The organism is Mycobacterium gallinarum (assembly GCF_010726765.1).
GTDB classification, from domain to species: Bacteria; Actinomycetota; Actinomycetes; order Mycobacteriales; family Mycobacteriaceae; genus Mycobacterium; species Mycobacterium gallinarum.
In genome coordinates this window covers 4,604,848-4,831,781 of sequence record NZ_AP022601.1, presented here as the reverse complement: position 1 = coordinate 4,831,781, position 226,934 = coordinate 4,604,848, and the positions used below count along the sequence as shown (strand labels likewise).

Genomic DNA, 226,934 nt, shown 5'->3' with positions numbered 1-226,934 from the left:
GCGTCGCCGTCGTCACCGGTGCGTCCAGCGGCATCGGCGAGGCCACTGCCAAGCGTCTGGCCGCATCCGGCGCCAAGGTCGCCGTGCTCGCTCGGCGCGCCGAACGGCTCGACAAGCTCGTCAACGAGATCGAGCAGGCCGGCGGCATCGCACTGGCCGTCCCCGTCGACGTGTCCGACGCCGAAGCCGTGCGCGCCGCCGCCGATCGGGTGGCTCGCGAGCTGGGCACCGTCGACCTGCTGTTCAACAACGCCGGGGTCATGCTTCCGGCACCCGTCGAGGAGCAGCGCTTCGATCAGTGGCAGCAACAGATCGACCTCAACATCAGCGGCCTGATGTACGTGATCGGCGCGTTCATTCCGCAACTGATCGCGTCGGCAGCCGAGAAGGGCGTGGCCGACCTGATCAACACCTCGTCGATCGGCGCGCAGAACATCTTCCCGAACTTCGCCGTCTACTCGGGAACGAAGGCCTACGTGACGCACATGTCGCGGACGCTGCGGGCAGAACTCGGCCCCAAGGGAATCCGGGTCTCCGCGATCGAGCCCGGCATCGTCGAGACGGAGCTGCCGAACCACGTGACCGACGCCGGGGCCACGGAATGGATCTCCGAGACCAAGGGCCAGATCGATGTGCTCGAATCCGAGGATGTGGCTGAGGCGATCAACTTCCTGGCCAGCCAGCCGGCCCGGGTGAACTTCCAGCAGCTCACGATCATGCCGACAGCGCAGGTTTCCTAGGTCGTTCGCAGGCCGCACAGCAGTAATGCCGCGAGGTCGGATCGGTCGCTGACTAATATTCGTCCATGCCGTCCAAGGCAAGGCGCCCCGACCTCGCGGCGATGCTGGCTCCGCTGCTCCGTGAGTTGATCGCCGCAGAGGTTCCAGTGCTCAAGGAACACGATGTGTCGATGTGGGGGTACGCCGTGCTGCTCGCCCTCGACGAATCCCCGGTACGCACCCAGGCAGCGCTCGCTGAGTCCATCGGTGCCGACAAGACGCGCATCATCCCGACGCTCGACGAACTGCAGACCAAGGGCTACATCGAGCGACACGCCGACCCCGACGATCGCCGCGTACGACTGCTTTCCATCACCACATCGGGCCGCCTGGTGAAAGACGCGGTGCAGAAGGACATCCAGCGCGGCGAGGAGCGCTGGCTCTCGGTGCTATCAGCCGACGAGCGTCGGGTGTTCCTGACCGCGCTACAGAACATCGCACGCGTGCGCGATACCCCTTAGGGTCGAAGAGTGAACCGCCTCGACCGCTTCTTCGAGATCTCGGAGCGAGGGTCCACGCTCACCAACGAGATCCGCGGCGGCGTAGTCACTTTCATCGCGATGGCCTACATCATCGTGCTGAACCCGATCATCTTGTCCGGCATCGACGACGTGACGGGCAGCCAGCTGGAATTCGATCAGGTCTCGGCGGTGACGTCGCTGGCCGCGGGCGTCATGACCATCCTGTTCGGGCTCATCTCGCGACTGCCGTTCGCGTTTGCCGCGGGACTCGGCCTCAACTCGTTCGTCGCGACGACGCTGGTCGACTCGTTGACCTGGCCCGAGGCGATGGGACTCGTCGTCATCAACGGGCTCATCATCGTCGCCCTGGCGGCAACCGGGTTGCGCAGACTCGTCTTCGACGCCGTCCCGATCCAGCTGAAGATCGCGATCACCGCCGGCATCGGCTTGTTCATCCTGTTCATCGGATTGGTCGACGCCGGCTTCGTCGGGTCGACCGGAACACCGTCGCCTCCGGTGGGTTTGGGCATCGGCGGCGCCGGTGACATCAGCACAATCCCCACCGTCATATTCGTGTTCACGCTCCTGGTGACGGGCATCCTCGTCGCGCGGCGGGTGCGTGGCGGCATCCTCATCGGACTCGTCGCGGGCACCGCGGTCGCCGTCGTCGTCGAGGCGATCTGGCACCTCGGATCGGCGGTCGAGAAGCCCGGCGGGTGGAGCCTGTCGGTGCCGACCTTGTCGGGATCACCGTTCGCGCTGCCCGACCTCTCACTGATCGGCGACTTCAGCCTCTTCGACAGCTTCGGCCGCATCGGCGCGATCGCCTTCGTGATGTTCGTGTTCACTCTGGTCTTCGCGAACTTCTTCGACGCGATGGGCAGTTTCACCGGCCTCGCGCGTGAGTCAGGGCTCGCCGACGATCAAGGGATCTTCCCGCGCCTGCGTTCGGCGCTGATCGTCGAGGGCGCGGGCGCGGTTGTCGGCGGGGCGACGTCGGCGTCGTCGCAAACCGTCTTCGTCGAGTCCGGAGCGGGTATCGAGGAGGGCGCGCGTACGGGTCTCGCGAATCTCGTTACGGGCGTTCTGTTTTTGGCCGCCATGTTCATCTCGCCAATCGCGTCGATCGTTCCGACCGAGGTCGCCGCGGCTGCGCTGGTGGTCGTCGGAACGATGATGGTGGCGCATCTGCGGCACATCGACATATCCGAGTTCTCCATTGCGCTGCCCGTCGTGCTCACCGTGGCGACGATGCCGTTCTCCTACTCGATCGCCAACGGCATCGGTGTGGGATTCATCGTGTGGGTGGTGACACGCTCGGCTGCGGGCAAGGCCCGCGAGATCAGCCCGCTGATGTGGGTCGTCGCCGCGGGCTTCGTGGTCTACTTCGCGCGCGGCTGGGTCGAGTCACTGCTTGGCATGTAGCGCCGCGAGGTCGTGCGGCCCCGCGGCGGGATAGCCGTGCGCCGCACGCACGGCGTCGGAGAACCGCCGTAGGACGGCAACGGCCTTCTCGAAGTCGGCACCAAGGGCTTGTAGGACCGGCGCGCACTGCGCATCGGTGCGGGTCTCGATGGCCTCTCGCTCCTGCCTGCCGCTATCGGTCAGCCCGCCATCGTCGATCAAACCGCGGCTTTTCAGGTCGGCGATCGCCGCGTCGAGTTCGGCGTCCGACCAGCCCCGGGTCCTGACGTACGTCTTGGACCGCAACCCCCAGTACAGCTCGGTCGTCAGTCCGATCTCGATGGCGCTGTAACCGGCCGACGTCCAGGCGGCCGTATGCGCGTCGCCGCGGAATTCCCGAAGGCGGTCGGCGAACCGCCACGCCGCGCCGAGCGGGTCCTCGGGCACGTCGGCATTCATCAACCCCGCATAGAGCGGGCGCCCCGCGACCGGAAGCGACCCGCTCACCGGTCCGAGGAGTCGGGCCAGCTCGTCGGCGCCGTCCGGGTTGGTTCCGAGGATCCTTCGCAGCTGACCCACGGCGGCCTCATCCCTGGCCGCGATGATCTCCGCGGCCGTCGTCAGCGACCAGCCGTGTTCGACGGCAGGTACCACGATCGCCGGGTTGAACACCGCGAACGCCGACGCCACCACCTCCCCCGGCACCTGGCCGAGGAGCGCGCCGCGGCTGCAGAAGTAGGCGTTCATATCGGGCATCGCCACCCCGCCGACAAGCCCCGGGCTGCCGGAGAAGCCGAGCTTCTCGTACCCGGCGTGGGCTTCGGGAGCGAAGTAGACCTGCCCGGCGAACGCTTCGACGGCACCGGCCAGAATTCGCGTTGCGCGAAACGCGCCATCGGCACCGGCCATTGGCTCACGGTAACCTCCAGACCCATGGGGAAGCGATGAGCGCGGGCCTGTTCGGACTTCTCGACGACGTTGCGGCGCTGGCGCGGCTGGCCGCGGCATCGGTCGACGACATCGGTGCCGCGGCGGGACGCGCGACCGCCAAGGCTGCGGGCGTTGTGATCGACGACACCGCGGTGACGCCGCAGTATGTGCACGGCATCACCGCCGACCGCGAACTGCCGATGATCAAGCGGATCGCGATCGGCTCGCTGCGCAACAAGCTGCTGTTCATCCTGCCCGCGGCCCTGCTCCTCAGCCAGTTCGTGCCGTGGATCGTGACGCCGATCCTGATGTTGGGCGCCACCTACCTCTGCTACGAAGGCGCGGAGAAGGTAGCTGGGTGGTTTCACAAAAGTGCGAGCCACGACGCGCATGCCGCACCCGCATCGACCCTCGGCGGAGACGCCGAGAAGCAGATGACGGCGGGGGCGATCAGGACGGACTTCATCCTGTCCGCCGAGATCATGGTGATCGCGCTCAATGAGGTGGCGGGCGAGAGGTTCTGGTCGCGGTTCGCGATCCTCGTCGTGGTCGCGATCGTCATCACGGCCGCCGTCTACGGCGTCGTCGCGCTGATCGTGAAAATGGACGACATCGGCCTGAACCTCGCGCAGCGCTCGTCGACATTCGCACAGAAGGTCGGTCGCGGGCTGGTCGCCGCGATGCCCAAGCTGCTGTCGGGGCTGTCGACCGTCGGCACCGTCGCGATGCTCTGGGTCGGCGGCCACATCCTCCTACTGGGTACGGATACGTTGGGCTGGCACACGCTCTACGGGTGGGTGCACCATCTCGAAGACCTGGTGAAACGCGCGGTCGCCGAGGGGCTCGGCGGTGTGCTGGCCTGGCTGGTCAACACCGCGGCTTCGGCGCTCATCGGATTGGTCGTCGGCGCCGTCGTCGTGGCGATCATGCACGTGTTGCCGTTCGGCAAGAAGAAGCACAAGAAGGCGCCCGCCGCATAACTGGGCGCCCGCCGAACTCGGCATGCGAAGTCCGACAACGCGGTAGGAGCGATTGTCACTGCCGGTACTAATGCGTTGACGGCGCGGCGAAGTCGTCGATTGTGACCGATTGGTGAACTATGCCGCCGTTACGAGCACATCTCATGTCGACCGAGCATCTTGGAGAGTAGCCCCGCGTAGCTTCCCAGGAGCCGACGCATATGAACTCAAAATTGAACGACATCGCCGCAGCCCAAGGCGATGCCATCGACTCGCGTTATCACCCGTCAGCGGCGGTGCGTCGGCAACTCAACAAGGTGTTCCCGACCCACTGGTCGTTCCTGCTCGGCGAGATCGCGTTGTACAGCTTCATCGTTCTGATCCTCACCGGCATCTACCTCAGCTTGTTCTACGACCCATCGATGGCCGAAGTCACGTATGAGGGTGTCTATCAACCGCTGCGCGGCATCGAGATGTCGAAGGCCTACGCGTCGACGTTGGACATCAGCTTCGAGGTGCGCGGCGGGTTGTTCGTCCGGCAGGTCCACCACTGGGCGGCACTGTTGTTCGCCGCGGCGATCATGGTGCACCTGGCCCGCATCTTCTTCACCGGCGCTTTTCGGCGGCCCCGCGAAGCGAACTGGGTGATCGGCTCGCTGCTGTTGATCCTGGCCATATTCGAGGGCTTCTTCGGCTACTCACTGCCCGACGATCTGCTGTCCGGGACGGGCATTCGCGCCGCCCTGTCCTCCATCACACTCGGCATCCCGGTGGTCGGCACCTGGCTGCACTGGGCGCTGTTCGGCGGCGACTTTCCGTGTGGCGGTGTCGGATACCAGTGCAGCCAGGACGGAATCCTGTTGCCGCGTCTGTACGCACTTCATATTCTGATCTTTCCCGGAATCATGCTGGCGCTCATCGGAATTCACCTTGCCCTGGTGTGGTTTCAGAAGCACACACAGTTTCCCGGCCCTGGCCGGACCGAGAGCAACGTGGTCGGCGTGCGGGTGATGCCGGTGTTCGCGGTCAAGTCCGGGGCGTTCTTCGCGATGGTCGTCGGAATCCTCGGCCTGATGGGGGGATTGCTGCAGATAAACCCCATCTGGAATCTGGGCCCATACAAGCCTGCCCAGGTGTCGGCCGGCAGCCAGCCGGACTTCTATTTGATGTGGACGGACGGGCTGATCCGTTTGTGGCCGGCCTGGGAGCTCTACATCGGCAACCACACGGTACCGGCCGCCGTTGCGGTCGCGGTGCTGATGGGCCTGGTGTTCATGCTGCTGATCATCTACCCGTGGATCGAGAAGAAGGTCACCGGCGACGATGCTCACCACAACCTGCTGCAGAGGCCCCGCGACGTCCCGGTGCGCACCGGCATCGGCGCCATGGCGATTGCGTTCTACATCGTGCTCACGTTCAGCGCGATGAACGACATCATCGCGTACAAATTCGACGTCTCGCTGAACGCGACCACCTGGATCGGGCGAATCGGCATGGTCGTGCTGCCCGCAATCGTGTACTACGTCACCTACCGGTGGTGCATCGGCCTGCAGCGCAGCGACCGTGCGGTGCTCGAGCACGGCATCGAGACCGGAATCATCAAGCGGTTGCCCCACGGAGCCTACGTCGAATTGCATCAGCCGCTCGGGCCCGTCGACTCCGACGGTCACCCAATTCCGTTGGCCTACCAGGGCGCTGCGATTCCGAAGCGGATGAACAAGCTCGGCGCCGCGGGAGCACCGGGCAGTGGAAGTTTCTTGTTCGCCGACCCGCCGTCTGAGCAGGAGGCGCTGACCGCGGCGCATCATGCGTCGGGACGGCGTGCCCTCACCGCGTTGCGTGAACACCAGGACCACAACGGGTCGTCGAACGGAAAAACCAATGGACACCGCTGACCGTGCTCGCGTTGCAGCGCCGCAATGCCAAGTTCGACTAGAAGGTCCGCCAGCGCAGCGAAACGGCAAGAAGAAGCACAAAGAACAGCACTGACGGATATCCGCCGCTGGCTCAACCATCGCAGAAACGCCGTCATCACCCACGTGCCAAACGAGTCCGAGATCAGGGCGACCCACTTCAACACCGACTGACTCTGCGATATCTGCCGCGACGTCACCCAGGACAAGACGGTGAGCCTGCGTCGCCTGGTTTTCTCATACCACCGCAGAGCGCTCGCAAGCTCATCATTGCCCCGGAGATCCGCAAGCGCCTTGCGCAAAACCATCGTGTCCAGCAGTGCTTGATTCGCCCCCTGCGCCAGGGCGGGCGGCATCGCGTGAGCGGCATCGCCGAGCAACGTCATGGCACCCGACCGCCGCAAGCGGGGAATCGGATGCCGAAAATGTGGAAACGGGGAGGCCGCCAGATCGTCGTCGGTCAACGTCGCCAAGACCTGATCGACCAACTCGGACCACCCGGCGAAGCTGGACCGGATCGCGTCGATCGGACGGTCCGGCCTGACGAAGTCGGGCGACCACCGCAAGTCGAACCACCACTGCAGATCAGAGCCACCGGCTGGCCACAGACCAAGGTTTCCGTGTTCGCCGATAATCTGCACTGCGACATCCTTTTCGGCGATGTGATCAACGGTGCTCAGTCCCTGCCAGCTGCACCAGCCGGTCGATTTCGCGGGCGCCCCGCCGACGATACGGCGGACCATCGAGTGCAGACCGTCCGCGCCGATCAACAGATCCCCATCCGCGCAGCTACCGTCGTCGAACTGGACACGCACCCCGCCCGGCGTATTGAATGCCGCGGCCACACGGGAGTTGCATCGGATGTGATCGGCCGGAAAGCCATCGAGCAGACGGTCGAGCAGAACGCGGCGAGGGACCATTCGAACGGGGCCGCCCAACCTGTCGACAATCGTATCCACCGCGATGTTGATCAGGGGGCGACCAGTCGACGTCGCGATCCGCACGGTGGAAAGCAATTGACCCGCCCCGTCCATGTCGACGGCAAGCTGTTCCAAAACCATTGAGCCACTGGGCCAGATGGTCACCGCACCGCCACCGGGCCGCGTATCCGGACGTTGCTCGAAGACCGTGACATCGTGTCCGTCGCGCAGTAGACCCCGAGCGATGGAAACGCCACCGACGCCGGCTCCGACGACGAGAACGCGAAGTGCGTTCATTTCCTTGCGGTTTTCGACTGATAGCAGAACCATGGGGTCCCCTCGATGTCGCAGTCCGAGATCCGGTGTAGTCGCCGGCTGAACGTGATACGACTCGTGGATGGCTTCTGTTCATCGAAGTGGTCGACCTCACACATAGCTACAGGTGACGCACGGCGAAGGGCCGAAAGGCACTCTGAATAAAGCTATTTCATCGATTCGCCGCCGAGGCTGGACTCAACCCACCAAGACCCGCAACTTGTCGGCCGTATCGGTCACGGCTACCGGGATGAAGGTCACGACGCGCAGGTTCGGATGGTCCGAGGGCGCCAGGATGTGTTGCTCCATATAGAGATCACCCACGTCGGGGTGGTGGAAACGACGCTCGCGCGACGGCATCGTGTCGATGTCGAAGCTCTCCCAGGCCGTTCGGAACGCGTCGCTGGTCTGCAGGAGCCGTGCGACTAGGTCCGCGAACGGCGGCTCGTCCAACCGCGTACCGGCTTCGGCCCGAAATGACGCGACGTTGTACATGCCGGTCCGTTCCCAGTCCGGTATCAGCGCGCGCAGGTACGAATCGGTGTAGAGCAGCCATAGGAAGTTGCGATCGGCGACGGCGACTCGTGCGATGTTCGGATACACGGATTCGTATGCGGCGTTCCAGGCCAATACCGTCCAGTCGGTGGCAACCGCCATCGCCGGAAAGTCGGCGCAGGCTTCCAGCAGACGCTGTACGTCAGCTGGGACGGTGACAGGAGTCGGTTCCGCTGTGGAATGCGGCGGGCTGTACCCGGCCAGGGCCAACAGGTACACGTGTTCGGTGTGCGACATCCGCATCGTCCGCGCGAGCGAGTCGAGAACCTGGCGTGACGGGGTGACGTCGCGTCCCTGTTCCAGCCACGTGTACCAGGTGACACTCACGCCGGCCAGAAAGGCCACCTCTTCACGACGCAGCCCAGACGTCGTCCGTCCAGTGCGAGGCATGCCCAGTTCTGCGCGCACCAGGTTCCTCCGGCGGGCTCTGAGGAATTGGCCGAGCATGGCCGCGTTGTGCTTCACGGGTGCGCCTAACCGAGGGTGGCGGAACACGATGTCGATGTCCCTGTGTTCACAATGGCTTGTCGTCTGGAACTTGGCGTCCCCGCTGCCGTCCGTCTTACCTACCCGCTAGCTGGAATCGGCCCGCAATCGGCCCAGCTCGGCGCTGGTAGTTCCACTACTAGCGGAGCCACTACCTGCCACTGCGCCTCGGGCGATGCCATCGTCGAAGTATGACGACAGCCGCAGCGGCAGATGGGATGCAGGCGCTCTACACCGAGCATGCCGCCGCCCTGTGGCATTACGCCTGGCGATTGACCGGCGATCGATCCCGCGCCCAAGACGTGGTGCAGGAGACGCTACTGCGCGCCTGGCAGCACCCGGAGGTGACGAACGACAGCGAGCGGTCGGCACGTTCATGGCTGTTCACTGTCGCCAGGAACATGATCATCGATGAGAGTCGCTCCCTACGCTCCCGCCGAGAGGTGAGCGCGCTGGACGATTCGGGCACTCCCGAGCGGGCCTGCCCGGACGACGTGGATGCCGCTCTGGATCGACTGTTGATCAACACCGCGTTGGCGCGACTGACGCCGGAACACCGTGCGGTGGTTCACCGCTCGTACGTCATGGGTTGGACAACGGCGGACATCGCCGCCGACCTCGGGATCGCCGAGGGCACCGTGAAGTCGCGACTGCACTACGCGCTGCGCGCCCTACGGCAGACAATGCGCGAAATGGGCGTCACACCATGATCTTCACGGCGGCGGACTGAACCGCCGCGGTGATGGCCCCGACCAACCGGCTGTCGAGCTTCCAGCACTGCCAGAACAGCGGGACGTCGAGGTGAGCGTCGACCACGCGAACGAAAGATCCGTCCGACAGGGCGGGTGCGGCCAGATTCTGCGGGAACATCCCCCACCCGAGGCCCGCCCGCACGGCGCTCCCGAACCCTTCAGCCGTCGGCACAAAATGCTGCGGACGAGTGATGTCGCGACGGAACACCCTGCGCACCAACATGTCCTGCAGGGCATCGTCTCGATTCCACGCCAGCGACGGTGCTGCCGCCACGGCGCGAGCCGTGAAACCCTGGGGCAGATACCTTTCGATGTACCGCGGGGCTGCGACGGCTACGTACCTCATCACGCCTAGCGGCAATACTCGGCAACCCGTTACCGGCGTGCGCTCGGTCGTCACCGCCCCCATCACCACACCCTCGCGCAGCAGTCGCGCCGAATGATCCTGGTCCTCGATGCGGATGTCGAACAGCACCCCCTCGAGCGTGTCGAGCACACCGGTGAACCACGTCGCCATAGAATCGGCGTTGACAGCCAACGCAATACGTGGAGAGGACCCGTCACCCCCGGCCATCTCCGCGAGAGTCTCGGCCTCCAGCAGCGCGGTCTGCGCAGCCAACCGCAACAGTGGAACGCCGGCGGACGTTGGCACACAGGGCTTCTCCCGCACCACCACCACCTGTCCCACCCGCTGTTCCAGCGCCTTGATGCGCTGGCTGATCGCCGACGGTGTGACGTGGAGCTGGGCCGCTGCGGCATCGAACGAGCCGTGCTCGATGACGGCCGCGAACGCCGCCAGCTGCTGGCCGTCTATCTGCACTAGGCCGATGCCTCCGTTTCGGGCCTGGGCTTGTGGCCCAGGTACACCACCACGACGGCGGCGGCCAGCGACAGGATCCCGACCACCCACATCGCGGCCTTGGCGTTGCCGGTCAGATCGGTCAGCCACCCGGTGATGTACGGGCCGCCGAAGCCACTGAGGTTCCCCAGCGAGTTGATCAGCGCAATACCGCCCGCCGCGGCGACCCCGGTGAGGAACGCGGACGGCAGCGCCCAGAAGACGGGCAGGGCACACATGACCGAGCATGTCGACAGGGTGACAGCGACCATCGCCAGGTAGGGATCGGTCATGTAGAGCGCGACCGGGATGGACACCGCTCCGACGATCGCAGGGATCGCGACGTGCCACACCCGCTCGCCGGTCCGGTCGGCGTGGCGGGCCCATGGCACCATCACGATGGCAGCGACGACGTAGGGCACGGACGTCACGAGGCCGCGCTCGATGATGCTCAGGTGGGTGCCGTACTGCTGCTGGAATCCGGCGACGATGGTGGGGAGGAAGAAGCCCACCGCGTACAGGCCGTAGGTGATGCCGAAATAGATGAACGCCAGCAGGAGGATTCTCGGGTGACTGAGCGCCTTCTTGAGCGGCCAGTGCTGGCCGGTTTCTGCCATTGACCGTTCGACATCCAGAATGCTTTCCAGCCAACCTTTTTCGTCGTGCTCGAGCCACTCGGCCTCGGCAGGCCGGTCGGTCAGGTAGAACCAGCAGACGAACGCGAGAATGACGGCGGGGATGCCCTCGACGAGGAACATGAACCGCCAGCCGTCGAGGCCGAACAGAACGCCGTGCCCCCACTCGATGATCAGCGAGGACAGTGTGGAACCGACGGCGGTTGACACCGGCACTGCCACCATGAACAACGAAATGGCCTTGGAGCGGTGCCTTTCCGGGAACCAGAAGGTGAGATAGAGGATGATTCCCGGGAAGAAGCCCGCTTCTGCCACACCGAGCAGGAAGCGCAGGACGATCAGGGTTTCCGCGTTGGGCACGAATGCGATTGCGCTGCTGATGATTCCCCACGTCAGCATGATGCGTGCGAGCCAGCGGCGGCCGCCGAACTTGTGCAGCGCGATATTGCTCGGCACTTCGAGCAGCAGGTAGCCGATGAAAAAGATGCCCGACGCGAAGCCGAACATCTTGGCGCTCATCGCGAGGTCTTCGTTCATGCCGTTGGGGCCGGCGAAGCTGATGTTGACGCGATCGAGGTAGTTGACAAAGTAGAGGAGAATCAGGAACGGGAGCAGGCGACGGGTGACCTTCACCATCGTCTGCTGACCCAGGGCCGAATCGGGGAGGTGGGTGGTCATCGTTGCCCCTTCTGCGCAGGTCCGACGCAATGGAAGCAGATTAGCGACGCCTCGCGGGGCTGAACTGGGGCTTCTGTGGGTTCTCGCACCGATCCCAGGGCCCTGCGTGGCCGCGGGGCTGCCGTCGACCACGCCCTGAACAGCGATGTGGGTCATGGCAGTATCGCTGTTGGCTCCGTGCCAGTGCTTGACTCCGGGGTCGGTCCAGATGACGTCGCCGGCGGCGATGTTCTGTCGTGCGCCGCCCCACTCCTGCACCCAACCTCAGCCCGCGGTGACAATCAGCGTTTGTCCGGCGGAGTGGCTGTGCCACGCGGTCCGCGCGCAGGGTGTGAACGACACCTCGGCCGAGCTGAAGTCGCGGGCGGCATTGGGCTCGAAGAGCGGTCTGACGCTCACCTCGCCGGTGAAGGTCTCCGCCGGGCCGGCGGCTGCGGGGCGCTGATCATTCCGCGAAATCTCGACGCCGGCGCCCTCGGCGGCAGACGATTCCGCCTTCCACATTTCGGGGGCACGACGGCGGCCAGGACGGCGCTCTGCTGGGCGGCTCACGCAGCTTCGATGACGGCATCGAAACCGTCGAGCTTCTCCAGGAAAGACAATTGGGCGGCGTCGAACCGACCGATGCGGACGATGCCGTTCCAGTAGCCGACGTCGCCGTAGTACAGAACCAAATCCTGCGAAGGTGCGTAGTAGCCGATGTCACCAATCTGGGGATCGTCACCGGCGGGCACCCCATCCATCGTGAGCGGTCGCGGAAGTCTGGCGATCTTCTCCACTGCGTTGAGATCCCTGAACGACAGGGTCATCGGTAGCTGCGCGGCCAGTTCGATCGCAGTGGGGTTGTCGGCGAGCTGCGCTGCGATCCGTTGACCGCCGACCTCTAGCCGAATGCCGGCGACCGGGATCTCGCCGATGACCGGGGCCTGTGAGTCCTCTTGTTGCGAGGCAACACCTGTCGCCGATATTGGGGTGTTATCGGTTTCGGAGTTCGAGCACCCGATAGCGAGAAGCGATAGCGAAAGGAGCACCCAGCCAGTTCCTTTCATGATGGAGCACCAACGTCGGAGTCAGAGGTGGTGCTCGCCCAAGAGGCAAGCAGGTCGAGGGCGTGCGCGGTCGGTGAGGCGGGTTCGGCCACGTAGATGGTTAGGGTCAGGCCCGGGTCGGCGATCATATCCACGCCTTCGTACGCCAACTCCAAGTCCCCGACGACGGTGTGGTGGAAATGCTTGACCCCCGCGCCGTGCAGACGCACGTTGTGCGAACTCCATCGACAGCGGAATTCCGCACTGCGGGTCGATAATTCACCGACGAGGTCATGTAGGGCCTTGTCATGAGGGTCCCGACCAGCCTCGGTGTGCAGGATCGCCACGCAGGTATCTGCGGCCGTCTCCCAATCTACGTAGAAACGCTGCGCGTCATCATCAAAGAACGTGTACCTCGCGAAGTTTGGAACGTCGCCCGGTTCACGCTCGTACAGCGAAGAATGCATCGCCCGGCCCAGAAAGTTCGTGGCCAGCAGGTCCATCCGTCCGTTGCGGATGATGGCCGGCGGCGCGATCCCGTCAAGCACCCATTGCAGCGCGGGTCTCGGGGTCCAACGTGTGCCGGGACGGCGGCGCGGGCGCATCCCGGCATTCGTTCCGTCCGCGGCGTGTGCGAGGTGAAAGAGGTGCGCGCGTTCGGCGTCATCGAGCTGCAGAGCCCGGGCCAGCGCGTCCAGTACCGACGCCGACACACCGCCGAGCGCACCGCGTTCCAGCTTCGAGTAGTACTCGATGCTCACACCGGCCAGCGACGCGACCTCCCCGCGGCGCAAACCAGGCACGCGCCGCTGCCCGGCGACGGGGATGCCGGCCTGCTCCGGAGTGATCTTCGCTCTCCGCGAGGTCAAGAACTCGCGGACCTCGGCTCGGTTGTCCATGCCATCGACGGTACGTCGGCAGCCCTCGATGAGGGATGCACTCTGAGTACACCTCTGCTCAGTGACTCCCTCACGCCGTCTAAACGGCGTTTCCTGGATGTCAGTCGAACGAAGGAAAACAAGATGAACCCGACATACGACTTCACCGGGCAGACTGCGTTCGTCACCGGCGCCGCGTCAGGAATGGGCCTGGCCACCGCCCGCGCATTCGCGCGATCGGGCGCAACGGTAGCGCTCGCCGACATCAACGAGGCGGCGGCCAAGGAGGCCTCCGAGGCCCTTGTCGCCGACGGATTCGACACGATAGGCCTCGGCTGCGACGTGTCCGACGAAGACAACGTCGCCGCAACGGTCGGCCAAGTGGTGCGCAAGTACGGACGTCTCGACATGGCGTTCAACAACGCCGGCATTCAGGTGCCGCCGAGCGACGCCGCGGACGAACCGGCCGAGACGTTCGATCGAGTCAACGCCATCAACCTGCGCGGGGTGTGGGCATGTATGAAACATGAACTGGCGCAGATGCGCAGCCATGGCAGCGGAGCCATCGTGAACTGCTCGTCACTCGGCGGACTCGTCGGAATTCCGGGGCGCGCCGCATACCACGCCTCCAAGCACGGTGTGATCGGCCTGACCAGCAGCGCGGCCCTCGAATACGCCCCGCGAGGTGTCCGCATCAATGCGGTGTGCCCCGGCACCATCGCCACGCCGATGGTGACCGACATGATCGACAACGGCGAATTGGACCGCGCCGAAGCCATTGCGAATCAACCGATCAACCGGCTCGGCGAGCCGGAAGAGATCGCCTCCGCGGTGCTGTGGTTGTGCAGTCCCGGCGCCGCCTTCGTCGTCGGAGTCGCGCTACCGGTCGACGGCGGCTACACCGCCCGATGACCCTTTCCTCCTTTCCCGCAACAATATTCGCCAACTACCTCACATCATCAGGAGAACAAAAATGAGCACGACATCCGATCTGCCGACCTCGTCGCACACCGCCAGGCGCCGTTTTCGGCCTGCCCTCGGCGCGGCACTAACAGCGTTCGGCGTGATCGCGCTGACCAGTTGCGCCCCGTCGTCCGGCGAGATGACACAGGGCGACAGCGCCGTATCCCAAGCGGGAACCTGGGACAAGACATTCCCTCAGAGTGACCGCGTCGACGTCGAGAAGGTCACCTTCGACAACCGACTCGGCATCAATCTCGTCGGGGATCTCTACATCCCGAAGAACATCGACCGCGCCGTGCGACACCCCGCGATCATCGTGGGTCACCCCTACGGAGGCGTCAAAGAGCAGTCGTCGGGACTGTACGCCCAGCAGATGGCCGAAAGGGGCTTTGTCACACTGGCATTCGACGCATCCTACGGCGGTGAGAGCGGTGGGTCACCGCGCAACATCGCGTCGCCCGAGGCCTTCACCGAAGATTTCAGCAGCGCCGTGGACTACCTCGGGACGAACTCTTTGGTCGACAGAGACCGCATCGGAGTCATCGGCGTGTGCGGCAGCGGAAGCTTTTCGCTGAGCGCTGCAGCCGCCGACCCACGCATCCGTGCGTTGGCCACCGTCAGCATGTATGACATGGGACGAGCGATGCGGCAAGGTCTCAACGACACCGTTCCCGAGGAGCAGCGCCAGCAGACGCTCAGGCAGGTCGCCGACCAACGCTGGGCCGAAGTCGACGGTGAGCAGCCCCAGATGGTGCCTGGGACGCCGGTGGAGTTGACCGATCAATCGACCGCGGTCGAGCGCGAGTTCTTCGATTACTACCGGACTCCCCGCGGCGAACACCCACGCTCGACAACGGCGTTCACGCTGACAAGTAACCCGGCGATGAACGGCTACTACCCCTTCACCCAAATAGCGTCCATCTCGCCGCGGCCCCTGCTGTTCATCGCCGGAGAGAAGGCTCACTCGCGGTACTTCAGCGAGGACGCCTTTGCCCGCGCTGCAGGACCGAAGGACCTCGTCATCGTGCCCGGCGCGGGGCATGTCGACCTCTACGACCGTATCGAAATGATCCCGTTCGACACGCTTACTGAGTTCTTCGCCGAAAAGCTCGGCTGACGTTTAAGGGAGCGGCCGTGCAACTGTGACAGCAACGGTTGGCGGACATTAGCATATCTAATGCAGATGAAGAATCATTAGCTGTACTGATTCGGCCAGGATGCCTACCGTCGTATCCATGGACTCCCCGCTGATCGTCGGCTTCCTGGCCTCCCTGACGCTGATCATCGCGATCGGCGCGCAGAACGCCTTCGTGCTGCGCCAGGGCATCCGCGGTGAACATGTGGCCGCGGTGGTGGCGGTGTGCGCGGTATCCGACATCCTGCTCATCACCGCGGGCATCGCCGGCGTCGGCGCCCTCATCGCCGCACACCCCGGCGCGCTCGACATCGCCCGGTTCGGTGGCTCCGCGTTCCTGATCGGATATGGAATGCTCGCGGCCGGGCGCGCATGCCGGCCGTCCACACTGACGGCCTCGGAGAAGGGGCCGGCGCGACTCCTCGAGGTGCTGGTCACCTGCCTCGCGCTGACGTGGCTCAATCCGCACGTCTATCTCGACACGGTGATTCTGCTGGGCACCCTGGCCAACGAGCACAGCGAGCAGAGGTGGCTGTTCGGCGTCGGTGCGGTCACCGCGAGCGTCGTCTGGTTCGTCAGCCTCGGACTCGGAGCGCGGCGCCTGTCCGGACTGTTCGCCACACCACTTACCTGGCGGATCCTCGACGGGCTGATTGCCGTCACTATGACCGGACTCGGTGTGTCGTTGATCTTGTCCTGAAATAATCCGCGTATGACGGCAGCCGAGCCAGCGCTGGGTTTGCGGGACCGCAAGAAAATCCAGACTCGAGACACCATCCGGCGCGAGGCCATGCGGCTCATCAAGGCCAACGGTTACGCGAACACCACGATCGAACAGATCGCCGCCGCAGCGGATGTCGCACCGAGCACCTTCTTCCGCTACTTCCCCACCAAAGAGTCGGTGCTGATTGCGAACGACCTGGACCAGGTGACCATCGACGCGCTTGCCGGGCTGCCGTCAGACATGCCACGGTTCGCGGCATTTCGGCGCTCACTCGAGATCACTCTGGCCGCGGTGACCGCGGCCGAGTGGCGATTCGAACGCGCCCGGCTGCGACTGGTCCTTTCGGTGCCGGAACTCAAAGCCGCCCAGCTGGACGAGTACCGGCACACCGTCGAGCGACTCGCCGAGTCAGAGGCACAGCGCACCGGTCGCGACCCACAGGATCTCGAGGTCCGTGTGTTCGTCGGGGCATTGTCCGGCGGGTTGATGGCCGCCCTGGACGGCCATCTGTCCGAGCTGACCGACCGGATGCAACGGACCCTGGACCTACTCGAAGCTGCGATGGTGATCCGTCCGAAATGATGTACCGGCCACGTAGAACACGGGACTTCACGAAAGCGGGTATGTAGCCCAGATGACCGCGACGAGAAAGTCCGTATTCATCACCGGTGCTGCGGCCGGAATCGGGAGGGCGACCGCACTGACGTTCGCCCGAAACGGGTTCCTCGTCGGCGGCTTCGACATCGACGAGGTCGGACTCAAGTCGCTCGCCGACGAGATCGACCAACGCGGAGTCGGGCGGGCGATCATCGGGCACCTCGACGTCACCGACCCCGACGAAATGGCCCAGCGGGTCGCCGAGTTCGCGAAGGCGGCGGGTGGCCGCCTCGACGTGATGATCAACAACGCCGGCATTCTTCGCGCAGGCCGGTTCGAGGAGATGGACCTCGGCGGTCATTTCAAGGAGATCGACATCAACACCAAGGGTGTGGTGAACGGGCTCTACGCCGCGTTTCCCTACCTGCGAGCCACGCGCAACTCGGTCGTCGTCAACCTCGCCTCCGCTTCGGCGATCTACGGGCAGGCTGAACTCGCCAACTACAGCGCGACCAAGTTCTTCATCCGCGGCATCACCGAGGCGCTGGACATCGAGTGGAGCAGGTACGGCATCCGGGTGATCGCGGTCTGGCCGCTGTTCGTGAACACCGCGATGACCGACGACCTCAAAACCGGGACCACCGAGTCGCTCGGCATTCGGTTGACCGCGCAGGACATCGCCGACGCCATCACCGCGGCGGTCGACCCGCACTGGTTGCGCCGCGCCATCCACCAGGTGCACTTCCCCGTCGGCTCCCAGACCAAGGTCTTGGCGGCCGGCTCCCGATTCTCACCCGGCTGGCTCACCCGTCTGGTCAACAAGAGATTGGCGCATTCCTGATGTTCAAGATGACCGTCGAAGAGGTCTTCGCCATCAAGAATCGGGGCGTGGTCGCGACCGGCCGCGTCGAAAGTGGAACGCTGCGCGTTGGCGACACCGTACAGATCAACGGGGGTCCCGGGGTCAAGGTGACCGCGATCGAGAAGTTCCGCAAACAGCTCGACGAGGCGAGCGCCGGCGAGAACGTGGGCGTGCTGATGAAGGGGATCGAGCGCAAAGATCTCAACCGTGGCGACGTCCTCACCTCGTCGTCGTCGGCCTCGTCGTCGGGGTATTACGAGGTCCCGCCCATCTGAGCCCGTCTAAATCGCGCTGAGCGCAACCGCTGATCTAGCGCGCGGTTCGGCATACGGTGCCGCTCATGAACGAGGATTGGCTCGCCGTCATCGCAGGCCTGGCTCTGCTGGCTCTTGTGCTCGTCGGTGCGATTCCGGGCAGCGTGATCCCGTGACAGAAACCAAGACCAAACCCGAGGTCCGCGCGTCCGGGATCGGGTACGCGGTCGCCGGGGTGCTGGTTGTCATCGCGCTGGGCGCCGCGACGCGATTCCTGGAGCAGGAAGTTCCGCAGTGGGCGGCAGGAACTCCGTTCGCAAAGGTCGCGAAGTCCATCGAATTCCCGGTCTATGCCATCGCTTTGGGCTTGATCGGCAACTTCGTGCTGTCCAAACTCGCCTTGCGGGACGCGCTGGCACGGGGGTTCCGCACGGAGTTCTTCATCAAGACCGGTCTGGTGCTGCTCGGTGCGTCCATCAACCTGAAGGTGCTCGTCACCGCGGCAGGGCCGGCGATCATCCAGGCGTTGCTGTTGATCACCATCGTGTTCGGCTTCACCTGGTGGCTGGGCGGAGTCCTCAAGCTGGAGGACAAGCTGCGCGCACTGTTGGCGTCTGCGGTGTCGATCTGCGGTGTGAGTGCGGCTATCGCGGCGGCCGGTGCGGTGCAGGCGAAGAAGGAGCAGCTGGCCTATGCCGCTTCCCTGGTGATCGTTTTCGCGTTGCCGTCGATTTTCCTACTCCCTTGGCTCGCAGACGTTTTGAACCTTTCCGATGCGGTTGCGGGCGCCTGGATCGGCGGCAACATCGATACCACGGCGGCCGTCGCCGCCGCGGGAGCCATTGCCGGTGAGGACGCCCTGCAGATCGCGACCATCGTGAAGACCACGCAGAACGCGTTGATCGGTGTCGTCGCGATCGCGTTGACCGCGTATTTCGCGTTGAAGGTGGAGCGCAAGTCGGCTTCCCAAGAAGGTGAAGCGGCGCGTCCGATCCTTTTTCAGTTCTGGGAGCGTTTCCCGAAGTTCGTGCTGGGATTCATCGCCGCGTCGATCATCGGCACGTTGTTTCTGCAGTTGGGCGGCGACAAGTCCGCGATCACGACGGTCAACGATCTGCGCACCTGGTTCCTGATCTTCGCGTTCGTCGCGATCGGCCTGGAGTTCTCGCTGAAGGGCCTCAGGGAGGCGGGCTGGCGGCCCATCGCGTTGTTCGCCTCGGCGACGGTCGTCAACATCGTCGTTGCGCTCGGCCTGGCCGTCGTGTTGTTCGGTAGTTTTCAGGTGAGTTAGCTACTCTCGCCGGGTGCGTGCTTCGTTGTCCCGGCGGAGTTTCCTGGCGTTGACTGCCGGAGCGGCGGCGGCCTTCGCGGCCGCCTGCGAATCGAAGCCCGGCGAGGTCGCCGACGATGGTTCGGTCACCGTCAAGCACGTGTTCGGCGAGACCAAGGTCCCGGCGCCGCCCAAGCGGGTGGTCAGCGCGGGCCTCACCGGACAAGACGACCTGCTCGCCGTCGGCGTCGTGCCGATCGCGGTGACGGACTGGTTCGGGGGCGAGCCGTTGGGCGTATGGCCATGGGCGCAATCGAAACTCGGCGGTGCGCAGCCGGTGGTGCTGAACCTCGTCGACGGCATCCCGGTCGACCAGATCGCCGGACTGCAGCCCGATCTGGTCATCGCCACCAATGCCGGCCTCGACCGCGACACCTACAACCGGCTGACGGCCATCGCCCCGACGATCGCGCAATCGGGTCAGGACGCGTTCTTCGAGCCGTGGAAGGATCAGGCGGGCGCCATCGGCCAGGCGGTGTTCAAGCACGACGAGATGCAGGCGCTGATCGCCGCCGTCGACGAGCGATTCGCCGCCGCGGGTTCGAACAATCAGCGGTTCGCCGGCACGCGGGTGCTGCTGCTCGAAGGCACGCTCGGTCCGGACGGACCCACGGTGATGTCCCCGGACTGGCGCAGTGAATTCCTCACGAAGATGGGCTGCGCCGTCGCCGAGAACATCGATTCGGCCGACGTGCTGATCTGGACCACGGAAAGCGACGAACAGCAGGCCGCCCTGCTCGCCGATCCGGCCGTGGCGAAACTGCCCGCCACCCGGAATGTGTTCACCGGTAAGGAACTCGGGGGTGCCATCGCCTTCGCCTCGACCCTGTCCTATCCGGTGGTCGCCGACCAGCTGCCGGCCCACATCGCCAGGGCGATCGCCTGACAAGATGTTCCGGTGACCGCCACCAGCACAGAGTCCGAGCACCGGGGTTTCGCACTCACGGGTTCGGCCTACTATCCCGTGCTCGTCGCGATCTTCACCGGCCTCGTGCTCATCTCCAACGTGTCCGCCACCAAGGGCATCGCGTTCGGACCGATCATCGGCGACTGGTCGCTGATCACCGACGGCGGGTTCATCGTGTTCCCGATGACGTACGTGATCGGCGACGTGTTGTCCGAGGTGTACGGCTTCCGGGCCACCCGCAAGGCCATCTACATCGCCTTCGTCATGGAGGCCATCGCCGCGTTCACGTTCTGGCTCACCGCCTACCTGCCCGCGGCTGACTTCTACACCAACCAGGCGGCGTTCGAGGCAGTCGTCAAGCCGTTCACGCAGTTGATCATCGCCGGGCTCGCGGGCTTCATCGTCGGGCAGACGCTCAACGCGTGGGTGGTCGTCAAGATCAAGGAACGGACCAAGGAGAAACACCTGTGGGCCCGGTTGATCGGGTCGACGATCGTCGGCGAATTCGCTGACACCGTGGTGTTCTGCACCATCGCGGCAGGCGCGATAGGCATCAGCACATGGGGCGACTTCCTCACCTACGTAGCGCTGGGCTGGGTGTACAAGACCGTCGTCGAGATCCTCGTGCTGCCCATCACGTACCGGGTGATCGCGTACATCAAGCGCCGCGAGCCGACGTATCGGCCCGCCGTGTGAGGCTTCGTTAAAACTCCTCTGGCAAGGCTCATAGAGCGCGCATAGCAGTTGCTACTCGCGGGTAATTTGGGTCCATGAGCGTGACAGTGGATCTCATGGACGCCAACGCGACGGGTGCGGGTCCCGCCAAGATCCGCGACTACGGGGATCGGGCCCTGCTGCTGGAATTCGACGGGACCGACGAAGTGCTGGCGTGGTCAGCGGCGATCCGTTCTGCCGAACTGCCGGGGGTGCTCGACATCGTTCCTGCCTCGCGCACCGTGCTGATCAAGCTGGCCGGTACCCGGTACCAGGGCCCCACCCGGCAGCGACTGGGCAAGCTGGACGTCGTCGCCGCATCGGAGTCGGCCGAGCCTGCCGGTGCGGTTCAGATCGACGTTCACATCGACGTGGTCTACGACGGTCCCGATCTCGACGACGTCGCGCGGCTCACCGGAATGAGCGCCGATCAGGTCGTCGCGGCGCATACCGACGCACCGTGGCGCGTCGGATTCGGCGGCTTCGCACCGGGTTTCGCATATCTGATCGGGGGGGATGCACGACTCGAGGTCCCCCGGCGGGACGAGCCGCGCACCAAGGTCCCGGTCGGGGCGGTGGGTCTCGCCGGCCAGTTCAGCGGGGTTTATCCCCGCGAGTCTCCCGGCGGCTGGCAGCTGATCGGACGCACCGCCGACGGTCAGGCGGCGCTGTGGGATGTCGAACGTGATCCGCCCGCGCTGCTGATACCGGGCATGTGGGTGCAGTTTCGAGCGGTGGGTTAGGAGGCCGAGTCATGGGCGCCACACTCGAGATCCTGCATTCTGGTCCGCTGTCGCTGATCGAAGATCTGGGCCGACCGGGTCTGGCTCACATGGGGGTGAGCAGGTCCGGTGCCGCCGATCGCCGCTCCCACACCCTGGCGAACCGGCTGGTGGCCAATCCGGGAGAGCTGGCCACCATCGAGGTGACGTTCGGCGGCCTGACGGCGCGTGTGCGCGGCGGGGACAAGAAAGGCGTCGCCATCGCGGTCACCGGAGCCGACACCGACCCGGCCGTCAATGGAGTTCCGTTCGGCACGAACAGCATTCACTTTGTGCGCGACGGCGAGGTGATCACGCTCGGCGCACCGCACTCGGGCCTTCGGACCTATCTGGCCGTCCGCGGCGGCATCGACGTCGAGCCCGTGCTCGGCTCCCGCTCATACGACGTCATGTCGGCCATCGGGCCGCTGCCCCTTGCGCCGGGTGACGTCCTGCCTGTCGGCGAGCACAGCGACGAGTTCCCCGAGCTGGATCAGGCACCGGTGGCCCCGATCGAGGATGACGTGCTCGAACTGATGGTGGTGCCGGGCCCGCGCGACGACTGGTTCGTCGACCCCGATGTGCTGATCCGCACCAACTGGCAGGCCACCAACAAGAGCGACCGCGTGGGGATGCGGCTGGTCGGGATGCCGCTGGAATATCGGTGGCCCGATCGCCAGCTGCCCAGCGAGGGCGCGACGCGCGGAGCAATTCAGGTGCCGCCGAACGGTTTCCCGGTGATCTTGGGCCCTGACCATCCAGTCACCGGCGGATACCCGGTGATCGGCGTGGTCGCCGACGACGACATCGACAGGGTCGCCCAAATCCGGCCCGGGCAGACGGTGCGCATGCACTGGACGCGACCGCGCAGGCCATTCGAAGGCAGCCCATAGGACGCTCACTGCTGGTAGAACGGCAGTGTGCACGCGCACAGCTCGAGCGTCGCTCATCTGCGGGAGGACCCGTTTCCTCGCGTGCACTGCGCCCGCCTGATCCACACCTCCGATCTCGACAACGAGACCCGCGAGGACGCGCGCCGAATGGTCACCGACGCGTTCGGCGGCGAGTTCACCGACGCCGACTGGGAGCACTCGCTGGGCGGTATGCACGCGCTGATCTCCGATCACGGCGCGTTGATCGCACACGCGGCGGTGGTCCAACGGCGGCTGCTGTACCGCGGTACCGCGTTGCGATGCGGCTACGTCGAAGGTGTCGCGGTGCGCGAAGACCGGCGCGGCCAGGGCCTGGCCAGCGCCGTCATGAACGCCGTGGAACAGGTGCTGCGCGGCGCGTATCACCTCGGCGCGCTGAGCGCGTCGGATGCGGGCAGACACATCTATCCGGCCCGCGGTTGGCTGCCGTGGCAGGGCCCGACGTCGGTACTGGGGCCCGCCGGAGTGACGCGGACCCCGGACGACGACGGCTGCCTGTTCGTCTTGCCGATTGCTCTGCCTGACGGCGGTGAACTGGACCGCACCGCGGAGATCACCTGCGACTGGCGTGACGGCGACGTCTGGTAGCCGCGCTCACACGCACACGACCCGCCGCGTGAGCGTAATTTCACGGTGGGGTCACCACGACGCATTGCTGGGCAATAAAGCCCCTCTAACTTGGTGTTATGCATTGCCGACGAGCCGCGACATGTCCAGGCAATGACCAAGTAATCGCCTGGAAACATGACGTGAATAGACAGGTGACATGAGTGAGCCTGACTGGGCACCGCTCACCGGGTTTCGGGTGGCGGTGACCTCCGCCCGGCGTGCCGAGGAGCTTGGCACGCTGCTGGAACGCCGCGGCGCGACCGTCACCAGCGCGGCAGCGATCACGATGGTGCCGCTGCCCGACGATGAGGCGCTGCGCGCACACACCGAGGCGCTGATCGATGCACCGCCCGACATCGTGATCGCCACCACCGGCATCGGATTCCGCGGTTGGATCGCGGCGGCCGACGGCTGGGGGCTGGCGAACGACCTGACCGCCGCGCTCGGGAATGCCCGCATCGTGTCGCGCGGGCCCAAGGCGACGGGCGCTCTGCGCGCCGCCGGGCTGCCCGAGGAGTGGTCACCCGAGTCGGAATCGTCGCGAGAGGTGTTGCACTACCTCGTCGAGGGCGGCATCGCCGGGAAACGCATCGCGGTGCAACTGCACGGCGCCACCGACGACTGGGATCCGTTTCCGGAGTTCCTCGACGAACTGCGCGCCGCCGGCGCTCAGGTGGTGCCGATCCGGGTCTACCGCTGGCATCCCGCACCGCGCAACGGTGAATTCGATCAATTGGTGATGGGCATCGCGGACGAGAAGTTCGACGCGGTGAGTTTCACCTCGGCGCCGGCGGTCGCGTCGGTACTCATGCGTGCGGCCGAGTTGGGGATCGAGGATCGGCTGCTCGCCGCGCTGCGCACGAATGTGCACGCGATGTGCGTCGGGCCCGTGACGGCGCGGCCACTGGTCCGGCTCGGTGTGCCTACATCGGCACCGGAGCGAATGCGGTTGGGCGCGTTGGCCCGCCACATCACCGACGAACTCCCGCTGCTGTGCGCGCGCACCACCCGGGTGGCCGGCCACGTGCTCGAGATCCGCGGCACCTGCGTCCTCGTCGACGGGGAGGTCAAGGCGGTTTCACCGGCCGGGATGGCGACGATCCGGGCGCTTGCGCATCAACCCGGCGCGGTGGTGTCACGCCACGCGCTGCTTTCGGTGCTGCCCGGCAGCGGTACCGACACCCACGCTGTGGAGACGGCCGTGTTGCGGTTACGAACTGCCTTGGGAGACAAGAACATCGTATCGACGGTCGTCAAGCGGGGGTACCGACTGGCCGTCGACGAGGACTTGGTGCACGCACGATGAGACACGTGCTCGTAGCACACGGCACTCGTAAGCGCACCGGTGTGGAAATGATCGGTTCGCTGGCGGATCGGGTGACGGCCGCGTTGAGAACCCCGGTTCACGTGGCCTTTGTCGATGTGCTCGGCCCGACGCCCGCCGATGTCCTCCGCGGACTCGCGGGACCGGCCGTCGTCGTTCCGGCGTTCCTGTCGCGGGGCTACCACGTCAACGCCGACATCCCGACGCATGTCGCGGCGAGCGGGCATCCCGACGTGACGGTCGCTCAGGCGCTGGGACCCAGTCCCGAGATCGCGCGCGTGCTTGCGGATCGACTCATCGAAAGTGATTGGCGTCCAGGCGACTCCGTGATTCTGGCGGCGGCGGGAACATCGGATCCGGCCGCCCGCAGCGACCTTCACAAGATGGCCGCATGGGTGTCGGCGCTCACGAGCTCCCGCGTTGAGCTGGCGTTCGCCGCGACGGGTGAGCCGGCCGTTGCCTGCGCGGTCGCCCAGCTCCGCGACCGCGGCGCCAAGCGCGTCGTCGTGGCGTCATACCTGTTGGCGGACGGACTCTTTCAGGATCGGCTGCGAAACAGTGGCGCCGACGCCGTCACCGATCCGCTGGGCGCCCACCCGGCGACGGTACGGTTGATCGCGAGCAGGTTCCGGCGCGCCCGGTTACCGATCGCGGCGTAGCGGGGTCTTTGCCTTCGGAAGGAGCCAACGAACCCTGGGTTTGTCGCCACCGCCGCACGGGTACGTGCGCCTCATGATCAAGCATGCCACCGCCGCCATCGCCTTATTCGCCGCGCCCGTAACCATTTTGAGCGGCTGCGCGAACGAGTCCTCCGACAGCTCTTCGACGACGACCACTTCCGGATCGGCGTCCGGCGCACAGACGCTGACCACCCAGCTGAAGTCGACCGACGGCGAACCCGTCGCCGACGCGACGATCGACTTCACCAGCGGATACGCCACAGTGACCGTCGAAACCATCGGAACCGGAATCCTCTCGCCCGGCCTGCACGGCCTGCACATCCATGCGGTCGGCACGTGCGAAGGCGACTTCATGTCCGCGGGCGACCACTTCCAGGCGCCCGGGCGTACCGGCGAGCCCGCGAGCGGAGATCTTCCGCCTCTGCTCGTGCGCTCGGACGGAGCCGGCAAACTCGTCGCCACCAGTGACGGCTTCACCGAGGACCAACTCAAGGGTCCAGGCGGCTCGGCGATCCTGCTACACCAGGACGCCACTTCCGACCAGCGCATCGCCTGCGGCGTACTCAGCCCGGCGAGCACCACCAGTACCTCCGTGTCGACCTCGACGTCGACCTCGACCGTCACCACGACCGCAGTTCCGCCGGCCACCGTCACCGAGACGACATCTCCGGCCCCGGCCGAGTCCACCACGAGCGTCGCCCCCGGCACGAGCACCAGCACCGTCACCGTGATTCAGCCTCCGCAGATCCCGGAGATCACCGTGCCTCCGCTGCCCGGCACCGGAGGCTGATCCGCCCCGGGGTCAGGAGCCGATCTCGACCTGACCGTCAGCAGTGATGCGCGTCGGGTAGACCGGCAGCGCGACGTTCGCATCGTCGAGACAGACACCGTCGTCGAGGCCGAACGCCTGCTTCTTTATCGGCGACTGCACGGTTGCGCGGCCGCCGCGGTCACCGACGATTCCGCGTGAGATCACCGCGGCGCCGGAGAACGGGTCGATGTTGCCGACCGCGTGCAGAGTGCCGTCGTCGAGCCGGAACAGCGCCGCCTGCGTACCGTCGGACAGCAGCACGCCCACACCGCGGTTGGGGATCAGGTAGTCGTAGGGGCAGGCCACGGTCCATACCTGGATGTCATTGAGAAGACTCATCTTTGGGGTACCTTCGGCATTCCGATGGGCACGATGCGCCCAGACTGTTCGGTGAACTCGATCGTCGGATCCGCGACCTCGGGGGCGTTGACGAACGACACGAAGCGCGACAGCTTGTTGGGGTCCTCGAGCACACCCTTCCACTCGCACGAGTAGCCCTCGACGTGGCGGGCGATGGCCTCTTCGAACTCGGCGGCCAGGCCAAGCGAGTCGTCGCACACGACGTCACGCAGATGCTCCAGCCCGCCGTCCAGCGACTCCAACCACGGTGCGGTGCGCTGCAATCGGTCGGCGGTACGGATGTAGAACATCAGGAAACGGTCGATGTAGCGGATCAACGTCTCGTCGTCGATGTCGCTCGCGAGCAACTGTGCGTGCCTCGGCGACATGCCGCCGTTTCCGCAGACGTAGAGGTTCCAGCCGTTCTCGGTCGCGATGACGCCGACGTCCTTGCTCTGGGCTTCCGCGCATTCGCGCGCACAACCCGACACCGCCATCTTGATCTTGTGTGGTGCACGCAGGCCGCGGTAGCGCTTTTCGATCTCGACCGCCATGTCGACCGAGTCCTGCTGGCCATATCGGCACCATGTGCTGCCGACACAACTCTTCACCGTGCGCAACGCCTTGCCGTAGGCGTGGCCCGATTCCATGCCGCCGTCCACGAGTCGCCGCCAGATCTCGGGAAGCTGATCGACCCGCGCACCGAACATGTCGATGCGCTGTCCGCCGGTGATCTTGGTGTAAAGGTTGAAATCGCGGGCGATCTCGCCGATCAGGATGAGCTGTTCGGGCGTGATCTCACCACCGGGCGATCGGGGCACGATCGAATAGCTGCCGTTGCGCTGGATGTTGGCCAGGAAGTGGTCGTTGGAGTCCTGCAACGAGGCCTGCTCACCGTCGAGGATGTGGTCCGAGCTCGTGGACGCCAGGATGGAGGCGACCACGGGCTTGCAGATGTCGCAGCCCTTTCCGGTGCCGAAGCGTTCGATCAGCGCCGAGAACGTCCGGATCGATGTAGCGGTGACGATCTCGAAGAGCTCTGCGCGCGAATGGCTGAAGTGTTCACACAACGCCTTGGACTGTTCGACGCCCTCGGCCTCCAACAACTGTTTGAGCAAGGGGACGCACGAACCGCAGGACGTACCGGCGAGCGTGCACTTCTTCAGCTCGGGCACATCGCAGCAGCCACCCGCGATGGCGGCGGTGAGATCGCCCTTCGTGACGTTGTTGCACGAGCAGATCTGCGCGGCGGCCGGTAATGCGCCGACGCCCAGTCCCCCGCCGCCGTCTGATCCGGCGGGCGCGATCAGCGCGAGCGCGTCGCCGGGCAGTTCTTCGCCCACCATCGGCCGCAGCACGCCGTACGCCGACGCGTCCCCGACGAGGATGCCGCCGAGCAGCGTCTTGGCATCGTCGGAAAGCACCAGCTTGGCGTAGGTCTGGTTGACCGCGTCGTTGATCGCCACCTCGAGACAGTCCGGGGTGGTACCCATCGCATCGCCGAAGCTGGCGACGTCGACCCCAAGCAACTTGAGCTTGGTCGACATGTCGGCCTCGCCGAACTCCGCGCCGCCACCGACGAGGCGGTCGGCCACCACCTCGGCGCTGGTGTAGCCCGGACCGACCAGGCCGTAGCAGCGGCCGTTGATCGCCGCGACCTCGCCGATCGCGTAGATGTTGGGATCGTCTGTGGCGCAGGACAGGTCGGTCAGGACACCGCCACGTTCGGCGATCGCAAGGCCTGCATCGCGGGCCAGCTCGTCCCGGGGCCGCACGCCGGCTGCGAAGACGATCACGCCGGCGTCGATGAACGACTCGTCACTCAGCGTGACCCGCATCGAATCGTTTTCGGCAGAACGGCGCACCGGTCGGTTTCGTTGTGCCGGAGCGATATTGGCGGTACCGACGCCGGTGTGCACGGTGATGCCGAGGTCGCTGATCATCCGGCCCAGGAGGGCGCCACCCGCTTCGTCGAGCTGTTGGGCCATCAGGCGCGGCGCCATCTCGACGACGTGCGCGTGCAGCCCGAAAGAGCGCAACGCGTTGGCGGCCTCCAGACCCAGCAGACCTCCACCGATGACCACCCCGACCGGGGCGCCCGCGTCCTTCGTGCGCTCTGCGCTGTCTCGGATCGCATCGAGATCGTCGAGGGTCCGGTACACGTGGCAGGCCGGTAAATCGCGTCCGGGCACCGGGGGAACGAACGCATAGGAACCGGTGGCCAGCACGAGCGCGTCGTAGTTCACCCGCCCGCCATCTGCCGTCAGCACCGACTTGGCGTCGCGGTCGATGGCCGTCACCCGGCTGCCCAGCCGAGTCTCCACCAGGTCGTCGTCGGGATAGGTATTGCCGGGCAGAGCCAGCAGCGCGCGATTCCAGTGTTCGGTGTATCCGGTCAGCCCGACACGGTCGTAGGCGGCGTCGGCCTCCTCGGCGAGCACCGTCACCCGCCATTCACCGGCGCTGTCGCGCGAACGCAACGCCTCGACGAACCGGTGGCCAACCATGCCGTGGCCGACGACCACGACGTTCTTTGAAGACATGACGTGAGGCTAGGCAGCCGATATTGCCGCTATGTCGCCTTGTGTGAAGCGGCCATCACGGTGTGCTCACCGCCGCCGAAAGCCTGATGTGAGCGGGTTCGCTGACAGCGAATGCCATGCTGAAACCTGAGCGTGGTCGACTCAAGTTAACTTTGCAGACGGTGTGGTGGCGGCGTCGTCCGGCTAGGCGACCGCGACCAGATATTCGCCGCGGTAGAACAGCGTCCCGTCCGTGGCCTCGTTCACGTCGATCACCCATCCCAGGTAGACGTCTCGCACCAACTTCTCGCCGAGCTGAGCCCGCGCGGCAATCAAAGGCGGAAAGCTCGCCAACATGAAGTCGGCGTAACTTTCGGGCGACGGCTCGCGGAATTCGACGCTGTGCCGCTCGAATTTGACTGTGCCACCAAGCATCTCACGGACATGATCCTCAGTACCCCACAGCAGCGGTGATTGGAACCCGTCCGGCGGCGGAGGCGATATCGAGCCCAGGGTCTCGAACATCGACCCGATCGATCCTTCTGGAGTCCAGCAAGCGATCGCGATCCGCCCGTCGGGCCGACACACCCGGCGCAACTCGTCCGCGGCTCGCTGGTGATCGGGGGCGAACATGTGGCCGATCGCCGAGATGACTCGATCGAAACTGTCATCGTCGAATGGCAAGGCCTGCGCGTCACCTTCCATCCACTCGACGTCCACGCCGGCTCGTGCTCCCCGCGCCTGCGCGATCCGGATCAGGCCCGGCGACAGATCCACGCCCGTGACTATTGCCCCTGACTTCGCGGCGGGAACGGTAGCGTTCCCAGTTCCGCAGGCCACGTCGAGGACCTTCTCGCCCGGCTTGATATCGGCTCTCGAGACCAGGACGTCACCGATGGACGTCACCTTCTCCGCTACCGCCTCGTAGTCGCCGGTTCCCCACATGTCCTCGGTCATGGAGCGAGTCTTCTCGCCCCAGCGGCCACCTGCAGTGGATTTGCCCGGTTCGCTCACCTCAGCCCGTCGTCGTCTCAGACTCCGCCCTGGTTTCCGTTGTAGGTCCGGGGATGACAGGACTGTCCTGACTGGTTTCCACACTCGGAGTGGTGTAGCGCGTCGAAGACGTCGATGACGTGGTGTAGGTCGACGGGGTTGCCGATGACGACGGCGCCGTCGGCAGCGTCTCGGGCACCCTGGACTCATCCGCGGTGCAAGACACGGCATAGACCAGGATCGCCAACAGAAGCAGCACGGCGACGCCCGCCCAAATCACCAACGACCGCTGATCCTGCCAGTTCGGCTCATCGTCACGCGTCACGGTCTATGCCCAGCGCTGCAGCATCTCCGTGGCGTTGACCGACAACGCGCGCTGCAGGAACGGGCCGAAGCTGATCCGGCCGACACCGAGCGGCCCGAACGACGCGGGGTCGTCGGCCTCCGGCAGCGCGATCGCATTGACCGGCAACGAAAGCTCAGAGGTCAACCGCCGCATCGTCTCCGGATCGTGGCGCCCCACCGGATACAGCGAGTCGGCACCCGCGGCCGCGGCCTCCTCGAGCCGCGCGATCGCTCTCTCCACGCGGTCGGACTCATCGCCGTCCTGGCGCAGGAACAGGTCCGTGCGCGCATTCAGGACCACATGCACACCCGCATCGTCAGCGGCCTTGCGCAGCGCACCGACCAACTCGGCATGCTCGCCGGACGACCGTAGTCGCTTGCCCTCCTTGTGGACGGTGTCCTCGATGTTCAGCCCGACGGCGCCCGCTTCCAGCAACCCGTTGATGAGCCGGCTCGGCGATTCTCCGTATCCAGACTCGATATCCACCGAGATCGGCACGTCGACCGCCGCGGTGATCTGGGCGACCCGCGTCAGGACGTCGTCGAACGACATCACCTCACCGTCCTCCTTGCCGATGGAGTCGGCCATCGGATGGCTGCCGATAGTGAGCGCGGCAAACCCCGCGTCGACCGCCAGCTTGGCCGACCAGGCGTCCCACACCGTCGGCAAGACCACCGGGCTTCCGGGTTGGTGCAAGGCCAGCAGGGACTCGGCGCGCTCTTTCAGGACCCGGTCGGACATTGGCAAACCTCCGCTTCAGACGTGATCTGTCTCACTGGGTACTGCATGATGTGAACAACGTCAGGTGTCGTAACGTGATGCCTGACACCCTTCAGCCCAAGGAGGTCAATTGTCCAGCACTACCGAACTTGCCGAATTGCACGAGCTAATCGGAAGCCTGCGGCGGTGTGTCACATCGTTGGCGTCGAGGTATGGCGACAGCCCTGCGACGCGTCGGATCGTCAACGACGCCGAGCGGATCCTCAACGACATCGATCGTCTCGACATTGACGCCGAGGAACTGGAGCTTGCCCGCGGCGTGGTGCAACACCACCACGCCGGCGAAAAAATCTCGATCCCGGACACCGCGTACGACAGCGACTTCTGGCGTGGTGTCGACGACGAGGGTCTCGGCGGTACGCGCTAGGCGCGGACCGACCGGGACATCAACACCGAAAGGCAACAGTGAGCGCACCAACCGCCGACCGCAAGGCGACCGGCGTCTTCTCGCCGGGCCGTGCCCAGATCAAGCAGCGCACCTTGCGGACCGACCGATGGTGGCAATCGCCGTTGGTCGTCGACCTGGGCTTCGCCGCGTTCGTCATCTACGCGACGGTGCGGGCCTTCCTGCAGAACAACTACTACGTGGCGGAATACCACTACCTGACGCCGTTCTACTCACCCTGCGTGGTGAAGTGGAACGAGGCGACCCAGTCCGGGTGCATCCCCGAAGCAAGCCACTTCGGTCAGTTCCTTCCCGACGTGTGGTGGCTGCCGTATGCGGCGGTGACGCTGCCGTTCCTGCTGCTGTTCCGGTTGACGTGCTACTACTACCGCGGCGCCTACTACCGGTCGGTGTGGCAGTCCCCGACCGCGTGCGCGGTTGCCGAACCGCACGCGACATACACTGGTGAGACGCGCTTTCCGCTGATCATCCAGAACACCCACCGGTACTTCTTCTACATCGCCGGGATCATCTCGGTGATCAACACCTACGACGCGATCATCGCCTTCCAGTCGCCATCCGGCTTCGGATTCGGTTTGGGCAACATCATTCTCGTCGTCAATGTGGTGATGCTGTGGGTGTACACACTGTCCTGCCACTCCTGCCGCCACGTCGTCGGCGGCCGCCTCAAGCACTTCTCCAAACATCCCGTCCGGTACTGGATGTGGACGCAGATCAGCAGGCTGAACACCCGGCACAAGCTGTATGCCTGGATCACCCTGGGCACGCTGATGCTGACCGACTTCTACATCATGTTGGTCGCCAGTGGCACCATTTCTGACCTGAGATTTATTGGCTGACAGACTTTTACGGAAAACGGTAGTGAGGATTATCAAAAATGGTTGAGGTCGAACGGCACTCCTACGACGTGGTCGTGATCGGTGCCGGCGGCGCGGGTTTGCGTGCGGTCATCGAGGCGCGGGAACGTGGCCTGCGGGTGGCCGTCGTCACGAAGTCGTTGTTCGGTAAGGCGCACACCGTGATGGCCGAAGGCGGCTGTGCCGCCGCGATGGGCAACGCGAACCCCAAGGACAACTGGCAGGTCCACTTCCGCGACACCATGCGCGGCGGGAAATTCCTGAACAACTGGCGGATGGCCGAGTTGCACGCCAAGGAGGCGCCAGACCGCGTTTGGGAGCTGGAGACCTACGGCGCGCTCTTCGACCGCACCAAGGACGGCAGGATCAGCCAGCGCAACTTCGGCGGCCACACCTACCCGCGACTGGCCCACGTCGGCGACCGCACCGGCCTCGAGATCATCCGCACCCTGCAGCAGAAGATCGTCTCGCTGCAGCAGGAGGACAAGGCCGAGTTCGGGGACTACGAGGCCCGCATCAAGGTCTTCCACGAATGCACCATCACCGACCTGGTCAAAGACGGCGACCGGATCGCAGGCGCGTTCGGCTACTGGCGGGAAAGCGGCAGCTTCATCCTCTTCGAGACCCCCGCCGTGGTGCTGGCCACCGGCGGCATCGGCAAGTCCTACAAGGTGACGTCGAACTCGTGGGAGTACACCGGCGACGGGCACGCGTTGGCACTGCGCGCCGGCGCGACCCTGATCAACATGGAGTTCGTCCAGTTCCACCCGACCGGCATGGTCTGGCCGCCCAGCGTCAAGGGCATCCTGGTCACCGAGGGCGTGCGCGGCGACGGCGGAGTGCTGAAGAACTCCGAGGGCAAGCGGTTCATGTTCGATTACATTCCGCCGGTCTTCAAGGGGCAGTACGCCGAGTCCATCGAGGAAGCCGACCAGTGGCTCAAGGACAACGACTCCGCGCGACGCACCCCTGACCTGCTCCCGCGCGATGAGGTGGCCCGCGCCATCAACTCCGAGGTCAAGGCGGAACGCGGCACCCCGCACGGCGGGGTGTACCTCGACATCGCGTCGCGTCTGCCGGCCGAGGAGATCAAGCGCCGACTGCCGTCGATGTACCACCAGTTCATGGAGCTCGCCGAGGTGGACATCACGAAGGAGCCGATGGAGGTCGGCCCGACGTGTCACTACGTGATGGGTGGTGTCGAGGTAGATCCCGATACCGGCGCAGCCAAGACACCGGGACTGTTCGCCGCGGGTGAGTGCTCGGGCGGCATGCACGGCTCCAACCGACTCGGCGGCAATTCGCTTTCCGACCTGCTGGTGTTCGGCCGGCGGGCGGGGATGGGTGCCGCCGACTACGTGCGGGCACTGTCCGAGCGGCCGAAGGTGTCCGAGCAGGCCATCGAAGACGCGGCCAAGCTGGCGCTGGCGCCGTTCGAGGGTCCGTCCAATGGCGACGCGGCGGAGAATCCCTACACGCTGCAGCTCGATCTGCAGGATTCGATGAACACCCTGGTGGGCATCATTCGCAAGGCCGACGAAGTGTCCGAGGCCATCGAGAAGCTCAAGGAGTTGCGGGAGCGGTTCAAGCGCGTCCGGGTCGAGGGCGACCGGCACTTCAATCCGGGCTGGCACCTCGCCATCGACCTGCGCAACATGCTCATCGTCAGCGAGTGCATCGCGATGGCCGCGCTGGAGCGCACCGAGAGCCGCGGCGGGCACACCCGCGACGACCATCCGTCGATGGATGCGACCTGGCGTAAGACGCTGTTGGTGTGTCGCGCCGAGGGTGACGTGGTCGTGCCGGACATCACCATCACCCGCGAGGACCAGATCCCGATGCGCGAGGACCTGCTCGAGCTCATCGAGGTCGAGGAGCTGGAGAAGTACTTCACCCCTGAGGAACTCGAGCATCACTCGGCTCGGAAAGGTTAGGAGAGCCTGATGAGCTACCAAGCGAAGATGCGGGTGTGGCGCGGCGACGAAGCCGGCGGCGACCTGCAGGACTACACCGTCGAGGTCAACGAGGGCGAGGTGGTGCTCGACATCATCCATCGCCTGCAGCAGACGCAGACCGGCGATCTGGCCGTGCGGTGGAACTGCAAGGCGGGTAAGTGCGGATCGTGCTCGGCCGAGATCAACGGACGGCCGCGGCTGATGTGCATGACGCGGATGTCGACGTTCTCCGAGACGGAGACCATCACCGTCACGCCGCTGCGCACCTTCCCGGTGATCCGCGATCTCGTCACCGATGTGTCCTTCAACTACGAGAAGGCCAGAGAGATCCCGTCGTTCACGCCGCCCAAGGACCTGCAGCCCGGCGAATACCGGATGATGCAGGAGGACGTGAACCGGTCACAGGAGTTCCGCAAGTGCATCGAGTGCTTCCTGTGCCAGAACACATGTCACGTGGTGCGCGACCACGAGGAGAACAAGAAGGCCTTCTCGGGTCCGCGGTATCTGATGCGGCAGACCGAGCTCGACATGCACCCGCTGGACACCCGGACTGACCGTTCGGTGCAGGCGCAGGAAGAGAACGGCCTTGGCTTCTGCAACATCACCAAGTGCTGCACCGAGGTGTGCCCCGAACACATCAAGATCACCGACAACGCGCTGATCCCGCTGAAGGAGCGCGCGGCCGATCGCAAGTACGACCCGGTGGTGTGGCTGGGGAACAAGCTGTTCCGGCGAAACTGATTCACGACCACTCTCGCGGGTAGCCTCTAGTCGAGCGGCCAATCATCGACGAAAGGCAGCGCCCATGAGTCTGCGGGAACCCCACAGCATCAACGACATCCGTAACGCGATCCGCGAGTTGAGCAGTCGCGCCGAATTGGCCCGCAAGGAGGGCCGCACCGGCGACGCCGAGGAGATCGAGTCGCGCATCGTCGGCTATCGCGAGGAACTGGCCGGCCGTCCCTGATCGGCGCGGGCGCTATGCGCCCAGTCGACGGAATGTGCTGCGGTGGAACACGATCGGTGGCACGTCGTCGTGCACCGTGATGGACCGGACCGCCAAGATGACGATCGTGTGATCCCCGGCTGGGACCAGTTGCTCGATCGAGCTCTCCAGCCACACGCTGGTGCCCCCGACGAAGACGGCGCCGGACTCTTGCGAATGCGTTTCCAGGCCGGCGAACCGGTCGCCGGTCTTGGCTGCCAACGCGCGCGCGGCGGCATCGTGTGATTCACCGAGCAAGCTGATGCCCAGATGGGGCAGGTCCTTGAGCTTGGGCCAGGTCTCCGAGCTGTTCTGCACGCAGAAGGACACCAGCGGCGGGTCGAGAGATACCGGGACGAACGTGCTCGCCGCCAGACCCACCCGGACACCGTCGACCTCGGCGGCGATCGCGATGACACCGGACGGGAAATGCCCGAATGCCTCTCGCAAAGAGGTGGGGCTCAGATCCTTTTCGCTCATCGCCTCCATCTTCACACGTATCAGTCGGCCCAGCGCTGGGCTTCCAGCTCAGCGGGACGGCCGGTCTGCATCGGCACGTCGAGACCGTCGTAGATGCCCGGCTTCTGCGTCGACAACCAGTCGAGTGCGCCGAGCAGCCGGTTTGCCGCAGTGGTGTTGCCGCCGTCGGCGCGCGTGCCACCTGGCACGTCGGCGCGACTGGTGATGGTGAGCTCGGGGTCGCCGTGCACGATCACCCGGTGGTCGCCCACTCCCTCGTCGGGATACGGCCAGTCAGGTGCGCAGGATTCGTGAATGCGGGTGATGTGGTCGATGACGATTCGCTCGCGGCCACCCGACTTTCCGATCACCTTGAGCCAGAACGCCCCCTGGGTGCCCTTTTCGAAGCGGCCCATCACGGTGTCGACGGACTCCTCGAGCGGACGCCGCTCGATCTCCTCTGTGATTTCGTCGAGTTCCAGGCCGAGCCCGCGCGCGATGAGCCGAAGGTTGCCTCCCCACACCATGGTCGGGATGGACGGCAGCAACATCATCGGCACCTCGTCCATCGAACCGCCGAAACCGCACAGAATCTTCACGGCGTGCGGCTGGTTGTAGGTGGAGTAGTCGAAGATCTCCTGACAGTGGATCGACTGGATCCGCGTGCACAACCCCGCGGCGATGACCGCGAGCGCATCGTTGCCCCAGCCGGGGTCGACACCGCTGACGAGCAGGGTTGCCCCACCCTCCTCGGCGGCCTGGTTCAGGCGGTCGACCCACTCCTGCGGCGCCGAGCGCGGGTCATAGAGCGAGTAGAGCGACGGTGTGACGACGTGCGAACCCGCGCGCAGACACCGTTCGATGTCGACGATCGCCTCGTCGGGGCGGATGTCGCCCGACGCCATGTACGCCACCGCGTCGCACTCCTTCAGGACCGCGTCTATATCGGTGGAGGCCGTAATGCCCGTCGGCTGATCCAGGTTGGCGAAGGTGGCTGCATCCTTGCCCGCCTTGTCCGGCGAAGACGTGATGACACCTGTCAGTTTCAACCCGGGAAACGCCACCGCGCTCCGGATCGACGTAGCCCCCATATTGCCTGTTCCCCATACCGCGACTCGAAGCACGCGTCCACCCTATCGGGCGGCCCCGTGACGAGATTCACAGTGACCAGAATCGCCCCGAAAACCGGTCGCCAACTGCCCATTTAGGGTCCCGACCAACCACCGGGTTGCTTAGGTCGTGGAAATTGCTCCCGCGTGCTTTGTGTTGAAGTTACCGGGCGGTATAGTTCGGAGCAGTTACTGGTGGGTAACTTAGCCAAAAGTACCCAACCACAGGCGGCACTCTCGACGAGGAGGAACAGTGAGCCACTACAAGAGCAACGTACGTGACCAGGAATTCAATCTTTTCGAGGTCTTCGGACTCGACAAGGTTCTCGGTGACGGCGACTACACGGACATCGACGCCGACACGGCGCGCGAGATGCTCGGTGAGATGGCGAAGCTGGCCGCGGGGCCCATCGCGGAATCTTTCGCTGACGCCGACCGCAACCCGCCGGTGTTCGATCCCAAGACACACACGGTGACGCTGCCGGAGTCCTTCAAGAAGTCGATGCGCGTGCTGCTCGAGGGCGGCTGGGACAAGGTCGGCGTGCTCGAAGAACTCGGCGGCATGCCGATGCCCCGTGCGCTGCAGTGGGCCTTGATCGAGCACATCCTCGGCGCCAACCCGGCGGCCTACATGTATGCGATGGGCTCGGGCATGGCCGAGATCTTCTACAAGAACGGCACCGACGAGCAGAAGAAGTGGGCCGTGCTGGCCGCCGAACGCAATTGGGGCGCCACCATGGTGCTGACCGAGCCCGACGCGGGCTCCGACGTCGGCGCCGGCCGCACCAAGGCCGTGCAGCAGGCCGACGGCACCTGGCACATCGACGGCGTCAAGCGCTTCATCACTTCGGGCGACTCTGATGACCTGTTCGAGAACATCATGCATCTGGTGCTGGCCCGCCCCGAGGGCGCCGGTCCGGGCACCAAGGGTCTGTCGCTGTTCTTCGTGCCGAAGTTCCACTTCGATCCCGAGACCGGTGAGCCCGGCGAGCGCAACGGCGTCTACGTCACCAACGTCGAGCACAAGATGGGCCTGAAGGTCTCGGCCACCTGTGAGCTCTCGCTGGGTCAGCATGACAAGCCCGCCGTCGGCTGGCTTGTCGGCGAGGTGCACGACGGCATCGCGCAGATGTTCGACGTCATCGAGCAGGCCCGAATGATGGTGGGCACCAAGGCGATTGCGACGCTGTCGACCGGCTACCTCAATGCCCTGGAGTACGCCAAGGAGCGCGTGCAGGGTGCCGACATGACGCAGATGACCGACAAGACCGCACCGCGCGTCACGATCACGCACCACCCCGATGTGCGTCGTTCGCTGATGACCCAGAAGGCATACGCCGAGGGTCTGCGCGCGCTGTACCTGTTCACGGCGACCTACCAGGACGCCGCGGTGGCCAAGACCGTGCACGACGTCGACGCCGATCTGGCCGTCAAGGTCAACGACCTACTGCTGCCGATCGTCAAGGGTGTCGGCTCAGAGCAGGCCTACGCGAAGCTGACCGAGAGCCTGCAAACCTTCGGTGGTTCGGGCTTCCTGCAGGACTACCCGATCGAGCAGTACATCCGCGACGCCAAGATCGACTCGCTGTACGAAGGCACCACGGCCATCCAGGCGCAGGACTTCTTCTTCCGCAAGATTGTCCGCGACAAGGGTGTGGCGCTGGCCCACGTCGCCGGACAGATCGAGCAGTTCGTCAAGAACGAGTCCGGAAACGGGCGGCTCAAGGCCGAGCGCGCGCTGCTGGCCACCGCGCTGGAAGACGTGCAGGCCATGGCGGCCACGCTCACCGGTTATCTGATGGCTGCGCAGGAGAACCCGGCCGAGCTGTACAAGGTCGGACTCGGTTCGGTGCGCTTCCTGATGAGCGTCGGTGATCTGGTGATCGGCTGGCTGCTTGCCAAGCAGGCCGCGGTGGCGATCGAGGCGCTGGACAACGGCGCCGCGGCTGCCGATCGCGCATTCTACGAAGGCAAGATCGGCGTGGCCTCGTTCTTCGCGAAGAACTTCCTGCCGTTGCTGACCAGCACCCGCCAGGTCGTCGAGCACCTCGACAACGACGTGATGGAACTGGACGAAGCGGCGTTCTAGCCCCTCGCCGCTTCAGACCAAAAGGCCCCCGGACTCTTCCCGGGGGCCTTTTGCATTGCGCCTACAGGTGATCGACGCGGCGCGACGGGAGCATCAAGACGCCCCCGGACCCTGCCCGGGGGCGTCTTGCGGTTCATGTCATGGGGGCGGGTTCGGGAGGACAATGGGTGCGTCACATTGGTCTCGCGCGTCCGGCTCTCAACCCTCACCGGCACTTCGGATTAGTCACTCCCGAACCCGTCGTGCGATCGATCGTACGCTTGTGATCGCAGTCACACCAGGGCAATTTTCAACCCCTCTCGTCCTTGCTTCGCAGCAGTGCGCGGGTGCGCGCACGCACCTCCGGTGACCCGTCGAAGATCGATGCGGTGAACTCGTCGACACCCGCTGCGCTCAGTTCGTCGAGGCGCTGTGACACGGTTTCCTCGTCGCCGATGATCGCGGCATCCTCGGGTCCGCCATACCCTTCGCGGTCGAGCATCGCGCGGTACGACGGCAGCGAACCGTAGATCGCGAACTCCTCTGCGGCTTGCCTACGCGCGCCGTCGACGTCGTCGGTCACGCTGATCGGCAGCGAAGCGGCGACCCGCACCGCCGACTCCGGACGGCCCGCCTCGGCCGCCGCACCGCGCAGTGTCGGCACGACATGCTCGGCAAGGGTCTTCGGCCCGGTCATCCACGTGAGCGTCCCGGCTGTGCGCCGCCCCGCCAGCCGCAGCATCTGCGGACCGAGCGCGGCGAGATACACGTCCGGTGCTGGTGCGCCGGGAATCTGCAACGACCCGCGCGCCGTCCAGAATTCGCCGGTCGAATCCGCGGGCTGCCCCGCCAACAGCGGCTGCAGACAGTCGAGATACTCACGCATCTGACGCACCGCCCTGTCCCACGAGATTCCCCACACCCCTTCGGTCACCATGCGATGGCTCATGCCGATACCGAGCGAGAATCGGCCGCCGCCCACGAGGCTGAGCGTGAGAGCGCGCTGGGCCAGCTGCATCGGGTGCTGCACCTGGATGGGTATGACGGCCGAGCCCACCTCGATGCCGTCGACCTCGCGCAGCGCTATCCCGAGCGCGATGAGCAGGTCGGCGTCGTAGGGAAGCTGAGCCATCCAGACCCTGCGGAAGCCCTCGTCGCGTAGCTTGGCGAGGTTGCGCACCAGGGAGTCGACGGGAGACGGCCCGGCGGTGTTCAGTCCGACGATGGAAAGGCTGATGTCCATATCTGTCATCGAAGCACGCGAATGCGAACATACTTGCCGATGACGACCGAACTGGCTCGACTCCAACACTTCGGCCCAAACTGGTTCGCGTCGGTGATGGGTACGGGCATCGTCGCCACCGCCGGTGCCACGCTGCCGATCCACATTCCGGGGTTGCACGTGTTCACGCGGATCGTATGGGTGGCGGCCGCGGTCCTGCTCGTCGTGCTCATCATCGCAGTGACGGTGCAACGCGTTCGGCATCCGTCGGCCTCGCGCAGCCACGCCCGCAACCCTCAGATGGCGCACTTCTACGGCGCCGCGCCGATGGCACTGCTGACAGTCGGATCGGGCGCATTGCTGATCGGCAAAGACCTGATCGGCGAGCGCATTGCCGTGGACCTGGCGTGGGTGTTGTGGACGGCGGGCACGATCGGCGGATTGTTCACCGCCGCGACCATCCCGTTCCTGATGTTCACGCAGATCAACGTCGAACCGGACGCGGCCTTCGGCGGCTGGCTGATGCCCGTCGTGCCGCCGATGGTGTCCGCGGCGGCAGGCGCGCTGCTGATCCCCCACATGGCCGAAGGCACCGGGCGCACCACGATGCTGTACGGCTGCTACGCGATGTTCGGGCTGTCGCTCGTCGCCGCGCTGATCATCATCTCGATGATCTGGAGCCGCCTCGCCCTCTACGGCACATCGGGAACCACCCGGGTGCCGACGCTGTGGATCGTGCTCGGCCCACTGGGTCAGGGCATCACCGCCGCGGGCCTGCTCGGTGCGAATGCGGCATTGGCCGTCCCGCCCGACCTGGCCGGCGGGATGAACGTGTTCGCGGTGTTGTTCGGTGTGCCCGTGTGGGGCTTCGCGGTGCTGTGGATCGTGCTGGCCACCGAACTCACCGTCCGCACACTGCGGCGCGGGATGCCGTTCGCGCTGACGTGGTGGAGCCTGACGTTCCCCGTCGGCACGTTCGTCACCGGCACGACGCAGCTGGCGAACCACACCGGGCTGCCCGCGTTCCGGGTGGCCGCCGCGATCGCCTACCTCGCCCTGCTGGGGACGTGGGGGCTGGTCGCCGTGCAGACGGCTCGCGGCAGCCTCGGCGGAGGTTTGTTCACTCCGCCGCCGGCCGCCGGGCCGATCAAGGCCAAGAAGGATCCGCCGCCCGGCACCTAGGCCTGGCGAACGTGGGTTACCCGCACGCTCTAAGGCTGTTGGACGTGCCACAAGCCCACACTCGCGGGAGAAATGGATTAAGAGCCCCGTGCTGACGTCGGGTCGGGGGGTCAGACGCCAACACGGAGCTATCCGGTCTATCGACGCCTCTTACGCAGCCGTTACAGCCTTCACCGAAATACTTCTCAGGCCTCGAGAATCGCCGCCACGCCCTGGCCGCCAGCTGCGCAGATCGAGATCAAACCGCGGACCGGCCCGCCCGTCTGCTTCTTCTTTTCGGCCAATTGCTTGGCCAGCTGCGCAACGATCCGACCGCCGGTCGCGGCGAATGGATGGCCCGCTGCCAGCGACGATCCGTTGACGTTGAGCTTGGACCTGTCGATGCTGCCCAGTGCCTGGTCGAGACCGAGCCGCTCTTTGCAATACTCCTCGGACTCCCACGCCGCCAGTGTGGCGAGGACCACAGAGGCGAACGCCTCGTGAATCTCATAGAAGTCGAAGTCGCTGAGGCTCAGGCCGTTTCGCGCCAACAGCCGAGGCACCGCGTAGGTGGGCGCCATCAACAGGCCATCATCGCCGTTGACGTAGTCGACCGCCGCGGTTTCGCCGTCGACGAAGTACGCCAGCGGCTCGATTCCGCGAGCGGACGCCCACTCGTCGGTGCCCAGCAGCGCCACCGAGGCGCCGTCGGTCAACGGGGTCGAGTTGCCCGCCGTCATCGTCGCGTCACCGGCCTTCACGCCGAACACCGGCTTGAGCTTGGCCAGCTTCTCGGCCGACGAATCGGCGCGCAGATTGTTGTCGCGGTAGACGCCGAGGAATCCGGTGACGAGGTCGTCGAAGAACCCGCGGTCGTAGGCGGCGGACATGTTCCGGTGGCTGGCCGCCGCCAGCTCGTCCTGATCGACACGCTTGACGCCCATCTTCTTTGCGGTGATCGCGGCGTGCTCACCCATCGACAGCCCCGTGCGCGGCTCGCTGTTGACCGGGATCTCCACACCGAGCGACGCGGGCAGCTTGCCGACCAGCTTGAGGCGGTCGACGTTGGACTTCGAACGTCGCAGCCCCAGCAGTACCCGTCGCAGGTCGTCGCCGAACGCGATCGGAGCGTCGGAGGCGGTATCAACACCCCCGGCCGCCGCGACCTGGTAGCGGCCCGCGGCGACGCCGTCGGCGGCGGCGATGGTGGCCTGCAATCCCGTCCCGCACGCCTGCTGAATGTCGAACGCCGGCGTGTACGCCGACAGCGAGCTGCCTAGGACGCACTCGCGCATCAGGTTGAAGTCGCGGCTGTGCTTGAGCACCGCGCCGCCGATCACCGCCCCCAGCGTCTCGCCCGCCAGGTTGTACCTGTCGATCAGGCCGTCCAGCGCGGCGGTGAACATGTCCTGGTTGGACGCGTTGGCGTACGCGCCGTCCGAGCGTGCGAAGGGAATTCTGTTGCCACCGAGAATCGCGACCCGTCGACGGGTATCACTAGCCATGAGACCCATAGTACCCACCCTTCTTACTCTGGAGTAAGTTCGTCCCCATGGCTACCGATCTGTACTCGCAACTCGTCCACTCGACGCCCGGATCGTTCCTCGCCAAGCAGCTCGGCATCCCGCAGCCCGAGACGCTGCGCCGCTACCGGGCCGGCGATCCGCCACTCGCAGGCACGCTGCTGATCGGCGGCTCCGGCTCGATTGCCGGCTCAGCCGGCGGTGGCCGGGTGGTCGAACCGCTGCGGACTGCGCTGTCCGAGGACTACGACGTCGTCTCCAACAACCTCGGTGGCCGCTGGGCCGACTCGTTCGGCGGGCTGGTGTACGACGCCACCGGCATCACCGCACCCGTCGACCTCAAAGGCTTGTACAAGTTCTTCACGCCGCTGCTTCGCAACCTCGGGCCGTCGGGACGCGTCGTCGTCATCGGGACCACCCCCGAGGACACCGGCAGCGTCGGTGAACGGATTGCGCAGCGCGCGCTCGAGGGGTTCACGCGCTCACTCGGCAAGGAGATGCGGCGCGGCGCCACCGTGAACCTCGTCTACCTGGCAGCCGAGGCGAAGCCCGCCGCGACCGGCCTCGAGTCGACGCTGCGGTTCCTGCTCTCGGGAAAGTCCGCCTATGTCGACGGGCAGGTGTTCCGGGTCGGTGCCGACGATTCCGCACCGCCAGCAGACTGGGATCGCCCGCTCGACGGCAAGATCGCCTTGGTCACCGGTGCGGCGCGCGGTATCGGTGCCACCATCGCCGAGGTGTTCGCGCGTGACGGTGCCAGCGTGATCGCCGTCGACGTCGAAGGTTCCCACGAGGACCTCGGAAACGTCGCCGCGAAGGTCGGCGCGACCGCGCTCACGCTCGATGTCACGGCCGACGATGCGGTGGACCGCATTGCCGAACACCTGCGCGAGCACTACCACGGCTCCCGCCTGGACATCCTCGTCAACAATGCGGGCATCACCCGCGACAAGCTCCTCGCCAACATGGACGAAGGCCGCTGGGACGCCGTCGTGGCCGTCAATCTCCTTGCCCCGCTTCGCCTTACCGAAGGCTTGGTGGACAACGGGACGATCGGCGAGGGAGGTAGGGTCGTCGGGTTGTCGTCGATGGCCGGCATCGCGGGCAACCGCGGCCAGACGAACTACGCCGCCACGAAGGCGGGCATGATCGGGCTGACCGACGCGCTGTCCGCCGAGTATGCCGACAAGGGCATCACCGTCAACGCCGTCGCGCCCGGCTTCATCGAAACCAAGATGACCGAGGCCATCCCGCTGGCCACGCGCGAGGTGGGCCGCCGGCTCAACTCGCTGTATCAGGGCGGCCAGCCGGTCGACGTCGCCGAGACCATCGCCTACTTCGCCAGCCCCGCATCGAATGCCGTCACGGGCAACACGATCCGGGTATGCGGCCAGGCCATGCTGGGGGCGTGAGCGCGATGAACAACATGCTCCGCGCGGCCGTGGGTGCGCTGCCGTTCATCCCGCGCGACGAGTCGCTGCCGGACCGTACCCTGACCGTCGAGGATCTGCCGATCGACAGCGCGAACGTGGCGGCCTACGCCGCGGTGACCGGGCTGAGATTCGGCGACACCGTGCCGCTGACCTATCCGTTCGCACTGACGTTTCCGACCGTCATGTCGTTGGTCACGGGCTTCGACTTCCCTTTCGCCGCCTTGGGTTCGGTGCACATCGAGAACCACATCACGCAGCACCGCCCGATCGCGGTGACCGACTCCGTGTCGGTCAAGGTGCACGCAGAGAACCTGCGTGAGCACCGTCGCGGCCTTCTCGTCGACATCATCACCGAGGTGAACGTCGGCAACGAGACCGCATGGCATCAGGTGACGACCTTCCTGCATCAGCAGAAGACCAGCCTCTCCGACGAGCCGAAGCCGCCGCCGCAGAAGCAACCGAAGTTGGGTCCCCCGAACGCGGTGCTGCGCATCACGCCGGGCCAGATAAGGCACTACGCATCCGTCGGCGGGGACCACAACCCGATTCACACCAACCCGATCGCGGCCAAGCTGTTCGGCTTTCCGACGGTGATCGCACACGGAATGTTCAGTGCAGCAGCGGTTCTGGCGAATATCGAGGGTCAACTGCCCGACGCGGTGAAGTACTCGGTGCGGTTCGTCAAGCCGGTGGTGTTGCCTGCGCGGGCAAACCTTTACGTCGAGCGGCAAACCGACGGCTGGGAGCTGGCGCTGCGCCACGCCACCAAGGGCGATCCCCATCTGCTGGGTTCGGTGACGGCGCTGTAATGGTCGTGCTGATGACGCCTAGCTGGCGCTGATCGCCGTCGCGTCCTTCTCGGACTGCTTACCCTTCAGACCCGTCCAGAACAGGTTGATCATCAGTTCCGCGGCTTCGTCCACCGAGGCATCGCCGGTGCTGACGCGCGCGGCGATGGCTTCGCCGGCACCCACCAGCGCGACGGCCATCATGTCGAAGTCGGTCTCGGGCTCCGGATGGCGCGTGCCCGCCCGTAGGAGTCGACCGACGAGGTCGATGATCCGCTCGCGGCCCTCGCGCACGGTATGAGCGAACGCCTGAGAACTGGTGGCCTGGCTGTAAAGCACCATCCACGACGCCCGGTTGGTGTCGATGTAGGTGAGAAACGCCAGAACAGCGTTGCGCAGCAGGTCTTTCGGGCTCTGCGTGAAATCGATCTTGTCGCGCACATCTTCGACGAATCGGGACAGCTCGCGGTTCAGGCACGCACCGAACAGTTCCTCTTTGGAGCCGTAGTAGAGGTACAGCATGGGTTTGGAGATCTTGGCTTCGGCGGCGATAGCATCCATCGACGTCTCGTGGTAGCCGTTGACCGAGAAAATCTGCACGGCGGCGTCGAGCATTTGTTGCTCACGCACCGCGCGCGGCAACCGTTTCGTTCCACCTGCCATTACTCAAGAGTAAGCAATGGGCGAACTCGCGGGGTCAGCAGCGCGACTCCGGCCTCATATCAGCACCGCTGATGTGGCCCTTTGACGGCAGCCATCCGCAGGACCGACGCGTCGACCTGAGGCATCGACAACTCGCCTGTCGAAACCGCCTTTTCCAACCGGTCCAGCACGGCAGGCACCTCGCCCGTCGTCACCCACAACGCGGCGTCGGCGCCGGCCTGCAATCCGCGCAGCGCCGCCTCGGCGACCCCGAAGCGATCCGAGATGGCCCGCATCGAGGAGAGGTCGTCGGTGAAGACGGGTCCGTTGAACGGCGGGCCACCGTATTCGCCGGAGCGCAGCAGCGCATACGCGCTCGGGCTGAGGCTGGCCGGTTCGTTGCCGGTGAGCCCGGGAACCTGCATGTGGCCGACCATCACTCCGACCGGCAACTGAGCGTTGAGGGTGCGATACGGAACCAGGTCTGCGTTCTGCAGATCACCGATCGGAGGCGCGGTGACACTGCCGGTGTGGGAGTCCCCGGAACCGCTGCCGTGCCCCGGGAAGTGCTTGAGCACCGGCAGCATTCCCGCGTCGCGCAGGCCGCGCGCGTAGGCGCCGGCGTAGTCGGTGACCACGGCGGGGTCCGATCCGAAGGAGCGGTCGCCGATCGCGGTGTCGTCCGGGGCGTTCGAGATATCCACCACCGGCGCAAAGTCGATCGTGATGCCCTTGCTCCGCATCGCCTGACCACGTTGCAGCGCAATGGCATACACCTGCTCGGGTGTCTGGGTCCGCGCCAGCTCTCGTGCCGACGGCTGGGTGCCGATCACCGCAGACAGCCGCGAAACCCGGCCACCCTCTTCGTCGACGCTCACCGCCAGCGGCAGCGGCGCCGCCGAGTTCGCGATGTCGACCAGCGAGCCGTCGGTGACCATCGACAGGTCGGTCCAGCTGCCGATCATGATCCCGCCGACGTGCTGGCTCTCGACCACCGCTCGAGCGTCGGCCGCGTTGGTGACGCCGACCATCAACAGCTGCGCGAGCTTGTCGCGGGTCGAGATCTGCGACAGCAGCTCCGGCCCCTGGCCGCACGCCGGGGCGGGGACCAGTACCGGCGCCTGCGGCACCGCCGTCGCCGCCATCTCCGGATGCGGGACCTCCTGATCCGCCGCCGTCGAGCACGCGGACACGAGCACGGGCAACGCCACGGCGGCGCACAGCCCGCGCAACCCCGAACCAATTGAGACCATGGGCCCCGACCCTAGTAGGAAACGAAGCCGCATTCGATCCCCCGGTCCTGCAGCCAGCTCCGTTCACCGCGCGCCTGATCTCGTCGACGTGGCCGCAGACCAGGTCGACGACGTCCTCGGCCGGTTCTGCGCAGGGCGCACGCTCGTCGGCGGGCACGCCGACATTGTCTGCTACTTTGGCCGGATGGATCGGTTTCTCGTGCCCGCCGCGGCCAGCATCGTTGTCGGCCTGCTGCTGGGTGCGGCCGCCGTATTCGGGGTGACGCTGATGGTGCAGCAGGACAGCAAGCCGCCGCTGCAGGCAGGCGATCCGGCGTCGTCGGTGCTCAACAGGGTTGAGTACGGCGACCGAAGTTAATTTCGCGCCCCTGTCGCGGCGCTGGTTGTGGGTGGCCGCTGCGGCGGCGCTGGTTCTGTCGTTCGCGCAGTCACCCGGACAGATCTCCCCTGACACGAAGCTCGACCTGACCGCGAACCCCCTGCGGTTCCTGTCCCGCGCCTTCAATCTCTGGAACAGCGAGCTGCCGTTCGGCCAGGCCCAGAACCAGGCCTACGGCTATCTGTTCCCGCACGGCACCTTCTTCCTCGCCGGGGACCTGCTCGGACTGCCTGGCTGGGTGGTCCAGCGGCTGTGGTGGGCGCTGCTGCTGGTCGTCGGATTCTGGGGCCTCCTACGTATCGCCGAAGCGCTCGGCATCGGCAGCGCCACCTCCCGCGTGATCGCCGCAGTCGCGTTCGCGCTGTCCCCCCGGGTACTGACCACCATCGGTGCGATCTCGTCGGAGACGCTGCCCATGATGCTGGCGCCGTGGGTGCTGTTGCCGGTGATTCTGGCCCTGCGCGGCACGGGCGGGTCCGGAGGGGTGGGAATAAGCACCGGCGGTGTTCGGGTGCTGGCTGCGCGGTCGGCGGTGGCCATCGCGTTGATGGGCGCGGTCAACGCCGTCGCAACGCTGACCGCATGCCTGGTCGCGGCGATATGGCTGGTCTGTCACAAACCGAACCGGTTGTGGTGGCGCTTCACCGGTTGGTGGGCGCTGTGCATCGTGCTCGCGGTGACGTGGTGGGTGGTCGCGCTGGCGTTGCTCGGCCGGATCAGCCCGCCGTTCCTCGACTTCATCGAATCCTCCGGAGTGACGACGCGGTGGATGTCGCTGACCGAGATGTTGCGCGGCACCGACGTGTGGACCCCGTTCGTCGCGCCGAACGCGACGGCGGGCGCCTCGCTGGTGACGGGTTCGGTGGCGGTGCTCGCGACGACGCTGGTTGCCGCTGCCGGTCTGGCGGGCCTGGCGATGCGGTCCATGCCGGCCCGCGGACGTCTGATCACCATCCTGCTCGCCGGCGTCACGGTGCTCGCGCTCGGATACTCGGGCGGACTGGGATCGCCCATGGCCCATGCGGTTCAAGCCTTCCTCGATGCGGACGGCACTCCGCTGCGCAACATTCACAAACTCGAACCGCTGCTGCGGCTGCCGATCACGCTCGGTCTCGCGCACCTGCTTGGCCGCATCCCGCTGCCGGGCAGCGCACCGCGCGCGGTGTGGCGGGATGCGTTCGCCCACCCCGAACGCGACAAGCGGGTGGCGGTCGGCGTCGTCGTGCTGGTGGCAGTGATGGCTGCGACGTCACTGGCCTGGACGGGTCGGCTCACCCCACCGGGGGCGTTCGACGCGATCCCGCAGTACTGGCACGAGACCGCCGACTGGCTCGACGAGCACAACGATTCCGGGCGGGTGCTGGTGGCGCCGGGCGCCCCGTTCGCCACTCAGGTGTGGGGCAGCAGCCACGACGAACCGCTGCAGGTGCTGGGCGACAGCGCGTGGGGAGTGCGGGACTCGATCCCCTTGACGCCGCCGGAGACCATTCGCGCCCTGGACTCCGTGCAACGCCTGTTCGCGGCCGGAAGACCGTCCGCCGGATTGGCAGATACCCTTGCCCGGCAAGGTATCTCGTTTGTCGTGGTCCGCAACGACCTCGATCCGGAGGCGTCGCGATCGGCTCGGCCGGTATTGGTGCATCGCGCGATCGACGGTTCGCCGGGGCTGCAGCGGGTCGCCGCGTTCGGCGACCCGGTCGGGCCCGGCACACTGCCGGGCTTCATCACCGACAGTGGTCTGCGACCGCGCTATCCCGCGGTGGAGATCTACCGGGTGAACCCGGTCACGCCCGCGGTTCCGGTGACGCCCTACCTGGCCGACTCCGATGCGATGGCGCGCGTCGACGGCGCACCCGAGGTCCTGCTACGCCTCGACGAGCGTCGCCGCCTCCTGGGGCAGCCACCGCTGGGGCCCATGCTGCTGACGGCGGATGCGCAGCAAGCCGGTCTGTCCGTGCCTGCGGGGACCGGTGTCGTCGTCACCGACACCCCGCTCGCGCGGGAAACCGACTACGGACGCGTCGACGACCACTCGTCGGCGATCCGGACTCCCGACGATCCGCGCAACACATTCAACCGTGTGATGGACTATCCGACCCCAGACGCCGAGACGGTCTACGGCCAGTGGTCCGGCGGCCGGGTCTCGGTGTCGAGTTCGGCGTCGGATTCGACCGCCCTTCCCAACGTCGCACCCGCGACCGGCCCAGCCGCCGCCGTCGACGCCGATTCGTCGACGAGCTGGGTGTCCAACGCGTTGCAGTCGGCGATCGGCCAGTGGCTTCAGGTCGACTTCGATCATCCGGTCACCAACGCGACCATCACGGTCACCCCGAGCGCCACCGCGGTCGGCTCGCAGGTACGCCGCATCGAGATATCGACCGTCAACGGCACCAGCACACTGCGCTTCGATGAAGCGGGTAAGCCGTTGACCGCGGCGCTGCCGTACGGCGAGTCGCCGTGGGTGCGTATCACCGCCGTCGCCACCGAGGACGGGTCGCCGGGCGTCCAGTTCGGCATCACCGATTTCGCCGTCACCCAGTACGACGCGAACGGGTTCGCCCACCCCGTCGACCTCCGGCACACGGTGGCTGTCCCGGGGCCACCCGCGGATTCGGCTGTGGCGCAATGGGATCTGGGATCAGAACTGCTGGGCAGGTCGGGCTGTGCGCAGAGCCCCGACGGCATTCGGTGCGCCGCGACCATGGCTCTGTCACCGGAGGAACCGGTGAACCTGAGCCGCACACTGACGGTGCCGGAGCCGATGGCCGTGACGCCGACCGTGTGGGTGCGGGCACGTCAGGGTCCCAACCTCGCCGACCTGGTGCGGGCACCCGGCACTGCGATCGCCACCGGAGACGCGGACCCGATCGACGTGCTCGGTTCGGCGTATGCCGCCGCCGACGGCGACCCGGATACGGCGTGGACCGCGCGTCAAGGCGTCGTACAACACAAGTCGCCGCCCACCTTGACGCTGAGATTGCCCAGCCGCCGCGAGGTGGCCGCCGTCCGGGTGACGCCCAGTTCGTCTGAGCTTCCTGCCCATCCGACGCTGGTGGCCGTCGACCTCGGCGATGGACCGCAGGTGCGCAGGCTCGCCGGCGACGCCGGCGCGCAGACCCTTGACCTCAAACCCCGCGTGACCGACACGGTGAAGGTGTCGATCCTCGACTGGGACGACATCATCGACCGCACGGCGCTCGGGTTCGATCAGCTCAAGCCTCCCGGGTTGGCCGAGGTGACGGCCCTGGACGCGCGGGGTGCCCCGGTCGCGGCGGCCGACGCCGAACGCAACCGTGCGCGGATGATCGAACTACCGTGCGGCCGTGGCCCCATCATCGGTGTCGCCGGTCAGTTCATCCAGACGTCGATCAGCACGACGGTCGGTGCGCTGCTCGACGGCGAGCCGGTGACGGCGCAGCCGTGCCAGGCTGGGCCGATCCGGCTGCCCGCCGGCCAGCAGGAGCTGCTGATCAGCCCCGGCGCCGCGTTCACCGCCGACGGCGTCCAGCTCAATGGACCGCTGGCGAGTCGGATCCGTTCGGCGGCAACGGTTCCCGCGCAAATCGACGCGTGGAGCGCCGATCACCGCGAGGTGAATGTGCCGGCGTCCAACGCGTCGCGGGTGCTGGTCGTCCCGGAAAGCGTGAACCCCGGCTGGATCGCGCACCGCGCCGACGGCACCGCGCTGACACCGGTCAAGGTCAACGGCTGGCAGCAGGGCTGGGTGCTGCCGCCGGGCACCGAAGGGCCCGTCACACTCACGTTTCCGTCGAATGCCCTCTACCGGGCCGGGCTCATCGGCGGTCTCGCCCTGCTGCCGTTGCTCTTGCTGCTGGCCTTCGTCCCGGCGCGCCGTCGCACCGAACCCCAGGAGCCCGCGCGCGTGTGGCGGCCGGGCAGGTGGCCGACAAGTGCTGCGGTCCTTGCGGTCGGGGCGCTGATCTCCGGGGTTACGGGCGTCATCGTCGTCGGTGTCGCTGTGGGTTTGCGGTATTTGCTGCGCAACCGCGAACGCCTCTGTGACGCCGTCACGGTCACTTCGACCGCCGGCGGGCTGATCCTGGCGGGGGCCATCCTGAGCCAGTACCCGTGGCGATCGGTCGACGGATACATCGGTCACTCCGTCGGGGTGCAGCTGCTTGCTCTCATCTCGGTGGCGATGCTGGCCGCGTCCGTCGTGCCCGACGATCGCACCCGTTTCACAGCCACGGACACCGCCGAGCCCTAGCATCGGCTATGTGCCGCAGCTGAATACCGCCCGGGGAGAAATCGTGACCACCGACCTGGGGGTCACGCTCATGCACGAACACGTCTTCGTGCTGTCTCCGGAGATCCACAACAACTTCCCCGAAGTCTGGGGCGATGAGGCCAAGCGTCAGGCCGACGCGGTCACGCGACTCAACGAACTCAAAGCGCGCGGCGTCGACACCATCGTGGACCTCACCGTCATCGGGCTCGGTCGATACATTCCGCGCATCGCGCAGATCGCCGAACAGACCGACCTCAACATCGTGGTGGCCACCGGCGTCTACACATACAACGACGTGCCGATGTACTTCCACTTCAGCGGACCCGAGACGCCGCTGGGTGAGCCGATGGTCGACATGTTCGTCAGCGACATCGAGAACGGTATTGCGGGCACCAGCATCAAGGCCGCGATCCTCAAGTGCGCCACCGACGAACCGGGAGTGACGCCCGGAGTGGAGCGGGTGTTGCGCGCGGTCGCGCAGGCACACCGACGCACGGGTGTGCCGATCTCGACGCACACTCACGCTGCCACCCGCCGCGGTCTCGAACAGCAAGCGATCTTCGCCGAGGAAGGCGTGGACCTGTCGCGCGTGGTCATCGGCCACTCCGGCGACTCCACCGACCTGGGCTACCTCACCGAGCTCATCGAGGCGGGCTCCTACATCGGCATGGACCGGTTCGGCGTCGACGTCTTCCTCGGTTTCGAGGAGCGCGTCAACACCGTCGCGCAGATGTGCGAACGCGGTCATGCCGACAAGATGGTGCTCTCTCACGACGCCGCCTGCCTCATGGATTGGTTGCCGGAGGACATGGTGCCGGTGGTGATGCCGAACTGGCATTACCTGCACATCCACAACGACGTGATCCCGGCGCTGAAAGAGCGCGGGGTCACCGACGAACAGCTGACCACGATGCTCGTCGACAACCCGCGCCGGATCTTTGAAGCGCAGGGCGCCTACTGATGGCGCAGCCGTCGCCGGTTCCACCCATCCCGACGCAGTTCTCCGCCCTCGCCGAATCAGAACCGGACGCACCTGCGGTCACCTGCGCGGGCCGCACGCTCACGCGCCGCGAGCTGGACGCGTCGACCAACCGACTCGCGCGCGCTTACGCCGAACTCGGTGTCGGACAGGGCGATTACGTCACGATCGTGCTGCCCAACTCGATTGAGTGGGTCAAGGCGGTGATGGCGTGCTGGAAGCTGGGTGCGGTGCCGCAGCCGCTGTCCGCACGCCTGCCCGACATCGAGTTGGCTGCGCTGCTGGAGCTGCGACCGCCGGCCCTGCTGGTCGGACGCGAGGACCCCTACGGCGTGACGCCCAGTCTGGCAGCCGATTTCGCGCCCGACGAATCGGTTTCCGACGCGCCGTTACCTGAGGCGGTGTCGCCGGTCTTCAAGGCCATGGCGTCCGGTGGGAGCACCGGCAGGCCCAAGCTGATCGAGGCCGGCGGCGACACCCGGTTCCCTGCTGCGGCCGGCTACCCGCTGGGCGCGCAGGAAGGCGACGTCAACCTCGTCTCGGTGCCGCTGTCACACAACACGGGGTTCACCACCTTCACGATCGGCCTGGTGCAGGGGCATCATCTGGTGCTCATGCCGCGGTTCGACCCGCACGAGTTCCTGCAGCTGGTCACCGAACACCGTGTCACGTTCTTGGCGACGGTGCCGACGATCATGCAACGCCTGCTCCCGGTCTACCGGGCCGCTTTGGAAGCGGACAGAGATGCGTATGACCTGTCGTCGATCCGGCGGTTCTGGCACCTGGCCGCGCCGTGCCCGCCGGTAATCAAGCAGGCGTGGATCGACATCCTTGGACCCGAAGTGATCTGGGAACTGTACGGCGGCACCGAGTTACAGGCGCTGACGTTCATCTCCGGCGATCAGTGGCTGACTCACCCGGGGTCGGTCGGCGTGGTGGTCGCCGGTGAGATGAAGGTGCTCGACGACGACGGGAACGAGTGCCCGCCCGGTGTGACCGGCGAGATCTACATGCGGCGCTCGCCGGGAACCTCGCCGACGTACCGCTACATCGGCGCCACCGCGAAACAACGCGACGGCTGGGATTCGCTGGGCGATCTCGGCTATTTCGACGAGGACGGCTTCCTGTACCTCAACGACCGCCGCGTGGACATGTTCACCGTCGGTGGACGCAACGTCTACCCCGCGGAGATCGAGTCGGCGCTGTCGGCACACCCGGATGTGTTGTCCTGTCTGGTGGTCGGCGTACCGCATGAGGATCTGGGGCAGGTGCCGCATGCGATCGTGCAGGGCAACGACCTTGACGAGGGTGCCGTCATCGCGTTTCTGAGCGAGCGCGTCGCGGGGTACAAGCTGCCGCACACGGTGGAGTTCAGCGATACCCCACTGCGCGACGATGCCGGAAAAGCCCGCCGCTCCGCGGTACGCGACGAGGTCATCGCGCGGCGGCAGGCTCCGTCACATCGGTGACCGAGCTATCGAGGGGCGTCGGATCGTTTCGTCGCTCCCAGCGCCGCAACGCGTTTCGGCACGGCGACTCGACCAGCGCGTAGCTCACGGCCGCGATGGCGAACCCGAACACCACCGTCAGCACGAGCACGATCGGCATGTGCCCGTTGAACGCGAACTCGCCGATGACGGGGAACACCATCGCCAGCGCCGCGAGGTGCCAGACGAACAGGCCGTAGGACCATCGGCCGAGCGTCACCATCGTCGCGCTGCCCAGCAGGCGGTGTGAGGTGTCGGGCCGGTCGAGCACCAGCGGGGCGATCAAGGCGCCGGCGACGACCGCACCCATCGCCGTTTTCACGATGAACTGGCTCACCGTGCCCGGCGTGAGCCCCTCGGGACCGGCGATCGGTGACGCGGCCACCGCGAAAGCAACCACCGCGATGCCTGCCATCAGCACGCGCCTCCTGGCCAGCCGGTGCGCCCACCCAACTGGCGTCACCGTCAACTCGGCCAGCAGCATGCCCGCGGCGAACCAGGAGAAGAACGCGGGCGGCCAGTTCAGCGGGTTGACGCCGTATGGCGCGGAGACAGGGCTGGCCCCAACCAGTAAAGCCCAGGCGAAGCTGGCCACCGCCGTCGCCGCGATGGCCGGGATCCGGGCCCGCACCGGCAGGCGTCGCGCCAGCAGCGCCAGGAGCGGCAGCGCGAGATAGAACGCCACTTCGACCGACAGGCTCCACATCTGGGTGAGGCCGGCGGTCAGCGTCAGCGGCACATATATCTGAGTCAGCGTCAGGTTCGCCAGCCAAACCGTCAGGTCGGCCTTGGCCTCCGGCAGCAACGTGAGGATCACCACGACCGCAACCAGATAGCCGGGCATGATGCGCACGATCCGTGACCGCAGGTAGTGACCCGTCGGCGGCTTGGGCCGCAGACCGCGGGCTGCGGCGGCGTGACCACGCCACAGCAGGAAGCCCGAGAGCGCGAAGAACACCGCGACCGCCAGGTCGAATCTGCCGAAGAACCGGCCGGTGATGCCGCCGGTGTGACCGGTCTGGAAGGCGACGTGGGTGACGACGACGCCGACCGCCGCGCAGGCCCGCATGCCCTCGACGGCGGGCAGGAATCCGCGCGTTCCGCCGACGGCGTTTTCGGCGCCGCCGGACTCAGTGCTGGAATCCGTCACGACAAACAGTGTGCCGGGAGGAGCGAAAGCCGCTGAATACGGGTACTCGGGCCGCTCATGGTTGGCTGCACTCGGAGTAAACATCCAACTTAACTTGTGCTGTTAGGGTCGAACGGGTTTGCGGGACTCCCGCAGGTGAAGGAGGCACGGTTTGAACCGCGCAGTGGCGCTCCGTATCGCGGCTTGCGGCATTATGGGGCTGGGCGCTGGCTTGTTGATCGCCGCGCTCTTGCTGTCGACCTATACCCTCGGGAAGATCGCGAAGGTTCCGCTGAACCTGGACGCGACACTGATCAGTGATGGCACCGGGACGGCGTTCGATCCCGCCTCGCTGAACCGGGAGAAGTTCGTCGTCGACCGTGACGTGCCGCTGGCGCTGCAGGAGCAGGTCTCCGTCGAGGCGCCGTCGAACGCGGACGTGGTGACTTTGCAGGTCGGCAGCACGCTGCGCCGCACCGACAAGCAGAAGGACGACGGCCTGCTGCTCGCGATGGTCGACACCGTCACGGTGAACCGCGAGACGGCCGAAGCGGTCTCGAGCGAAAGCAATCCCGGCGGCGCGGTCCAGAAGCCGCGTGCCATCGACGATGACCAGCCGCCGACCAATATCGCGCTGCCGCACGAGGGGCTGACGTACCGGTTCCCGTTCGACACCGAGAAACGGACATACTCCGTATTCGACCCGATCGCGCAGAAGCCGTTCGACGCCAACTACGACGGCGAGGAAGACGTCAACGGGCTGACGACGTACCGGTTCAGCCAGAACGTCGGCTACGACTCCGACGGAAAGCTCGTCGAGCCGATCAAGTACGCGTCACTGCTCGACGACGACGCCGACAGCGAGGTCACCGCCTCCGCCGCGATGTGGGGTGTCCCCGGCGAACCCGACGAGCGGATCACGATGTCGCGCTATTACGCCGCGCAGCGCACCTTCTGGGTGGATCCGGTGTCGGGCACCATCGTCAAGAAAGAGAACCACGGCTACCACTACTACGCACGTGAGCCGCTCAAGCCTGAAGTGACCTTCGTCGACTTCAAGGTTGCCTACAACGAGGAGACCATAGAGTCCCAGGTCGCCAGCGCCAGAGAGGAGCGGGACCGGGTGGGGCTGTGGGGGCGCATCCTGCCGATCACCTTCATCGCCATCGGCCTGGTGTCACTGGTCGGCGGTGCGCTGCTGGGATCGTTCAGCCTGCGGGCGGAATCCGCCCTCATTGATCCCGGACTCGACGAGGCCGATCACAGCTTCTTCGACACGCAGGGGATGAAGGTGCCGGGCGCCGAGGCCAAGACCGAGAAGCTGCCTGCACAGAAGCCGACCGATCTGCCGCCGGACAGACCGGTCTGACCGCGCGTTTCACGGTGCCCGTACGGGCGCGATCGCTGATCGCCCCGGCGTATGCGCTGGTGCTGTCCCTGGCGGTGAACGCGCCGCTGTTGGCGCCGGGTTATCTGCTGCTTCGCGATGCGGTGTCCACCCCACGCTCATATCTGTCGGATGCGGCGCTGGGGCTCGCCGAGGCCGCACCGCGGGCGCTGCCGCAGGATTTCGCGGTGGCGCTGGCATCGACGGTGGTCGACGGCGGCGTGGTGGTCAAATTGCTGGTGATTGTCGGTCTGTGGCTGGCCGGCTGGGGAGCGGCGCGGTTGGCGGCCGTGGTCCTGCCCTCCGCCGGCGGTGCCGGCAATTCAACCGGAGCGGGGATGGCCGGCCAGTGCGTTGCGGCGACGCTGGCGATCTGGAATCCCTACGTCGCCGAACGTCTGCTGCAGGGGCACTGGAGCCTGATCGTCGGCTATGGCTGCCTGCCGTGGGTGGCGACCGCGATGCTGCGCCTGCGCGAGCCGGAACCAGGTTGGACCGATGTGGGCGCGCTCGTGTTCTGGATCGCACTGGCCGGGCTGACGCCGACGGGGCTGATGCTCGCCGCGAGCGTGGCCACGGCGTGTGTGTTTGCGCCGGGAACGGGGTGGCCACGGTGGCGGTGCGCAGCGGTCGCGCTTGGCACCGCGTTGATCGCGGCGCTGCCGTGGCTGGCGGCTGCGGTCGTGGCGAGGTCGTTGGCGCCGTCGCAGGCCGAGGGCGTGGCGGCGTTCGCCGCGCGAGCCGAACCCGGGCTCGGCACGTTCGGGACGCTGGCCAGCCTCGGCGGGATCTGGAACAGCGAGGCCGTACCAGCCTCGCGCACAACGCTTTTCGCTGTCATCGCAGCGGTTGTCCTACTCGGCATCGTGGCGCTGGGGTTGCCCGTGGCGATCCGCACCCGCACGGCGGTGCCGCTGTTGTGCTTGGCCGGACTCGCGGTGGTGGTGCCCGCGCTCATGGCGACCGGACCGGGTTTGGCGGCCGTCGAGGCGACGGTACGAGCACTGCCCGGACTCGGTGTGCTGCGCGACGGGCAGAAGTGGGTGGCGTTGGCGGTTCCCGGCTACGCGCTCGCGGGTGCCGCCGCGGTCGTCACACTGCGGCAGGGACTTTGGGGACTTCCGAGACTTCCGTCCGCAGCGACTGCGCTGATCTGCTGTGCCGCGCTCATCGCGACGCTGCCCGATCTTGCGTGGGGAGTGGGCGGCAAGGTCGCGCCGGTGCGTTACCCCGCGGGGTGGCCCACGGCAGCGGCGATGATCAACGACGACCCGCGGCCGGTTGCCGTCCTCCCGGTCGACAGCATGCGGCGTTTCGAGTGGGCGGGCGATGCGCCGGTGCTCGATCCGCTGCCCCGGTGGGTGCGAGCGGACGTGCTGTCGACGGGCGACCTGACGATCGGCGGCCGCACGGTGCCCGGTGAGGGTGAACGGGCCCGCGCCGTGCAGCAGATGTTGGTGGACGGTGCCGATCGCGACCAGTTGGCCGACGCCGGCGTCGGCTGGGTGGTCGTCGAATCCGGCGGTGCCCTAGATACTTTGGCGCTACCGGTCGCGTATCACGACGACGACATCACCCTTTACCACGTTGGCGGCGACCTGCCTCACGCACAGGGGCGCGGCGTCGTGCTGGCCGCGCATCTCGCGTGGCTGGCGCTGCTGCTGTTCGGTGGGCTGGCGGGGCTCGCCGCGAGGGCTAGACGACGCCGCTGACCATCCGGCCGGCCAGCATAGACTCCAGCAGCGTGCGCATCGCATCGGCGCTTTGCGCCCACGAGAATTCGCCGCTGCGGACCGCGGCCTTGGCGCCGAGTTGGTCGCGCAGCACCGGATCGGTCAACAGCCGATCGAGTCGGTCGACGAGACCGCCGTGATCGTCGACGAGCAGTCCGGTGACCCCGTCGACGATCGAATCGGTCAGCCCGCCCGAGGAGCGGTAGCCGATGGTGGGAACGCCGTGCTGGCCGGCCTCGATCACGGCAAGCGCCCAGCCCTCTTTGCGGGATGGCAGGACGTGAACCCAACTGCGCTGCAGCACATCGTGTTTGGTGTGCTCATCGACGTGTCCGTGGAACGTCACCGCGTCGGAGATGCCGAGCAGCTCGGCGTGCTCGACCAGACGCTGCTCCCACCAGCCGCCGCCGAGGACGTCCAGATGAACCTCCGGAATGCGCGGGCGCAATTCGGCGATCGCCTCGAGCGCATCCTCGATCTGCTTGTGCGGCACCAGACGGGACAGCACCACCACCCTCGGCGTCGCCGACCGCGGCGCGGTCAGGGTGGCTGCGGGGGCCTCATCGAGACCGTTGCGCACCACCGCGATCCGGTCGGGCTGTACACCGAGCGCGGCCAGATCCCGCGCCGACGGCAGTGACACCGTGACGTACTGATTGCGGCGGTGCAGCCACGGCGACAGCTTCGACTCCACGAACCAGCCGAAGCGTCCCATCATCGGTCCGGCGACAGGCCACTGCTCACGGTGGCAGTGGTGGACGAGGACGGCGACGCGTTGGCCGTAGGCGAGCCGGGCCAGGAACGGAATCCCGTTCTGCGAGTCGATCACCACATCTGGGCCGACCTTGCGCAGCGGGCCCAGCCCGATGCGGGCGAGCACCATCGACAGCCCCGCCCAGATGTAGATGGAGTAGGAGCCACCGCCGCGGCTCACCCGCACTCCGTCGACGATCTCGCGCCGCGCCGAACCCGGATAGCGCGCGGTCCGCAGGGTCACGTCGACGCCGGATGCGGCCAAGTGGGCCCCGATGCGCTGTAGATACGTCTCGCTGCCGCCGCCCTGCGGGTGCCCGGTGTCGCGCCAGCACAACAGCAGCACGGAGCGAACACCTCGGTCAGACATCCCGTCCACCCTAGACGCTGGCTAGGGTGGCCTGGATGGCCGTCACCGACCTTTTCGCCCGTCGGGCAACGCTGTCGAGGTCGGTGCGGTTACTGCGGGAGTTCCGCTTCGAGCAGTCCGATCCGGCACGCTTCTACGGTGCGCTCGCCGAGGACACCGCGGCGCTGGTCGGTGACCTGTGGCGGGCCGGGCGCGGGCTCGCGCCGACCGGACAGGTTGTGCTCGATGTCGGTGGCGGACCGGGCTACTTCGCGGCCGCGTTCGCCCGCGAGGGTTTCACCTACATCGGGGTCGAGCCCGATCCCACAGAGATGCACGCCGGACCCGCCGACAACGCCGGCACCGCCATTTACGTGCGGGCGTCGGGCACCGCGCTACCGTTCGGCGACGACAGCGTCGACGTCTGCCTGTCCTCCAACGTCGCAGAGCACGTCGCCGAGCCGTGGCGATTGGGCAACGAGATGCTGCGCGTCACGAAACCGGGCGGACTGGTGGTGCTGTCGTACACGGTGTGGCTGGGCCCATTCGGCGGCCACGAGACCGGCTTGTGGCACTACCTCGGCGGGCAGCGTGCCGCGAGGCGATACACCCGAAAGCACGGCCATTGGCCGAAGAACAACTACGGCTCGTCACTGTTCGCCGTCTCGGCCGCCGACGGACTGCAATGGGCGGCCTCTACCGGCGCGCTGCTCACCGCATTCCCCCGCTACCACCCACGATGGGCGTGGTGGATGGTGCGGGTTCCGGTGCTGCGGGAGTTCCTGGTCAGCAATGTGATGCTGGTCCTGCGGCCGCCGACTGCAACAGGTTCTACTTTTCCGGGTTCGTAGGTAATGTGACGGGCATGACACAGACCGTCGCTTTTAAGACCGAATGGGACAAGCTCTTCATCGGCGGCAAGTGGGTCGAGCCGGCCTCCTCGGAGGTCATCGAGGTGCGCTCACCCGCTACCGGCGAGGTGGTGGGCAAGGTTCCGCTCGCCGTGGAAGCTGACGTCAACGCGGCATGCGCGGCCGCGCGCAAGGCTTTCGACGAGGGCCCCTGGCCCCACATGAAGCCGGAGGAGCGCGCCGCGATCCTCGCCGCCGCCATCAAGGGCATGGAAGCGCGCGCCGACGAACTCAAGTACCTGCTCGCCGCCGAGACCGGCCAGCCGCAGACGATCGTCGACATGATGCAGTACGGGGCCGCCATGTCGGCGTTCCAGTACTACGCGGGCGCAGCCGACAAGTTCCCCTGGCGCGACATCCGCGACGGTGTCTACGGTCAGACGCTGGTCGTGCGCGAGCCGATCGGTGTCGTCGGCGCCGTCACCGCATGGAACGTTCCGTTCTTCCTCGCGGCGAACAAGCTGGGCCCGGCCTTCCTGGCGGGCTGCACCGTGGTGCTCAAGCCCGCCGCGGAGACGCCGCTCTCGGTGTTCGCGATGGCCGAGATCTTCGCTGAGGCAGGCCTTCCCGAGGGTGTGCTGTCGATCGTCCCCGGCGGCCCGGAGACCGGGCGCGCGCTGACGTCCAACCCCGAGCTGGACAAGTTCACGTTCACCGGCAGTTCCGCCGTCGGCAAGGAGATCGCCAAGATCGCCGCCGAGAAGCTCAAGCCGTGCACGCTGGAGCTCGGCGGCAAGTCGGCGGCCATCATCCTCGAGGACGCCGACCTGGACGCCACGCTTCCGATGCTCGGGTTCTCCGGTGTGATGAACAGCGGACAGGCGTGTGTCGCGCAGACCCGCATCCTCGCGCCGCGCTCCCGGTACGACGAAGTTGTCGAGAAGCTTTCGAACTTCATCGCCGCCATGCCCGTCGGCCTGCCCGACGACCCGAACGCCGCGATCGGCCCGCTGATCTCCGAGAAGCAGCGTGAGCGCGTCGAGGGTTACATCAAGAAGGGCGTCGACGAAGGCGCGCGCATCGTCACCGGCGGCGGCCGTCCCGAGGGCCTGGACAGCGGCTGGTTCGTCCAGCCGACGGTCTTCGCCGACGTCGACAACTCGATGACGATCGCGCAGGAGGAGATCTTCGGACCCGTCCTGGCGGTGATCCCCTACGAGACCGAAGAGGACGCCATCCGGATCGCCAACGATTCGGTGTACGGCCTCGCCGGCAGCGTGTGGACGACGGACAACAAGAAGGCGGTCGAGATCGCCAACAAGATCCGCACCGGCACCTACGCGGTCAACATGTACGCATTCGATCCCTGCGCCCCGTTCGGCGGCTACAAGAACTCCGGCGTCGGCCGCGAGAACGGACCCGAAGGCATCGAAGCGTACGTCGAGCCCAAGAGCATCCTGCTGCCGTTCGGCTACACCCCCGAGGAGTGAGCGACGCGGCGAAATTATGCTGTAGACCATAATCACCGACACCGTCGTTTGATCGGCCTACGCATTCGTGGCCAGGCTATATACGAGTTCACCTGCTGTTTACCGGCGATCGGGCTGTGACACGGAATACAATTCTCGCGTTCGTGTGTTCTCTCTTTTATGATGCTTGTCATAGGCAGGGAGGCACGCCATGTGGATCATTGAGATCAATGTCGCTGGCCGTCGATTCGTCCACGAAGTGCACGCCCGGCGACCGTTCGTCCGCTTGAGCTCGCGCAAGCTCGGCTGGCGCCAGTCGCAGCTTCCGCAGTCAAGCGCCGCATGATCTTTCTCGGAGGTTTGTTCTGTCTCCCAGCATGACCAAGCCCGCCACCAAACGCGGATCCACGCGCACCGCCATGTTGGTCAGTGCCGCCGAGGTGTTGCGTGAGCGTGGCGCTGCAGGCGTCACGATCGACGAGGTGCTGGCCCGCAGCGGCGCACCCCGGGGGTCGGTGTACCACCACTTCCCCGGCGGCCGAAATCAGATCCTCGCCGAGGCCCTGCAGTACGCCGGTGAGGCCATCACCGAGGTCATCGATGAAGCCGCCGCCAACGGGGGCATGTTCCTGGTCAGAAAATTCGTCGTGTTCTGGGAGGAACTGCTCGTCGAGAGCAATTTCACCGCTGGCTGTCCGGTGGTCGCCGCCGCGATCGGCTCGGCCGAGGACGAGCCACAGCTCACCACGGTCGCGGGCCGCATCTTCAGCCTCTGGCGCGACGCACTCACCCGCGCCTTCATGTCCGACGGCTTCACCGAACTCGATGCCGCCTCCTTGGCGATCACCTGCATCGCATCCCTGGAGGGTGCCGTCGTGCTGTGCCGGTCGACGCGCAGTGTCGACCCGCTGAAGGACGTCGCTTCCCAGCTCGAGTTCCTGATCAAATCAAGGGAATTCGTGCAGCGCTACGGGCTGCCTTCCGTCGGCCGAGCCGACAATCCAACCACCGTCGGCAAGCACTAGGCCTTACGCCAACGCGCGCACACGAATTCGCCGTTGACCCCCGCCTCCGCCAACACCCATTCCGAGCGGATCGGCAGCACCGGGGACCCGCCGCCCAACGAGCACGGGGTATAGCTCACGATCATCTCGTCGATGAGACCGGCGGCCGCGAACTGCCCGGCCACGTCTCCGCCGCCCATCACCCACACGTCCTTGCCCGCCGCGTCGGCGACGAGCTTCGAATGCAACTGGCGCACATCGCCGTCGAACGTCTGCACCGGGTGTCCCTCGACGATGATGTGTCGACGATGGGTCAGCACCCACGACGGCTGTTCGTAGGGCCACGCGCCGGGCTGATTGCGCAACAGCCACTCGTATGTCGCCGATCCCATCACCAGTGCCCCGATGGATTTGATGAACTCGTCGTACCCGAACGGGCCGTCGGGATCGATCTCGCGCGACGTCAGCCAGTCGAGACTGTCGGACTCGTCGACGATGTAGCCGTCCAAGCTGGACGCGGTGTAGTAGACGGTTGCCATGTGCGTTACCTTTCGCGTGCCTTCATCATCCATTCGAGCGGGTCGCCGTGGCCGGTGCGGATGCCGTGGTGGGCGAGCATGGCCCTGGCCAGTCCGCGACGGTGCGCGGAGAAGGTCAGCACGTGGGCGACGATCCCGAAGAGCTGAAACGACTCCGGTGGATCGCATAGCGCGTCGATGACCGTATCGCCCAGTCGCCCGGCCGCCGAGTACTCCGAAACCATTGCGCTCCAGCGCTTTGCAATATCCGAGTGATGATCGGCCAGCCGTTCGGCCGTGCAGGTGTCGGGCTGCGTCGCCGCACGGTCGGGAAAATCTCGGCCTTCGATCGTCGCCAGCCACACCTGCTTGGTCCACACGAGGGCACCGAGCACCGCACCGACGCTGGCTTCGGGACCGTCCCATTCGAGCACCTGCTGTGCTGGCGAAATATCGCCTGCCCACTGCTCTTTGGACAGCGCGGTCGCCTGATCGATGAGGTAGGCGGTGTCGGCCAGGTCGTGAGCGACCATCAACCTCGAGATGTCGGGTTGTTCGGTCTCGCCGGACTTTTCGTCGCTGTCGAGCCAGAGAGAGTGTGGGGGATGGAAGTGCAGTCCGTTCGGCGCGGGCAGCCGGAACCCGATCTCGGCCGCCCGCGACGGCGGCGTCCCGAAGGTACGGCTGAACGCGCGGGAGAACACCTCGGCCGACGACCAGCCCTCGTCGGCGGCCACCGCCGATACGGACTCGCCCCGGTGCAGACGCCATGCCGCGCGCTCGAGCATGATGCGGCGCCGCAGCGCGGCCGGAGACTCCCCCGTCAGCCGTCGCACCTCCCGGGAGAAGTGGAACTCCGACGCGTAGCTGCTGCGCGCCATCTCCGGAACGTCGGTGTTGTCGGCGTCCACGACGGCGTCGAGCAGCTCGCGCAGTCGGTCGCGGTGGGATGGCTCGCTCACGATGTTCGAGTATGGTCGCCGCGGCCCTGGCAGGGACATGACAATTCCTGCTGCGGTGCCACGCTCTAGTGTCATAGCCAGTGACCAAATTTGACGAACTGTGCGCCAATGACCCGGAGCTGGCCGAACTACGATCGGCCATCCGGGAGTTTCTCGTCGCCGACCGCGAGAAGTTCGGCTGGGAGCCCGCGATCGACTCCTGGCTGGCCAGGTGGGACGGCGAATTCTCCGCCCGGCTGGCCGACGCGGGCTTCGTCGGCCTGACCATCCCGACCGAGTACGGCGGACACGGGCTGGGGCACCTGCACCGCTATGTGGTGACCGAGGAGTTGCTGGCTCACGGCGCGCCCGTCGCCGCCCACTGGTTCGCCGATCGTCAGTTCGCCCCGTCGCTGCTGTCCTACGGCAGCGACGAGCAGCGTCGGGAGTTTCTGCCGGTCATCGCCAAGGGCCGGCTGCATGCGGCGATCGGGATGAGCGAGCACGACGCAGGTTCCGACCTGGCCGCGGTCAAGACACGCGCCGACCGGGTCGACGGCGGCTGGTCGCTGAGCGGCACCAAGGTGTGGACCAGCGGCGCACATCTCGCGCAGCGGATCGTCGTGCTGGCCCGCACCAGTCCGCTCGATCCCGAGCATCGGCACGCAGGGTTCAGCCAATTCTTCGTGACGCTGGACTCCCCGGGCATCACGATCGACCCGATCGTGCAAATGGGCGGAGAACATCACTTCAACGAGGTGACGTTCGACGACGTGTTCGTGCCCGATAGCGACGTGCTGGGTAGCATCGGCGACGGCTGGCGGCAGGTCACCTCCGAGCTCGGCTTCGAGCGCAGCGGACCCGAACGCATCCTGTCGACGGTCACCTTGATATGCGACGTCATCCGCGCTCTGCCCGACGATGCCGACGACGGCACCGCGGCGGCGGTAGGTGACCTCGTGGCCCGGATGATTTCGCTTCGGCAGCTGTCGATTTCGGTGGCGCGCGCGCTCGCCGCCGGTGAGGACGCGGCGACCAGCGCCGCCCTGGTGAAGGATCTGGGCACCCGATTCGAGCAGGACTCCGTCGAGTTGGTCGCCGATCTCCTCGACCGAGTGGACGACGGTGGAACCCCGGACGCCCGGCGCCTGCGTGCGTTGTTGGACACCGCTCGACTGCATTCGCCGTTGTTCACGCTGCGCGGCGGCACCAACGAGGTCCTGCGGGGTGTGGTGGCACGAGGATTGGATGTGCGGTGAACGAACTTAAACAACTCGTCGCCGACATCGGTGAGCGCGCGTTGGAAGCCCGGCACGGTAGACCCGCGTACCCCGACACATTCGACGAGAAGCTGTGGCGCAACCTCGAAGAGACCGGGCTGAGCCGGTTGACGTCCACCGAGGACGCCGGGCCCGCGGAAGCGGCGACACTGCTCACGGGTCTGGCCCGGAGTGCGGCAGCGGTGCCGATCGCCGAAACCGACCTATTGGCAATGTTTCTCGTGGCCAAGGCCAACGTCACCGTCCCTGAGACCGGACCGCTGACCGTCGCGCTGGCAGATGCCGACTTGCGCGACGGCACCGTCGCGGGAACGGCACACGATGTGCTGTGGGCGGACTCGACGCCCGTGGTAGTCGCCGCCAAGACGGCCGACGGCCTGTACGTCGGACTGGTGACCGCTGAACCGACCGCGACGAGCCACAACCTCGCCGGCGAGCCACGCGGCACATTCGACTTCGAGTTCCAGGCGCACGACGTGCTCGACGCTCAGGTAATCGACGAGTTCACCCGCCGTGGTGCATGGGCTCGTTGCGTGCAGGTGATCGGCGCACTCGAAGCCGCCCGAGATCTCACGGTGAGGCATACCAGCGAGCGTGTTCAGTTCGGCCGTCCGCTGTCCAAGTTCCAGGCGGTGCAGCACTCCCTGGCCGAGATGGCGGGTGAGATCGAGCGTGCCCGAGCCGCCACCGATCTGGCCGTCACCGCCGCCACCGACTTCGGATTCGACAGCGCGGCAACCGATTACGCGGTGACAGTGGCCAAGGTCGCCGTCGGCCGCGCCGTCGAGTCGGTGACCAGGATCGCGCACCAGCTGCACGGCGCGATCGGCGTGACCGTCGAACACCGGCTGTGGCTGTTCACGACGCGGGCCCGCAATTGGGTCGCCGATTTCGGTGCGACAACGCAGTACGCGCGGCGACTCGGGCGGATTGCACTCGCCGCCGAGGACCCGTGGCAGGTCGTGGTCAGCTGTCCAGAACCGCGTTGACGCGTGCTTCGACGTCCACCCGGTCGCCGAGGTCGGTCAGGTCGATCCCGAACCTGTCGGTCAGGGTGTCGAGCACGTCGGCTGCGGTTGCGAATCGGATGCGCTCGGTGGCCCCGCCGCTGTGAATAGCCAGGTTGCGGCCACGCAGATTCCAGCGGGCGTCGTCGGTGAGCAGCGCAACCGACAGCCCGACGACGAACGTCGACCGCGGATACGTTGACACATACCAACTTCCGACTTCACGGTCGATACGCGGGCGCGGTTGCGCGGTGAACATGTACAGCGTCTGCCAGTCGCCGCGAATCTGCGCCTGTAGCACGTAGCCATCTCCGTCGGAGAGAATGCGGTACGGCTCATGCCGGGTGGGCTGCACGGTGTCGACCTCGAGCCGAATGGGGGACGACAGGGTCTGTCCTCCGAAGCCGACGTCGACGAGCCACGGGCTGTCGTCACCGGGCACGGTCACCGACAACGCCTCGTGCGTCATCGCGGGCAATTCACCCGAGCTGTCCATCCACACCACGCGCCCGCCGAGTCGCTGCACTCCGAAACCCAACTCCGCCAGCGCATATCCCATCACGCCGTTCTGCTCGTAGCAGTAGCCGCCGCGACGCCGCGCCACGAGCTTGTCGAACAACGCGGCCCGGCCGAGATCGGCGACGGGGATACCCATCAACGGATCGAGATTCTCGAACGGGATCGCGCCGGTGTGGGCCGCGACAAGCGCATGCAGCGTCTCGTGCGTCGGCGTCGCCGGCCCGGCGTAGCCGATGCGAAGGAAGTAGTCGGACAGATCGGTCATGGCCGCCATCGTGCGACCTCAACTATTGTTGAGGTCAAGACGTCGCGGCTGTCAGGTGCCTGTCCACTTGGGCGCGCGCTTCTCGGCGAACGCGATCGCACCCTCCTTGGCGTCGTTGGACATGAAGACGGGCGCCAGGATGTTCATCTGGTTGGTCCACATTTCGTCAGACCCCCAATTGCGCGACTCGACGATGATCCGCTTCGTGGCGGCCACGGCCAGCGGCCCATTCGCGGTGATCTTCTCCGCCAGCGCAATCGCCGCGTCGAGCGCTTGACCCGGCTCGGCCAACACATTGACCAGGCCAAGCTCCTTGGCGCGGGTGGCGGGCAGGTTCTCACCGGTCAACGCCAATTCCATCGCAACGGCCGGCGGAATGCGCTGCGGCAGCCGCAACAGTCCGCCACCGCCGGCGACCAGGCCGCGCTTGACCTCGGGGATGCCGAACGCCGAGTCATTGGACGCCACGATCAGATCGGTGGCCAACGCCAACTCGCATCCGCCGGCCAGGCAGTACCCCTCGACCGCAGCGATCAACGGCTTGGCGGGCGGTTTTTCGGTGAAGCCCATGCCGCGGCCCTCGACCACGACGTTCTCGCCGCGCGCGAAGGCCTTCAGATCCATCCCCGCGGAGAACGAACCCCCGGCTCCGGTCAGCACCCCCACCGAGAGTCCGGCGTCGCCGTCGAGGCGGTCCATTGCCTCGGCGAGACCTCGGCTGACGTCGGCGTTCACGGCGTTGCGGGCCTGCGGCCGGTTGATGGTGATGATCAAAATCCGGTCGCGCTGCTCGACTAGGACTGCTTGTTCGCTGTTATCACTCACGCCGGTGATCGTAACGGCCCGCCCGGTCAGCCCTTCTTGCCGTTGCCGTTCCCCCTGCCTTTCGGTTTCTTCGGAGCCGGGGGCTCATCCACTACCGGAACGGAGCTCGTCGGCGGCGGCGGGGGCGGCGAACTCGTCGGGGGGGACGTCGGAGGAACGGTGGCGCTTGTGCTGATCGGCTGTGGAGATTGCGTGGTCGACGACGGATCGAGTGCCAGTGCGAGCGTTCCGACGATCAGCGCGACGAACGCGGCGGCCGCCAGCAGCAGTTTCCGCCCCCGGCTCATGGGCCTACGGCGAGCCGATGGCACGAAGTAATTGGCCGACGGAGCCGAGTTGGCCGATGGAGCCACGTAGTTGGCCGACGGAGCCAGCGGTTGTGCGAGCACCTTGGTTGACGGCCGGTGTTTCGCTGCCGTCGGTGTGGCCGAATACTGCACGTGCGGAGCGCCCGAGAGTGCGGCCCGCATCTCGAGGGCACTGCCGAATCTGGGCCTGGTGCCGTCGGCGCCCGTCGCGCGATTGATCACCGCGGCCAGGTCGGCGTCGACGTCGGGTCGTACCGCCTCGATCGGCGGGGGCGCATCGTCCAATATGGCCCGGATCAGCGACGCGGGGTTCTCCTGGGGATACGGTCGTCGCCCGCTGAGCGCTTCGTGTGCCATGACGCCCACCGCGTAGAGGTCGTCGGCGACCGACGCGGGAGCACCCTTGACCCGCTCGCGGCTCATGTACGCCATCGTTCCGACGATCTGCCCGGTTGCGGTGAGCGCGGCACCGGCCGTCTTCGCGATGCCGAAGTCGGCGACCTTCATAGCGCCGCCGTCATCGGTGACCAGGACGTTGCCGGGCTTGATGTCGCGGTGCACAATTCCCGCTGCATGGGCGGTCGCCAGCGCGCCCAACACGTCGTCGAGCATCGCCCGGACCCGATGCTGCGCCATGGGGCCCGCCGCGATCTCGTCATCCAGTGTGCGGCCCGGCAGCCGCTCCATCACGATGAACGGTGTCCCGTCGTGATCACCGCAATCGTGCACCGCCACGATGTTGGGATGGTTGAGCGAGGCGGCGGCCTGCGCCTCCGTCTCGAATCTGTGACGCGCATCGGCGTCGGCCTTAAAGGCGGGATACAGCAGCTTTATGGCCACTGGTCTGCTCAGACGGGTATCCCACCCGTCGTAGACCTCGGCCATTCCGCCTCGGCCGAGCAGGCCCCGCACCTCGTATCGGCCCGCAAGCATTTCGCGGCCCTCCATGGCCGATAACGTAGCCCGTGGGACAGTGCCTCAAACCAAGGTAAACTAGAACACGTTTCAATTTGAAGCGAGGGGAAGCACCTGTGACCGAGACCGAACCGTCGGAGCTCACCAAGTGGGATCCGGGTCTGACCGAGCGCGTCATGGGGATCATGCGGCCCTTCCTGAAGCGGTACTTCCGCTCGGAGACGCGAGGGCTCGAGAACATCCCGTCCGGCGGAGCGCTGCTGGTCTGCAACCACTCCGGTGGCATGCTGCCGATGGACGTTCCGATTCTGGCGGCCGACTTCTACGACCACCACGGCTACGACCGCCCTCTCTACACGCTGAGCCACGACATGCTGTCGGTTGGCCCAACGGGTGACTTCTTCAAAAAGATCGGTTACATCAGCGCCAACCACGCCAACGCCGATGAAGCGCTGCGGTCGGGCGGCCTGGTGGTGGTGTTCCCCGGCGGCGACTACGACGTATATCGGCCCACGTTCACCGAGAACGTGATCGACTTCGGCGGCCGCACCGGTTACGTGAAGGCCGCCCTGAACGCCGGGGTGCCGATCGTGCCCGCAGTGGGAATCGGTGGCCAAGAGACCCAGATCTTTCTCACGCGCGGGACCTGGCTGGCCAAGCGTCTGGGGCCCATCGCCCGTCTGGCGCGCACCAAGATCGTGCCGGTGTCCTTCGGTTTCCCGTTCGGGCTGTCCCTGGTGGTTCCGCCCAACATTCCGCTGCCGTCCAAGATCGTGATGAAGGTGCTGCCGGCTATCGACCTCACCGCCGAGTTCGGTGACGATCCCGACATCGACGAGATCGACGCGCATGTGCGGCACGTGATGCAGCGGGCGCTGGACGAACTGGCCAGCGAACGCCGGCTTCCGATACTGGGTTGAGCTGGTTTTGAATATCGGCCCGTTGGCTATCAAGAGGTTTCATGAGTAAGCGTCGCTATACGGTGCTGCGCGCGGTCGCAGAACTCGTCAACGCCGCCAACGGCGTACAACCCATCGCTCGCGAGGGTTACCCCACGATCCCGGTGTTCGCGTTCGGCTGGCCGACGTCGGAGATGTCACCGGTGTACATGGGCGTCTCGATGCTCGACGCGCTGCGCCGCGGCATTCGCGGCGACTTCCGCGGCACCTCGGGCCGAATCGCGTTGGTGTTGACGGCGATTGCGTGGGCTCTGCTCTACCTCATCCATCGTCGGAACGTGGCGTCAGAACCTCACTTCGAGGAACCACTGCGCAGGGCGCTCGGCGACGACTACGAACAGATCGCCGCCCAGTCGCAGCCGGGACGCCGGCGCCGCGCCAATATCGGCGTGTGGCCGACCGACCTGGTCCGCAGACGCTATGTCGAGAAGGCCGGCATTGTGCAGTACGGTCCGCACGCCCGGTCGAACCGCGCCGACATCTGGCGCCGTGCCGACCTGCCCCGCGACGCCAAGGCACCCGTGCTGCTGCAGGTGCCCGGCGGCGCGTGGGCGATCGGAATGCGGCGCCCGCAGTCGTATGCCCTGCTGAGCCATATGGCCGAACGCGGCTGGGTGTGCTTGTCGATCGACTACCGCGTCAGCCCCAAGAACACCTGGCCTGACCACATCGTCGACGTCAAGCGTGCCATCGCGTGGATCAAGGAGAACATCGCCGACTACGGTGGCGACCCGGATTTCGTTGCGGTGACCGGGGGTTCGGCCGGTGGCCACCTCTCCTCGCTGGCCGCGTTGACACCGAACGATCCGCAATGGCAGCCCGGATTCGAGGATGCCGACACCTCGGTCGTGGCCGCCGTGCCGATCTATGGCCGCTACGACTGGTTCACCTCCCACGGTTCCGGCCGCAAGGAGTTCATCGCGTTCCTGCAGAAGTTCGTGGTGAAGAAGCCGTTCGCGCAGAACAGGCAGACCTACCTCGACGCGTCCTCGATCAGGCGGCTACGCGCCGATGCGCCACCGTTTTTCGTCCTGCACGGTCAAGACGACTCCATCATCCCGGTGGGTGAGGGCCGTGAGTTCGCCTCGGCGTTGCGCGAGGTGTCGACATCCACCGTCGCCTATGCCGAGATCCCGCACGCGCAGCACGCGTTCGACTTCTACTATGGGTCGCCACGCGCGCACTACACGGCGCGGGCGGTGGAGGTGTTCCTCTCCTGGGTGCACGCCAAGCGCCAAGCCAAGACAGAGTCGGCTGTGCCGGCGATCACGACATAGCGTTTTCGATCACCGTCAGCTTCTCGGAAAGTCCACCGGCACAGCGAATTTCGATGAATGCGTCGACCATGGCGTCGGTCAGCTCGTGCGGATCCAGCAGGGTGGCACCGTCGGAGAGCACCGACACATTGAGCTGGTCGACGTAGCTCCACACCGTGATGTTCAGCCCGCTGCCGGTGGTGAGCGGTCCGACCGAGTAGATCTCGGTGACCAGCGCGCCGCCGACGCGACCGGGCTCCCGCGGCCCAGGCACATTCGAGATCGGGATGTTGAGCACCTTGTTCTGGCCGTCCTTCTCCGCCAGCCAGTGGAACAGCCGCTCCGCGGGTGCCGGCGGGAAGTAGGACGACCACATGCTCACGAGTTCGGGGCCCATGAGGTGATGGGTTTCCTTGGCGTTCACCGCCGCGTCATGTACGGCCTTCACCCGCTCCAACGGATCCTCGAGTTCGATCGGCACCACCATCATGACGCCGCTGAACCGGTTGCCCGAGATCCGGTCTTTGGAGAAGTCGAAACTCACTGGCACAGAAGCCAACAGCGGGTGGTCGGCCTGGCCGTCGTATTTCAGTGACAGCTGCCGCAGGGCGCCCGCCGAGATCGCGAGCACCATGTCGTTGATCGTGACGTTCAGGTGCTTCGCGGTTTCCTTCACATCGGCCAGCGACAGCGTCGCCGTCGCGAACTTGCGTTGCGCATCGACGCGATGGTTCATGAACGACGGCGGCGGGGTGAACGGGCGGGTGAGCTCGGGCGACAGCTTGCGCGAGCTCTGCCGCACGCGTCGAAGCCCTTTCGCCGTGTACGCGACCACACCCGGGAATCGGCCGATGTGCCGCATATGGTCGGCGAAGGCCGTTCGCAGGAGCTCGCCCTTGGTCGGTGGCGGGTCGGTGGCATACGAGTCGCGGTCGGCCTGCGAGCCCTGCTGCAGATCCATGCCGCGCGCCAACAGGTTCGCCGACGCCACACCGTCGGCGAGAGCGTGATGGATCTTGCCCAGCACCGCGATCCGGCCGTTCGCGAGGCCTTCGATGAAGTACATCTCCCACAGCGGCCGACTGCGGTCAAGCGGGGTGCTGGCGATCCGCCCCACCGCCTCGTCGAGCTGACGGCGGCCACCGGGACTGTCGATCCGATACGGGCGGACGTGGTATTCGAGGTCGACCTCGCAGTTCTCCCGCCACATCGGGTGGTGGAACTTGAGCGGGACGTCGACGAGCTGATAGCAAAAGGGCTCGAGCTTGTAGAGGCGACCGTGGATGACTTGGCGGAACTCATCGATGCCGAACTGCCGGCCCTTCAGCTCGGAAATGTCGATCACCGCGAGCTTGAGGGTGTGCATGTGCACGGTCGGCGTCTCGCTGTATAGCAGGACGGCGTCCCACCCGCTGAGTCTCTTCACAAGCTACCTCCCTGCCCGGGGCAGCTAGATGACCTTCTTCGCCCCGATCAGCGACCGGCTGCGGTGAATCTGGTTGAGGAACAACCCGATTGCGGTCGACATCGATCCCGTGCGAGCGCCGTCGATCATATCGAACGCATGCCCCGCGCCCGGCAGTTCGACGTAACCCACCACCGTTTGCGACACCGCGCGCATTTGCTCGACGAAGCTGCGCGCCTGCGCGACGGGGATGACGCTGTCGCCGGTGCCGTGGATGACCAGGAAGGGAGGTGCGTCGGAGTGCACGCGGGCAATCGGCGACGCCTTGCGGAAGACGTCGCGATGCTTGTCGAGCTTGCGCTTGACCACGACGCGTTCCAGGAAATCGACGAACCTGACCCGTTCGACAGTGGAGCGGTCCTCCCAGTCGTAACGGCCGTAGATCGGCACGACGGCGTCTACCGAGGTGTCGGAGCCCGCCGGAAGTTCGGCCTGCATCTCCGGATCGTTGGGGGTCAGGCCGGCCAGCGCCGCCAGGTGGCCGCCGGCCGAGGTGCCGCCGATCGTCACGAAGTTGCGGTCGCCGCCGAATTTGTCGACGTTGGCGCGCGCCCACGCGATCGCCGTCTTGACGTCGGTGATGTGCGACGGCCACGTGTGGTGTGGCGCCACTCGATAGTCGATGGACAGGCAGACCCAGCCGAGTTCGGCCAGGTGCGACATGAGCGCATAACCCTGCAGCAGCCGGCTGCCGTGTACCCAAGCGCCGCCCGGCACGAAGATGAACACGGGCGCGGGTTCGGCGGGCAGATCCTTGCGGCGCCACACGTCGAGAAGCTGAGACGGCCGCGGACCGTATTGCACTGACGTGCGGTGGACGTTGCGGCGCTGCTCCCGCATCTTCCACAGCGGGGGCACTTTCTCGGGTGCCGGCCATTCGATGTCAAGATCCTTGGCGTTGACGATGCCGCGCAGCGCCGTCGCGGTGACGTTCTGGGTGCTGTCGCGCTCGGCGCGCTTTTGCTCACCGCTGCCGGGGCTAAGCAAAGACTTCGCCGTCGCGTTCAGGAAGTCGGGGAGGTGGCGGTATCCCCAGACACTCATGGCGGTGGCAGCGCCAAGAGGCTCAAGATGTTTCCCGATGACGGGCAGGGACGCCGACGCCACGCTCATTGCCATGATGTAGTCCGAGGGCCCGGCGTTCAGCAACCACCGGGCACGTGTCCAGATCGTCGGTCCGGGGTACCGCGTGTCCGGTTGAGGAGACATTTCGCGACTGTACCCCGCTGGAGAGTTTCCAAACGACAACATTCGCCAGATGTCTAGCGATTGCACTCGAGACGTTATTTGTGACCCGGATCACGTAGACGCTGAGCTGCACCGGAGGGCTAGCGTGACATGACGAGCGTCATATGTAAGCCGAATGTGAATGAGGATTCCCCATCGTGAGTAAGTCAGCCCTGGCGATCACCGAAGAGCACACCGATCTTGCCGACGCGGCGTTTGGGCAGCTCAGCCGGGTGAAGAGCCGAGCCGCCGCTCGCTCGGCGCTCGAGGGCGGGCCCTCACATCCCGCCGACGTGTGGAAGGCGGCCGCCGACCTGGGCTGGACCGGCCTGGCGATCGCCGAGGAACACGGCGGGTCGGGCTTCGGGCTGTCCGAATTGGCGGTGGTCCTGGAGGCCCTGGGACACGAGCTGTGCCCCGGCCCGTTCCTGCCGAGCGTTGCCGCAGCCGTGGTCGTGGACCGCTGTGCATCGGATTCTCTTCGCGCACAATTACTTCCGGGGCTGGCCGACGGCACCACCATCGGTGCACTGGCCGTTTCAGGAAGTGTGACGATCGGTTCCGATCTGGTGGTGACCGGCGAGAGCCCCGCCGTGCTGGGCGCGCCCGACGCCGACGTGCTCGTCGTTGTCGCCGGTGAGGACGTTGTGGTGGTCGACGCTAGCCAGAAAGCGAAGGCGGACGGTGTCACCGTGACGGCGCTGGAGTCGCTGGATCCCACCAGAAGCCTCGGATCCGTCGCGCTGAGCGGCGTGAGTGTCGCCGACGACCGGGTGCTGCGCGGCGCCGCCCGCAAGGCACGCACGGTGTTCCGGATCCTGGCGTCGGCCGAGGCGGTCGGCGTCAGCTGGGCGACACTCGAGATGGCCGTCGAGTACGCCAAGGTGCGCGAGCAGTTCGGCCGCACGATCGGCACGTTCCAGGCCGTCAAGCACCATGCCGCCAACATGCTCGTCAACGCCGAGGAGACCACCGCGGCGACCTGGGATGCGGCGCGCGCCGACGATCTGGACACGGCGTGGTTCGCCGCCGCGGTCGCCGCGTCGCATGCGATCCGGACTCAGGTCTTCAACTCGCAGAACAACATTCAGCTGCACGGCGGTATCGGTTTCACCTGGGAGCATGATTCACATCTGTATCTGCGCCGCGCCCGCACCCTCGCCGCGTTGATGCAGGAGGCTGGCGATCCGCTGCTCGACGTCGTCGAGGGCCAGCGCAGCGGCCAGGCGCACGGCGCGTCGTTCACGTTGCCCGAGGACGCCGAGAAGTACCGCGAGCAGGCGCGCGAGGCCGTCGCGACGCTGCGCGGGCTGCCCACCGACCAGCAGCGCGACTTTCTCGTCGACTCCGGCTATCTGGTGCCGCACTGGCCCAAGCCGTGGGGCCGCGCCGCGGACGTGCTCGAGCAGTTGGTCATCGAGGAGGAGTTCGCCGGTGTCGACCGCCCGGACATGGGCATCACCGGGTGGGTGACGCTGACGATCTCGCAGGCGGGCACCGACGACCAGCGTGAGCGGTGGGTCGAGCCGGTACTGCGCGGTGAGGTCATGTGGTGCCAGCTGTTCTCCGAGCCCGGTGCGGGCAGCGACGCCGCGGCGGTGCGCACGTCGGCCAAGAAGGTCGACGGCGGGTGGCGGGTCACCGGACAGAAGGTGTGGACCAGCCTGGCGCACCTGTGTCAGTGGGGTCTGGCCACCGTGCGTACCGATCCCGACGCCCCCAAGCACGCCGGCGTCACCATGATGGCCATCGACATGAAATCCGAAGGCGTCACGGTCAATCCGCTGAAGGGCCTGACCGGTCACGCACACTTCAACGAGGTGTTCTTCGACGACGTCTTCGTGCCCGACGCGGACGTGGTCGGCGACGTGAACAAGGGCTGGCTGGTGGCCCGCGCGACGCTGGGCAACGAGCGCGTGTCGATCGGCGGCGGCTCGGGCGGCACGAGTGGCTTCTCCGCCGATGATCTGATCAAGCTGCTCGACAATGCGCCCGCCGAAACCGCCGCGTATTACGTGCGTCGTGCGGGTGAGGTGATCGCCGAGTCCCACACGCTGCGGCTGCTGAATCTGCGCCGGGTCACGCGCGCGATCGCCGGGTCCGAACCCGGCCCCGAGGGCAACGTCACCAAGCTGCTGGTCGCCGAGGCCGGCCAGCGGATGACCGAGCTGGGCCTGGAGTTGGCCGGCTCGGCGGCCATCGTCGGGCAGACGCCGACCCTGACGCTTTCCTACCTAGGCAATCGGGCCATGACCATCGCGGGCGGCACCTCCGAGATCACCCGCAACACGATCGCCGAGCGCATCCTGGGACTGCCCCGCGATCCGCTGCTGAAGTGACTCCACGCCGGTAATCGAGGTGGTCCGTGCGCTGTACCGCGGGCACCGCATCGCCGTCGAAACCACGCTGGCGTAATACTGGTTTGGTGGCAGGCGCCTTCAACCCTTCAGACTTCCATCCAGATCTGCGCCGCATCGCGCGTTTGGTCCCCAAGCAGGTGGTGACGCCGGTGACGCTGCCGGCCATTCGGTTGGTCACCCGCAAGATGTGGCGCCGCGTCCCGAAGGACGTCGAGGCGCTGACCCTGCCGTCGGGTGTCGGGGTGCGGCTGTATCGGCCGTCCGGCGCTGTTCATCCCGGACCCGCGCTGGTGTGGATCCACGGCGGCGGCTACGTCATCGGCCATCCCGGCCAGGACGACCAGCTGTGCCGACGCTACGCCCAGCGTCTCGGCGCCACGGTCGCCTCGGTGGATTACCGACTGGCCCCCGAGCACCCGTATCCGGCCCCGCTCGAGGACTGCTACGCGGCACTGAACTGGTTGGCCGGACTTCCGACGGTCGACGCGAACCGGGTCGCGATCGGCGGTGCCAGCGCGGGCGGCGGACTCGCGGCGGCGCTGGCGCTGCTCGCCCGCGATCGCGGTGACATCGCAGTGGCCGCCCAATTGCTGGTCTACCCGATGCTCGACGACCGCACTGTTGGCCGTGACGTACAGGAGCATCCGGGCCTGCGGCTGTGGAACCGCCAGAACAACAGGTTCGGGTGGGCGGCCTACCTGGGCGACGCCGACCGCGACATCGCCGTGCCCGCACGCCGGACCGATCTGAGCGGCCTACCGCCGGCGTGGATGGGTGTCGGAACGCTCGACCTGTTCCACGACGAGGACCTCGCGTATGCCGAGCGACTGAAGGCAGCCGGCGTGCCGTGTGACGTGCAGATCGTCAAAGGTGCGTTCCACGGATTCGACGGAATCGTCCCGAAAGCCGCAGTGTCGCAAGCATTTTTCAACAGTCAGTGCACCATGCTGCAGCGACTGCTCGCGCCGGCGGCCGCCTAGCCCCCGCTCACCACGGTCCCGGCGATGACCGTGGCAGCGACGAGACCGGAGTCGAGCTCTTTCAGCACCTCGTGCGGTTTAGCGCCCAGCACGCACAGGTCGCCCGGCTGACCCGGCGCGATCCGGCGCGGCACCGTCGGCGCGTCGGCCGCACCGAAGAACATCGTCAGCGCGTCGCGCGGCGCCACGCGTTCGTCGGTCCCGAGTACCGCGCCTCCACCGGTGGTGCGAAAGACCGCCGCGCGCATCGCCTTCCATGGGTCGTCATGACCGAACGGCATGTCAGTCGAGAGCGCCACCGGCACCTTGGCGGCCAACAGCGAAGCCACCCGCCACAGCTCGTGATGCTCGGCGACGGGCACGTCGTCCAGATACTGGTCACCTCGCTCGGCGACGAAGTTGGGCTGTGTCACGACGGTCACGCCAACGTCGACGACGTCGGCCACACTGCCCTCGGGCACCACCGCGGCATGTTCGATGCGGTCGTGCGGATGACTGCCCGCCGCACGCAGTGCCGCCAGGGTGATCACCAGTTGCGCAGCGGTGACGCAGTGCACCGCGACCGGCGCGTCATCGGCGTGCCGCTGCGAGATCCAATCGGTCAGGTCCCCGAGATCGAGGTCGGTGTCGTGCAGTATGCGCTTGCCCGGCGCCAGGCAGTGCACCCGCTGACGCAGTTCGCCGCGACGGTGGGCGTCCAGGAGTTTGACGACATCTTCGACCTCTAGATCCGGTGTCGCATCGGTGACACCGGTCACCCCGTAGGCGGTCAACCGTGTGCTGACGTCGGCGAGCCCGATTTCGTTGCGCTGCAACGTGTCCGACCACGTGTGGTCGGAACTGCGCAGCCGCCCGTCCGGGTGATCGGTGAGTCCGACTCGTGCCAAGCCCGCCGAGTTCAGCGTCCACAGGACGCCGCTGCGGTGCTGGACCCTGACCGGTACCGGCGGCGAGACGTCGTCCAAGGTGGCTCTGTCCAGCGGCCCGGCGACTGCCTCGTGATACCCAACGGCCCTGACCCAGCCGTCATCGCCGACATCGGCGGCCGCGAGTACCCGCGCCAAGTCGGTGCGGGTGTGCACTTCGGCCGGCCCCACCCGGACCGACGTCAATGCCGCTGCGGCCGAACGGAGGTGGACGTGATGGTCGTGCAAGCCGGGGATCACCGTGCCGCCCCCGGCGTCGTATACCTGCTCGCCGGGTAGGGTCTCGAGCCGCGGCTCGACCGCGATGATCCGGTCCTCCACGCGGATGTCGACGACACCCCCGTCGAGGAGTGCCGCACGTTGAATCAGCATGCGGCAGAATGCTTGTCGACGATCAACTGTTCCACGATCCCGTTGTCCGCACCCAACTCCGACGCCTTGGTGGACAGCTGTGGCGTCGCACTGCAACGGGTCTCGCCGGCATTCGGCAGTTCGGCGTAGGTCGCGGCGACGGCCGACATCGAGAACTCGATCAGCTCACCGCCGCCCCTGCGCAACGACTGCGCCACCGCCAACGCCGCTTCCAGACCGGTCAGCGGGTCGGCGATCGCGTCACCGCAGAAGACCGGCGAATCGTCACCACCGCAGACCAACCCGCCGGAGACGGCCGCATCGTCACCGAAGGCGACCCAGTTGGCGTGCTCCTCCCTGGTGCCGTGGCCGGTGATCCTCAGCCAGACTTTGCCGTCTCGCGGACCGATCGCCACCGGTCCGAGTCCACGGCGGTTCAATGCCGCCGCGCGCGACGACTCGATCACGACATCGGCGGCGGCAAGCAGGGCCCGCAATCCGGTGGGATCGTCGAAATCCGCCAGATACGAGAGCTTTCCACCGTTCATCCAGTCGAAGAACGCCGGCGCTCCCGCGCGTGCCCCATCGGGGCGCGATACGCTTTCGACCTTCACGACGGTCGCACCAGCACGCGCGAGCAGTTGTCCGCAGAGCGGGCCAGCCCACATCGCGGACAGGTCGGCGACCAGGAGTCGCGAGGGGCTGCGGGCTATGGTCGCCGCGCCGAACGGGTAGATGCGCGGCGCTTCGGCGGGCGTCTCGCCGAGCGCGGCGGCCGGAAGCCCAAGCAGGCGAGCGCGTTCGGTGATCTCGGCGCTGTCGCGTTCGATGATCCAGCGGTGCACCGCGGGCCAGACGTCATCGCCGACGGCATCCGCCTCTATCAGTGCGGGCACCGTGTCGACGTCATCGGGACGCGACAGCGTCAGCGCACACCACCCGTCGCGGCTTGGCATCAGATGCGTCGCCCCACCGGCGGAGACTCGGCCCTGCGGTGTGTGGCCGAGTAACCCTGCGCGGCCCGCGATCATGACGTCGGCGTCAACCTCGGTGTCGGTGAGGGTGCGAAAACCGTTGGCGACACGGCGAGCCCGCGACACCACTCCAACGGGGACCGCCAACGACGTCACAGCCCTATTGTGCTCAGAACTGCAGAGCAGTAAAGCGCCAGTCCAGTACCTGCTGGTCAGGCTCACCGACCGCATAGACCACGGACCGCAACTCGAGAACACCGCCGCGACCGTCGGGCAGCGGCACCGCGCCCTCGACATGCAGTTCGCTGTAGAGCGTGTCGCCCTCATGTACCGGTGCGGTGTGTTCACAGGACTGCCAGCCCGACACCGTCACCAAGTTGGGCAACAGCCGACTGGCTTGCGCCAACGCCAATCCGATGGTGTGCCCGCCATACACCAGCCGTTGGCCGCTGCCTCGCCAATCATGATGGGTGGCCGCGATATTCAGCGTCAGCCGCGCGAGTTCGGGTGCACTGCTGACGACGTCGGCGCTGCTGTGCAGCACGGCGCCGGCAAGCTCCGCATCGAAATGTGCTCCAGGTACCTTGGCGCGGTAGGCGTCGGCATTCCAGTCAGCCGTCGGGTCGGGCACCGGCGCCTGATCGAGGCCGATCACCGACATGTCATCGGCATGGCCGGTGTCGGGTGCCTTCTCGCTGAGCGGCAACATCGCGCAGCGGTGGAAGTCGAGGACCAGTCGGCCGACGTCGTCGACGGTCGTCATCCGCAACGCCGCGAGACCGGTCGGAGCACGGCCGGGCTTCATCGAGTTCTGTTTCAGCCCAACGACTTCGGTGCGGGTGAACAATGTGTCACCAATGACCGGGTAGCGTTGGAACGTCAGCCCGCGGTAGAACAGGTTGGCCGTGACCCGCTGCGTCACCAGCGTCGTCTGCCCGATCGCCACGTCGCACACGAGCGCCGGATGGGCCAACGGCGCGGGGGCGCCGGTGACGGCCGTCGACAGTTCGGCATCGAGGGCGAGGCGCAGACGGTCGCCGATGATCGACTGGTGCACGGCCGCGGCGCCGGCGGTCAATGTCATCGATGGTGCGGCGTCGAAGACCTGGCCGACCTCCAGATCGTCGAAGTATGGGCCGGTCACGGCAGCCATGTTGGCATTAGGCCGCACAAAGTGTCAATATGGCCGTACAAATGTTGACGCAAGAAGAAGCCATGCTGGTGGAGACGGTGCGGGCCTTCGTGGACCGTGACGTCAAACCCGCCGTCCGGGAGACCGAACACGCCAACGAGTACCCGCAGGCGTGGATCGATCAGATGAAGCGGATCGGTATCTACGGTCTGGCCATCCCCGAGTCGTACGGCGGTTCCCCGGTGTCGATGCCGTGCTACGTCGAGGTCACCCAGGAACTCTCGCGGGGCTGGATGAGTCTGGCCGGCGCGATGGGCGGGCACACCGTGGTCGCGAAGCTGCTGGGGCTGTTCGGCACCGAGGAGCAGAAGCAGCGGTATCTGCCGCCGATGGCGACCGGTGAGTTGAGGGCGACGATGGCGCTCACCGAGCCCGGCGGCGGGTCGGATCTGCAGAACATGAGCACCGTCGCGGCCACCGAGGGCTCCGATCTGGTCATCAACGGGTCCAAGACCTGGATCAGCAACGCTCGTCGCTCCGGCCTGATCGCCCTGCTGTGCAAGACCGATCCGACCGCGACGCCGAAGCACAAAGGCATCTCGGTGGTGCTGGTCGAGCACGGCGACGGTCTGACGGTGTCACGGGATCTGCCGAAGCTGGGTTACAAGGGCGTCGAGTCCTGCGAATTGACCTTCGCCGACTATCGCCTGCCCGCGACCGCGATCCTCGGCGGCGAGCCCGGGAAGGGCTTCGCGCAGATGATGAAAGGCCTCGAAACAGGCCGTATTCAGGTCGCGTCACGCGCACTCGGTGTGGCCACCGCGGCACTCGAGGACGCGCTGAAGTACGCCCAGGAGCGCGAGAGCTTCGGCCAGCCGATCTGGAAACACCAGTCGATCGGCAACTACCTGGCCGACATGGCGACCAAGCTGACTGCCGCACGGCAGCTGACGCTGTATGCCGCGCAGCGCTACGACAGCGGCGAACGGTGCGATATGGAGGCCGGGATGGCGAAGCTGTTCGCCTCCGAGGTGGCGATGGAGATTGCGCTGAACGCCGTCCGGATCCATGGCGGCTACGGCTATTCGACCGAGTTCGACGTCGAGCGGTACTTCCGCGATGCACCACTGATGATCGTCGGTGAGGGAACGAACGAGATTCAGCGCAATGTGATCGCCGCCCAACTGGTTGCCCGCGGCGGCATCTAGTGCGATCAGCGCCCGCGTACCAGACCCTGCGCGAGCAACTTCGCGACGATATCGCAGCGGGTCGGTACAGCGACGGCTCTCGATTGCCCACCGAATCCGAACTGGTCGAGCGCCATGGCCTTTCACGGCAGACGGTGCGACGGGCGTTCCAGGATCTGGTCGCCGAAGGCGTGGTGTACCGGGTGCCGGGGCGCGGCACGTACGCCAGCGAGACCGGGCAACGCTATCTGCGGCAGCTCGGCTCGATCGAAGACCTGATGAGCCTGTCGGACGACACCACGATGGAAGTGCTCACCGGGCTGCGCAGGCGGGTGGACCTGCACGCCGCCAGCCGGTTGCGGCTCGACGACGACGTCGTCTATTCGGTGGTGTTCCGGCGGCTGCACGACGGTGTGCCGTTCGTTATGACGACTGTGCACCTGGTTCCCGCGGTCGCCCATGCGGTGCTGTCGTCGCCCGAACTCCGAGACGGTGCTGTCGGCACCCAGACCGTGATCGGCATCCTCGAGCCGCATCTGATCCAGCCGATCACCGAAGCGGCGCAGTCGATTACGGTCGCCCCTGCCGAGCTTGCCGTCGCGGAGGCGGTGTCGTGCGAACCCGGCCATCCCATGCTGCGGGTGGACCGGCTCTACTCCGACGCGAGCCACCACCCCGTCGAGTTGTCCGTCAGCCACTTCCTGCCCGAGCAGTACACCTATCGGGTGACGTTGCGTCGGTCGGGCTAGTTTGTGATTTCGGCGCGCTGATCAACCGCTGCGGTGCGTTTGCGCGCCGAATTCACAGGATTTCGTCGATCAGGCCCCACTGCAGCGCGGTCGGCGCATCGATGGTCTGCCCGCTCAGCACCAGATAGGCCGTCCGCCAGCGCCCGATCCTGCGGGCAATGCTGACGGTGCCGCCCGCTCCGGGAATCAGCCCCAGGCTCAGCTCCGGCAGACCGAAGACCGCATCCGGGCGCGACCGGACCCAGCCGCAGAAGGCGGCCATCTCCAACCCGCTGCCCAGTACCTGACCGTGCACCTCGGCGCGGCAGTGCGTGCCCAACCTGGCCGTCAATTCATCGAGCACCAGCGCCGGGCTGTGCCGGGTGCGGGCGAGATGGGCACTGGCCGGATCGTCGAACGTGCCGAACTCGGCGAGATCGCCGCCGCTGCAGAACGACGGACCATTGCCCGACAGCACGACATCGGTGACCGATGGATCGAGGCGAGCCACCTCGAGTGCTTCCAGTAGCGCCGCCCGCGCGTCGGTCGAGAAGGCGTTGTGCCGCTGCCCCCGGTTGAACCGCACGTAGAGGCTGTCCTCGACGCGCTCAGCCTGTACCGGGTCCGGCAGATTCGCTGGTCGCGCCGGTCCCCGCTCCCCCAGCCAGCGCGCGAATTCGGGTCCGGACTGCAGCGTCGAGTAGGCGAGCGATTCGGTGACGACGCCGGCGAACGCGGGCGCGCCGGGGTCGAACGCACGTAGTACATCGCTGCAGATCGCGGCGGCCTGCGGCCAGCGCAGGCAACGCGCACGCAAGTCGTCGAGAACGTCGGGTATCGAGCCGACGGTCACGGCGCGGCGATCGTCGGCGTCCTGCTCGGTCAGTGTGAAAGTCGCGTCCTCCGATGGGAATCCGATCGCGACGACCACACCCGAGGCGAGTTCCACCTGCTTCACGAGTACTTCTTTATCAGCTCCTGCTTGAACATCTTGCCGGTTTCGGTGCGCGGCAGCTGCGCCTCGAAGGAGATCGACCGCGGACACTTGTAGTGCGCCAGCCGCTCGCGCAGCCAGGTCAGTAGCTCGTCACCGAACGCCTCGCTCGCGTCGGCGGGGTCGACCGTCTGGACGACGCCCTTGACGCTCTGGCCCATCTCGTCGTCGGGGATGCCGAACACGGCCGCGTCGAGCACCTTCGGGTGGGTGATCAACATGTTCTCCGCTTCCTGCGGATAGATGTTGACGCCACCGGAGATGATCATGTGGTGCTTGCGGTCGGTGAGGAACATGTAGCCCTCGTCGTCGACGTAACCGACGTCGCCGACTGTCACCCAGCCGTGCCTGTCTCGTGACTCGGCGGTCTTCTCAGGATCCTTGTGATAGACGAACGGCACGACGCCCAGGTCGAAGTAGATCTGCCCCGCCTGACCGGGCGGGACGTCGTTGCCCTCGTCATCGAGGACGTGCGCCACACCGAGCAGCGGCTTGCCAACGGAGCCAGGGCGTTTCAGCCATTCCTCGGCGGAGATGAAGGTGATGCCCGCGCCTTCGGATGACGAGTAGTACTCGTCGACGATCGGGCCCCACCAGTCGATCATCTGTTTCTTGATGTCGACGGGGCACGGTGCGGCGGCGTGCACCACGCGGTGCAGGCTCGACAGATCGTACGAATTGCGTACGTCCTCAGGGAGTTTGAGCATCCGCACGAACATCGCCGGGACGAACTGGCCGCTGGTCACTCGGTACCGCTGGATGGCGTCCAGCGCCGATTCCGGGTCGAACTTCGACATGATCACCGTCGTCACGCCCATCGCCTGCGCGCTCATCGACCAGAGACACGGCGCCGTGTGGTACAGCGGCGCCGGACTCAGGTATACGGACTCCGGGCTCATCTGGATGGCCATCAGCAGCGCGGACACCAGGTTCGGTGCGTCGGCAGGTTTGGCGTGGGTGAGCTCTCGGCGAATTCCCTTGGGACGGCCCGTCGTTCCCGACGAGTACTGCAGCAGATCGCCCTCGATCTCGTCGTCGATGGGTGTGCTCGGCCGGTCCGCCACACACTCCGGGTAGCGCTGCCAGCCGTCGAGGTCGTCGTCGGCGATCAGCAGCAGGTCCGGCAGTGCGCCCAGCTCGGCCAACCCTTCGCAGACCTTGCGCGTCGCACGCGATCCGAGCATGGCCTTCGCGCCGCTGTTGTCGATGATGTAGGCCACCTCGGGCGGGGTGAGGTGGGTGCTGATCACGGTGTAGTACAGGCCGCTGCGGCGCGCGGCCCACATCGCCGTCGGCAGATGCTCGTTGTTCTCCATGAGCACCGCGACGGTGTCACCTTCGACCAGGCCGGCCTCGCGGAAGTGGTGAGCCAGCCGGTTGGCCCGCTCCTCCAGCTCCTTGAATGTGACGATCGTTCCGGCCGGATGGATGATGACGGCCGGCCTGTCGGGGGTGGCCTCGGCATGCTCGCGAATCTGCATGCGCCGACTCTACGACGTGGGATCTTGACAGGTGTCAAGTGGGTCCGGTGGGCCCACAGCGCATGGGCCCACACGCAAGTAGGGGACTGGGGAACGCGAAAGCCCCCGCCGGCGAGCGGGGGCTTCAGCGCAGAAACGAACTACTCGGCTTCGGCGAGGCGATGCTTGAGGGCGTCGAACTCGTCCTTGATGCCGGTGGGCAGCTTCTCGCCGACGAACTCGAACCACTCCTCGATCAGCGGCACCTCTTGCCGCCACTCATCGGCGTTCACCGCGAGCGCCAGGTCGACGTCAGCAGCATCGACATCGAGGCCCTCGAGGTCCATGTCCGCGGCGGTCGGCACGATGCCGATCGGCGTGCTCTTACCGTCGGCCTTGTGCTCGATGCGCTCGATGGCCCACTTGAGCACGCGGCTGTTCTCACCGAAGCCCGGCCACAGGAAGCGGCCGTCGTCGGCACGGCGGAACCAGTTGACGAAGAACACCTTCGGCATCTTGGACTCGTCGGCGTTCTTGCCGATGTTGATCCAGTGCTGGAAGTAGTCACCCACGTTGTAGCCGAGGAACGGCAACATCGCCATCGGGTCGCGACGCACGGTGCCGACCTTGCCCTCTGCGGCGGCCGTCTGCTCGGAGCCGAGCGTGGCGCCGATGAACACACCGTGCTGCCAGTCGCGGGCCTCGGTGATCAGCGGCACCGTCGTCTTGCGGCGGCCACCGAACAGGATCGCCGAGATCGGCACACCCTGCGGATCGTCCCACTCGGGCGCCAGCGTCGGGCACTGCGAGATCGGGGTGCAGTAGCGGGAGTTCGGGTGGGCCGCCTTGGTTTCCGTCTCACGCAGAATCCAGTCGTTGCCCTTCCAGTCGATCAGGTGGTCGGGTTCGCCTTCCAGGCCTTCCCACCACACGTCGTTGTCGTCGGTCAGCGCGACGTTGGTGAAGACGGTGTTGCCCGCCTCGATCGTCTTCATCGCATTGGGGTTCGAGTCCCAGTTGGTGCCCGGCGCGACGCCGAAGAAGCCGAACTCCGGATTGACGGCGTACAGCCGGCCGTCCTTGCCGAACCGCATCCAGGCGATGTCGTCGCCGACGGTCTCTGCGCGCCAGCCGGGGATCGTCGGCTGCAGCATCGCCAGGTTGGTCTTGCCGCATGCCGACGGGAACGCCGCGGCGATGAAGTACGCCTTGTTCTCCGGCGAGATCAGCTTGAGGATCAGCATGTGCTCGGCCAGCCAGCCCTCGTCGTGGGCCATCGCCGACGCGATACGCAGCGAGTAGCACTTCTTGCCGAGCAGCGCGTTGCCGCCGTAACCCGAGCCGTAGCTCCAGATCTCGCGGGTCTCGGGGAAGTGGGTGATGTATTTCGTGTCGTTGCAGGGCCACGGCACGTCGGCCTGGCCGGCTTCCAGCGGCGCACCGACCGAGTGCAGACATTTGACGAAGAAGCCGTCGGTGCCCATCTTGTCCAGCGCCGCCTGGCCCATCCGGGTCATCGTGCGCATCGAGAGCACGACGTACTCCGAGTCGGTGAGCTCCACGCCGAGCTTGGGGTCTTCGGCGCCGAGCGGGCCCATGCAGAACGGCACCACGTACATGGTGCGGCCGCGCATGCAACCGCGGTACAGGTCCGTCATGATGCCGCGCATCTCGGTCGGGTCCATCCAGTTGTTGGTCGGACCCGCGTCGACCTCGCGCTCGCTGCAGATGTAGGTGCGCGACTCGACGCGCGCCACGTCGGACGGATCCGACAGCGCAAGATACGAGTTCGGCTTCTTCTTGTCGTCGAGCTTCCTGAAGGTGCCAGCCTCGACGAGTTGCGCCGTCAGCTTCGCAGCCTCTTCCTCGGACCCGTCGGCAAACACGACCCGGTCGGGCTGCGTGAGTTCGGCGACCTCCTGGACCCAGGCGAGCAGCCCCTCATGCTTCGTCGGTGCGGTGTCCAGACCTGGAATGGTCGCTGCGGTCATTGTGTGTCTCCTGCAATCTTGCTGCGTATGCGTTTCTGCCAGGACCCGGGACTGAGGAGCGTGTACCAATAAAAGACAGCGCGTCTCGGTCGTCCCTGTAATACAGAGGTTAACGCGGGTGACATACCCGCGGTAAATCGGATCTATGTCCGATCACTCACAGGAACGATTCAGAAGGCCCGCTCAGAAGGTATGTGCGCGGTGTATCGATTCAGCTCGTCGCGGTTTTTCCGTATAGCTCGGCCCGGACGGCGTCCACAGCCGCCAGCAGCGGGGGCAGCCGGCGGTCCCTGGCCTTAGCCGCCTTGGCCGTCTGCAGCGCGTGGTCGCGCAGTTCGGCGTCGATCTCGGCAACCCGACCGGCGGCGGTGGCGCCCTCCACCTCGTCGCGATGGGCGAGCTCGGAGGTAAGCGCCGTCTCGGCGACCAGGACCCGAGTGGCAACCCGTTCCTCCACCGCGGACCGCAACACGTTGACGGCGTCGCTGATCCAGCGGTCAAGCACCCCTCGATCGTGCAGCAGCCCGCGAATGCCGACCACCCACACCGTCAGCACCAGCCCGACGATGCCTCCTGCCGCAAGTCCCGCGACGGTCATCCCGGGTGCCAGCCCGGCGAACAGCCGGGTCACCACGAGCGCCACCCCAAGCCCGAAGCCGGCGCCCAGGATCATCATCAACTGGGTTTCCTGCCGACGCGACGTGAGTGGCGGTGCGGGGATCTCCGGTGTGGACGGCGATGCGGCGGCCGGCGGCACAGGTAGGCCCACCTCCGTCGCCACGTCCGTCAGCTGATCGGTGATGCCCTCCTCCACCTCGTCGACGACCTCGTGCATGCGGGCCCGCACACGCGATTCGAACGCGCCGATCTTGAGGCGGGTCAACTGTGCGGCGTCCTCGGCCAGTTCACTGCGCACGGACGTGCAGCGGTTACGGGCGAAGTGCCCCAGCTGCACACGGGCCTGCTGCAGTTGGCTGCGCAGCGCGATCGCGCGTTCGGACTTCGACAGCCGTCGGCGGCTCAGGATGTCGTCGCGCTTGGAGTGCAGTGCGCTCACCCGGGCCCGCCGGTCCGTTCCGTCACCGTCGGCCCGGTAGTGTGCGATGTCACCCAGCAGTCGGGTTTCCCACGCGCGCAGCCTGTTTCGGCGCGCGACATCGGGATCGGACAGCCGCTGCCGTAGCAGGCCGACGAGCTCGTCGATGCGGGGCGGACCCAGATCGGGGGCGGCCGCGGCACCCACCCACTGCACCTGGGCGTAGTTCGGCGCGCGTTGCGTCAGCAACTCACGATTTGCAGCCAGTACCTCGCGCCAGTGGCGGTGCGCATCGATCTTCGACACCACACCAATCACCAGGTCGGTGTGCCTGCTGGCCAAATCGATCAGCGCACAGTCGGATTCCGTCATCGGCGCGATCGCGGACACGGTGAAAACGACCGCCGCCGGAGCGTGCGCCGGGTGCAGGTCTTCGGATTCGACGAACGTGTGCTCGGGCAGCTGTTCTCGCAACGTTGCGATCAGGCTGGTGGTGCCGGCCAGCCACGGGCCCACCACCAACACGACGTCGCGGCCCTGAACACCGGGCGACGTCAGACCCGGTTCGATCGCGGCAACCACGGCGTCGGCCGCGGCGATCGGATCGCTGCGCTCCCCGGCCTGTGTATCGGTGCTCTCGCTGGTCACCGAGACCGCCCGAGCAAACGCAGAGAGCCTCGGCAGATATCGGCCGAATACCTCCGATGCGCGGCGTGGACCGGGCCGCAGCCGTACCGCCGCCAGTGCACGGCACGCCTGCGATGCGCGGCGGAATCGTCACCACGGTCGACGTGCATGCCGTCGGCCTCCACCGCCTCCACGGCGGCGCCCATCACGGCCAGCACCACGTCGTCGGTGACGAGGAAATCAGCTAGCTGTTGATCGCCGGCTCGCATTGCAAGCGAGCATAATTCGTCGATCCCCGCGCGGACCCGCCGATACCGGATCGCCGCGCCGGACGCCGTCACCTGCGCGACCGCCTCATCGATCCGGCTTGTTCGGCGCAGCAACACCCGGACTGCTGCGAGGTCGGCGCCGCCTTCGACGGCCAGCACCGCGTGGGCGATACCGAACCGGTCCAGCGCGTCGAGCAGGCGATTCCTGATCTCCGATGACAGCGGATGCTCGGAGTGCACGAAGGCGTCGGTCGACGTGAGGTTCGCGGGGGCATCCACCAGCGTCTGCAATGCGGTCATCAGTTCGTCGTCCAGCTCGGCGCGGGCCAGCAGACCCACCACCGGCACGGTGGGCGCATCCGTCAGCGCGCGCAGGGCGGTGGCATGGCGCTGCGCGGTCGCCATGGGCCCGGCGTCACCGAACGCGCTCAGATCCGCCTTGTTCAAGATGACCACCGTCGGCCGGTCCGAACGGTTCGCCACGATCAGATCCTCTGGCTTGAGGGTTTCGGCGACGACGAGCACCGTGATGTCGGCGACGTCCGCCGTCACCGCAACGCCCGCGTCGGCCAGCGCGGCCGCCACCGTGCTCCGCCCGACACCACGACGACCGCACACGGCAACGCGTACCGGCGCACCGGACCGCCGAATGATCGGCGCCAACCGCGGATTGCGACTCTGCTCAGCGAATTGCGTCAAGACGTCAACGAAAATCTCAGCAGCCTCCATGTTCCCCACGGAATTCCACGGTCGGTGGCCCCGCTCCCCACCCACGATGCTGGCATCTCCACAGGCATGTCGCGAGCGGTAGTTGTGGCGGTTGGGGGTAAACCGGCAGCCCGCAGTCGAGGCCTAGCAGTCGAAGGCAACTGTTGGGTATCAATCTGTACCACGATGCGGGTACTCCCCCCTTTGTGAGCGACCATGGACGGATGCTTTCGGGTAGCGGGGGTGTGGGACTGCCGGCTCAGCCGGCCCCTGCCGAACTGCCGGCTCAGCCGGCCCCTGCCGAACTGCCGGCTCAGCCAGCCCCTGCCGAACTGCCGGCTCAGCCGGCGGATGTCGGGGCACCACCCCCGTCACATCTGCATCCCCGGGTGACCAGCTTCAGAACCCGCCGGACGACGCTGAGCAGTGCACAGCAGGCCACGTGGGACCGGCTCTGGCCTGAGTTGGGCATGCACGCCCGCGACGGCGACGGCCCGGTTCCCGCGTTGGACATCGAGGCGTGGTTCGGGCGCACGGCGCCGATCGTCGTCGAGATCGGCTGCGGAGCGGGCACCTCGACACTGGCGATGGCCCAGGCAGAACCGGACATCGATGTGGTTGCCGTCGAGGTCTACCGTCGCGGGCTGGCACAACTGCTGTCCGGTATCGACCGGGAACGCGTCCGTAATATCCGCCTGGTCCGCGGCGACGGCGTCGACGTCCTGCAGTACATGTTCGGGGCGGACTCGCTGACCGGGGTGCGGGTCTTCTTCCCCGACCCGTGGCCCAAGGCGCGCCACCACAAGCGCAGGCTGCTGCAGCCCGCGACCATGGCGCTGATCGCCGACCGGTTGCGGCCCGGCGGTGTGCTGCACGCCGCGACGGACCACATGGGTTACGCCGAACACATCGCCGAGGTGGGTGACGCCGAACCGCGGTTGCGCCGCGTGGGCGCCGAGGACGCCCTTCCCATATCGGTCGATCGGCCGGTGACGAAGTACGAGCGCAAGGCTCTCGCCGGCCCCGTCGTGACCGAACTGCTCTGGGAGAAGGCCGAATGAGCCTCACCGAAGACATGACACAGATCGCTGAGGTGTCCGACACACCCGCTGCGACCGGCCGGGTGCTGCTGGTCTGGGATGCGCCGAACCTGGACATGGGCCTCGGCTCGATCCTCGGCGGTCGCCCCACCGCGGCACACCGGCCCCGGTTCGACGCGCTGGGACGCTGGCTGCTGTCGCGCACAGCCGAGCTGTCGGCCACGCGGCCCGATGTCTCGCTGGAGCCCGAAGCGACGGTGTTCACGAACATCGCCCCTGGTAGCGCCGATGTGGTTCGACCTTGGGTGGAGGCATTGCGTAACGTCGGTTTCGCGGTGTTCGCGAAGCCGAAGATCGATGAGGACAGTGACGTCGACATCGACATGCTCAATCACATCGCGCTTCGCAGGAGTGAGGGACTGGCCGGTGTGCTGGTGGCTTCGGCCGACGGTCAGGCGTTCAAACAGCCGTTGGAGGAAATCGCCCGCGACGGCGTGCCTGTGCAGGTGCTCGGATTTCGCGAACATGCGAGCTGGGCGCTAGCGTCGGATACCTTGGTGTTCGTCGACCTGGAGGACATTCCTGGTGTTTTCCGGGAGCCATTGCCGCGGATCGGCCTCGATTCGCTGCCCGAACAGGGGGCTTGGCTGCAGCCGTTCCGGCCGCTGTCATCGCTACTGACCTCGCGCGTCAACAACTGAACCGCGCGACGTCGCGCCTTGAAGATTTGTAAGTGTTAGGAGCTTAGGTGTTCGCCTGGTGGGGTCGGATGGTGTACCGGTTTCGGTACTCCGTCATCGGCGTCATGGTTGCACTGTGTCTCGGTGGCGGCGTGTTCGGCATCAGTCTGGGCGAGAACGTCACGCAGAGCGGCTTCTATGACGAGGGCAGCCAGTCTGTCCATGCCTCGGTAACCGCCGACGAGGCTTACGGGCGTGACCGAACGAGCCACGTGGTGGCGATACTCACGCCGCCCGACGGCAAGAAGGTCGACGACCCCGAGTGGATGAAGAAGGTCACCGACGAGCTCAACCAGCTCGTCGCCGACCACGAGGACAAGATGGTCGGCTGGGTGGGCTGGCTGCGTGCCCCCAACAGCGACGACCCGACGGTCCAGCAGATGAAGACGTCGGACATGTCGACGACGTTCATCAGCGTCCCGCTCAAGGGCGATGACGACGACACGATCCTGAAGAACTACCAGGCGATCGAGCCCGACCTGCGCGAGGTCAACGACGGCAACATCCAGCTCGCCGGCCTGCAACCGCTGGCCAGCGAGCTCACCGGCACCATCGGCGAGGACCAGAAGCGCGCCGAGGTGGCCGCCATCCCGCTGGTCTGTGTCGTGCTGTTCTTCGTCTTCGGCGGCGTGGTCGCGGCCGCCCTTCCGGGCATCATCGGTGGTCTGACCATCGCGGGCGCACTTGGCATCATGCGGCTGCTCGCCGAGTTCATGCCGGTGCACTTCTTCGCCCAACCCGTGGTCACGCTCATGGGTCTCGGTATCGCGGTCGACTACGGCCTCTTCATGGTGAGCCGGTTCCGCGAGGAGATCGCCGAGGGCTACGACACCGAGGCTGCCGTACGCCGCTCGGTGATGACGTCGGGGCGCACCATCATGTTCTCGGCGGTCATCCTCGTGGCGTCCTCGGTGCCGCTGTTGCTGTTCCCGCAGGGCTTCCTGAAGTCGATCACCTACGCGATCATCGCGTCGGTCATGCTCGCGGCGATCCTGTCGATCACCGTGCTGCCGGCCGCGCTCGCCATTCTCGGCTCACGGGTCGACGCCCTCGGCGTGCGCTGGCTGATGAAGTTCGCCGAGCCGGACACCATCAGGTCCGACCCGGGCAACCCGCGCACCAATACGTTCGCGATCGCCTCGATCCCGACCGGCCTGCTGCTCCCGCCGGTGGGTATCGCGCTCGGACATTTGGCGCGCAAGCGCATCAGGGAGACCGGTGAGCAGGGCGCGCAGTTTGCGCTCATCGGCCTCACGCTCGGTTACATCACCCTGCTGGGCGGTCTCGCCTACGCCATCTCGGCTTCGAAGGACACCCTCGGCACCGCCCTCTACTGGGTGTTGATGGGCATCGTCATCTTCGTCGCCGTGGTTGTCTTCGGCGTCGTGCTCGCGCGCTATGTCCCGCTGGCCCGCACCCCGATCGTGTGGTGGCTGAATTGGCTCGCCGAGAAGACGCAGAAGACCAAGACGCGCGCCGAGGTCGAGAAGGGCTTCTGGGGCAAGCTCGTCAACGTCGTGATGAAGCGGCCCGTCGCCTTCGCCGCACCCATCGCGATCGCCATGATCGTGCTCGTCATCCCGCTGGGGCAGCTGGCGCTCGGCGGCATCAGCGAGAAGTACCTGCCGCCCGACAACTCGGTCCGCTCGGCGCAGGAGAACTTCGACAAGACCTTCCCCGGATTCCGCACCGAACCGCTGACGTTGGTGATCGAGAACACCGACGGCCAGCCGGTCACCGACCAGCAGGTCGCAGAGATCCGCAGTAAGGCCATGACGGTCCCCGGGTTCATCGAGCCCGATGGCGATCCCGCCAAGATGTGGCAGGCCCGCGGCGGGGAGTCCACCGATCCGTCCGTGCGCGTCATCCAGAACGGCTTGATCGACCGCAACGACGCCGCGAAGAAGGTCGACGAGCTGCGCTCGATCTCCCCGCCTCGTGGACTCACGATCTCCGTCGGCGGTACCCCCGCGCTGGAGCAGGACAGCATCCACGCCCTGTTCGACAAGCTGCCGTTGATGGTGACCATCCTGATCGTCACCACGACCATCCTGATGTTCCTGGCATTCGGTTCGGTGGTGTTGCCGATCAAGGCCGCGGTGATGAGCGCGCTCACGCTCGGCTCCACGATGGGCGTGCTGACGTGGATGTTCGTCGACGGCCACGGCTCCGGCCTGATGAACTACACACCACAGCCGCTGATGGCTCCGATGATCGGTCTGATCATCGCGGTGATCTGGGGTCTGTCCACCGACTACGAGGTATTCCTGGTGTCCCGAATGGTGGAGGCCCGCGAACGTGGCATGTCCACCGCCGAGGCGATCCGCATCGGTACAGCCACCACGGGCCGGCTGATCACCGGCGCCGCACTGGTTCTCGCGGTCGTCGCGGGTGCGTTCGTGTTCTCCGACCTCGTGATGATGAAGTACCTCGCGTTCGGCCTGCTGATCGCCCTGCTGCTAGACGCCACCATCGTCCGTATGTTCCTCGTGCCCGCGATCATGAAGCTGCTCGGCGACGACTGCTGGTGGGCGCCGCGCTGGATGAAACGGATCCAGGAACGCCTCGGCCTCGGTGAGACCGAGCTGCCCGACGAGCGCAGGCGGCCCGCGGTGCGCGAATCCGTCGAGAACCCCGAAGCTCTGGTGGGTGCCGGCGCACCGGCGCCCGCCCGTCCCCGCCCGCCGCACGATCCCACACATCCGGCGGCCGAGGGCGCATCGCGTCCCGGCGCTGCCAGCCGGGCCGCCGCGCCGCCACGGACGAATGCGCCATCGAGCACGGGGACGACGCGCATGCCGGCCGGACGCCCGCAGGCAGACGAACCGCAGACCACGCGCCTGTCGACCGCACGGGACGCGGTACGCAACGCCGTGCACAATGCCGCGTCCGCCACCCGCGGGGCCGCCGGTCCCCCGCCCCCGCGGGAAGAACGCGAGATCGAGTCGTGGCTCGGCGAACTGCGCGGCACCGGCGCGCCTGCCGGTCAGCCGGCGCCGCCGCCCAGCAGAAGGCCGGCCACCGAGGCACGGGGCCGCCCGTCGACCGCGTCCACCCGCAAGATGCCGGGTGCGGCCGCACCGGAAAGCCAGGGTCCGGTGCCCCCGCCGCAAGGCAGGGCGCAGCCTCAAGCGCAGCCCGACGACGCAGCGACGACCGCGATTCCCGCTCAACGCGCCGAGGATTCAGACACCGCCACCGAGAAGCTCAACGCCGCCGCCGAAGAGCAGCCGAAGCGGCGTGGCGGCGGAGTGAGCGCCGCGGATCTGCTGCGCCGCGAAGGGCGGATGTAGGGCGCGTCGGCGTGTGTAACCCCAGGGCGCGATTTCGCCTGAAATCTCGCCGTTCGGTTACACCCCGCGACGCGCGAAGGCGGTGGCGACCCGGCCGATGACGGCACCTTCGGTGTCCCGTTTGGTGACTCGTACGACGAGCCAGCCAAGGCCGGTGAGATCGTCATGCCGTCTGATGCCTTTGTTGAACACCTCGGGGTCGCTCCTGTGGTGGTCGCCTTCGTACTCGGCCGCCACCTTGATGTCCTCCCAGCCCATGTCGAGTTCGGCGACGAGTGTGCCGTAACCGTCGTACACGGGTATTTGTGTTGTGGGGCGGGGAAATTCGTTGCGGATGAGAACCAGGCGTAGCCACGTTTCCCGCGGCGATTCCGCGCCCGCGTCGACGAGTTCCAAAGGTTGCGTGCCTTCGGGATGCCGTGGCGGCCGCGATACCGATCGGCCAACAACTCGACATCGGCCATCTTCACGCGGGTCGCCCGGGCGAGCACGTCGATCGCGGCGACCGCCGAGTCGACCGGGTAACGACACGCGAGGTCGAGGGCGGTTCTCGCCGGATTGGTCACCTGCATACCGTCGACAACGCAGATCTCGTCGCTCTCGATGGAGTCAGCCCACGCGGTGACGCCTTCAGCACGCCTGCGATTGGTGTCGATGATCGCTGCGGGCGAGCTCGCGTCGATCCACCGCGCGCCATGCAACGCAGATGCCGACAGGCCAGCAAGAACGCCACGGCGTCGGGACCTCAGCCAAGCCGCCTTGGCCCGACTGACGGGGGTGACCGGCGTGTTCTTGTCCAGGTATAGGTCCTTGTGCAGCGCGATGAAATCGCGGCGCAGCGCGTGGCGCGTCAGCGCTCCGGCAGCCGTCGCTGCACTGCCCACAAAAGGTTGATTCATGGCCGGATTCTGCACAGGGACGCTGACATCCCCGCGTGTGTAACCCCAGGGCGCGATTCCGCTGTAAATCTCGCCGTCCGGTTACACCAGATCTAGTCCTTGCCGCTGTCCCCGATGTCATCCGGGGTCGCCTGGATGACGGCTTCGTCCCCGGTGGCCTGCGCGGCCTCCTCCGCCGCGGGATCCCTGGCGAGCAGCACCCTCGCCGCACTGTTGAGGAAGGCGACCGCGGGCACCGCGAGTAGTGCCCCGACGATGCCCGCCGTGATGCCACCCGCGGCGATGGCCAGCACGACAGCCAGCGGATGGATCGACACCGCACGACCCATCACCAGCGGCTGCAACACATGCCCCTCGAGCTGCTGGACGGCGATGATCAGGCCGAGGGTGATGAGTGCATAGATCAAGCCTTTGGCGATCAGCGCGACGATGACGGCCAGAAATCCGGCGACCACCGCACCGACCAGGGGGATGAACGCACCGAGAAACACCAACGACGCCAACGGAAGTGCCAGCGGAATGCCCATGATGGCCAGGCCGGTGCCGATACCCACCGCGTCGACGAGCGCCACCAGGAACGTCGCGCGCACATAGCCGATGAGCGACCGGAACCCCGCCCGGCCGGCCTCATGGACGCGCGGCTGCACGTTCTCGGGGAAGATCTTCGTAAGGAACCCGAAGATGTTGCGGCCACCGTGCAGCAGGAAGATCAGGGTGAAAAGCACGAGCAGCGCGCCGGTGACGATTTCGGTGAGTGTGCCCGCCGTCGACAGCGCGCCGCTGGTCACCTTCTCCTGGTTGTCACGCAGCGCCTCGAGGGCGGTCTCGCGGGCCTGCTTGATCTGGTCGCCGCCGACATGCAGCGGGCCGCTGGACAGCCAGTTACCCAGACCCTCGATGCTCTGGCCGACCTGCTCGGCAAGGTCGGGCAAACCCTCGACGAACTGGCTGACGACGAAAGTGAGGATGCCGCCTACGACCGCGATACCAGACAGCAGCATCAATGCGACCGCGACGCCACGCGGAACGCCAAGGCGATCAAGGAAGTCGACCGCGGGCAACAGCAGCGCCGCCACCATCGTCGCCAGGGCGACCGGCACGACGATCAACTCGAGACGCTGGACCACCCAGAGCACCGCGACGACCGCGGCCCCGATGACCAGCAGCCGCCACGACCACGCCGCGGCCTTACGGACCAGCGGGCTGACCGCCTGGTCTGCGTCAGATAGACCCGCGGACATCCCGCCAGCGTAACGGCCCGCCCCGCGCAGACCCGGTATCTCGGGAAACCGCCACCTCACGCTTTACCCTGTAGGGCGTGTCGCACGACGCGCCGGCGCGCGAGTCCCGCGGTCAGGACCGCCCCGCGCGCGGCAAGTACTGGTGGCTGCGGTGGGCGATCATCGCCGTGGCCGTCGTCGTGCTGTCCGTCGAACTGACGCTGGTACGCGACCAGCTCGCCAACGCCTGGCGCAGCCTGTACTCCGCGAACTGGTGGTGGGTGCTGGCCGCGGTGGGCGCGGCGATGGCGTCGATGCACTTCTTCGGAGACATTCAGCGCAAGCTGCTGCGCTCGGCGTGCGTGCCCGTACACCAATGGCGCTCGCAGGCGGCGTTCTACGCGGGCAACTCGCTGAGCACCACGTTGCCCGGCGGCCCCGTGCTGTCGGCGACGTTCATCTACCGCCAGCAGCGCAGGTGGGGCGCCAGCCCGGTGATCGCGTCATGGCAGTTGGTGATGTCGGGTGCACTGCAAGTCATCAGCCTGACGCTGCTCGGGATCGGTAGCGCCTTCTTCCTTGGCGCGAAACACAATCCGTTCTCGTTGATCTTCACCCTCGCCGGGTTCATCATGTTGATCGTGCTGGCCCAGGCCGTCGCGTCGCGGCCGGACCTGCTCGACGGTATCGGTGTGCGAGTGCTGTCGTGGGTCAACTATGTGCGCGCCAAACCGGCGGACAAAGGGCTTGCCAAGTGGCGCGAAACCCTGGCCCAGCTCGAGTCGGTGAACCTGACCAGGCGCCAGCTCGGCGTGGCGTTCGTGTGGTCGATGATGACGCTCGTCACCGGTGTGGGCACGCTGCTCTTCGCGTGCTTCGCCGCAGGCGGAAAGCCGTCGCTGCTCGGTGTCGTGGTCGCCTACGTCGCCGCCCGCGCCGTCGGATCGATCCCGCTGATGCCCGGTGGACTACTGGTGGTCGAGGCGGTGCTGGTGCCGGGCCTGGTCTCCAGCGGAATGACCTTGGCCTCAGCGATTTCCGCCATGCTCATCTATCGGATGGTCAGCTGGATCTTCATCGCCGCCATCGGCTGGGTGGTGTTCTTCTTCATGTTCCGCACCGAGGCCGAGCTCGATCCCGACGCCGAACCCGACTCGTAGAAGGTAGTCACCTCGCCCATGCGAACCCTCGCTGTCCCTGCACTTTTCGCTGTCTCGCTGCTGCTGGCCGCCGGCTGCTCGTCCTCGTCCGCGCCACCGGCGCCGTCGACGACATCGACCTCCCCGACCACCAATGCCGGGCCGATCCGCGGGCCCGAACAGCCGGTGGTCACCCCGTTGATCGGCAGCGTGCTGGCCCCGCCGATCCCCGTGCCGGCGACCGATGGCCGCGTGCACCTGGCCTATGAGGTTCAGCTGACCAATGTGCTCTCCCAAGAGGTGACACTCACCTCGCTGGCCGCGCTGGACCGCGACGTCTCGCTGCTCAAGCTGGTCGGCGAGCGGCTCGCCGACAGGACTCGCGTCGTCGGAAACCCTACGCCGACAACGAAAATCGGACCCGCGCAGACCGCCGTCGTTTGGCTCGACGTCGCGCTGGAGAAGGATGCCGCTGTACCGGAGCAGTTGGTGCACGCCATCAGCCTGTCGCTGCCCGACCCGAAGCCGCCGCTGTTCGGAGCGACCATGACCATCGACATCGCCCCGACGGCGGTAGAGTCCCGCAAGCCGATAGCGATCTCGCCGCCGCTGTCAGGACCGGACTGGCTGAACGGCGACGGCTGCTGCGGCACCAGCGCACACCGGATGGCGCTCAACCCGATCGACGGCCAACTGTGGGCCGCCGAGCGGTACGCGATCGACTATGTCCAGCTTCGGCCGGACGGAACGCTGTTCTCCGGTGACCGTTCGAAGCTGGACAGCTACTCCTACTTCGGCGCTGACATCCGCGCCGTATCCGACGGTCCGGTCATCGCGGCCGTCGACGGGATGCCCGAGCAGATCCCCGGTGCGAGCCCCACTGGACTGGAGTTGAACCAGTACGCCGGAAACCACATCGTCCAGGATCTCGGGAACGGCAACTATGCGCTGTACGCCCACATCAAGACGGGCGCGGTCAAAGTAGCAGTCGGCGACCGCCTCACCGCCGGCCAAGTGATCGGCGCGGTCGGCAACACCGGCAACAGCGATGCACCGCATCTGCACTTCCATGTCATGAGCTCACCGGATCCCTTGCGCTCGAACGGCCTTCCGTTCGTGTTCTCCAGATTCCGGCTCGACTCGAGGGTCTCCGAACCGGCGAGCAACCTGAATGTGCTGTTCGACGGTAAACCCGCACCGATGCAACCCGGATTCACCGCGCGTGACGAAAACAGCGTCATGCCAATGGAACTGGACGTGATGACCTATGCCGATCGATAGCGCCGGACAGACCCGCCCCGCATTGACCGCGTTGGCGACCGACGTCGTCTGCGTCGTCGTCTTCTGCACGATCGGCCGGCGCAGTCACGCCGAAGGGTTGACCCTTTCCGGCATCGCCGAGACGGCCTGGCCTTTCCTGGTCGGCACGCTCACCGGCTGGCTGTTGTCGAGGGCCTGGCAGCGTCCGGCCGCACTGGTGCCCACCGGCGTGGCGGTGTGGTTGTGCACCGTGGTGGTGGGCATGCTGCTGCGCAAACTCACCTCCGCCGGAGTGGCACCGAGTTTCATTGTTGTGGCGTCACTTTCGACGGCCCTCCTGTTACTGGGCTGGCGTGCCGGGGTCGCCCTGCTCAGTCGCGGCTGACACGGTCAGGGTCGCGCGCAACCCGCCGAGCGGCCCGTCGCTCAGCTCGATGCTGCCGCGATGCAGCGCCGCCTGCTGCGCCACGAGCGCGAGGCCGAGCCCGGAGCCGCCCGGCGCCGCGGTGGTGCCGCGGGAGAATCGGCCGAGAACGGCCTTGTGCTCCTCGACGGGCAGACCGCGGCCGTTGTCGTCCACGATGATGACGATCTCGTCGCGCTCCCGCAGTGCCTCCAGCACGATCCGCGTCGCCTGGCCGTGCTGGATCGCGTTGCGCACCAGGTTGTCGACGGCCAGCCGCAGACCGCTCGGCCAGCCCCAGATGACACCGAGGTCGTCCTTCGCCTCGACGACGATCTCGACGTCATCGCGCAGGCGCATGTTCTCCCGGGCTACCCGGTCGAGCATGTCGGTGATGTCGATGAGTTCGCGATCTTCGGCCTGCGCCAGTTGACCTGACGCCAGTTGCCCCAGCGCGGTGATGATCGCCTCCACCCGTCGCTGTGCCCGGGACAGGTCGGCCACCACCTCGTCGCGCTCCTCGGCGGGGAGGTCGTGGATTCGCAGCGTGTCCAGATCGGCGCGCATCGCCGTCAGCGGCGTTCGCAGCTCGTGGGCGGCGTTGGCCGCGAAATCCTGGGCGGCCTGCAGCGAGTTGGTGGTCGCCCGCTGCGCGGCCGTCAGTCGACTCAGCATCGCCGACATCGCCTCGGAGAGGTCTTCGGCTTCCCGCGCCCCATGCACCTTGGGCATCTCCTCGCTGCCCCGGCGCAACTGCTTGGTGTGTTCGGTCAGCTTGCGCAGCGGCCGGATCGCTGGGCCCGCCAGCATCCATCCCAGCAGCGCGGCGATCAGCACCGTGAGCAGGCCCGCCGCGGCGTACAGCGGAATTCTGGAGGCGCTCAACAGGATGCTGTCGGCGCGGATACCGATCGACATCAAGACGCCGTCGGGCTGGTCGACGGGCAGCGTGCGTACCCGGTACTCGACCCCGTTGACTTCCACCGTGTCGGTGCCCGGCGGCAGCGGCGGCAACTGGAAGCCCCGCTGGAACACCACCTGTCCGGTGGATTCGGACCGTCCTGTCGTCAGCACTCCGCGGCGCGGATCCTGTAGCTGTTCGGGACGCATACTGGCGTCGATGATCGAATCGAGTCGGCGATCCAGTTGTGCCGCATCGTTATTCGCGAGAACCACCGACGTCGCGATCGTGAACACCGCGACCACCGCGGCCGCTGCGGCTGCCGACGCGACGGCAACTCTGGTGCGCAGCGACGCGGATCGCAGGAACCGCGGAAGTCTCACCCGTTACGGCTCGTCCCGCAGGACATAACCGATCCCGCGAACCGTGTGAATCACCCGAGGCAGGTCCTCGCGCTCGAGCTTGCGTCGCAGATAGGAGATGAAGACGTCGGCCACGTTCGTGTCGACGTCGAAGTCGTAACCCCACACCAGTTCGAGCAACCGCTGCCGGCTCAGCACGACGCCGGCGTTCTCGGCCAGCACGGCGAGCAGATCGAATTCGCGTTTGGTCAGATTGACCCGCTCACCGCCGGTGAACACCAGCCGTCGCGCGGTGTCGATCGTCAACGGGCCGACGGTCATCGTGTCGGATTGCTGGTCGGAATGGCCTGCCCGACGCAACAGCGCGTGCAGACGCGCGACCAATTCACCCAGATCGAACGGCTTCGTCAGATAGTCGTCAGCGCCGGCTTCCAGCCCCGCGATCCGGTCGTTGACGGTGTCCCGCGCGGACAACACACAGATCGGGATCTCGTTCCCGAGTGCGCGCAGCGCAGTCACGACGGCGACGCCGTCGAGTTCTGGCATTTGAACGTCGAGAACAAGCGCGTCGTGCGACTCATTCGATAACAGCCGCAAGGCCTCTTTGCCGGTCGCCGCGACCCGGACGTCAAACCCCGAATGGCGCAAACCTCGCGCAACCGAAGTTCTGACGTCCGGATCGTCGTCGACCATCAAGACGGTGCGGCCAGCGCCCTCCCCCTTGGATGGCTCCTGTTGCACCCGGACGCAGACTTAGCTGTCGGCGATGCCGTCGCCGTTGGTGTCGCCGCAGCGATTCTTCAGGTCGACGAGTGGCTGGCGGATACCGGTCAGGTCCGCCTTGGTCTGCGGATGCTGATCGAGGTACTGCTGAACGTCGTCGCGCACCTCATCGCGCGGCACGCCTTCGAGGCTGGTGAAGAACCAGTTCACGTCCGGATGCGCGAACAGGTAGGCAGACGTCGCCGCGGAGACACCCGAAGCCACGCCGGCCAGGTCGGCCGCGGTGCAGTTGGGCGGCGGAGGAGGCGGAGGAGGTGCCGGTTGCGCCGAAGCCAGAGGCATGGCGCCGAAGAACATCGCACCGGCGATCGCGCCGGTGCCCACCGCGCCAGCTACCGCACGTCGGGCAGTACGGGCCGAGAGCAACATGGACAAGCTCCTTCTTCGGAAGTGGAAAGGAGGTAACCATGGTCGGTTACCGACATCAAAAGCTAATCAGAATGTGCACAGACTTTCCTGCCTTGCGGCCAACGAATCTTAAGAAAGTCTGAATTCGCAGCTCAATCGCCTTACCAGGGAGAGCCGCGCGTCGGCCCAGGCTACGGCAAGCCTGCGATCGCTGCTCCGGGGAGCGATGTGGTGCCCTGCGAAACGGGGGACGCCGACGGCGACTGCGCCGGTGACCCCGTACCTGGGGTACCTGCAGCCGAGGAGCCTGGCTGGGCGCCTGGCAAACTCGGAAGGCCCGGTGCCGCCTGCTGGGCGGCCTGCATCAGACCCATCATCTGCGGCAGGGTCAGCGGAAGCTTGCACCGGCTCGACAGAGTCGCCAGCGGCTGCTGCAGCTGTTGCATGTCCTTGGCCGCTTGCGGGTTCGCATCGAAGTACGTCTTCACGGCGACGAGCGACTGCGGGCCACCCTGCTGTTTGGCGATACTCGTCAGCGCCTGGTTGGTCTGCGGATGCGTATCGAGGTAGTTGCCCGTCGACGTGGCGACCGAACCGATCGTCCTGGCGACTTCACTGGCCGCGCACGGGTCCGGCGCCGCCGTTGCTGACGGCATCGCCGGCGACGACGACACCGTCATCGCTACCACCGCGGCGCCGCCGACGGCGGAGGCCGCGAACATAGCGAACAGCCCGCGGCGCGATGCAGCAGTGATGGATCTCATATGCACTCCTCATGGGTTTGCGAACGTTTCGGCGCACCCGAAACGCCCGCCATAGGCGGCACTCGATCCCCGACCGCAATACCGGCCGAAACGGCCCACTACATAGTGCCACCGAGTCCGCGGGGCATACGAATTCAGCGACCGAGAACACACGTCATGGGCAACAGACGGACAGCCTGTAACCAGAATCGGGCGCGCACCGAAGAAGAGGGTTAGAGCTGCTTAAGGCGTTGCTGGCAGGATTCTCGCGGATCCTCGCTATAGCACACGCTGTTGTACGCTCACGCTAGCAACGCCGGGCCAAATGTCGTCGGCAGATCGACTCCGGGGGGAGAAAGCGGGGAGTTCGACATCCAGCAGTTCATGATGCGCTTGAGCAGCACCCTGCGCAGATTCCGCTGGGCGGTGTTCGCTGTATGGCTGCTTCTCCTGGTGCCATCGGTGTATCTCGCGCTGAATCAGTCCAGTCACCTCACCGGCGGGGGTTTTGAGGTCGAAGGCTCGCAGTCGCTGCGGGTCCAGCGCGAGCTCGAAGAGAACTTTCCTGACCAGGGCGCCTCACCGCTGGCATTGGTGGCCTCGCCGCGCGCCGACGCGTCGTTCGCCGACATGGACAACGCGGTCGCCTTCCTGGAACGCGCCGCGGCCGAGGTGCCCAGCGTGCGGGTGGTGCCCAATCGCCAGCAGCCGGCGCCGCAACCCGACCGCCCCTACGTCGTCACGCTGCAGTTGGACTTCGACAACACCGGCGCGGTCGATGTCGCCAAGAAACTTCGCCAGAAGGTCGGTATCGACGGCGAGGAACCCGGTGAGATCGAGAACGGCAAGGTCAAGCTCTACGTCATCGGCCAGGGCGCGCTCGGTGCCGCGGCCACCCAGGCCACCAAACACGACATCGCTCAGGCCGAGAAGTGGAACCTTCCGATCGTCCTGATTGTTCTGCTCGCGGTGTTCGGGTCGCTGGCCGCCGCGGCGATGCCGCTGGTGCTCGGCATCTGCACCGTCGTCGTGACCATGGGACTGGTCTATCTGTTGTCGATGTTCACGACGATGTCGGTGTTCGTGACGTCGACGGTGTCGATGTTCGGCATCGCCGTGGCCATCGACTATTCGCTGTTCATCCTCATGCGCTTCCGCGAGGAGCTACGGTCGGGCCGCGATCCGGAACAAGCGGCCGACGCCGCCATGGCGACCTCCGGTCTGGCGGTGGTGCTTTCCGGCCTCACGGTGATCGCCTCGGTGACCGGTATCTACCTGATCCAAACGCCGGTGCTGGTCTCGATGGCCACCGGCGCGATCCTCGCGGTGGCCGTCGCGGTGCTGACGTCGACGACGCTGACGCCGGCCATCCTCGCGACGTTTGGCAAGGCAGCGGCCAAGCGCTCGTCGTACCTGCACTGGTCGCGGCGTCCGGAGACCACCCAGTCGCGGTTCTGGACCCGCTGGACGGGCTGGGTGATGCGGCGCCCGTGGATCGCGGCGCTCGGGGCGTCGGCGCTGCTGCTGACACTCGCCGCACCCGCGTTCTCGATGGTGCTCGGCAACAGCATGCAGCGTCAGTTCGAGCCGACCCACGAGATCCGGGGCGGGGTGAACGCCGCGGCCGAGGCGCTCGGGCCCGGCGCGCTCGGACCGGTCCGGGTGTTGGTCAGCTTCCCCGACGGCAACGCGGCATCAGCGCCCTCCAAACAACCCTTGCTGGACTCGATGCGCCAGCGAATGGCCCAGGGGCCCAACGTTGTTTCGGTGGCGCCCGCGGTGTTCGGCGAGGATTACCGGCACGCGCTGCTGTCCGCGGTGCTCTCGGTGGATCCGGAGGACATGGGTGCCCGCGAAACCGTCGACTGGATGCGCGCGGAGCTGCCGTCGACGCCGGGGCTCGGCGACGCCCGCATCGACGTCGGCGGTCCGACGGCACTGATCAAGGACTTCGACGACCAGGTGTCGGCCAAACAGCCGCTGGTGTTCGCGTTCGTCGCGCTGATCGCGTTTGTAATGCTGTTGATCGCCATCCGGTCGGTGTTCCTGGCGCTCAAGGGTGTGTTGATGACCGTGCTGTCGGTCGCGGCGGCCTACGGCAGCCTGGTGGCCGTCTTCCAATGGGGCTGGCTGGAGTCACTGGGCTTCGAACCGATCTCGTCGCTGGACAGCACGATCCCGCCGCTGGTCCTGGCGATGACGTTCGGCCTTTCGATGGACTACGAGATCTTCCTGCTGACCCGCATCAGGGAGCGCTTCCTGCAGACCGGCAACACCCGCGACGCCGTCGCGTACGGCGTGAGCACCAGCGCGCGCACGATCACCAGCGCCGCGCTGATCATGATCGCGGTGTTCATCGGATTCGCGTTCGCGGGCATGCCGCTGGTCGCCCAGCTCGGCGTCGCCTGCGCGGTGGCCATCGCCGTCGACGCCACGGTGGTTCGCCTCGTGCTGGTGCCGGCGCTGATGGCGATGTTCGACGAGTGGAACTGGTGGCTGCCGCGCTGGCTGGACCGCATCCTGCCGGAGGTCGACTTCGAGAAGCCGCTGCCCAAGATCGACCTTCCCGACCTCATCATCATCCCCGACGACCTCTCGTCTCTCGGTCCTACCGGTTCGGAACTGCGCATGGTGGTCAAGTCGGCGGCCAAGCTGAAAAACCTTGCACCCCAAGCCGTTACCGTCGCCGATCCGCTGGCGTTCAGCGGCTGTATGCCCGCCAAGCAGTTGCGCAGCGCCGACCGGCTCAACGGCACGCACCGCAACGGCGCAGGCGGCAAGGCGGTGCTCACCGCAGAGCTTCCGGTGCATCCGGTGACGATGTGGCGGGGCCGGCTGTCGGTGGCGCTGGACGCGCTGAGCGAAGCGTCCGCCTTCGAGCGGGCACCCATGGAGCGGCGCAGCCCGGTCGAGACCACGAATGTGCAACTGCCGACGGGCGATCGCCTGCAGATCCCGACGGGCGCCGAGACGCTGCGACTGCAGAGCTACCTCATCATGTGCCGAAACAGCACCCGGGACTACGCAGAGTTTGCCGAACTCGCCGACGCGATGGAGACTCGTACGGCCGCAAGCGTGCTGGCCGGCATGGACCGGTACTACTGTGGACAGGATTCGAGAAAACAATGGGTGGCCACCCAGTTGGTACGCCGACTGGCCGACCCCCAACCGTCAGACGAGCACGACACCCGCATGTCGGGCCCGCAGGCGGAGGCCGATTGGGCCAGGGTGAAGGAACGCTGCCTTTCGGTGGCGGTGGCCATGCTGGAGGAGGCGAGGTGACGGTGACTCCCGACGTCCGGGGCACCTCGCGCCGCGAGCCTGCCTCGCCCGATCCCGCGCCAGGACGCCGTCCACCGGTGGATGACCGGCCCGTCGAGTTCTGGCCTACATCCGCGATCCGCGCGGCGCTGGAGACCGACGACCTCGCGGTGTGGCAGCGCATCGTCGCGGCCATCAAACGTGACCCGTTCGGCCGGACCGCACGCCAGGTCGAGGAAGTCCTGCAGACCGCCCGTCCGTACGGAGTCTCCAAGGCGCTCGCCGAGGTGCTGCACCGCACCCGCGAACATCTCGAGGCCAACGAGCGCGCCGAGGTCGCGCGCCATATCCAGACGATGCTCGACAGGTCGGGTCTGGGCCAGCAGGAGTTCGCCTCGCGCATCGGTGTGCCCAACGACGATTTCACGTCCTACCTCCGCGGTGAAACGAGTCCGTCCGCGTCGCTGATGGTGCGCATGCGCAAGCTTTCCGATCGATTCGCCAAGATGCGTTCGACCCGCCGCGAGGGCCACGACTGAAGACCTAGGCTGGCGGCATGAACAGCGCCAACAAAGCCGCCATCAGCCTCACCACCGGACTCGAAGATGCCGAGAAAGTCACCGTGGCATTTCTGGTCGCCGTCGGTGCCGCCGAGAGCGGACGGCCGACGCTCATGTTCCTTACCAAGGAGGCCGTCCGTCTGATGGTGCCCGGCGTCGGCGTGGGCACGGCCTGCGACGGCTGCCCACCCCTGGAAGAGCTGATGGAGCGCTACACGAAAGCCGGCGGCCGCTATCTGGTCTGCCCGATCTGCATCAAGTCCAAGCAACTCGACGCCGACAACTTCATCGACGGCGCCGAACCCGGAGGCACCGTTCAACTCTGGGAATGGATCGGCGACGGCGCGACCACGTTCAGCTACTAGCCGCCGATGGATATCGAGCGCATTCTCCGCCAGACCCGAAGTGTGGCGATCGTCGGCGTTTCCGATGACCCGATGCGGCCCAGTCACGGTGTTTGGCAATATCTGAAGGCAGCCAGTGACTACGAGCTGTACCTGGTCAATCCGACGATCAGCGAGATCGACGGCGACAAGGTCTATCCGTCGCTCGCGGACCTTCCCGCGGTTCCGGACATGGTCGACGTGTTCCGTCGCCGCGAACATCTGCACTCCGTGCTTACCGAGACGATTGCCGTCGGCGCCAAAACGCTTTGGCTGCAACAGGGTCTATGGGATGACGAGGTCGCCCGCGACGGTGCCGCCGCCGGACTCGAGGTCGTCATGGACCGCTGCCTGAAGGTGGACCACGCGAATCTGCTCGGCTAGCGGGAGTGAATCGGCGACACGTCGTCGACCAGCCAGCGGCCGTCCTGCTTGGACAGCCGGACCCGCAACGCGAGCACCGCGGTGTCGGGTGGGGTGCCCGGTGAGCTCTGCGACCCGTGCAGTATCACGGCGACGCTGGCGGCCGCGGGACCGATCGCCTCGACGCCCGCTGACACGGTACTGGCCGTCGCCGAGACGTTGCGGCTGGCCAAATCCTTTGCCACAGAGTCGAATTCCTTCTTGAACTCCGCTGCGGCCTGTGACGACATCATCGCGGTGGCCCGGTCGATCGACGCGGTGGGGCTCTGCGGGGTGAAGGTCGCCGACGCCTCCGAGACGCTGCTGGCGATGTCGACCACTTCTGCGGTGTCGTTTTCCAGGTTGCGGTCGGGCACCGACCAGTTCAGGTAGGCGACGACGACGGCCGCCGCCAGTGCCGCCGCCGCCGTGCCTGCCACCGCGAGTCGCAGCCTCGGCCCGTCGTCATCCGTGCCGACGGTGACCCCGTCCCTGCGAGCCAGCACGACGTTGATCACGACGCCTTCGACGATGAGCAGACACAGCACCGAACAGACCGAAACCCACCACAGCGGCCAGCCGAGCGCGACGCCTATGTAGAGCAACGCCGCGATCGCGGCCAGCGGCGCCGCCACGTCGAACGCACCGATGCGCCAGGCGGTCCTCATCGGACCGACTCCAGCCGGGAGATCATCGGCTTGCCGTCCACGTCGGCGACGTCGAGCCGCAGCGTCCAGCGAACCGTCTGGGGCTTCTCGTTGCCCGCGTTCTCACTGACCGACGTCGCGATCACCATCACGGTGTCGGTGCGTGAGGCGAACACCGACACATCGGAGGCGGGCGGCGGCCCCTGCGCGCCCGGCTCTTCGTGGTGCACGTACTCGACAGCGACCGAGTCGACCTGGCCGGTGGTGCGGGCCTGCAGCTTCTGCACCAAATCGCGGTACGGCTTGATCGAAGCGTCGAAGTCGGCGTTGAGCTGTCCGACGGTGCCCTCGTGTAGCTGGGCCAGGCTGGCCTCGACGGTGTCGGAGTTCATGTTGATGAGCACGGTGGTCCAGTCGGCGGCGGCCTCCATGGCCTGCGTGCGGTAGCGCAGTTCGGCGGCGTCGCTGCGGTGCTGCGTCCAGATCAGCGCGGCGAGCACGACCGCGGCGATGGCGATCACGCCGACCACCGCCGAGCCGATGCCATATCCGGAGATCGCGGAATCGTGCTCGTTGGCATCCGGCTCGTCGTCGGGCATGCGCGTGAGGGTACCGGGCGGCAGCGAGCGCGATCGCCACGCTGCCGCGACGACCGGTCTGGCAGTCTGGTGGGGTGACAGTTGAAGCTATTCGCTCGGGTATCGACCTGAGCCACGTCGACTCTGACGCCCGTCCCCAGGACGACCTGTTCGGCCACGTCAATGGCCGCTGGTTGACCGAGTACGAGATGCCAGGTGACCGTGCCACCGACGGCGCGTTCCGGTCGTTGTACGACCGGGCCGAGGAGCACGTGCGGGACCTCATCACCGGAGCCGCCTCGGCGGCGACATCGAACGGGGTGGCCGCAACACCGGCGAACGGTACCGACGAGCAGCGCATCGGGGACCTGTACGCCAGCTTCATGGACGAGCCGGCGGTCGCCGAACGCGGTGTGCAACCGCTGCTCGACGAGTTGGCCGCGATCGACGCCGCGGATACTCCCGAGGCCCTGGCAGCGGTCCTCGGCGCGCTGCAGCGCACCGGCGTCGGCGGCGGGACGGGAATCTACGTCGACACCGATTCCAAGGACTCCACCCGCTATCTGGTGCATATGAGCCAGTCCGGCCTCGGCCTGCCCGACGAGTCGTACTACCGCGACGAGCAGCACGCCGACATTCTCGCCGCCTATCCGCGGCACATCGCAGCGATGTTCGGACTCGTCTACGGCGAGGAACCCCAGCCGAACGAATGGCAGGCCACCGCCGAACGCATCGTCGCGCTGGAAACCAAGCTGGCCGCCGCGCACTGGGACGTCGTCAAGCGCCGCGACGCCGAGCTGACCTACAACCTGCGCACCTTCACCGACCTGCTCAACGAGGCGCCCGGCTTCGACTGGGCCGGGTGGGTGGCCGCGCTTGGTGCCACCCCTGACAAGGTGGCCGAAGTCTCCGAAGTTGTGGTGCGCCAACCCGATTACTTGACGGCCTTCGCCGCGGCGTGGTCCGCCTTCGATCTAGCGGACTGGAAGGCGTGGCTGCGCTGGCGGCTCATCCACGCCCGCGCGTTCCTGCTGACCGACGAGTTGGTCGCCGAGGACTTCGAGTTCTACGGCCGCAAACTCTCGGGCACCGAAGAGCTGCGCGATCGGTGGAAGCGCGGAGTGTCGGTCGTCGAGAGTCTGATGGGTGACGCGGTCGGAAGGCTCTACGTCGAACGGCATTTTCCGCCGCTGGCCAAGGCCAGGATGGACGAGCTGGTCGCCAACCTGCGCGAGGCGTACCGGGTCAGCATCAACTCGCTGGCGTGGATGACGCCGCAGACGCGCGAGAAGGCGCTCGCCAAGCTCGACAAGTTCACCCCGAAGATCGGTTATCCGGCCAAGTGGCGCGACTATTCGGCGCTGGTGATCAAGCGTGACGATCTGTACGGCAACTACCTACGTGGCTACGCCGTGGAATACGACCGGGATCTGGCCAAGCTCGGTGGGCCCGTCGACCGTGACGAGTGGTTCATGACGCCGCAGACCGTGAACGCCTACTACAACCCCGGCATGAACGAGATCGTCTTTCCCGCCGCGATTCTGCAGCCCCCCTTCTTCGATGCCGATGCTGACGACGCCGCCAACTACGGCGGGATCGGTGCGGTGATCGGTCACGAGATCGGTCACGGCTTCGACGACCAGGGATCCAAGTACGACGGCGACGGGAACCTGGTCGACTGGTGGACCGACGACGATCGCGCCGAGTTCGGCACGCGGACAAAGGCTTTGATCGAGCAGTACGACAAGTACGTGCCCAGGGCGCTCAGCAACGGCCATCATGTGAACGGCGCATTCACCGTCGGCGAAAACATCGGCGACCTGGGTGGCCTTTCGATCGCGCTGCTCGCCTACCAGCTCTCGCTCAAGGGCGAGCCGTCGCCGGTGATCGACGGACTGACCGGTGAGCAACGGGTGTTCTTTGGCTGGGCCCAGGTGTGGCGCACGAAGTCGCGTGACGCCGAAGCCATTCGGCGGCTTGCGATCGATCCGCACTCGCCGCCGGAGTTTCGCTGCAACGGCGTCGTCCGCAACCTGGACGCGTTCTACGAGGCGTTCGAAGTCAACCAGTCAGACGAGCTGTACCTGGATCCGCAAGAGCGCGTGCGGATCTGGAGCTAGTCGCAGCACGCAAGAGGCCCCGACATTGTCGGGGCCTTTCGCGTTGGTGCTTTAGAACATCTGCCAATCGGAGGCGCCGTCCGGTTTGTTGTAGATCCCGGTGGAGTTCTTGATGACAACAGGGTCGCCACTACCGAAGTTGTCGTAGAACCACTGCGCGTTGGCCGGGCTCAGGTTGATACAGCCGTGGCTGACGTTGCTGTTGCCCTGCGCCCCGGTGGACCACGGCGCGCTGTGAACGAAGATGCCGCTGTTGTCTATTCGCACGGCGTCCTGCACCTTGAGCTTGTAGCCCTCGGCAGAACTGACGGGCACTCCGTAGGTCGACGAGTCCATCACGATGTCGGCGAACTTCTCCAGCACGTAGTAGGTGCCGTTCTTGGTCTCGTAGCCCTCCTTGCCCATGGAGACAGGGAAGGTCTTCTCCACCTCACCGTTTCGCACGATCGTCATTTCATGCGTGGCGTTGTCGACTGTCGCGACCAACTGCTCGGGGACGGTGAAGCTCGACTTGGTGCCCGCGGCGTCGATGTAGACGGTGGTACCGGCCGGCCAGAAGTCCTGCGGCCGCCACCGCAGCTGCGTGTCGGTGGTCCAGTAGAACCGGCCGGGAACGGGCGGCACCGACGTGATGTGCACCGCGTCCTGGGCCATCTGCCGATTGGCGATGGGCCGCTGGAAGTTGATGTAGATCGGCTTGGCGGCGCCGGCGATCGAACCGTTGGTCGGATTGAACGACGGCGGCAGGAACGGCGGTTCCCCGACGAACGGCGTCGGGTTCTGCCCTTCCGGCGTCCCCTCGGGGATCGCCATCGGCTGGGGCTGCCCAAAGAGCGGTGGCGGGGCCGGCGGCAGAGGCGCACCGAATGGAGCCGGTGCGGGCGGTCCGGGCGGGAAGGCGGCCGGGGCCGCAGGCGGTGCCGGAGGCAGCCCGGGCGCGGGTGCCACTGCGGCGGCCGGATCGACCGGCGCGGGCGGTGGTGGCGGCGGAACGCCAGGTTGAGCCAGTGCTGATGGGGTGCTCAGCACCATCCCGCCGACGAGTCCGGCCGCCAGCACGGCGGAGAATAGGCGCCTCAATTTCGGCTCCCGCATACGTGACCTCCCAGTCGCATAACTTCGTCTAGTGTGGCACAGCGTGCCGGGCGGTCTTTGAAATCTGCATGTCGCCAGAACCCCGACCGTCACGCCACCAATGACGTTGACCTGCTGTGTTCATCCGCCTGAGGCGGTCGAACGTTACGTCAGGAACGCACCAACCGGGCGATGGCAGCGGATGCCTCGGCCAGCTTGGCGTCCGCCTCGTCCCCGCCCTCGGCCACGGCCTGGGTGACGCAATGCCCCAGGTGCTCGTCGAGCAGTCCGAGCGCGACGGACTGCAGTGCACTGTTGACGGCGCTGATCTGGGTGAGCACGTCAATGCAGTACTTGTCCTCGTCGATCATCTTCGCGATGCCGCGAACCTGACCTTCGATCCTGCGCAGGCGTTTGGCGTAGTTCTCCTTCTGGGCCGAATAGCCATGCGCCCCGGAGTCGCCCACGGTGACCTCGTCAGCCATTTCCCCCACCTTTCAGCATCTGGTCCATCTGGGCGATCTCGGCCTGCTGGGTGTCGATCATCGTCTGGGCCATGCGCTTGACGTCCTCGTTCTGACCGTTGGCGACCTCGGCCTTGGCCATCTCGATCGCGCCCTGGTGGTGGCTGATCATCGACTGCAGCCACAGTGTGTCGAACTCCGTACCGCGTAGCGACTGGAGTTTCGTCATCGTGGCCTCGTCGACCATCCCCGCCATCGCGCCGTGGCCGCCGTGTGCTCCGTGTTCCCCCTGGGACGCGTCATCGTCTGGATTTTCATCCCACTGCACAAGGAACACCCGCAATGCCTTGATCTCGGGCTCCTGCTCGGCGGAGATCTTGGCGGCCAACGCGATGACGTCGGCATTGGTCGAGCGGTCCGGCACCATGGCGGCCAGCTCGATCGCCTGCTCATGATGGGGAATCATGTTGGTCGCGAACGCGTGGTCGTCGGCGTTGAAGCCGGGGGGCTGGGCGGTGCCGACCGGTTCGTCCGCCTGGTGCGTCTCGGTGTGGTCGCTGGACCCCGAGCACGAGGTGAGAAACAAGGCGGCGAAGATAGCTATGAAGACGGCAGCGAGGCGTGTGGTGCGAAGCGACATGAGATCAGAGTACCGCATACCCCTGTGGGGTATCTAAAGGAGTTTGTCCGGTGAAAAGCCGAAGGCATACTGCTCTCATGCCCTCACAGCCCACGACCGATTCTCCCCGCGCAGGCGGCTCGTCGACGCCCGACATCAAACCACGGAGCCGCGACGTCACCGACGGCCTCGAGAAGACCGCCGCCCGCGGCATGCTGCGCGCCGTCGGCATGGGTGACGACGACTGGGCCAAGCCGCAGATCGGCGTCGGCTCATCGTGGAACGAGATCACCCCGTGCAACATGTCGCTGCAGCGGCTCGCACAGGCGGTGAAGACCGGCGTGCACGCTGCCGGCGGCTACCCGCTGGAGTTCGGCACCATCTCGGTGTCCGACGGCATCTCGATGGGCCACGAGGGCATGCACTTCTCGCTGGTGTCGCGCGAGGTCATCGCCGACAGCGTCGAGACCGTCATGCAGGCCGAGCGCCTCGACGGATCGGTGCTGCTCGCCGGCTGCGACAAGTCGATCCCCGGCATGCTGATGGCAGCCGCGCGGCTGAACCTGGCGAGCGTCTTCCTCTACAACGGCTCGATCATGCCGGGCGTCGCGAAGCTCACCGACGGCAGCGAGAAAGAAGTCACGATCATCGACGCCTTCGAGGCGGTAGGCGCCTGCGCCCGCGGCCTGATGTCGCGCGAGGACGTCGACATCATCGAGCGTGCGATCTGTCCCGGTGAGGGCGCGTGCGGCGGTATGTACACCGCCAACACCATGGCGTCGGCCGCCGAGGCACTCGGCATGTCGCTGCCAGGCAGCGCGTCGCCGGTGGCGATCGACTCGCGCCGCGACGAATATGCCCGTCGTTCGGGTGAGGCCGTCGTGGAGATGCTGCGTCGCGGTATCACCACCAGCGACATACTCACGATCGAGGCGTTCGAGAACGCCATCGCCGTGGTGATGGCGTTCGGTGGATCCACCAATGCGGTTCTGCACCTGCTGGCGATCGCGTCGGAAGCCGGGGTCAAACTCACACTGGCGGACTTCACCCGCATCGGACAGAAGGTCCCGCATCTCGCCGACGTCAAGCCGTTCGGTCGCCACGTGATGAAGCACGTCGACGAGATCGGCGGCGTGCCGGTCGTCATGAAGGCGCTGCTGGATGCCGGTCTGCTGCACGGGGATTGCCTGACGGTGACCGGTGAGACCATGGCCGAGAACCTGGCCCACATCGAGCCGCCGGACCCGGACGGCAAGGTGTTGCGCGCGATGAACAACCCGATCCACCCGACCGGCGGCATCACGATCCTGCACGGATCGCTGGCACCCGAAGGTGCGGTGGTCAAGTCGGCCGGCTTCGACTCCGACGTGTTCGAGGGCACTGCAAGGGTTTTCGAGCGCGAGCGGGCCGCGCTCGATGCGCTCGAGGACGGCACGATCACCAACGGCGACGTCGTGGTCATCCGCTACGAGGGACCCAAGGGTGGGCCCGGCATGCGCGAGATGCTGGCCATCACCGGCGCCATCAAGGGTGCGGGCCTCGGCAAGGACGTGCTCTTGATGACCGACGGCCGGTTCTCCGGCGGCACCACGGGCCTGTGTGTGGGACACATCGCGCCGGAGGCGGTCGACGGCGGGCCCATCGCGTTCATCAAGGACGGCGACAAGATCCGCCTCGACGTCGCGAACGGCACGCTCGACGTGTTGGTCGACAAGGACGAATTCGATTCGCGCAAGGCCGGCTTCCAGCCACTGCCGCCCGTCTACAAGACCGGTGTGCTGGCCAAGTACACCAAGCTCGTCGGCTCAGCCGCCGGCGGCGCGGTCTGTAGCTAGCCCGTCGATCCGCTGCAGCGCGACCGCGCACACCGACAGGTAGGCCGGCGCCCACCACCGGACTGCGAACGCCAACCGTGTTCCACCGTCGGTCGGCCACACTTCATGCCGCGTGGCGCGTACGCCGGCCACCTCCCACGCCCAGCAGCGGTTCTCTTCGAATTCGGTGATCGTGAACGGAAGCGCGACTCCGATCGCCGTCCACACTTTGCCTCGCGAACCCAACTTCATCGGCCCGGCCTCCGCCAGCTCGGCCCGCTGGATCGATGGGCCCCACTTCGGCCACAGGTCGAGGTCGACAAGAACGTTCCACACCACCTCAGGCGGCGCAGGAATATGCCGTTCGACGGTCGGCATGCGCTGCCGGAAGCGAAAGTCCATTGGCGGTCTGTGCCCCAATGGCGAAGTACTAAACGAGAGCTCGCTAGCGCGGGGGCGGTGGCGGCGGATCGGCGGGCGTCACCGAGATCGGCAGCGAGTGCACTCCTGGCCCCTCACCCGGGCATCCGGCGCCCTCGACGGTGATGGTTCGCTGACCGAAGAAGCTGCCATCGGGCCGCGGGATCAGGTAGTCCGACCGCACGGATTGCACTGCGCTGTCGGGATTCATGCGTTCGCACAGGTACGGATAGTCGCTGCTGGTTTCCCAGCGGTCGTTGTTCCATCGGTACTCGAAAACCGGTGGGGCGCCGGGGTCGCGGGACAGATCGTCCGAGTTGTCCATTGTCACCACGCAGCCGTTCACGTCGCAGTTGGCGGTGTATTCGACGAGGAAAGTCTTGGACTGCATGGGTGTCGGCTGACCGTTGAAGGTCTGCTGCGCGAAGTCGACGGACACGTTGTACCACCCGTACAGCAGCGGCGGCGCGGGTCTGGGTGCCGCCTGGGCTACTGGTGCCGCGAGCAACGTGGCACATGCTCCGATTGCGCTGATGGCTCGTGTCCTGGGCATACCTGTGTCAATAACACACCGGAATGTCATGCACCCGCGAATTGGGCATACACCGCGGGCAGGAAGCCGGCCAGGTGGTTCATCTCCTGGGCGCAGTGCACGAGAAGATCGCGCGGATCGGGCAACTGGTGGGCGGCGACGGGCCGAATCACCGCGTCAGCCAACATATTTCCCTTCCGCAGGCCGATGTGGGGTCCGCCCATCCAGAATCGGGACCGCATCTCCGCGCCGTCGGCGGTGGACCGTATGTGATGGACGAACCAGCCGATGTCGACGGGCACCTCCGCCGATCCCAGCCGTGCGCACACCGCGACGTCTGAGCCGAGGCGGGTCGGTTCCAGGCCGATCACCTGCGGTTCGACGAACTGGATCGCGGCCTTCGCGTACGACGATCCGAGGTACTCCTCGATCAACGACGTCCGGCCGACCCAGCTGCCGTCACCGCCGTCGTCGGACCAGCGCGCCGACGCATGCGCGCGCGGATGCCACAGTTTGTAGCGCGTCGTCTCACTGCCGTGCCAGCCGAACCACCAGTCCCACATGGCGGGCGTGACGCCGGGCATCTCGGTGCGCACCGACACCTGGAAACCGCCGCCGCGCAGCTGACCGTATCCGTTCTCGGTCTGCTGGTAGCCCTCATCGAGAATCGTTCCCGCGGAATCGAATCCGAGCAGCGTCTGGTCGGCCTGGGGTCCGTGCTCCAGCGCGACGACCACATGTCTTGGCAGTTCGGCCATTTCGGGATTGAAGTACGTGCCCCACGGGGTGTCACCGTCGGCATCGCGGTAACCGAGGTAGGCGCTCATCACACCCGTCCCATCCATGGGTAGAAGCGGCCGTCGGGGTCGTATTCGGCTCGGGCGTTGTCCAGCCGTGCCATGGCCTCGTCGGTGGCGAACTTCGCGGGACGCTGTCCGAGATTCTCGTCGGCCAACTGGATTCCAGTGGCCAGATGCGCCATCTCGGCCATGTTGTCGCGCGGCCAGTTGGCGTACTTGTCGTCGTCGGCCTCGTCCATCCAGCCGCCGTAGAGCGCCAGGTAGATCTCGGCCTCGACGCTGTAGGCCATGTCCTGCCGGGCCGGTGACGGCCCCCAGTTGAGCCACAGGAAATGCGCGGGGTGCGGCGGGAGGGTGTCGAGGATCCGACGAATGCCGGGCATCAGGTCCGCCGCCGGTGCCGAGGTCCACATGTTGTCTGCGGAGTAGCGGTGGTCGTCTAGATAGTTGCCCATCACCGCGGTGTACCAAGTGGGCAGATCCGTTGGCGCGTAGGGCACTTTGACCAGTGCCTTATCGATGGCCGGGCAGGTGCCCAACAGGGCGAGCGCTTCCTCGGCTTCGGCCTCGGTGTCGGCGAACACCGGCGACGCGAGCACGATCGCGGGCCCGTCGATCCCGGCGTCCCGCACGGTTCTGGTGGCGACGATCTGCAGTTCCACCCTGCGGTCCACGTCGGCACTGATGTCACGCGCCCACGTGAACACCTCCTCTGCGCAGTCGAATGGATAGGCGTACAGGCTCATGCCGCAGACGGCCGGCTTCGGGTACAGCTTGAGGTGAAAGGCCGTGACGACCGCGAAGAACCCTGGACCGGCACCTCGTGCCGACCAATACAGGTCGGGATGGTTCTCCGCGTCGACGTAGAGCTTCTCGCCGTCGGCGGTGATCACGTCCAGACCGATCACGCTTTCGCACGCCGGTCCGTAGACGCGACTGTTCCAGCCGTATCCGCCCTGGAGCAGGTACCCGCCGATGCACACGCCCTTGCAGTGGCCCGCGGGGAAGAACAGGCCCTGCTCCTCGAGTTCGGCCGCCAGGATGCTGCCACCTTTGCCGGGGCCGGCCACGGCGAGCATCTTGCCCTTGTCGATGGTGGCCTGGTCGAACCCGTGCATATCGAGCAGCAGACCGCCGTCGCGCAGATGGTTGGCCGCCCAGCTGTGTCCGCCTGACCGGATCCCGACCTGAAGATCGTGGGCTTTCGCATAGGCGAGTGCGGCGATGACGTCGTCGTCGTCGTGAGCCTGCACGATCATCGCCGGATAGCGATCCGGCACGCGTTGATTCCATACCGTCGACCGTCGGGCGTCCTCGTACCCGTCGCCTCCCCGGGCGAAGTGCCGCCCCGCCGGTAGTGCCACCACTTCGCCCTCCTAGATTCACATTGCGAATCATTGTGAGCCGCATTGCGGATCAATATAGTGGTGGAATGGCTCCTGCGGAAGAGAATCAGCCATCTGAATCCGGGCGTTCAGACGGAATTCAGGTGTTACGCCGCGCGGCGGCCGCCCTGGACGAGATCGCCGCGTCACCAGGCCAGCTTCGGCTGGTCGACCTGGGCGGGCGGCTCGGCCTGGCCAAATCCACCGTGCGACGGTTGATGGTCGGACTGGTCGAGATCGGTTTCGCGAGCATCGACGACGAGGGCAGGATCAGCCTTGGCGAACGACTGCTCGGGCTGGGCGGTGCCGACGACGCGAGCCTCGCGACGCAGTTCCGGCCGACGCTGGACAGGTTGGCGCGCACGACCGGCGAAACGGTGGACCTGTCCGTGCTGCGGGGTCAGCAGATGTTGTTCATCGACCAGGTGCAGTCCGCGCACCGGCTGCGGGCGGTTTCGGCGGTGGGTGTGCGGTTCCCGCTGGAGACCACGGCCAACGGCAAGGCCGCGCTCGAGCTGCTGACCGACCCGTCCGCGGGGCTGAGCGACATCGCGTTCGACCGCGACGAGCACACCGCCGGGATCTCCGCGGCCGGTATCGCCGCCAGGACCACCGGCGGGCACATCGTTGCGATCTCGGTGCCGGCACCCAGCGACCGCTTCGACGCGAACGAGCGACGAATCGTCAGCGCGCTGCGCGACTGTGCGCGATCACTTGCTAGCTGACCACCGCGACCGCGAAGCCGTCCCAGCCCTTGGTGCCCACCGTCTGGATTGCCGCGGTGTCCAGACGCGGATGCGCACCCATCATCTCCAGCATGTCGCGCACGGCGCGGGCCTGATGGTCATCGGTCGCAGGTTCGAGCACCCGCCCGAACCGTGCGATGTTGTCTACCAAGATGATTGAGCCCGGCCGCCCCAGCTTGATCGCCCACTCGACGTAGGCGACGTTGTTCTCTTTGTCCGCGTCGATGAACGACAGATCGAAGGCCTCGCCGCGCTCGGCCAGGACTGGCAAGGTATCCAGGGCGGCGCCCACGATCACCTCCACCCGGTCCTCGACACCCGCGCGGGCCAGGTTCTGGCGAGCCACCTCGGCGTGGGTGGGTTCGTACTCCAGCGTGACGACGCGACCGGACGGCCCAACGGCGCGGGCGAGGTTGATGGTGCTGTAGCCGGCCAGCGTGCCGATCTCCAAAACCCGGGTTGCGCGCGCCGCCGTGGCGAGCAGGTACAGCAGCTTCCCGTGTTGCGCCGACACCTCGATGGCGGGCATCCCCGCCGCGTCCGCCGACTCCCGCGCCGCGGTCAGCGCCTCGTCCTCGGTGCGCAGAACAGCGTTGAAGAGCTGATCGAGCGCCTTGGGGTCCGGGCGGGGATCAGGCTCGGTCACACGGGACACGTTATCGGACACCCTCTTTCGCGTACACCACGCGCAGCACGTGAGCGACTTCCGGACCCATGACCACGCCGGCGAGTTCACAGAACGTCGCGACGAACTCGGGTCCGTGCGGCGGTTCGGCGGCGCAGAGGTGGTGGGCGATCTCGTGCAGGACCACCAGTTCGCGCAGCGCCCACGTCGTGCGTTTCTCCGGCACCGCGATGCGCGCGCCGTCGTCGGCACGCTCGTAGTGCGCCGCGCTGACGCCACGCCGGGCACGCACCGTCAACGCTCCCGGGCCGGGCCACGACTCACGGACCGGCGTCATGCCGAGCACGTCGTCGACGTAGCGCTGCACCGACTCCACCGACGCGAACCGGCCCTCGGGTGGCAGGGTCAACTGCGTCCCGAAGAAGTCGATCACCCGGTTGCCGTGCTCAGCCGCCCGGTCGAACAACGTCCGGACGAATTCCTCTGCGGCGTAGACCTTCGCCCGCTGGGTGTCTCTGATCGCTCACGTCTCCAGGGCCGTGCGGGCACCGGAGAGCTCCCCACTGCTACCCAGCCGCGCCTTGCGGCCCGCGCGATCACCCGCGCGTCGCGCCGCGGACGAATACCCCGCCGTCGCGCTGGTGGGTCGCCACGTGCCCCGCGCCGCCGAGGTCTGTTGGTAGAAGTCCTTGAGCTCGATGTCCTTGTTCCGCAACGCGATAGCCGTGCTGGGGGCCTTCCTGCGCCAGCGTCCTCCGGTGGCCTCCCGCTGCGCCTCTTCGCGCGCCTCGGACAGCCGCTTGCCGATGCGCGCGCCGAAGGCGAGCTGGAAGTTGATGCGCGCGGTGATCGTGGGCGTCGGCCGGTGCGCACCGGAGGCGATGTAGGCCTCCGACGCGCGCACCATCTGCATCACCAGGCTGGCGTACAGCGCATGGCTGGCGTCGATGTCCTCACCGAACCCGTACGCGTACACGAACGTCGAATTCGACGCGACGTCGCACTTCACGTCGTTGGCCATCGCGATCACGGTGAACAGCTGGACATAGGTGCGCAGGCCGCGGGTGCCCGCGTTGCCGATCGTGATGGTGCGCTGCACCGGCATCTGCGCCTTGGTGCGGTTGGATGCATGCGACCGCGCGACCGCCAGGTCGATCGACGTCGCGGTGGCCAGCCGCTGTGCCGCCGCCATGAACGCGTCGGCCTCGTGCGTGTTGTCCGTCCCCTCGGCCTGGCGCAGCAGAGCGGCGATGCGTGCCAGCATCTTGTCGTCAGTCATGCGCGATCCGCCTTCACTACTCGCTTGCACGTCATGAGCGCCAGATTAGGTCTACTTGCCGACAAACGCGTCGAGCGCTTCGACAAGCTGTGGAGAAAGTGGATCCTGCTTGGAGTAGTTGGCGACGTTGTCGGTCGGATCGTCGCGCAGCACATGGCTGACGCCCTCGAGTTCGACGACGGTCAGCGCCGTGTGTTCGAGCGCATCGGCGAGCGGCCGGATCGATTCGCACGTCGCCTGCTTGTCGGCGTCTGAACACGTGAGCAGGACGGGCGTGCCTGCGGGCACCTTGGCGGCCAGCGTGAGCGGGTCGATCTTGTCGGCCTCGATCACCGCCTTGACGTTGCCGGGATTGACGAGCGCGCCCAGTCCCTCCGGAAGGTTCGGGGGCACCGTCCCCTTGGTGCGGACCTCGTCCACGGCGGCCAGCCAGGTGGTCAGCGCCTCCGGAGAGGCGCTGGCGCGCACCCGGTTGGTGATGATGTCCAGATACCTGCCGGGTAACGGCTGAAACAGGGCCAGCGAGTGGATCTTCGGTGCGCCGACGTTCGCGTCGGTCGCCAGAGCCATCGCGTGGACAGTGCCTTCTCCCACCGCGTATACCGAGATGCGCGACGTGTCGGTAGCGGACTGCTCGGCGAGGTAGCTCACCGCGGCCTTCGCGCCGGTGGTGTAGACGGCGCTGACGACATCCTGGGGCCGCTGCGAATACGGTCCGAGACCCGTCTTCCCGGTGCCGATTTTGTCGTACCGCAGGCTCGCTACGCCTTTGTCGGACAACAGTTCGGCGAGTTGCCGCATGTTGCCGACGGGGCCCGCGACCGCGTTGTCGCCGTTGCGGTCGGTGTTGCCGCTCTCGGAGATCAGCAGGGCCGCAGGTCGCTGTGCGCCGCCGCGCTCGTGGCGGTACGTGCCGTGAATGGTCAGGCCGTCGGCAGAGAACGTCACGTCTTGGTCGACCCAGCCAGACGGTTCGCCGTCGGATCCGCATGCCGACACCAAAAGTGCCAGCGAAAGTAACAGGCCCGCAAGGGCTTTCACAGCTTGGCCTCGATCCACGAGGTGACGTCGTCGAGCACCAACGCCTTCTCGGGCTCGTTGAACACCTCGTGGTAGAGCCCGGGGTACACCTTCAGGTGAGCGTCGGTCGATGCGACGCATTCCAGTAGGTGACGGCTGCCGGCGACCGGGATCAGCTTGTCCTGCTCTCCGTGCACGACAAGCAAGGGCGCGGTGAGCGCCGAGGCGCGCTGCGGCATGGTCTCGCCGACCTTGATGAGCGCCTTGCCGATACCCGCGGGCAGCTTGCCGTGATGGACCAGCGGATCGGCCATGTATGCCGCAACCACCTCTGGGTCGCGGGATACCGCTTCGGTCGGGAGGTCCTCGACGGGCAGGCCCGGCAGAATGCTGCCGACCACCTTGGCCACGCGGATCATGAACGACGAGACGGCGTCCTGGGCGTCGACGGCAGGCCCCGACAGCACCATCGCGGTGTATTCGTCGGGGTGCTCGACTCCGTAGGCGAACACGACACCACCGCCCATGCTGTGGCCGAGCACGATCCGCGACAGCTTGGGGTGGTCGGTGCTGGCGATGCCGACCAGGGTGCGGAAGTCGCCGGTGTACTCGTCGATGTTGCGCAGGTACACCCGCTTGCCGCCGGAGCGACCGTGCCCGCGCAGGTCCAGCGCGTAGGTGATCAGCCCCGCCTCGCCGAATCGCTCGGCGACGTGGTCGTAGCGGCGGGCGTGTTCGGCGTAACCGTGGCAGAGGACGACGACACCGCGCGGGGCCACCTCCGGGGTCCATACGTCGTAGACGATGCGGACGCCGCCGATGCCCTGGAAGCTGCGTTCGGTGCGGGTAGTTGCCACCCAGGGAGAGTATCGGGCTGCCCAATCGCACGCCGGTGACGGTTGTCACCCATGGTGACTAAGCTCGGCGAGGTGACGGTCCTGGCCCACAATCTGGACGACGACAGCGCAGAAGACGCCTTCTTGGCCGACGCGCAGCGCTATCGCCGCGAGCTGCTCGCGCACTGCTATCGGATGACCGGGTCGCTACATGACGCCGAGGATCTGGTGCAGGAAACCTACTTGCGGGCATGGAAGTCGTACAAGGGGTTCCAGGGCAAATCATCCGTGCGTACCTGGCTGTACCGGATCGCCACCAACACGTGTCTGACGGCGTTGGACAGCCGTCAGCGCCGGCCGCTGCCGACGGGGCTCGGCGCGCCCAGCTCCGATCCGGTTGACGACATCGTCGCGCGCGACGAGGTGCCGTGGCTGGAACCCATTCCCGACGATTCGACCGACCCGTCGAACATCGTCGGCTCGCGTGAATCGGTGCGGCTCGCGTTCGTCGCGGCGCTGCAGCACCTGTCCGCCCGCCAACGCGCGGTGCTCGTGATGCGTGAGGTGCTGCAGTGGAAGGCCGCGGAGGTCGCCGACGCCATCGGCTCCTCGACGGCGGCGGTCAACAGCCTGCTGCAGCGCGCCCGTGCGCAACTCGATGCCGTCGGGCCCAGCGAGGACGACCATCTGCAGGTCCCGGAGTCAAAGGAAGCCCAGGATCTACTGGCGCGCTACATCGACGCGTTCGAGACCTATGACATGGACAAGCTCGTCGAGCTGTTCACCGCCGACGCCGTCTGGGAGATGCCGCCGTTCGACGGCTGGTACCAGGGTCCGGAGAACATCGTCCTGCTCTCGAAGACGCACTGCCCGGCCGAGTTGCCCGGCGATATGCGGTTACTCCCCACTGTGGCCAACGGCCAGCCGGCCGGAGCGATGTACATGCTCAACCGCGAGACCGGCGTGCACGAGCCGTTCCAGATGCATGTGCTCGCCACGACCGACGAAGGCATCACCCATGTGGTTGCCTTCCATATGGAGTCGTTCGAGAAGTGGGGCTTGCCCGCCACGCTCTGACGCCGCTTTGGGCTCGAGATCAGACTTATGGCACAAGATCCACCGGCATCTGTGCGTCAAGTCTGATCTCGTCGACAAAAGGCCAGCCCGCAGTCCCCATGGCTTTCTGCACTCGAGCGAGGAAGACGCCACGGCGATAGCGGAGGATGTCGCGGCTGAGTCGGACGATGGTCCAGCCCTCCGCCTCGAGATCGGCGATCCGCTCGATGGTTCGAGCGTGGGCTTCCGAGGTCGCCCAGTGTTGGGGACCGTCGTACTCAACACCCACCTTCCATTCCGGCCAGCCCAGGTCGATACGACCGACAAGGTCTCCGAACTCGTTGTAGACGAGGATCTGGGTCGTAGGTCGCGGGAATCCAGCGGCGATCAGCAGCAGTCGCGTCCGTGTTTCCTGCGGTGACTCCGCACCGGCGTCCATCAGTTCCACGGCGCGGCGTAGTTGCACGATGCCCCGTGCACCCGCATGGCGTTCGATGACTTCTACGACATCGGGACACTTCAGCCGAGTTGCGTTCGCCAGAGCGTCGAGCCTCATGATGGCACGCTCAAGTGTGTCTCTGCGTGCGAGATCGAATGCCGTCCTGGCGGGAGTGGTAGTTGGGATGCCGCCGACTATGCACACTTCCTCCGCATTGAGTTGGTCGCGATGAATGTTGATTCCGTCGACGGCGTCACCTAGGCGGAACAGATCAGCCGGTTCCTCGGGGCCAATCCATTTCGAACCGAGCATCGCCGCGGCGGAAAGCCCACCCAGTGTGGCGTCACGGCGTGCCCACAACCACGCTGCCTTCGCGCGGACGACGGGTGTGATCGGCTGCGCCTTCGGCAGGTAGACGTCGCGATACACCCGCGCGAATTGGCGCTGCAGCGCCCGCCTGGTGACCCGTCCGCCGGCGATCGCCTCGCTGCCCAGAAACGGCCCGTCGATTCCCTCCATGGGCGAAAGATCTCAACCCGCTCCGACAGATCAGCGCGAGATCCGAGTTGTTATCCACAGATACGCGGATGTTCGTACCGGAACCTTATTTCGCGCATAACTGGCCGCTCGACGATAGGGGGTAGCGCGCGAAGGCGCAGCTCATATGGCTGATTCGCGGCATTTCTGTAACGTGTTCTATCCTCATGGGTCATGAAGACCAAGGGCGCTCTGCTGTGGGAGCTCAACACGCCGTTCCGCGTCGACGAGATCGAGATCGGCGACCCCGTCGACGACGAGGTGCAGATCCGTGTCCACGCCGCGGGGATGTGCCACTCCGACTACCACCTGACCACCGGCGCCACCCCGATCGCACTGCCCGCGCTCGGCGGCCACGAGGGCGCCGGCGTCGTCACCAAGGTCGGCCGCAACGTGACAGGCATCGAGGAGGGTGACCACGTCATCCTCGCGTTCATCCCGGCCTGCGGCGAGTGTCCGCCGTGCCTCAAAGGCTATCGCTCACTGTGCGACCGCGGCGCGGTGCTACTCGGCGGCAAGGCGATCGCCGACGGCACCTCGCGCGTGCACGCCGGTACCACCGAGGTCTCGCCGATGAACCTGCTCGGCACCTTCGCCCCGTACATGACGGTCCACAAAGACTCCGTCGTCAAAATCGACAAGGACATCCCGTTCGAGACCGCCGCAATCATGGGTTGTGCAGTGCCGACGGGCTTCGGGTCGGCCACCAACGTCGCCGACGTCCAACCCGGCGACACCGTCGCCATCATCGGCGTCGGCGGCATCGGCATGAGCGCACTGCAGGGTGCGGTGATCTCGGGCGCCCGCAACGTCATCGCCATCGATCCCAACGAGTGGAAGCGCGACCAGGCGATCAAGTTCGGCGCAACGCACGTCTACCCGTCGATGGCCGAGGCGATCGCCCCCATGATCGACGTGACACACGGCTTGATGGCCGACAAGACGATCATCGCGGTCGGCGACATGAATGGCGAGTACATCGAAGAGGCGATGATCCTCACCGCCAAGACCGGCACCTGCGTGCTGACCGGCATGGGTTCGATGATGGACACCGACGTCAAGCTCAACATGTTCCTGTTCACCATGTTGCAGAAGACGTTGAAGGGCAACATCTTCGGAGGTGGCAGCTCGCACGTCGAAACGCCCAAGCTCACCGGGCTGTACAAGGCGGGCCTGCTCAACATCGACGACATGATCACCAGGACCTACCGTCTCGAGGACATCAACCAGGGCTACCAGGACATGCTCGACGGCAACAACATCCGCGGCGTCATCACGTTCGACGAGTCGGACTGGTAGCCAGCCGCTCGGAAACGACCCTGGCCACTGCGCCGAAGGCGCGCAACTGCGCTTCCGGCATTCCGTCGAACATCGCGGAGCGCACCAACTCGACGTGCCCCGGCGCGGCCACCTCGAGCGCCGCACGTCCGGCGTCGGTGAGGTCGACGGTGGCGCCGCGGCGGTCGTCGTCACTGCCCTGACGCGCGACCAGACCCCGACCACGCATCCGGCGCAATTGGTGCGACAACCGGCTCTGCTCCCACGCCAAGACATCGCCGAGTTCGTTGATCCGCAGTGGCCCGCGCTCGGACAGGGCGACCAACACGTCGTAGTCCGAGAGCGACAGCTCGCAGTCCTGCTGGAGCTGGCGGTGCATCGCCGTCTGCAGTTGGCTCGCCATCGCCAGATAGTCGCGCCAGATCTCCTGTTGCTCGTCGGTCAGCCACATGGAATACATGACACATCATCCATGTTGTCGTGTCCAGTGGCCGCACCTAGGCTGGGCCCGGAGCGAGAGGATCGGTGATGAGCCGAGCGAGTAGCGAACGCGGATCGCGCATCGACGTGGCCCCGACCATAGACATCCGTCGTGCCGACGATCGCGCCAAGACCAAGATCGCATGGCTGGACTCCAAGCACTCGTTCTCGTTCGGCAGCCACTACGAGCCCGAGAACACCCACCACGGCCTGCTGCTGGTCAACAACGACGACATCGTGAAGCCGGGGACCGGCTTTGATACCCACCCGCACCGCGATATGGAGATCGTGACCTGGGTGCTGCGCGGATCGCTCGTACACCAGGACTCGACCGGACACTCCGGCGTGATCTATCCCGGCCTGGCGCAACGCATGTCGGCGGGGCGCGGCATCCTGCATTCGGAGAAGAACGACTCCTGGACACTGACCGGCCAGCAATCCCACTCTGACCCTGTGCATTTCGTGCAGATGTGGGTGGTTCCCGACGAGTCCGGTATCGAACCCGGATACCAGCAGCTCGAGATCGACGACGAGCTGTTGCGCGGCGGGCTGGTGACCATCGCCTCGGGCATGCCCGACCACAGCGACCAGGCCGCCATCACGATCCGCAACAAGTATGCGGCGCTGCACGGCGCGCGGCTGCAGGCCGGTGAGAGCGTCGAACTGCCGTCGGCGCCGTACCTGCACCTGTTCGTACCCCGCGGCGACGTCACCCTCGAGGGCGCGGGGCCGTTGCACGAGGGCGACGCCGTGAGATTCACCGCTTCGGGCGGCCAGCGCGTCACCGCCACCGAATCCGCTGAAATACTGATCTGGGAGATGCATGCGGGTTTGGCTGCAGCATAACAGAATTGGAGTCTGCATCGTCGGCGTGGTGCTGCTCGCCGCGTGCTCCACAGCACCGGCCCCGGCACCAGACAGCCCCGCACCGACTTCGGCCGCCCCGACCGCGCAGCCTGCCCCGGGACTGACCCCCGTGGCGGTGCAGGTCGCTCTCGATCTGGCGCAGGCACCGTTCGACGAGCCTCGCGAGGCGCTGGTTCCGGCGGGGTGGACGTTGTCGGTGTGGGCCCGCATGCCAAAGCCGAGGCTCGCGGCGTGGGCCCCCGACGGCGCCCTCTTGGTATCCGTTCCCAGTGCCGGCGAAGTCGTCGCCCTGCGCCCTGGAAGCGGCAGCCCGACACAAGAGGTGCTACTCGACGGACTCGACCAGCCGCACGGGTTGACCTTCGCCGGAAATTCCTTGTACGTCGCGGAAAGCGACCAGGTCGACGTCTACGAGTACGCCGACGGTGAGGCGACCAACCCGCGAACCGTCGCCGGCGGTCTGCCCGATGCGAAGAGTCCGGACCTACGGGGCGCCTACTCACACGCACTCAAAAGTGTTGCGGTGGGCCCAGATGGCGCCGTCTACTTCTCGATCGGGTCCACTGGCAACGTATCGGCCGACGATCGCGACGCGAATCCCCCGCGCGCGACCATCATGCGAGTTCCTCCCGGCGGCGGGCCCGCGGAAGCGTTCGCAACCGGCGTCCGCAACGGCACCGGACTGGCCATCGCACCCGACGGTTCGGTGTGGACCGCGGTCAACAACCGCGACAACGTCGCCGATCCACGCACCGGCGAGGTCGATCCGGAATACGTCGACGAGCATCCACCGGAATCGGTGGCCCGGCTGACGCCGGGACGCGAATTGGGTTGGCCCTACTGCAATCCCGACGGCGGTCCGGCCAATCTGCCGTTGATTCGTGACGTGCAGACCAATGCCGACGGCGACCGCATGGACTGCGCGTCACTGCCGCCGATCGAACAGAGCCTCGGCGCTCACGCCGCCCCACTCGGCATGAGCTTCACAGACGACGTACTGCCCGCGCCGTATGCCAGCGGCGCACTCGTCGGCGTCCACGGATCGTGGAACCGTGAGCCGCCCCGTGAGCCCGAGGTGTCGTTCTTTCCCTGGCGCAACGGCGTCTTGGGCGATCAGCAGACACTCGTCGGCGGGTTCCAGTCAGACGACGGCTCGCGGTGGGGCCGTCCGGTGGCCGCGGTGACCGGACCGGACGGCGCGGTCTACATCACCGACGATTACGCCGACGCCGTGTACCGCCTGGCCCCTCCGCGCTAGCGGACCTGCGTGGTCTTGGTACCCCGCCGCCCGGTGATACCGACATAGATCGCGATCAACACGATGGCGACGATGATGCCGACGAGGAACGGGATGATCTCCCAGCCACCGTTGGAGTTCTGGTACCCGAGCTGGTAGGTCAGCCAGGAGCCGACGAAGGACCCGAGCGCACCGAGGACGATGGTCATGATCACGCCGATGCTCTGCTTGCCGGGCATGATGAGACGTGCCAGCGCTCCGACGATCAGTCCGACGACGAGCGCGCTGAGAATGGTGCCGATCATTTTTTCTCCTTCATAGGTAGCCGGTTCAGTACCGACGTCAATTGCTTCTCGGTGTCATTGGCCAGTTTTTCGAAGTACAATTTCAGCAGCGGGTTCAAAAGTGCTATCGGCCCGTGCATTTCGAGATCGTTGCGGTAGGTGATCACCGAACCCGTGTTGGCAGCGTCGACATGGATGTCCTCGGTGGATGTCGACGACTTGTTCTTGCCGACGAACACCAGGTTGCTGTCGCTCATTTTTTCGAGGGTGTAGGTCAGTTCTGCGGTGATGCCTGCGATCTTCGATACGTTGTGCCATGACGCGCCTTCACCGATGGGTCCGCTGTCGTTGCGCGTGCATTTCTGCGTGCCCGGATCCCACTCGACGGCATGTGCAAAGTCCTTGAGGTACTCGATCACCTGGTGCGGCGACGGGCTGACCGAGAACGTTCGCGAGACAGTGGGCATGCGGTGCGATTACCCGGTTCTTCGGGGAACTAACGCGGGCCCGTTCGGACACGTAGCCGACAACGCCAGTGCCGGGGCGAAATCCTATTGTGATGCACTTGTTACGAAAGTTGACAGTGTTGCTACCGGGGTTAATGTGGTTTCGTCGCTATGTCTTCGGGAGGCCCCGCTTTGTCGATCTCGGTCACCATTCGTCGGCGCTTCGCGGTCTGCGCCGCGGCGCTGATGCTGTGTGCTGGGCTGTCGACGACAGCCGCGGCCCCGAACGCGGGCGCGGCCAGCGGCCGCGATCTCCTCGCCGGCGCCATCGCCAACACCCGCGGGTCCTACCTCGTCTACAACTTCGGCAGCGGCCATCCCGCGCCGATGCTCAACGTCGGCGGCAACTGGTACGAGATGAGCAACGGCGGCCACTTGATGATCATCAAGTCGGCGTCGCAACGGCTCGCCCCGCGGCTACTCGTCGACTCCCACAGCGGTTATCAGGGCCGCTGCGAGCGTGATCCACGCGCGCGCACCGGCGAGGGCCTCCGGCAGGCATCCGAGATCTTCTCGCCGCTGCAGGCATGGCAGGCGCTGGGCCAGCCCACCATTGCGATCAACGCCAACTTCTTCGACGTCCGCGGGCAGCAGGGCGGCTCATGGAAGTCGACCGGCTGCAGTTCCCCGCTGGGCGCCTACGTCGACAACACCCGCGGGCAGGGGCGCGCCAACGCAGCGGTGACCGGAACTCTCGCATATGCGGGTAAACAAGGTCTGTCGGGTGGCAACGAGAACTGGAAAGCGTTGTCCACCATGATCCTTCCCGTCGCAGGCGCACCCTACGTGGTGCCGCCGAAAAGTCCCGACGACTACGACGCCGCGACGCCGGTGATTCAGGACCTGCTCGACAAGGATGTTCGCTTCGTCGCGGTCGCGGGCATCGGGCTGTTGGCGCCGGGTGACATGGGTCAGCTCAACGACGGCGGCCCGAGCGCTGCCCGCACCGCCCTCGCATATTCCAGGACCAAGGACGAGATGTACGTCTTCCAGGGCGGCAGTTACACACCCGACCAGATGCAGGATCTGTTCCGTGGCCTCGGCAGCGATACGGCCGTGCTGCTCGACGGCGGCGGCTCATCGGCGATCGTGTTGCGTCGCGACACCGGCGGCATGTGGTCGGGGGCCGGTGTCCCGGACGGCAATTGCGACACCCGTCAGGTGCTGTGCGACTCACGAGAACGAGCACTGCCGAGCTGGTTGGCGTTCAACTAACGCAGGGCATTGAGCGCGCTGCGCGCCGCCTGCCCGGTCTGCTCCGCATAGCTGCCGCCGAACAGCACGACGTGGGCCAGCAGCGGATACAACTGGTGCAGGCCGACCCGGTCGCGCCACCCCTCGGTCAACCTCCGCTGTGACTCGTAGCCGTCGATGACCGCCTCGAAGTGCGGACAACCGAACAGCGCGAGCATCGCGAGATCGGTCTCGCGATGGCCGCCGTGGGCCGCGGGGTCGATCAGGACGACGCCGTCCGGCGTCCACATCACGTTGCCGCTCCACAGATCACCGTGTAGACGGGCGGGCGGATCGTCGTCGTCGAATCGCCCGTTCTCACAGTGCGCGATCACCGCATCGAGATCACGCCGCACCGACGAGCTGAGCCGCTCCGCGGCACGCTCCGACATGGGTATCAACCGTTCACGGGCGTAGCAGGTGCCCCACGAGTCGTGTGCGGTCAGCGACATCGGCAGTGGATGGTGCAGCGGCCCGAAGAAACCCGGCCCCGTCCATCCCGGTGGCCCGGCGCCGAACACATCGGCGCCCGCGTCGTGCGTGCACGCCAAGCGCCTACCGAACTCGCGGGCGGTGTCACGGTCGGGCGCTGCGGTATCGAGCCGTCCCAAGGTGAGGGCCCCGTCGTCGTAGTCGACGACCTCGGCACACGGCACCCCGCCGTCGGCGGATGAAAGCCATTGCAGCCCAGCGGCTTCACACGCGAAGAAGCCCGCAGGCGCGCTGGGATTGCGCTTGACGAAGGTCCGCATCTCAGGGCTGGCCGGAGACCTTCCGCAGCGCGATATCGCGAATCTTGGTCGGCATCACGCTCATCAACGCCACCTGCGCTTTGGGCACCAGTCCGACGATGTAGCGGGCGCGTGGCCGCTTCGCGGTGAGCGCCTCCTCGACGACCGCGGACACCTTTTGCGTCGGCACCGCGATCTTCTGCGACACCGGGATCATCTTCTTGAAGCCCGCGATGTGCTTGGCGTAGAGACCGCGATGCTCCGGGGTCAGGCCGGCCTCCAGGTCTGCGACCATCGTGTCGGCGGTACGCCACATGTCGGTGTCGGTCTGTGCCGGCTCGACGACGATGACGCGGATCTTCCAGGGGTTCAGCTCCATCCGCAGCGCATCGGCGGCCGCCTCCAGCGCGAACTTGCTTGCCGCGTACGCCCCGACCAGCGGCATGGACAATCTGCCGTTGACGCTCGAGATGAACACGACACGTCCACGGGATCTCCGAAGCCGAGGCAGGACCGCCTGGGTGACCGCCAGCGCCCCGATGACGTTGATCTCCAGCTGCTTTCGCCACTCGTGGGGACTCAGGGTCTCCATCGCGCCGCCGACGGCGATGCCCGCGTTGTTCACGACGGCGTCCAGCTGTTCGGGCAGCGATTGGTCGAGCGCGGCGATGTCGTCGGCGGAGGTGACATCGAGGATCACCGACGACACCCGCTGCGGGTCGAGTTTGGTTACCGCGTCCGCGTCCTGCTGACTGCGGACGCCCGCGATGACATCCCAGCCGCGGGAGGCCAGATGCTCGACGATCCCCTTGCCGATACCCCGTGAAGCGCCGGTGACGAGTGCTGTTGGCATACGCCGAGACTAGTCACTGCCGGCGCTCACGCCATCAGCTCAACAAAGCTCCCACTCGGCGGCGCTGACGATCTCGAGCGCCGTGTTGTTTCCGACCCCCAGATCGTTGATCACCATCGTGGTCTTGCCGGGTGACAACACGCCTGCGCGTTCGGCGGCGCACACCCTTTCGCCCTCGGCGAGCAACTGCTGCGGGGTCAGGAATGCGTATCTGTCCTGCAGCTTCGCCAAGTACGCTTCCTCGTCCGCAGCCGCCGTGGGCGCGGACAGTACGGCCGCACCGACCAGTGCACCAACCACACCTATTATTCGAATCACGGGCTCCACCTCCGCAAAGCGGAATTTCCGCCGGTCAATACGGTTAAACACCCATTTGCGCGAGTCCTTGCAAACGCTAGGAAATTTGTCGTGCGACAAACTGCGCCGTCAACCGATGCCACTGACTCCAGTCGCTGAGTAGGTTATGTCCGGCGTTGGGAATGCCGACCCATTCGGCGTCGACGCCGCGATCCTTCGCCCGCAGGGTCTGCTCGCGCGACGCACGGGGATCGGTCCGCGTATCGCCGGTGCCGTGGACGACCAGGAGCCGGCAACCGACGGGCACCAGGTCGGCATCGTCTCGCGGCCACCACGGGGCCAGTGCCACCACGCCGCCGATGTCGGAACCGGCGCTCAGATGCGCGGCGACCCGTCCGCCCATCGAATGGCCGACGAGAACGACCCGGCGCGGGTCGACATCGGTGAGCATGCGGTCGAGCTCGACCTGGGCATCGTGCACTGGATCTCGCCGAGCGCCGTTCCAACCGCGCAGGCGGTACTGCACACGGTGCAGCCGGACACCGCCGCCGAGCCTGCGCCGAAGTGCCAGCGCCAACCAGTCCATCCTCAGGTTGGCGAGCTGCCGTGCGCGGGAAGTTTCGTCGCTTTGCGGCTTGCCTCCCGGAAGGATCAGCACACCGCCGCGCGCTGCGCTACTCATGGCCGCCCGGGTGGCGCCGGGGCCCGAACCAGAAGATGGCCGCGCTGGTCGCCACCAGAGCGGCTGCCAGGGTGATCACGGGTGCAACCGCGAACCGAGTCAACGTCGCACCCAGTGTCGCACCGGCGAGAATGGTGAACACCACGGCGTAGCGGAGCCTTTCGCGATCACCTGTGCCGCCCGCCAGCCCGCTGTCGAAGCCGAGACCGGAGATCGTCGTCGTCAGCACCGTGGTGGACAGTTCTTGGATACCGAACTGCCGCGCGGTGGAATTCTGGATGCCGAACGCGATGGCCAACCCCGCGATCAGGAACAGCTTCGTGTGGTCGTGGTAATCGAGAACCCCCGTACCGGCGAGGATCGACAGCGTCACGAGCATCACGACTTCCAGTGCGAGCGTGATCCCGAGCCAGCGGTGCACTTCGCGGTCGAGGTGCCGGGCCAACCGTCCGCCGAACACCGCGCCGGCCACGAAGCAGACGAGCGCGACCAACGCGGCGGTCACGTCCACGACCGTGCGCGGGGCCAGCCAGAGGCCGAGGAAGATGACGTTTCCCGTCATGTTCGCCACGAACACATGACCGAGTTCGAGCACACTGACCGCGTCGACGAGGCCCGTCGCGAAGGTCAGCAACAGCAGCGCGACGTGGGTGAGCCGATCGGACACCGGTGATTCGACGGCCACGGTCTTCGATGGCCCGACCTACAACTGCGGCGTCAGGTCAAACGATGTCACGGTGGACATCTTGGTGATCAACCACTTCGCGTGCTCGCGCTCCATCGTCAGCCGGTAGGACAGATACCGCAGCGAGGGAATGTTTTTCGTCACCGGGCTGGTCGCCACCGAGTTGGTGTACACGATCGCGGTGGCTTCATCGGCGGACAGCGATTCCACGGCGGCACCCATCACCTGGGTAGTGTTGGTGACCTGGGCCTGCTTGTTGGGTGCGACGATCGCGTCGATGTACTTGCGGTATTCGTCGGCGAAGTCGCCACCGAGGAAGACATCGGCGCGGTCCGGAAGCGCTTCCATGTTGTCGGGGGTGTACGTCCACAGCGTGGAGATCGCACTGGCCGCGGTGCGGGCGACGTCGAGCTTCGTGTCGACCGTCGCGCGTTCGGCCAGATAGGGCTGGACGGTGGCACCCGCGAAGGCGCCGGCCGCAACGAAGAGCGCTGCCGCGGCGGAGGCCGCGATGAGCAGTCGCTTCCCGGCGGGACGGTGCGGCATCAGAATCCGGTCGTCGTCGGATGCGTCGGCCAGTTCGGCGTCATCCTCCGACTCGGGCAGCTCGGTATCCGCCACGGGTTCCGGTGTCTGCACGCCTTCGGAATCGTCTTCCGCCGCTTCCACTTTGGGGGTGCGCCGCTTCTTACCCACGGGGGTGCGCGGCGCCTCGGCGGGCTCGTCCGCATCGACGGGCTCGGCGGGAGTCTCGGTAACCGTCTGGAGCTCAGTCGTTTTCGGGCGGCGCCGTAGCGAGAACCGGCCGCGGCGGCGTGGTTCGGCCGGTACATCCGCTTCGGTGGTCAGATCACCTGGATCAGCTGGCTGATCTTCCACTGTTGTCCTTCCTTGATGGCGGTTGCGACCCAACGGTTTCCGCTTTCGATCGTCGACTTTCCGTCCGGCGACTTGGACGTGATCTTCGTCGCGACCAGCACGTCGGCGCTTCCGTTGTCGTTCCACCGCTGTACGCCCGCGGCGACCACGGAACCCGTGGTCGGTTCGGCCTGCGCGACCTGGATCAGGATCTCGTTCTGCTTCTCGGAGAACATGCTCGCGAACTCGCCGGTGCCCTGCGCCAGGATCCGGTCGGTGTAGGCATTGGCGTTGAACGGATCCAGCGTGGTGTAGGACGTCATGAACGACTGCACGTAGTCCAGCACCTGGGCGTTGTTGGCGGTCGTGCGGACGTCGGCCCGGTGGCTGACGAGCATCAGGGTGCCCGCCGTGAGCGCCGCAGCGATCAACACCGATGCCAGCGCGGCGATCAGCGGCAGGCCCCATCGCCGCGGCGGGTCCGGCTTCACCTCGAAGAAGTCGGGCTCGTCGGCCTCGATTTTGCGCCGCGGACTCATTGGCCCGGCGCATTCATCTGCGGCTTTTTCAGCACGATGAGATTGGCGACCTTCCACTGGCCGTCAGCTGTCTTCTCGAACTCCACCCGCAATGTCGCGGTGATGAACTTCAAGTCCTTCGGATCGGTGCCGCGCTGCCCCTGCAGCGCGATCAACATCGAGGCCTGCTCCGCCGTCGCCGATAGCACCGCGCTGCTGACCGCGAAGTACTCGTTTGACGTAGCACCCGACTGTTGCACGAGCTGCTGTTGCGCGATCAACTGATCGCGATAGCTGTCCGTCGTCAGCGACTGCGCACGCGAGAAGTCCTGTTGCAGTGACTCGCTGTTATAGCTGAGCATCTGTTCGACGATCCGGGGGCCCTGCTCGGCGATCTGCTGACGGGCGACGTCGACCGCCCGTTCCGGTCGGTACACCACGAGATACCCCAAGCCGACGGCCGCGGCGCACAGCACCGTCGCCACGATCAGCGCGATTGCCGCCGGTCTGCGCGTATCACGTTGTGGCCGTTCGGCAGGGGATTCGACGGCGTGTACCTCGGTGCGGAGCAACAGGTCGGCGAACGTGCGGCGCCTGCCGTCCCACAGCGGCCACAACCAGCCGACGAACAGCGCCGCGGTGTCCAGTAGGTGTACCAGATCACGGCCGACCAGGCGTAGCACGCCGGGAGCGGCACCGTCTTGGGTGCGAACCGCGATGCCGAAGACCGCTCGGCCCAGGCTCCAGCCGGTGATCGTCGGCAGCAGCAGCCGGTTGACCGCCATCGCGACGATCACACACGCCGCCGTCGCTACGTACACCCACCACAACCAGCCGAGCCACGGTGCGCTCCACGCCGACACCGCCATGGTCGCGATCACCGCAACGCCGAGGAGGACGTCGATGGCGATCGCACCCGCCCGTGCCGGCCAGGACGCCAGCGGCGTTCCGGCCTCCACCTCGGTCTGCGACGTATCCACAGTGTCCAGTACAGCCGTCACGAGGTGACCTGGTCCAGTTGTGCGATCTTGTAGGTGCCGTCGGCCGGCGCCATCTGCAGCCGCAGCCGGTAGCCCTGCTCCTGGTCGGCGGCCTCGGAGTTGGTCACCTTCACCCGCACCGCGACCAGGACCTCGAAGGATCCGTCGTCATTGTGCCGTTCCACCGCGGCGCGCATGTCGGACACCTGCACCGTCACGTTGGCGGCCTGGTAGGCGTCGACCAGGACCCCGCTGTACAGGCTGGCCTGTGCACCGAAATCACCCGTCGAACATTCGATGATCTTCGACTGTGCCGCGCTCATCGCCGTCACATCGGGCGCATGCGTCGCGGCCACACAATCCCGGGCTGCCTGCAGGGCGGCGGCTTCCTCGCGCGCAGCCTTCTCGCTCTGCTGGTTCGCCTTCAGCAGGAGAAAGCCTGCCACCGCGCCGGCCCCGGCGAGCACCAGCAGTCCGGCGCAGATCGCGGCAACCCAGCCCCGCCCGAGCCGCGCGGGGCGGTGATCGTCGGCGACTTCTTCGGCATCGGATTCTGGTGATTCTGGGGGGGATACTGCTAACGACTCGTCGAGCGCCTCATCAGCATCGGTGGGGTTCAGCTGGCTGGTGCCAGCATCTCCTTCCATCCGTCGTCTCCTGGGTTACTCGAATTTGTGACGTTGTACCTGACGCCGTCAGGTCCCACGACTTGGCCGCTGGCCGGGCTGTACACCGCCGTGGAACCGGGCGGCCCTGGTGCCGGAGTGTAGATGCACGGGTTGGGCTGTTGTCCACTGCAGGTGACGGTGCCCTGGCCAGGAGGGCTGAGCGGGTCGCTGATCGGTGCCGTCGACTGCGGCGGAGGGAGTTGATCTGCGGGCGCCGGGTTCATGCCGTTGTTGACCGACGGGGCCGGAATGACACCACGTCCCGGGTTGACGCCCTGATCGCAGCGCGCACCCGGTGCCGGGCAGGACAGGATCTGATTCGGATCGCCGTACCACGGGTTGGTGCCCAGAGGGACGTACGGTTCGGGGCTGCGGCACTCCATCGGCGTGGCCGCGCGCTTACCCGGCACGTCGACGCACGGGTAGTTGCGTGCGCCGCGGACCACGTTGCCCTGGTAGTCCTTGGGGATCTTGCAATAGGTGCCCTTCGGCAGCGGCGCCATGGACGTATCCGCTGGCGAGCGCCATTCGGATGCGGGCAGGAAGCCGGTGAGACACGGCGGCGGTTGGTTGATCGCCAGCACAAGCGGCAGTTGACCGAGGCCCTCGAAGAGGGTTCCCGCCTGGGCGGCCGCCGCTCCCTGCGGCAACATCACGAAAGTCTGTTCCAGACCCTTGTTGTAGCGCTTGAGCATGTCGATGACGATCGCGAGATTGGCCAGCGTCTGGGGCAGCGAGTCACGCACATCGCTGAACACCGCGTTCACCTGATCAAGCGTCGGAGCGGCGTCCTGGATACCGCTGCGCAGGGCGGCGTCCTGCTCAGCCGTCTGCGCGGCGATGACGTTCAGGTTCCGCGACCACGCCTCGATGTTGTCGCCGGACTGCACCTGGCTGTCCAGGATCGGTGCCGCGTTGGTGATGATGTCGTTGACCTGAGGCAGATTGTCCCTGAATCCTTGCGCCACATTGGCGGTCGAATCGACCAGTCGTTGCAGCGCGGGGCCCAAACCGCCTACGGCATTCGACGTCTCGGTGAGCAGAGCGTCGATCTTCTCCTTGGGCAGCACCGCAAGGCCCTCGTTGGCCGCATCCAGTGCGGGACCGACCTCGCTGGGCACCTTGCTGTCGGTGATGACCGTCCCTGGGCTGAGATACTGGCCCGGGTTACCCGTCGAAACCAGGTCCAGGTACTGCTCGCCGATCGCCGACACCGAGTGCACGTTCGCCGACGCATCCGCCGGGATCTTGTACCGGTCATCGATGCTCATCGTCGCCAGCGCGCCGGTCTCGGTGGGCACCACGCTGGTGACCTTGCCGATCTGAGTGCCTCGGTAGGTGACGTTGGCAGTGGCATACAGGCCGCCGGACCGCGGCAGTTGGGCCTTCAGCTCGTACTGCCCGATGCCCACCAGGCTCGGGATCCGCAGGTAATACCACCCCAGCACCACCACAGCGACGACCGTCAGGATGGTGAACAGCACCAGCTGAAACTTGATGAACCTCGTCAGCACTGCTCACTCACCCCTTTCCACCAGTGGCCCGCCTGGTGCGTTGTGCGGGTTCGGCGTGAACCGGACATCCGGGATCATCGTCGCCGGGTCCCGGCCCCAGGACTGCTCGAGCGCGCGCAGCATGCCCGAGACACCCGTGCCGGACAAGGCGGCGTTGTCGAGAGCCGAGAGCGTCAGGTCCACCGTCAACGACGCATTGAGGTAGTCGCCGCGGATGACCTTCGGCACGTTCTCGATCGAGAACGGCGCCGTGAGCATCAACTTGAGCGCACCGATGACGTACGGCGACGCCCGGCCCAGTTGCTTCAGCGGCCGCTGCAGGTTCGCCAAGTTGGTGTTCAGGTTTTCGCTCGCCGGCGCCAGGGCGTTGTCCGCCGCCACGCTGACCCGGCCCAGCGCCTCCACCGCGTCGGCGAACAGGTCGCGCGTTTCGGCGAAATGCTTGATCAGCGGCGGGAATTCGGTCAGCACCTGGTCCAGCGTGTCGTTACGATCCGCCACGATCGACAGCAACCGGTTGGTCGAATCGATGGCACGCGTGATGTCCTGGGTCTGCTTGTTCAGCTCATCGGTGAACGTGTCGAGCTTGTTGAGGAACGCACGGATCTGATCGGCTCGGCCGTTCAGCACGTTGAAGATCTCAGTCTGGATCGTCTCGAGGTTCGACACGCCGCCGCCGCGCAGGATCGTGGCGATGCTCGCCAACACCCGCTCGGTGCTCGGGAAAGCCGTGCTGTTCTTCAACGGAATCGTGTCGCCGGACTTCAGCGGCGTGCCTGACGGATCGGGTGGCGGCTCCAGCTCGACATGCTGGCTGCCCAGCAGGCTGGTCTGGCCGATCCGTGCCAACGCGTTGGACGGCAGCCCGAGATTGGGCTCCATGTCCAGCGTCAGCGTCGCCACCCAGTTCTTCAGCTCGATCGCCCTGACCCGACCCACGAACACATCGGCCACCCGGACCCGGCTATTGACGTTGAGCGCCAACGTATCCGGCATCTGGACGTAGATCGTCATCCGGTCCGAACCGGTGCCGGGACCGCCCGGCAGCTCGACGTTGGAGATACCGCGCCACGGCCAGACGCCGCACGAGCTCAGCGTCAGCGCGATCGCCATCAGCGCCACTGCGCGTAGCGCTACTCGACTCCATCTGCGACGGGTCATCATCAGCCTGCCTCAGCGGGTAGTGGCGGTCCCGCCGGCGCCGGTAGCGGCGCCGCGGGGGCCGGTCCTGGGCCGGGTCCCGGTGCGGGCAGCGGACCTGTCATGGCCGCGCCACCCGGATCGCCTGGGATCACGCCCGGTGCGGGGCCTGGCGGCGGCCCGGGCTGCGGGTACCACGGCGGCGGCAGCGGGGTGTTCTCGGTGTACGCGTTCGGCGGACCGGCCTGGTGCGGACCACCGAAGGTCGGCGGCGCGGGCGGGATCACGCAATCAGGCCCACCCATCAGCTCCGCGAGGCATTCGGGGAACATCATGTTCTTGGTGAGGGGCTGCACATCGACGCCCTGCATACCTGGCGCGGTCACCCAGCCTGGCTCGTGGTTGCCGTGCGAGAACAACGTGTCCCGCGACCAAATGCCCGGCACGGTGGTGTCCTTGTATCCCGGCGGCGGCTGAAGCCTGGGCTCGGAGTAGGCGATGTGCTTGGGCAGCGTCATCGCCGTCGTGGTCTGGTTGATGCCGAACGGCAGGTAGTTGAACTTGATGGCGTCCAGGATCGGGGCGAGATACTGCGCGCACATCTCGGCCGATTCCTGATACCCCAACCGGCTACCTGCCTGAATCGAGCTGCAGATGAACTGGAGCGGGTTGGCGAAGTTGTTGATCACCGGGAAGCTATTCACACCGCCGGTGACGGGGGAGACGATGTTCATCAGGTTGGCGCCAAGGTTCGGGAACACGTGCAGCGCGGTTTCCAAACCGTCCTTCGCATCCGGCTGCAGGATCGCGTTGGTCACGTCCGCGAGGTTGTTCACGTCGTGCGTCAGCACTTCGGCGTTCTCGTCGAGGAAGCTGCGCGTGGTCGCCAGCAGCGTATTGAGGTCCTGGAGCGCGTTGGCGACTTCGCGGTCGGTGTTGGTGAACGCGTTGGTGAACGTCGCGAGGTCGTCGTTCAGCGCGACGAACTGCTGATCGCTCTTGTACAGCGCATTGACGAACAGCGCGAGACTCTTGACCACGGCGAAGAAGTCACCGCGACCCTCGTTGAGCGTGAAGAGCGCCTCGGACAAGCCGTTCAGCGTCTTGTTGAGCTGCTCACCCTTGCCGGCAAAACCGTCGGCCGCCGATTCGATGATGTCGCCGAACGGGCCCTTGGGCTGTTCCGGCGTCGGACCGAGGTCGGTCAGGATTCGGTTGATCGAGTCACGCAGTTCGTCGTACTCCACCGGCACCTGCGTGCGGTCGATGTCGATGACCGCGCCGTCCTCCATCACCGGTCCGCCGGTGTAGGGCGGTGACAACTGGATGGTGCGCGATGCGACCAGGCTGGGGTTCAGGATCGACGCCGTGGCGTTGGCGGGCACCTTGAACTTGTTGTCGTAGTTGAAGGTCACCTTCATCTTGTCGCCGGCCGGGTCGATCGATTCGATCGTGCCGACCTTGACGCCCATGATCTGGATCTTGTCGCCGGGATACAGCGCCAGCGTCTCCGGGAAATAGGCGACGACGGTGTTGGTGGTCAGCTTCTTGTACAGGTTCCACCCGACGATGGCGGCCACCAGCGCGAGGATCACGATGATTGTGCCGATGATCACCGCAGCACGGGATACCTTCGGCAGCTGCATGTTTCGTACGTTGAATATCGTTGCCATCGGTTACACCCCCTACTGGCCTTGTGAAAGTGGTGGAAGGAACGGCGGGTTGCCCGGCAGCGGCGGCGTGCCCGCGGGCCCCGCGTCAGGGCCGGGTCCCGGCGGCGGAGGCGGTCCGGTCAGAGCCGGCGGCAACGGCGCGATACCCGGTGTGAAGTCCGGCGGCAGCGGAGGCTGCGGGCCGACCGGGACCGTGCGGGCCCCGGGCGGAGCCGGCGGCAGCGGGGCAGGCTCACCGGGCATATCCGGCGAAATCTGGCCTGGGATCGCGGCCGCGGGCACACCGGGTGACGGCTGCGGACCGTGCACGTTCGGGTCCGACGTGACGACGTCCGGTGGTCCGTAATTCGGTCCGTACGGGTTGTTGCCGAACGGCCCGACGGTCAGACCCGCACACGGCAGCGGGTTGGCGGCGGTTGGGATGCCGCCCGGTCCGGGCGTGTACGAGCACGGCGCACCCTTCAGCACACCGGGTCCGGGGTGTTCGGGCGTGCCTTCCAGCACTGCCGGTCCGGGCGCAGGGGCGCCGTTCGGGAAGCGGGCGCCGTTCGGGTCCGGGAACCGCCATGCGGGCAGACCCGCGTCGCCCCAGAACTTCTCGGGGTCGATCCCGCGCTTCTTGAACGCGGCATCGACGAACGGCTGGAGGATCTGGCCGGGCAGCAGGTTGACCAGCATGACCTTGAAGTAGGGACCCGATGCGACGGCTTCACCGAGTGACGCCACGAAGCTGGCGACGGTGGTCAGCGTGTCCATCAGGTCGAAGCGTCGCTCCGACAGCACGTCGCTGACGACGCGCAGCTGTTCGAGCACCCGGTTCAAGTTCGGGTTGTCGTCGACGAATCCCTTGACCTGTTCGGAGAACGAGGCGACACGTTCGAGCAGCATGCTGACCGCGTACTGACGCTCGTTGATCGCGGCGAGCAGCTGCTGGGCGTTGACGAAGAGCTTGTTGATCTGTTCGCTGCGGTTGCCGAGGATGCCAGCGATCTTGTTGGCGTTGGCCAGCAGCTGCTTGATCTGGTCGTCGCGCTTGCCGATGGTGTCGGAAAACCGGGCCACCCCGTCGAGTGCGGCGCTCAGATGCGGGTACGTCTGGTCGATGGTCTCGGACAGCACGTTCAGCGATCTCTTCACGGTCTGGGTGTCCCAGCCCGAGGATGCTTCGGTCACGTCGAAGAACGCGTCGTAGATCTGATACGGCGTCGTGGTCTGGCCCAGCGGCAGAGTTGCGTTGGCCTTCAACGGTTTCGAGCCGCGTGGCTCGATCTCGATATTGCGGCGGCCCAGGATGGTGTCGGTGCGGATGGCCGCCCGGCTCTCTGTGCCGATCTGTGTCCCGTCGAGCGAGTATCCGATCCGGACCTTGTCGCCGACGATCTCGAAGTTGCGCACCAGACCGACGTCCACACCGGCAATGCGCACCTTGTCGCCGCTGTTGAGGCCACCGGTGTCCGAGAACTCCGCATAGTACGTGGGCGTCGCGAACAGCATCGGCACGCTGGCGAAGCTCTGTCCGACGCCGATCACCAGGATGAGGACGAGAATGCCCATCAACCCGTTACGGACCCGGTTCGATCCCTCCAGAGTTCTCATTGCGGCGTGCACCTACCCGACGGCTGGCTGAAGAGTTTGACGGTGCGGACAGGACCGCCGGGCTGCAGCCCGTTCATCCGGATCGAGATGTCGCACGAATAGAAGTTGAAGAAGTCGCCGTAGATGCCACCAGCTCGCCCGATGATCTTGAACGCAGTCGGGAGTCTGGTGAGAATATCGTTGAGCTTGTCTCTCTGGTCGACCAGCGGCTGCTGAACGGCCTCCAAATGACCGACCGTGCTCTGCAGCAGGGGGCGGTTGTCCGCCAGCAGATCCGCGATGGTTCCCGCGGCGTCGCTGATGTCGGCCACCGAGGAGGCGATCGGGTCGCGCCGATCGTTCAAGCCCGTGATCAGCGTCTGGAAATTTTGCACCGTCTCGTCGAACTGCTGCTGATGCTTGACCGTGGTGTCGAGCACGGTGTTGAGGTTCTTGATCACCTCTCCGATCGCCTGGTCGCGGTCGGCCAGTGCCGACGTCAGCGACGCGGTCTGGTCGAGGATGTCGTTGATGGTGCCGCCTTGGCCCTGGAAGATCGTGATGATCGACTCGGCGATGGTGTTGACCTTGTCCGGATCGAGGGCCCGGAACACCGGGCGGAAGCCGCCGATCAACGCGTCGAGGTCGAGCGCGGGTTCGGTCTGGGTGACCGGAATCGTGCCCCCACTGGGCAGCCGCCTGTCGCTCCCGCCGCGCTTGAGCTCCATGTACCGGTCGCCGATGAGATTCAGGTAGCGGATCGAGGCGGTGGTGCCGTCGAACAGCGGCAGCGACCGGTCGACGTCGAAGTCGACCCGGACCTGCGAGCCGTCGTTGATGAGCTCGACCTTGGAGACCTTGCCGACCTCCACACCGGACGCGCGGACGAACTGCCCGGCCCGGAGGCCGCTGGCATTGGAGAACACCGCCGAGTAGCCGGTGGTGCGGTCGAAACGCATCTGCCCGAACACCACGATGATGATCGCGGTGAACAGCAACAGCACCAGCGAGAAGGCGCCGAGCTTGATGGCTGTACCGGTGATTTTCATGGGTTGATCGTGTTCTCCCCCACCTGGCGACCCCAGACGTACTCGATCAGGAGCGGCTGGCCCAACTCGAAGTGGTTGTACGGCGCGATCGACGCGCCTGTATCCATCACGAGGTGTGGCGCCGGCCACAGGTCACGCGTAATCGGTTGCCAGCAGCCAGGTTTACCCTCGGGACCGCCCCTGGCGTTCACGCGCGGCAGGTTGTCCGGATAGACATAAGGATTGCCGGCACCAAGGCCCATGAGTGCCGATAGCGTACGCAGCGAGTAGCCGTTGCCGCCCAGCGACGCCGCCACCTTGGGTTCGACATCGTGGAAGTTGCGAATCGTGCAGAACAGGGCCGGGCTGTACTCGTCCAGGATCTCCGACGGACGGATCAAATCCTCCGCGCCGCGGACCAGATACGGACCGCCACGCTCGAAGACGTCGGCGCCGGTGTTGCCGAAGCCGACCGCGGCCATCAGCGCCTGGTCGATGGTGCCCTGCTCCTGGTTGAGCGTGCGGGCCGTGGTGACCGCGTTCTGCAGACCGTCGAACAGATCCGGTGCCGCCTCCGAGTAGACCTCGCCGAGGTCAGCCAGCAGCTGATTGTCCCGACGGATCTGGGGCATCTGCGGGTTGATGTCGTCGAGGATCGCGTTGCCGTTGATGATCGACTGGCCGAAGCGGTCACCCAAACCGTCCAGCGCCTCGGCGGTGGCCGCCAGCGTCTGGTTCAGCTTGATCGGATCCACTTGCGACGACAGCGAAACGACCGTCTCGAACAATGTGTTGAACTCGGTGGTCACGTGGGTCACGTCGATCACGTCGGACGATGTGATCCGTTGCGATGACGGGTCTTTCGGCGATGTGAACGAGATGTACTTGTTGCCGAACACGGTGGTTGCGCTGATGTCCGCGTCCACATTCTGCGGGATCAGCTTGATGTACTTGGGGTCGACGTCCAGGACGATCTTGGCCTTCGGTTCGCCTCCGACGTCAACTGCGTCAACCGTGGCCACGCGGCCGATCTCGACCCCGTTGTAGGTGACCTTCGCGCCGGGGTCCATCGACAGCCCGGAGCGCGCCGAAATCATCGTCAGCTGTTCGCGCGGCAGGAAGTCGCCACGAAACTGGAAGTACACCAGCACCACGGCGGCGATCGTCAGCAGCGCCAAAACCAGACCCGCCAGCTTGTACGGCGGGGTGCGGGACGTGTTCAAGGGCGCGGTCATGGGCTACACCGTCAGGTTGAAGTTCGGGTCGACGCCGTAGAGCGCCAACGAGGCGAACAGGACCACACAGACGATCGCGACCAGAGAGGCGCGCATCGACCGGCCGACGGCCTCGCCGACACCCACTGGCCCACCACTGGCGAAGTAGCCGTAGTAGCAGTGGTTGAGCATCACGATGACCGAGATGATGATCGCCTGCACGAACGACCACATGACATCGTCGGCGCGCAGGAACGTCCGGAAGTAGTGCTCGTAGGTGCCGATCGACTGTCCGTAGAAGACGGTTGTGGTCACCTGCGCCGACAGGAAGCTCATGATGATGGCCATCGCGTACAGCGGGATGATCACGATGAAGCCGGCCATGATGCGCGTCGACACCAGGTAGGAGATCGACTTGATGCCCATCACCTCGAGGGCGTCGATTTCCTCGCTGATCCGCATGGCGCCCAGTTCCGCGGTCGCGCCGGCGCCAACCGTGGCGGCCAGCGCCTGGCCCGCGACGACGGGAGCGGCGATGCGGACGTTGATCAGTGCGGCGAAGAAGCCGGTGAACGCCTCGACACCGATATTGCCGAGCGATGCGAAGCCTTGAATGGCGACCAGCGACGAACCCGACAGCGTGACAAACCCGACGATCGCCACGGTGCCACCGATGACGGCCATCGCGCCGGTGCCCATGCCGATCTCGGCGATCAGCCGCAACGTCTCCTTGCGGTAGTAGCGCAACGCGTGGCCGATCGACCCGATCGCGGTGACGACGAACCACGCCACGTGCCCGACGCTGTCGAGGAACCGTGCCGGGGCGGTGACGACACCCGCCCCGCCGGAAAACGCCCGCGGAAACCGAGAACGCAGGACCTGGGTAGTCGACACGTCAGCTCCCCGTTCCGAATCGAACACCGATCGTGGTCAGCACGACGTTGACCGCGAACAGCGCGATCACGCAGAGCACCAGCGTCTCGTTGACCGCGGTGCCCACACCCTTGGCGCCACCGGCAACCGTGAGGCCGCGGTAACAGCCGACCAGGCCCGCGATCAAGCCGAACGTCATCGCCTTGACGACCGAGATCAGCACCTCGGGCAGGCCCGTGACCAGGGTGAGGGTGGAGACATAGGCGCCGGCCGAGACGTTCTGCAGATACACGCCGAAGATGAAGCCGCCGACCAGGCCGATGGTGATCACCGCGCCGTTCAGCAGCAGCGCCACAAACGTCGAGGCGATCACGCGAGGCACCACCAATCGGTGGATCGGGTCGATGCCGAGCACCTCGAGCGCGTCGATCTCCTCGCGGATGGTGCGCGCGCCCAGGTCAGCGCAGATGGCGGTGGAACCGGCGCCGGCCACCACGAGCACGGTGACGAGGGGGCCGAGCTGGGTGACGGCGGCCAGTGCGGCGCCCGCGCCGGAAATGTCGGCCGCACCGAACTCGGTCAGCAGGATGTTGAGCGTGAAGATGAGGAGCACGGTCAGCGGGATCGACACCGCGACGGTCGGCAGGAATGCCACCCGCATCAGGAACCAGCTCTGCAGGATGAACTCGCGCCACTGGAACGGCGATTTGAAGGTGGCTTTCGTCGTGAGGACCGTCATGCGGACGAATCCGCCAACGGCGGTCAGACCCGGACGTACCTGGTCGCGGACGTAGCCGACGATGTCGGTGCCCTGCGCCGTCACCGACGCGCTCCAACGAGCTGACCGCGGCCGTCGTCGTTCAACGGCAGACCCTGTCGCACGCGGCCTCCTTGCCCCAACCCGCTGACTGTGACCAGTGTCTCCCTACTCGTCAGTAGTAAGACGGACCACAGGACTGTACCCGATGCCGTCCCCGCGGTGCATGGCATCTGGAAGATTGTGCCCTTAACCGTTAGCAAACTCGTTCCAATTCCCTAATTCTCTTGTGCACCAGCAGAAACCGTTGGCAGAGTGGTACTTTCGCCTGCGTCAATCGGCGCGGCGGCGCCGAAACGCACCCGCAGTTCCGTTTTGAGTACTTTGCCAGCGGGATTGCGAGGGAGCGCGTCGACGATCTCCAGCGCCTTCGGATGCTTGTACCGCGCAAGGCGTTCGGTCAGGAAGCCTTCGAGGTCCGCGAGTCCGAGATCTCCTTTGGCGTTCAGCGCGATGACGGCCACCGGTACTTCACCCCATCTGTCGTCCGCGCGACCGATCACCGCCGCCTCCGCGATCGACGGATGAGCGGCAAGGACGTTCTCGACCTCTGCGCAGTAGATGTTCTCGCCGCCGGAGATGATCATGTCCTTCTTGCGGTCCACGACCCAGATGTAGCCCTCTTCGTCTTGGCGTACGAGATCACCGGAATGGAACCAGCCGCCCGCGAAGGCGTCCGCGGTGGCCTCGGGATTGTTCCAGTAGCCGGCCATCAGCGTGGGTGCGCGGTAGACGATTTCGCCCACCTGACCGATGTCGACGTCGTTCATGTCCTCGTCGACGACGCGCGCGGACACCGTCGGAATCACCTTGCCGACCGAGCCCAACTTTCGGATCGCGTCGTCACCCAGCAGCATGCACGTCACCGGCGACATTTCGGTCTGACCGAAGGCGGCGAGGATCTGTGTTCCGGGGAAGGTCTCAGACATGCTGCGCAGCAATGTATCTGAGGCCGGTGCCGCACCCCACGACAGCACCCGCAACTTCAGGGCCCGAGGCCGCACGCGCTGTTCGGCGACCACCGCCTGCCATTGTGCGGGCACCAGGAAGACGCCGGTCACCTGTTCGGTTTCAAGGACGTCCAGCAAGGCGCCTGGATCGAATGCGCCCAGGGGATAGAGCACCGTCGGCCTGCCGAGCAGCAGGCCGATGATCATGTTTCCGATGCCCGCGATGTGGAACAGCGGGACACCGACGAAGCCGACGTCGTTGTTGAGATCGGCACCGTTGGTGAACAGGGACGTCATCGCCTGCCCGGCAATGTTGGCGTGGGTGAGCACCGCACCCTTGGGCCTGCCGGTGGTACCCGAGGTGTACATGATCAGCGCGGCCGAGTCGTCGGGGATGTCCACCACGTCGCGGACGGCCGCCACGTCCTCTTCGGCCATCACCTCGTCGTAGCCGATGAGACCATCACCGCTGGTTCCACCCGCGACCACCACGGTCGTCAGGGTTGGGTCGATGTCGCGGACCGCCGCCGCCACACTGGCGAGCACCGCTTCGGTGACGACGACCTTGGCCTGGCAATCGCTGACCAGGAAGGCGATCTCGGGCGGGGTCATCCGGAAGTTGACCGGTACGGCGATGGCGCCGAGCTTGTTGATCGCAAGGAATGACTCGATGAACTCGGTGCGGTTGAGCATCAGGATCAGCACGCGGTCACCGAATTGGACTCCGCGCCTGCTCAGAGCGCCCGCGAGGGCGATGACGCGGCGATCGAGTTCGCCCCAGGTCGTGGTGCGGCCGAGGAAACGCAGGGCGGTTTCGCCGGGCTGCATCAAGGCGTGCCGCGCGAGCTGGTTCGTCCAGTTCTGCCGTCGTGCGAGGAACGGCTGCTCAGTCGGGTCCGGCGGGGACGAAGACGAGGTCAACGGCGAGTATCCCTCCCCTCGCAAACTGAGGCCCTCCGCCCCGGTTGCGCTGCGTTGATATTTGAACGAGGTTATATGTGATCAAATCCTGTGTTGCCCCGGTCACAGTATGGCCTCGGCGGCTCGGGTTCAACCCCACGCCAGACGGACCGGAGAGCCAGTGAACGCACCCCCGAAAGCCCGGGCGAAGCCCCGACGCGAGGTGCGACGCGAGCAGCTGTCCGAACAGGTGGCGGCCCGGCTGCGCACCGACATCATGACCGGCGTCCTGCGGCCGGGGACCTTCATCCGACTGGATGAGACCGCCGCTGAGCTGGGCGTCAGCATCACGCCGGTCCGCGAGGCGCTGCGCACGCTACGCGGTGAGGGCATGGTTCAGCTCGAACCGCACCGCGGTCACGTCGTGGTCCCCCTGACCCGCGGCGATGTGGAGGACATCTTCTGGCTGCAGGCCACGATCGCCAGGGAGTTGGCGGCGACGGCGGCCGAGCGGATCACCCCGGCGCAGATCGACGAGCTGGAGCATCTCAACGAAGCGCTGGCCGAGGCCGTCGACCACCATGAGCCCGACGCGATCGCGTCCGCGGAGTTCGCGTTCCACCGGGCGTTCAACCGATCCACCGGCCGCATCAAGCTCGCGTGGTTCCTCCTACATGTAGCGCGATACCTGCCAGGCCACATCTATGCGGCGAGCCCGCAGTGGGGGATTTCCGCGATCGCCGGACACCGCGCGATGATCGCGGCGCTGCGCACCGGCGATGTCGACACGGTGGTCAGGCTGACCGGCGGCGAGTTCGACGACGGCGCGCAGCGGCTGATCGCCCGGCTCGACGAGACGAAGTTGTGGGGCTGAGCTCTTGGCGCGAACGTGGATTACCCGCACGCAATCCACCTCATTTGCGTGCAACGAGCCCACACTCGGGCCCGCTATGAAGCGGTGAGTTCCTCGGCGCGGGCCTTCAGATTGTCCGCCAGGTAATCGAGCGTGTCGCCGATCGCCTTCTTCACGAACTGCGCGGGGATCGGCAGTTTGGTCTCGACGTCGAGGTCCACCGTCAGCAGCGACGTCGCCCCCATCGGGACGACCGCGAACTTCTGCTCCTGCTTCTCGAAGAACTCACCCTGCTGCAGCACCGTCTGGATCTGATTCTGGTCGGGGTAGTAGACCGCGGTGATGAAGGTGCCCGACTGCCCCTGGACGACAACGTCGAGACGCAGCTGGCTGGGCCGGCCGTCGTCGTAGCGCGCCAGCACCCAGCAGCCCTTGATCTCCTCGTTCCACACCGGATACGACTCGAAGTCCGCGACGATCCCCATGATCGCCTCGGCGGGGGCGGTGACCTCGACGGTCTTGCTCACAAACGGCATTGCACGAGCATATCGACTAGTCGACGCACGCCTTTTCGAGCAGCGAGCGGATCACCGCCGGGATCGGCATGGGTCGGCGGCTCGCCCGGTCGACGTACACATGCACCCAGTGGCCGACCGCAGCGACGGGTGCGTCGGGCCCACCCGCCTGCCACAACCCCATTCGGTATGTCACGCTGCTGGTGCCCAGCCGGGCCACTGCCAACCCGACGAAAAGTGGTTCAGGGAACCGTAATTCGGCGAAGTACTTACATCCCGATTCAGCGACGACACCCAACCAGGGCACATCCGTCGGGTCGATGTCGCAATTCGTGTTGATCCAGCCGTTGATCGCCGTGTCGAACAGTGCGTAGTACACCGCGTTGTTGAGGTGGCCGAACATGTCGTTGTCGGTCCATCTCGTCGACACCGGCCAGTGCACCGGAAAGTCGGCACCGGTGAGCTCCCGCTCGTTCATGGCAGCAGTCTCGCAGGCGCCGCCGCTACCTCACAGTCTGCGGGCGCCCGTGATCTCGTGTCGCACGACCCATGGCAAGGGGGTGGACGATCGCCGGCATGCCGCGCCACACCACGTGTTGGGCCGCGACGGTGAAGCCGCAGGCGCGCATCCGCCCGACGGTGTCGCGGTTGCAGCGGCAGCCACCTGCGAAGTGGCGCCACGGTCCGGCCAGCTTGTCCTGGACCGCCGCCAGCAACCGCGAGCCCGCCCGCACATGTTCGATGAACAGCAGCTGGCCGCCGGGCCGGAGTACGCGCGCAATCTCGTGCAGCGCAGCTTCGGGGTCGTCGACCGTGCACAGGGCGAGCGTGGAAACGACGGTATCCACTGATGCGTCGGCGAATGGTAGTCGCTCTGCTGGAGCATCGACAATTTCTGTGGCACAACGATTTTGGTCTGTCCGACGCGAGAGCTTTTTGCGCATTCCCGGCTCGGGTTCGGTCAGCAGCAGCTCGGTGACCGCCTCGGGATAGTGCGCGATGTTCAGCCCGGTCCCGGAGCCGATCTCAACGACGCGACCGTAGGCGTCGGCGAGCAAGGCTGCACGCCGTCGACGCATGCCTGCGGTTTCACCCAGCCAGAGGAACGGGTCGTACACGAGGGCGAAGATCCGCAGCCACGCGGCGGACGGCTGGTTCTCCCGCGCAGTCGAATTGATGCTGGCGATGTCGGTCATTCCGCAAAGCTAGGCGCGGCCACCGGGCGCGCGCATCGCCCGATGCGGCCATCTTCTGCAGATGGCCCGTTGCGGCCACGTCACAAGATTCCGAGACGCGCGGCTTCGGCGACGGCGGCAGTTCGAGAAGTGCGGCCCAGCTTGCGGCGGATGTTCGCGACGTGACGGTGGACGGTGTGCGAGCTGAGCACGAGGTGTTCCGCGATTTCGCGATCGCTGAGACCACGCGCAATGCACGCGAGGATTTCGCGCTCACGAGCCGACAGGACCTGCTCCTGCGCACTCGTCGCGTGCGGCAGCGCCGGTGCCGCTCCTAGTGCTTCGCGACATGCGCGAACAACGGAATCGGCGTCACCATGCCACGGGAAGTGCGCGCTTCCTTTCAGCGGGATGAATGTCGCGCCCGGAATCGCCGCCGCGACCTCGCGCCCGAGTCGGTACGGCACGGCACGGTCGTCACGGCGATGCACCACCCACGTCGGCGCGCGGACGAGCGGAAGCCGGTCTCGAACATCGAGCCGGTAGACGAGAGCCAACACCGCTGCCGCGGTCTCGGCCGTCGCAGAATCACGCTGCAGCCGACCGAAATGCTCCTGCTCATCAGCGTTGGCCCCGCCGAGGAAGATGTCGCCGAGCACGCGTGATCCCAAGCCCCAATGCGCTTGTATCGCTGCCAGTATCGCGTCGCCGACCCCAGGCGCCGTGATCGCCGTTCCATCCGGGTACGACCCGTACAACACCATCCGCTCGACACGATCGGGAGACGCCGCGGCAAACGCGACCGCCGTGCAGCTCCCGGACGAGCCGCCGATGAGCGAGACGCGTTCGAGCCCGAGCTCGTCGACGAGCGCGCGCAACGTCGCGACCTCGCTGTCGAGAGTCAGGTCGGAGTCGTGCAGCGTGTGGTCCGACATGCCGACTCCGAGCCGGTCGTACCGGATCAAGGTGTATCCCTCGGCGATTCCGTCCCAGAATCGACGGAAATCGGGGTTCTGCCAGTCGAGTTCGAGGTGACTGACCCACCATGCCGGTGCGACCAGCGGTGGACCGCTGCCGCGCACCTCGTACGCCACCCGGCGTCCGCCGACGGGCAGAAACCGGATCTCGGACCTTTCCAGCATCACCAGCAGCGTAATGCGAATTCGCCGGCGGATTGTCGACTCAGCGTCAGTGCGGGCAGGCTGTAGTCATGAGGATAAGCGGCGCCGTACTCGAACAGATCGGGCTCGAAAGGCCGTACGCCGAAACCAGGCCGCTGGTAGTGCACGACCTCGACCTGGCTCCCCCGGGCGAGGGTGAACTGCTCGTCCGCATCGAAGCCGCCGGAATGTGCCATTCCGACCTGTCCGTCGTCGACGGCAGCAGAGTCCGGCCCGTGCCGATGCTGTTGGGACACGAGGCGGCGGGCGTCGTCGAGGAGGTCGGACCCGGGGGTTCGAACTCGGCCGTCGGTCAGCGCCTGGTGATGACCTTCCTGCCGCGGTGCGGTGCCTGCGAGGCGTGCGCCACCAACGGGCTCACCCCGTGCATTCCCGGGACCGTCGCCAATACGGCCGGCACCCTGATGACCGGTGAACGCAGGCTCTCCCGCGACGGTCAGCCGGTCCATCATCACCTCGGCGTCTCGGGCTTCGCCACGCACGCCGTCGTCGATCACCGTTCGGTCGTCCCGGTGCCCGCCGACGTACCCGCGGAGGTCGCGGCGCTGCTCGGCTGCGCGGTGCTGACCGGCGGCGGCGCGGTGATCAACGCCGGACGGCCACGACCGGGTGAAACCGTGATCGTCGTGGGCCTCGGCGGGGTGGGCATGGCTGCGGTGCTGACCGCTCTCTCGCACGACGATGTCCGCGTCATCGGTGTCGATCAGCTACCCGCCAAGCTCGAGCTGGCCCGCACCATGGGCGCCCACGAGGCGTACACGGCCGACGAAGCGCGCGAGGCCGGGCTCAAGGCCGCCGTCGTGATCGAGGCGGTCGGGCATCCGCAGGCGGTGGAGACCGCCGTGGACCTCACCGCTGCGGGCGGCCGCACCGTCTGTGTCGGACTCCCCCGCCCGGATGCGCGAGTCAACTTGTCGCCGTTGGGCTTTGTCGCAGAGGGGCGGTCGCTGATCGGCAGCTATCTCGGATCTGCCGTGCCCGCGCGCGAGATCCCGCACTTCGTCGGTCTGTGGCGGGCGGGCCGGCTACCGGTCGAGTCGTTGGTGTCGGCGACGATCACGCTCGACGACATCAACTCCGGCATGGATCAACTCGCCGACGGCAAGGCCGTGCGGCAGATCATCCGGTTCGACTAGCCGCGGCTTCGGCATCCGCGACGCCCGCGCGCCGCAGCTCCGAGACGATCAGGGCGCGCAGACGACGACTCACCTCGAATTGCTTGCCGGGCAGCGTGCGTGCCACCACGCGCAGGTTCACGGTGTCCTTCTCGATGCTCTCGACACCCATCAGTTGCGGCTCGTCGAGCAGCAGCTCGGGCAGGCCGTCGTCGTGCATGGCCATGGTCGACACCTCCCGCAGCGCGTCGTTGACGATGTTGATGTCGGCCGACGTCGGGACCGGGACGTCGACCACTGCGCGCGCCCAATCCTTGGACAGGTTGAGCGATTTGACGATCTGGCCGTTCGGCACGGTGAATACCTCACCGTCGCTGGTGCGGAGTTTCGTGACACGCAGCGTCACGTCCTCGACCGTGCCGCGGGCCTCACCACCCGCCGTCACGGTCAGCGCGACCAGATCGCCGAACCCGTACTGCTTCTCGGTGATCAGGAAGAAGCCGCTGAGCAGATCCTGCACGATGCGCTGGGCGCCGAAACCGAGCGCGGCACCGAGCACCGCCGCGGGCGCCACCAGCGAGCCGATCGGCAGCCCGAGTTGATTGGCGATGTCGACGGCGACGACGACGTAGAGCACGGCGATGGCGACCGACGAGATCACCGAGGCAACCGCCCGGCGGTGTTTGACGCTCTCGGGTCGCAGCACCGAGTCGGCGGCGTCGCCGCTGTCCCATCGCTTGCTGATACGACGCGCGATCAACCGGATCACCCGCGTGGCGATGATCGCGAACACCAGCACCAGCGCGATGTGCAGGCCCTTCGTCAGCAGCCATTCGGTAAGTGAGTCAAGTGTCGATTGCATATTTGTATGGGCTTCCCGACTACCCCGGGGGATCAAACGGCACGACTGTGTGATCCGGCCTACTCCGCCGTGGGAAATCCAGTCAGAACCAGCTGTCGCGCATGTCCAGCGAGGTGCGGTCCAATGCGGCAAGCAGATCGAGTTGAGGACCCGTCTTGGGCAGTTCGCTCCGGAAGAAGTACCGCGCAGCTTGCCGTTTGCCGTCGTAGAAGTCGCCGGTGCGGCCGTTGCAGGCGACCACCTGCTCGAGCCAGATCCAGGCGACCAGGATGTGGCCGAACGCCTCGAGGTACGCGACGCTGTTGGCCAGCGCGGCGTCGATGTCGCCGGACGCGAACATTGCGGCGGTCACCTCGACCAGGCGCTCCCAGGTTGCACTGAGCCGAGGTGCCAGTTGCGCGGCATCCCCGCCCGCGGCGTTCGCGGCGTCGACTGTCTGCGCAATCGCCGCCCCGAGCGCCGCGAGGCCGGCGCCGCCGCGCTGGGTCACCTTGCGGCCCAGCAGGTCGAGGCTCTGAATGCCATGGGTGCCCTCGTGAATGGCGTTCAGCCGGTTGTCGCGGTAGTGCTGTTCGACGTCGTATTCGCGGGTATAGCCGTAGCCACCGTGTACCTGAATCGCGAGGTTGTTGGCCTCCAGGCACCACTGCGACGGCCAGCTCTTCCCAACCGGCGTGAGGATGTCGAGCAGCAGCGTCGCCGCATCGCGCTCGGCGTCGGTTTCGGCGCTGTGCTGCACGTCGACGAGCTTGGCGCAGTACAGCAGCAACGCCATCCCGCCCTCGACATACGCCTTCTGCGCCAACAGCATTCGCTTGACATCGGCGTGTTCGATGATCGGGATCTGCGGCGTCGTCGGGTCCTTGGCCGTCACCGGTCTGCCCTGCGGGCGTTCGCGGGCGTAGTCCACCGACTTGAGGTAGCCGGTGTAGCCCAGTGCCACCGCACCCATACCTACGCCGAGGCGTGCCTCGTTCATCATCGTGAACATGTAGGTGATGCCGCGGTGCGGCTCGCCGACGAGATAACCGACGGCGCCGTCGAAGTTCAGGACGGTGTTGGTGATACCCCGCTGCCCCATCTTGTGGTTCAGCCCGGCGATGACGACGTTGTTGCGCTCGCCGATCGAACCATCGTCATTGACAAGATATTTCGGGACGATGAACAGCGAGATGCCCTTGGTGCCCGCCGGTCCGCCCGGGATCTTGGCCAGCACCAGATTGACGATGTTCTCGGTCAGCTCGTGCTCGGCGCCGGAGATCCACATCTTCGAACCGAACAGCCGGTACGTGCCGTCGGGCTGCGGTTCGGCCCGGGTGAGGATGTCGGCGAGCGACGAACCGGCCTGTGTCTCGGACAGCGCCATCGTTCCCGAGAACCGCCCGGCCAGCATGGGTTTGACGAAGGTCTCGATCTGCTCGGGGGTGCCGAACTTCGCGAGCAGGTTCGCGTTGGCCATGGTGAGCATGACGTAACCCGAGGTGCTGACGTTGGCGGCCGCAATCCAGGCGAACGCCGCCTGGGCGACGGTCATCGGCAACTGAGCGCCGCCCAGGTCGTGGTCCATGCCCATGCCCACGAGATCGGCCTGGGCGAATGCGTCCAGCGCCTCCTTGACCTCACCGATGACGGTCACCTTCTCACCGTCGAACTGTGGCTCGTTGGCGTCGCTCTTCTTGTTGTGCGGTGCGAAATACCGCGTCGCCAACTGCTCACACAGCTCGAGCACCGCGTCGAACGTCTCGCGGGAGTGCTCGGCGAAGCGGTCACGCTTGGTCAGTTCGTCGACCCGCAGCCACTCGTAGAGCAGGAAATCGAGATCCCGTCGCGACAGCAAGTTCGATCTCATCTGACTCACCGGCTAGTTGGCTGCGCTGATGTTCACACCCAGCGGCTCGGACTCTCGCACCGTTTCGTCGCGGATCAATCCGCGCAACAGCGCGGTACTGAACTCGACGGCGATCTCCTGGGCGGTGCGCCGACCGTGCGGCCGCAGCCAGCGGTAGGACCCCAGCGTCATCCCGATGTAGCCGAGGGCCAGAACGTGGCTGTCGCAGTCGTAGAACTCGCCGCTGGCGATGCCCCGGTCGATGACGTCACGCACGTGCTCGTAGACCTGGGTTTCCTTCTCCCTGATGTAGGCGACCTGCTCCTCGGTGAACCACTCCGTGATGTAGGGGCCTTCCTGAAAGTAAACCGCCGCGCGCTCGATGTCGCTGGCGATGCCGACCAGCAGCCGACGGGTGAAGTGGTAGATGGTCTCCCGGGCCGACGCGGTCGGGTCGTCGTGCAGGGCATCGACGGTGAAGTCGGCAGCGCCCTTGTAGATGTCGTAGAGGATCAGCGCTTTGCTGGCGTAGTAGTGGTACACCGTGGCCTTGTTCAGGCCGACGGCGTCGGCGACGTCGTCCATCCGGGTGCCGTGATACCCACGAGCGGCGAACAGCTTGGTGGCGACGGCCAGCAATTCCTCGCGACGTGACATCCCGTTCGAGGCTTCCGGTGACGAGGCTGGCATGGCGACTCACTATATGCAGGCCCGGAGCGGATCCGGGGTATCAATCAACTGGTTGGCTAGTTTATGCGTTGAGGGTGTCGCCAGTTCGGCGGCAGGTCTAGACTCGGGCGAGAACCAGCCGCGACACGAGAGGTGATGACGTGGATCCCAATCCCGATTATGACGCGAGCGACGAGCTGGAGTACGGCGCGAACTGGTTCGCCTGGATTCTGCGTGGCGTATATCCGCCGCCTGCCTATCCCCCCGTCTAACCCCCGTCTACGCCTCGCTCGCGCGAGGGAGAGCCCGGATGCTCACCCGGACGGCGAGATAGATCACCGACGAGGTGACCACGAATATCGGCCAGCCCATCGCGATACGCGCCGCCGCCAGTAGCCCCTCCTGATCCGTGTCATACAGGTAGTTCTGCACCAGAAATCGTGACCACGATGCCGTCGCCATCACGGCGGTGGCGATGTCGAACGCCAGTCGAACCTTCGGAACGCGACGCCACGTGTCGTCGCGACCCGTCATCCATGCCCACCCCACACCGACGATTGGTCTGCGGATCACGATCGAGGTGGTGAAGGCGAACGCCAACCCGAGATACATCCAGATGCCGGGCAGATAGAAGTCCTTGGCCCTGCCGGTGATCAAGGCGAACGCCGCGCACACCGCGATGCCCGCGAACCCCAATATCGCAGGCCGGGTGGACTCCCTCCGGAACAGCTGCCACGCCAGAATCAGCGACGCGACGGTGATCGCGGCGATGAGCGCCGGACGCAAGCCGGTCACCGAGTTCGTCACCGCGAACGTGGTGACCGGCAGCGCCGTGTACACCAGCCCGCGCACCCCGCCGGCGCGAACCAGCAGCGCAGCGGCGGGCGGTCGGGACTCGGTCATCACCGCGAACTGTACGTGGACCTCGGGAGCTCGCCTCAGCTGCGAATCGGGGTAAGCCGCTTACCGGCGGAGGGGCACAACGTCGCCAAGAGGCGGATGGGAGACTTTTCGGATGATTATCGGGATACCGCGCGAATCCCTGGCGGGTGAGACGCGGGTTGCCGCTACGCCGCAAACCGTCGGACAACTGCTCAAACTGGGCTACACGGTCGTCGTCGAGTCGGGCGCAGGCGCTGCCTCCAGCTTTGCCGATGCGGCCTACGTGGAGGCCGGCGCCAGTGTGGGTGACCCCTGGGCGGCCGACGTCGTCCTCAAGGTCAACGCCCCCTCCGACGATGAGATCGCCAAGGTACGTGACGGCGCGACACTGGTCAGCCTGATCTCCCCGGCGCTGAACCCGGAACTGGTCGAGAAGCTGTCCGCCCGCCCCATCACCGTGCTGGCGATGGACGCCGTGCCACGTATCTCGCGAGCGCAGTCCCTGGACGTGCTGTCGTCGATGGCGAACATCGCGGGGTACCGCGCGGTCGTCGAGGCCGCGCACAGCTTCGGCAGGTTCTTCACCGGGCAGGTGACCGCGGCGGGCAAGGTGCCGCCGGCCAAGGTGCTCGTGGTCGGCGCGGGTGTCGCCGGCCTGGCCGCCGTCGGCGCGGCCGGCAGCCTCGGTGCGGTCGTCAAGGCCACCGACCCGCGGCCCGAGGTCGCCGATCAGGTGCGCTCCCTCGGCGGGGAGTACATGCCCGTCGATCCGGAGGCGGCCGAGGTCTCGGCGACCGGCTACGCCAAGGAGATGGGCGACGACTACAAAGCCCGCGAGGCCGCGCTGTACGCCGAGTTGGCCAAAGAGGTCGACATCATCATCACCACCGCGCTGATCCCTGGTAAGCCCGCGCCGCGCATCATCACCGCCGACATGGTCGCGTCGATGAAGCCGGGCAGTGTGCTCGTCGACATGGCCGCCGCCAACGGCGGCAACGTCGAGGGCACCGTCAAGGATCAGGCGATCGTCACCGACCACGGCGTGACGATCATCGGCTACACCGATCTGGCGGGGCGTCTGCCCGCCACCGCCTCGCAGCTCTACGGCACCAACCTGGTGAACCTGCTCAAGCTGCTCACCCCGGAGAAGGACGGACAGCTCACCCTGGACTTCGACGATGTCGTTCAGCGGTCGGTCACCGTGGTCCGCGACGGTGAGACGACGTGGCCGCCGCCACCGGTGCAGGTGTCCGCGGCGCCCGCGGCTGCCGCTGCCGCCCCGGTCGAGCACAAACCCGCCAAGACTCCGATGTCGACCCGACGCCGGCTGGGCATCACCTTCGCCGCCGCCGCGGTGCTGTTCGCCCTCATCGCACTGTCCCCCGCCGCGCTGCAGGTACACCTGACGGTGTTCGCGCTGGCGATCGTCATCGGCTACTACGTGATCGGCAACGTGCACCACGCGCTGCACACGCCGCTGATGTCGGTGACCAACGCGATCTCGGGCATCATCGTCGTCGGCGCACTGCTGCAGATCGGCCACGGTGACAGGGGAAATGGCACAGTCATCACCGTCCTTGCATTCCTGGCGATCCTGCTGGCCAGCATCAACGTCTTCGGTGGCTTCGCGGTGACCCGCCGCATGCTGGCGATGTTCTCGAGGAGCTAAGCGCATGTTCACCATAGAGACTGCCGCGACCGCAGCCTACGTCGTCGCCGCGCTGTTGTTCATCCTGGCGCTGGCCGGGCTGTCCAGGCACGAGACATCAAGGGCCGGTAACAGTTTCGGCATCGCCGGGATGGCCGTCGCGCTACTCGCGACGATCGCGCTCGCGCTGGCGCGGCACATCGAACCGCTGGGCCTCGGCCTGCTCGTCGGCGCGATGGTCATCGGTGCCGCGATCGGTCTGTGGCGCGCCAAGGTCGTCGAGATGACCGGCATGCCCGAGCTCATCGCGTTGCTGCACAGCTTCGTCGGCCTGGCCGCCGTGCTGGTCGGCTGGAACGGCTACCTGCACGTCGAGGGTGATGCCACCGGCGCTGAAGCGATGCAGCTCGGCACCGAAGGAATGCTGGGCATTCACTCCGCCGAGGTCGTCATCGGAGTCTTCATCGGAGCGGTGACGTTCACCGGCTCGATCGTCGCCAACCTGAAATTGTCGGCCCGGATCAAGTCCGCGCCGATGATGCTGCCCGGCAAGAACGTGCTCAACGTCGGCGCCCTGGTGGTGTTCGCCGCGCTCACCGTGTGGTTCGTCATCGACCCCCAGCTGTGGCTGCTGATCGTCGTCACGGTGCTGGCTCTGCTGCTCGGTTGGCATCTGGTCGCGTCGATCGGCGGCGGCGACATGCCCGTCGTGGTGTCGATGCTCAACAGCTATTCGGGCTGGGCCGCGGCGGCGTCGGGCTTCCTGCTGTCCAACGATCTGCTCATCGTGACCGGCGCGCTGGTCGGCTCCTCCGGTGCCTACCTGTCCTACATCATGTGCAAGGCCATGAACCGGTCGTTCATCTCGGTGATCGCCGGCGGCTTCGGTATCGAAGCCGGCCCGGCGGATGACAAGGACTACGGCACCCACCGCGAGATCGACGCCGACAGCGCGGCCGACCTGCTCGCCTCGGCGCACTCCGTGATCATCACGCCCGGCTACGGCATGGCCGTCGCCCAAGCCCAGTACGGCGTCGCGGACCTGACCCGCAAGCTGCGCGACCGCGGCGTCAATGTCCGGTTCGGTATCCACCCCGTCGCGGGACGCCTGCCCGGCCACATGAACGTGCTGCTGGCCGAGGCCAAGGTGCCCTACGACATCGTGCTGGAGATGGACGAGATCAACGACGACTTCAGCGACACCGACGTCGTACTGGTCATCGGCGCCAACGACACCGTCAACCCGGCGGCCTCCGAGGACCCGAGCAGCCCGATCGCCGGTATGCCGGTGCTCACGGTCTGGAACGCCAACAACGTCATCGTGTTCAAGCGGTCGATGGCATCGGGCTACGCGGGCGTGCAGAACCCGCTGTTCTTCCGGGAGAACACCCAGATGCTGTTCGGCGACGCCAAGGACCGGGTGGACGCCATCAACGCCGCGCTCTCGGAATCGGTTTCCGCCGGCCACTAGAGTCTGCACTCATGCCGGTCGACAGGTTGTTGCCCACCGACGATGCCCGTGACCTGATCGCGCTCACCCGTGAGATCGCCGACAAGGTTCTCGATCCGGTGGTCGACACCCATGAGAAGGACGAGACCTACCCCGACGGCGTGTTCCCCGCCCTCGGCGCGGCGGGATTGTTGAGCCTTCCGCAGCCCGAGGAGTGGGGCGGCGGCGGGCAACCGTTCGAGGTGTACCTGCAGGTGCTCGAGGAACTGGCGGCGCGGTGGGCGGCCGTGGCGGTGGCGGTCAGCGTGCACAGCCTGTCGTCGCATCCGTTGCTGATGTTCGGTACCGAGGAACAGAAGCAACGCTGGCTTCCGGACATGCTGTCCGGCAGCCAGATCGGGGCCTACAGCCTGTCGGAGCCGCAGGCCGGCTCCGATGCTGCGGCCCTGCGGTGCGCCGCTGTGTCTTCCGATGACGCGACGGCGCCTGGCTACGTGCTCAACGGTTCCAAGTCCTGGATCACCCACGGCGGGGTCGCCGACTTCTACACGTTGTTCGCGCGGACCGGCGAAGGGTCAAGGGGCATCTCGTGTTTCCTGGTACCCGGCGATCTGCCCGGGCTCAGCTTCGGCAAGCCCGAGGAGAAGATGGGACTGCATGCGGTCCCGACCACCTCTGCGTTCTACGACAACGCGCGCATCGGCGCGGACCGCCGTATCGGTGCCGATGGCCAGGGGCTGCAGATCGCGTTCAGCGCGCTGGACTCGGGCCGGCTCGGCATCGCCGCGGTGGCCACCGGCCTGGCGCAGGCGGCGCTGGACGAAGCGGTGCGTTATGCGAACGAGCGAACGACGTTCGGCCGCAAGATCATCGACCATCAGGGGCTGGGATTCCTGTTGGCGGACATGAGTGCGGCGGTGGTCAGCGCACGGGCGACGTACCTCGATGCCGCGCGTCGTCGCGATCTGAACCTCCCGTACTCGGCGCAGGCCAGTGTGGCCAAGTTGGTCGCCACGGACGCGGCGATGAAGGTGACCACCGATGCCGTGCAGGTGTTCGGTGGCGCCGGGTACACGCGCGACTATCGCGTCGAGCGGTACATGCGAGAGGCCAAGATCATGCAGATCTTCGAGGGCACCAACCAGATTCAGCGACTGGTCATCGCGCGCGGCCTGACGAACTGAGCGCGATCGGCACGGTTCGGTCATCGAAATCAACGAAATGCAGGGATTCATTCGAACTTTCGCTGCACAACGTTGAAAGCGATGGCCTACCCGTGAGCCTTACCTCTTCTCCGGTGAACGATCACCGCGCCGATGACCGCACCCACCATCACGACCAGTCCCAAGAATGCGCCAATGATGAAGACGATCGCCATGACGATTTCCGAATCACCACCCGCCTCGATGGCGTACGACGGGTCAGAAGGGTCGTACGTGATCTCGACTTCGTCACCGACATCGGGGTTGTTGCCCGTGAACCAAACGATCTCGGCGCTGACGGGTGTGCCACCGTCGGTGGTGAACTCGACGGTGACGGTGTCGGTGAAGACCTCCACATCGGTGACGGTTGCAGTGGTCGTCACACCATAGGAATCGAGATAGCCGCTGGACCAGTAGCCCGCATACGCGATACCACCGAAGATCAGCGAGCCGATCAGGCTGACGGCGGCCACGCACCAGAGCAGGACGGCCCACACCGCTGACGGCCCGGCGGGAGGGCCGTACGGCGACCACTGCGGCGGCGGCGAAGGCCACCCGTGGTTGGCCGGTCCATACTGTGGATACGGTTGTGCAGGGTCATGCGGAGGCTGCCATTGCGTAGGCTCCATCGCTTCATGGTGGCGCACAATTCGCGAGGGACCAACCTATTGGATGAATTCGGTTATGGCGTTCACGAATTCGCCTGGCGCCTCGACCATCGGGCTGTGCCCCGATCCTGGGATGACGACCGGCGTCAGCCCCGCCCCGCGGTAGCGCTCGACGTTCGCCGCCGTGGGCGTCAGCTCGTCGCGCTCACCCCAGACGACCAGCACCGGCTGCTCGAGGCGGGCGATGCGGTCCACCGCCGCGGGCGCCCCGTCCTGGCCGCGGGCATGACACAGCCCCGAATGTGTCAACTGCTCCAGCGATCGGTGAGCCAGCGGCGGCACCGCGAAATCGGTGGCGAAGCCCGTCTGCAACGCGCTGTCGCTGATCGCATCCACGGGGCGCAGCCTGTCGATGGCCTGCCCAATGATCGGGGCGCAAGCCAACCCGGCCAACGCGGGCATCTCTGCGAGGCTCATTTCGGCGGGGGTATCGGAGATCACAACTCGCTCAACACGTTCGGGATCCTGCCCGGCGAGAGCCAGCGCCACGGACCCGCCCATCGAATGTCCCACCAGTACGGCGTGGCGCACCTCGAGCGCATCGAGCGCGTTGCGCACGGCGTTGGCCTGGCTTTCGATCCGGTAACTCTCGGCGTTGCGGGGAGCCTCTGACCCGCCGTGGCCGACGAGATCGATGGCGACCACGCGTTGCGCGGGCAACGCCGCCGCGACGCGATCCCACCACTGGACCGACGCCGAATAGCCGTGCAACAAAACGACCGCGCGATCGCCAGGCGGGCCGAACTCCTTGACGTTGAGGTCCGGGCCGTCGAGTTCGATGACCCGCCCGCCGTCGAACGGCTGGGCCTGACGTGTCGCCCTGGCTACGAGGAATGCGTTCACCACCAGCGCGGCGACCACGACGACGATCGCGATCACGCTGATTCGCCACTTCATCCGTCGGACGCTACCGCTGGGGCTGCATTGCGCGCCAACGTTTTTTCAGTCGATCGGCTCCGGCGGCGATGTCGCGATCACCTGCGTGCCGTGACCGGCCACGGAGTCGATCTCCATCGAACCGCCCATCGCATCGAACCGCGCCAGCAGCGACCCGAGCCCGATATGTCCGTCGGCGACATAGCTTTCGACACTCGCAGGGTCGAAGCCCGTCCCGTCGTCGGTGATGGTCAACACCACCCTGTCGCGGCGCCGCGACAGACTCACCCGGACATTGCTCGCGCGCGCGTGCTTGCCGATGTTGTTGAGCAGTTCTCGCGCCGCCCGGTACAGCAGCTGCTGCGACTCGGGCTTTCCGACGTCCGCCAGGTCGGCCTCCACGGTGCAATCGGAGCGAGCCTGGAACTGCCGCAGCAGTTCTCGCACGGCCTCCGTCAGCCCGAGCTGAGCAAGCACCTGCGGGTGCAGCTCGGTCACCGTGGACCGCAGCGCGGCGGCCGTCTGCTGCAGCGCGGCGTGCACGGCCTCCAGCGCAGGATCGCCGGTGCGCTCGCGAACCTCGTCGAGGTCGAGGCGGGCCGCCAACAACGTCTGCAGCGGGCCGTCGTGCAGATGCTCGGCGACTTCCCGGTTGTGCCGTTCATCGGCCTGCATCGCCTCGGACACCAGCTGCCGACGGACCTCCTGCAGCCTCGTCACACGCGCTCGTCGCGACACCAGAACCAGACACAGCGCTGTGGTGGCCGCCGCCGCCCAGAGCAGAAACCCGAAGTGCGAGTAGACGATGTCCGGCATGCCGACGGTGTCGTCGCGCTTGGAGTACACGATCCACACCCCGAGATAGCACAGCGCCGTGCCGGTGCCGAGGATCGCGGTACGCCACGGCCGGTCCTGGAAGGCGATCGCGACCGGCAGCAGGAAGAAGACCGGCAGCAGGGCCGCCGTCGCTCCCCCGGAAACCAGGCACAGCAGCACGGCGACGAGGACATCGAAGGTCGTCGAGGTCCAGTCCGCCCAGCGCGGCACCGGACCGCGCAGCACCACGACGAGCCACACCACGGCGGCGGCCGCGTAGATCCCCAGCACCACCTCATACACGCCGGGCAGCCAGTGGTCGACGTCCCACGTCCACACCAGCAGCCCGATCAGCGCGATCAGCGGCAGCCGGAGGAACGCGCTGACGCGCACGGGTTCTGCGGCGAGGTATCGGGCGATGCGGTCGAGCAAAGCTATTCCAGCAGTTTGCGGCGCATCGCCTCGGCCACGGCGGCGGCGCGGTCGTTGACGCCGAGTTTCTCGTAGAGGCGCTGCACGTGGGTCTTGACGGTCGACGGCGCGAGGAACAATTCCTTGGCCATCGCGGGGATGCTGCTGCCCGCGGCGATCAGCTTGAGTACTTCGCGTTCACGCGGACTGAGCACCGGTCCCTCGGGTTCGGCGCGTTTACGTATCTCACCGGCCAGGCCGGCGGCGAGGCTGGGTGCCACGACGTCACGGCCCTTCGCGCAGTCCAGCACCGCGTTCACGAGTTCGGAGCGGCTCGACTCCTTGGGCAGGAATCCGGCCGCACCCTCCTGTAGCGCACGGAAGACGATCGCCGACTCGTCGTGCGCCGAGATCAGCAGGACGCGGGTCGGCAGTTCGTCGCGGACCACCGCGGCGGCGACTTCGGCGCCGTCCATCCCCGGCATGCGGTAATCCAGCAGCGCAACCTGCGGCTTATGCGTACGGATCGCCTCGAGCGCCGAAACACCGTCGTCAGCCTCGGCGACCACCTCGATCGACCCGCTGGATATCAGCGCACGGACGACTCCGTCGCGAAACATCGGATGGTCGTCACCCACCACGACTCGCACTTTTTCGCTGGTCAGGCCCGTCGACACAGCTGCCAGCTTCGCACAGCCACCTGCCTTGTTCATCCGAATGAATGACACCCGGTTTATCCGCGCCGCCGTTCTTTTACGCGACATACAGATCCGCGGCGGGCAAGCACTCTTTGAGTCATCGCCGGAACAAGCCGGCAAGAAGTACCAAACATCAAGTGACACAGGAGGATTGCAATGAACACCAAAACGATCCGCCACATCCCCTGGTTCTTCGCTCTGCCGGTTCTATCGGCCGGCGTCCCCCGATCAGGGGACATCGGATTCCCCCAGGTCAAAGGTCGATCAGCGGACAGACTGCAGGGTCGCAGCGGGCAATAGTTATCCCAACGCCGGAACAGCCGGCAAGGGAAAACCGAAGACCTCGACCAGACAGGAAAGAAACTCCCGTGACCACCACCCGAATCTTCGCCCGCTTCATCGCTCTTCCCGTCGTCTCCGCCGGCATTCTCGGTGGCGCCGCCCTCGGCCTGGCCGGGATGGCCAACGCGGGCACGTACTCGTACCACCCCGAGCCGCGACCGGGCATCGTCGCGACCCCGAACGTCATCGCCCGTCCTCCGGTCATCGTGATGCCCCGCCATCACAGCTACCCCGCCGGCGAAGGGTTCGTCATCGACGTCCCGTCGGGCGACTAACTCAAGACCACCCTCCACAAGAGACCCCCGCCGGTCCTCTCACCACAGCGGGATGTCGACCCCGTGCTCGGACTCCAGTCGCGGACCGAAGTACCGGCGCTCCGCCTCCTGGATCCTCACGTCGTTGATGCTGGCCTCCCGGCGCGCCATCAGACCGTCTGAATCGAACTCCCACAATTCATTGCCATAGCTGCGATACCACTGGCCGCCTGCGTCGCGGCATTCGTACTGAAACCGCACCGCGATCCGATTGCCGTGGAAGTCCCACAGGCTCTTGCGCAGGACGTAGTCGAGTTCGCGTTGCCACTTCTGGGTAAGGAACGCGACGATCGCGGCGCGCCCGACGACATGCACGCCACGGTTGCGCCACTGCGAGTCCGGGGTGTACGCCAAGCTGACCCGCTCCGGGTCGCGGGTGTTCCAGGCGTCCTCAGCGGCTTGCACCTTCTGGACGGCGGTCTCGTGCGTGAAGGGCGGGAGCGGCGGACGGCTTTCGGTCATGCCCTGTTATACGTGTCATGGACTGCCGCGATTCCCGTTTTTTACGGGTGTCATATCGTGACTGTCATGGACTTCGCGATGTCGGCCAAAGGGCAGGACTACCACAAGCGGCTCTCCGATTTCATGATCGAGTACGTCTTTCCCGCGGAGAAGGACTACGAGGCCTACCGGCACGAGAAGGGCCCGGACGACCACACCGTTCCGCCCGTGATCGAGGACCTCAAGAAGCTGGCCAAGGAACGCGGGCTGTGGAACCTGTTCCTGCCCGCCGAGTCGGGGCTGACGAACCTCGAATACGCGCCGCTGGCCGAGCTCACCGGCTGGAGCATGGAGATCGCTCCCGAGGTGACCAACTGCGCGGCCCCCGACACCGGCAACATGGAAACTCTGCACCTGTTCGCCAACTCCGAGCAGAGCAAGCAGTGGCTCGAGCCGCTGCTGAACGGAGAGATCCGCAGTGCGTTCGCGATGACGGAGCCCGCGGTGGCCTCCAGCGACGCCCGCAACATCCAGACCACGATGCTGCGCGACGGCGGCGACTACGTGATCAACGGCCGCAAATGGTGGATATCCGGGGCAGCCGATCCCCGCTGCAAGCTCCTCATCGTGATGGGCCGCACCAACCCTGATGCCGCCAGCCATCAGCAGCAGTCGATGATTCTTGTCCCCGTCGATACGCCGGGTGTGTCGATCGAGCGGTCGCTGCCGGTTTTCGGGTGGCAGGACCAGCACGGCCACTGCGAGGTCAGCTTCGACAACGTACGGGTGCCGGTGACGAATCTGCTCCACGAGGAGGGCAGCGGTTTCGCGATTGCTCAGGCCCGCTTGGGGCCTGGCCGCATCCATCACTGCATGCGTGCCATCGGGGTGGCCGAGCGGGCGCTGGCACTGATGGTCGACCGGGTGAACAATCGCATCGCGTTCGGTAAGCCGTTGGCCGAGCAGGGCGTGGTCCAACAGCAGGTGGCGTTGTCACGCAACGAGATCGACCAGGCGCGGCTGTTGTGCCACAAGGCAGCGTGGGTGATCGACGAGAAGGGCAACAAGGAGGCGCGCAACGAGGTCGCGATGATCAAGGCGGTCGCCCCGCAGATGGCGTGCAACGTCATCGACCGCGCGATCCAGGTGCACGGCGCGGCGGGCGTCAGCGACGACACCGTGCTGGCTCGGCTCTACGGCTGGCACCGGGCCATGCGCCTGTTCGACGGCCCGGACGAGGTCCACATGCGGACCATCGCGCGGGCCGAACTCGGCAGGGAGAAGTCGGCTTTCGCCGCGGCGGTCACCGCTGGGTCTTCTCGGTGACCCCGAACCCTGACGCCCTGTCAGGGGCATGGAACTTCCGTGACATCGCCGAAGAGGCGGGCATCCGGCCGGGCAGGTTCTTCCGGTCCAGCGAGTTGAGCGGGCTCGACGATTCGGGTCAGGAGGCGCTGCTCCGATTCGGCATCACCGACGTCGCCGACCTTCGCTCCGACCGTGAGGTCGAACGTCGCGGACAGGGCCGGGTACCCGGCGGCGTCGTGGTTCACCGGCTGCCGTTCCACGAACTGTCCAAACCGGGTGCCGAGGCGCCGCACGAGCAGAGCTTCGAGCGGATGATGACGGAAAAGCCCGACGACGAGGACGTCGCGGTCGCCGCGGGCCGGTTCATGACCGAGGAATACGAGCGCTTCCCGACCCTGGCCGGCGCACAACTGGCTGTGCGGCAGGTCATTTCGATGCTGACCGAGGAACGGCCGGTCATCACGCATTGCTTCGCGGGCAAGGACCGCACCGGTTTCACCGTCGCGACCGTGCTCGAGGCCGTCGGCGTCGACCGCGACGCGATCATGGCGGATTTCCTGCGCAGTAACGCCGCGGTGCCCCGGCTTCGGGAGAGCATCCTCGAGTCGATCCGCAATCGGTCCGAGGACACCACCGACGAGATCGTGACCTTCGCGGAGGCCCGGCTCACCGAAGAGGTGCTGGGCGTGCGTGAGGTGTACCTCGACGCGTCCAGGAAAACCATCGACGACCAATACGGCTCGTTGGGTAATTACCTTGAGGCTCTGGGTGTTACGGGGACACAACTGGATCGGTTGCGCCGCTCGCTACTGGGTTAGGTAGACCCCGAACACCCACGCAACCGTGGCGAACAGGGCCCCGGCGAGTTCGACACCCATCGACAGCGCGACACCCTTCACGGCGTGCTTGGTCGACGTCCACGCCGCCCGCTGGTCGCCGCGGGTGGACAACTCGGCCAGATAGACGCCCAACACGAAGCCGATCACCAGGCCGATCACCGGGATCACGAAGAAGCCGATGATGCCCAGCACCGCACCCGCCGCCAGGCTCAGCGTGCGCACGTCGTTGGCCCGCATCCGCTTGACCGGCCAGGTGTACTTGATCAGGGTGGCCGCGCCGAGCAGCGCGGTGACCACCCCGAGCGTCACCCAGCCCGTGAGGTTGTTCTCGACGACGGCCCAGACCGCGATCGCGGCGAACACCAGCAGCGTGCCGGGCAGCAGCGGCACCACGATGCCGACGATGCCGACGGCGATGGCGAGCGCTACGAGGATGATGCCGACGGTGCTCACGACACGAACTTAACGGGTCAGGGCTTTCTGGCGCGCACCCACTGGAATGTTGCGAGGGTCTTGGACCGTACGCCTTCCATACCGAGGCCCTCGAGGATGTCGGCGAGCTCGTCCTCGGCGAAGAAGTTGGCCTGGCCCTCAGGCAGCAGACGCAGCAGCGGTCCGAGGTTCCCGGCGGTCGGCACCATGATGGCCATCCGCCCGCCGGGCTTGAGCACCCTGGCCATCTCGGCGAGCGTCTGCGCCGGATCAGGTATCAGCTGCAGCACGGCCAGCGACGTGGTCGCGTCGACCGTCTCGTCGCGCAGGGGAAGCCGCTGCGCGTCCGCGCGCATGAAGCCGACGTTCGGGCCCGCTTGGGCTTCGACCGCGCGGGCCAGCATCGGCTCGGAGATGTCGAGACCGAGCGCGAGGCCTTCCGGGCCTGCCGCCTCGCCCAGTTGTGCGGTCACATTGCCGGGACCACTGCCGACGTCCAGGGCCACCCCGCCGGACGGGATGTTCAACCACTCGACCGGAAGCCGCCACACGCCGGCCACCCTGCGGGCCAGCGCCTGCGCGTTGTCGTAGAGCATCGAGCCGATCCCCGAAGCCCACGCGGCTTGAATCAGGCCGGTGTTCTTTGGTGTGCCCGTCGCGAGCTCATCGGTCAGCAGGTCCAGATAGCCCTTGCTGACGTCGGGATTCGCGGGCGGATCCGACAAAAGATCCAGCGCCCTGCGGAGTGCCTGCGGGAGATCGGTGTGCAATTGATCGGTCACCCCTCCACGCTACGCCGCGGTGATCAGGTGTCGAGTTGGTCGGCGAGGTCGAGAAAATCCGTTGCCGTGAAGTCGAATTCACCGTCGGTGACCTTGTGTGCTCGCTGGTTGGGACCGTATTCGAGCGGACGGGTGACATAGGCGGTCATCAGCCCCGCATCGCGCGCGGCCCGCAGGTCGCCGGGATGCGCTGCGACCAGCATCAGCTCACCGGGAGCAACGTCGAGTAGGCCGGCGCACCCGAGGTATGCCTCGGGATCAGGTTTGTAGTGATGGAACAACTCGGCGGAGATCACGCAGTCCCACGGCAGCCCCGCGCGCTTGGCCATGTTGGTCAGCAGCGACATGTTGCCGTTCGACAGCGTCGTGATGACGAAGCGTTCCTTCAGCCGAGTGAGGCCCCCGACGCTGTCGGGCCACGGGTCCAGCCGGTGCCACGCGCGGTTGAGATGGTCGACGTCGGCATCGCTGACCGAGGTGATGCCCGCCTCACGCAGTAGCTCGTCGAGGATCATCCGGTGCAGGACGTCGATCTTGGTCCACGGCAGCTCGCCGCGGCGCACCCGATCCATCGCGGGCAAATAGCCTTTGCGCCAACCGTCGGCCATGGCAGCCCAATCTGCCTGTACGCCATGGCTTTCGCCGAATGTCTCGAGCTCGGCGATGATGCTCGAACGCCAGTCGACGACGGTGCCGAACGTGTCGAACGCCAACGCCTTCGGCATCACGGTTCCAGCACGACCTTGCCCAGCACACCGCCGTCGGCCAGGCTCTGCAGTGCCTCGGCGCCGTTGGCCAACGGGAATCGCACCGGCGGCGGAGGTCGCAGACCGGCCCGGACCAGCTCGGCCACGCCGAACTCGAAGAGCGACTGCGCGCCCGGGGTGCGGTTGACGTACTCGCCGTATCCCACGCCGATGACCGAGACGTTGCGCAACAGCAGCCGGTTCACCTTGACCATGGGAATCCCACCGCCCGAGGCGAATCCGAGTACCAGGAGCCTGCCCTCGGTGGCCAGCGCGCGGATCGCGTCGTCGAACACCTCACCGCCGACCGGATCGACCACCAGGTCGACACCGCGGCCGTCGGTATGGTCCTTGACCGTCTGCAACCACCCATCGGTCAGCGGCAGCACCACGTCGGCGCCCAGTGACTTCACGAACTCGGTGCCGTGTGGCCGGTGCACCATCGCAATCACCTTGGCGCCCAGCGCCTTCGCCACCTGGACAGCCGCCGTGCCCACACCACCGGCCGATCCGAGGACCAGCACTGTTTCGCCGGCCCGCAGGGCTCCGCGTTTGGCGAGCGCGAAGTACATCGTCTGGTAATTGCCCAGGAGCGCAACGGCTTCAGCATCATCGAGATCGTCGGGGGTCGGCCGCAGGTTGGCAGGCGGCACGGCGACGCGTTGCGCCCAGGCACCCAACATCGTCAGCGCGGTCACCCGCTGGCCGGGCTTGAACTCCGATTCGTACGGCGCGGACACCACTACCCCCGCCGCCTCCATCCCGGGAATGAACGGGGGCTCCAGCCGCAGCTGGTACTCGCCGCGCAGCAGTAGCAGGTCGGGGAAGCTCACGCCGGCAGCACCGACGTCGACGACCACGACCTCGTCGCTGGGGACAACCTCGTCTACGTCTACGTAGGCCAACCCCGATGGACCGGAAAGCTCCTGCGCGACAAGCGCCTTCACTTTCTAGCCGAGTGAGAACGTGGCGCGCTGCGCCGCCGACAGATCGGTGATCTCGCTCCACTTACCGGCCACGTCTTCGACCGAAGGCACCTCGGAGAACGTCACGCCCTCGTTCTGGAACAGCGCTGCCCGTTGCACTTTGCCGCCGCCGACGATGAACACCGATGCGGTCTCGGGCAGTTCCTCTGTGCACAGGTACGCGACCACCGGGGCGACGTACTCGGGGGTGAGCTTCTCGAAGACCTCGGGCGGCAGGATGTCCTGCGTCATCCGGGTGGCCGCGATGGGCGCCACGGCGTTCGTCTTGATGTTGTACTTCGCGCCCTCCTGGGCCAGCGTGTTGATCAGCCCGACGAGGCCGAGCTTGGCCGCACCGTAGTTGGCCTGACCGAAGTTGCCGAAGAGCCCGCTGGTCGAGGTGGCCACGACGACGCGGCCAAAGTTGTTCTCGCGGAAGTGCGGCCATGCCGCGCGGATCACGTTGTAGCCGCCGTAGAGGTGCACCTTGAGCACGGCGTCCCAGTTCGCGAACTCCATCTTGTGGAACGTGCCGTCGCGCAGGATGCCCGCGTTGCTCACCACACCGTCGACCTTGCCGAACTCGTCGATCGCGGTCTTGATGATGTTCTCGGCGCCCTCTTGTTCGGCCACCGAGTCGTAGTTCGCCACGGCGCGCCCGCCCGCGTCCTTGATCTCCTTGACGACCTCGTCGGCCATGTTGTGGCCGGCGCCGGTGCCGTCACGCGAACCGCCGAGATCGTTGACGACGACGCTGGCGCCCTCCCTGGCAAGGGTCAACGCATATTCTCGCCCGAGCCCGCCTCCGGCACCGGTGACGACGATGACACGATCCTGCACTCCTGGCATGGGGTTCCTTTCTCAGAACAACCGTTTCGCGAGCTTCAAAGCCTTCTCTGTATACGGGGGGTAGATGAACGCGCCGACATCGGGTCGGGTCGGCTTGGTCATCACGGTCTTCTTGTGGCTGAACTGCTCGAAGCCGAACTTGCCGTGATAGGCGCCCATACCCGACGGGCCGACACCACCGAACGGGAGCTTGTTGGTGGCGAAATGGAACAGCAGGTGGTTGACCACCATGCCGCCGGCCGCGACCTCTTTGATCACCCGTTCGCGAATGCTCTTGGTCTTCGTGAACAGGTAAGCGGCCAGCGGCTTAGGCCGGGAATTCACGAAACTGATTGCGTCGTCGAGGGATTGCACGGTCATGATCGGCAGGATCGGGCCGAAGATCTCGTCGGTCATCAGTGATTCGGCGGGGTCGGGGTCGACCACAACGGTGGGCTGGATCTTGATCGTCGACGCGTCCGAACCCCCGCCCGCGACGACAGTGCCCTTGGTGGCCGCCAGCGATGCGGTGAGCCGGGCGAAGTGGCGCTCATTCACGATGCGCTTACCGCCGGGGTTGTCCGCCTCGAATGTCGCGACGGCGTCCTTGATCTTGTCGACGAGCTCGTCGCGGATCTTGGCGTCGGCGAGCACGTAGTCCGGCGCGATGCAGATCTGACCTGAGTTGATCAGCTTGGTCCAGGCGATGCGCTTGGCGGCGACCTCGATGTCCGCATCAGCGGCCACGATCACCGGGCTCTTTCCCCCGAGCTCGAGGGTGACCGGTGTCAGATGGGGTGCGGCGGCCTCATAGACCTTGCGGCCGATCTCGGTGCCGCCGGTGAAGCAGATGTGGTCGAAGCCCTGCGCGATGAGTTCCTGGCTGCAGCCGGCGTCGCCCTCGATGACGGCGATCGCGTCATTGTCGAGATACCGCGGCACCAGCTCGGCCATCAGGGCCGACGACGCCGGGCACACCTCGGACGGTTTCATGAGCACGGTATTGCCCGCTGCGATGGCGCCGACGGCGGGGCCGAGCGTCAGGACGAACGGGAAGTTCCACGCGCCGATGACCAGGACGGTGCCGTACGGCTCGTATTCAACCCAGCCGCGGCCGGGCAGCTGCGACATCTCCAGCAGCCGGTACTTGCGGCGCATCCACTTCTTGACGTTCTTCGCCGCATCCTTGGCCTCGCCCGCCGTGCTGGCGATATCGGCCAGCCAGGCTTCGAACGGGCCTCGGCCCAGGTCTTTGTCGAGGGCCTCCATGATGGCGCCCTCGTTGTCGTTCATCATTTTCTCCAGCGCCAGCAGCTGCTGCCTGCGCCACTCGACGCTGCGGGTCCGGCCGGACGCGAACGTCTCCCGCAGCTTGCGGACGGTGCCGGGGATGTCTGGGGTGGCCTTGGCCTCAGCGGCGGCGAATTCGGTGGTCATGGTGGGTGTCCTTCCTGACCCTGGGAACACCCGATACTAACCAACCGGTTGGGCAGCGCTGAAGGGGCAACTTTCTGCCCCTCCCGTCCTCCGTTCGGGCGGTCAGCCCGACTTCTCGCCGGTGACGAACGACGAGAAGGCGGGTTCATCGGATTGCTCGGGCGGCAACACCCACCGGTCGAGCCGGCGCATCTCGTCGGCAGAGGTCACAGAAGATGCCTGCCATCCGTGCGCGCTGAGCCACTCGGCCACGTCAGCGCGGTCGGGGTCGTTGTACATCAGCTCGGCGACGTCGGGCGCGTCCTGCATCCCGAACTGCGCGGCGATGCGATCGAACTTCTCCCGGAACTCGGCCCGCCGGTCGTCGGATCGGTGGCCGACGGTCTCTGCGGCCACGCGGCTGCCAGGGGCACTGAGCGCGGTGATCTGCTCGAACAACCGGTCCTGGGCTTGCGCAGGCAGGTACATCAACAGGCCCTCGGCCAGCCATGCGGTCGGAGCATCGGCATCGAACCCGGCTTCGCGCAAGGCATTCGGCCAATCCAGCCGAAGGTCGATGGCCACCGCATTGCGCTTGGCCGACGGCAGCACGCCGTGCTCAGCCATTCTCGCGGCCTTGTACTCGAGGACCTTGGGCTGGTCGATCTCGTAGACGACGGTGTCGGCCGGCCAGTCCAGCCGATAGGCCCGCGAGTCCAGGCCCGACGCCAGGATCACGACCTGGCGGATGCCTGCGGTCGCGGCGTCTGTGGAATCGCCACCTCCGGTGGCGGAAGCGAAGAACGCATCGAAGAAGTGGGTGCGCACGGCCTGGTAGTTGCCCATGTGCTCGAAGATCGCGCCGACCTCGGCATCGGCCTCGGCGACCTTGGCGGCGAACTCCTCGCTGCGCACGATGTCCCATACGCCCGGGCCGACGCCGTCGACCAGCATCTCGGCATAGGGATCGCGGATCAGGGGATCGGCCTTGGCGGTCTCACCGGCTCGGGCCGCCGCCACCATGACTGCCGTCGACCCGACGCTGGTCGCGATATCCCAGGTGTCGTCGTGCGTGCGCAATGAGCCCATGGCGCCATGCTAGCCAGATACAGACAAACAGTTAGCCGAGCTATACGAACTGTGCGAGATGCAACACTCAGTCGCTCAGTTGCCAGAGCTTGTTGGCGAGCAGCAGCTCGAACTTCTTCACGACCCCGGAGAGCTCGTCGTGACCGCCGACGAATCCCGCGTAGAACCCGATACCCCACATCATCGCGACCAGCATCTCGACGAGGTCGCTGACGTCCGTGTCGGTAGTGAGCTCACCTGTCTTGATTGCGTCGTCGACCGCCCACGCGATGAACTCGCGTGAATTGCGCAACGAATCGTGCTCGTCGCCGCTCAGTTCCGGATGCCGCTGCGACTCCAGCACCGAGGTCACGAGAAAGGCTGCCGCCGAACGGTCTTCGGAATCGGCCTGGATCGCCGCGGTGAAGAACGCGGACAACCGATTCAGCAGGTTCGTTTCGGACTTCGCGCGCGCCTGGCCCGCGCTAACTACGAGCGCATCTGTTTGCTCGACAACCTGGGCCCACAGCACCCGCTTACTCGCGAAGTAGTGGTTGATCGCCGGACGGGTCAAACCCGCGCGGATGGCGATCGCCTGAAACGTGGCGGCGTCGTACCCAAGTTCGCTGAAGACCTCGCGCGCGGCTCCTATGATGCGCTCCCGCGTTTCGGCGGCCTTCGCTGCAGGCGGGCGACCCGGACCCCTACTCGCGGTGTGTTGCGGCACAGTCAAATTGTGCCACAGCCCACTGGTGGGACTGCGCGGTATTACCTGCGGGGCTCCCAAGATCGTCATTTCAGCAAAGAAATGGGAGTCGCAACACCGAAGGTCGACGTAGAGATTCGATTGTCCGAGCACTAGGGTGCCGTCCCATGGCCAGCGTCGTTTCTCGGAAGGCCTACTTCGAGACCGGTCTCGATGTGCTGTCCGATCTCGGCTATGGGGGGCTCAAGCTTGCAGAGGTCTGTCACCGTCTCGGTGTCACGACCGGTTCCTTCTACCACTACTTCACCAATTGGCCGACTTACACCAAGGAACTGGTCGCGCACTGGGTGCAGGAGCGGACCGTGCTGGTCATTCAGGCGGTGCGCGGCGAGACGGACCCGCGCCGTCGCATCGACACCCTGATCGAGGTCGCACTGGGCCTGCCCTACGGCGCGGAGGCGGCGATTCGGGTATGGAGCTCCCTGGATCCGCACGTGCGCGAGGTGCAGGCCATGGTCGACCGGCAGCGATTCGAGATCATGTACTCCTCGGCGTTGGAGATCCTGCAGATCAAACGGCAAGCGGAGGTCTTCGCCGCATGGTCGGTGTATGTGCTCGTCGGTTACGAGCAGTCCGCCCTGCCCCCCGACCCGGATGCATTGGCGTGGATCGCCGGACAGATTCGCGGCAAGCTCGACAACGACGGGTTCGCATCGGTGCCCGATAGTGACTGACGCAGCACCCGCCACCGAGCCGGTCGATGTCGAGCACGTCCAGCATGTCCTAGCGATGCTGCGGGAGCGTTTGTACGGGGCGATCTCATGTCTGGCGACGCTGGCGATTCTGGCGCGGTACAGCGATGAGGAAACCAACGCCTTGGCGAGGATTCTCGACGTCGCGGTGGCGACCGGCGGTCTGTGGGCCGCCAGCCTGCTGTCGCACTTCGTGGCGCAGATGGCGGTGTTCGGTAAGGCACCTCGCGGGCGGCACTGGATCCAGCTACTTCAGGCGTCAGGTCAGATTCTTTGGGCCGCCGTTCCCCCGGTGATCGTCTTGCTGCTCGCGGTGTTCGACGTCCTCGACACCGACACCGCGATGTGGATCGGAATGTGGACGCTGGTGGGCGAGCTGGGTGTCATCGCGTTTCTCGCGATGCGACGCACCCGGTTGCCGGGGTGGCAGCAGGCGATATCGGTCGCCGGGCTCGTCGCCCTCGGGCTGCTCGTCGTCGGCATCAAGACGCTTGCCCACTGACATGACGAACCTGTGGCGTCGCGCGGTCGATAGGCTCCGGCAGCGCGATCCCGAGTTCGACGCGCTGCGGCGTGCCGTGCGCGCGGCGCTCGTGTTGCCGGTTGCGGCGGCGGTCGGGTTCGCGGTCGGCGATTCGCAGACAGCGCTGTTCAGCATCTTCGGCTCGGTGGCACTGCTCATCATGGTGGACTTCCCCGGAAACCGTCCGGCCCGGGCACTCGCCTACTTCGGGCTCGGCCTCAACGGCTTCGTCCTGATCACCCTCGGGACGCTGGTGGCCGACCATCCGTGGATCAGTGTCGCAGTGATGTTCGTCCTCGCTGTGGTGGTGACGTTTTCCGGTGTGCTCAGCGAGATCGTCGCCGCCGGCCAGCGGGCCACCCTTCTGACGTTCGTACTGCCCGCCTGCACACCGGTCGGCCCGATCGGCGATCGTCTGCTCGGTTGGGTCGTCGCGCTGGCGGTGTGCGTGCCCGCCGCCCTGTTCCTCCTCCCGCCGCGCCATCACGACGAGTTGCGCCGTCATTCGGCACTGGTGTGCACCCGGCTGGCCGACACCTTGGAGGGCAGCGGAAGCGCCAAAGACGCGACCCGAGCGATGAATTCGCTGTGGGAGAGCTTCCTGGGCGCCGACTTCCGGCCGGTCGGGCTCACCGCGGGCAGCCGGGCGCTGGTGCGGGTCGTCGACGACCTCGGCTTCCTGGCGGACCGCATCACCGACGACACCGGCCGCCAACTCGGTGACCTCAAGCCACCGTTGGTCCGCGTGCTGCGGGATTGCGCTGCCGTACTCAGTGTTCCCGAACCCTCGGCTCGCGCGGCCCGAGGCACGGATCTCAACTCCGCACTGGCCGAACTGCGATCGATCGCGCAGGGCCGCTATCGCGAGGACATCCTCGAGATACTCGGAGTGCCCGACGACGCGGCCGCCGTGGATGTCGGGCGAAAGCTGTTGGGGCGACGCACCTTCTCGGCCACCGTCGGTGTGACCGGCCGAATCATCCGCAACGCCGCCGAGGCCGACGCGCGTCCGGTCTGGGCGCGGGTCCTCGGCCGACGCCTGCCGCCCACGGGAACCGCCGACTGGGTGATGCCGGAGACGGCGGCGGTGGCGGCGATCACCAAGGGACTGGTCGCCACCAGGGCGGTGGTGCTGCGCAGCAGTCTGCGTACCGGTCTCGGCCTGGCCCTTGCTGTCGCCGTCACCCAGGTGTTCCCACTGCAGAACGGCTTCTGGGTCGTGTTGGGCGCCATGTCGGTGCTGCGCAGCAGTGCGCTGTCGACCGGCACGCGCGTCGTGCGTGCGGTCGCGGGGACCACGCTCGGCTTCCTCCTGGGTGTGGTCGTCATCGAACTGGTCGGGGTCGACCCGATCGTCATGTGGGTCCTGCTGCCGGTGGTGGCGTTCGGTTCGGCTTTCGTGCCCGAGGTCGCGTCGTTCATCGCCGGTCAGGCGGCGTTCACCATGATGGTGCTGATCATCTTCAACCTGATCAGGCCGACGGGGTGGAGCGTCGGGCTGATCCGCATCCAGGACGTCATCATCGGCGCCGGAGTGGGCATCGTCGTTTCGGTCCTGCTGTGGCCGCGCGGCGTGCGCACCCGGGTGTCGAAGGTCATCGACGCGTCCTTCGCCGTCGGCGCGTCGTTTCTCACGGCGGCCGTACTGCGGGTCACCCGCGGTGCGTCCGAGGAGGCCACCGACAAGGTGATCGCGCTCAGTCACGACGCCCTCGAGGCTTCACGCACCGTGGACGACGCTGTGCGACAGTATCTTTCGGAGAGCGGCGGGGCCGCCGACGTCCGGGCTCCGATCGTACGGCGGGCCAACCGCGCGGTCCGGTTGCGCGCTGCCGCCGAATTGATCGCCGACGTCGTCCCACCACCGCACGGTGTGTACCCGCGTACCCGCGCAGTGCTCGAGAGTCACACCAAAGCGGTGTGCCGTCACGTCACCGGCGGTTCAGCCGGGACGGCGCTGGACCCGATCAGCGACGACTTGGTGATCGCGCTGCGCGCCGACGCCTCCGACGACGAATTGGCGGTTGCGGCGGCGCTGCCGTTGGTGACCGCCGCCGCGCACATCGGGGAGCTGGAGCTCCTCTATCCGAGAAGCGATTCCAGCGACCACGACGATCTCGGCGTCAAACCCGGTGCGGCATGAGTGCGTCCGGCGGGATGGCGCCGAACTTGCCGTTGTTGTAATCCTCGAGCGCCTCGATGAGTTCCGTCTTGGTGTTCATCACGAACGGTCCGTACTGGAACACCGGCTCCCGGATCGGCTTGCCGCCGAGCAGCAGAACCTCGAGTGCGGGGCGGTGCGCATCTTGGCCCGCGTCGGCGCTCACGGTGATCCGGTCGCCCGGTCCGAGCACGGCCAACTGGCCCTGGTGAATGGGATGACCGACCGGTCCGACCGCGCCGCGTCCCGAGAGCACATAGACGAGCGCGTTGAAGTCGCGGTTCCACGGGAGGTTCAACCTGGCTCCCGGCTGGATCGTGCTGTGCGCCATGGTGATCGGAGTGTGCGTGGCGCCGGGGCCCTGATGTTCAGCGATATCGCCCGCGATGAGGCGGACCAGGGCCCCACCGTCATCGGAGGACAGCAGTTTGGCCTGGGTCCCCTCGATGGCCTGATACCTGGGCGTGGCGAACTTGTCCTTGCGCGGCAGATTCACCCATAGCTGGATGCCGTGGAACAGGCCGCCGCTCTCGACCAGTTCGGCCGGCGGCGTCTCGATGTGCAGGATTCCCGAGCCCGCGGTCATCCACTGCGTGGCACCGTCGGTGATCAATCCGCCGCCGCCATGCGAATCCTGGTGGGCGAAGCGCCCGTCCAGCATGTAGGTGACGGTCTCGAACCCGCGGTGCGGATGCCAATCGGTGCCTCTGGGCTCGCCCGGCTCGTACTCCACCTCGCCCATCTGGTCCATGTGGACGAACGGATCGAGGTCGGCGCTGTTGACGCCGGCGAACGCCCGCACGACAGGGAAACCCTCACCTTCGTAGCCGCGTGGACCGGTGGTGACCGACCGGACGGGACGTTCGGTGTCGGACGGTTCGGCCGCGGCGATCCGCGGCAGTGTCAGGGTGTCAGCGGCGATAGCAGGCATGCCACGACTAACCGGACCGTAGTCCGGATTATTCCGTGTTATTCCAGAGCGCTCAGCGCCGCTGCCCGCGCTTGCGCCGCGGTGCTCGCCGCGAGCACGGCGTCGGCCGCGTCGCGGCACTGCTGCAGTGACACCTGAGCGAGTTTGGCGCCCACACCCTGTACGGCCGCGGCGGCGGCCGACAACGACGTCACACCCAAGCCCGCGAGCACGCAGGCGAGCAGGGGATCCGCGGCGGCTTCCCCGCACACACCGACAGGCTTGCCCACCGAGGCGCCCGCCCTCGCCGCCATGGCCACCAGGGTCAGCACCGCGGGCTGCCACGGGTCGGTGAGCGCAGCGAGTTCGGCCGACATACGGTCGGCGGCCATCGTGTACTGCGCCAGATCGTTGGTGCCGATCGACAGGAAGTCCACGTGTTCGAGAATGCGGTCGGCCAGCAGTGCGGCAGCCGGCACCTCGATCATCACGCCCGGTGTCAACCCGTGCGAACGGACCTGCGCGGCAAAGTGTTCGGCCTCCTGTGCCGTCGCGATCATCGGTGCCATCACCCACGGCGGGTTGCCGGTGCGCTTGGCAGCAGCGGCAATGGCCTCGAGTTGACGGTCCAGCAGCGCCGGGTTGATGCCCGCGACGCGGATGCCGCGCACACCGAGCGCGGGGTTGGCCTCGTTGGGATGTTCGGCGAACTTCAGCGGCTTGTCCGAACCCGCGTCCAGTGTCCTGACCACCACCTTGTGCCCGGCGAATGCGTCGAGCACCTCGGCGTAGATGTCGGTCTGCTCATCGACGGTCGGCTCGGTTTCCCGATTGAGGAAGCACAGTTCGGTGCGGAACAACCCGATGCCCTCCGCCGCGGTGTCCCTGGCGGCCCGCGCGGCGGCGCCGTCCTGCACGTTGGCAAGGACCGCGACCGCGTGACCGTCGGAGGTGGCACCGGGTCCGGACCAGCCCGCGGCGCGTTCGGCGTCTTGCCGCGCCGCCTCGACCGCCTGGTCCGCGGACGCTGAGTCCGGCGTGACGATGACGGTCCCCGCGGTGCCGTCGACGAGCACCATCGTTCCGGCCTCGACGGCGTCCAGGCCCTCGACGGCGACGACGCACGGGATACCGAGCTGGCGCGCGATGATCGCCGTGTGGCTGGTGGGCCCACCCAGGGTCGTGGCCAGCGCGACGACGAGCGTCGGGTCCAGACCTGCGGTGTCGGCCGGGGCGAGGTCGTCGGCGCAGAGGATCGACGGCGCCGCGGGCATCGGCACGCCCGGTTCGGGCAACCCGTTCAGTTCTGCGATCACGCGGTCGCGGATGTCGCGCAGGTCTGTCACCCGTTCGGCCATGAGCCCGCCGAGTTTGGTGAACATCTCGGCGAACTGGTCCACCGCGCCGATCACCGCGCGTACCGCGGGCGCGCCGGTGGCGATGCGCTTCTCGGCGGCGGCCAGCCATGCTCGGTCCTGCGCCAGGGTCGCGGTGGCGGCCAGCACCTCCGAGGCGGCGCCGGTCGCATGGGCCGCGCGGTCACGCAGCCGGGTCGCGACCGCCGATGCGGCGGCGTCGAAACGGGCGGCCTCCGCGGGACGGTCCGGTTCGGCCACATCGCCCGCGTCGTCGATGGACGTGGGCAGCCGACCCGGCCGGATCACCGGTGCGTAGGCCACGCCGGGCACCACCGGGACGCCACGAAGGGCCGTGCCGGGCAACAGTGACGTGTTCGTGGATGAAGCGGTCATGTGAACCAGATTACAAGAAATGGTTGACAAGTCAACACAAACAGTAGTAAAACCAATTAAATCAACATTCAGAAGCACGGATACCCACACATACGGAGCCCCATGTACGCCGAAGAGCGTCAGCAAGCGATCGCCTCGCTGGTGATTGCCAACGGCCGCGCCTCGGTCGCCGAACTGGCGCAGGCCCACGACGTCACCACCGAGACGGTGCGGCGTGACCTCGCCGCACTCGAGAGGGCCGGGGTCCTGCGGCGCGTGCACGGCGGCGCGGTTCCGGTGCGCGCTCTGCATCTCGTCGAGGCCGGCGTGGGCGAACGAGAGGCCACCCGCGCCGAACACAAGGACGCCATCGCGGCCGCCGCCGCCGAACTCCTCCCCCAACACGGCTCCACCGTCCTGCTGGACGCGGGCACCACCACTGCGCGCATCGCCGCCCACCTGCCCACCGATCGCGAACTGGTCGTGGTGACCAACTCGATACCCGTCGCCGCGCGCCTGGCCGCCATGCCCTCGGTCTCGCTGCAACTGCTCGGCGGCAGGGTGCGCGGTGTCACGCAGGCCGCGGTCGGCGAACAGACGCTGCGAGTACTGGACACGCTCCGCGTGGACATGGCGTTCATCGGGACCAACGGCATCAGCGTCCGACACGGTCTGTCCACGCCGGACAGCGACGAGGCCGCGGTGAAGCGCGCGATGGTGACCGCGGCGAATTATGTAGTGGCGGTGGCGGACTCCTCCAAGATCGGCCGCGAAGACTTCGTCAGTTTCGCGCCGCTGTCCAGTGTCGACACCCTGATCACCGACGCTGAGATCACCGGCGCTGATCGCGCACAGCTCACCGACCACGGCGTCGAGGTGGTGGTCGCATGATCGTCACCGTCACGCCCAACCCGAGCATCGACCGCACCGTCACCCTCACCACACCGCTGACGCGCGGCAGTGTGCACCGGGTCACCTCGGTCACCACCGAAGCGGGCGGCAAGGGCGTCAACGTCGCGCGTGCGTTGACGGCGGCCAGTGTCGAGGCGGTCGCGCTTCTTCCCGCGCCCGCGGCGGATCCGTTGATCACCGCTCTGCACAACGCCGCGGTGCCGTTTCGTTGTGTACCGACGGAGATGCCGGTGCGGACCAACCTCACGATCACCGAACTCGACGGAACGACAACCAAACTCAACGAACCGGGTGCTGCGCTGGACGCGGCCACCGTCGGCATCCTCACCCAGTCTGTGGTCGCCGCGGCGGAATCCGCATCGTGGGTGGTGTTGTCGGGTTCACTGCCGCCCGGTGTCCCCGACGATTGGTATGCCGACGTCGTGGCGCGCCTCGCCACCTTCGGCTGCCGGGTCGCCGTCGACACCTCCGAGGCTCCGCTGACGGCCCTTGTCCAGTCGTTCGACGTGGCCGCTCCCAACCTCATCAAACCCAACGCCGAGGAACTCGCCAGTGTGCTGGGCCTCTCGCCTATGGCACTGGAAGCCGCTGTCGCCCAGGGCGATCCGGAACCGGTGATATCCGCAGCCCGACGGTTGATCGATCGGGGCGTCGGCGCGGTGCTCGCCACCCTCGGCGCCGCGGGAGCCGTCCTCGTCGACGACAACGGCGGCTGGTTCGCCACCCCGCCGCCGATCACCCCGCGCAGCACCGTCGGCGCCGGTGATGCCGCCCTCGCCGGATACGTCCGCGCCGAAGTCGCTGGCGCGACACCGCCGGAGCGCCTGCGGATGGCCGTCGCCTACGGCAGCGCCGCGGCCGCTCTACCCGGCTCGGCTCAGCCACGGCCCGCCGATCTCGACCTCGATGCCGTCCACGTGACACCAGTAGTCCCCGCCAACGAACCGAAGGTAATGCCATGACCGACGTCTCGATCATCAACACCGACCTGGTCCTGCTCGATGCCGACGCAGGAGAAGACAAGCAGTCGGTGATACGCAGGCTCGTCCAGCGCCTCGCCGATTCCGGGCGCTCCACAGACGCCGACGGCCTCTTCGCCGCGGCGATGGCGCGTGAGGAGCAGTCGGCCACCGGCCTGCCCGGCGGTATCGCGATCCCGCACTGCCGCTCACCGCACGTCGACACCGCTTCGATCGGTTTCGCGCGGCTGAACCCGCCCGTCGATTTCGGCGCGCCGGACGGACCCGCCGACCTGGCGTTCCTGATCGCCGCCCCGGAGTCCGGCGGTGCTGAGCACATGAAGCTGCTGTCCAGCCTCGCCCGCGCACTGGTGCGCAAGGACTTCGTGGAGTCGTTGCGGCAAGCATCCACCCCCGACGAGGTGGTCACGCTCGTCGACGGTGTGCTGAACCCCGAAAAGCCATCTCCTGCAAAAGAATCCGCTCCCACGCAAGCCAGGACGCTGCTCGCGGTGACCGCCTGCCCCACCGGTATCGCGCATACCTACATGGCCGCCGACTCGCTGGTCGCGGCGGCCAAGAAGGCCGGCGCCACGCTGCACGTCGAGACGCAGGGCTCCTCCGGCAGCACCCCGCTGGACGCGGAGACGATCGCGGCGGCCGACGCCGTTATCTTCGCCACCGATGTCGGCGTCAAGGACAAGCAGCGCTTCGCCGGTAAGCCCGTCGTCGCCTCCGGGGTGAAGCGGGCAATCAACGAACCGGACAAGATGGTGGCCGAAGCCCTTGCCGCCGCGGACGATCCGAACGCCGCCCGCGTCGATGGAGGCGCCGGTCCGTCGGCGCCGAGCGGCGCAGCCCGGGCCGGCAACGTCGGCTGGGGCACCCGCACGCGGCAGATCCTGCTCACCGGCGTGAGCTACATGATCCCGTTCGTCGCCGCGGGCGGCCTGCTGATCGCACTCGGATTCCTGCTCGCCGGATACGACATCGCGAACACACCGGACGGGGCCGAACCACTGTCGTTCGGCATGAACTCGCTGGGCAGCCATATCGCCACCGAGAACACCTTGACCAACCTGCCCTCCGGCGGCCTGCTCCAATACCTCGGCGCGGTGCTGTTCACCCTCGGCGGGCTGGCCTTCATGTTCCTGGTGCCCGCGCTGGCCGGCTACATCTCGTTCGCGATCGCCGACCGGCCGGGCATCGCCCCCGGCTTCACCGCGGGCGCGGTCGCCGTGTTCGTCGGCGGCGGCTTCATCGGCGGTATCGTCGGCGGCCTCATCGCCGGCTTCACCGCACTGTGGATCAGCCGGATCGCCGCACCGCGATGGCTGCGGGGTCTGATGCCGGTCGTGATCATCCCGCTGTTCGCCTCACTGGTCGTCGGCCTGCTGATGTTCCTGCTGCTCGGCCGCCCGTTGGCCGCCATCACGTCGGGCCTGACCAACTGGCTCGGCGGCATGACCGGCAGCTCCGTCATCATCCTCGGCGTCATCCTCGGCCTGATGATGTGCTTCGACCTCGGCGGCCCGGTCAACAAGGCGGCCTACGCGTTCGCCACCGCGGGGCTCAACGTCGCCGACCCCGCCTCGTTGCGCATCATGGCCGCGGTGATGGCCGCGGGTATGGTTCCTCCGCTCGCGATGGCGCTGGCCTCGGCGGTCCGGCCCACGCTTTTCACCGAACCGGAGCGGGAAAACGGCCGGGCCGCTTGGCTTCTCGGCGCCTCCTTCATCTCTGAAGGCGCGATCCCGTTCGCCGCGGCCGATCCACTGAGGGTGATCCCGTCGATGATGTTCGGCGGCGCCATCACCGGTGCGTTGATCATGGCGTTCGACGTCACACTGAAGGCTCCGCACGGCGGAATCTTCGTCTTCTTCGCGATCGGGAACCTGCTCTGGTTCCTCGTCGCCCTCGCCGCGGGCACCGTGGCGGGCGCACTCGCCGTCGTCGCCGCCAAGCAGTTCATCAAGCCCAACACGCAAACCGAAGAGGCGCCCGCGCTCGCGGCCGTCTGATTCCACCCACCATTGAAGGAGAACCATGCCCAGCAAGACCGTCATCGTCGGATCGGCCATCGGTCTACACGCCCGCCCCGCAGCGATCATCGCCGAGGAAGTGGTCAAGGCCGGAGTGCCCGTCACGCTCTCGATGGACGGCGGCGAGCCCGTCGACGCAGGATCTGCGCTGATGATCATGACGTTGGGCGCAGGCAACGGCGCCGAGGTGACCGTCGACTGTGACGACGCGGACGTGCTCGCCACCGTCGCGGGATTGGTGCAGCAGGACTTAGACGCCTAGGACGCCTGATCTGAGGTGAGGCCCCTCACGTGCGCTGAGCCAAGATTGCGGACCTGACCCCCTTCGCCGCCCTTTAAGATTGGCTGCGTGCAATCAGGCAGTTCGCTCGGCGAGATGGTTTGTGCTGCCCTGGGGCCCGTAGAGGGTTTGCTGTGGGTGCACCGGCATAATGCCACCTGGTCGAGAATCGGGGGAGGTGCGTAACGAGTGCACCGTATTGGTGTGCTGCTGACGGTGCTGTTGCTGGCACTGATCAGCGCTCCTCCGGCAGCGGCTATCGAGCCCCCCAAGATCGATCCGGCGGCGATGCCACCCGACGCGACGGGGCCCGACCAGCCCATGGAACAACGCCGCGTCTGCTCCGCCCCGACGGCGTTTCCCAACGCGAATTTCGCCGACAAGCCCTGGGCGAACGACTACCTGCGCCTAGCTGAGGCACAGAAGTTCGCCACGGGTGCGGGCATCACCGTCGCGGTCATCGACACCGGGGTCAACGGCTCACCGCGCGTCCCCGCAGAACCCGGCGGCGACTTCGTCGACCAGGCCGGTGACGGGATGTCGGACTGCGATTCCCACGGCACGCTGACGGCATCGATCATCGCAGGCAGGCCGGCGCCGACGGACGGCTTCATCGGGGTCGCGCCCGACGCCCGCATCCTGTCGCTGCGGCAGACCTCGGAAGCCTTCCAAACCGTTGGCGCGCGCACCGACCCCAATGACCCGAACTCGACGCAGACGGCCGGTTCGCTGCGCAGCCTGGCCCGCGCGGTCGTGCACGCGGCCAACCTCGGCGCACAGGTCATCAACATCAGCGAGGCCGCCTGCTACAAGGTGACGAGGCTGATCGACGAGGCGGGGCTGGGCGCCGCGATCAACTACGCGGTCAATGTCAAGGGCGCGGTCATCATCGTCGCGGCGGGCAACACCGGCCAGGACTGCAGCCAGAACCCACCACCCGATCCGTCGATACCCGCGGACCCGCGCGGCTGGAAGCAGGTGCAGACGATCGTCAGCCCAGCGTGGTACTCGCCGCTGGTGCTGACCGTCGGCGGCGTCGCCCCGAACGGTCAACCGAGCACCTTTTCGATGTCCGGACCGTGGGTGGGTGCCGCGGCCCCCGCGGAGAATCTCGTCGCGCTCGGCTACGACGGACGGCCGGTCAACGCGCTGACTGGTCAAGACGGTCCGATTCCGATCAGCGGCACCTCGTTCGCCGCCGCCTACGTGTCCGGGCTGGCCGCGCTGCTCAAACAACGCTTCCCCGTTCTGACGCCCGCTCAGATCATGAACCGGATCACCGCAACCGCACGACATCCGGGCGGAGGCGTCGACAACTACGTCGGTGCCGGCGTCATCGATCCGGTCGCCGCGTTGACGTGGGACGTGCCCGCAGGACCGCAGCAGGTGCCCTATCAGGTCAAGGAAGTCCCGCCACCGGTGAACATTCCGCCGCCGGACCGGGGACCGATCACCGCAGTCGTCGTCATCGGCTTCGGTCTGGCCCTGGCGCTCGGACTCGGCGCCCTTGCCCGGCGCGCGCTGAGGCGCCGATGAGCGGCTTCAGGTCCTTGTTCGGGCTGCGCCTGACAACCGGCCACGCCATCTGGGCGGCGGTGCTGATACCGGCCGTCATCCTCTTGTTCATCCAGCTCGACCTGCTCTGGGTCGGGATCACCCTGGCGGTGATCATCGCTCTCGCAGCGGTTTTGACCATTCGTGGCCGACGGCTCACCGGCTGGATCGCGGCGGTGTTCGCGTGGCGGCGGCGCCACCGCAGAGTTCCCGAGAGGCCGTCCGAACCGGCCGTCGGCGCCACCGTCATGCCCGGCGATCATGTCGCGGTCCGCTGGCAGGACGGCTACCTGATCGCGGCAATGGAACTCGTCCCGCGGCCGTTCACTCCGACGGTGATCGTCAACGGCGAGGCCTTCACCGACGATGTCGTCGACACCCGGCTTGTCGAGCGGCTGCTCGCGGCGCACTGTCCCGATCTCGAAGCCGACGTGGTGTCGGCGGGCTATCGAGTGGGAAAGACCGCGCCGTCGAGCCTGGTGGCGCTGTACGAGCAGGTCGTCGGACCCTACCCGGCCCCGGCCAATCGACGCACCTGGATCGTGCTGAGGGCCGATCCTGAGCACACCCGAAAATCCGCACAGCGGCGCGACTCCGGCGTTTCGGGGCTGGCGCGGTATCTGGTGGCGTCGACCACGCGGATTGCAGATCAGTTGTCCAGCAACGGTATCGATGCCCAGCCCAGCCGCAGCTTCGACGACTTTGACCGCGCGACCGAGATCAGCTTCGAGCGCGAGACCTGGTCGGCGATCAAGGGACGCAGCACCTTCACCGCCGCGTACACCGCACCCGGCGGTCCCGACGTCTGGTGGTCGGCGCGCGCCGACCACACGATCACGCGGGTCCGCATTCGGCCGGGGGCGGCTCCCACCGCCACCGTGTTGTTGACGACGCTGGCGAATCCGACTACCCCGCGCGGGTTTTCGTGCCTGTTCGGCGGACAGCGGGCCGCGTTGCTCGGCATCAGCCCCGTCAACGACCGCCACTACGAACTGCCCGTCGGTTCTGCCGGGGTGCTCGTCGGCGAGACCGCCGACCGCTATCCGGTATACATGCCGTTCGACGACATCGACGTGAGCATCAACGTGGGCGACGCTCGATTGTTCACGCAGTTCGTCGTGCGATCGGCTGCCGCAGGAGCGGTCATCACCCTGCTCCCGCAGTTCGCGGAGTTCGCGGCTTCCGTCAACGGCCACATCGGCCAGGAGGCAAAGGTCGCGTGGCCGAACGCGACCACATATCTTGGCCCACACCCCGGTATCGGACGAGTTGTGTTGCGCGACAATTTCATCCAGACACCACGCCATCGTCAGCTGCCAATCCGGCTGATCAACCCGCGTGAAGAGAGCCGCTACCAGATGGTGCTGGAGAGCTGAGAAATGTCGGTCCAGCGGGTCAACCCCGGTTCGCTCACCAGCCAGGCCGCGGAGATGAAGGGCCAGAACTGGCACAACCCCGCCGAGGATCCCGTAGCGCCGCCGGACGCGGTGCCCTCCACGGCCGACGCGATCGCCAACCTCAACCAGAACGCGCAGTCGCTCAAGGAGTTCGAGGAGTGGGCGAAGGTCGAGAATCAACGGATCGCCGAGATGCTCGAGATCGCCGCGCAGGCCTACCAGAAGGTCGACGACGAGTACGGCATCGCGCTCGACGATCCCGAACGGGCCGCGGCCATCAGCGCCATCACCATTCCTTCTCCGCCGACACCAGCGCCCGAAATCTCCTCTCCCGCAGGCACCCCGAGGCTCCTCGACGCCAGCGGATACCGCAACGTCATACAGACGCAAATCGAACTGAGCGCACCGGACACCGGCGCTTCGCTGAAGAACGCGATGCTGTACTGGTCGGCGGCGTCCAACCGGGTCAAAGGCAACAAGCCGAAACCCCCGCCCGGCGACTGGGAGGGCGACGCCGCCGACGCGGCCTACGCGCGAATGATTGCGTTCGGTAACTGGCTGACGCAACTGTCGGAGGCGTGGCAGGACCTGGCCGAGGCCGCATCGAAAATCTTCAACGCACATGACAAGGCAAAGACCGCGCACGTTCCCATTTACGACGAATACGTCGCGCTGGAAGCGCGCATAAAAGAGCTCGCAGGCGCGCCCGGGCCGCACACCGGCATTCAAAGACAGATCGATCTGGCCCGCCGGCGGTTGGAAGAGCTGCAGGCGCAGTCCGACGAGGTACGCCAGCAATACGCCAGCGAGGCGACGTTCACACCGGTGCGGCCGGCGGACCCGCCGTTCAAACCGGCCGACCGCCTCGCCCCCGCGGGCGGCGGTGGCGGCGACGGTGCTGGTGGTGGCGGCGATCAGCCCGCCGGCGATCCCGCGGCAATGGCCCAGAAGATGGGCGAGTCGATGGGCACGTCACCGCAGCAAGCAGGTGCGAGGCAGGGTGGCGGCTCCGGAGGAGGATCGCCATCCGGCGGTGAATCACCCTCGGGCGGAGCCCCTTCCGGAAGCAGCCCAAGCGGATCGGAAGGCTCAGGACTCCAGACGGGCACGCCGAGGGCACCCACCGACCCGAGCCTGCGCCCTGCGGCAGGTGGTGGATCGGGCGGCGGCTCAGGTGGTGGAGCCGGCGGCGGCGGATCGGCACCACTCTCACCCGCCGTCTCGGCCGAGACCGTCGCACCCGCCCCACCCATGCCGGTCGCGACGGCGCCGGCGGCAGCCGCGGCCGCCGGCGGTGGCATGGCCGGCGGCATGGGCGGCATGGCACCCATGCACGGGCATGGCGCACAGCAGGGCAAGGAGAAGCGTCGCGATCCGCGCACGGCACCCGACGAGGATCTGTACGTTGAGGACCGCCCGTGGACCGAAGGTGTCGTCGGTAACCGCCGCCGCCGCGAAGTGCAGGACGGCAGGCCGCGCGAACACGACGACGAGCAGGACGACGACGAGTGACCGACGACATGCACCCCGACGTGGCCGTTGTGCTGCAGCAGGCGCAACGGCTGCAGTCGCTGATGGACGAGCAGCTGCACAAGATGAAGAACGAGACGTTCACCGCCACCGACGACGCCGAAACCGTCGAGGTGACGCTCAACGGCCACCACCACCTCACCGGGACCTTCATCGCGGACGGTCTGCTGCGGTTGGGTGCACCGACAGTCGAGCAGCGGCTCAACGAGGCTCTTGGAAAGGCCACCGACGCCGCGTCCAGGTCGATCGAGCTGGACAGGGACCGTATCGACGCCGTCGCCGATATCACCGCGGGTCTGCAGAAGGACTGAGCCCTAGTATCGTTCGTTCGTGGCGAACCGCGATCACGGCGACCCGGGCGATGCCCCCTCGGTCCCTCCCCCGCTCACCGAAGTGGCGAATTCCACCCGCCCGTCCGCAGCCGAGGAAGCCCGCACGATCGCGGCGTCGACCAATACGGGCACGCTTGCCACGCTGACCGCCGCCGGCGATCCGTGGGCGTCGTTCGTGACGTACGGATTGCTCGGCGGCGCACCGGTCTTGTGCGTTTCGAACCTTGCCGAGCACGGTCGCAATCTCGCGGGCGACCCGAGGGCCAGCATCGCGATCGTCGCGCCGAGCTCGGAGTCCGATCCACTGGCCAGCGGCCGCGTGACCCTGGCCGGCGTGGTCGAAGCCCCGACGGACGACGAGTTGGCCGGGGCCCGCGACGCACATCTGGCTGCGGTCGCGGCCGCCAAGTACTACATCGATTACAGCGACTTCACGCTCTGGGTGCTGCGCGTGCAGCGGGTGCGCTGGGTCGGCGGCTACGGGCGAATGGAGTCGACCACCGGCGAGGACTACTCCGCGGCCTCGCCGGATCCGGTGCAGCCGCACGCGGCGGGGGCGATCGCTCATCTGAACGCCGATCACGCCGACTCGCTGGCCGCGATGGCCAAGGCGCTCGGCGGATATCCGGACACCATCGCGGCGACCTGCACCGGTGCCGACCGCTACGGCCTCGATCTGCGGCTGACGACCGAACGCGGCATCGCCTACACGCGGATCGGCTATGCCAAGCCGATCGACTCGCACGATCAATTGCGTTCGGCGACCGTCGAGCTGACACATCGCGCCCGGGGGCACTGAAATACGATCGCCGTATGGCAGATGCGAGCGCACGCCCCGAGACCTGGCCAGCAGCGTTCGAGCTGATCCGAACCCGCGGTTACGAGCACCGCGAGGAACCCTTCAAGCTGGCCAGCGGCCAGCTCAGCCATGACTACATCGACGGCAAGTACGCCATCGACAACGGGGAACGCCTGACGATCGTCAGCCGCGCCATCGCCGACCTGGCCGCGCTGAACGGGATCGAGTTCGACGCGGTCGGCGGGCTCACCATGGGCGCCGACTCGATCGCCATCGGTGTCGCGATGGTCACCGGTAAGGCCTGGTTCTCCGTACGCAAGGAACAGAAGTCGCGCGGTCGCGAGCAGTGGATCGAGGGGACCAGGCTTCAGCCCGGAACCCGGGTGCTGCTCGTGGACGACGTGATCAGCACCGGCGGTTCCACCGAGATCGCACTCGAGCGCGTCGTCGCCGTCGGCGCCGTCGTCGCCGGCGTGATCCCGATGGTGGATCGCGGCGACGTCGCGGCCAAGCGCTTCGCGAAACGCGACGTACCGTTCGCCGCGCTGGTCACCTACCGCGACCTCGGAATCGAACCCGTCAAGGACGTCTGACCCTCACGCGGCGACCACCAGCACACCGCCCGGCTCGACCCCGACCGTGACCGAATCGCCAGGGGTCAGCGCCCTGGCCGCCGCGCCCGATATCTGGGCGTTGATCACCGAACCGTCCGGCATCGCGACGTAGACGCGCGAGATCGGCCCCAGGAACGCGATCGAGCTGACCTTGGGCGTTGCAGCGCCACTGGCCGGCCCGGCGGTGACGGTGACGGCCTCCGGGCGCACCATCGCCAGTCCGGGGCCCGACGTGATCGAACCGGGCAGCGTCGGCACCGTGGTGCCGAGCAGCTGTGCGCGGCCACCCGAAACCTGCACAGGCACTTTGTTGTTCAACCCCACGAACTCCGCGACGAACGGCGTCGCCGGGGTGGCGTACAGGTCGGCGGGCGCGGCCAGCTGTTCGAGCCTGCCCTGATTCATGACACCCACACGGTCGGCGACGGCGAGCGCCTCCTCCTGATCGTGGGTGACGAACAGCGTCGTGATGCCGACCTCGAGTTGCACCCGCCGTATCTCGTCGCGCAACTGCGCGCGCACCTTGGCGTCCAGCGCCGAGAGCGGCTCGTCGAGCAGCAGCACCCGCGGCTGGATCGCCAGCGCGCGCGCCAACGCGACCCGTTGCTGCTGGCCGCCCGACAACTCGTGCGCGTACTTTGCCTTGTGCGCACCCAAGCCGACCAGGTCGAGCATATCGGCGGCCCGAGATATCCTCTCGCGCTTGTCTTTACCGCGCATCTTCAACCCGAATGCGACGTTGTCGAGCACGGTCAGATGCGGGAAGAGGCTGTACGCCTGGAACACCATGCCCATGTCGCGCTTGTTGGCAGGGACGCGGCTGACATCGCGACCGCCGACGGACACCGTGCCCGACGTGGCGTCGTCGAGGCCCGCGAGGATCCGCAGCGCGGTGGTCTTACCGCAGCCCGACGGACCAAGCAGCGCAACGAGTTCGGACGGTTCGATGTGCAGGCTCAGCCCGTCGAGGGCCTTCACGTCGCCGTACACGCGTGTCAGGCCGGTCAGATCGACGGCCGTACCTTGCGTTTTCGCATTCATGCGGTCACTCCTTGGACTCGTCTGCGCCCGCGTGTCACCAGCGACAGGACAAGGAGCAGCACGAAGCCGAACAACAACACCGCCAGCGAGGCGGCCACCGACGTCGGACCGTCGGTCTTACCGATCGCGACGATCTGCACCTGCAGCGTCTCGAATCCGGACAGCGACGCGATCGTGTATTCGCCGAGCACCACCGCGATCGAGATGAAGGCGGCGGAAAGGACCCCAGACCAGATGTTGGGCACCACGATTCGCAGGATCGTCGTCCCCCATCCCGCGCCCAGCGACCGCGCCGCTTCGGTGAGCGTCTGCAGGTCGATCGACGACAGCGCCGCGTCGAGCGCGCGGTAGGCGAAGGGCAGCACCAGCACCACGTAGACGAACGTCAGCGTCAGTGGGGATTCACCCAAGAAGTACGCCACCCACAGGTACACATTGCGTAGCCCGACCACGATCACCAACGTCGGGATCGTCAGCGGCAGCAGGCACAAGAACTCCACAACGCCCTTGGCCCACGGCGAGCGCAGTCGCACCCAGATCATCGTCGGGACCAGGATCACCAGCGTCGCAATGACTGTGAACACGGCAAGCAGCAGTGAGACCACGATCGCCCGATACAGCGCGTCGTCGGTGACGAGGTTCGTCCATGCCTGCCATGTGCGCCCGTCGTCGACGAGTCGGCGGGTGGAGAAATCCGCCATGGCGTAGAGGGGGAACAGGAAGAACAGGCCGAACGACACCCAGAGCGCGGCGCGGGCTGGACGTTTCATCGCAGCCACCGCGCCGTACGCCGCACCAGGACGTTGTAGGCCGTCATCACCACCGCGACGACGACGATCATCTCGAGCGCGAGCGCGTAGGCGAACCCAGACTGACCGAGCACCACCTCACTGGTCAAGGCGGACCGAATCAGCAGGGGCACGATCGGGCTGCCCTGGCTCACCAACGCGGCGGCGGTCGCGTAGGCGGCAAAGGCGTTGGCGAACAACAACAATGCCGATCCGAGGAAGGCCGGCGTCAACAGGGGTACGGCCACCTCACGGAAGTACTGCCACTTCGACGCGCCGAGACTGACGGCGGCTTCGCGCCATTGCTCGCGCAGGCCTTCGAGCGCGGGCAGGAAGACGATCACCATCAGGGGGATCTGGAAGTACGTGTACACGAGTGTCAGTCCCGCCAGGCCGTAGAGCCATCCCGAGCCGGACAGGTTCCAGCCGAAGACCTCCTGCACCCACACGGTCAGCACTCCGTTGATGCCGATCGTCGCCAGGAACGCGAAAGCCAGTGCCACACCACCGAACTGAGCCAACACGCTGCACAGCGAGATCACCGCCCTGCGCACCATCGACGTGGGCGGGCTGCTCACGATCAGCCTCGCCAGCACCGCTCCGAGCACCGCGCCGATGATCGCCGTGCTGGCCGACAACAGCACGCTCGCCCACAGCGCCCCGAGCGCTGTCGACGAGAAGAGCGCGCCGATGCGGCTGAGGGAGAACGCGCCGTCCACGACGAACGCGTTGACGATCACCGTCACCGTCGGGATCACCAGGAACACCATGACGACCGCGAAGAACGGCAGCAGCGGCAGGGCCTCTGTGAGTCGGTTGCGCAGTTGAGTTCCGCCCGGCACGTCAGCCGATCGCTTCAGCCCAGTTATCGGCGAGATACGCAGTGGCCTTGTCGGTCTGCTCGGGGCTCGGCACGGTGACCGGGCCGTCGATCACCGGGATGGAAGCTGCGACCGCCTGATCCAGGGAGCCGTCCGCCATCATGTTGTCCGCACGCACCGGACGCACACCACCTGCCGCGTAAAGGTTCTGGCCTTCGTCGCTGAACAGGAACTCCTGCCACAGCCGCGCGGCCGCGGGATGCGGGGCGTCCTTGTTGATCGCCTGGTAGTAGTAGCCCGCGACCGCGTGGTCCGGCGGAACCAGCACCTGCCACGACGGGAGCTTCTTCGTCTCGACGGAGTTGAGATAGTTCCAGTCGATGACCACCGGGGTCTGGCCGGACTCGATGGTCGCCGGGGTCGGGTCGACCGGCAGGAAGTTGCCCGCCTCGTTGAGCTTGCGGAAGAACTCCACACCCGGTGCGATGTCGTCGGCCGAACCGCCCTGCGACAGCGCGACCATCAGCACACCGGAGAACGCGGCACCGGCCTGCGTCGGATCGCCGTTGAGTGCGACCTTGCCGTTGTATTCGGGCTTGAGCAGATCGTTGACCGAGGTGACCGGCGGCACTGTGGCAGAGTCGAAACCGATCGACATGTAGCCGCCGTAGTCGTTGACCCAGGCCCCGTCGCGCTCCTTATAGGCCATCGGGATGTCGTCCCATACCGCCACCTTGTAGGGCGCGAACATCGCGGTATTGGCCAGCGCCACCGACTGGCCGAGGTCGAACACGTCGGGCGCGGTGCTGCGGCCCCGCTGCTGGTTCGCGGCGTTGATCTCCTCCTGGCTCGACGCGTCGGGCTGTAAGGAGTTCACCTTGATCCCGTACTTGTCCTCGAATGCCTTGATGATGGCAGCGTAGTTGGCCCAAGTCGGCGGCAGCGCAATCACATTCAGCTCACCCTCCTTCTTGGCAGCCTCGACCAGACCGTCCATGCCGCCGAAATCCTCGGCCGACGTGGCCTCCCGCGCATTGACCCCGGATTCTGTCTGCTCTTCCGCGTTGTTCTTCTCCGGAGGTGCGCAGCCGATCAGACCGGTGAGCAGCAGGACCGATGCGGCCGCGGCCGCCGTGAGGCGTGAGAATTTCATTGCCGAACCTTCCGATGGCCGGGAAGCGGCGCAGTGGCGCGGACATGACGGCTGTGCGACGCGGCGTGAAACGATTGCATATGCGGCGCTCGACCCTACCGTGATCACGCCAGACCGTGTGCGTGTTCACACGACTTCGGTTGCCGCGCATATGCGCAGGTAACAGCGATAGCATCAGTGTGTGGCTGAACGCGAAGCCTCGGGGGATTTCGATTACCTGATCGGCGACCTGCCCGAAGCGCCCTCGGATGTCGAGATCTCGGACGGCGACGAGACGCTGCTGGAGTCGGCTCCGGCCGACGACTACGAGCCGGCGCTGCACGACCGTGCCCCGGGGACGTTCGACGCCTTCGACGCGGACACCTGGTACTTCGAACCCGCGCCGGAGCCCTGGTACCGCCGCAGGCAGACATTGGCCGTGTGGATCGCCGTCGGAGCTGCCGCGGCGGCGCTCGTGGTCTCGGCAGTTCTGTTGATCGTTCGGAGTCCCGGCCCGGAGGTGGACACCACGACGCCGACCGAGGCGCCGTCGACCACGACGGCGGTGTCGACCGAACGTACGACCAGTAGCGTGGTGCCGCCGCCGCCAGCGCCTGAGACGTCGGCCGGGCCCATCGACCCCCGCCCGGCGCAGACGGTGCGGCCACAGAACCCGCGGCCGCGCAGCACCCGGCCGCCCGAGATCGGGGTGACGCGCACACCGGTGACGCGGTCACCCATCAGCGTTGCGCCCCAGCCGCGCGGACCACGCTGACACCGCAACCTGTCAGCTCTGATGCCCGCGGTGATGGAACACGATGCCCGGAACTCCATACCCGAAGAACGGGTATTGGAGCTGGCCGGCCTGTACCGCGGCGGTGCCTGGCTCCGCGGTCACTTGCGCGTTTCCCGGCGTTTCAACGACCGTCGCACCGCCGGTGTTCGTTCGCTCGGATCAGTCCGGGAATCAGTCGTGCTCTACGTCACAGCCGTCAGACGGCGAATCCGCACATCGCCCCTTCGACCATGGCGTCGGCGGATGCGTCGTCCAGCGGTGTGTGCGCGAGCAGCAGGCGGTAGAGCATGGGCCCGATCAGCTGGTCGATCGCCGCGTCCGGGTCCATGTCCGGCCGCAGTTCGCCGCGCGCCACTCCGCGCGCCCAGACCGTTCTCATCAGCGCCCGCCGCGGCGCGACCAGGTGGGTGTGTAGTTCCGCGTTCACCAGCGGGTCGAACTGCGCCTCGCCGATCAGCTGCGCGAATACTCGCCCGCTACCGCCGCCGTAGAAGTGGCCAAGCCCGCGGACCACGCGTCGGAAATCCTCGCGGGCGGACCCCGTGTCCGGATCGGGCGCCTCGGCCATCATCTCCGTCAGGAACGCCTCGACGGCCACCGCGTGCTTGTTGGACCACCACTTGTAGATGGTCGCCTTGCTGACCCCGCTACGGTTGGAGATCTCCTCGGTGGTCATCGCCCGAAGTCCGACTTCTTGCAGCAACTCCGGAACTCACGCCCATAACTATCGACCACCAGCTGGGCCTCAGGCGGCGTTCTCACCGACTTCCCACAGTGCGTCGATCGCCTCGAACGCCTGGTTCAGGCTCGCGGCCGCAAGCGGTTTGAGCTCAGCCATCGCTGGATTGACATCCGCCATCGTGAGTTCGGCGACGATGAGGCGAGGCGACAGGCCCGTCATCGACACCGCATGGGGCAACCAAGATTCAGCGTGATCCCAACCCTCTCGAGGTGTGCCCGGACCGTAGCCGCCGCCCCGACTTTCGAGCACGACGAACTCGGTATCGCCGAGCAGACCCGCCCCCGTTTCGGCGTCTATCGACAGCCCGGGCGCGACGATGTGATCCACCCACGCCTTGACCGTGCTCGGCGGGCCGAAGTTGTACAGCGGGAGTCCGAGCACAACCGTGTCGGCACGCTTGATCTCGCCGATCAGTTCGGCGGTCAGCGCCGGTGACGTCACGTCCCCGAGGTGCGGAATCGGATTACTCGCCAGATCGCGATACACGACAGAGCCCTCCGGGTGGGTGTCGCGCCACCGCTGGACGGCACGGGCGGTGAGACGACGGCTGACGGACTGGTCGCCCTGGACCGAGGAGTCGATGTGTAGCAACTGGTTCATCAGTTCCTTCCTCATTGATAGTTAGTGTATTACAAGCTATCTATACCAAATAGATCATCGGCGTATTCCCGTAGGCTGATGACGTGCCAGAACTGTCCGCGCCGCTGCTGGTGCACCTGGCGCGGCGGATGCAGACCGAGGCCGAAGTGGAGTTGATCGCCTTCGGTCTCCGCGCGCGGCACGTCGTCGCCCTGACCCTGCTGCGCGACCTCGGCGAACAGAATCAGTCCGACCTGACCGCCATGCTCGGAATCGACGCGACGAACGTGGTGGGCCTGCTGAACGAACTCGAGTCCGACGGCCTCATCGAGCGCAGGCGCTCGGCCGAAGACCGCCGGCGGCACACCGTGATGCTGACCGCGGCGGGCACACGCACGCTCACCGAGATCGAGAAGGTGCTCTGGGTCGTCGAACAACGTGTGCTCGCCCCGCTGAGCGATTCGGAGCAGCACGATCTGTATGCGCTCCTCGCACGGGCGACCGCGAGCAGCTGCGCCGAGGTCCTTCCGACCACGCAGGCGTGCATCGAGGGTTCGGAATAGTCTGAATCCCATGGCCGAAATCGACGCTGCGGCCCTGTTCGCGCAATCGCCCGTCGCGATGCTCGCCACCGTCGGGCCGGACGGCGCGCCACACGTTGTGCCCGTGGTGTTCGCGGTCAACACCGACCGCGAACAACCAGTCATCTACACCGCTGTCGACGCCAAACGTAAGTCCACCAAACGGTTGCAGCGGCTGACCAACATCGAGGCCAACCCCCGGGTGAGCGTGCTCGTCGACAACTACGACGAAGACTGGACCCAGCTGTGGTGGGTGCGGGCCGACGGCGTCGCCGAGGTCCACCACAGCGGTGACGAGATGGCCAGCGGCTATGCGCTGCTGCGGCGCAAATACGTTCAGTACCAAAGGCTTGCGCTCGACGGTCCCGTCGTCACGATCGCCGTCGCGCGGTGGTCAGCGTGGCAGGCGTGAATGCCGCTGCGCAACGGTGAACACGGCTACGGCCTCGTCACCAAGTCGCTGCACACCCCACGAGTTGTGTCATTCCCTTGTGCTCGGTGACGGTTCGGAGAATTCTGGTTTAACGAACCTGGAGGGAACGTCATGGCCGACAAGACGACAACTTCCCAAGCCGGAGCTGCTCCCACCGCGGACAGTCCGGCCGCCATCCGCAACGTGGTGCTGGTGGGCCCATCGGGTGGCGGCAAGACAACACTCGTCGAGGCGTTACTGGTCGCCGCCGGAGTGCTCAACAGACCGGGATCGGTCGTCGACGGGACCACCGTCTGCGATTGCGACGAGGCCGAGATCTCGCAGCAGCGCTCGGTCGGTCTCGCCCTGGCGTCACTGGAGCACGACGGCGTCAAGGTCAACCTGATCGACACACCCGGCTACGCCGACTTCGTCGGCGAACTGCGCGCCGGGCTGCGAGCCGCGGACTGCGCGCTGTTCGTCATCGCGTCCAACGAGGAGATCGACGAGCCGACCAAGTCGCTGTGGCTGGAGTGTAGCCAGGTCGGGATGCCGCGGGCCGTTCTCATCACGAAACTCGACCACGCCCGGGCCAACTACGAGAACACGCTGACGGCGGCGCAGCAGGCCTTCGGCGACAAGGTGTTGCCGCTGTACCTGCCCGCCGACTTTGGTTCAATTGCCGGCACCGCCGGCGGACCCTGCACCGGCCTCATCGGGTTGCTCTCCCAGACCCACTTCGAATACGCCGACGGCAAGCGCACCACGTCCCATGAACCCGACGCCTCCTACGGCGACGCGATCGAGGAGATGCGCGGCAACCTGATCGAGGGAATCATCGAGGAGTCCGAGGACGAGACCCTGATGGAGCGCTACCTCGGCGGCGAGGAGATCGACCAGTCGGTGCTGATCGAAGACCTCGAGAAGGCTGTCGCGCGCGGGTCGTTCTTTCCGGTCGTCCCCGTGTGCAGCACGACCGGCGTGGGCACCCTCGAACTGCTGGAGGTCATCACCAGCGGGTTCCCGTCCCCGCCCGAACACCAGCTCCCCGAGGTGTTCACCCCGCAGGGCAAGTCCCGCAACAGCTTGCCGTGTGATCCGGCCGGCCCCCTGCTCGCCGAGGTCGTCAAGACCACGTCGGATCCGTATCTGGGCCGCGTCAGCCTGGTGCGGGTGTTCTCCGGGACCATCTCGCCCGACGCGACCGTGCATGTGTCCGGCCACTTCTCGTCGTTCTACGGCGGCAACGGCTCCTCCCCCACCCACGCCGACCAGCGCTGGACGGCCGGCCACGCCGATCATGACGAGGACGAACGCATCGGCACGCTGTCATTCCCACTCGGCAAGCAACAGCGGCCCGCACCGCAGGTGGTAGCCGGTGACATCTGCGCCATCGGACGGCTGTCGCGCGCCGAGACGGGCGACACGCTGTCCGCGAAGGCGGAACCGTTGGTGCTCAAACCATGGACCATGCCGGAACCGTTGTTGCCCATGGCCATTCAACCACACGCCAAGACCGACGAGGACAAGCTTGCGGTCGGGTTGCAGCGCCTTGCGGCCGAGGATCCGACCCTGCGCATCGAACAGAACCCCGAGACACATCAGATCGTGCTGTGGACCATGGGCGAGGCGCATTCCGGCGTGGTGCTCGACGCGCTGGCACGCCGCTACGGTGTCGCCGTCGACACCGTCGAGTTACGGGTGCCGCTTCGAGAAACGCTGGGCGGCAAGGCCAAAGGACATGGACGGCACGTCAAGCAGTCCGGCGGCCACGGCCAGTTCGCGGTATGCGACATCGAGGTCGAGCCGCTGCCGGAAGGGTCTGGTTTCGAGTTCGTCGACAAGGTCGTCGGCGGTTCCGTTCCACGCCAGTTCATTCCGAGCGTGGAAAAGGGTGTGCGCGCTCAGATGGAGAAGGGACTTCTCAACGGGGCGGGCTCGGGCTATCCGGTCGTCGACATCAGGGTGACGCTGTTCGACGGCAAGGCGCACAGCGTCGACTCCTCCGACTTCGCGTTCCAGATGGCAGGTGGGCTGGCGCTGCGTGAGGCGGCCTCGGCGACCAAAGTTAACCTGCTCGAACCGGTCGACGAGGTCTCGGTCGTGGTGCCCGACGATTTCGTCGGCGCCGTGATGAGCGACCTGGCGGGCCGGCGCGGGCGCGTGGTCGGCACGGACAAAGTCGGCGAGGACCGCACCGTCGTGAAGGCCGAGATACCCGAGGTCGAGTTGACCCGATACGCGATCGACCTCCGATCGCTCGCGCACGGCGCCGGATCCTTCACGCGATCCTTCGCTCGCTATGAGCCCATGCCGGAGCAGGCGGCGGCCAAGGTGCGGGCGTCGGTATAGCTCACTGACGCGTCGCGTAGTAATGCACGCTGAAGTACATCTCGCGCAACAGCATCGGCAGCTGCGTGCCGAGGGTTTGGAAGCGACTGGTTGGCGTGGGCGACGGGTGCGCATCAAGTCGCAGGTCGTCGGCCATCCGCATCGCGCGGCGCATATGCAACGGATCGCTGACGATCAGCACGCGATTGATGTCATGTTCGGTGAGCAGCGGCCGGGCGAAGACCAGATTCTGCTTGGTGGTTCGGGACTGTGTCTCGATGAGGATGCGATCGGCCGGAATCCCGGCCCCGATCAGCCATTCGCGGCCGGCCTCGGATTCGGCGAGCGTGTCGCCCCGCCCGACACCACCCGTCACGACGATCCACTTGACCTGTCCTGATTCGAAGAGCTCGGCCGCGTGCCGCAGACGTTCGGAAAACACCGGCGACGGTGCATCGTCGTCGACCGCCGCACCGAGGACGATTGCCGCATCGGCCTGCGATGTGTCGGAGCGCCCGCCGAACGCGACGATGTCGGCCGCAAGGCTGATGGCACCCGCCAGAGCCAGCGCCACGACAATCGCGACGGTACGTCCGGCGCCGCGGGAGAACCGCGTGCCATGGCTGCCCGTCACTTTGGTGATCCTATGGGGGCTAACCGGTAGTCAGGCAGTAGGTTTTTCCCACCTCTGATGGGTGCCAGCCGTGCAGACACTGCGTCGTTGACACGGAAAAGTCCCCTACGTGCCTGAAAACGATGCGCTGCTGACCGCCCGCTTCGAGCGGGACGCACTGCCACTGATTCACGATTTCTACCGCCACGCGCTGAAGTTGACGCGCGATCCCGCCGATGCGGAGGACCTGCTCCAGGAGACGGCTGCCAAAGCGTTCGCCGGGTTCCACGGCTTCCGCGACGGCACGAATCTCGGCGGCTGGCTGTACCGGATCTTGGTCAATAGCCATATCAGTTCGTACCGGAAGCAACAGCGACGCCCAGCCCAGTGGCTGACCGACGAGTTCACCGACGGACAGCTGGTGGCCCAGGCCCGCCACTCCTCGGGCGGCCTGAAGTCCGCCGAGGACGAGGTGCTCGACCTCATCGGCGACGACGACATCCAGACCGCGATGCGTCAGCTGCCCGAGAAGCTGCGCACCGCGCTGTACTACGCCGATGTCGTCGGTCTGCGCATCAACGAGATCGCCGAGATCACCGACGCACCGGCCGGGACCGTCATGACACGCGTGCACCGTGCGCGGCATCGGCTGCGCGGCCTGCTGTCCGACGTCGCCGAGGCCAGGGGCTACAGCCTGGACCAGGCGGCGTAGTGCTGCCAGAGGATTGACGGGGTCGACCGCTTGAAAGGAGGTGACTCATGAGCGCAACACGTTTCGACCGCCCGCTCGCCGGACGCTCCGTGCACCCGCGTTCGGTCGTGAACGCCACGACCGCCAGGCAGCTGTTCGCGCACCTGGCCACCACGCTGGTCCTCGCAACGGTCGCACTGCTGGCGGCGTGGCAGTTCATGTTCTCCGGCGCCACACCGCACCACGGGACAGTGGCGTCCCATCGGACGACGGCGTCCACCCACTAGCGCGGCGGGTCGCCCTGCCAGCTGAAGCTGTTGACGTATTTGCCCATATCCAAGGCGATTTGGGTGTTGGCGCCGGAGGGCTTGCCGAACCCGAAGTCGGGTCCGAATTCGTGGTAGGGCCCCACCGCCGAGGCCACGAGAGCGAGGTCGTTCTTGATGGCGACCATGATCAGCACCCGCATCCGCTGGTAATTGCTATTGGCGCCCTGCGGCCACCAGTCGACGATCTCGCCGAACCCGCGCTGGTAGCCGACCATCGCGTTGGGAATCTCATACGCGGTCCGGGTGTCGGGAAACCTCTTGCCCACCAGTTCTTTGGCGATCTGTTCAGCTGACCGGCCGGCGACGGGCACACTGAAGAACTGCATGCTGCCGCCATCACCGCCGAGGAACTCGGCGATCACCTTGTTCGGCTCGGTGGTGATGCGGTAAGCCGAACTGGGCGCGGGATGCGACACCGAGAACGTGCCGTCGGCGGCAGTGAAACGAGGGTTGATCGTGACCGGCGTACCCGTCGGCGGCCTGCCGCACTCCGGCGGGCACATATAGCGCACGGGGGGCTTGCTGATCATCGCCGACAGCCCGACCAGCGCCCCCGCCACGACGGCGATGGTGGCGAACCATATGAGCACCAAGCGTGTGCGCGACGTGCGATGCGGCTGGGGTGCCTCGTAGGTGCCGGCCGGAACCGCATATCCGGGAAAGAAATTCGTCGCCGTGGTCACGGTGTGTCGGGACCTTCACGCACCGGACGGGCGTCGCGCCGGTCTTCGCGTGACGCCCGTGACGATGCCCGCGTCGCCACCCCGCACGCGGGGCAGAAAGCCATATCCGGCACCACATGTCCGCAGTGCGTACACAGCAGCGGCTCATCGGACTGGATCTCGTCGTGCACCTCGTGCAGCAGCGCCAGATGCAAACCGATACGCAACACCAGCATGGCGACCAGCGCCAGTGCCAGATAGAGCACCAGCATCAACAACTGCGGGACGCGGGCGACGTCGATCAGGCCCAGCCCGAGATAGACGGCGAGGATCGCCGCCGCGAGGCCGACGAGAACCAGCCGCACCATGCCGGGGTGCTGATCCTTCTTACTTGCCGGGCGGGTGAACCACAGTGCCGCACCGATCAATCCACCAGCGGCCGCGGTGATCAACGGTATCGAGATGCCCCTGATGCCCGCCTCGACGAGCAGGCTCTCCAGCGGGCGCTTGCTGATGGCCCCTGTCCCGAACAGCGGAGCCGACCGCGTCATCGCCGCCGCGGCCATGAAGGCGAAAGCGCCTAGCATTCCGATCCTGAAGCCGTCCAACGCTTCTCGTGAGGATGGTCGGAACACCCTCACGATGACGGCCGGCAACAGCATCAGGATCACCCCGCCCAGCGGAATGCCGATACCCACGCGGAGCATCGGCATGCCCGTGATGGCGGAGCCCAGACCGACCTCGTACGAGCGGGCGACCATCGCACCCGTCAGCAGGACCCATCCCACCCCAAATCCAACACCGAGCACCGCGGTGAGCACCAGAGTGCTGACCGGGAAGTCGCGGAAGGCATCCGACTCGCGGAGATAGATGAGGTACAGCACGGGCAGGCCCAGCGTGCCGACGGTGATCAGCGCGGCGGGCAGACGCAGCAGCGTGAATGCGACGAGGCACACCAGCAGCACCACCAGACCCAGCCGGAACGCTGTTCGGGAGCGCTGCGCCACCTGGGGGAACAGCGAACTGGCCAACGACAGCTGCAGCAGGTGCTCGTTCGGCGCCGCCCCGAAGTTCTTGACGCGCAACCAGTCCGGGCCCTCGCCGGGCCGCGGTTCCAGGTGGCATCCGCATAGTCCGCAGTACTCGCCCTCCGGTACGTCGGTCTTGCAGATGCGGCATTCCGTAGTCGGGACGGAATCGTCGGGAGTCGTCATTCGGCCGCCTCTTGGAGGATCAGCAGATTGCGTACGAGGTTGTCGACATCGGGGGTACCGAGCCCGGTGATGAGGTCGTAACCCGGTCCGGCCTCGGCGACGGCGTTGGCGCCGAGTGTCACGTCACGGAACGCGGGCAGCGGTGCACCCTCGGCGATCCGGTAGAGCAGCGGATTGAAGGCACCGATCAGCTGCCCGCCGTTGGCGAGCAGGTACTGGTTCATCACCGCGGCAAGCCCCGCCCAGATCGGCGCGGACTGCGATGTCCCGCCACCGACCAGTTCGGTTCCCTTGAAGATGATGCGCACGCCGGTGAAGGGGTCGGCGACGGCCGCGACGTCGGGCGTCAGCCTGCGGTCGGGATCGCGGTCGGGCATCACGGCCCGTTGCCATTCCGGGCGCTCGAACAGGTTGGACACCCCGCCTCCGCTGCCGACCGATAGCGGGACGTCGTACCAGGCCTGCTCGGCGAGCCACCTGCCGTCGGCGTCGGTGGACAGCGTCGTGCCGCCGACATCGGTCATCTCCGGCAGTGACGCCAGTGAGTCCAGCCCTATATCAGCCTCGCCGGGCGGAGACGACCAGTCGTCGCCGCCTTTGCACTCCAGCCCGGCGAGATCGCCGCTCGCGTTGAACGCCGTCGTGCCGTTCGCCTGTGCCGCCGCGAGCGCTTCCCGCGCCGGTGCGAGATCGGCGGCAGTGATGAGTTTGTCGCAACCCCATCCGATCGAAAAGCTCCAGATCGCACCGGGATACCGGCGATCGGCTTCGGCGAACAACTCGCCGATCTTCTCGAACGTGCCGTCGCCGGAGATCGTCGACTGGGCGCTGAACACGACCTTGCGCGCATCCGGCGCGACCGCGTGGGCCACTTCGAGATCCATCGTCGTCTCGCCGCGCGGGTCGTCGAGCTCGCCACCGACGACTTCCGGGGTGAACTGGGGCAGCCCGTACGTGGTGGCGAACGCGTCCAGATCGGACTGGTCGAAACCGTCGAAGGCGAAGAACACGATCGTGGCACCCTTGCCCGTATAGCCGTCGGCGGCCAGCCGCGACGCGTTGTAGGTGTTCAACAGTGCGCTGGGCTTCAGTCCCTTGTCCGGCACGTCGAGCGGAAACATCCGCGTCTGCGACGTGTGGTGCGGCAGGTAGCCCAGGATCCGTCCCAGCTCGGCGACCTCGGAGGTCAGCGCATCGGGAATCGCGGGCTGTTGCGGCGATGCGTAGAACACCTGACCGCGCTTACCGCGGTAGTCGTGGACCTCGACGTCGAATGCGTCGGCCACCTTCTCCGCCGCCCCTTCGAGCACCGCCCAGGCCTGGCCCGGCTTCCACCTGACGTCCAGGCCCTGACTGTGCGCCCAATCGAAAACGCCGTCGGGGCGCGTCGGATCATGCAGCGCGAGCGTCAACTGGGCGTTGTCGTTGTGCGACGGCCCCAGATCGGTGGAGCTGGCCAGCAGGTACGAGTACGGCCCTGCGATGGCATCGCCGCCCTCTGTGCCGGGGCGCGACGATGCCAGTCGCAGATCGGAAACGAGCACCATCACGCTGGCGGCAACCAACGCCAGCACGCCGATATGCCGCGCCTTCACTCCAACCAGCGTACTTACGAGAAGTCCGCCCAGCCGGTGCTAGCCGGTTCGGGGGTGGGTTGCCGACGGGGCCGGCGGTGCGATCACCGACGGGGAGAACGGGTTGGGGCCACCGGGCTCCAGGCGCGGCGCCTTCTCCGTCGGCTCGACCGGCGCGGCCGACGTCGTGGTCGTCTCCGAGGTGGTGGTCTCGGTGGTCTCGCTCGGTGCCTCTTCTTCGCTGGAGCACGATGCGGTGAGCACAACCATCGCGGTGACTGCAGCGCCGCCGGCGATGGCCGCCACGCGGCGACCCAAAACTGACCTCATGTCACAGTCCTTACTGTCCCGACTAATGCCAGCTGCTACCAAGATCAAACCGGCATTCGGAACTTTAGCCGAACGCCGAGCAGGCCGCCCGACGAATTCTCCGTTGGCGATCGCGATTAGCCAGCAACCGAAGCCTTCGCTTCGGCGACCGACGATGAGAGCGACAGAACCTGGTCCAAACCGGTTAGCTGGATGGGCCGACTCGTGGCGGGCCCATCGGCGACAACCGCGAATCCTGCCGACCCTCCGATCTTCTCGTGAGTGGCCACCAACGCCTGCAGCCCCGCCGACGCGAGGAAGTCCACCGCAGAGAGGTCGACGATCAGCGCCTTGGGCCGCTGGGCGAGCGCGTCCGCGATGGCCGCCTCGAACGCCGGGATGGTGGCCAGATCTATTTCGCCGCTGACCGCAAGCACAGCGACGTCGTCGTCGTAGCTGACCGAGGTGGTGATCAGATCCTTGGCGGGCACAGCTTTCCTTTAGTCAGCGCCGCAACTGGTCACGGCAGTGGGCCGAGCTTAACCTCTTGTCGCCGAACGATAGATCGTTGCTTCCACACCGCAGCCCCAGACCCGCAAGCTAGGGTCGAAACAGCAGCGGAAAGCCGGGAGGTTTCTTCGATGTCCGATCCGACAGATGTGGCCACCGCGAGCGTCTCGACCGAAGGCCTGTTACCGCAACTGGTGGAGCACCTCAGACAGAACCGCACCGCGCTGCGCGAGGAGTGGGCACGCAGGATCACCGAAGCGGAGCTGCTGACCGCGATGTCGCCCGAGGAGATCTTCTCGGAGGCGACCACGGTGTACGACAGCTACGTCGAAGTGCTCGAGACGGGCAGTGTGGAAGCGCTGCAGGACTACGCACGCGATCTGTCCGAGCGCATCATCCCGCGCGGTGTGGAGACCAACGAGGTCGTCGGCATCGTGCTGCTGCTGCGCGACGTGCTGGCCCGCTCGCTGTTCGAGAAGTACCAAACCGACTTCGAACTGCTCAACCGCGTGCTCGACGCGTACGAGCCCGCCGCGAACCGCATCGCCAACACCGTGGCCGTCGGATTCGTGCAGGAACGCGAGCGCATCATTCGCCAGCAGCAGGAAGCGATCCGCGAGCTGTCGACACCGGTGCTGCAGGTGCGCGAGCAGCTGCTGATTCTGCCGATCATCGGTGTGCTCGACAGCCAGCGCGCCCGCCAGGTGACCGAACAGCTGCTGCGGGCGATCCGCGCCAACCGCGCCAAGGTCGTTGTCATCGACATCACCGGCGTGCCCACCATCGACTCCACGGTGGCCAACCACCTCGTGCAGACCGTCGACGCGTCGGGCCTGATGGGCGCCAGCGTGATCATCACCGGTCTGTCGTCGGAGATCGCGCTGACCCTCGTGACGATCGGTCTCGACCTGTCGAAGATGAACGCCGTCGGCGACCTGCAGGGTGGTATCGAGGAGGCCGAACGGCTGCTCGGCTACGAGGTGACCCGCACCGGCGAGCAACCCGGGTAACGCGAGGCACGGCGCAGGTTCTTCATGGCAGTTCCCATCCTCAAGCAGGGCACGATCCTGATCGCCTCGGTGCAGGCCGCGCTCTCGGACTCCGACACCGAACAGCTTCGCCATGACCTGATGGAGCGGGTCAGCCGATACCGTGCGCACGGCATCATCGTCGACGTGACCGCGATCGATGTCATGGATTCGTTTGCAGCCCGGTCACTTCGAACGATCGCGCATATGACCCGGCTGCGCGGTGCGGACACGGTGATCGTGGGCCTGCAGCCCGAGGTGGCGTTCGCCATGGTCCAGTTGGGACTCACGTTCGACGACATGCACACCGCGCTGGATCTGGAAGAGGGCCTTGCTCTCCTCAATCGGAATCTGCCGAATCGGAAGCTCGAGGATCGGAAACCGGCGATCGGACGCGACCCCGGAAATGTCCATGCCGACTGACTTCGTGGTCGACATCAACGACTCCGACGACATCGTCACCGCGCGGCAAGCGGGGCACGAACTCGCGAGGCAGCTCGGATTCTCGCTGACCGACGTCACGATGATTGCGACGGCGATCTCCGAAATTGCGCGCAACATAACGAGTTACGCCGGTCGAGGCGAGGTCCGCGTCGGAGTTCAGCTCCGCGACGGCAGGCAGGCGTTGGTGGTGAGAGCCGAGGACGACGGTCCCGGCATAGCCGACGTCGAACGCGCACTTGACGACGGATACTCCACCGGACGCGGACTCGGGCTCGGACTGCCCGGTGCGCGCAGGCTGATGGATCGACTGCAGATCGAGTCGGAGTTGGGCCGCGGCACCGTCATCGAGATGTGGAAGTGGATACCCGACAATGTTTAGGCATGGCAAGTTCGGGCCCATCGAATGGGCCGCGGTTCGCCGCCCCCGACCCGGGGAGGTGGTGTGCGGCGATCATCCGGTGGCATTCGACATCGGCGACGGTGCCGCACTGTTCGGGGTGATCGACGGTCTGGGCCACGGCGAGGCGGCGGCTGCGGCCGCGCAGTTGGCCGCCGAGGTCGTGGACCAGGGCCGCGCCGACCCGCTGGATGTGTTGATGCAGCGCTGCCATCTCGCTCTGATCGACACCCGCGGTGTAGCAATGACATTGGCCAGCATCGACTTCGATGCCAACGAGCTGAGTTGGATCGGTATCGGTAACGTCGCGGCCGATCTCGTTGCCAAGCACCCGAGCGGAATCGCAGTTCGTTCCTCTGCGCTACTGGTGGGGGGCATCGTCGGATACCGGATACCGCAGACCCTCACCACCGCTCAGGTGCCGATCTCCCCCGGCGACCTGCTGGTCATGTCGAGCGACGGCATCGCCGAACAACACCTCGACGACATCGACTTCGCCGCCCACGCAACGACAATCGCCGAACAACTCGTGGGCCGCTACGGTAGGGAGACCGACGATGCGCTGGTGCTGGCGGCCCGTCATCGAGGTACCTCATGAGCGACGATCCGGCTGCCGAGGACTTCTATGCGCAGTACGCCGCGGCGCTGACCGAGTACGTCCGGTCGGGGTCCGAGGCCAGTCTGGCGGTTGGACACGAACTCGGTAGGCGCGCGTTGAGCGACCGGATGAGCATGCTCGAAATCATCGAGAACCACGCTCGATTCGTCGTGGAGATCAAGCAGGACATGTCGATCGATCCCGACGCCCCGCTGCAGTTCCTGTTGCAGGCACTGGCGGCACATGATGTGGCTACCCGTGGATTCCTGGACGGCACAAGGCGTTACGAACAGCAGCGTGCCCGGGCGGAGGATCTGGCCGACCGCGACGAGTTCCGCGATGCAGTGGTGAATTCGCTGCAGGAGGGTTTCTTCGTCGCCGATCACACCGGGGCCATCGTCGAGATCAACGATGCGTTCGTCGGCATCACCGGTTACGGTCAGGACGACCTGCCGTACCACCACCCCTACCCGTGGGTGACCGACGAGACCGCGACGAATCAGCGGCTGTCCTTACTCAGAGAACAAGGTTCCTTCGCCACCGATACCGCGATCCGTCATCGCGACGGAACCGTTCGATGGGTGGCGATCAGCATCAACGCGGTCAGGGAGCAACGCCACGATCATCACGCCTACGTCGGCACCATCCGTGACATCACCGCGACCCGCGCCGTGGCGGAGCGAGAACGAGCGGTGGCACGGTTGGCCACCGCGGTCAGCGTGGCCCGAGACGTGGACGAGGTGTTGTCGGCCGCGCTGACCCAGTCCCGCTCTCGGCTCGACACGCAACGCCTGATCGCCGTCGTGTGGCCACAGGGCGACGGCGATCCGGTCGTCCACACCGCAGGCGAGCCCGCTGTTTCGAATTGGCGTGATCTCGACGAGGATTGGCGGCGCACCCTCGACGATGCCCGCGACTGGTTGCCTTTGACGGTCACGCCGGTCGGAGCCGCGCCCAGCGCGGGGACGACGCGCGGGTTCGTGGCGGTGACCTCGGGCGCGCGCGACGTCGTCGTATGCCTCGAGCACCGCGTTCCGCGCCGGGTCAGCGATGAGGACCGTCAGCTCGTCATGGCGTTGTTCGGCCACATCAGTCTGGCCATGCAGCATGTGCGACAGTTCGAGATCGCGCGTGAAACCTCGCTGACCCTCCAGCGTTCGCTGCTGCCCGCAACCACGCTGCCCGTCGGCTGCGCCGTGCGGTACGAGCCCGCGGTTCCTCCGTTGGAGATCGGCGGCGACTTCTACGACGTGCTTCCGGTCGGCGAAAACCGTATCGGCATCATCGTCGGCGACTGTGTGGGCCGCGGTCTGGCCGCCGCGGCGGTCATGGGCCAGTTGCGCGCGTCGACGCGCGCCCTGCTGCTCACCGGCGCTGAACCCGCCAGGGTGCTCGAACAGCTCGACTCGGTGGCCGAGTTGATCCCAGATGCGTTCTGCGCCACGGTGTTCGTCGCTGTCGCCGACCTGGACTCCCATACGTTGCGCTATAGCAGTGCCGGCCACGTACCGCCGGTGTTCGACAGCGGTGCGGAGCGCCCGGAGCTGCTCACCGATGGTCACTCGGTGCCGCTCGCGGTGCACCGGGACGAGCCCCGACCGCAGGCCTCGCGCTCGTTGGCGGCCGGTTCGACCCTGCTGCTGTACACCGACGGCCTTGTCGAGCGGCGTGACGAAGCGATCGACGATCAGATCGACCGCGCCGCCGAGGTGGTGTCCGAGACCGCTGACCTGCCGGTCGAAGCGGTGGCCGACGAGATACTGCGCCGGCTCGCTCCGGAACGGGGCTACGACGACGACGTCGCGATCGTCGTGTACCGATGCCCGCCGTCGGCCTTACTGATCGACGACGACGCGGCGCCGAGGCAGTTGAGCGACGTCCGGCACCGGTTGGCGGAATGGTTGCGCACCAACCATGTCGAGTCACCGCTCGCGGACGACATCATCCTGGTGGTCAACGAAGCCTGCACCAACTGCGTCGAGCATGCGTATCGGGGACAGGATCCGGGGCGCATGCGCGTGGAGGCCGAGGTGCGCGACGGCCAGGTCCGCGTCAGCGTCGTCGATTCGGGTTCGTGGAAGACGCCGCCCGACGACCCCGGGACCCGCGGCAGGGGCTTACTGCTCATCAGCTCCGTCAGCGATCACGTCGATGTCGTCGGAACGGACGACGGGACGTCGGTGCAGATGTCGTTCCGGCTGCCTACAACCGAGGGGATGCTCAGTGCTCCCGCTTCGCGATAGCGGCCTCGAGTTCTTCTTCCAGCGCACCCTCTTCGCGTCCGAGTGCCACGGTCGCGGCCAGCATCGCGAGTAGCGCGACGGTGATCGCGACGGCTTTGACGCCGTTGACGTCCATGTGCTCGCCGAGCACCACGGCGCCCAGCACCACGGCGACGAGCGGTTCGAGCACCAGCATCGTCGGCACCGACATCTGCAAAGAACCCGCGTGAAATGCCGACTGCTGCAACAACACCGCGATGACGCCGACCACCACGAGCAGATAGACCCCCGGCGAGGTGAAGACGGTCCGCGCCCCGTCCTCGGTCAGCATGTACATCACGAGCTTGGTGAGCATCGCGACGACGCCGAAGAGCACACCCACCGCCACCGCGAGCAGGACCGCCCGTCGCCACCCGGGATTGCGGATCGCGACGAACACACAAAGCGACACCGCCACGACGCACACCACGGCGACGATCAACGTGAGCGGTACCGAGGCCTCGTAGTCACCGGCACTGGTCTTGGCCAACAACACGAACACTGCCAGGGAGGCGGTGAGCAGCAGCGCCCACAGCCACTCACCGCGCGTGACCCGGCGATTGGCCAGCCGCGCGCTCAGCGGGAGCGCGAACAACAGCGCCGAGACGAGGATCGGCTGGACCAGCAGAAGTGACCCGAAGGCCAGCGCGACAGCCTGGAACGCGAAGCCGGCGACCGCCGCGGCGGTCCCGGCCCACCACAGCGGACGGCGGATCAGCGTCAGGACCATGGTGGGGCTGACGCCCTTGTCCTCTGGGACATCCATTGTGGCTCGCTGCCGGACCACGATGCCGACGGCGAGGAACAGCGCTGCGAGGAAGGCGAACAGCACCGCCAGCCCATGGCCTACCAAAGGGGATCAGCTCCTCTAAAACGTTACGGACCACTGCCGGCACATCCGACAAGGACAACATATGGGGCGTTGTACCCATTTGCCGACCGCGCCGCCCTGTACTTCATCGAGGTTTGGCCTCCGGTCGAGTGGGCATTAAACCGAGCATGAATCTGCGACGGTTGGTTTTGCTGGCAGGGGCGGTCGTGCTGCTCGTCGGTGTCATCGGTCTGCTCATGCCCGTCTCGGTGGCCGGACCCGAGGGCCAGAGCATCGGCTGCGGCAACGCCATCGCCGCCGACGACTCGGCCGCCCGTGAGGCGGACAACAACAACCCGGTGAATCTGCCGATCCTCAACGAGGTCATTCCGCACACGGATTACGCGGCACTGTGCTCGTCGGCGGTGTCGCAACGGCGCACCTGGGCCATTCCGGTCGCGATCGTCGGCCTGGTGGTGATCGCCGGAGGCTTCTTCGTCGGTGGGCGCGCGGGCAGTACCCGCACCGTCTAACCGGCTTCGCGCACGGCGACCAGGTGCGGGCGTCCGGCAGCGGGCCGCCCATCGTGCGGTGCCGCTGACGGCGCAATCCTGTCGTTGACCCCTGCGACCGCGGCATCGACCCGGTCCACGGCCCGGTCGCACAATCCGCGGACTTTGTCGCTGGCCGCGTCGACGTCATCGGCCGCACTGAGCAGGTAAGCGCGCATGTTGAGGCGCACCCGCTCACCCTTGGCCCTCAGCCGACGCCGCAGCCGATCGTCAACCTCGACCGTGACGTAGGGCAACACCCGAAGCTTCATGTCCCCACAGTAACGGGGACGTCGCTTGACAGGCAGCCAGCGACATTTTGGACTAACTGGACCTTGTCGTCTACCGGATGACCTGCTCATGCCCGCTGACCAGGCTTGAGACGTTGACTTCACGCTTTTTTGGACGATATAGTTCAGTTACCATACAGATAGGACTTAACCATGCAGTCAGTTCTCGGTCGGCGCTTGACGGCGGTCGCCGGTGGCGCCGCGGTCACCGCGATGGTCGTGCTCACCGCATCGTGCGCCCAAGAAGAAGAGCAGGCGCCCGAGACCACCACGACGACAACCACCACTAGCACCACGGCACCGGCCTCACCAACGGAGAAGGCGCCGCGCCTGGAACCCGGCGGCCCCAACCCCTTCTCCCCGACGGTGATCGCTCCGCCCGCGCCCACAGCGACGCACCCCCGCACGGGCAGCTGACATCCGTCAGGCCCGCGCGCTTTTTGGACGATATAGTTCAGTTACCTCACAGATAGGACATCAGCCATGAAGTCAGTTCTCGGCCGGCGTATCGCGGCGGTCGCCGGTGGCGCCGCAGTCACCGCGATGGTCGTGCTCACCGCATCGTGCGCCCAAGAAGAAGAGCAGGCGCCCGAGACCACCACCACGACGACCACGACCACCACCCCGGCCACCACCGCACCGGTCGAGCCGACGGAGAAGGCGCCGCGCCTGGAACCCGGCGGCCCCAACCCCTTCTCCCCGTCGGTGATCGCACCTCCCGCGCCAGAGGCAACCCCTGGTCGGCACCGCTAGCCGCGGTTTCACCTTCGACGTTCGCGGTCGCCGTCAGCGCACTGTTTCGGCGGCGGCCGCGAACGACGCCACATGGCCTATCGCCATGTCCAGCGCCGCCTGCATCAGTCGCGGGTCGCGGCCGGTCTGCGACAGTAGGTAGCCGCCTTCGACGGCGGCGAGCAAACCTGTTGCAAGAGAACCGGTCTCCGCCTCCGCACGCAAGACGCCGCTGTCACGCATACGCTCCAGAGCCTCTCTGAGTAGCGTCTGCCATTCCGTGAAGTGCTCGGAAAGTGAGGCCCTGGCCTTATCGTCGGAATCGGCTAATTCCGCAGCCAGAGAACCGAGTTCGCATCCCCAGAAGCCGCTGCGCAAGGCGCACCGCTGCACCATGGCGTCGCGCCACTGATACAGCCCGCGGAACGAGTCCACCTTCTCCAGACGCAGCCGCTGCCACGACAACACTTCGTCGGCCCGCTGCGTGATGACCTCGTAGACCAGCTCGCCCTTGTCCTCAAAGTGTTGGTAGAACTGGGATTTGCTTGTCGAGCTCGCCGCGAGGACATCGTCTATCGTCGTCGCCGCGACGCCCTGAACGTGCATCAGTTCGGCGGCCGCAAGGACGATCCGGCTCCGTGTCGCGGCACCTCGAGAAGTCAGTCGAGGCCGCGATGGAGGATCGGATTGTTGCGGCACATACTCACTCTAACGCTGTCGCGAGGCTGCGGTCGCTGGTCTGCGGAAGCGGCCGCGCGGCCGTCTCTCGCAGTGTCAGAACCGCTGCGAGTGAGATGACCGCCGCGGCGATCAGGTAGATCGGCGGTGCCGTGTTGTCACCGGTTTGCACCGTGAGCCAGGTGACGACATACGGCGTCGTGCCGCCGAATCCTGCGACGCAGATGTTGTAGCCGATCGAGAACCCGCTGTAGCGCACGCTCGTGGCGAACAGCTCGACACCGGCGGACACCGCGGTCGACACGTAGATCGACTCGATGGCCGCCAGCAGGCAATGGGCGGCGATCGCGGCGGCCAGCGACCCGGAATTCAGCAGCAGGAACAACGGGTAGGACAGGAGCACAAAGGCCACCGACCCGGCGATCAGGAGCGGCTTGCGACCGATACGGTCGGACAACGCCGCGAGCGGAAGGATGAGCACCAGCGCGACGAACGTCGCCAGGGTCATCGACGTGAACGCCTCGGTCTTGGAGAACTTCAGCGTCACGATCAGGTAGGTCTGCAGGAATGTGAACACCACGTAGTACCCGACGTTGAACACGATGAACAGGCCGATCACCTGCAGGATGGACCGCCACGACGTCGTCACCGCTTCACGCAGCGGCGACGTGGCGACCTGGTTGGTCTTGCTGAGTTCAGCGAACTGTGGGGTGTCGTCGAGGCGCAGCCGGATATACAGGCCGATGAGGCCGAGCGGCCCCGCGATGAGGAACGGAATCCGCCAGCCGTAGCTGTTCATCGCGTCGGCGGGCAGCAGTGCCTGCAGCAGCGTCACGGTCACGGATCCGAGGAGAAACCCGAGGACCCCCGACCACGCCATGAACGTGATCGTCACGCCCCGGCGTTTCTCCGACGCGAACTCGGCCAGGTAGACAGCGCCGCCACCGTATTCGCCGCCGGCCGAGAACCCTTGCAGACAGCGCAGGAAGAACAGCAGCAGCGGGGCCGCGACACCGATCGAGGCGTACGTCGGAAGCAGGCCGATGGCCACGGTCGCGCCCGACATCAGCAGGATGACCACGGCGAGCACACGCTGCCGCCCGATCCGATCGCCGAGGGGGCCGAACACGAAGCCGCCCAGCGGACGCATGAAGAAGGCAGCCGCGAAGATCGCAAACGTTTTCAGCAGCGCCGCCGTCTCGTCGCCGGCCGGGAAGAAGTTCGCCGCGATGAAGGTCGCCAGAAATCCGTAGATCGCGAAGTCGAACCATTCGACGGCGTTACCGATCGATGCACCGGTGACGGCCTTGCGGACATCTGACGGCATGGTGACTTCTCCCGAATTTAAGCGTCCCGCTGAGCATTTCGCTTACCAACCCACAGGGGTTGTGCCAGACAAAGATAACGCGATCAGGACTGCCGCTGCGCCCAGAACGGTCGCGTCACCAGGGCCACCAGTGCGACCATCACCAGAGGCGCCAGCAGCGGAGCCCACGCAAGCTCCAGCGGCAGTGTCACCGCCGCCAGGCCCACCGCCGTAAACCCCACGGCACCAATGACGGTCGGCGCGGTGATGGCCGCGGTGTGCCGGAGCACCAGGTAGCAGGCCGCGCAGAGGCCCGAAAGCGAGGCAAGCATGGCCGGCGATTCGTTGAGCACCAGAGCGGTGGCGGCCAGCAGTACCGCCAGGGTGGCGGCCGGACGAAAGACGTTGCCCACCAATATCCCAAGCGTGGACAATGCCGCCGCAATCAAGGCCGCGTCATCGGCTTGCACCGCGGCTGCGGCGACCATCACCAAGCCGAAGGCCGTCGACAACGCGCGGTTCATCGCCGTCCCCGCACCGAACGCCGGTGATCGGGTACCAACTGCATGACCGTGTCGAGCGTGTCGACGGCGCGCCAGGTGACGATGTCGACCCCGACTGTGCCCATGTCGCGATACATGAATGACCGCTGCAGCGACCACATCCTGGCGACGACGCTGTCGCATTCCTTCTCGAACGGTGCACCTTCGAGGACGTCGACGGCGACCACGGTGTGGCCGCGCCTGCGAAGGTCGATCAGCGCCAACGCGAACTCGGTGTCGAGCAACGTCGAGAACGCGACGACGATCGCCCCCGGCGGAACCGCCGCGCGCGGCGCCAGCGTGCCGGGTGTCGTGTCGTAACCACCGTCAACGGCGAGCACCGCGTCGAGCACCCGGTAGAACTGCCGCCGACCGATGTCGGCGCCGAGCCAGCGCGGCCGACGGTCCCCGAGCGCGACGACCCCGGCTCGGTCACCGCTGCGCAGCGCGCTCTGCACGACCTGAACGGCACCCCGCACGGTGCGGTCGGTGGCTTCGGTGGCCGGCCCGGCGGGCTGCGGATAGTTGTCCACCAGCACCACGACGTCGGCGGCGCGGTCGGTCAGTCGCTGCGTGACGTGCAGGCTGCCGCGGCGTGCGCTCACCTGCCAGTTGACCGTCCGCAGGTGATCACCGGGCACGTACCGGCGGACGTCCGCGTACTCCACGCCGGGCCCGATGTGCCGGGTGAGGTGGGTACCCAGTCGGTCGAGCAGGTCGGTGCGCGGAATCGATGTCGGCTGCGGCGGCGCCATCGGGAACACGTAGATGTCGGCGGCATCCACGACGGCTGAGCCCCGCAGCAGCCCGCCTCTCGCACGCACCGTCACGCTACCCAGGATCGGGTACCGGCCCCATCTCGCGGCGGAGACGGTGTGGCATTCGCGAGAGCCGTTTTCCGCCTCGTCAATTCGCATCCCGGGTACGACCTCGACCGCGAGGGCAAGCGCGTCGTAATCGGTCTCAGGATCGGCGGTCGCCCAGACCCGCACCTGTGCGGTCTCTGATTCGAAGCAGCGGTGCACACCCGGATCGGCATGCACCACGACCCTGGGAACAGGGCGCTGCCAGCCGACCGAGCACACCACCCCCAACAGCGGTGCAGCGAACGCCACGAGCTGCCAGAGCGAGGCGATCACCGCCACTGCCAGCAGCACTGCGACGCAGGTGAGGATCGCGAGTGTGAGTGACGATGGGCGCCAACGTAATTGAGCCTCAGTAGAACGGGTCTCGATCACAGCCGATCATCCGTTGGTCCGTGGCACCGGAAGCCGCCGCAGCAGCTCCTCCACCACGTCGCTGCCGTGCACCCGGCGCACCCACATCTCCGGACGCAGGCTGATACGGTGCGCGATCGACGGTACCGCGAGGGATTTGACGTCCTCGGGGATCACGTAGTCGCGGCCGAGCAGCAATGCCCGTGCACGAGCGAGCTGGACGAGGTCCAGTTCCGCCCGGGGGCTCGCGCCGACCGCGACCTGCGGATGCTGACGCGTCGCGGCGGCCAGGGACACCACGTAGCGGAGTACATCGTCGTGGACGGTGACCTCTTCCACCGACTCCCGCATCGCGAGCAGTTCGTGGGCATCGACGATCTGGTGCACGGTGGGTTCGGCAGCGCCCCGGTCGATGCGCCTGCGCAGCATCGAGGCCTCCTCCTGCTCGGAGAGGTAGCGCAGTTCGAGCCGGATCGTGAACCGGTCCAGCTGCGCCTCCGGCAAGGGATAGGTGCCTTCGTACTCGATCGGGTTGTCCGTGGCCAGCACGATGAACGGGGCGGGCAGCTGATGGGTGACGCCGTCGATGCTGACCTGCCCCTCGGCCATTGCCTCGAGCAGCGCCGCCTGGGTTTTGGGCGGGGTGCGGTTGATTTCGTCTGCGAGAAGCAGGTTCGTGAATATGGGTCCGGACCGGAACTCGAAACGGCCCGACTGCATGTCGTACACCGTCGACCCCAGCAGGTCGGCGGGCAACAGGTCCGGGGTGAACTGCACCCGTTTGAAATCCAGGCCCAGGGCGGCGGCGAACGACCGTGCGATCAACGTCTTGCCGAGCCCGGGCAGATCCTCGATCAGCACGTGACCGCCTGCCAGCACGGTGGTGAGAATCAGGGTGAGCGCACCGCGCTTTCCGACCACCACCCGGCCGATTTCGTCGAGAACCGACTCGCAGTTCGCCGTGGTGGTCCTGCCAGCATGTTCGGTCACACCCGCTCCAGCCGTTGCAGTATTTCGTCCAATGCCGTTCGCCCGGGCCCTGGTTCGTCGAGGCCACTTCGTGCCACGTTCTCCGGATCGACCCACACCCAGAGGTCGGCGCCGAACAACATCAGTCCGGTGGCGTTGTAGGCGGCGCGGTTCTTGGACCGCTTCTGACCGGTGGCCATCTCGAATTGCCGGGCCAACGTCGGCCGCAGGTGACGGTCCCAGTCCCTTCGGGTGGCGTCCGATTGACCGATCAGCGTCTCGGTGCGAGACAGCCAGCGGCGCAACGACTCTGCCGCATCATCGATGTATTGCTCCTCGTCAATGAGAGCGGTTTCGCGTACCAGATACCAGCGCAGGCCCAGCAGCGCGCAGGCGACGGCGATGCCAGACATGATGAGGATCAACCCCCGATCGGGTCCGGCGAGCGCCAGCAGCTCGGCACCTGCCACCAGCAGGACTCCAGCTGCGACAATCTTTTTCATGCGCTGCTCCTCGCGGCGCCATCCGGGAGTTCGGCGAGCACACGCTCCAGTACGCTCACGGCCGCGTCACGATGCTCTTCGGTCATCACATGCGGGGAGAACCTCGCCTCCTCGAACAACTCGACGAGTTCGGTCGCGCTGTCGGCCCGCAGGGCACGGTTGTGCACGGCCCGGGCCAGCACCTCGGAGGGGGTGTCGCAGTCCTGTGGGACCGCACCCGGCACGCGGGTCAGCTCGCGTTCCATCGCGGCATAGCAGGCGATGATCGCCTCACGCGGTTCCCTGGTGCGGTCGCCGATCTCGGCAAGCCCGACTTCCGCCGCGCGGACGAGGGAAGCACCCGCCGCCGGAGCCTCGGCGGCGGCGGGGATGTCGTCGTCGCCCAGGTACTGCACTGCGCTGCTTCGTTGCCGCTTCGACACGACCGCCGTCCCGACGACCACCAGCACCATCAGGATCAGCATCGGCGGGATCAGGTACCCGATCACATCGGTGTCCGGTTCAGCTTCGTCGTCGACGGGGGCCGGTCTGGTGGTGGTGTCCGGCGCCTGCGTACTGGTCTCCGGGGCCGTCGGCGCGTCAGATGCGGGTTCGGGAGGCCCGCCGAGCCGCGTCAACAACAGCACCAGCAGCAGCCAGCCGAGGACCAGGCCCGCCACGATCAGGGTGAACCGCAGGCTGGGCCGACCCCTGGTACGCAATGCCTGGGGCAGATCTCCCCGCGCCGCGGGCCGCGGCGTGCGATCGCGCAGCCGGGCGATGATCGCGAACCCGATGATCGCCACCGCGGCACACACCATCACGATGACCACGATCAGCGCCGCCGGATTGCTCGGCGGCCGTTCGCGCTCGGAGATCGGTTCGCCGCCGCCGGGGATGTAGCCGCGCAGCGCCACGGCGGCAACGATCATGAGCGCGATCACCGCGATCACGCGCTGTGTCGACCTGTCGATACCGGTCATGGCCCTCGTTCTCATCCTGGCACGCGGCCGCTCAGGAACCGCTCAGATCGGATGGATACGTTCGTAGGTGTGACGTCCACACTTGCAGACCCGAAAGTCGCCGCCGCCCTCGATCGCATGTTCGCCGAGTCGGCCGCGCAATTCGCCGCGATGCGCGACGGCAGCACCGACTTCTCGAGGCTGGCGTCGGCCACGGCCCAGGAGCGGGCGGACGCGTTCAGCGACTACTACCTGCCGGTCACCCAAGATGCGGGTCGGCTGCTGTATTCGTTGGTGCGCGCGGCCCGGCCGACGACCGTCGTCGAGTTCGGCATGTCGCTCGGAATCTCGGCGATCCACCTCGCGTCGGCGGTTCGCGACAACGGCAGCGGCCGCGTCGTCACCACCGAGCTCAGCGCCGCGAAGGTGGCGGCCGCGAAGAAGACGTTCGCCGAGGTCGGTCTCGACGACCTCATCGAGGTGTTGGAGGGCGACGCGCTGTCCACGCTCGAGAAACTGTACGGGCCAGTGGATTTCGTGCTTCTCGATGGCTGGAAAGAGCTCTACGTGCCGGTGCTCGAACTCCTCGAACCGCGACTGTCGCCGGGCACGCTCGTGGTTGCGGACAACACCTCGATGGCCGAGCTGGCACCGTATCTCGAGTACGTGCGCGAGCCGGCGAACGGCTACGTCAGCGTGACCTTTCCCGCGCGAGACGCCGACAGCATGGAGATCAGCTGCCGCGCGTAGCTTTCTTCGCTTCCTTCACGACGTTTGCGGCGTCCCGGCTGGCCTGCTTCGCCTGTTGGTAGGCGTCTTCGGCTGCGGTGAGCGCACTTTCGGCGTCCTGCAGCCGTCGGCGTGCGTCGTCGCGGCGTAGCCGGGCGGTCGCCAGGTCGGATTGCAGTTCGTTCAGTGCGTCGTCGGCTTCGGCCTTGGCGCGTTCGGCGGCGGCCAGTTCGGCGCGTGCCTGCTGTCGCCTGCGGCGTTCTTCGGCGGCCTTGTCGTCGCCCTTCTTAGCGGCAGGTGGAGCCGGCTCGGCTTTGGGCTCTTTCTTGCGAGTCGGCTTGAAAACGATTGCGGTGTCGCCGAACTCACCGAAACCTGACCACTGCTCGGCTTTGGTCAGGCGGCCGAGGCGCGCGGCGACCTCGGGATCGGCGATCGCCGCCTGCAGGGTGGCGGTGACGTCGTCGCGCAGCGTGGCCGTCGCGTTGAGCTCGGATGTCTCGAATGCGGCGCGCGCCAATTCGTCGATGAGGCGACGCTGCTCGGCGGTCAGCTCCCGGATGACGGTGCCGTCCATGCCGGCATGGGCGGCACGCAGTCTCTCCCCCAGGCCGGTGAGCCGACCCCTCACCGCGGGATCGTTGAGCACGAGCACGTTGACGACGTGAGCTGCGGTGGTGGGCTTGCGCGCCGCCGCGATCTGCTTGGCGGCTTCGGCGTCGCCACGCTTCTTCGCGTCGGCGGCGAGCTTGGCGCGCAGCGCGGTGAAGTCCTGGAGTTTCGCGGCATACAGCGCGTCCAGGTCTGCGAGATCACCGTCGGCCATATCGCCCACCACCGTATTCTCCCAGGTGTGGACCGACCAGCCGGCACCCAGGCGCTGCGGCTGGGCGTGATCATCGCCGCGCTGGGTGTGGTCTTCGGCGACATCGGCACCAGCCCGATCTACACGCTCCAGACGGTGTTCAACCCGAACGACCCGCATCCCGTTCCGGTCGCCGACAGCCACGTCTATGGCGTGGTCTCGCTCATCTTCTGGTCGGTGATGATCATCGTCACCCTCACCTACGTCACGTTGGTCATGCGCGCCGACAACAACGGCGAGGGCGGCATCATGGCGCTCATCACGCTGCTGCGGCGCTGGACCGGTCGCCGGGGCCGACGCACCTCGGCGGTACTCGCCGCGGCGGGGCTGTTCGGCGCCGCGCTGTTCTTCGGCGACAGCATGATCACGCCTGCGATCTCGGTGCTGTCGGCCGTCGAGGGCATCGCGGTGATCGATCCCGAATTCAGAGACTTCGTCGTGCCGATCACCGCCGTGATCATCGTGGGACTGTTCGCGGTGCAGAGCCGCGGCACCGCGACGGTCGGCCGCTTCTTCGGCCCGGTGATGATCCTGTGGTTCACGGCGATCGGCGCCTGCGGGGTGCACGGGATCGTCGACAATCCCGAGATTCTCAAGGCGTTGTCGCCGACGTACGCGCTGGAGTTCATGGCCGGCCACTTCCACATCGCGTTCTTCGCACTCGCCGCGATCGTGCTCTCGGTCACCGGCGCCGAGGCGTTGTACGCCGACATGGGTCATTTCGGCCGACGCGCGATCACCTACGGCTGGCTGGGTCTGGTGCTGCCCGCATGCACACTGAACTACTTCGGTCAGGGCGCGCTGGTGTTGGGCGACGAGTCCACAGTGGCCGCGCCGTTCTTTCTGCTGACGCCGGAGTGGGCGCGAATTCCCATGGTGCTCTTGGCAACAGCGGCGACGGTGATCGCGTCGCAGGCGGTGATCACCGGCGCGTTCTCGGTGGCGTCGCAGGCCGCGCGGCTGGGTTACCTGCCAAGGCTGCGTATCGAGCACACGTCCGCGTCGACCATCGGCCAGATCTATGTGCCGTGGATCAACGCCGTACTGATGGTCGCGGTATTGATCCTCGTGTTCGCGTTCCGCAGTTCGGCGGCGTTGGCGTACGCGTTCGGCATGGCGGTGACCGGAACGATCACGATCACCACCACGCTGTTCTTCTACTACGCGCGGACCCGCTGGGGATGGCCGCTGTGGAGCGTACTGGTCGGCGGCGGCCTGTTGCTCGTGGTCGATCTGATGTTCTTCGCGGCCAACCTCACCAAGCTGGTGCACGGCGCATGGCTTCCGCTGACCATCGCCGTTGTGGCGTTCACCGTGATGACGACATGGCAGACGGGTCGCCGAATCGTCACGCGCGCAAGGGAAACGGCCGAAGGGTCGTTACGGGAGTTCGTCGACGAGCTGGTGCATCGGGATCCGCCGCTGGTTCGCATTCCCGGCACGGCGATCTTCCTCGATCGGGGCCGCGAGACCGCGCCGTTGGCGATGCGCGCCATTGTCGAGCACAACCATGTGCTGGCCGAGCACGTCATCGTTCTGTCGGTCGTGACCGAGAATGTGCCGCGACTGCCCGACTCCGAGCGGATGACTCACGACGACCTCGGCTATGCCAGTGACGGGATCGTCCATGTGGCAGCGCGTTTCGGATACATGGAGCGGCCGATCGTCCCGCGCGCGCTTGCGCTGCTGAGTTCCGACGACACCGAGGGTCCCTTTGATCTGGAGAACGCCTCGTACTTCCTGTCGAAGCTCGACCTGTGCATGGGCGACGCGCCGACGATGCCGGCGTGGCGCAAGCGACTGTTCATCGCCACGTCGCACATCACCGCCGATGCGGCCGCGCACTTCGGGCTGCCGCTGAGTCGGACGGTCATCGTCGGCTCCCGAATCGAGGTCTGAGCCCTGACGTTGTCCCCTACCTGCCCGACGGGGTTATCCCCAATGGCGGTTTTGTCCACAGGTTGGGTTGAGCTGGTGGTTCGGAGTCGTGGGCGCGTGTCTTGAGTCAAGAAGGTGGCAGGGTTTTGCTGTCGAGGTAGGCCTGTTTTGGGGTGCGGTCGGCCAGGGCTTGGTGTGGTCGGATGGTGTTGTAGATGATGCGGAATCGATGGGTTTCCATGTCGAGTGCGTCGCCGTCGCCGATGTAGCCGCGGAAGAGATGCTCGTATTTCAGGGTTTCGAAGAATCGCTCGATGACGCCGTTGGTTTGTGGTGATTTGATGCGTGTGCGGATGTGGCGCAGGAGCGGATCATGGCCGGTGAACAGGGTGTGGAAGTCTTTACCCCGGTAGCAGGGACCGTTGTCGGACACGATCGCAATCGGTGCAGGGCGTGGCCGATGACGTTGTCCTCGGCGTCAAGGACCTCCATTTCGCCGCGGTCGACTCGCAGGTCGGTGAGGTTCAAGATGCGGGTGGCTTCCTCGACGGCCAACCGAATGCAGTGCACGGCGTCGCGGCCGCGGCTGGTGGGCGTGACGGTGATGGCCAGGCAGTATTTGGTGACGTAGTCGATGACGGCACTAATTCGCCAGATCCCGCCGTGGGCGGTCTCGAACTCGGAGAAGTCGGTCTGCCACACCCGGTTGCGCTCAGTCGGCGGATCGTGAAATACCCGGCGGCGCAACGCAGCCCAAGACTTTCGATCGGCCCGAAAGCCCTGGGGTAACAGCAGGCCACGCCGCAGCGCGCGTTGCACCGACGAGTTGGTTACGTCGTGACCATCAGCGCGCATCAGTGCGGCGATCTTGCGGTAGCCCCAGGCCGGCCACGCCTCGGCGTACTTCGCCGCGATCGCTTCGATCCGGTCGACGACCGGCGCCGGCCAAGGCCCCTTGGCCGGGTCACCAGCGCGCAGTCGGGCCAGCCGGCGGCGATAGGTCCGCTCGGCGATGCCGGCCAATGGCGCGAACCTCGAAACCGGCAGACCTGCTGCTTCTCTTAGGGTTTCGAGGTCCTGGAAGGGACCTGATCGGCCAAAGCTGCACCGCGCTGCCAGATCCGCAGCTGCACCGTGGCTTCGGCCAGCGCGAGTTTGAGCTGCTCGTTTTCCATCCGCAGCCGACGCTGCTCAGGGCTACCCGCGCCATGCGCGGCGCCGCTGGGCACCTCCTGCAAGCGTTGGGCCCCAGCCTCAAGGAACTGATGCTTCCACTTCGTCACCTGAGTCGAGGCCACCCCACACCGCCGGGCCGCCTCAGCACAGGTCATCTCACCGGCTAGAACAGCCAGCACCAACCGGGTCTTCTCCTCGGCAGCAATCTTTGTTCGTCGCGATCTGACCATGACCCACTCAACCTCCTCAACATCAGCCGCGTATGCACAACGCGACCTTGCCAAGAAGTTTGAGTCAGTGGACGCGGTTAGTGTCGAATACATGTTCGATCAACTCGTCGAGGCAGCCACCCGCAGCCGGGGTGTCGCGGCGGTGGGCGCGTGGGCGCGGGTCGAGAACGCCGCCTGCGCGCGCCGGCTGTTCGCCTGCGCTGATGAACTCGAACGGATGCTGGCCGCCGACGGGTCCGACCATCGCGAGCAGTGGTGTCTGGACAACTGGGGCGCGGTCGCGGCGTCGATCGCCGCCGCGCAGAACGTGTCGCTGGGGGTGGCCTCACATCAACTGCTGATCGCCGACGCCCTACGCCAGCGCCTACCACGCGTGAGCGAGGTGTTCGCCGCCGGAGCGATCACCTACCGGCTGGTGTCAGCGATCGTGGCCCGCACCCGCCTGATCAGTGATCCGGACGCGATGGCCAAAGTCGACACCGAGATCGCCGCCCAGGTCCAAGACTGGGGATCGCTCTCGGCGGCCAAGACCGACACTCAGATCGACTACTGGGTCGACCGCTATGACCCCGCCGCGGTACGGCGCACCGAATACTCCGCGCGCAGCTGCGGTGTCGACATCCACGACCCGCAGGACGGATCAGGTGTGGCGTTCATCGAGGGCCGGCTCATCGTCACCGACGCCGAAGCCCTCGACCAACGGTTAGACGCGATCGCGCGCACCGTGTGCGAGAACGATCCGCGCACCCTGGACCAACGCCGCGCCGCGGCCCTGGGCGCGCTCGGGCACAAAGCTGACCGCCTGGTGTGTGGATGCGACAACCCCGACTGCGACGCCAGAAACGCCACACCGAGTGCGGTCGTCGTGCACGTCATCGCGCACGAGGAGTCGCTCACCGATGGCACCCCGGTGCAGTTGGACGGGCACGAACCCGTTGACCCCGACCAAAAACCGTGGCAGGAGATGACCTGGCGAGAACTGCTGGCCCCCCGCCCACCCGAACCCAAGGTCATCGCCCACACCCCACCGGCGGCCATCATGGGTCGCGGGATGCTGCCCGCCCCCGTGTTGGCGGCCAAGATCGCCGGTTCGGCGAAGATCGTCCCGATCGTGCATCCCGGCGACAAACCCCCCGAGCCGCGCTACCTCCCGTCGGCGGTGTTGGCCACCTTTGTGCGGTGTCGGGATATGACGTGCCGGTTCCCGGGGTGTGATCACCCCGCCTATGGCTGCGACATCGACCACACCATCGCCTACCCCACCGGGCCGACCCAGGCGTCCAACCTCAAATGCCTATGCCGAAAACACCACCTGCTCAAAACATTCTGGGACTGGCACGACCAGCAGTTCCCCGACGGCACCGTGCAGTGGACCTCACCGCAGGGCCAGACCTACACCACCTATCCCGGTAGTCGACTGCTGTTCCCCACCCTGTGCCGACCCACCGCACCGGTCACCGTCACGCCCTCGACCGCCACCACCGACCCGGCCGCCCGTGGGCTGGCCATGCCGCGGCGCACCCAGACCCGCCGCCAGAACCGCACCCAAGCCATCACCGACGAACGCCGATCCAACCAGGCCCTCATCCACGCCGGAGCCCTCGAACGGAT

At 66.6% G+C, this 226,934-nt stretch carries 227 protein-coding genes, 1 tRNA gene and 3 pseudogenes (2 of these 231 only partly in view); 104 read left to right on the top strand and 127 right to left on the bottom strand.

The window, feature by feature from the left end; genetic code table 11:
* The 3 genes from G6N42_RS23825 to G6N42_RS23815 form a co-directional block, all read left to right on the top strand.
* Positions 1–740, top strand: partial view of an SDR family oxidoreductase gene (locus tag G6N42_RS23825; RefSeq protein ID WP_163733756.1) — the 3' portion only. The gene continues 49 nt to the left of window position 1, outside the view; the window shows 740 of its 789 coding nt (coding positions 50–789); its start codon lies off the left edge, out of view; its stop codon occupies positions 738–740.
* A 65-nt stretch (positions 741–805) separates the two neighbouring features.
* Positions 806–1,240 (top strand): MarR family winged helix-turn-helix transcriptional regulator, encoded by a 435-nt coding sequence (locus G6N42_RS23820; protein WP_163733753.1) that lies wholly within the window; start codon positions 806–808, stop codon positions 1,238–1,240.
* A 9-nt stretch (positions 1,241–1,249) separates the two neighbouring features.
* The gene (locus tag G6N42_RS23815; RefSeq protein ID WP_163733751.1) at positions 1,250–2,665 is read left to right on the top strand and encodes an NCS2 family permease; all 1,416 of its coding nucleotides are present in this window, start codon (positions 1,250–1,252) and stop codon (positions 2,663–2,665) included.
* Here the strand turns inward: G6N42_RS23815 and G6N42_RS23810 are convergent.
* Positions 2,648–3,553, bottom strand: coding sequence for an SCO6745 family protein (locus tag G6N42_RS23810; protein ID WP_163733748.1), 906 nt, complete (start codon positions 3,551–3,553; stop codon positions 2,648–2,650). The genes G6N42_RS23815 and G6N42_RS23810 overlap by 18 nt on opposite strands.
* 35 nt (positions 3,554–3,588) lie before the next feature.
* Here G6N42_RS23810 and G6N42_RS23805 point away from each other — a divergent pair, with 35 nt between their 5' ends.
* Together G6N42_RS23805 and qcrB are read left to right on the top strand one after the other, a co-directional pair.
* Positions 3,589–4,554 (top strand): DUF808 domain-containing protein, encoded by a 966-nt coding sequence (locus G6N42_RS23805; RefSeq protein ID WP_163733745.1) that lies wholly within the window; start codon positions 3,589–3,591, stop codon positions 4,552–4,554.
* Positions 4,555–4,754: 200 nt separating this feature from the next.
* Complete coding sequence (qcrB, locus tag G6N42_RS23800) at positions 4,755–6,428, top strand: cytochrome bc1 complex cytochrome b subunit (protein ID WP_163733742.1); 1,674 nt, start codon at positions 4,755–4,757, stop codon at positions 6,426–6,428.
* Here qcrB and G6N42_RS23795 read toward each other — a convergent pair.
* Positions 6,338–7,663, bottom strand: coding sequence for an FAD-dependent oxidoreductase (locus tag G6N42_RS23795; RefSeq protein ID WP_163738079.1), 1,326 nt, complete (start codon positions 7,661–7,663; stop codon positions 6,338–6,340). The two genes, qcrB and G6N42_RS23795, sit on opposite strands and share 91 nt — an antisense overlap.
* A gap of 216 nt (positions 7,664–7,879) precedes the next feature.
* Positions 7,880–8,701 (bottom strand): helix-turn-helix transcriptional regulator, encoded by an 822-nt coding sequence (locus G6N42_RS23790; RefSeq protein ID WP_163733739.1) that lies wholly within the window; start codon positions 8,699–8,701, stop codon positions 7,880–7,882.
* Between the two features lie 212 nt (positions 8,702–8,913).
* On the opposite strand from G6N42_RS23790, the gene G6N42_RS23785 reads away from it, so the two are divergent.
* Positions 8,914–9,432 (top strand): sigma-70 family RNA polymerase sigma factor, encoded by a 519-nt coding sequence (locus G6N42_RS23785; protein WP_163733736.1) that lies wholly within the window; start codon positions 8,914–8,916, stop codon positions 9,430–9,432.
* On the opposite strand, the gene G6N42_RS23780 is transcribed toward G6N42_RS23785, so the two are convergent.
* The 5 genes from G6N42_RS23780 to G6N42_RS23760 all read right to left on the bottom strand — a co-directional run bounded on the left by G6N42_RS23780 (position 9,422) and on the right by G6N42_RS23760 (position 13,552).
* Positions 9,422–10,294, bottom strand: a complete 873-nt coding sequence (locus tag G6N42_RS23780; protein ID WP_163733734.1) for a LysR family transcriptional regulator ArgP — start codon at positions 10,292–10,294, stop codon at positions 9,422–9,424. The genes G6N42_RS23785 and G6N42_RS23780 overlap by 11 nt on opposite strands.
* Positions 10,294–11,625 carry an MFS transporter gene (locus G6N42_RS23775; protein ID WP_163738076.1) on the bottom strand — a complete coding sequence of 444 codons (1,332 nt, stop codon included), beginning with the start codon at positions 11,623–11,625 and terminating at the stop codon, positions 10,294–10,296. Before G6N42_RS23775 ends, G6N42_RS23780 begins: the two co-directional genes overlap by 1 nt.
* 264 nt (positions 11,626–11,889) lie before the next feature.
* Positions 11,890–12,177: a cupin domain-containing protein gene (locus G6N42_RS31060; RefSeq protein WP_197905552.1), complete on the bottom strand. Its 288-nt coding sequence runs from the start codon at positions 12,175–12,177 to the stop codon at positions 11,890–11,892.
* Entirely contained in the window at positions 12,174–12,674 is a 501-nt protein-coding gene (locus G6N42_RS23765; RefSeq protein WP_163733731.1) for a cyclophilin-like fold protein, read from the bottom strand. Before G6N42_RS23765 ends, G6N42_RS31060 begins: the two co-directional genes overlap by 4 nt.
* Positions 12,671–13,552 carry a helix-turn-helix transcriptional regulator gene (locus G6N42_RS23760; protein ID WP_163733728.1) on the bottom strand — a complete coding sequence of 294 codons (882 nt, stop codon included), beginning with the start codon at positions 13,550–13,552 and terminating at the stop codon, positions 12,671–12,673. The genes G6N42_RS23765 and G6N42_RS23760 overlap by 4 nt, the downstream gene beginning before the upstream one ends.
* A 123-nt stretch (positions 13,553–13,675) precedes the next feature.
* Here G6N42_RS23760 and G6N42_RS23755 point away from each other — a divergent pair, with 123 nt between their 5' ends.
* The 15 genes from G6N42_RS23755 (at position 13,676) to G6N42_RS23685 (ending at position 26,113) form a co-directional block, all read left to right on the top strand.
* Complete coding sequence (locus G6N42_RS23755) at positions 13,676–14,443, top strand: SDR family oxidoreductase (RefSeq protein WP_163733726.1); 768 nt, start codon at positions 13,676–13,678, stop codon at positions 14,441–14,443.
* A gap of 61 nt (positions 14,444–14,504) precedes the next feature.
* Positions 14,505–15,611: an alpha/beta hydrolase gene (locus G6N42_RS23750; RefSeq protein WP_197905551.1), complete on the top strand. Its 1,107-nt coding sequence runs from the start codon at positions 14,505–14,507 to the stop codon at positions 15,609–15,611.
* Between the two features lie 118 nt (positions 15,612–15,729).
* On the top strand, positions 15,730–16,329 hold the full coding sequence (lysE, locus tag G6N42_RS23745; RefSeq protein WP_163733723.1) for an L-lysine exporter: 600 nt from the start codon (positions 15,730–15,732) through the stop codon (positions 16,327–16,329).
* Positions 16,330–16,341: 12 nt separating this feature from the next.
* Positions 16,342–16,935 (top strand): acyl-CoA-like ligand-binding transcription factor, encoded by a 594-nt coding sequence (locus G6N42_RS23740; RefSeq protein WP_163733719.1) that lies wholly within the window; start codon positions 16,342–16,344, stop codon positions 16,933–16,935.
* Between the two features lie 52 nt (positions 16,936–16,987).
* A complete protein-coding gene (locus tag G6N42_RS23735) occupies positions 16,988–17,791 on the top strand; it encodes an SDR family oxidoreductase (protein ID WP_163733716.1) in 804 nt (267 codons plus the stop codon).
* Positions 17,791–18,087 carry an EF-Tu/IF-2/RF-3 family GTPase gene (locus tag G6N42_RS23730; RefSeq protein ID WP_163733714.1) on the top strand — a complete coding sequence of 99 codons (297 nt, stop codon included), beginning with the start codon at positions 17,791–17,793 and terminating at the stop codon, positions 18,085–18,087. Before G6N42_RS23735 ends, G6N42_RS23730 begins: the two co-directional genes overlap by 1 nt.
* Before the next feature lie 151 nt (positions 18,088–18,238).
* Positions 18,239–19,357, top strand: a complete 1,119-nt coding sequence (locus G6N42_RS23725) for a YeiH family protein (RefSeq protein ID WP_163733711.1) — start codon at positions 18,239–18,241, stop codon at positions 19,355–19,357.
* 13 nt (positions 19,358–19,370) lie between these two features.
* Positions 19,371–20,282, top strand: a complete 912-nt coding sequence (locus tag G6N42_RS23720) for an ABC transporter substrate-binding protein (protein ID WP_163733705.1) — start codon at positions 19,371–19,373, stop codon at positions 20,280–20,282.
* Between the two features lie 12 nt (positions 20,283–20,294).
* Positions 20,295–20,999 carry a queuosine precursor transporter gene (locus G6N42_RS23715; RefSeq protein WP_163733703.1) on the top strand — a complete coding sequence of 235 codons (705 nt, stop codon included), beginning with the start codon at positions 20,295–20,297 and terminating at the stop codon, positions 20,997–20,999.
* Between the two features lie 74 nt (positions 21,000–21,073).
* Positions 21,074–21,760, top strand: coding sequence for a 5-oxoprolinase subunit B family protein (locus G6N42_RS23710; protein ID WP_163733700.1), 687 nt, complete (start codon positions 21,074–21,076; stop codon positions 21,758–21,760).
* Between the two features lie 11 nt (positions 21,761–21,771).
* On the top strand, positions 21,772–22,671 hold the full coding sequence (locus G6N42_RS23705; RefSeq protein ID WP_163733697.1) for a 5-oxoprolinase/urea amidolyase family protein: 900 nt from the start codon (positions 21,772–21,774) through the stop codon (positions 22,669–22,671).
* 57 nt (positions 22,672–22,728) lie between these two features.
* Entirely contained in the window at positions 22,729–23,298 is a 570-nt protein-coding gene (locus G6N42_RS23700) for a GNAT family N-acetyltransferase (RefSeq protein ID WP_163738071.1), read from the top strand.
* Between the two features lie 178 nt (positions 23,299–23,476).
* Complete coding sequence (locus tag G6N42_RS23695) at positions 23,477–24,625, top strand: uroporphyrinogen-III synthase (RefSeq protein ID WP_163733694.1); 1,149 nt, start codon at positions 23,477–23,479, stop codon at positions 24,623–24,625.
* Complete coding sequence (locus G6N42_RS23690; RefSeq protein ID WP_163733690.1) at positions 24,622–25,302, top strand: sirohydrochlorin chelatase; 681 nt, start codon at positions 24,622–24,624, stop codon at positions 25,300–25,302. The genes G6N42_RS23695 and G6N42_RS23690 overlap by 4 nt, the downstream gene beginning before the upstream one ends.
* Before the next feature lie 73 nt (positions 25,303–25,375).
* A complete protein-coding gene (locus tag G6N42_RS23685; RefSeq protein WP_174262148.1) occupies positions 25,376–26,113 on the top strand; it encodes a superoxide dismutase family protein in 738 nt (245 codons plus the stop codon).
* A 12-nt stretch (positions 26,114–26,125) separates the two neighbouring features.
* Here G6N42_RS23685 and nirD read toward each other — a convergent pair whose 3' ends face one another.
* From nirD to G6N42_RS23660, 5 genes are all read right to left on the bottom strand, one after another.
* Entirely contained in the window at positions 26,126–26,473 is a 348-nt protein-coding gene (nirD, locus tag G6N42_RS23680) for a nitrite reductase small subunit NirD (RefSeq protein WP_163733687.1), read from the bottom strand.
* Positions 26,470–29,016: a nitrite reductase large subunit NirB gene (gene nirB / locus G6N42_RS23675; RefSeq protein ID WP_163733685.1), complete on the bottom strand. Its 2,547-nt coding sequence runs from the start codon at positions 29,014–29,016 to the stop codon at positions 26,470–26,472. The genes nirD and nirB overlap by 4 nt, the downstream gene beginning before the upstream one ends.
* Before the next feature lie 183 nt (positions 29,017–29,199).
* The gene (locus G6N42_RS23670; RefSeq protein WP_163733682.1) at positions 29,200–29,952 is read right to left on the bottom strand and encodes a class I SAM-dependent methyltransferase; all 753 of its coding nucleotides are present in this window, start codon (positions 29,950–29,952) and stop codon (positions 29,200–29,202) included.
* 58 nt (positions 29,953–30,010) lie between these two features.
* Positions 30,011–30,313, bottom strand: coding sequence for a hypothetical protein (locus G6N42_RS23665; protein ID WP_163724425.1), 303 nt, complete (start codon positions 30,311–30,313; stop codon positions 30,011–30,013).
* Between the two features lie 3 nt (positions 30,314–30,316).
* Positions 30,317–31,075 carry an isocitrate lyase/PEP mutase family protein gene (locus G6N42_RS23660; RefSeq protein WP_163733678.1) on the bottom strand — a complete coding sequence of 253 codons (759 nt, stop codon included), beginning with the start codon at positions 31,073–31,075 and terminating at the stop codon, positions 30,317–30,319.
* 109 nt (positions 31,076–31,184) lie between these two features.
* Between G6N42_RS23660 and G6N42_RS23655 the strand changes: the two genes are divergently transcribed.
* The 5 genes from G6N42_RS23655 to G6N42_RS30985 all read left to right on the top strand — a co-directional run bounded on the left by G6N42_RS23655 (position 31,185) and on the right by G6N42_RS30985 (position 35,299).
* Positions 31,185–31,481, top strand: coding sequence for an Rv0250c family protein (locus G6N42_RS23655; RefSeq protein WP_083128142.1), 297 nt, complete (start codon positions 31,185–31,187; stop codon positions 31,479–31,481).
* Between the two features lie 38 nt (positions 31,482–31,519).
* Positions 31,520–32,359, top strand: a complete 840-nt coding sequence (gene sdhC, locus G6N42_RS23650) for a succinate dehydrogenase subunit SdhC (RefSeq protein WP_163733675.1) — start codon at positions 31,520–31,522, stop codon at positions 32,357–32,359.
* A gap of 38 nt (positions 32,360–32,397) precedes the next feature.
* Positions 32,398–34,311 (top strand): fumarate reductase/succinate dehydrogenase flavoprotein subunit, encoded by a 1,914-nt coding sequence (locus G6N42_RS23645; RefSeq protein WP_163733672.1) that lies wholly within the window; start codon positions 32,398–32,400, stop codon positions 34,309–34,311.
* A 9-nt stretch (positions 34,312–34,320) separates the two neighbouring features.
* Complete coding sequence (locus G6N42_RS23640; RefSeq protein ID WP_163733669.1) at positions 34,321–35,073, top strand: succinate dehydrogenase/fumarate reductase iron-sulfur subunit; 753 nt, start codon at positions 34,321–34,323, stop codon at positions 35,071–35,073.
* A 64-nt stretch (positions 35,074–35,137) separates the two neighbouring features.
* Positions 35,138–35,299, top strand: coding sequence for a hypothetical protein (locus tag G6N42_RS30985; RefSeq protein WP_174262147.1), 162 nt, complete (start codon positions 35,138–35,140; stop codon positions 35,297–35,299).
* Between the two features lie 12 nt (positions 35,300–35,311).
* On the opposite strand, the gene G6N42_RS23635 is transcribed toward G6N42_RS30985, so the two are convergent.
* Together G6N42_RS23635 and G6N42_RS23630 are read right to left on the bottom strand one after the other, a co-directional pair.
* Entirely contained in the window at positions 35,312–35,797 is a 486-nt protein-coding gene (locus G6N42_RS23635; RefSeq protein ID WP_163733666.1) for a flavin reductase family protein, read from the bottom strand.
* A gap of 20 nt (positions 35,798–35,817) precedes the next feature.
* Positions 35,818–36,900 (bottom strand): NAD(P)H-dependent amine dehydrogenase family protein, encoded by a 1,083-nt coding sequence (locus G6N42_RS23630; RefSeq protein ID WP_163733662.1) that lies wholly within the window; start codon positions 36,898–36,900, stop codon positions 35,818–35,820.
* Positions 36,901–37,138: 238 nt separating this feature from the next.
* On the opposite strand from G6N42_RS23630, the gene G6N42_RS23625 reads away from it, so the two are divergent.
* Positions 37,139–38,974, top strand: a complete 1,836-nt coding sequence (locus G6N42_RS23625) for an acyl-CoA dehydrogenase (RefSeq protein WP_163733659.1) — start codon at positions 37,139–37,141, stop codon at positions 38,972–38,974.
* Positions 38,975–39,263: 289 nt separating this feature from the next.
* Here the strand turns inward: G6N42_RS23625 and G6N42_RS23620 are convergent, their stop codons facing one another.
* On the bottom strand, positions 39,264–40,205 hold the full coding sequence (locus G6N42_RS23620; RefSeq protein ID WP_434059595.1) for a TIGR03564 family F420-dependent LLM class oxidoreductase: 942 nt from the start codon (positions 40,203–40,205) through the stop codon (positions 39,264–39,266).
* 30 nt (positions 40,206–40,235) lie between these two features.
* Between G6N42_RS23620 and G6N42_RS23615 the strand changes: the two genes are divergently transcribed.
* Positions 40,236–41,357 (top strand): TDT family transporter, encoded by a 1,122-nt coding sequence (locus tag G6N42_RS23615; protein WP_163733657.1) that lies wholly within the window; start codon positions 40,236–40,238, stop codon positions 41,355–41,357.
* 185 nt (positions 41,358–41,542) lie between these two features.
* On the opposite strand, the gene G6N42_RS23610 is transcribed toward G6N42_RS23615, so the two are convergent.
* Positions 41,543–42,850, bottom strand: coding sequence for an acetyl-CoA C-acetyltransferase (locus G6N42_RS23610; RefSeq protein WP_174262146.1), 1,308 nt, complete (start codon positions 42,848–42,850; stop codon positions 41,543–41,545).
* A gap of 38 nt (positions 42,851–42,888) precedes the next feature.
* On the opposite strand from G6N42_RS23610, the gene G6N42_RS23605 reads away from it, so the two are divergent.
* Together G6N42_RS23605 and G6N42_RS23600 are read left to right on the top strand one after the other, a co-directional pair.
* Entirely contained in the window at positions 42,889–44,271 is a 1,383-nt protein-coding gene (locus G6N42_RS23605; RefSeq protein ID WP_163733651.1) for a 3-oxoacyl-ACP reductase, read from the top strand.
* A 5-nt stretch (positions 44,272–44,276) separates the two neighbouring features.
* Positions 44,277–45,101 carry a MaoC/PaaZ C-terminal domain-containing protein gene (locus tag G6N42_RS23600; protein WP_163738061.1) on the top strand — a complete coding sequence of 275 codons (825 nt, stop codon included), beginning with the start codon at positions 44,277–44,279 and terminating at the stop codon, positions 45,099–45,101.
* 18 nt (positions 45,102–45,119) lie between these two features.
* Here the strand turns inward: G6N42_RS23600 and G6N42_RS23595 are convergent, their stop codons facing one another.
* Positions 45,120–45,743, bottom strand: coding sequence for a TetR/AcrR family transcriptional regulator (locus G6N42_RS23595; RefSeq protein ID WP_163733648.1), 624 nt, complete (start codon positions 45,741–45,743; stop codon positions 45,120–45,122).
* Positions 45,744–45,802: 59 nt separating this feature from the next.
* Positions 45,803–46,975 (bottom strand): glycoside hydrolase family 3 N-terminal domain-containing protein, encoded by a 1,173-nt coding sequence (locus G6N42_RS23590; RefSeq protein WP_163733645.1) that lies wholly within the window; start codon positions 46,973–46,975, stop codon positions 45,803–45,805.
* Positions 46,976–47,159: 184 nt separating this feature from the next.
* Here G6N42_RS23590 and G6N42_RS23585 point away from each other — a divergent pair, with 184 nt between their 5' ends.
* From G6N42_RS23585 to G6N42_RS23570, 4 genes are read left to right on the top strand one after another with little or no spacing between them, the layout of a single operon-like run.
* Complete coding sequence (locus G6N42_RS23585) at positions 47,160–47,333, top strand: DUF2613 domain-containing protein (protein WP_083128208.1); 174 nt, start codon at positions 47,160–47,162, stop codon at positions 47,331–47,333.
* Entirely contained in the window at positions 47,311–51,582 is a 4,272-nt protein-coding gene (locus G6N42_RS23580) for an alpha-(1->3)-arabinofuranosyltransferase domain-containing protein (RefSeq protein ID WP_197905550.1), read from the top strand. Before G6N42_RS23585 ends, G6N42_RS23580 begins: the two co-directional genes overlap by 23 nt.
* 10 nt (positions 51,583–51,592) lie before the next feature.
* Entirely contained in the window at positions 51,593–52,564 is a 972-nt protein-coding gene (locus G6N42_RS23575) for a phosphotriesterase family protein (protein WP_163733639.1), read from the top strand.
* A complete protein-coding gene (locus G6N42_RS23570; protein ID WP_163733636.1) occupies positions 52,564–54,051 on the top strand; it encodes an AMP-binding protein in 1,488 nt (495 codons plus the stop codon). The genes G6N42_RS23575 and G6N42_RS23570 overlap by 1 nt, the downstream gene beginning before the upstream one ends.
* Here the strand turns inward: G6N42_RS23570 and G6N42_RS23565 are convergent.
* Complete coding sequence (locus G6N42_RS23565) at positions 54,017–55,138, bottom strand: acyltransferase family protein (RefSeq protein WP_232076679.1); 1,122 nt, start codon at positions 55,136–55,138, stop codon at positions 54,017–54,019. The two genes, G6N42_RS23570 and G6N42_RS23565, sit on opposite strands and share 35 nt — an antisense overlap.
* Before the next feature lie 232 nt (positions 55,139–55,370).
* Here G6N42_RS23565 and pgfA point away from each other — a divergent pair, with 232 nt between their 5' ends.
* Together pgfA and G6N42_RS23555 are read left to right on the top strand one after the other, a co-directional pair.
* Positions 55,371–56,567 carry a cell envelope lipid trafficking protein PgfA gene (pgfA, locus tag G6N42_RS23560; RefSeq protein ID WP_163733632.1) on the top strand — a complete coding sequence of 399 codons (1,197 nt, stop codon included), beginning with the start codon at positions 55,371–55,373 and terminating at the stop codon, positions 56,565–56,567.
* A 38-nt stretch (positions 56,568–56,605) separates the two neighbouring features.
* Positions 56,606–58,297 carry an MmpA family trehalose lipid delivery protein gene (locus G6N42_RS23555; RefSeq protein ID WP_174262288.1) on the top strand — a complete coding sequence of 564 codons (1,692 nt, stop codon included), beginning with the start codon at positions 56,606–56,608 and terminating at the stop codon, positions 58,295–58,297.
* Here the strand turns inward: G6N42_RS23555 and G6N42_RS23550 are convergent.
* Positions 58,281–59,441, bottom strand: coding sequence for a glycosyltransferase family 4 protein (locus tag G6N42_RS23550; RefSeq protein WP_163733629.1), 1,161 nt, complete (start codon positions 59,439–59,441; stop codon positions 58,281–58,283). The genes G6N42_RS23555 and G6N42_RS23550 overlap by 17 nt on opposite strands.
* Before the next feature lie 35 nt (positions 59,442–59,476).
* On the opposite strand from G6N42_RS23550, the gene G6N42_RS23545 reads away from it, so the two are divergent.
* The 3 genes from G6N42_RS23545 to G6N42_RS23535 all read left to right on the top strand — a co-directional run bounded on the left by G6N42_RS23545 (position 59,477) and on the right by G6N42_RS23535 (position 62,765).
* Entirely contained in the window at positions 59,477–60,271 is a 795-nt protein-coding gene (locus G6N42_RS23545; RefSeq protein WP_163733628.1) for a class I SAM-dependent methyltransferase, read from the top strand.
* Positions 60,272–60,285: 14 nt separating this feature from the next.
* On the top strand, positions 60,286–61,761 hold the full coding sequence (locus tag G6N42_RS23540) for an aldehyde dehydrogenase (RefSeq protein ID WP_163733625.1): 1,476 nt from the start codon (positions 60,286–60,288) through the stop codon (positions 61,759–61,761).
* Positions 61,762–62,117: 356 nt separating this feature from the next.
* On the top strand, positions 62,118–62,765 hold the full coding sequence (locus G6N42_RS23535; RefSeq protein WP_232076278.1) for a TetR/AcrR family transcriptional regulator: 648 nt from the start codon (positions 62,118–62,120) through the stop codon (positions 62,763–62,765).
* Here the strand turns inward: G6N42_RS23535 and G6N42_RS23530 are convergent.
* On the bottom strand, positions 62,762–63,283 hold the full coding sequence (locus tag G6N42_RS23530) for a dihydrofolate reductase family protein (protein WP_163733621.1): 522 nt from the start codon (positions 63,281–63,283) through the stop codon (positions 62,762–62,764). The genes G6N42_RS23535 and G6N42_RS23530 overlap by 4 nt on opposite strands.
* 5 nt (positions 63,284–63,288) lie before the next feature.
* A complete protein-coding gene (locus G6N42_RS23525; RefSeq protein ID WP_163733617.1) occupies positions 63,289–64,263 on the bottom strand; it encodes a helix-turn-helix domain-containing protein in 975 nt (324 codons plus the stop codon).
* Between the two features lie 41 nt (positions 64,264–64,304).
* On the opposite strand from G6N42_RS23525, the gene G6N42_RS23520 reads away from it, so the two are divergent.
* Both G6N42_RS23520 and G6N42_RS23515 read left to right on the top strand, forming a co-directional pair.
* Positions 64,305–65,462 carry an acyl-CoA dehydrogenase family protein gene (locus tag G6N42_RS23520; protein ID WP_163733614.1) on the top strand — a complete coding sequence of 386 codons (1,158 nt, stop codon included), beginning with the start codon at positions 64,305–64,307 and terminating at the stop codon, positions 65,460–65,462.
* A complete protein-coding gene (locus tag G6N42_RS23515; RefSeq protein ID WP_163733611.1) occupies positions 65,459–66,472 on the top strand; it encodes an acyl-CoA dehydrogenase family protein in 1,014 nt (337 codons plus the stop codon). The genes G6N42_RS23520 and G6N42_RS23515 overlap by 4 nt, the downstream gene beginning before the upstream one ends.
* Here G6N42_RS23515 and G6N42_RS23510 read toward each other — a convergent pair.
* The 3 genes from G6N42_RS23510 to G6N42_RS23500 are packed head-to-tail and all read right to left on the bottom strand — an operon-like array spanning position 66,450 to position 69,355.
* Positions 66,450–67,274, bottom strand: coding sequence for an arylamine N-acetyltransferase family protein (locus G6N42_RS23510; protein WP_163733608.1), 825 nt, complete (start codon positions 67,272–67,274; stop codon positions 66,450–66,452). The genes G6N42_RS23515 and G6N42_RS23510 overlap by 23 nt on opposite strands.
* Before the next feature lie 51 nt (positions 67,275–67,325).
* On the bottom strand, positions 67,326–68,108 hold the full coding sequence (locus G6N42_RS23505) for a crotonase/enoyl-CoA hydratase family protein (protein ID WP_163738048.1): 783 nt from the start codon (positions 68,106–68,108) through the stop codon (positions 67,326–67,328).
* A 17-nt stretch (positions 68,109–68,125) separates the two neighbouring features.
* Entirely contained in the window at positions 68,126–69,355 is a 1,230-nt protein-coding gene (locus G6N42_RS23500; protein ID WP_163733605.1) for a serine/threonine-protein kinase, read from the bottom strand.
* Positions 69,356–69,498: 143 nt separating this feature from the next.
* On the opposite strand from G6N42_RS23500, the gene G6N42_RS23495 reads away from it, so the two are divergent.
* Positions 69,499–70,242, top strand: a complete 744-nt coding sequence (locus tag G6N42_RS23495; RefSeq protein ID WP_232076677.1) for a lysophospholipid acyltransferase family protein — start codon at positions 69,499–69,501, stop codon at positions 70,240–70,242.
* 41 nt (positions 70,243–70,283) lie between these two features.
* Entirely contained in the window at positions 70,284–71,558 is a 1,275-nt protein-coding gene (locus tag G6N42_RS23490) for an alpha/beta hydrolase (RefSeq protein ID WP_163733600.1), read from the top strand.
* Here G6N42_RS23490 and G6N42_RS23485 read toward each other — a convergent pair.
* Both G6N42_RS23485 and G6N42_RS23480 read right to left on the bottom strand, forming a co-directional pair.
* Positions 71,548–72,963: a WS/DGAT/MGAT family O-acyltransferase gene (locus G6N42_RS23485; protein ID WP_163733597.1), complete on the bottom strand. Its 1,416-nt coding sequence runs from the start codon at positions 72,961–72,963 to the stop codon at positions 71,548–71,550. The genes G6N42_RS23490 and G6N42_RS23485 overlap by 11 nt on opposite strands.
* 24 nt (positions 72,964–72,987) lie before the next feature.
* Positions 72,988–74,211, bottom strand: a complete 1,224-nt coding sequence (locus G6N42_RS23480; protein WP_163733594.1) for an alpha/beta hydrolase — start codon at positions 74,209–74,211, stop codon at positions 72,988–72,990.
* Between the two features lie 176 nt (positions 74,212–74,387).
* Between G6N42_RS23480 and G6N42_RS23475 the strand changes: the two genes are divergently transcribed.
* Both G6N42_RS23475 and G6N42_RS23470 read left to right on the top strand, forming a co-directional pair.
* Positions 74,388–76,568, top strand: a complete 2,181-nt coding sequence (locus G6N42_RS23475) for an acyl-CoA dehydrogenase family protein (protein WP_163733592.1) — start codon at positions 74,388–74,390, stop codon at positions 76,566–76,568.
* An 86-nt stretch (positions 76,569–76,654) separates the two neighbouring features.
* Entirely contained in the window at positions 76,655–77,569 is a 915-nt protein-coding gene (locus G6N42_RS23470; RefSeq protein ID WP_163733589.1) for an alpha/beta hydrolase, read from the top strand.
* On the opposite strand, the gene G6N42_RS23465 is transcribed toward G6N42_RS23470, so the two are convergent.
* Genes G6N42_RS23465 through G6N42_RS23455 form a run of 3 tightly spaced genes read right to left on the bottom strand, consistent with a single transcriptional unit; the run spans position 77,566 to position 80,973 of the window.
* On the bottom strand, positions 77,566–78,867 hold the full coding sequence (locus tag G6N42_RS23465) for an amidohydrolase family protein (RefSeq protein WP_163733586.1): 1,302 nt from the start codon (positions 78,865–78,867) through the stop codon (positions 77,566–77,568). The two genes, G6N42_RS23470 and G6N42_RS23465, sit on opposite strands and share 4 nt — an antisense overlap.
* Entirely contained in the window at positions 78,861–79,976 is a 1,116-nt protein-coding gene (locus G6N42_RS23460) for a CoA transferase (protein ID WP_163733583.1), read from the bottom strand. The genes G6N42_RS23465 and G6N42_RS23460 overlap by 7 nt, the downstream gene beginning before the upstream one ends.
* A 13-nt stretch (positions 79,977–79,989) precedes the next feature.
* Positions 79,990–80,973 (bottom strand): MaoC family dehydratase, encoded by a 984-nt coding sequence (locus tag G6N42_RS23455; RefSeq protein WP_174262143.1) that lies wholly within the window; start codon positions 80,971–80,973, stop codon positions 79,990–79,992.
* 29 nt (positions 80,974–81,002) lie between these two features.
* On the opposite strand from G6N42_RS23455, the gene G6N42_RS23450 reads away from it, so the two are divergent.
* A complete protein-coding gene (locus G6N42_RS23450) occupies positions 81,003–82,160 on the top strand; it encodes an acyl-CoA dehydrogenase family protein (RefSeq protein WP_163733576.1) in 1,158 nt (385 codons plus the stop codon).
* Positions 82,160–82,888, top strand: a complete 729-nt coding sequence (locus G6N42_RS23445) for a GntR family transcriptional regulator (RefSeq protein ID WP_163733574.1) — start codon at positions 82,160–82,162, stop codon at positions 82,886–82,888. Before G6N42_RS23450 ends, G6N42_RS23445 begins: the two co-directional genes overlap by 1 nt.
* A 52-nt stretch (positions 82,889–82,940) precedes the next feature.
* Here G6N42_RS23445 and G6N42_RS23440 read toward each other — a convergent pair whose 3' ends face one another.
* The 5 genes from G6N42_RS23440 to G6N42_RS23420 all read right to left on the bottom strand — a co-directional run bounded on the left by G6N42_RS23440 (position 82,941) and on the right by G6N42_RS23420 (position 89,973).
* Complete coding sequence (locus tag G6N42_RS23440) at positions 82,941–83,825, bottom strand: enoyl-CoA hydratase/isomerase family protein (RefSeq protein ID WP_163733571.1); 885 nt, start codon at positions 83,823–83,825, stop codon at positions 82,941–82,943.
* Positions 83,822–85,342: a fatty-acid--CoA ligase FadD4 gene (gene fadD4, locus G6N42_RS23435; RefSeq protein WP_163733568.1), complete on the bottom strand. Its 1,521-nt coding sequence runs from the start codon at positions 85,340–85,342 to the stop codon at positions 83,822–83,824. The genes G6N42_RS23440 and fadD4 overlap by 4 nt, the downstream gene beginning before the upstream one ends.
* A 140-nt stretch (positions 85,343–85,482) precedes the next feature.
* A complete protein-coding gene (locus G6N42_RS23430; protein WP_163733565.1) occupies positions 85,483–87,312 on the bottom strand; it encodes a phosphoenolpyruvate carboxykinase (GTP) in 1,830 nt (609 codons plus the stop codon).
* A 211-nt stretch (positions 87,313–87,523) separates the two neighbouring features.
* A complete protein-coding gene (locus G6N42_RS23425) occupies positions 87,524–88,996 on the bottom strand; it encodes a hypothetical protein (RefSeq protein WP_163733562.1) in 1,473 nt (490 codons plus the stop codon).
* Positions 88,993–89,973 carry a tRNA modification GTPase gene (locus G6N42_RS23420; RefSeq protein WP_174262142.1) on the bottom strand — a complete coding sequence of 327 codons (981 nt, stop codon included), beginning with the start codon at positions 89,971–89,973 and terminating at the stop codon, positions 88,993–88,995. The genes G6N42_RS23425 and G6N42_RS23420 overlap by 4 nt, the downstream gene beginning before the upstream one ends.
* A 203-nt stretch (positions 89,974–90,176) precedes the next feature.
* Between G6N42_RS23420 and trmB the strand changes: the two genes are divergently transcribed.
* Genes trmB through G6N42_RS23405 form a run of 3 tightly spaced genes read left to right on the top strand, consistent with a single transcriptional unit; the run spans position 90,177 to position 95,025 of the window.
* Positions 90,177–91,013: a tRNA (guanosine(46)-N7)-methyltransferase TrmB gene (gene trmB, locus G6N42_RS23415; protein ID WP_163738042.1), complete on the top strand. Its 837-nt coding sequence runs from the start codon at positions 90,177–90,179 to the stop codon at positions 91,011–91,013.
* Positions 91,010–91,693 carry an NYN domain-containing protein gene (locus G6N42_RS23410; protein ID WP_163733560.1) on the top strand — a complete coding sequence of 228 codons (684 nt, stop codon included), beginning with the start codon at positions 91,010–91,012 and terminating at the stop codon, positions 91,691–91,693. Before trmB ends, G6N42_RS23410 begins: the two co-directional genes overlap by 4 nt.
* 47 nt (positions 91,694–91,740) lie before the next feature.
* On the top strand, positions 91,741–95,025 hold the full coding sequence (locus G6N42_RS23405; protein WP_163733557.1) for an MMPL family transporter: 3,285 nt from the start codon (positions 91,741–91,743) through the stop codon (positions 95,023–95,025).
* 57 nt (positions 95,026–95,082) lie between these two features.
* Here the strand turns inward: G6N42_RS23405 and G6N42_RS23400 are convergent.
* Together G6N42_RS23400 and G6N42_RS23395 are read right to left on the bottom strand one after the other, a co-directional pair.
* Positions 95,083–95,924 (bottom strand): annotated as a pseudogene (locus G6N42_RS23400) (type IV toxin-antitoxin system AbiEi family antitoxin).
* A gap of 92 nt (positions 95,925–96,016) precedes the next feature.
* A complete protein-coding gene (locus G6N42_RS23395; protein ID WP_163733554.1) occupies positions 96,017–97,165 on the bottom strand; it encodes an AI-2E family transporter in 1,149 nt (382 codons plus the stop codon).
* A gap of 77 nt (positions 97,166–97,242) precedes the next feature.
* Here G6N42_RS23395 and G6N42_RS23390 point away from each other — a divergent pair, with 77 nt between their 5' ends.
* From G6N42_RS23390 to G6N42_RS23380, 3 genes are read left to right on the top strand one after another with little or no spacing between them, the layout of a single operon-like run.
* Positions 97,243–98,304: a lysylphosphatidylglycerol synthase transmembrane domain-containing protein gene (locus G6N42_RS23390; protein WP_163733551.1), complete on the top strand. Its 1,062-nt coding sequence runs from the start codon at positions 97,243–97,245 to the stop codon at positions 98,302–98,304.
* Between the two features lie 18 nt (positions 98,305–98,322).
* The gene (locus tag G6N42_RS23385) at positions 98,323–99,564 is read left to right on the top strand and encodes a M23 family metallopeptidase (protein WP_163733548.1); all 1,242 of its coding nucleotides are present in this window, start codon (positions 98,323–98,325) and stop codon (positions 99,562–99,564) included.
* The gene (locus tag G6N42_RS23380) at positions 99,551–99,928 is read left to right on the top strand and encodes a DUF3054 domain-containing protein (protein WP_163733545.1); all 378 of its coding nucleotides are present in this window, start codon (positions 99,551–99,553) and stop codon (positions 99,926–99,928) included. Before G6N42_RS23385 ends, G6N42_RS23380 begins: the two co-directional genes overlap by 14 nt.
* On the opposite strand, the gene G6N42_RS23375 is transcribed toward G6N42_RS23380, so the two are convergent.
* The 4 genes from G6N42_RS23375 to G6N42_RS23360 form a co-directional block, all read right to left on the bottom strand.
* Entirely contained in the window at positions 99,884–101,230 is a 1,347-nt protein-coding gene (locus tag G6N42_RS23375; RefSeq protein ID WP_163733542.1) for a sensor histidine kinase, read from the bottom strand. The genes G6N42_RS23380 and G6N42_RS23375 overlap by 45 nt on opposite strands.
* A gap of 3 nt (positions 101,231–101,233) precedes the next feature.
* Positions 101,234–101,902, bottom strand: coding sequence for a response regulator transcription factor (locus G6N42_RS23370; RefSeq protein ID WP_174262285.1), 669 nt, complete (start codon positions 101,900–101,902; stop codon positions 101,234–101,236).
* A 60-nt stretch (positions 101,903–101,962) separates the two neighbouring features.
* Positions 101,963–102,361, bottom strand: coding sequence for a heme-binding protein (locus tag G6N42_RS23365; protein WP_163733535.1), 399 nt, complete (start codon positions 102,359–102,361; stop codon positions 101,963–101,965).
* Positions 102,362–102,531: 170 nt separating this feature from the next.
* Positions 102,532–103,104 (bottom strand): hemophore, encoded by a 573-nt coding sequence (locus G6N42_RS23360; RefSeq protein WP_163733532.1) that lies wholly within the window; start codon positions 103,102–103,104, stop codon positions 102,532–102,534.
* Between the two features lie 363 nt (positions 103,105–103,467).
* Between G6N42_RS23360 and G6N42_RS23355 the strand changes: the two genes are divergently transcribed.
* The 4 genes from G6N42_RS23355 to G6N42_RS23340 are packed head-to-tail and all read left to right on the top strand — an operon-like array spanning position 103,468 to position 107,671.
* Positions 103,468–106,365, top strand: a complete 2,898-nt coding sequence (locus tag G6N42_RS23355) for an MMPL family transporter (protein ID WP_163733529.1) — start codon at positions 103,468–103,470, stop codon at positions 106,363–106,365.
* Positions 106,362–106,883, top strand: coding sequence for a helix-turn-helix domain-containing protein (locus G6N42_RS23350; RefSeq protein WP_174262141.1), 522 nt, complete (start codon positions 106,362–106,364; stop codon positions 106,881–106,883). Before G6N42_RS23355 ends, G6N42_RS23350 begins: the two co-directional genes overlap by 4 nt.
* A 17-nt stretch (positions 106,884–106,900) precedes the next feature.
* A complete protein-coding gene (locus G6N42_RS23345; RefSeq protein ID WP_163733524.1) occupies positions 106,901–107,269 on the top strand; it encodes a DsrE family protein in 369 nt (122 codons plus the stop codon).
* A gap of 6 nt (positions 107,270–107,275) precedes the next feature.
* Positions 107,276–107,671 (top strand): CoA-binding protein, encoded by a 396-nt coding sequence (locus G6N42_RS23340; protein WP_163733521.1) that lies wholly within the window; start codon positions 107,276–107,278, stop codon positions 107,669–107,671.
* Here G6N42_RS23340 and G6N42_RS23335 read toward each other — a convergent pair.
* On the bottom strand, positions 107,668–108,357 hold the full coding sequence (locus G6N42_RS23335) for a hypothetical protein (RefSeq protein WP_163733518.1): 690 nt from the start codon (positions 108,355–108,357) through the stop codon (positions 107,668–107,670). The two genes, G6N42_RS23340 and G6N42_RS23335, sit on opposite strands and share 4 nt — an antisense overlap.
* Entirely contained in the window at positions 108,354–108,935 is a 582-nt protein-coding gene (locus G6N42_RS23330) for a hypothetical protein (RefSeq protein ID WP_163733515.1), read from the bottom strand. Before G6N42_RS23330 ends, G6N42_RS23335 begins: the two co-directional genes overlap by 4 nt.
* Before the next feature lie 74 nt (positions 108,936–109,009).
* Here G6N42_RS23330 and G6N42_RS23325 point away from each other — a divergent pair, with 74 nt between their 5' ends.
* Positions 109,010–111,034, top strand: coding sequence for a M13 family metallopeptidase (locus G6N42_RS23325; RefSeq protein ID WP_163733512.1), 2,025 nt, complete (start codon positions 109,010–109,012; stop codon positions 111,032–111,034).
* Between the two features lie 51 nt (positions 111,035–111,085).
* Here G6N42_RS23325 and G6N42_RS23320 read toward each other — a convergent pair whose 3' ends face one another.
* From G6N42_RS23320 to G6N42_RS23310, 3 genes are all read right to left on the bottom strand, one after another.
* The gene (locus tag G6N42_RS23320) at positions 111,086–112,129 is read right to left on the bottom strand and encodes a L,D-transpeptidase (RefSeq protein WP_163733508.1); all 1,044 of its coding nucleotides are present in this window, start codon (positions 112,127–112,129) and stop codon (positions 111,086–111,088) included.
* A gap of 149 nt (positions 112,130–112,278) precedes the next feature.
* On the bottom strand, positions 112,279–112,593 hold the full coding sequence (ricR, locus tag G6N42_RS23315) for a copper-sensing transcriptional repressor RicR (RefSeq protein ID WP_163733505.1): 315 nt from the start codon (positions 112,591–112,593) through the stop codon (positions 112,279–112,281).
* A complete protein-coding gene (locus tag G6N42_RS23310; protein ID WP_163733501.1) occupies positions 112,586–113,212 on the bottom strand; it encodes a DUF305 domain-containing protein in 627 nt (208 codons plus the stop codon). Before G6N42_RS23310 ends, ricR begins: the two co-directional genes overlap by 8 nt.
* Positions 113,213–113,289: 77 nt before the next feature.
* Here G6N42_RS23310 and G6N42_RS31790 point away from each other — a divergent pair.
* Positions 113,290–114,351, top strand: a pseudogene (locus tag G6N42_RS31790) (dihydroxy-acid dehydratase domain-containing protein); the annotation flags it as partial.
* Between the two features lie 544 nt (positions 114,352–114,895).
* On the opposite strand, the gene G6N42_RS23300 reads toward G6N42_RS31790, so the two are convergent.
* The 5 genes from G6N42_RS23300 to G6N42_RS23280 form a co-directional block, all read right to left on the bottom strand.
* Positions 114,896–114,994 (bottom strand) — tRNA-OTHER (locus tag G6N42_RS23300).
* A gap of 2 nt (positions 114,995–114,996) precedes the next feature.
* Positions 114,997–115,407 (bottom strand): SRPBCC family protein, encoded by a 411-nt coding sequence (locus G6N42_RS23295; RefSeq protein ID WP_163733495.1) that lies wholly within the window; start codon positions 115,405–115,407, stop codon positions 114,997–114,999.
* Between the two features lie 43 nt (positions 115,408–115,450).
* A complete protein-coding gene (locus G6N42_RS23290) occupies positions 115,451–115,978 on the bottom strand; it encodes an MBOE_33420 family protein (protein ID WP_163733492.1) in 528 nt (175 codons plus the stop codon).
* A 26-nt stretch (positions 115,979–116,004) separates the two neighbouring features.
* Positions 116,005–116,784, bottom strand: coding sequence for a DAPG hydrolase family protein (locus G6N42_RS23285; RefSeq protein ID WP_163733489.1), 780 nt, complete (start codon positions 116,782–116,784; stop codon positions 116,005–116,007).
* Complete coding sequence (locus tag G6N42_RS23280; RefSeq protein ID WP_163733486.1) at positions 116,784–118,124, bottom strand: FAD-binding oxidoreductase; 1,341 nt, start codon at positions 118,122–118,124, stop codon at positions 116,784–116,786. The genes G6N42_RS23285 and G6N42_RS23280 overlap by 1 nt, the downstream gene beginning before the upstream one ends.
* A gap of 65 nt (positions 118,125–118,189) precedes the next feature.
* On the opposite strand from G6N42_RS23280, the gene G6N42_RS23275 reads away from it, so the two are divergent.
* The gene (locus tag G6N42_RS23275; protein WP_163733483.1) at positions 118,190–118,867 is read left to right on the top strand and encodes an IclR family transcriptional regulator domain-containing protein; all 678 of its coding nucleotides are present in this window, start codon (positions 118,190–118,192) and stop codon (positions 118,865–118,867) included.
* Here the strand turns inward: G6N42_RS23275 and G6N42_RS23270 are convergent.
* From G6N42_RS23270 to G6N42_RS23250, 5 genes are read right to left on the bottom strand one after another with little or no spacing between them, the layout of a single operon-like run.
* Positions 118,860–119,534 (bottom strand): O-methyltransferase, encoded by a 675-nt coding sequence (locus G6N42_RS23270; RefSeq protein ID WP_434059594.1) that lies wholly within the window; start codon positions 119,532–119,534, stop codon positions 118,860–118,862. The two genes, G6N42_RS23275 and G6N42_RS23270, sit on opposite strands and share 8 nt — an antisense overlap.
* Before the next feature lie 10 nt (positions 119,535–119,544).
* Complete coding sequence (locus G6N42_RS23265) at positions 119,545–120,033, bottom strand: TIGR04338 family metallohydrolase (RefSeq protein ID WP_163738036.1); 489 nt, start codon at positions 120,031–120,033, stop codon at positions 119,545–119,547.
* A gap of 3 nt (positions 120,034–120,036) precedes the next feature.
* A complete protein-coding gene (locus tag G6N42_RS23260; protein ID WP_163733478.1) occupies positions 120,037–120,792 on the bottom strand; it encodes a DUF2786 domain-containing protein in 756 nt (251 codons plus the stop codon).
* Positions 120,793–120,843: 51 nt separating this feature from the next.
* Entirely contained in the window at positions 120,844–121,833 is a 990-nt protein-coding gene (locus tag G6N42_RS23255; RefSeq protein ID WP_163733475.1) for an alpha/beta hydrolase family protein, read from the bottom strand.
* Complete coding sequence (locus tag G6N42_RS23250; RefSeq protein ID WP_163733472.1) at positions 121,830–122,669, bottom strand: alpha/beta hydrolase; 840 nt, start codon at positions 122,667–122,669, stop codon at positions 121,830–121,832. Before G6N42_RS23250 ends, G6N42_RS23255 begins: the two co-directional genes overlap by 4 nt.
* Before the next feature lie 51 nt (positions 122,670–122,720).
* Here G6N42_RS23250 and G6N42_RS23245 point away from each other — a divergent pair, with 51 nt between their 5' ends.
* Positions 122,721–123,725, top strand: coding sequence for a sigma-70 family RNA polymerase sigma factor (locus G6N42_RS23245; protein WP_434059593.1), 1,005 nt, complete (start codon positions 122,721–122,723; stop codon positions 123,723–123,725).
* Between the two features lie 25 nt (positions 123,726–123,750).
* Here G6N42_RS23245 and G6N42_RS23240 read toward each other — a convergent pair whose 3' ends face one another.
* Positions 123,751–124,662, bottom strand: a complete 912-nt coding sequence (locus G6N42_RS23240; RefSeq protein WP_174262140.1) for a type IV toxin-antitoxin system AbiEi family antitoxin — start codon at positions 124,660–124,662, stop codon at positions 123,751–123,753.
* 192 nt (positions 124,663–124,854) lie between these two features.
* On the opposite strand from G6N42_RS23240, the gene G6N42_RS23235 reads away from it, so the two are divergent.
* Positions 124,855–125,979, top strand: a complete 1,125-nt coding sequence (locus tag G6N42_RS23235; RefSeq protein WP_163733468.1) for an NDMA-dependent alcohol dehydrogenase — start codon at positions 124,855–124,857, stop codon at positions 125,977–125,979.
* Here the strand turns inward: G6N42_RS23235 and G6N42_RS23230 are convergent.
* A complete protein-coding gene (locus G6N42_RS23230; protein WP_174262139.1) occupies positions 125,954–126,418 on the bottom strand; it encodes a MarR family winged helix-turn-helix transcriptional regulator in 465 nt (154 codons plus the stop codon). The genes G6N42_RS23235 and G6N42_RS23230 overlap by 26 nt on opposite strands.
* Before the next feature lie 68 nt (positions 126,419–126,486).
* Between G6N42_RS23230 and G6N42_RS23225 the strand changes: the two genes are divergently transcribed.
* Positions 126,487–127,284, top strand: coding sequence for a pirin family protein (locus G6N42_RS23225; RefSeq protein ID WP_163733465.1), 798 nt, complete (start codon positions 126,487–126,489; stop codon positions 127,282–127,284).
* On the top strand, positions 127,262–128,563 hold the full coding sequence (locus G6N42_RS23220) for a PQQ-dependent sugar dehydrogenase (RefSeq protein ID WP_163733462.1): 1,302 nt from the start codon (positions 127,262–127,264) through the stop codon (positions 128,561–128,563). Before G6N42_RS23225 ends, G6N42_RS23220 begins: the two co-directional genes overlap by 23 nt.
* Here G6N42_RS23220 and G6N42_RS23215 read toward each other — a convergent pair.
* A complete protein-coding gene (locus tag G6N42_RS23215; protein WP_163733459.1) occupies positions 128,560–128,847 on the bottom strand; it encodes a GlsB/YeaQ/YmgE family stress response membrane protein in 288 nt (95 codons plus the stop codon). The genes G6N42_RS23220 and G6N42_RS23215 overlap by 4 nt on opposite strands.
* On the bottom strand, positions 128,844–129,293 hold the full coding sequence (locus G6N42_RS23210; protein WP_163733457.1) for an SRPBCC family protein: 450 nt from the start codon (positions 129,291–129,293) through the stop codon (positions 128,844–128,846). The genes G6N42_RS23215 and G6N42_RS23210 overlap by 4 nt, the downstream gene beginning before the upstream one ends.
* Positions 129,294–129,443: 150 nt before the next feature.
* On the opposite strand from G6N42_RS23210, the gene G6N42_RS23205 reads away from it, so the two are divergent.
* Entirely contained in the window at positions 129,444–130,547 is a 1,104-nt protein-coding gene (locus G6N42_RS23205; protein WP_163733453.1) for a phosphodiester glycosidase family protein, read from the top strand.
* On the opposite strand, the gene G6N42_RS23200 is transcribed toward G6N42_RS23205, so the two are convergent.
* From G6N42_RS23200 to fadD5, 18 genes are all read right to left on the bottom strand, one after another.
* Entirely contained in the window at positions 130,544–131,317 is a 774-nt protein-coding gene (locus tag G6N42_RS23200; RefSeq protein ID WP_163733451.1) for a fructosamine kinase family protein, read from the bottom strand. The genes G6N42_RS23205 and G6N42_RS23200 overlap by 4 nt on opposite strands.
* Before the next feature lies 1 nt (position 131,318).
* On the bottom strand, positions 131,319–132,149 hold the full coding sequence (locus tag G6N42_RS23195; RefSeq protein ID WP_163733448.1) for an SDR family NAD(P)-dependent oxidoreductase: 831 nt from the start codon (positions 132,147–132,149) through the stop codon (positions 131,319–131,321).
* A gap of 39 nt (positions 132,150–132,188) precedes the next feature.
* Positions 132,189–132,467 carry a DUF732 domain-containing protein gene (locus tag G6N42_RS23190; RefSeq protein WP_163733446.1) on the bottom strand — a complete coding sequence of 93 codons (279 nt, stop codon included), beginning with the start codon at positions 132,465–132,467 and terminating at the stop codon, positions 132,189–132,191.
* Between the two features lie 76 nt (positions 132,468–132,543).
* On the bottom strand, positions 132,544–133,128 hold the full coding sequence (locus G6N42_RS23185; RefSeq protein WP_163733443.1) for a dienelactone hydrolase family protein: 585 nt from the start codon (positions 133,126–133,128) through the stop codon (positions 132,544–132,546).
* Positions 133,121–133,813, bottom strand: coding sequence for a YoaK family protein (locus tag G6N42_RS23180; RefSeq protein ID WP_163733440.1), 693 nt, complete (start codon positions 133,811–133,813; stop codon positions 133,121–133,123). Before G6N42_RS23180 ends, G6N42_RS23185 begins: the two co-directional genes overlap by 8 nt.
* 18 nt (positions 133,814–133,831) lie before the next feature.
* Entirely contained in the window at positions 133,832–134,692 is an 861-nt protein-coding gene (locus G6N42_RS23175) for a mammalian cell entry protein (RefSeq protein ID WP_163733437.1), read from the bottom strand.
* Entirely contained in the window at positions 134,659–135,210 is a 552-nt protein-coding gene (locus tag G6N42_RS23170) for an Rv1363c family protein (protein WP_163733434.1), read from the bottom strand. Before G6N42_RS23170 ends, G6N42_RS23175 begins: the two co-directional genes overlap by 34 nt.
* Positions 135,207–136,190, bottom strand: a complete 984-nt coding sequence (locus tag G6N42_RS23165) for an RDD family protein (protein ID WP_163733431.1) — start codon at positions 136,188–136,190, stop codon at positions 135,207–135,209. Before G6N42_RS23165 ends, G6N42_RS23170 begins: the two co-directional genes overlap by 4 nt.
* Complete coding sequence (locus G6N42_RS23160) at positions 136,187–136,816, bottom strand: Rv1363c family protein (protein WP_163733428.1); 630 nt, start codon at positions 136,814–136,816, stop codon at positions 136,187–136,189. The genes G6N42_RS23165 and G6N42_RS23160 overlap by 4 nt, the downstream gene beginning before the upstream one ends.
* Positions 136,786–138,351 (bottom strand): MCE family protein, encoded by a 1,566-nt coding sequence (locus G6N42_RS23155; protein WP_163733425.1) that lies wholly within the window; start codon positions 138,349–138,351, stop codon positions 136,786–136,788. Before G6N42_RS23155 ends, G6N42_RS23160 begins: the two co-directional genes overlap by 31 nt.
* Positions 138,352–138,354: 3 nt before the next feature.
* On the bottom strand, positions 138,355–139,515 hold the full coding sequence (locus G6N42_RS23150) for a virulence factor Mce family protein (RefSeq protein WP_163733422.1): 1,161 nt from the start codon (positions 139,513–139,515) through the stop codon (positions 138,355–138,357).
* Positions 139,515–141,164: a virulence factor Mce family protein gene (locus G6N42_RS23145; RefSeq protein ID WP_163733419.1), complete on the bottom strand. Its 1,650-nt coding sequence runs from the start codon at positions 141,162–141,164 to the stop codon at positions 139,515–139,517. The genes G6N42_RS23150 and G6N42_RS23145 overlap by 1 nt, the downstream gene beginning before the upstream one ends.
* Positions 141,165–141,176: 12 nt before the next feature.
* Positions 141,177–142,760 carry a virulence factor Mce family protein gene (locus G6N42_RS23140; protein ID WP_163733417.1) on the bottom strand — a complete coding sequence of 528 codons (1,584 nt, stop codon included), beginning with the start codon at positions 142,758–142,760 and terminating at the stop codon, positions 141,177–141,179.
* Positions 142,757–143,788, bottom strand: coding sequence for a virulence factor Mce family protein (locus tag G6N42_RS23135; RefSeq protein ID WP_163733415.1), 1,032 nt, complete (start codon positions 143,786–143,788; stop codon positions 142,757–142,759). Before G6N42_RS23135 ends, G6N42_RS23140 begins: the two co-directional genes overlap by 4 nt.
* On the bottom strand, positions 143,785–145,002 hold the full coding sequence (locus G6N42_RS23130) for an MCE family protein (RefSeq protein ID WP_163733412.1): 1,218 nt from the start codon (positions 145,000–145,002) through the stop codon (positions 143,785–143,787). The genes G6N42_RS23135 and G6N42_RS23130 overlap by 4 nt, the downstream gene beginning before the upstream one ends.
* Before the next feature lie 3 nt (positions 145,003–145,005).
* Entirely contained in the window at positions 145,006–145,875 is an 870-nt protein-coding gene (locus G6N42_RS23125; protein WP_163688992.1) for an MlaE family ABC transporter permease, read from the bottom strand.
* A 1-nt stretch (position 145,876) separates the two neighbouring features.
* A complete protein-coding gene (locus G6N42_RS23120; protein ID WP_434059627.1) occupies positions 145,877–146,593 on the bottom strand; it encodes an MlaE family ABC transporter permease in 717 nt (238 codons plus the stop codon).
* A gap of 296 nt (positions 146,594–146,889) precedes the next feature.
* Positions 146,890–148,542, bottom strand: coding sequence for a fatty-acid--CoA ligase FadD5 (fadD5, locus tag G6N42_RS23115; RefSeq protein ID WP_163733406.1), 1,653 nt, complete (start codon positions 148,540–148,542; stop codon positions 146,890–146,892).
* A 160-nt stretch (positions 148,543–148,702) separates the two neighbouring features.
* Here fadD5 and G6N42_RS23110 point away from each other — a divergent pair, with 160 nt between their 5' ends.
* The gene (locus G6N42_RS23110; protein ID WP_174262138.1) at positions 148,703–149,395 is read left to right on the top strand and encodes a GntR family transcriptional regulator; all 693 of its coding nucleotides are present in this window, start codon (positions 148,703–148,705) and stop codon (positions 149,393–149,395) included.
* 74 nt (positions 149,396–149,469) lie between these two features.
* On the opposite strand, the gene G6N42_RS23105 is transcribed toward G6N42_RS23110, so the two are convergent.
* The 4 genes from G6N42_RS23105 to G6N42_RS23090 all read right to left on the bottom strand — a co-directional run bounded on the left by G6N42_RS23105 (position 149,470) and on the right by G6N42_RS23090 (position 152,206).
* Positions 149,470–149,910 (bottom strand): SRPBCC family protein, encoded by a 441-nt coding sequence (locus G6N42_RS23105; RefSeq protein WP_163733400.1) that lies wholly within the window; start codon positions 149,908–149,910, stop codon positions 149,470–149,472.
* 16 nt (positions 149,911–149,926) lie between these two features.
* On the bottom strand, positions 149,927–150,367 hold the full coding sequence (locus tag G6N42_RS23100) for an acyl-CoA thioesterase (protein WP_163733398.1): 441 nt from the start codon (positions 150,365–150,367) through the stop codon (positions 149,927–149,929).
* A gap of 25 nt (positions 150,368–150,392) precedes the next feature.
* Positions 150,393–151,085, bottom strand: a complete 693-nt coding sequence (locus G6N42_RS23095; protein ID WP_163733394.1) for a class I SAM-dependent methyltransferase — start codon at positions 151,083–151,085, stop codon at positions 150,393–150,395.
* 80 nt (positions 151,086–151,165) lie between these two features.
* Complete coding sequence (locus G6N42_RS23090; protein WP_163733391.1) at positions 151,166–152,206, bottom strand: alpha/beta fold hydrolase; 1,041 nt, start codon at positions 152,204–152,206, stop codon at positions 151,166–151,168.
* Positions 152,207–152,274: 68 nt separating this feature from the next.
* Here G6N42_RS23090 and G6N42_RS23085 point away from each other — a divergent pair, with 68 nt between their 5' ends.
* On the top strand, positions 152,275–153,381 hold the full coding sequence (locus G6N42_RS23085; protein ID WP_163733387.1) for an alcohol dehydrogenase catalytic domain-containing protein: 1,107 nt from the start codon (positions 152,275–152,277) through the stop codon (positions 153,379–153,381).
* Here G6N42_RS23085 and G6N42_RS23080 read toward each other — a convergent pair.
* The 3 genes from G6N42_RS23080 to G6N42_RS23070 all read right to left on the bottom strand — a co-directional run bounded on the left by G6N42_RS23080 (position 153,365) and on the right by G6N42_RS23070 (position 156,740).
* Complete coding sequence (locus G6N42_RS23080; protein WP_163733383.1) at positions 153,365–154,222, bottom strand: mechanosensitive ion channel family protein; 858 nt, start codon at positions 154,220–154,222, stop codon at positions 153,365–153,367. The two genes, G6N42_RS23085 and G6N42_RS23080, sit on opposite strands and share 17 nt — an antisense overlap.
* A gap of 82 nt (positions 154,223–154,304) precedes the next feature.
* Complete coding sequence (locus tag G6N42_RS23075; protein ID WP_163733380.1) at positions 154,305–156,071, bottom strand: acyl-CoA dehydrogenase; 1,767 nt, start codon at positions 156,069–156,071, stop codon at positions 154,305–154,307.
* Positions 156,072–156,083: 12 nt separating this feature from the next.
* Positions 156,084–156,740 carry a TetR/AcrR family transcriptional regulator gene (locus G6N42_RS23070; protein WP_083128270.1) on the bottom strand — a complete coding sequence of 219 codons (657 nt, stop codon included), beginning with the start codon at positions 156,738–156,740 and terminating at the stop codon, positions 156,084–156,086.
* A gap of 140 nt (positions 156,741–156,880) precedes the next feature.
* Here G6N42_RS23070 and G6N42_RS31055 point away from each other — a divergent pair.
* Positions 156,881–156,991 (top strand): annotated as a pseudogene (locus tag G6N42_RS31055) (CAP domain-containing protein); the annotation flags it as partial.
* Positions 156,992–156,998: 7 nt separating this feature from the next.
* Here G6N42_RS31055 and G6N42_RS23065 read toward each other — a convergent pair.
* Positions 156,999–157,622: a DUF3159 domain-containing protein gene (locus G6N42_RS23065; RefSeq protein ID WP_163733377.1), complete on the bottom strand. Its 624-nt coding sequence runs from the start codon at positions 157,620–157,622 to the stop codon at positions 156,999–157,001.
* Between the two features lie 112 nt (positions 157,623–157,734).
* Here G6N42_RS23065 and G6N42_RS23060 point away from each other — a divergent pair, with 112 nt between their 5' ends.
* From G6N42_RS23060 to G6N42_RS23050, 3 genes are read left to right on the top strand one after another with little or no spacing between them, the layout of a single operon-like run.
* Positions 157,735–159,270 (top strand): Re/Si-specific NAD(P)(+) transhydrogenase subunit alpha, encoded by a 1,536-nt coding sequence (locus G6N42_RS23060; RefSeq protein ID WP_163733374.1) that lies wholly within the window; start codon positions 157,735–157,737, stop codon positions 159,268–159,270.
* A gap of 4 nt (positions 159,271–159,274) precedes the next feature.
* Positions 159,275–160,720, top strand: a complete 1,446-nt coding sequence (gene pntB, locus G6N42_RS23055) for a Re/Si-specific NAD(P)(+) transhydrogenase subunit beta (protein ID WP_163733371.1) — start codon at positions 159,275–159,277, stop codon at positions 160,718–160,720.
* Between the two features lie 11 nt (positions 160,721–160,731).
* On the top strand, positions 160,732–161,883 hold the full coding sequence (locus G6N42_RS23050) for an acyl-CoA dehydrogenase family protein (RefSeq protein ID WP_163733368.1): 1,152 nt from the start codon (positions 160,732–160,734) through the stop codon (positions 161,881–161,883).
* Between the two features lie 86 nt (positions 161,884–161,969).
* Here G6N42_RS23050 and G6N42_RS23045 read toward each other — a convergent pair whose 3' ends face one another.
* Genes G6N42_RS23045 through G6N42_RS23030 form a run of 4 tightly spaced genes read right to left on the bottom strand, consistent with a single transcriptional unit; the run spans position 161,970 to position 165,385 of the window.
* Entirely contained in the window at positions 161,970–162,530 is a 561-nt protein-coding gene (locus G6N42_RS23045) for a DUF3592 domain-containing protein (RefSeq protein ID WP_163733363.1), read from the bottom strand.
* Positions 162,531–162,566: 36 nt separating this feature from the next.
* A complete protein-coding gene (locus tag G6N42_RS23040) occupies positions 162,567–163,466 on the bottom strand; it encodes an alpha/beta fold hydrolase (protein WP_163733360.1) in 900 nt (299 codons plus the stop codon).
* A gap of 45 nt (positions 163,467–163,511) precedes the next feature.
* On the bottom strand, positions 163,512–164,693 hold the full coding sequence (locus G6N42_RS23035) for a sensor histidine kinase (RefSeq protein WP_163733358.1): 1,182 nt from the start codon (positions 164,691–164,693) through the stop codon (positions 163,512–163,514).
* Between the two features lie 2 nt (positions 164,694–164,695).
* Positions 164,696–165,385: a response regulator transcription factor gene (locus G6N42_RS23030; protein WP_163733355.1), complete on the bottom strand. Its 690-nt coding sequence runs from the start codon at positions 165,383–165,385 to the stop codon at positions 164,696–164,698.
* Positions 165,386–165,738: 353 nt separating this feature from the next.
* On the opposite strand from G6N42_RS23030, the gene G6N42_RS23025 reads away from it, so the two are divergent.
* On the top strand, positions 165,739–165,987 hold the full coding sequence (locus G6N42_RS23025) for a hypothetical protein (RefSeq protein ID WP_163733352.1): 249 nt from the start codon (positions 165,739–165,741) through the stop codon (positions 165,985–165,987).
* 39 nt (positions 165,988–166,026) lie between these two features.
* Here G6N42_RS23025 and G6N42_RS23020 read toward each other — a convergent pair whose 3' ends face one another.
* Positions 166,027–166,488 (bottom strand): nuclear transport factor 2 family protein, encoded by a 462-nt coding sequence (locus G6N42_RS23020; RefSeq protein WP_163733349.1) that lies wholly within the window; start codon positions 166,486–166,488, stop codon positions 166,027–166,029.
* Positions 166,489–166,566: 78 nt separating this feature from the next.
* Between G6N42_RS23020 and G6N42_RS23015 the strand changes: the two genes are divergently transcribed.
* Positions 166,567–167,793, top strand: a complete 1,227-nt coding sequence (locus tag G6N42_RS23015; protein WP_163738026.1) for an acyl-CoA dehydrogenase family protein — start codon at positions 166,567–166,569, stop codon at positions 167,791–167,793.
* Entirely contained in the window at positions 167,790–168,593 is an 804-nt protein-coding gene (locus G6N42_RS23010; RefSeq protein ID WP_163733346.1) for a tyrosine-protein phosphatase, read from the top strand. Before G6N42_RS23015 ends, G6N42_RS23010 begins: the two co-directional genes overlap by 4 nt.
* Here the strand turns inward: G6N42_RS23010 and G6N42_RS23005 are convergent.
* From G6N42_RS23005 to G6N42_RS22970, 8 genes are all read right to left on the bottom strand, one after another.
* Complete coding sequence (locus tag G6N42_RS23005) at positions 168,582–169,067, bottom strand: DUF456 domain-containing protein (protein ID WP_163733343.1); 486 nt, start codon at positions 169,065–169,067, stop codon at positions 168,582–168,584. The two genes, G6N42_RS23010 and G6N42_RS23005, sit on opposite strands and share 12 nt — an antisense overlap.
* Before the next feature lie 17 nt (positions 169,068–169,084).
* Positions 169,085–169,828: a methyltransferase domain-containing protein gene (locus G6N42_RS23000; RefSeq protein ID WP_163733340.1), complete on the bottom strand. Its 744-nt coding sequence runs from the start codon at positions 169,826–169,828 to the stop codon at positions 169,085–169,087.
* A 23-nt stretch (positions 169,829–169,851) separates the two neighbouring features.
* A complete protein-coding gene (locus G6N42_RS22995) occupies positions 169,852–170,553 on the bottom strand; it encodes a haloacid dehalogenase type II (protein WP_163733336.1) in 702 nt (233 codons plus the stop codon).
* On the bottom strand, positions 170,553–171,521 hold the full coding sequence (locus G6N42_RS22990) for an NADPH:quinone oxidoreductase family protein (RefSeq protein ID WP_163733333.1): 969 nt from the start codon (positions 171,519–171,521) through the stop codon (positions 170,553–170,555). The genes G6N42_RS22995 and G6N42_RS22990 overlap by 1 nt, the downstream gene beginning before the upstream one ends.
* 3 nt (positions 171,522–171,524) lie before the next feature.
* Complete coding sequence (locus tag G6N42_RS22985; RefSeq protein WP_163733330.1) at positions 171,525–172,388, bottom strand: SDR family oxidoreductase; 864 nt, start codon at positions 172,386–172,388, stop codon at positions 171,525–171,527.
* A 12-nt stretch (positions 172,389–172,400) separates the two neighbouring features.
* Positions 172,401–173,804: an aldehyde dehydrogenase family protein gene (locus tag G6N42_RS22980; protein WP_163733327.1), complete on the bottom strand. Its 1,404-nt coding sequence runs from the start codon at positions 173,802–173,804 to the stop codon at positions 172,401–172,403.
* Positions 173,805–173,906: 102 nt separating this feature from the next.
* A complete protein-coding gene (locus tag G6N42_RS22975) occupies positions 173,907–174,872 on the bottom strand; it encodes a class I SAM-dependent methyltransferase (protein ID WP_163733324.1) in 966 nt (321 codons plus the stop codon).
* Positions 174,873–174,939: 67 nt separating this feature from the next.
* Positions 174,940–175,578, bottom strand: coding sequence for a TetR/AcrR family transcriptional regulator (locus G6N42_RS22970; RefSeq protein ID WP_174262137.1), 639 nt, complete (start codon positions 175,576–175,578; stop codon positions 174,940–174,942).
* Positions 175,579–175,724: 146 nt separating this feature from the next.
* On the opposite strand from G6N42_RS22970, the gene G6N42_RS22965 reads away from it, so the two are divergent.
* The 3 genes from G6N42_RS22965 to G6N42_RS22955 are packed head-to-tail and all read left to right on the top strand — an operon-like array spanning position 175,725 to position 178,975.
* The gene (locus tag G6N42_RS22965; protein WP_163733321.1) at positions 175,725–176,291 is read left to right on the top strand and encodes a TetR/AcrR family transcriptional regulator; all 567 of its coding nucleotides are present in this window, start codon (positions 175,725–175,727) and stop codon (positions 176,289–176,291) included.
* On the top strand, positions 176,284–176,811 hold the full coding sequence (locus G6N42_RS22960) for a hypothetical protein (RefSeq protein WP_163733317.1): 528 nt from the start codon (positions 176,284–176,286) through the stop codon (positions 176,809–176,811). Before G6N42_RS22965 ends, G6N42_RS22960 begins: the two co-directional genes overlap by 8 nt.
* A gap of 1 nt (position 176,812) precedes the next feature.
* Positions 176,813–178,975, top strand: a complete 2,163-nt coding sequence (locus G6N42_RS22955; RefSeq protein WP_163733314.1) for an FUSC family protein — start codon at positions 176,813–176,815, stop codon at positions 178,973–178,975.
* Here G6N42_RS22955 and G6N42_RS22950 read toward each other — a convergent pair.
* Both G6N42_RS22950 and ptsP read right to left on the bottom strand, forming a co-directional pair.
* Positions 178,956–179,924, bottom strand: a complete 969-nt coding sequence (locus G6N42_RS22950; protein ID WP_163733311.1) for a pirin family protein — start codon at positions 179,922–179,924, stop codon at positions 178,956–178,958. The genes G6N42_RS22955 and G6N42_RS22950 overlap by 20 nt on opposite strands.
* A 38-nt stretch (positions 179,925–179,962) precedes the next feature.
* Entirely contained in the window at positions 179,963–181,654 is a 1,692-nt protein-coding gene (ptsP, locus tag G6N42_RS22945; RefSeq protein WP_163733308.1) for a phosphoenolpyruvate--protein phosphotransferase, read from the bottom strand.
* 102 nt (positions 181,655–181,756) lie between these two features.
* Between ptsP and G6N42_RS22940 the strand changes: the two genes are divergently transcribed.
* The 10 genes from G6N42_RS22940 to G6N42_RS22895 all read left to right on the top strand — a co-directional run bounded on the left by G6N42_RS22940 (position 181,757) and on the right by G6N42_RS22895 (position 192,031).
* Complete coding sequence (locus G6N42_RS22940; protein ID WP_163733305.1) at positions 181,757–182,524, top strand: DeoR/GlpR family DNA-binding transcription regulator; 768 nt, start codon at positions 181,757–181,759, stop codon at positions 182,522–182,524.
* Complete coding sequence (locus G6N42_RS22935; protein ID WP_163733303.1) at positions 182,521–183,507, top strand: 1-phosphofructokinase family hexose kinase; 987 nt, start codon at positions 182,521–182,523, stop codon at positions 183,505–183,507. Before G6N42_RS22940 ends, G6N42_RS22935 begins: the two co-directional genes overlap by 4 nt.
* Positions 183,504–185,525 carry a PTS fructose transporter subunit IIABC gene (locus G6N42_RS22930; RefSeq protein WP_163733299.1) on the top strand — a complete coding sequence of 674 codons (2,022 nt, stop codon included), beginning with the start codon at positions 183,504–183,506 and terminating at the stop codon, positions 185,523–185,525. The genes G6N42_RS22935 and G6N42_RS22930 overlap by 4 nt, the downstream gene beginning before the upstream one ends.
* A gap of 25 nt (positions 185,526–185,550) precedes the next feature.
* Positions 185,551–185,808, top strand: a complete 258-nt coding sequence (locus tag G6N42_RS22925) for an HPr family phosphocarrier protein (RefSeq protein WP_083128296.1) — start codon at positions 185,551–185,553, stop codon at positions 185,806–185,808.
* A gap of 207 nt (positions 185,809–186,015) precedes the next feature.
* Positions 186,016–187,362: a type VII secretion-associated serine protease mycosin gene (gene mycP / locus G6N42_RS22920; protein WP_163733296.1), complete on the top strand. Its 1,347-nt coding sequence runs from the start codon at positions 186,016–186,018 to the stop codon at positions 187,360–187,362.
* A complete protein-coding gene (eccE, locus tag G6N42_RS22915; RefSeq protein WP_163733293.1) occupies positions 187,359–188,756 on the top strand; it encodes a type VII secretion protein EccE in 1,398 nt (465 codons plus the stop codon). The genes mycP and eccE overlap by 4 nt, the downstream gene beginning before the upstream one ends.
* A gap of 3 nt (positions 188,757–188,759) precedes the next feature.
* Positions 188,760–190,289, top strand: a complete 1,530-nt coding sequence (locus G6N42_RS22910) for a PPE domain-containing protein (RefSeq protein WP_163733290.1) — start codon at positions 188,760–188,762, stop codon at positions 190,287–190,289.
* Positions 190,286–190,618, top strand: coding sequence for a YbaB/EbfC family nucleoid-associated protein (locus G6N42_RS22905; protein WP_163733285.1), 333 nt, complete (start codon positions 190,286–190,288; stop codon positions 190,616–190,618). The genes G6N42_RS22910 and G6N42_RS22905 overlap by 4 nt, the downstream gene beginning before the upstream one ends.
* A gap of 19 nt (positions 190,619–190,637) precedes the next feature.
* Complete coding sequence (locus tag G6N42_RS22900; RefSeq protein ID WP_163733282.1) at positions 190,638–191,438, top strand: HugZ family pyridoxamine 5'-phosphate oxidase; 801 nt, start codon at positions 190,638–190,640, stop codon at positions 191,436–191,438.
* A gap of 14 nt (positions 191,439–191,452) precedes the next feature.
* Positions 191,453–192,031, top strand: a complete 579-nt coding sequence (locus G6N42_RS22895; RefSeq protein WP_163733279.1) for an orotate phosphoribosyltransferase — start codon at positions 191,453–191,455, stop codon at positions 192,029–192,031.
* Positions 192,032–192,034: 3 nt separating this feature from the next.
* Here the strand turns inward: G6N42_RS22895 and G6N42_RS22890 are convergent, their stop codons facing one another.
* The 4 genes from G6N42_RS22890 to G6N42_RS22875 all read right to left on the bottom strand — a co-directional run bounded on the left by G6N42_RS22890 (position 192,035) and on the right by G6N42_RS22875 (position 195,855).
* Positions 192,035–193,093 carry an ABC transporter ATP-binding protein gene (locus G6N42_RS22890; protein WP_163733276.1) on the bottom strand — a complete coding sequence of 353 codons (1,059 nt, stop codon included), beginning with the start codon at positions 193,091–193,093 and terminating at the stop codon, positions 192,035–192,037.
* Positions 193,090–193,863 carry an ABC transporter permease gene (locus G6N42_RS22885; RefSeq protein WP_163733272.1) on the bottom strand — a complete coding sequence of 258 codons (774 nt, stop codon included), beginning with the start codon at positions 193,861–193,863 and terminating at the stop codon, positions 193,090–193,092. Before G6N42_RS22885 ends, G6N42_RS22890 begins: the two co-directional genes overlap by 4 nt.
* Positions 193,860–194,651 (bottom strand): ABC transporter permease, encoded by a 792-nt coding sequence (locus tag G6N42_RS22880; RefSeq protein WP_232076669.1) that lies wholly within the window; start codon positions 194,649–194,651, stop codon positions 193,860–193,862. Before G6N42_RS22880 ends, G6N42_RS22885 begins: the two co-directional genes overlap by 4 nt.
* 73 nt (positions 194,652–194,724) lie before the next feature.
* The gene (locus G6N42_RS22875; protein ID WP_163733269.1) at positions 194,725–195,855 is read right to left on the bottom strand and encodes an ABC transporter substrate-binding protein; all 1,131 of its coding nucleotides are present in this window, start codon (positions 195,853–195,855) and stop codon (positions 194,725–194,727) included.
* A 181-nt stretch (positions 195,856–196,036) separates the two neighbouring features.
* Between G6N42_RS22875 and G6N42_RS22870 the strand changes: the two genes are divergently transcribed.
* Complete coding sequence (locus G6N42_RS22870) at positions 196,037–196,609, top strand: hypothetical protein (RefSeq protein ID WP_163733266.1); 573 nt, start codon at positions 196,037–196,039, stop codon at positions 196,607–196,609.
* Positions 196,610–196,826: 217 nt separating this feature from the next.
* Here the strand turns inward: G6N42_RS22870 and G6N42_RS22865 are convergent, their stop codons facing one another.
* Together G6N42_RS22865 and G6N42_RS22860 are read right to left on the bottom strand one after the other, a co-directional pair.
* A complete protein-coding gene (locus G6N42_RS22865) occupies positions 196,827–197,333 on the bottom strand; it encodes a TetR/AcrR family transcriptional regulator (RefSeq protein ID WP_286201648.1) in 507 nt (168 codons plus the stop codon).
* Between the two features lie 42 nt (positions 197,334–197,375).
* Positions 197,376–197,987 carry an FMN-dependent NADH-azoreductase gene (locus tag G6N42_RS22860; protein WP_232076271.1) on the bottom strand — a complete coding sequence of 204 codons (612 nt, stop codon included), beginning with the start codon at positions 197,985–197,987 and terminating at the stop codon, positions 197,376–197,378.
* Positions 197,988–198,055: 68 nt separating this feature from the next.
* On the opposite strand from G6N42_RS22860, the gene G6N42_RS22855 reads away from it, so the two are divergent.
* The 3 genes from G6N42_RS22855 (at position 198,056) to G6N42_RS22845 (ending at position 201,296) form a co-directional block, all read left to right on the top strand.
* On the top strand, positions 198,056–198,514 hold the full coding sequence (locus G6N42_RS22855) for a MarR family winged helix-turn-helix transcriptional regulator (protein WP_197905548.1): 459 nt from the start codon (positions 198,056–198,058) through the stop codon (positions 198,512–198,514).
* A gap of 10 nt (positions 198,515–198,524) precedes the next feature.
* Positions 198,525–198,944: a TIGR03668 family PPOX class F420-dependent oxidoreductase gene (locus tag G6N42_RS22850; RefSeq protein ID WP_163733260.1), complete on the top strand. Its 420-nt coding sequence runs from the start codon at positions 198,525–198,527 to the stop codon at positions 198,942–198,944.
* Positions 198,945–199,076: 132 nt separating this feature from the next.
* A complete protein-coding gene (locus G6N42_RS22845; RefSeq protein ID WP_163733258.1) occupies positions 199,077–201,296 on the top strand; it encodes an elongation factor G-like protein EF-G2 in 2,220 nt (739 codons plus the stop codon).
* A gap of 1 nt (position 201,297) precedes the next feature.
* Here G6N42_RS22845 and G6N42_RS22840 read toward each other — a convergent pair whose 3' ends face one another.
* Entirely contained in the window at positions 201,298–201,909 is a 612-nt protein-coding gene (locus G6N42_RS22840) for a YdcF family protein (protein ID WP_163733254.1), read from the bottom strand.
* A 109-nt stretch (positions 201,910–202,018) separates the two neighbouring features.
* Between G6N42_RS22840 and G6N42_RS22835 the strand changes: the two genes are divergently transcribed.
* Both G6N42_RS22835 and G6N42_RS22830 read left to right on the top strand, forming a co-directional pair.
* The gene (locus G6N42_RS22835; RefSeq protein WP_163733251.1) at positions 202,019–202,600 is read left to right on the top strand and encodes a sigma-70 family RNA polymerase sigma factor; all 582 of its coding nucleotides are present in this window, start codon (positions 202,019–202,021) and stop codon (positions 202,598–202,600) included.
* Positions 202,601–202,647: 47 nt separating this feature from the next.
* The gene (locus G6N42_RS22830) at positions 202,648–202,866 is read left to right on the top strand and encodes a hypothetical protein (protein WP_163733248.1); all 219 of its coding nucleotides are present in this window, start codon (positions 202,648–202,650) and stop codon (positions 202,864–202,866) included.
* On the opposite strand, the gene G6N42_RS22825 is transcribed toward G6N42_RS22830, so the two are convergent.
* The 5 genes from G6N42_RS22825 to G6N42_RS22805 form a co-directional block, all read right to left on the bottom strand.
* Entirely contained in the window at positions 202,863–203,591 is a 729-nt protein-coding gene (locus G6N42_RS22825; protein ID WP_163733245.1) for a hypothetical protein, read from the bottom strand. The genes G6N42_RS22830 and G6N42_RS22825 overlap by 4 nt on opposite strands.
* Complete coding sequence (locus tag G6N42_RS22820; RefSeq protein ID WP_163733242.1) at positions 203,588–204,784, bottom strand: zinc ribbon domain-containing protein; 1,197 nt, start codon at positions 204,782–204,784, stop codon at positions 203,588–203,590. The genes G6N42_RS22825 and G6N42_RS22820 overlap by 4 nt, the downstream gene beginning before the upstream one ends.
* Positions 204,781–206,379, bottom strand: a complete 1,599-nt coding sequence (locus tag G6N42_RS22815) for a S53 family peptidase (RefSeq protein ID WP_232076269.1) — start codon at positions 206,377–206,379, stop codon at positions 204,781–204,783. Before G6N42_RS22815 ends, G6N42_RS22820 begins: the two co-directional genes overlap by 4 nt.
* Positions 206,380–206,418: 39 nt before the next feature.
* Complete coding sequence (locus tag G6N42_RS22810; protein ID WP_163733239.1) at positions 206,419–206,688, bottom strand: hypothetical protein; 270 nt, start codon at positions 206,686–206,688, stop codon at positions 206,419–206,421.
* A gap of 116 nt (positions 206,689–206,804) precedes the next feature.
* Positions 206,805–207,158 (bottom strand): STAS domain-containing protein, encoded by a 354-nt coding sequence (locus G6N42_RS22805; RefSeq protein WP_163733237.1) that lies wholly within the window; start codon positions 207,156–207,158, stop codon positions 206,805–206,807.
* Between the two features lie 150 nt (positions 207,159–207,308).
* On the opposite strand from G6N42_RS22805, the gene G6N42_RS22800 reads away from it, so the two are divergent.
* Genes G6N42_RS22800 through G6N42_RS22780 form a run of 5 tightly spaced genes read left to right on the top strand, consistent with a single transcriptional unit; the run spans position 207,309 to position 211,887 of the window.
* The gene (locus tag G6N42_RS22800; RefSeq protein WP_163733234.1) at positions 207,309–208,187 is read left to right on the top strand and encodes an STAS domain-containing protein; all 879 of its coding nucleotides are present in this window, start codon (positions 207,309–207,311) and stop codon (positions 208,185–208,187) included.
* A gap of 24 nt (positions 208,188–208,211) precedes the next feature.
* The gene (locus G6N42_RS22795; protein ID WP_163733231.1) at positions 208,212–208,628 is read left to right on the top strand and encodes an STAS domain-containing protein; all 417 of its coding nucleotides are present in this window, start codon (positions 208,212–208,214) and stop codon (positions 208,626–208,628) included.
* Positions 208,618–209,028 carry an anti-sigma regulatory factor gene (locus G6N42_RS22790; protein ID WP_163733228.1) on the top strand — a complete coding sequence of 137 codons (411 nt, stop codon included), beginning with the start codon at positions 208,618–208,620 and terminating at the stop codon, positions 209,026–209,028. The genes G6N42_RS22795 and G6N42_RS22790 overlap by 11 nt, the downstream gene beginning before the upstream one ends.
* On the top strand, positions 209,021–209,644 hold the full coding sequence (locus tag G6N42_RS22785; protein ID WP_163733225.1) for a SpoIIE family protein phosphatase: 624 nt from the start codon (positions 209,021–209,023) through the stop codon (positions 209,642–209,644). The genes G6N42_RS22790 and G6N42_RS22785 overlap by 8 nt, the downstream gene beginning before the upstream one ends.
* A complete protein-coding gene (locus G6N42_RS22780) occupies positions 209,641–211,887 on the top strand; it encodes a SpoIIE family protein phosphatase (RefSeq protein ID WP_163733222.1) in 2,247 nt (748 codons plus the stop codon). The genes G6N42_RS22785 and G6N42_RS22780 overlap by 4 nt, the downstream gene beginning before the upstream one ends.
* Here G6N42_RS22780 and G6N42_RS22775 read toward each other — a convergent pair.
* Entirely contained in the window at positions 211,865–212,758 is an 894-nt protein-coding gene (locus G6N42_RS22775; RefSeq protein ID WP_174262136.1) for a DMT family transporter, read from the bottom strand. The two genes, G6N42_RS22780 and G6N42_RS22775, sit on opposite strands and share 23 nt — an antisense overlap.
* A gap of 146 nt (positions 212,759–212,904) precedes the next feature.
* On the opposite strand from G6N42_RS22775, the gene G6N42_RS22770 reads away from it, so the two are divergent.
* The gene (locus tag G6N42_RS22770) at positions 212,905–213,249 is read left to right on the top strand and encodes an aminopeptidase (RefSeq protein WP_163733219.1); all 345 of its coding nucleotides are present in this window, start codon (positions 212,905–212,907) and stop codon (positions 213,247–213,249) included.
* Here G6N42_RS22770 and G6N42_RS22765 read toward each other — a convergent pair.
* Positions 213,246–213,539, bottom strand: a complete 294-nt coding sequence (locus G6N42_RS22765) for a hypothetical protein (protein WP_163733216.1) — start codon at positions 213,537–213,539, stop codon at positions 213,246–213,248. The two genes, G6N42_RS22770 and G6N42_RS22765, sit on opposite strands and share 4 nt — an antisense overlap.
* Before the next feature lie 171 nt (positions 213,540–213,710).
* Between G6N42_RS22765 and G6N42_RS22760 the strand changes: the two genes are divergently transcribed.
* Together G6N42_RS22760 and G6N42_RS22755 are read left to right on the top strand one after the other, a co-directional pair.
* Positions 213,711–213,974, top strand: a complete 264-nt coding sequence (locus G6N42_RS22760; protein ID WP_163733213.1) for a hypothetical protein — start codon at positions 213,711–213,713, stop codon at positions 213,972–213,974.
* 66 nt (positions 213,975–214,040) lie between these two features.
* Positions 214,041–214,310, top strand: coding sequence for a hypothetical protein (locus G6N42_RS22755; protein ID WP_163733210.1), 270 nt, complete (start codon positions 214,041–214,043; stop codon positions 214,308–214,310).
* Positions 214,311–214,343: 33 nt separating this feature from the next.
* Here G6N42_RS22755 and G6N42_RS22750 read toward each other — a convergent pair whose 3' ends face one another.
* The 7 genes from G6N42_RS22750 to G6N42_RS22720 all read right to left on the bottom strand — a co-directional run bounded on the left by G6N42_RS22750 (position 214,344) and on the right by G6N42_RS22720 (position 220,466).
* Positions 214,344–214,988 carry a TetR/AcrR family transcriptional regulator gene (locus G6N42_RS22750; protein WP_163733204.1) on the bottom strand — a complete coding sequence of 215 codons (645 nt, stop codon included), beginning with the start codon at positions 214,986–214,988 and terminating at the stop codon, positions 214,344–214,346.
* A 4-nt stretch (positions 214,989–214,992) separates the two neighbouring features.
* Entirely contained in the window at positions 214,993–216,294 is a 1,302-nt protein-coding gene (locus G6N42_RS22745) for an MFS transporter (RefSeq protein ID WP_163733199.1), read from the bottom strand.
* Positions 216,295–216,377: 83 nt separating this feature from the next.
* On the bottom strand, positions 216,378–216,797 hold the full coding sequence (locus tag G6N42_RS22740; RefSeq protein WP_163733196.1) for a hypothetical protein: 420 nt from the start codon (positions 216,795–216,797) through the stop codon (positions 216,378–216,380).
* Complete coding sequence (locus G6N42_RS22735) at positions 216,794–218,053, bottom strand: DUF58 domain-containing protein (protein WP_163733193.1); 1,260 nt, start codon at positions 218,051–218,053, stop codon at positions 216,794–216,796. Before G6N42_RS22735 ends, G6N42_RS22740 begins: the two co-directional genes overlap by 4 nt.
* A gap of 6 nt (positions 218,054–218,059) precedes the next feature.
* Positions 218,060–219,022 carry an AAA family ATPase gene (locus G6N42_RS22730; RefSeq protein ID WP_163733190.1) on the bottom strand — a complete coding sequence of 321 codons (963 nt, stop codon included), beginning with the start codon at positions 219,020–219,022 and terminating at the stop codon, positions 218,060–218,062.
* On the bottom strand, positions 219,019–219,504 hold the full coding sequence (locus tag G6N42_RS22725; protein WP_163733187.1) for a hypothetical protein: 486 nt from the start codon (positions 219,502–219,504) through the stop codon (positions 219,019–219,021). The genes G6N42_RS22730 and G6N42_RS22725 overlap by 4 nt, the downstream gene beginning before the upstream one ends.
* Entirely contained in the window at positions 219,501–220,466 is a 966-nt protein-coding gene (locus G6N42_RS22720; protein WP_163733184.1) for a DUF4129 domain-containing protein, read from the bottom strand. Before G6N42_RS22720 ends, G6N42_RS22725 begins: the two co-directional genes overlap by 4 nt.
* A gap of 69 nt (positions 220,467–220,535) precedes the next feature.
* Here G6N42_RS22720 and G6N42_RS22715 point away from each other — a divergent pair, with 69 nt between their 5' ends.
* Entirely contained in the window at positions 220,536–221,195 is a 660-nt protein-coding gene (locus tag G6N42_RS22715; RefSeq protein WP_163733181.1) for an O-methyltransferase, read from the top strand.
* Here G6N42_RS22715 and G6N42_RS22710 read toward each other — a convergent pair.
* On the bottom strand, positions 221,179–222,000 hold the full coding sequence (locus G6N42_RS22710) for a hypothetical protein (RefSeq protein WP_163738012.1): 822 nt from the start codon (positions 221,998–222,000) through the stop codon (positions 221,179–221,181). The genes G6N42_RS22715 and G6N42_RS22710 overlap by 17 nt on opposite strands.
* Positions 222,001–222,027: 27 nt before the next feature.
* On the opposite strand from G6N42_RS22710, the gene G6N42_RS22705 reads away from it, so the two are divergent.
* Complete coding sequence (locus G6N42_RS22705; protein WP_163733179.1) at positions 222,028–223,938, top strand: potassium transporter Kup; 1,911 nt, start codon at positions 222,028–222,030, stop codon at positions 223,936–223,938.
* Positions 223,939–224,044: 106 nt separating this feature from the next.
* On the opposite strand, the gene G6N42_RS31605 is transcribed toward G6N42_RS22705, so the two are convergent.
* The 3 genes from G6N42_RS31605 to G6N42_RS22690 are packed head-to-tail and all read right to left on the bottom strand — an operon-like array spanning position 224,045 to position 225,323.
* The gene (locus tag G6N42_RS31605) at positions 224,045–224,233 is read right to left on the bottom strand and encodes an integrase core domain-containing protein (protein WP_350310135.1); all 189 of its coding nucleotides are present in this window, start codon (positions 224,231–224,233) and stop codon (positions 224,045–224,047) included.
* Positions 224,209–224,940 (bottom strand): hypothetical protein, encoded by a 732-nt coding sequence (locus G6N42_RS31300; protein ID WP_232076265.1) that lies wholly within the window; start codon positions 224,938–224,940, stop codon positions 224,209–224,211. Before G6N42_RS31300 ends, G6N42_RS31605 begins: the two co-directional genes overlap by 25 nt.
* Before the next feature lie 38 nt (positions 224,941–224,978).
* Positions 224,979–225,323 carry a helix-turn-helix domain-containing protein gene (locus G6N42_RS22690; protein ID WP_163729789.1) on the bottom strand — a complete coding sequence of 115 codons (345 nt, stop codon included), beginning with the start codon at positions 225,321–225,323 and terminating at the stop codon, positions 224,979–224,981.
* Between the two features lie 91 nt (positions 225,324–225,414).
* Between G6N42_RS22690 and G6N42_RS22685 the strand changes: the two genes are divergently transcribed.
* Positions 225,415–226,934, top strand: partial view of an HNH endonuclease signature motif containing protein gene (locus G6N42_RS22685; RefSeq protein WP_163733176.1) — the 5' portion only. It continues 103 nt past the right edge of the window; the window shows 1,520 of its 1,623 coding nt (coding positions 1–1,520); it begins with the start codon at positions 225,415–225,417; its stop codon lies beyond the right edge, outside the window.

What these genes read in the sequence shown, in the direction of transcription:
- G6N42_RS23820 (WP_163733753.1), top strand. Translation starts at nt 806, where the DNA reads ATGCCGTCCAAGGCAAGGCGCCCCGACCTCGCGGCGATGCTGGCTCCG.
- G6N42_RS23810 (WP_163733748.1), bottom strand. Translation starts at nt 3,553, where the DNA reads ATGGCCGGTGCCGATGGCGCGTTTCGCGCAACGCGAATTCTGGCCGGT.
- G6N42_RS23805 (WP_163733745.1), top strand. Translation starts at nt 3,589, where the DNA reads ATGAGCGCGGGCCTGTTCGGACTTCTCGACGACGTTGCGGCGCTGGCG.
- qcrB (WP_163733742.1), top strand. Translation starts at nt 4,755, where the DNA reads ATGAACTCAAAATTGAACGACATCGCCGCAGCCCAAGGCGATGCCATC.
- G6N42_RS23795 (WP_163738079.1), bottom strand. Translation starts at nt 7,663, where the DNA reads ATGAACGCACTTCGCGTTCTCGTCGTCGGAGCCGGCGTCGGTGGCGTT.
- G6N42_RS23785 (WP_163733736.1), top strand. Translation starts at nt 8,914, where the DNA reads ATGACGACAGCCGCAGCGGCAGATGGGATGCAGGCGCTCTACACCGAG.
- G6N42_RS23775 (WP_163738076.1), bottom strand. Translation starts at nt 11,625, where the DNA reads ATGACCACCCACCTCCCCGATTCGGCCCTGGGTCAGCAGACGATGGTG.
- G6N42_RS23765 (WP_163733731.1), bottom strand. Translation starts at nt 12,674, where the DNA reads ATGAAAGGAACTGGCTGGGTGCTCCTTTCGCTATCGCTTCTCGCTATC.
- G6N42_RS23760 (WP_163733728.1), bottom strand. Translation starts at nt 13,552, where the DNA reads ATGGACAACCGAGCCGAGGTCCGCGAGTTCTTGACCTCGCGGAGAGCG.
- G6N42_RS23755 (WP_163733726.1), top strand. Translation starts at nt 13,676, where the DNA reads ATGAACCCGACATACGACTTCACCGGGCAGACTGCGTTCGTCACCGGC.
- G6N42_RS23750 (WP_197905551.1), top strand. Translation starts at nt 14,505, where the DNA reads ATGAGCACGACATCCGATCTGCCGACCTCGTCGCACACCGCCAGGCGC.
- lysE (WP_163733723.1), top strand. Translation starts at nt 15,730, where the DNA reads ATGGACTCCCCGCTGATCGTCGGCTTCCTGGCCTCCCTGACGCTGATC.
- G6N42_RS23740 (WP_163733719.1), top strand. Translation starts at nt 16,342, where the DNA reads ATGACGGCAGCCGAGCCAGCGCTGGGTTTGCGGGACCGCAAGAAAATC.
- G6N42_RS23735 (WP_163733716.1), top strand. Translation starts at nt 16,988, where the DNA reads ATGACCGCGACGAGAAAGTCCGTATTCATCACCGGTGCTGCGGCCGGA.
- G6N42_RS23730 (WP_163733714.1), top strand. Translation starts at nt 17,791, where the DNA reads ATGTTCAAGATGACCGTCGAAGAGGTCTTCGCCATCAAGAATCGGGGC.
- G6N42_RS23710 (WP_163733700.1), top strand. Translation starts at nt 21,074, where the DNA reads ATGAGCGTGACAGTGGATCTCATGGACGCCAACGCGACGGGTGCGGGT.
- G6N42_RS23705 (WP_163733697.1), top strand. Translation starts at nt 21,772, where the DNA reads ATGGGCGCCACACTCGAGATCCTGCATTCTGGTCCGCTGTCGCTGATC.
- G6N42_RS23695 (WP_163733694.1), top strand. Translation starts at nt 23,477, where the DNA reads ATGAGTGAGCCTGACTGGGCACCGCTCACCGGGTTTCGGGTGGCGGTG.
- G6N42_RS23690 (WP_163733690.1), top strand. Translation starts at nt 24,622, where the DNA reads ATGAGACACGTGCTCGTAGCACACGGCACTCGTAAGCGCACCGGTGTG.
- G6N42_RS23685 (WP_174262148.1), top strand. Translation starts at nt 25,376, where the DNA reads ATGATCAAGCATGCCACCGCCGCCATCGCCTTATTCGCCGCGCCCGTA.
- nirD (WP_163733687.1), bottom strand. Translation starts at nt 26,473, where the DNA reads ATGAGTCTTCTCAATGACATCCAGGTATGGACCGTGGCCTGCCCCTAC.
- nirB (WP_163733685.1), bottom strand. Translation starts at nt 29,016, where the DNA reads ATGTCTTCAAAGAACGTCGTGGTCGTCGGCCACGGCATGGTTGGCCAC.
- G6N42_RS23670 (WP_163733682.1), bottom strand. Translation starts at nt 29,952, where the DNA reads ATGACCGAGGACATGTGGGGAACCGGCGACTACGAGGCGGTAGCGGAG.
- G6N42_RS23660 (WP_163733678.1), bottom strand. Translation starts at nt 31,075, where the DNA reads ATGTCCGACCGGGTCCTGAAAGAGCGCGCCGAGTCCCTGCTGGCCTTG.
- G6N42_RS23645 (WP_163733672.1), top strand. Translation starts at nt 32,398, where the DNA reads ATGGTTGAGGTCGAACGGCACTCCTACGACGTGGTCGTGATCGGTGCC.
- G6N42_RS23640 (WP_163733669.1), top strand. Translation starts at nt 34,321, where the DNA reads ATGAGCTACCAAGCGAAGATGCGGGTGTGGCGCGGCGACGAAGCCGGC.
- G6N42_RS30985 (WP_174262147.1), top strand. Translation starts at nt 35,138, where the DNA reads ATGAGTCTGCGGGAACCCCACAGCATCAACGACATCCGTAACGCGATC.
- G6N42_RS23635 (WP_163733666.1), bottom strand. Translation starts at nt 35,797, where the DNA reads ATGAGCGAAAAGGATCTGAGCCCCACCTCTTTGCGAGAGGCATTCGGG.
- G6N42_RS23620 (WP_434059595.1), bottom strand. Translation starts at nt 40,205, where the DNA reads ATGACAGATATGGACATCAGCCTTTCCATCGTCGGACTGAACACCGCC.
- G6N42_RS23615 (WP_163733657.1), top strand. Translation starts at nt 40,236, where the DNA reads ATGACGACCGAACTGGCTCGACTCCAACACTTCGGCCCAAACTGGTTC.
- G6N42_RS23610 (WP_174262146.1), bottom strand. Translation starts at nt 42,850, where the DNA reads ATGGGTCTCATGGCTAGTGATACCCGTCGACGGGTCGCGATTCTCGGT.
- G6N42_RS23605 (WP_163733651.1), top strand. Translation starts at nt 42,889, where the DNA reads ATGGCTACCGATCTGTACTCGCAACTCGTCCACTCGACGCCCGGATCG.
- G6N42_RS23600 (WP_163738061.1), top strand. Translation starts at nt 44,277, where the DNA reads ATGAACAACATGCTCCGCGCGGCCGTGGGTGCGCTGCCGTTCATCCCG.
- G6N42_RS23595 (WP_163733648.1), bottom strand. Translation starts at nt 45,743, where the DNA reads ATGGCAGGTGGAACGAAACGGTTGCCGCGCGCGGTGCGTGAGCAACAA.
- G6N42_RS23590 (WP_163733645.1), bottom strand. Translation starts at nt 46,975, where the DNA reads ATGGTCTCAATTGGTTCGGGGTTGCGCGGGCTGTGCGCCGCCGTGGCG.
- G6N42_RS23585 (WP_083128208.1), top strand. Translation starts at nt 47,160, where the DNA reads ATGGATCGGTTTCTCGTGCCCGCCGCGGCCAGCATCGTTGTCGGCCTG.
- G6N42_RS23570 (WP_163733636.1), top strand. Translation starts at nt 52,564, where the DNA reads ATGGCGCAGCCGTCGCCGGTTCCACCCATCCCGACGCAGTTCTCCGCC.
- G6N42_RS23565 (WP_232076679.1), bottom strand. Translation starts at nt 55,138, where the DNA reads ATGCGGGCCTGCGCGGCGGTCGGCGTCGTCGTCACCCACGTCGCCTTC.
- G6N42_RS23550 (WP_163733629.1), bottom strand. Translation starts at nt 59,441, where the DNA reads ATGTCTGACCGAGGTGTTCGCTCCGTGCTGCTGTTGTGCTGGCGCGAC.
- G6N42_RS23545 (WP_163733628.1), top strand. Translation starts at nt 59,477, where the DNA reads ATGGCCGTCACCGACCTTTTCGCCCGTCGGGCAACGCTGTCGAGGTCG.
- G6N42_RS23540 (WP_163733625.1), top strand. Translation starts at nt 60,286, where the DNA reads ATGACACAGACCGTCGCTTTTAAGACCGAATGGGACAAGCTCTTCATC.
- G6N42_RS23535 (WP_232076278.1), top strand. Translation starts at nt 62,118, where the DNA reads ATGACCAAGCCCGCCACCAAACGCGGATCCACGCGCACCGCCATGTTG.
- G6N42_RS23530 (WP_163733621.1), bottom strand. Translation starts at nt 63,283, where the DNA reads ATGGCAACCGTCTACTACACCGCGTCCAGCTTGGACGGCTACATCGTC.
- G6N42_RS23525 (WP_163733617.1), bottom strand. Translation starts at nt 64,263, where the DNA reads ATGTCCCTGCCAGGGCCGCGGCGACCATACTCGAACATCGTGAGCGAG.
- G6N42_RS23510 (WP_163733608.1), bottom strand. Translation starts at nt 67,274, where the DNA reads ATGACCGATCTGTCCGACTACTTCCTTCGCATCGGCTACGCCGGGCCG.
- G6N42_RS23500 (WP_163733605.1), bottom strand. Translation starts at nt 69,355, where the DNA reads ATGGAGGGCCGCGAAATGCTTGCGGGCCGATACGAGGTGCGGGGCCTG.
- G6N42_RS23495 (WP_232076677.1), top strand. Translation starts at nt 69,499, where the DNA reads ATGGGGATCATGCGGCCCTTCCTGAAGCGGTACTTCCGCTCGGAGACG.
- G6N42_RS23490 (WP_163733600.1), top strand. Translation starts at nt 70,284, where the DNA reads ATGAGTAAGCGTCGCTATACGGTGCTGCGCGCGGTCGCAGAACTCGTC.
- G6N42_RS23480 (WP_163733594.1), bottom strand. Translation starts at nt 74,211, where the DNA reads ATGTCTCCTCAACCGGACACGCGGTACCCCGGACCGACGATCTGGACA.
- G6N42_RS23465 (WP_163733586.1), bottom strand. Translation starts at nt 78,867, where the DNA reads ATGCTGATTCAACGTGCGGCACTCCTCGACGGGGGTGTCGTCGACATC.
- G6N42_RS23455 (WP_174262143.1), bottom strand. Translation starts at nt 80,973, where the DNA reads ATGGCTGCCGTGACCGGCCCATACTTCGACGATCTGGAGGTCGGCCAG.
- G6N42_RS23450 (WP_163733576.1), top strand. Translation starts at nt 81,003, where the DNA reads ATGGCCGTACAAATGTTGACGCAAGAAGAAGCCATGCTGGTGGAGACG.
- fadD4 (WP_163733568.1), bottom strand. Translation starts at nt 85,342, where the DNA reads ATGCAGATTCGCGAGCATGCCGAGGCCACCCCCGACAGGCCGGCCGTC.
- G6N42_RS23430 (WP_163733565.1), bottom strand. Translation starts at nt 87,312, where the DNA reads ATGACCGCAGCGACCATTCCAGGTCTGGACACCGCACCGACGAAGCAT.
- G6N42_RS23420 (WP_174262142.1), bottom strand. Translation starts at nt 89,973, where the DNA reads ATGGAGGCTGCTGAGATTTTCGTTGACGTCTTGACGCAATTCGCTGAG.
- trmB (WP_163738042.1), top strand. Translation starts at nt 90,177, where the DNA reads ATGCTTTCGGGTAGCGGGGGTGTGGGACTGCCGGCTCAGCCGGCCCCT.
- G6N42_RS23410 (WP_163733560.1), top strand. Translation starts at nt 91,010, where the DNA reads ATGAGCCTCACCGAAGACATGACACAGATCGCTGAGGTGTCCGACACA.
- G6N42_RS23395 (WP_163733554.1), bottom strand. Translation starts at nt 97,165, where the DNA reads ATGTCCGCGGGTCTATCTGACGCAGACCAGGCGGTCAGCCCGCTGGTC.
- G6N42_RS23385 (WP_163733548.1), top strand. Translation starts at nt 98,323, where the DNA reads ATGCGAACCCTCGCTGTCCCTGCACTTTTCGCTGTCTCGCTGCTGCTG.
- G6N42_RS23380 (WP_163733545.1), top strand. Translation starts at nt 99,551, where the DNA reads ATGCCGATCGATAGCGCCGGACAGACCCGCCCCGCATTGACCGCGTTG.
- G6N42_RS23370 (WP_174262285.1), bottom strand. Translation starts at nt 101,902, where the DNA reads ATGGTCGACGACGATCCGGACGTCAGAACTTCGGTTGCGCGAGGTTTG.
- G6N42_RS23365 (WP_163733535.1), bottom strand. Translation starts at nt 102,361, where the DNA reads ATGTTGCTCTCGGCCCGTACTGCCCGACGTGCGGTAGCTGGCGCGGTG.
- G6N42_RS23360 (WP_163733532.1), bottom strand. Translation starts at nt 103,104, where the DNA reads ATGAGATCCATCACTGCTGCATCGCGCCGCGGGCTGTTCGCTATGTTC.
- G6N42_RS23355 (WP_163733529.1), top strand. Translation starts at nt 103,468, where the DNA reads ATGATGCGCTTGAGCAGCACCCTGCGCAGATTCCGCTGGGCGGTGTTC.
- G6N42_RS23345 (WP_163733524.1), top strand. Translation starts at nt 106,901, where the DNA reads ATGAACAGCGCCAACAAAGCCGCCATCAGCCTCACCACCGGACTCGAA.
- G6N42_RS23340 (WP_163733521.1), top strand. Translation starts at nt 107,276, where the DNA reads ATGGATATCGAGCGCATTCTCCGCCAGACCCGAAGTGTGGCGATCGTC.
- G6N42_RS23335 (WP_163733518.1), bottom strand. Translation starts at nt 108,357, where the DNA reads ATGAGGACCGCCTGGCGCATCGGTGCGTTCGACGTGGCGGCGCCGCTG.
- G6N42_RS23330 (WP_163733515.1), bottom strand. Translation starts at nt 108,935, where the DNA reads ATGCCCGACGACGAGCCGGATGCCAACGAGCACGATTCCGCGATCTCC.
- G6N42_RS23320 (WP_163733508.1), bottom strand. Translation starts at nt 112,129, where the DNA reads ATGCGGGAGCCGAAATTGAGGCGCCTATTCTCCGCCGTGCTGGCGGCC.
- ricR (WP_163733505.1), bottom strand. Translation starts at nt 112,593, where the DNA reads ATGGCTGACGAGGTCACCGTGGGCGACTCCGGGGCGCATGGCTATTCG.
- G6N42_RS23310 (WP_163733501.1), bottom strand. Translation starts at nt 113,212, where the DNA reads ATGTCGCTTCGCACCACACGCCTCGCTGCCGTCTTCATAGCTATCTTC.
- G6N42_RS23295 (WP_163733495.1), bottom strand. Translation starts at nt 115,407, where the DNA reads ATGGACTTTCGCTTCCGGCAGCGCATGCCGACCGTCGAACGGCATATT.
- G6N42_RS23290 (WP_163733492.1), bottom strand. Translation starts at nt 115,978, where the DNA reads ATGCCCAGGACACGAGCCATCAGCGCAATCGGAGCATGTGCCACGTTG.
- G6N42_RS23285 (WP_163733489.1), bottom strand. Translation starts at nt 116,784, where the DNA reads ATGAGCGCCTACCTCGGTTACCGCGATGCCGACGGTGACACCCCGTGG.
- G6N42_RS23275 (WP_163733483.1), top strand. Translation starts at nt 118,190, where the DNA reads ATGGCTCCTGCGGAAGAGAATCAGCCATCTGAATCCGGGCGTTCAGAC.
- G6N42_RS23260 (WP_163733478.1), bottom strand. Translation starts at nt 120,792, where the DNA reads ATGACTGACGACAAGATGCTGGCACGCATCGCCGCTCTGCTGCGCCAG.
- G6N42_RS23245 (WP_434059593.1), top strand. Translation starts at nt 122,721, where the DNA reads ATGGTGACTAAGCTCGGCGAGGTGACGGTCCTGGCCCACAATCTGGAC.
- G6N42_RS23240 (WP_174262140.1), bottom strand. Translation starts at nt 124,662, where the DNA reads ATGGAGGGAATCGACGGGCCGTTTCTGGGCAGCGAGGCGATCGCCGGC.
- G6N42_RS23235 (WP_163733468.1), top strand. Translation starts at nt 124,855, where the DNA reads ATGAAGACCAAGGGCGCTCTGCTGTGGGAGCTCAACACGCCGTTCCGC.
- G6N42_RS23230 (WP_174262139.1), bottom strand. Translation starts at nt 126,418, where the DNA reads ATGTATTCCATGTGGCTGACCGACGAGCAACAGGAGATCTGGCGCGAC.
- G6N42_RS23225 (WP_163733465.1), top strand. Translation starts at nt 126,487, where the DNA reads ATGAGCCGAGCGAGTAGCGAACGCGGATCGCGCATCGACGTGGCCCCG.
- G6N42_RS23220 (WP_163733462.1), top strand. Translation starts at nt 127,262, where the DNA reads ATGCGGGTTTGGCTGCAGCATAACAGAATTGGAGTCTGCATCGTCGGC.
- G6N42_RS23215 (WP_163733459.1), bottom strand. Translation starts at nt 128,847, where the DNA reads ATGATCGGCACCATTCTCAGCGCGCTCGTCGTCGGACTGATCGTCGGA.
- G6N42_RS23210 (WP_163733457.1), bottom strand. Translation starts at nt 129,293, where the DNA reads ATGCCCACTGTCTCGCGAACGTTCTCGGTCAGCCCGTCGCCGCACCAG.
- G6N42_RS23205 (WP_163733453.1), top strand. Translation starts at nt 129,444, where the DNA reads ATGTCTTCGGGAGGCCCCGCTTTGTCGATCTCGGTCACCATTCGTCGG.
- G6N42_RS23200 (WP_163733451.1), bottom strand. Translation starts at nt 131,317, where the DNA reads ATGCGGACCTTCGTCAAGCGCAATCCCAGCGCGCCTGCGGGCTTCTTC.
- G6N42_RS23195 (WP_163733448.1), bottom strand. Translation starts at nt 132,149, where the DNA reads ATGCCAACAGCACTCGTCACCGGCGCTTCACGGGGTATCGGCAAGGGG.
- G6N42_RS23185 (WP_163733443.1), bottom strand. Translation starts at nt 133,128, where the DNA reads ATGAGTAGCGCAGCGCGCGGCGGTGTGCTGATCCTTCCGGGAGGCAAG.
- G6N42_RS23170 (WP_163733434.1), bottom strand. Translation starts at nt 135,210, where the DNA reads ATGAGTCCGCGGCGCAAAATCGAGGCCGACGAGCCCGACTTCTTCGAG.
- G6N42_RS23160 (WP_163733428.1), bottom strand. Translation starts at nt 136,816, where the DNA reads ATGGAAGGAGATGCTGGCACCAGCCAGCTGAACCCCACCGATGCTGAT.
- G6N42_RS23150 (WP_163733422.1), bottom strand. Translation starts at nt 139,515, where the DNA reads ATGATGACCCGTCGCAGATGGAGTCGAGTAGCGCTACGCGCAGTGGCG.
- G6N42_RS23145 (WP_163733419.1), bottom strand. Translation starts at nt 141,164, where the DNA reads ATGGCAACGATATTCAACGTACGAAACATGCAGCTGCCGAAGGTATCC.
- G6N42_RS23140 (WP_163733417.1), bottom strand. Translation starts at nt 142,760, where the DNA reads ATGAGAACTCTGGAGGGATCGAACCGGGTCCGTAACGGGTTGATGGGC.
- G6N42_RS23135 (WP_163733415.1), bottom strand. Translation starts at nt 143,788, where the DNA reads ATGAAAATCACCGGTACAGCCATCAAGCTCGGCGCCTTCTCGCTGGTG.
- G6N42_RS23130 (WP_163733412.1), bottom strand. Translation starts at nt 145,002, where the DNA reads ATGACCGCGCCCTTGAACACGTCCCGCACCCCGCCGTACAAGCTGGCG.
- G6N42_RS23120 (WP_434059627.1), bottom strand. Translation starts at nt 146,593, where the DNA reads ATGACGGTCCTCACGACGAAAGCCACCTTCAAATCGCCGTTCCAGTGG.
- G6N42_RS23105 (WP_163733400.1), bottom strand. Translation starts at nt 149,910, where the DNA reads ATGCCGTTTGTGAGCAAGACCGTCGAGGTCACCGCCCCCGCCGAGGCG.
- G6N42_RS23100 (WP_163733398.1), bottom strand. Translation starts at nt 150,367, where the DNA reads ATGAACGAGCGGGAGCTCACCGGTGCCGACTTTCCGGTGCACTGGCCG.
- G6N42_RS23095 (WP_163733394.1), bottom strand. Translation starts at nt 151,085, where the DNA reads ATGACCGACATCGCCAGCATCAATTCGACTGCGCGGGAGAACCAGCCG.
- G6N42_RS23090 (WP_163733391.1), bottom strand. Translation starts at nt 152,206, where the DNA reads ATGCTGGAAAGGTCCGAGATCCGGTTTCTGCCCGTCGGCGGACGCCGG.
- G6N42_RS23085 (WP_163733387.1), top strand. Translation starts at nt 152,275, where the DNA reads ATGAGGATAAGCGGCGCCGTACTCGAACAGATCGGGCTCGAAAGGCCG.
- G6N42_RS23080 (WP_163733383.1), bottom strand. Translation starts at nt 154,222, where the DNA reads ATGCAATCGACACTTGACTCACTTACCGAATGGCTGCTGACGAAGGGC.
- G6N42_RS23075 (WP_163733380.1), bottom strand. Translation starts at nt 156,071, where the DNA reads ATGAGATCGAACTTGCTGTCGCGACGGGATCTCGATTTCCTGCTCTAC.
- G6N42_RS23070 (WP_083128270.1), bottom strand. Translation starts at nt 156,740, where the DNA reads ATGCCAGCCTCGTCACCGGAAGCCTCGAACGGGATGTCACGTCGCGAG.
- G6N42_RS23065 (WP_163733377.1), bottom strand. Translation starts at nt 157,622, where the DNA reads ATGACCGAGTCCCGACCGCCCGCCGCTGCGCTGCTGGTTCGCGCCGGC.
- G6N42_RS23060 (WP_163733374.1), top strand. Translation starts at nt 157,735, where the DNA reads ATGATTATCGGGATACCGCGCGAATCCCTGGCGGGTGAGACGCGGGTT.
- pntB (WP_163733371.1), top strand. Translation starts at nt 159,275, where the DNA reads ATGTTCACCATAGAGACTGCCGCGACCGCAGCCTACGTCGTCGCCGCG.
- G6N42_RS23050 (WP_163733368.1), top strand. Translation starts at nt 160,732, where the DNA reads ATGCCGGTCGACAGGTTGTTGCCCACCGACGATGCCCGTGACCTGATC.
- G6N42_RS23045 (WP_163733363.1), bottom strand. Translation starts at nt 162,530, where the DNA reads ATGGAGCCTACGCAATGGCAGCCTCCGCATGACCCTGCACAACCGTAT.
- G6N42_RS23040 (WP_163733360.1), bottom strand. Translation starts at nt 163,466, where the DNA reads ATGAAGTGGCGAATCAGCGTGATCGCGATCGTCGTCGTGGTCGCCGCG.
- G6N42_RS23030 (WP_163733355.1), bottom strand. Translation starts at nt 165,385, where the DNA reads ATGAACAAGGCAGGTGGCTGTGCGAAGCTGGCAGCTGTGTCGACGGGC.
- G6N42_RS23020 (WP_163733349.1), bottom strand. Translation starts at nt 166,488, where the DNA reads ATGACCGAAAGCCGTCCGCCGCTCCCGCCCTTCACGCACGAGACCGCC.
- G6N42_RS23015 (WP_163738026.1), top strand. Translation starts at nt 166,567, where the DNA reads ATGTCGGCCAAAGGGCAGGACTACCACAAGCGGCTCTCCGATTTCATG.
- G6N42_RS22995 (WP_163733336.1), bottom strand. Translation starts at nt 170,553, where the DNA reads ATGCCGAAGGCGTTGGCGTTCGACACGTTCGGCACCGTCGTCGACTGG.
- G6N42_RS22985 (WP_163733330.1), bottom strand. Translation starts at nt 172,388, where the DNA reads ATGCCAGGAGTGCAGGATCGTGTCATCGTCGTCACCGGTGCCGGAGGC.
- G6N42_RS22980 (WP_163733327.1), bottom strand. Translation starts at nt 173,804, where the DNA reads ATGACCACCGAATTCGCCGCCGCTGAGGCCAAGGCCACCCCAGACATC.
- G6N42_RS22975 (WP_163733324.1), bottom strand. Translation starts at nt 174,872, where the DNA reads ATGGGCTCATTGCGCACGCACGACGACACCTGGGATATCGCGACCAGC.
- G6N42_RS22965 (WP_163733321.1), top strand. Translation starts at nt 175,725, where the DNA reads ATGGCCAGCGTCGTTTCTCGGAAGGCCTACTTCGAGACCGGTCTCGAT.
- G6N42_RS22955 (WP_163733314.1), top strand. Translation starts at nt 176,813, where the DNA reads ATGACGAACCTGTGGCGTCGCGCGGTCGATAGGCTCCGGCAGCGCGAT.
- G6N42_RS22950 (WP_163733311.1), bottom strand. Translation starts at nt 179,924, where the DNA reads ATGCCTGCTATCGCCGCTGACACCCTGACACTGCCGCGGATCGCCGCG.
- ptsP (WP_163733308.1), bottom strand. Translation starts at nt 181,654, where the DNA reads ATGACCGCTTCATCCACGAACACGTCACTGTTGCCCGGCACGGCCCTT.
- G6N42_RS22940 (WP_163733305.1), top strand. Translation starts at nt 181,757, where the DNA reads ATGTACGCCGAAGAGCGTCAGCAAGCGATCGCCTCGCTGGTGATTGCC.
- G6N42_RS22935 (WP_163733303.1), top strand. Translation starts at nt 182,521, where the DNA reads ATGATCGTCACCGTCACGCCCAACCCGAGCATCGACCGCACCGTCACC.
- G6N42_RS22930 (WP_163733299.1), top strand. Translation starts at nt 183,504, where the DNA reads ATGACCGACGTCTCGATCATCAACACCGACCTGGTCCTGCTCGATGCC.
- G6N42_RS22925 (WP_083128296.1), top strand. Translation starts at nt 185,551, where the DNA reads ATGCCCAGCAAGACCGTCATCGTCGGATCGGCCATCGGTCTACACGCC.
- eccE (WP_163733293.1), top strand. Translation starts at nt 187,359, where the DNA reads ATGAGCGGCTTCAGGTCCTTGTTCGGGCTGCGCCTGACAACCGGCCAC.
- G6N42_RS22910 (WP_163733290.1), top strand. Translation starts at nt 188,760, where the DNA reads ATGTCGGTCCAGCGGGTCAACCCCGGTTCGCTCACCAGCCAGGCCGCG.
- G6N42_RS22895 (WP_163733279.1), top strand. Translation starts at nt 191,453, where the DNA reads ATGGCAGATGCGAGCGCACGCCCCGAGACCTGGCCAGCAGCGTTCGAG.
- G6N42_RS22890 (WP_163733276.1), bottom strand. Translation starts at nt 193,093, where the DNA reads ATGAATGCGAAAACGCAAGGTACGGCCGTCGATCTGACCGGCCTGACA.
- G6N42_RS22885 (WP_163733272.1), bottom strand. Translation starts at nt 193,863, where the DNA reads ATGAAACGTCCAGCCCGCGCCGCGCTCTGGGTGTCGTTCGGCCTGTTC.
- G6N42_RS22880 (WP_232076669.1), bottom strand. Translation starts at nt 194,651, where the DNA reads ATGGTGTTCCTGGTGATCCCGACGGTGACGGTGATCGTCAACGCGTTC.
- G6N42_RS22875 (WP_163733269.1), bottom strand. Translation starts at nt 195,855, where the DNA reads ATGAAATTCTCACGCCTCACGGCGGCCGCGGCCGCATCGGTCCTGCTG.
- G6N42_RS22860 (WP_232076271.1), bottom strand. Translation starts at nt 197,987, where the DNA reads ATGAGGAAGGAACTGATGAACCAGTTGCTACACATCGACTCCTCGGTC.
- G6N42_RS22850 (WP_163733260.1), top strand. Translation starts at nt 198,525, where the DNA reads ATGGCCGAAATCGACGCTGCGGCCCTGTTCGCGCAATCGCCCGTCGCG.
- G6N42_RS22845 (WP_163733258.1), top strand. Translation starts at nt 199,077, where the DNA reads ATGGCCGACAAGACGACAACTTCCCAAGCCGGAGCTGCTCCCACCGCG.
- G6N42_RS22830 (WP_163733248.1), top strand. Translation starts at nt 202,648, where the DNA reads ATGAGCGCAACACGTTTCGACCGCCCGCTCGCCGGACGCTCCGTGCAC.
- G6N42_RS22820 (WP_163733242.1), bottom strand. Translation starts at nt 204,784, where the DNA reads ATGACGACTCCCGACGATTCCGTCCCGACTACGGAATGCCGCATCTGC.
- G6N42_RS22810 (WP_163733239.1), bottom strand. Translation starts at nt 206,688, where the DNA reads ATGAGGTCAGTTTTGGGTCGCCGCGTGGCGGCCATCGCCGGCGGCGCT.
- G6N42_RS22800 (WP_163733234.1), top strand. Translation starts at nt 207,309, where the DNA reads ATGTCCGATCCGACAGATGTGGCCACCGCGAGCGTCTCGACCGAAGGC.
- G6N42_RS22795 (WP_163733231.1), top strand. Translation starts at nt 208,212, where the DNA reads ATGGCAGTTCCCATCCTCAAGCAGGGCACGATCCTGATCGCCTCGGTG.
- G6N42_RS22790 (WP_163733228.1), top strand. Translation starts at nt 208,618, where the DNA reads ATGCCGACTGACTTCGTGGTCGACATCAACGACTCCGACGACATCGTC.
- G6N42_RS22785 (WP_163733225.1), top strand. Translation starts at nt 209,021, where the DNA reads ATGTTTAGGCATGGCAAGTTCGGGCCCATCGAATGGGCCGCGGTTCGC.
- G6N42_RS22780 (WP_163733222.1), top strand. Translation starts at nt 209,641, where the DNA reads ATGAGCGACGATCCGGCTGCCGAGGACTTCTATGCGCAGTACGCCGCG.
- G6N42_RS22770 (WP_163733219.1), top strand. Translation starts at nt 212,905, where the DNA reads ATGAATCTGCGACGGTTGGTTTTGCTGGCAGGGGCGGTCGTGCTGCTC.
- G6N42_RS22765 (WP_163733216.1), bottom strand. Translation starts at nt 213,539, where the DNA reads ATGAAGCTTCGGGTGTTGCCCTACGTCACGGTCGAGGTTGACGATCGG.
- G6N42_RS22760 (WP_163733213.1), top strand. Translation starts at nt 213,711, where the DNA reads ATGCAGTCAGTTCTCGGTCGGCGCTTGACGGCGGTCGCCGGTGGCGCC.
- G6N42_RS22755 (WP_163733210.1), top strand. Translation starts at nt 214,041, where the DNA reads ATGAAGTCAGTTCTCGGCCGGCGTATCGCGGCGGTCGCCGGTGGCGCC.
- G6N42_RS22745 (WP_163733199.1), bottom strand. Translation starts at nt 216,294, where the DNA reads ATGCCGTCAGATGTCCGCAAGGCCGTCACCGGTGCATCGATCGGTAAC.
- G6N42_RS22740 (WP_163733196.1), bottom strand. Translation starts at nt 216,797, where the DNA reads ATGAACCGCGCGTTGTCGACGGCCTTCGGCTTGGTGATGGTCGCCGCA.
- G6N42_RS22725 (WP_163733187.1), bottom strand. Translation starts at nt 219,504, where the DNA reads ATGAAAAAGATTGTCGCAGCTGGAGTCCTGCTGGTGGCAGGTGCCGAG.
- G6N42_RS22720 (WP_163733184.1), bottom strand. Translation starts at nt 220,466, where the DNA reads ATGACCGGTATCGACAGGTCGACACAGCGCGTGATCGCGGTGATCGCG.
- G6N42_RS22710 (WP_163738012.1), bottom strand. Translation starts at nt 222,000, where the DNA reads ATGGCCGACGGTGATCTCGCAGACCTGGACGCGCTGTATGCCGCGAAA.
- G6N42_RS22690 (WP_163729789.1), bottom strand. Translation starts at nt 225,323, where the DNA reads ATGGTCAGATCGCGACGAACAAAGATTGCTGCCGAGGAGAAGACCCGG.